The 226,421-nt window shown below is 58.3% G+C and carries 212 protein-coding genes (2 of these 212 cut by a window edge); 124 read left to right on the top strand and 88 right to left on the bottom strand.

The features are described 5' to 3' along the window. The 7 genes from AAGD24_RS19035 to AAGD24_RS19005 form a co-directional block, all read left to right on the top strand. On the top strand, positions 1–388 hold the end of the coding sequence (locus AAGD24_RS19035; protein ID WP_085678515.1) for an energy transducer TonB. Its footprint begins 479 nt before the window's first position; the window shows 388 of its 867 coding nt (coding positions 480–867); its start codon lies beyond the left edge, outside the window; its stop codon occupies positions 386–388. Next, positions 385–951 (top strand): YqgE/AlgH family protein, encoded by a 567-nt coding sequence (locus AAGD24_RS19030; protein WP_036211379.1) that lies wholly within the window; start codon positions 385–387, stop codon positions 949–951. The genes AAGD24_RS19035 and AAGD24_RS19030 overlap by 4 nt, the downstream gene beginning before the upstream one ends. After that, positions 944–1,384 (top strand): Holliday junction resolvase RuvX, encoded by a 441-nt coding sequence (ruvX, locus tag AAGD24_RS19025; protein ID WP_041333003.1) that lies wholly within the window; start codon positions 944–946, stop codon positions 1,382–1,384. The genes AAGD24_RS19030 and ruvX overlap by 8 nt, the downstream gene beginning before the upstream one ends. Positions 1,385–1,416: 32 nt before the next feature. Next, positions 1,417–1,926 carry a bifunctional pyr operon transcriptional regulator/uracil phosphoribosyltransferase PyrR gene (pyrR, locus tag AAGD24_RS19020; RefSeq protein WP_036211374.1) on the top strand — a complete coding sequence of 170 codons (510 nt, stop codon included), beginning with the start codon at positions 1,417–1,419 and terminating at the stop codon, positions 1,924–1,926. Positions 1,927–1,957: 31 nt separating this feature from the next. Then, positions 1,958–2,971: an aspartate carbamoyltransferase catalytic subunit gene (locus AAGD24_RS19015; RefSeq protein WP_036211371.1), complete on the top strand. Its 1,014-nt coding sequence runs from the start codon at positions 1,958–1,960 to the stop codon at positions 2,969–2,971. Beyond that, positions 2,968–4,239, top strand: coding sequence for a dihydroorotase (locus tag AAGD24_RS19010; protein ID WP_075194701.1), 1,272 nt, complete (start codon positions 2,968–2,970; stop codon positions 4,237–4,239). The genes AAGD24_RS19015 and AAGD24_RS19010 overlap by 4 nt, the downstream gene beginning before the upstream one ends. Before the next feature lie 321 nt (positions 4,240–4,560). Beyond that, positions 4,561–5,484: a putative solute-binding protein gene (locus AAGD24_RS19005; protein ID WP_379867372.1), complete on the top strand. Its 924-nt coding sequence runs from the start codon at positions 4,561–4,563 to the stop codon at positions 5,482–5,484. A 40-nt stretch (positions 5,485–5,524) separates the two neighbouring features. Here the strand turns inward: AAGD24_RS19005 and AAGD24_RS19000 are convergent, their stop codons facing one another. After that, positions 5,525–5,797, bottom strand: a complete 273-nt coding sequence (locus tag AAGD24_RS19000; RefSeq protein WP_041336490.1) for an HU family DNA-binding protein — start codon at positions 5,795–5,797, stop codon at positions 5,525–5,527. A gap of 290 nt (positions 5,798–6,087) precedes the next feature. Between AAGD24_RS19000 and AAGD24_RS18995 the strand changes: the two genes are divergently transcribed. After that, complete coding sequence (locus AAGD24_RS18995) at positions 6,088–7,152, top strand: hypothetical protein (protein ID WP_075194702.1); 1,065 nt, start codon at positions 6,088–6,090, stop codon at positions 7,150–7,152. A gap of 25 nt (positions 7,153–7,177) precedes the next feature. After that, entirely contained in the window at positions 7,178–9,238 is a 2,061-nt protein-coding gene (locus tag AAGD24_RS18990; RefSeq protein WP_075194703.1) for a TRAP transporter large permease subunit, read from the top strand. A 10-nt stretch (positions 9,239–9,248) separates the two neighbouring features. Here AAGD24_RS18990 and AAGD24_RS18985 read toward each other — a convergent pair whose 3' ends face one another. Beyond that, positions 9,249–10,208, bottom strand: a complete 960-nt coding sequence (locus tag AAGD24_RS18985; RefSeq protein WP_036211352.1) for an AraC family transcriptional regulator — start codon at positions 10,206–10,208, stop codon at positions 9,249–9,251. Between the two features lie 415 nt (positions 10,209–10,623). Between AAGD24_RS18985 and AAGD24_RS18980 the strand changes: the two genes are divergently transcribed. Genes AAGD24_RS18980 through AAGD24_RS18970 form a run of 3 tightly spaced genes read left to right on the top strand, consistent with a single transcriptional unit; the run spans position 10,624 to position 16,401 of the window. Beyond that, the gene (locus tag AAGD24_RS18980; RefSeq protein WP_075194704.1) at positions 10,624–11,814 is read left to right on the top strand and encodes an efflux RND transporter periplasmic adaptor subunit; all 1,191 of its coding nucleotides are present in this window, start codon (positions 10,624–10,626) and stop codon (positions 11,812–11,814) included. Further along, positions 11,811–15,014: an efflux RND transporter permease subunit gene (locus AAGD24_RS18975; RefSeq protein WP_075194705.1), complete on the top strand. Its 3,204-nt coding sequence runs from the start codon at positions 11,811–11,813 to the stop codon at positions 15,012–15,014. The genes AAGD24_RS18980 and AAGD24_RS18975 overlap by 4 nt, the downstream gene beginning before the upstream one ends. Continuing rightward, entirely contained in the window at positions 15,007–16,401 is a 1,395-nt protein-coding gene (locus AAGD24_RS18970; protein WP_379865981.1) for an efflux transporter outer membrane subunit, read from the top strand. The genes AAGD24_RS18975 and AAGD24_RS18970 overlap by 8 nt, the downstream gene beginning before the upstream one ends. 18 nt (positions 16,402–16,419) lie before the next feature. Here AAGD24_RS18970 and nfsA read toward each other — a convergent pair whose 3' ends face one another. From nfsA to AAGD24_RS18950, 4 genes are all read right to left on the bottom strand, one after another. Beyond that, the gene (gene nfsA, locus AAGD24_RS18965; protein WP_041336492.1) at positions 16,420–17,157 is read right to left on the bottom strand and encodes an oxygen-insensitive NADPH nitroreductase; all 738 of its coding nucleotides are present in this window, start codon (positions 17,155–17,157) and stop codon (positions 16,420–16,422) included. 124 nt (positions 17,158–17,281) lie between these two features. Further along, complete coding sequence (locus tag AAGD24_RS18960) at positions 17,282–17,899, bottom strand: PEP-CTERM sorting domain-containing protein (protein WP_083637149.1); 618 nt, start codon at positions 17,897–17,899, stop codon at positions 17,282–17,284. A gap of 165 nt (positions 17,900–18,064) precedes the next feature. Beyond that, positions 18,065–18,922 (bottom strand): class A beta-lactamase, encoded by an 858-nt coding sequence (bla, locus tag AAGD24_RS18955; RefSeq protein WP_041333013.1) that lies wholly within the window; start codon positions 18,920–18,922, stop codon positions 18,065–18,067. Next, positions 18,923–19,591 carry a DNA-3-methyladenine glycosylase I gene (locus AAGD24_RS18950; protein ID WP_379865979.1) on the bottom strand — a complete coding sequence of 223 codons (669 nt, stop codon included), beginning with the start codon at positions 19,589–19,591 and terminating at the stop codon, positions 18,923–18,925. 81 nt (positions 19,592–19,672) lie between these two features. Between AAGD24_RS18950 and AAGD24_RS18945 the strand changes: the two genes are divergently transcribed. Both AAGD24_RS18945 and AAGD24_RS18940 read left to right on the top strand, forming a co-directional pair. Then, positions 19,673–19,852 carry a DUF2897 family protein gene (locus AAGD24_RS18945; RefSeq protein WP_036211340.1) on the top strand — a complete coding sequence of 60 codons (180 nt, stop codon included), beginning with the start codon at positions 19,673–19,675 and terminating at the stop codon, positions 19,850–19,852. Between the two features lie 157 nt (positions 19,853–20,009). Continuing rightward, positions 20,010–21,290 (top strand): MHYT domain-containing protein, encoded by a 1,281-nt coding sequence (locus AAGD24_RS18940; protein ID WP_158498352.1) that lies wholly within the window; start codon positions 20,010–20,012, stop codon positions 21,288–21,290. On the opposite strand, the gene AAGD24_RS18935 is transcribed toward AAGD24_RS18940, so the two are convergent. The 7 genes from AAGD24_RS18935 to AAGD24_RS18905 all read right to left on the bottom strand — a co-directional run bounded on the left by AAGD24_RS18935 (position 21,254) and on the right by AAGD24_RS18905 (position 24,631). Continuing rightward, positions 21,254–21,934, bottom strand: coding sequence for a hypothetical protein (locus AAGD24_RS18935; protein ID WP_305936422.1), 681 nt, complete (start codon positions 21,932–21,934; stop codon positions 21,254–21,256). The two genes, AAGD24_RS18940 and AAGD24_RS18935, sit on opposite strands and share 37 nt — an antisense overlap. Before the next feature lie 23 nt (positions 21,935–21,957). Then, the gene (locus tag AAGD24_RS18930; protein WP_379865977.1) at positions 21,958–22,443 is read right to left on the bottom strand and encodes a hypothetical protein; all 486 of its coding nucleotides are present in this window, start codon (positions 22,441–22,443) and stop codon (positions 21,958–21,960) included. Between the two features lie 20 nt (positions 22,444–22,463). Further along, entirely contained in the window at positions 22,464–22,823 is a 360-nt protein-coding gene (locus AAGD24_RS18925; RefSeq protein WP_379865975.1) for a VOC family protein, read from the bottom strand. 4 nt (positions 22,824–22,827) lie between these two features. Further along, positions 22,828–23,028, bottom strand: a complete 201-nt coding sequence (locus tag AAGD24_RS18920) for a hypothetical protein (RefSeq protein WP_036211335.1) — start codon at positions 23,026–23,028, stop codon at positions 22,828–22,830. Positions 23,029–23,073: 45 nt separating this feature from the next. Continuing rightward, positions 23,074–23,451, bottom strand: coding sequence for a nuclear transport factor 2 family protein (locus AAGD24_RS18915; RefSeq protein ID WP_041333026.1), 378 nt, complete (start codon positions 23,449–23,451; stop codon positions 23,074–23,076). 117 nt (positions 23,452–23,568) lie between these two features. Then, positions 23,569–24,165 (bottom strand): glutathione S-transferase family protein, encoded by a 597-nt coding sequence (locus AAGD24_RS18910; RefSeq protein WP_126811126.1) that lies wholly within the window; start codon positions 24,163–24,165, stop codon positions 23,569–23,571. 19 nt (positions 24,166–24,184) lie between these two features. Then, a complete protein-coding gene (locus AAGD24_RS18905) occupies positions 24,185–24,631 on the bottom strand; it encodes a VOC family protein (RefSeq protein WP_126811129.1) in 447 nt (148 codons plus the stop codon). Positions 24,632–24,763: 132 nt separating this feature from the next. Here AAGD24_RS18905 and AAGD24_RS18900 point away from each other — a divergent pair, with 132 nt between their 5' ends. Next, positions 24,764–25,666 (top strand): LysR family transcriptional regulator, encoded by a 903-nt coding sequence (locus tag AAGD24_RS18900; protein ID WP_379865973.1) that lies wholly within the window; start codon positions 24,764–24,766, stop codon positions 25,664–25,666. Positions 25,667–25,706: 40 nt separating this feature from the next. Here the strand turns inward: AAGD24_RS18900 and AAGD24_RS18895 are convergent, their stop codons facing one another. From AAGD24_RS18895 to mutM, 8 genes are all read right to left on the bottom strand, one after another. Further along, positions 25,707–25,949 carry a DUF1272 domain-containing protein gene (locus AAGD24_RS18895; RefSeq protein ID WP_379865971.1) on the bottom strand — a complete coding sequence of 81 codons (243 nt, stop codon included), beginning with the start codon at positions 25,947–25,949 and terminating at the stop codon, positions 25,707–25,709. A gap of 95 nt (positions 25,950–26,044) precedes the next feature. Continuing rightward, positions 26,045–26,296 carry a hypothetical protein gene (locus AAGD24_RS18890; RefSeq protein ID WP_126811138.1) on the bottom strand — a complete coding sequence of 84 codons (252 nt, stop codon included), beginning with the start codon at positions 26,294–26,296 and terminating at the stop codon, positions 26,045–26,047. Between the two features lie 750 nt (positions 26,297–27,046). Beyond that, positions 27,047–28,579, bottom strand: a complete 1,533-nt coding sequence (locus tag AAGD24_RS18885) for a phosphoenolpyruvate carboxykinase (protein ID WP_317307563.1) — start codon at positions 28,577–28,579, stop codon at positions 27,047–27,049. Between the two features lie 175 nt (positions 28,580–28,754). Then, positions 28,755–29,609, bottom strand: a complete 855-nt coding sequence (hslO, locus tag AAGD24_RS18880) for an Hsp33 family molecular chaperone HslO (RefSeq protein ID WP_036211310.1) — start codon at positions 29,607–29,609, stop codon at positions 28,755–28,757. A 61-nt stretch (positions 29,610–29,670) separates the two neighbouring features. Beyond that, positions 29,671–30,078: a ribosome-associated heat shock protein Hsp15 gene (hslR, locus tag AAGD24_RS18875; RefSeq protein WP_036211307.1), complete on the bottom strand. Its 408-nt coding sequence runs from the start codon at positions 30,076–30,078 to the stop codon at positions 29,671–29,673. A gap of 41 nt (positions 30,079–30,119) precedes the next feature. Then, complete coding sequence (gene yrfG / locus AAGD24_RS18870) at positions 30,120–30,809, bottom strand: GMP/IMP nucleotidase (RefSeq protein ID WP_379865968.1); 690 nt, start codon at positions 30,807–30,809, stop codon at positions 30,120–30,122. 77 nt (positions 30,810–30,886) lie between these two features. Continuing rightward, on the bottom strand, positions 30,887–31,219 hold the full coding sequence (locus AAGD24_RS18865; RefSeq protein WP_036211301.1) for a hypothetical protein: 333 nt from the start codon (positions 31,217–31,219) through the stop codon (positions 30,887–30,889). Between the two features lie 189 nt (positions 31,220–31,408). Next, a complete protein-coding gene (gene mutM / locus AAGD24_RS18860; RefSeq protein ID WP_036211298.1) occupies positions 31,409–32,233 on the bottom strand; it encodes a bifunctional DNA-formamidopyrimidine glycosylase/DNA-(apurinic or apyrimidinic site) lyase in 825 nt (274 codons plus the stop codon). Positions 32,234–32,391: 158 nt separating this feature from the next. On the opposite strand from mutM, the gene AAGD24_RS18855 reads away from it, so the two are divergent. After that, the gene (locus AAGD24_RS18855; protein ID WP_041333040.1) at positions 32,392–33,570 is read left to right on the top strand and encodes a fatty acid desaturase; all 1,179 of its coding nucleotides are present in this window, start codon (positions 32,392–32,394) and stop codon (positions 33,568–33,570) included. Positions 33,571–33,578: 8 nt separating this feature from the next. Here the strand turns inward: AAGD24_RS18855 and rsmD are convergent, their stop codons facing one another. Beyond that, the gene (gene rsmD, locus AAGD24_RS18850; RefSeq protein ID WP_075195799.1) at positions 33,579–34,178 is read right to left on the bottom strand and encodes a 16S rRNA (guanine(966)-N(2))-methyltransferase RsmD; all 600 of its coding nucleotides are present in this window, start codon (positions 34,176–34,178) and stop codon (positions 33,579–33,581) included. Positions 34,179–34,343: 165 nt separating this feature from the next. Here rsmD and ftsY point away from each other — a divergent pair, with 165 nt between their 5' ends. The 7 genes from ftsY to AAGD24_RS18815 all read left to right on the top strand — a co-directional run bounded on the left by ftsY (position 34,344) and on the right by AAGD24_RS18815 (position 41,758). Next, positions 34,344–35,564, top strand: coding sequence for a signal recognition particle-docking protein FtsY (ftsY, locus tag AAGD24_RS18845; protein ID WP_075195798.1), 1,221 nt, complete (start codon positions 34,344–34,346; stop codon positions 35,562–35,564). A 6-nt stretch (positions 35,565–35,570) separates the two neighbouring features. Beyond that, on the top strand, positions 35,571–36,254 hold the full coding sequence (ftsE, locus tag AAGD24_RS18840; protein ID WP_007155690.1) for a cell division ATP-binding protein FtsE: 684 nt from the start codon (positions 35,571–35,573) through the stop codon (positions 36,252–36,254). Next, entirely contained in the window at positions 36,247–37,245 is a 999-nt protein-coding gene (gene ftsX / locus AAGD24_RS18835) for a permease-like cell division protein FtsX (RefSeq protein WP_075195797.1), read from the top strand. Before ftsE ends, ftsX begins: the two co-directional genes overlap by 8 nt. A 195-nt stretch (positions 37,246–37,440) precedes the next feature. Then, the gene (gene rpoH / locus AAGD24_RS18830; protein ID WP_041333049.1) at positions 37,441–38,310 is read left to right on the top strand and encodes an RNA polymerase sigma factor RpoH; all 870 of its coding nucleotides are present in this window, start codon (positions 37,441–37,443) and stop codon (positions 38,308–38,310) included. Between the two features lie 102 nt (positions 38,311–38,412). Further along, a complete protein-coding gene (locus tag AAGD24_RS18825; protein WP_075195796.1) occupies positions 38,413–39,324 on the top strand; it encodes an NAD(P)-dependent oxidoreductase in 912 nt (303 codons plus the stop codon). 291 nt (positions 39,325–39,615) lie between these two features. Continuing rightward, the gene (locus tag AAGD24_RS18820) at positions 39,616–40,296 is read left to right on the top strand and encodes a response regulator transcription factor (protein WP_007155393.1); all 681 of its coding nucleotides are present in this window, start codon (positions 39,616–39,618) and stop codon (positions 40,294–40,296) included. Beyond that, the gene (locus AAGD24_RS18815) at positions 40,283–41,758 is read left to right on the top strand and encodes a HAMP domain-containing sensor histidine kinase (RefSeq protein ID WP_036211274.1); all 1,476 of its coding nucleotides are present in this window, start codon (positions 40,283–40,285) and stop codon (positions 41,756–41,758) included. The genes AAGD24_RS18820 and AAGD24_RS18815 overlap by 14 nt, the downstream gene beginning before the upstream one ends. Here AAGD24_RS18815 and AAGD24_RS18810 read toward each other — a convergent pair whose 3' ends face one another. Beyond that, a complete protein-coding gene (locus AAGD24_RS18810) occupies positions 41,759–42,013 on the bottom strand; it encodes a hypothetical protein (protein ID WP_075195795.1) in 255 nt (84 codons plus the stop codon). A gap of 255 nt (positions 42,014–42,268) precedes the next feature. On the opposite strand from AAGD24_RS18810, the gene greB reads away from it, so the two are divergent. Together greB and AAGD24_RS18800 are read left to right on the top strand one after the other, a co-directional pair. Then, a complete protein-coding gene (gene greB / locus AAGD24_RS18805) occupies positions 42,269–42,760 on the top strand; it encodes a transcription elongation factor GreB (protein WP_036211269.1) in 492 nt (163 codons plus the stop codon). Positions 42,761–42,919: 159 nt separating this feature from the next. Next, positions 42,920–43,336, top strand: coding sequence for a hypothetical protein (locus tag AAGD24_RS18800; protein ID WP_075195794.1), 417 nt, complete (start codon positions 42,920–42,922; stop codon positions 43,334–43,336). Between the two features lie 18 nt (positions 43,337–43,354). On the opposite strand, the gene AAGD24_RS18795 is transcribed toward AAGD24_RS18800, so the two are convergent. Continuing rightward, complete coding sequence (locus AAGD24_RS18795) at positions 43,355–43,666, bottom strand: site-specific integrase (protein WP_036211263.1); 312 nt, start codon at positions 43,664–43,666, stop codon at positions 43,355–43,357. A 145-nt stretch (positions 43,667–43,811) separates the two neighbouring features. After that, on the bottom strand, positions 43,812–44,072 hold the full coding sequence (locus AAGD24_RS18790; protein ID WP_036211260.1) for an acyl-CoA-binding protein: 261 nt from the start codon (positions 44,070–44,072) through the stop codon (positions 43,812–43,814). Positions 44,073–44,223: 151 nt separating this feature from the next. On the opposite strand from AAGD24_RS18790, the gene AAGD24_RS18785 reads away from it, so the two are divergent. From AAGD24_RS18785 to AAGD24_RS18655, 27 genes are all read left to right on the top strand, one after another. Further along, positions 44,224–44,715, top strand: coding sequence for a DUF4442 domain-containing protein (locus AAGD24_RS18785; RefSeq protein WP_041333055.1), 492 nt, complete (start codon positions 44,224–44,226; stop codon positions 44,713–44,715). Positions 44,716–44,927: 212 nt separating this feature from the next. Further along, a complete protein-coding gene (gene tssB / locus AAGD24_RS18780; protein WP_036211254.1) occupies positions 44,928–45,428 on the top strand; it encodes a type VI secretion system contractile sheath small subunit in 501 nt (166 codons plus the stop codon). Between the two features lie 76 nt (positions 45,429–45,504). Next, positions 45,505–46,986: a type VI secretion system contractile sheath large subunit gene (tssC, locus tag AAGD24_RS18775; protein WP_036211251.1), complete on the top strand. Its 1,482-nt coding sequence runs from the start codon at positions 45,505–45,507 to the stop codon at positions 46,984–46,986. A 3-nt stretch (positions 46,987–46,989) separates the two neighbouring features. Next, positions 46,990–47,430 carry a type VI secretion system baseplate subunit TssE gene (gene tssE / locus AAGD24_RS18770; protein ID WP_036211248.1) on the top strand — a complete coding sequence of 147 codons (441 nt, stop codon included), beginning with the start codon at positions 46,990–46,992 and terminating at the stop codon, positions 47,428–47,430. A gap of 268 nt (positions 47,431–47,698) precedes the next feature. Continuing rightward, positions 47,699–49,471 (top strand): type VI secretion system baseplate subunit TssF, encoded by a 1,773-nt coding sequence (tssF, locus tag AAGD24_RS18765; RefSeq protein ID WP_075195792.1) that lies wholly within the window; start codon positions 47,699–47,701, stop codon positions 49,469–49,471. Continuing rightward, on the top strand, positions 49,435–50,451 hold the full coding sequence (gene tssG / locus AAGD24_RS18760; protein ID WP_036211243.1) for a type VI secretion system baseplate subunit TssG: 1,017 nt from the start codon (positions 49,435–49,437) through the stop codon (positions 50,449–50,451). The genes tssF and tssG overlap by 37 nt, the downstream gene beginning before the upstream one ends. 41 nt (positions 50,452–50,492) lie before the next feature. After that, the gene (gene tagH / locus AAGD24_RS18755; protein WP_379865960.1) at positions 50,493–51,827 is read left to right on the top strand and encodes a type VI secretion system-associated FHA domain protein TagH; all 1,335 of its coding nucleotides are present in this window, start codon (positions 50,493–50,495) and stop codon (positions 51,825–51,827) included. Then, the gene (tssJ, locus tag AAGD24_RS18750) at positions 51,824–52,357 is read left to right on the top strand and encodes a type VI secretion system lipoprotein TssJ (RefSeq protein ID WP_036211239.1); all 534 of its coding nucleotides are present in this window, start codon (positions 51,824–51,826) and stop codon (positions 52,355–52,357) included. Before tagH ends, tssJ begins: the two co-directional genes overlap by 4 nt. Further along, positions 52,357–53,691: a type VI secretion system baseplate subunit TssK gene (tssK, locus tag AAGD24_RS18745; RefSeq protein WP_075195790.1), complete on the top strand. Its 1,335-nt coding sequence runs from the start codon at positions 52,357–52,359 to the stop codon at positions 53,689–53,691. The genes tssJ and tssK overlap by 1 nt, the downstream gene beginning before the upstream one ends. Positions 53,692–53,694: 3 nt before the next feature. Next, positions 53,695–54,522 carry a type IVB secretion system protein IcmH/DotU gene (gene icmH, locus AAGD24_RS18740; RefSeq protein ID WP_036211235.1) on the top strand — a complete coding sequence of 276 codons (828 nt, stop codon included), beginning with the start codon at positions 53,695–53,697 and terminating at the stop codon, positions 54,520–54,522. 10 nt (positions 54,523–54,532) lie between these two features. Then, entirely contained in the window at positions 54,533–57,175 is a 2,643-nt protein-coding gene (gene tssH, locus AAGD24_RS18735) for a type VI secretion system ATPase TssH (RefSeq protein ID WP_379865958.1), read from the top strand. Between the two features lie 169 nt (positions 57,176–57,344). After that, complete coding sequence (locus AAGD24_RS18730) at positions 57,345–58,910, top strand: sigma 54-interacting transcriptional regulator (RefSeq protein ID WP_085681933.1); 1,566 nt, start codon at positions 57,345–57,347, stop codon at positions 58,908–58,910. After that, complete coding sequence (gene vasI, locus AAGD24_RS18725) at positions 58,907–59,560, top strand: type VI secretion system-associated protein VasI (RefSeq protein WP_036211226.1); 654 nt, start codon at positions 58,907–58,909, stop codon at positions 59,558–59,560. The genes AAGD24_RS18730 and vasI overlap by 4 nt, the downstream gene beginning before the upstream one ends. Before the next feature lie 50 nt (positions 59,561–59,610). Then, complete coding sequence (tssA, locus tag AAGD24_RS18720; RefSeq protein WP_379865956.1) at positions 59,611–61,047, top strand: type VI secretion system protein TssA; 1,437 nt, start codon at positions 59,611–59,613, stop codon at positions 61,045–61,047. A gap of 34 nt (positions 61,048–61,081) precedes the next feature. Further along, positions 61,082–64,666, top strand: coding sequence for a type VI secretion system membrane subunit TssM (gene tssM, locus AAGD24_RS18715; RefSeq protein ID WP_379865954.1), 3,585 nt, complete (start codon positions 61,082–61,084; stop codon positions 64,664–64,666). Between the two features lie 80 nt (positions 64,667–64,746). Beyond that, on the top strand, positions 64,747–66,828 hold the full coding sequence (locus AAGD24_RS18710; protein ID WP_379865952.1) for a type VI secretion system Vgr family protein: 2,082 nt from the start codon (positions 64,747–64,749) through the stop codon (positions 66,826–66,828). Further along, the gene (locus tag AAGD24_RS18705; protein ID WP_379865950.1) at positions 66,828–67,694 is read left to right on the top strand and encodes a DUF4123 domain-containing protein; all 867 of its coding nucleotides are present in this window, start codon (positions 66,828–66,830) and stop codon (positions 67,692–67,694) included. Before AAGD24_RS18710 ends, AAGD24_RS18705 begins: the two co-directional genes overlap by 1 nt. Then, the gene (locus tag AAGD24_RS18700; protein ID WP_379865948.1) at positions 67,687–70,554 is read left to right on the top strand and encodes a toxin VasX; all 2,868 of its coding nucleotides are present in this window, start codon (positions 67,687–67,689) and stop codon (positions 70,552–70,554) included. Before AAGD24_RS18705 ends, AAGD24_RS18700 begins: the two co-directional genes overlap by 8 nt. Beyond that, the gene (locus AAGD24_RS18695) at positions 70,529–71,401 is read left to right on the top strand and encodes a hypothetical protein (protein WP_075195611.1); all 873 of its coding nucleotides are present in this window, start codon (positions 70,529–70,531) and stop codon (positions 71,399–71,401) included. The genes AAGD24_RS18700 and AAGD24_RS18695 overlap by 26 nt, the downstream gene beginning before the upstream one ends. A 117-nt stretch (positions 71,402–71,518) precedes the next feature. Next, positions 71,519–71,962: a DUF4124 domain-containing protein gene (locus AAGD24_RS18690; RefSeq protein ID WP_379865947.1), complete on the top strand. Its 444-nt coding sequence runs from the start codon at positions 71,519–71,521 to the stop codon at positions 71,960–71,962. Further along, on the top strand, positions 71,950–72,798 hold the full coding sequence (locus AAGD24_RS18685) for a DNA ligase (protein ID WP_075195613.1): 849 nt from the start codon (positions 71,950–71,952) through the stop codon (positions 72,796–72,798). The genes AAGD24_RS18690 and AAGD24_RS18685 overlap by 13 nt, the downstream gene beginning before the upstream one ends. 204 nt (positions 72,799–73,002) lie before the next feature. After that, complete coding sequence (locus AAGD24_RS18680) at positions 73,003–73,326, top strand: YqjD family protein (RefSeq protein WP_036211199.1); 324 nt, start codon at positions 73,003–73,005, stop codon at positions 73,324–73,326. A 2-nt stretch (positions 73,327–73,328) separates the two neighbouring features. Continuing rightward, on the top strand, positions 73,329–73,838 hold the full coding sequence (locus AAGD24_RS18675) for a hypothetical protein (RefSeq protein ID WP_041335468.1): 510 nt from the start codon (positions 73,329–73,331) through the stop codon (positions 73,836–73,838). Between the two features lie 71 nt (positions 73,839–73,909). Beyond that, positions 73,910–75,229, top strand: a complete 1,320-nt coding sequence (locus AAGD24_RS18670; RefSeq protein ID WP_379865944.1) for a glycerophosphodiester phosphodiesterase family protein — start codon at positions 73,910–73,912, stop codon at positions 75,227–75,229. 103 nt (positions 75,230–75,332) lie between these two features. Then, on the top strand, positions 75,333–76,241 hold the full coding sequence (locus AAGD24_RS18665) for a triacylglycerol lipase (protein WP_041335473.1): 909 nt from the start codon (positions 75,333–75,335) through the stop codon (positions 76,239–76,241). Further along, positions 76,238–76,525 carry a hypothetical protein gene (locus AAGD24_RS18660; protein ID WP_051947076.1) on the top strand — a complete coding sequence of 96 codons (288 nt, stop codon included), beginning with the start codon at positions 76,238–76,240 and terminating at the stop codon, positions 76,523–76,525. Before AAGD24_RS18665 ends, AAGD24_RS18660 begins: the two co-directional genes overlap by 4 nt. 150 nt (positions 76,526–76,675) lie before the next feature. Next, positions 76,676–77,254, top strand: a complete 579-nt coding sequence (locus AAGD24_RS18655; RefSeq protein ID WP_036211188.1) for a porin family protein — start codon at positions 76,676–76,678, stop codon at positions 77,252–77,254. Between the two features lie 73 nt (positions 77,255–77,327). Here the strand turns inward: AAGD24_RS18655 and cysK are convergent, their stop codons facing one another. Continuing rightward, a complete protein-coding gene (cysK, locus tag AAGD24_RS18650) occupies positions 77,328–78,299 on the bottom strand; it encodes a cysteine synthase A (protein ID WP_075195618.1) in 972 nt (323 codons plus the stop codon). A 47-nt stretch (positions 78,300–78,346) separates the two neighbouring features. Next, positions 78,347–81,280, bottom strand: coding sequence for a transporter substrate-binding domain-containing protein (locus AAGD24_RS18645; RefSeq protein ID WP_379865942.1), 2,934 nt, complete (start codon positions 81,278–81,280; stop codon positions 78,347–78,349). Between the two features lie 45 nt (positions 81,281–81,325). On the opposite strand from AAGD24_RS18645, the gene AAGD24_RS18640 reads away from it, so the two are divergent. Further along, positions 81,326–82,150, top strand: a complete 825-nt coding sequence (locus AAGD24_RS18640) for a spermidine synthase (protein WP_379865940.1) — start codon at positions 81,326–81,328, stop codon at positions 82,148–82,150. On the opposite strand, the gene AAGD24_RS18635 is transcribed toward AAGD24_RS18640, so the two are convergent. Then, the gene (locus tag AAGD24_RS18635; RefSeq protein WP_007154894.1) at positions 82,143–82,583 is read right to left on the bottom strand and encodes a methylglyoxal synthase; all 441 of its coding nucleotides are present in this window, start codon (positions 82,581–82,583) and stop codon (positions 82,143–82,145) included. The two genes, AAGD24_RS18640 and AAGD24_RS18635, sit on opposite strands and share 8 nt — an antisense overlap. A gap of 89 nt (positions 82,584–82,672) precedes the next feature. On the opposite strand from AAGD24_RS18635, the gene AAGD24_RS18630 reads away from it, so the two are divergent. Further along, complete coding sequence (locus AAGD24_RS18630; RefSeq protein ID WP_379865938.1) at positions 82,673–83,461, top strand: ATP-binding protein; 789 nt, start codon at positions 82,673–82,675, stop codon at positions 83,459–83,461. 8 nt (positions 83,462–83,469) lie between these two features. Here the strand turns inward: AAGD24_RS18630 and AAGD24_RS18625 are convergent, their stop codons facing one another. The 3 genes from AAGD24_RS18625 to pdsR all read right to left on the bottom strand — a co-directional run bounded on the left by AAGD24_RS18625 (position 83,470) and on the right by pdsR (position 87,592). Then, positions 83,470–84,780 (bottom strand): DUF3422 family protein, encoded by a 1,311-nt coding sequence (locus tag AAGD24_RS18625; RefSeq protein ID WP_278368425.1) that lies wholly within the window; start codon positions 84,778–84,780, stop codon positions 83,470–83,472. An 82-nt stretch (positions 84,781–84,862) separates the two neighbouring features. After that, positions 84,863–86,887 (bottom strand): ATP-binding protein, encoded by a 2,025-nt coding sequence (locus AAGD24_RS18620; RefSeq protein ID WP_041335481.1) that lies wholly within the window; start codon positions 86,885–86,887, stop codon positions 84,863–84,865. A gap of 3 nt (positions 86,888–86,890) precedes the next feature. Next, positions 86,891–87,592, bottom strand: coding sequence for a proteobacterial dedicated sortase system response regulator (gene pdsR, locus AAGD24_RS18615; RefSeq protein ID WP_036211169.1), 702 nt, complete (start codon positions 87,590–87,592; stop codon positions 86,891–86,893). Positions 87,593–87,805: 213 nt separating this feature from the next. Here pdsR and AAGD24_RS18610 point away from each other — a divergent pair, with 213 nt between their 5' ends. From AAGD24_RS18610 to AAGD24_RS18590, 5 genes are all read left to right on the top strand, one after another. Next, positions 87,806–89,962, top strand: a complete 2,157-nt coding sequence (locus AAGD24_RS18610; RefSeq protein WP_379865936.1) for a marine proteobacterial sortase target protein — start codon at positions 87,806–87,808, stop codon at positions 89,960–89,962. Further along, the gene (locus tag AAGD24_RS18605; RefSeq protein ID WP_036211163.1) at positions 89,959–90,570 is read left to right on the top strand and encodes a class GN sortase; all 612 of its coding nucleotides are present in this window, start codon (positions 89,959–89,961) and stop codon (positions 90,568–90,570) included. The genes AAGD24_RS18610 and AAGD24_RS18605 overlap by 4 nt, the downstream gene beginning before the upstream one ends. Before the next feature lie 47 nt (positions 90,571–90,617). Further along, on the top strand, positions 90,618–91,328 hold the full coding sequence (locus AAGD24_RS18600; protein ID WP_075195623.1) for a 1-acyl-sn-glycerol-3-phosphate acyltransferase: 711 nt from the start codon (positions 90,618–90,620) through the stop codon (positions 91,326–91,328). Between the two features lie 103 nt (positions 91,329–91,431). Continuing rightward, a complete protein-coding gene (locus tag AAGD24_RS18595; RefSeq protein ID WP_007154902.1) occupies positions 91,432–91,674 on the top strand; it encodes a GlsB/YeaQ/YmgE family stress response membrane protein in 243 nt (80 codons plus the stop codon). 2 nt (positions 91,675–91,676) lie between these two features. Beyond that, positions 91,677–92,078 (top strand): MAPEG family protein, encoded by a 402-nt coding sequence (locus tag AAGD24_RS18590; RefSeq protein ID WP_007154903.1) that lies wholly within the window; start codon positions 91,677–91,679, stop codon positions 92,076–92,078. Positions 92,079–92,131: 53 nt separating this feature from the next. Here AAGD24_RS18590 and AAGD24_RS18585 read toward each other — a convergent pair whose 3' ends face one another. After that, the gene (locus AAGD24_RS18585; protein ID WP_007154904.1) at positions 92,132–92,578 is read right to left on the bottom strand and encodes an OmpA family protein; all 447 of its coding nucleotides are present in this window, start codon (positions 92,576–92,578) and stop codon (positions 92,132–92,134) included. A 334-nt stretch (positions 92,579–92,912) separates the two neighbouring features. Here AAGD24_RS18585 and AAGD24_RS18580 point away from each other — a divergent pair, with 334 nt between their 5' ends. Beyond that, positions 92,913–94,361, top strand: a complete 1,449-nt coding sequence (locus AAGD24_RS18580) for a rhomboid family intramembrane serine protease (RefSeq protein WP_379865933.1) — start codon at positions 92,913–92,915, stop codon at positions 94,359–94,361. A 124-nt stretch (positions 94,362–94,485) separates the two neighbouring features. Here AAGD24_RS18580 and AAGD24_RS18575 read toward each other — a convergent pair whose 3' ends face one another. Continuing rightward, on the bottom strand, positions 94,486–95,940 hold the full coding sequence (locus AAGD24_RS18575; RefSeq protein ID WP_379865931.1) for a hypothetical protein: 1,455 nt from the start codon (positions 95,938–95,940) through the stop codon (positions 94,486–94,488). A gap of 118 nt (positions 95,941–96,058) precedes the next feature. Between AAGD24_RS18575 and AAGD24_RS18570 the strand changes: the two genes are divergently transcribed. Both AAGD24_RS18570 and acnA read left to right on the top strand, forming a co-directional pair. Beyond that, positions 96,059–97,888: an ABC transporter ATP-binding protein gene (locus tag AAGD24_RS18570; protein WP_379865929.1), complete on the top strand. Its 1,830-nt coding sequence runs from the start codon at positions 96,059–96,061 to the stop codon at positions 97,886–97,888. Positions 97,889–98,088: 200 nt separating this feature from the next. After that, positions 98,089–100,848 carry an aconitate hydratase AcnA gene (acnA, locus tag AAGD24_RS18565; RefSeq protein ID WP_379865927.1) on the top strand — a complete coding sequence of 920 codons (2,760 nt, stop codon included), beginning with the start codon at positions 98,089–98,091 and terminating at the stop codon, positions 100,846–100,848. A 57-nt stretch (positions 100,849–100,905) separates the two neighbouring features. On the opposite strand, the gene AAGD24_RS18560 is transcribed toward acnA, so the two are convergent. The 3 genes from AAGD24_RS18560 to AAGD24_RS18550 are packed head-to-tail and all read right to left on the bottom strand — an operon-like array spanning position 100,906 to position 107,097. Beyond that, positions 100,906–102,828: an ATP-binding protein gene (locus AAGD24_RS18560; RefSeq protein WP_379865926.1), complete on the bottom strand. Its 1,923-nt coding sequence runs from the start codon at positions 102,826–102,828 to the stop codon at positions 100,906–100,908. Between the two features lie 13 nt (positions 102,829–102,841). Next, positions 102,842–105,289 (bottom strand): ATP-binding protein, encoded by a 2,448-nt coding sequence (locus AAGD24_RS18555; RefSeq protein ID WP_379865924.1) that lies wholly within the window; start codon positions 105,287–105,289, stop codon positions 102,842–102,844. Beyond that, a complete protein-coding gene (locus AAGD24_RS18550; RefSeq protein ID WP_379865923.1) occupies positions 105,286–107,097 on the bottom strand; it encodes an ATP-binding protein in 1,812 nt (603 codons plus the stop codon). Before AAGD24_RS18550 ends, AAGD24_RS18555 begins: the two co-directional genes overlap by 4 nt. A gap of 106 nt (positions 107,098–107,203) precedes the next feature. On the opposite strand from AAGD24_RS18550, the gene AAGD24_RS18545 reads away from it, so the two are divergent. From AAGD24_RS18545 to AAGD24_RS18520, 6 genes are read left to right on the top strand one after another with little or no spacing between them, the layout of a single operon-like run. Continuing rightward, positions 107,204–108,901, top strand: a complete 1,698-nt coding sequence (locus AAGD24_RS18545) for a diguanylate cyclase (RefSeq protein ID WP_379865921.1) — start codon at positions 107,204–107,206, stop codon at positions 108,899–108,901. Between the two features lie 10 nt (positions 108,902–108,911). Next, a complete protein-coding gene (locus AAGD24_RS18540; RefSeq protein ID WP_007155203.1) occupies positions 108,912–110,057 on the top strand; it encodes a response regulator in 1,146 nt (381 codons plus the stop codon). Continuing rightward, positions 110,050–110,445 (top strand): response regulator, encoded by a 396-nt coding sequence (locus AAGD24_RS18535; protein ID WP_379865919.1) that lies wholly within the window; start codon positions 110,050–110,052, stop codon positions 110,443–110,445. Before AAGD24_RS18540 ends, AAGD24_RS18535 begins: the two co-directional genes overlap by 8 nt. Positions 110,446–110,447: 2 nt before the next feature. Next, positions 110,448–110,768, top strand: coding sequence for a DUF2288 domain-containing protein (locus AAGD24_RS18530; protein WP_040474748.1), 321 nt, complete (start codon positions 110,448–110,450; stop codon positions 110,766–110,768). 18 nt (positions 110,769–110,786) lie between these two features. Next, positions 110,787–111,158 (top strand): hypothetical protein, encoded by a 372-nt coding sequence (locus tag AAGD24_RS18525; protein WP_379865917.1) that lies wholly within the window; start codon positions 110,787–110,789, stop codon positions 111,156–111,158. Positions 111,159–111,193: 35 nt separating this feature from the next. Beyond that, on the top strand, positions 111,194–112,105 hold the full coding sequence (locus AAGD24_RS18520; protein ID WP_379865915.1) for a lysine exporter LysO family protein: 912 nt from the start codon (positions 111,194–111,196) through the stop codon (positions 112,103–112,105). A gap of 4 nt (positions 112,106–112,109) precedes the next feature. Here AAGD24_RS18520 and AAGD24_RS18515 read toward each other — a convergent pair whose 3' ends face one another. Both AAGD24_RS18515 and AAGD24_RS18510 read right to left on the bottom strand, forming a co-directional pair. Further along, complete coding sequence (locus tag AAGD24_RS18515) at positions 112,110–113,318, bottom strand: HD-GYP domain-containing protein (RefSeq protein WP_379865914.1); 1,209 nt, start codon at positions 113,316–113,318, stop codon at positions 112,110–112,112. Further along, the gene (locus AAGD24_RS18510; RefSeq protein ID WP_007155209.1) at positions 113,315–114,124 is read right to left on the bottom strand and encodes a TatD family hydrolase; all 810 of its coding nucleotides are present in this window, start codon (positions 114,122–114,124) and stop codon (positions 113,315–113,317) included. Before AAGD24_RS18510 ends, AAGD24_RS18515 begins: the two co-directional genes overlap by 4 nt. A gap of 118 nt (positions 114,125–114,242) precedes the next feature. Here AAGD24_RS18510 and AAGD24_RS18505 point away from each other — a divergent pair, with 118 nt between their 5' ends. Beyond that, positions 114,243–115,514 carry a D-amino acid dehydrogenase gene (locus AAGD24_RS18505; protein WP_379865912.1) on the top strand — a complete coding sequence of 424 codons (1,272 nt, stop codon included), beginning with the start codon at positions 114,243–114,245 and terminating at the stop codon, positions 115,512–115,514. Beyond that, on the top strand, positions 115,511–116,746 hold the full coding sequence (locus AAGD24_RS18500; protein WP_379865910.1) for a methyltransferase: 1,236 nt from the start codon (positions 115,511–115,513) through the stop codon (positions 116,744–116,746). Before AAGD24_RS18505 ends, AAGD24_RS18500 begins: the two co-directional genes overlap by 4 nt. A 5-nt stretch (positions 116,747–116,751) precedes the next feature. Here AAGD24_RS18500 and AAGD24_RS18495 read toward each other — a convergent pair whose 3' ends face one another. From AAGD24_RS18495 to AAGD24_RS18485, 3 genes are all read right to left on the bottom strand, one after another. After that, the gene (locus AAGD24_RS18495) at positions 116,752–117,234 is read right to left on the bottom strand and encodes a DUF4124 domain-containing protein (RefSeq protein ID WP_379865908.1); all 483 of its coding nucleotides are present in this window, start codon (positions 117,232–117,234) and stop codon (positions 116,752–116,754) included. Between the two features lie 133 nt (positions 117,235–117,367). Further along, a complete protein-coding gene (locus AAGD24_RS18490; RefSeq protein ID WP_379865907.1) occupies positions 117,368–118,576 on the bottom strand; it encodes an OmpA family protein in 1,209 nt (402 codons plus the stop codon). A 147-nt stretch (positions 118,577–118,723) separates the two neighbouring features. Further along, entirely contained in the window at positions 118,724–121,054 is a 2,331-nt protein-coding gene (locus tag AAGD24_RS18485) for an ATP-dependent helicase (protein WP_379865905.1), read from the bottom strand. A 183-nt stretch (positions 121,055–121,237) separates the two neighbouring features. Here AAGD24_RS18485 and AAGD24_RS18480 point away from each other — a divergent pair, with 183 nt between their 5' ends. From AAGD24_RS18480 to AAGD24_RS18470, 3 genes are all read left to right on the top strand, one after another. Beyond that, complete coding sequence (locus AAGD24_RS18480; protein WP_007153822.1) at positions 121,238–121,615, top strand: DUF2237 family protein; 378 nt, start codon at positions 121,238–121,240, stop codon at positions 121,613–121,615. 4 nt (positions 121,616–121,619) lie between these two features. After that, the gene (locus AAGD24_RS18475; protein WP_379865903.1) at positions 121,620–123,761 is read left to right on the top strand and encodes a tRNA(Met) cytidine acetyltransferase TmcA; all 2,142 of its coding nucleotides are present in this window, start codon (positions 121,620–121,622) and stop codon (positions 123,759–123,761) included. A 73-nt stretch (positions 123,762–123,834) separates the two neighbouring features. Continuing rightward, positions 123,835–124,530: an ankyrin repeat domain-containing protein gene (locus AAGD24_RS18470; protein ID WP_379865902.1), complete on the top strand. Its 696-nt coding sequence runs from the start codon at positions 123,835–123,837 to the stop codon at positions 124,528–124,530. 18 nt (positions 124,531–124,548) lie between these two features. Here the strand turns inward: AAGD24_RS18470 and AAGD24_RS18465 are convergent, their stop codons facing one another. After that, complete coding sequence (locus AAGD24_RS18465; protein ID WP_007153825.1) at positions 124,549–125,652, bottom strand: enoyl-CoA hydratase/isomerase family protein; 1,104 nt, start codon at positions 125,650–125,652, stop codon at positions 124,549–124,551. 195 nt (positions 125,653–125,847) lie between these two features. Here AAGD24_RS18465 and AAGD24_RS18460 point away from each other — a divergent pair, with 195 nt between their 5' ends. Further along, positions 125,848–126,186 (top strand): cytochrome c, encoded by a 339-nt coding sequence (locus AAGD24_RS18460; RefSeq protein WP_007153826.1) that lies wholly within the window; start codon positions 125,848–125,850, stop codon positions 126,184–126,186. Positions 126,187–126,198: 12 nt separating this feature from the next. On the opposite strand, the gene ppnN is transcribed toward AAGD24_RS18460, so the two are convergent. Next, a complete protein-coding gene (gene ppnN / locus AAGD24_RS18455; protein WP_379865900.1) occupies positions 126,199–127,593 on the bottom strand; it encodes a nucleotide 5'-monophosphate nucleosidase PpnN in 1,395 nt (464 codons plus the stop codon). A gap of 161 nt (positions 127,594–127,754) precedes the next feature. On the opposite strand from ppnN, the gene thiI reads away from it, so the two are divergent. Continuing rightward, positions 127,755–129,209 carry a tRNA uracil 4-sulfurtransferase ThiI gene (gene thiI / locus AAGD24_RS18450; protein WP_379865898.1) on the top strand — a complete coding sequence of 485 codons (1,455 nt, stop codon included), beginning with the start codon at positions 127,755–127,757 and terminating at the stop codon, positions 129,207–129,209. Between the two features lie 3 nt (positions 129,210–129,212). Here the strand turns inward: thiI and AAGD24_RS18445 are convergent, their stop codons facing one another. Next, positions 129,213–130,226 carry a histone deacetylase family protein gene (locus tag AAGD24_RS18445; protein ID WP_379865896.1) on the bottom strand — a complete coding sequence of 338 codons (1,014 nt, stop codon included), beginning with the start codon at positions 130,224–130,226 and terminating at the stop codon, positions 129,213–129,215. Positions 130,227–130,396: 170 nt separating this feature from the next. Between AAGD24_RS18445 and AAGD24_RS18440 the strand changes: the two genes are divergently transcribed. Continuing rightward, positions 130,397–131,851: an NAD-dependent succinate-semialdehyde dehydrogenase gene (locus tag AAGD24_RS18440; protein ID WP_379865895.1), complete on the top strand. Its 1,455-nt coding sequence runs from the start codon at positions 130,397–130,399 to the stop codon at positions 131,849–131,851. Here the strand turns inward: AAGD24_RS18440 and AAGD24_RS18435 are convergent. Both AAGD24_RS18435 and AAGD24_RS18430 read right to left on the bottom strand, forming a co-directional pair. Further along, a complete protein-coding gene (locus AAGD24_RS18435) occupies positions 131,848–132,279 on the bottom strand; it encodes a hypothetical protein (protein ID WP_007153831.1) in 432 nt (143 codons plus the stop codon). The two genes, AAGD24_RS18440 and AAGD24_RS18435, sit on opposite strands and share 4 nt — an antisense overlap. A gap of 14 nt (positions 132,280–132,293) precedes the next feature. Continuing rightward, on the bottom strand, positions 132,294–133,490 hold the full coding sequence (locus AAGD24_RS18430; protein ID WP_379865893.1) for a hypothetical protein: 1,197 nt from the start codon (positions 133,488–133,490) through the stop codon (positions 132,294–132,296). 312 nt (positions 133,491–133,802) lie between these two features. Between AAGD24_RS18430 and uvrD the strand changes: the two genes are divergently transcribed. Next, positions 133,803–135,968: a DNA helicase II gene (gene uvrD, locus AAGD24_RS18425; RefSeq protein ID WP_379865891.1), complete on the top strand. Its 2,166-nt coding sequence runs from the start codon at positions 133,803–133,805 to the stop codon at positions 135,966–135,968. A 270-nt stretch (positions 135,969–136,238) separates the two neighbouring features. Here the strand turns inward: uvrD and AAGD24_RS18420 are convergent, their stop codons facing one another. From AAGD24_RS18420 to AAGD24_RS18410, 3 genes are read right to left on the bottom strand one after another with little or no spacing between them, the layout of a single operon-like run. Next, positions 136,239–137,504, bottom strand: coding sequence for an MFS transporter (locus AAGD24_RS18420; RefSeq protein WP_007153834.1), 1,266 nt, complete (start codon positions 137,502–137,504; stop codon positions 136,239–136,241). Continuing rightward, on the bottom strand, positions 137,501–138,106 hold the full coding sequence (locus AAGD24_RS18415) for a 2-hydroxychromene-2-carboxylate isomerase (protein ID WP_379865889.1): 606 nt from the start codon (positions 138,104–138,106) through the stop codon (positions 137,501–137,503). Before AAGD24_RS18415 ends, AAGD24_RS18420 begins: the two co-directional genes overlap by 4 nt. An 11-nt stretch (positions 138,107–138,117) precedes the next feature. Beyond that, positions 138,118–138,852, bottom strand: a complete 735-nt coding sequence (locus AAGD24_RS18410) for an SDR family oxidoreductase (RefSeq protein ID WP_379865888.1) — start codon at positions 138,850–138,852, stop codon at positions 138,118–138,120. A gap of 112 nt (positions 138,853–138,964) precedes the next feature. Here AAGD24_RS18410 and AAGD24_RS18405 point away from each other — a divergent pair, with 112 nt between their 5' ends. Together AAGD24_RS18405 and AAGD24_RS18400 are read left to right on the top strand one after the other, a co-directional pair. Continuing rightward, positions 138,965–139,468: a winged helix-turn-helix transcriptional regulator gene (locus AAGD24_RS18405; RefSeq protein ID WP_379865886.1), complete on the top strand. Its 504-nt coding sequence runs from the start codon at positions 138,965–138,967 to the stop codon at positions 139,466–139,468. Between the two features lie 417 nt (positions 139,469–139,885). Then, complete coding sequence (locus AAGD24_RS18400) at positions 139,886–141,073, top strand: Fic family protein (protein ID WP_379865885.1); 1,188 nt, start codon at positions 139,886–139,888, stop codon at positions 141,071–141,073. 141 nt (positions 141,074–141,214) lie between these two features. Here the strand turns inward: AAGD24_RS18400 and AAGD24_RS18395 are convergent, their stop codons facing one another. The 4 genes from AAGD24_RS18395 to arsH all read right to left on the bottom strand — a co-directional run bounded on the left by AAGD24_RS18395 (position 141,215) and on the right by arsH (position 145,445). After that, the gene (locus tag AAGD24_RS18395; RefSeq protein WP_007153839.1) at positions 141,215–141,607 is read right to left on the bottom strand and encodes a helix-turn-helix domain-containing protein; all 393 of its coding nucleotides are present in this window, start codon (positions 141,605–141,607) and stop codon (positions 141,215–141,217) included. A gap of 19 nt (positions 141,608–141,626) precedes the next feature. Then, on the bottom strand, positions 141,627–142,979 hold the full coding sequence (locus AAGD24_RS18390) for a type II toxin-antitoxin system HipA family toxin (protein ID WP_379865884.1): 1,353 nt from the start codon (positions 142,977–142,979) through the stop codon (positions 141,627–141,629). A gap of 671 nt (positions 142,980–143,650) precedes the next feature. Next, positions 143,651–144,718 carry an ACR3 family arsenite efflux transporter gene (gene arsB, locus AAGD24_RS18385; RefSeq protein WP_379865882.1) on the bottom strand — a complete coding sequence of 356 codons (1,068 nt, stop codon included), beginning with the start codon at positions 144,716–144,718 and terminating at the stop codon, positions 143,651–143,653. 10 nt (positions 144,719–144,728) lie between these two features. Next, on the bottom strand, positions 144,729–145,445 hold the full coding sequence (gene arsH / locus AAGD24_RS18380; RefSeq protein WP_007153885.1) for an arsenical resistance protein ArsH: 717 nt from the start codon (positions 145,443–145,445) through the stop codon (positions 144,729–144,731). 91 nt (positions 145,446–145,536) lie between these two features. Between arsH and AAGD24_RS18375 the strand changes: the two genes are divergently transcribed. From AAGD24_RS18375 to arsJ, 3 genes are read left to right on the top strand one after another with little or no spacing between them, the layout of a single operon-like run. Continuing rightward, entirely contained in the window at positions 145,537–146,301 is a 765-nt protein-coding gene (locus tag AAGD24_RS18375) for a metalloregulator ArsR/SmtB family transcription factor (RefSeq protein ID WP_379865880.1), read from the top strand. A 25-nt stretch (positions 146,302–146,326) separates the two neighbouring features. Further along, on the top strand, positions 146,327–147,331 hold the full coding sequence (locus AAGD24_RS18370; RefSeq protein ID WP_379865878.1) for an ArsJ-associated glyceraldehyde-3-phosphate dehydrogenase: 1,005 nt from the start codon (positions 146,327–146,329) through the stop codon (positions 147,329–147,331). Position 147,332: 1 nt separating this feature from the next. Continuing rightward, positions 147,333–148,526, top strand: a complete 1,194-nt coding sequence (arsJ, locus tag AAGD24_RS18365) for an organoarsenical effux MFS transporter ArsJ (RefSeq protein ID WP_379865876.1) — start codon at positions 147,333–147,335, stop codon at positions 148,524–148,526. Positions 148,527–148,533: 7 nt separating this feature from the next. On the opposite strand, the gene AAGD24_RS18360 is transcribed toward arsJ, so the two are convergent. Beyond that, positions 148,534–149,160: a hypothetical protein gene (locus tag AAGD24_RS18360; protein ID WP_379865874.1), complete on the bottom strand. Its 627-nt coding sequence runs from the start codon at positions 149,158–149,160 to the stop codon at positions 148,534–148,536. A gap of 89 nt (positions 149,161–149,249) precedes the next feature. On the opposite strand from AAGD24_RS18360, the gene AAGD24_RS18355 reads away from it, so the two are divergent. Both AAGD24_RS18355 and AAGD24_RS18350 read left to right on the top strand, forming a co-directional pair. Continuing rightward, positions 149,250–149,858, top strand: a complete 609-nt coding sequence (locus AAGD24_RS18355; RefSeq protein WP_379865872.1) for an ATP-binding cassette domain-containing protein — start codon at positions 149,250–149,252, stop codon at positions 149,856–149,858. Beyond that, positions 149,845–150,642, top strand: a complete 798-nt coding sequence (locus AAGD24_RS18350; protein ID WP_379865870.1) for an ABC transporter permease — start codon at positions 149,845–149,847, stop codon at positions 150,640–150,642. Before AAGD24_RS18355 ends, AAGD24_RS18350 begins: the two co-directional genes overlap by 14 nt. Positions 150,643–150,660: 18 nt before the next feature. Here AAGD24_RS18350 and AAGD24_RS18345 read toward each other — a convergent pair whose 3' ends face one another. Beyond that, a complete protein-coding gene (locus tag AAGD24_RS18345; RefSeq protein ID WP_007153890.1) occupies positions 150,661–151,065 on the bottom strand; it encodes an acyl-CoA thioesterase in 405 nt (134 codons plus the stop codon). A 195-nt stretch (positions 151,066–151,260) separates the two neighbouring features. Here AAGD24_RS18345 and AAGD24_RS18340 point away from each other — a divergent pair, with 195 nt between their 5' ends. The 5 genes from AAGD24_RS18340 (at position 151,261) to phoU (ending at position 156,766) form a co-directional block, all read left to right on the top strand. Further along, positions 151,261–152,313, top strand: coding sequence for a substrate-binding domain-containing protein (locus AAGD24_RS18340; RefSeq protein ID WP_379865867.1), 1,053 nt, complete (start codon positions 151,261–151,263; stop codon positions 152,311–152,313). A gap of 142 nt (positions 152,314–152,455) precedes the next feature. After that, positions 152,456–153,844, top strand: a complete 1,389-nt coding sequence (gene pstC / locus AAGD24_RS18335) for a phosphate ABC transporter permease subunit PstC (protein WP_007153892.1) — start codon at positions 152,456–152,458, stop codon at positions 153,842–153,844. Then, complete coding sequence (gene pstA, locus AAGD24_RS18330) at positions 153,837–155,111, top strand: phosphate ABC transporter permease PstA (protein ID WP_379865865.1); 1,275 nt, start codon at positions 153,837–153,839, stop codon at positions 155,109–155,111. Before pstC ends, pstA begins: the two co-directional genes overlap by 8 nt. An 11-nt stretch (positions 155,112–155,122) precedes the next feature. Beyond that, on the top strand, positions 155,123–156,010 hold the full coding sequence (gene pstB, locus AAGD24_RS18325; protein WP_007153894.1) for a phosphate ABC transporter ATP-binding protein PstB: 888 nt from the start codon (positions 155,123–155,125) through the stop codon (positions 156,008–156,010). A gap of 33 nt (positions 156,011–156,043) precedes the next feature. After that, a complete protein-coding gene (phoU, locus tag AAGD24_RS18320; RefSeq protein ID WP_292049618.1) occupies positions 156,044–156,766 on the top strand; it encodes a phosphate signaling complex protein PhoU in 723 nt (240 codons plus the stop codon). A 182-nt stretch (positions 156,767–156,948) separates the two neighbouring features. Here phoU and AAGD24_RS18315 read toward each other — a convergent pair whose 3' ends face one another. From AAGD24_RS18315 to mnmH, 5 genes are all read right to left on the bottom strand, one after another. Beyond that, positions 156,949–157,314: a histidine triad nucleotide-binding protein gene (locus AAGD24_RS18315; RefSeq protein WP_379865862.1), complete on the bottom strand. Its 366-nt coding sequence runs from the start codon at positions 157,312–157,314 to the stop codon at positions 156,949–156,951. Positions 157,315–157,352: 38 nt separating this feature from the next. After that, positions 157,353–158,639 (bottom strand): FAD-dependent monooxygenase, encoded by a 1,287-nt coding sequence (locus AAGD24_RS18310; RefSeq protein WP_379865860.1) that lies wholly within the window; start codon positions 158,637–158,639, stop codon positions 157,353–157,355. An 86-nt stretch (positions 158,640–158,725) separates the two neighbouring features. Then, positions 158,726–159,283, bottom strand: coding sequence for an aminoacyl-tRNA deacylase (locus tag AAGD24_RS18305; RefSeq protein ID WP_379865858.1), 558 nt, complete (start codon positions 159,281–159,283; stop codon positions 158,726–158,728). 170 nt (positions 159,284–159,453) lie between these two features. Next, positions 159,454–160,290 carry a mechanosensitive ion channel family protein gene (locus AAGD24_RS18300; RefSeq protein ID WP_007155609.1) on the bottom strand — a complete coding sequence of 279 codons (837 nt, stop codon included), beginning with the start codon at positions 160,288–160,290 and terminating at the stop codon, positions 159,454–159,456. Positions 160,291–160,449: 159 nt separating this feature from the next. Continuing rightward, a complete protein-coding gene (gene mnmH, locus AAGD24_RS18295; protein ID WP_379865856.1) occupies positions 160,450–161,541 on the bottom strand; it encodes a tRNA 2-selenouridine(34) synthase MnmH in 1,092 nt (363 codons plus the stop codon). Positions 161,542–161,675: 134 nt separating this feature from the next. On the opposite strand from mnmH, the gene AAGD24_RS18290 reads away from it, so the two are divergent. Further along, positions 161,676–162,341, top strand: coding sequence for a 50S ribosomal protein L11 methyltransferase (locus AAGD24_RS18290; protein ID WP_379865854.1), 666 nt, complete (start codon positions 161,676–161,678; stop codon positions 162,339–162,341). 464 nt (positions 162,342–162,805) lie between these two features. Here the strand turns inward: AAGD24_RS18290 and AAGD24_RS18285 are convergent, their stop codons facing one another. After that, the gene (locus AAGD24_RS18285; RefSeq protein ID WP_379865852.1) at positions 162,806–163,219 is read right to left on the bottom strand and encodes a VanZ family protein; all 414 of its coding nucleotides are present in this window, start codon (positions 163,217–163,219) and stop codon (positions 162,806–162,808) included. A gap of 84 nt (positions 163,220–163,303) precedes the next feature. Here AAGD24_RS18285 and cysZ point away from each other — a divergent pair, with 84 nt between their 5' ends. The 6 genes from cysZ to AAGD24_RS18255 all read left to right on the top strand — a co-directional run bounded on the left by cysZ (position 163,304) and on the right by AAGD24_RS18255 (position 171,256). Further along, complete coding sequence (cysZ, locus tag AAGD24_RS18280; protein WP_379865850.1) at positions 163,304–164,059, top strand: sulfate transporter CysZ; 756 nt, start codon at positions 163,304–163,306, stop codon at positions 164,057–164,059. Positions 164,060–164,094: 35 nt separating this feature from the next. Continuing rightward, positions 164,095–166,959: an RNA polymerase-associated protein RapA gene (rapA, locus tag AAGD24_RS18275; RefSeq protein ID WP_379865848.1), complete on the top strand. Its 2,865-nt coding sequence runs from the start codon at positions 164,095–164,097 to the stop codon at positions 166,957–166,959. A 103-nt stretch (positions 166,960–167,062) separates the two neighbouring features. Beyond that, complete coding sequence (locus AAGD24_RS18270) at positions 167,063–169,516, top strand: acyl-CoA dehydrogenase (protein WP_379867370.1); 2,454 nt, start codon at positions 167,063–167,065, stop codon at positions 169,514–169,516. A gap of 78 nt (positions 169,517–169,594) precedes the next feature. Beyond that, complete coding sequence (crcB, locus tag AAGD24_RS18265; RefSeq protein WP_007154966.1) at positions 169,595–169,975, top strand: fluoride efflux transporter CrcB; 381 nt, start codon at positions 169,595–169,597, stop codon at positions 169,973–169,975. Between the two features lie 239 nt (positions 169,976–170,214). Then, positions 170,215–170,421, top strand: a complete 207-nt coding sequence (locus AAGD24_RS18260; protein ID WP_007154967.1) for a cold-shock protein — start codon at positions 170,215–170,217, stop codon at positions 170,419–170,421. A 139-nt stretch (positions 170,422–170,560) separates the two neighbouring features. Then, entirely contained in the window at positions 170,561–171,256 is a 696-nt protein-coding gene (locus AAGD24_RS18255; RefSeq protein ID WP_379865845.1) for a lysophospholipid acyltransferase family protein, read from the top strand. Positions 171,257–171,266: 10 nt separating this feature from the next. Here the strand turns inward: AAGD24_RS18255 and AAGD24_RS18250 are convergent, their stop codons facing one another. After that, positions 171,267–172,082, bottom strand: a complete 816-nt coding sequence (locus AAGD24_RS18250) for a dienelactone hydrolase family protein (RefSeq protein ID WP_007154969.1) — start codon at positions 172,080–172,082, stop codon at positions 171,267–171,269. A gap of 159 nt (positions 172,083–172,241) precedes the next feature. On the opposite strand from AAGD24_RS18250, the gene ald reads away from it, so the two are divergent. The 4 genes from ald to AAGD24_RS18230 all read left to right on the top strand — a co-directional run bounded on the left by ald (position 172,242) and on the right by AAGD24_RS18230 (position 176,574). Then, positions 172,242–173,354 carry an alanine dehydrogenase gene (ald, locus tag AAGD24_RS18245; RefSeq protein ID WP_379865843.1) on the top strand — a complete coding sequence of 371 codons (1,113 nt, stop codon included), beginning with the start codon at positions 172,242–172,244 and terminating at the stop codon, positions 173,352–173,354. 29 nt (positions 173,355–173,383) lie between these two features. Further along, positions 173,384–173,956, top strand: a complete 573-nt coding sequence (locus AAGD24_RS18240) for a glutathione S-transferase family protein (protein WP_007154971.1) — start codon at positions 173,384–173,386, stop codon at positions 173,954–173,956. Between the two features lie 153 nt (positions 173,957–174,109). Beyond that, on the top strand, positions 174,110–174,721 hold the full coding sequence (locus tag AAGD24_RS18235) for a Yip1 family protein (RefSeq protein WP_007154972.1): 612 nt from the start codon (positions 174,110–174,112) through the stop codon (positions 174,719–174,721). A gap of 113 nt (positions 174,722–174,834) precedes the next feature. Then, positions 174,835–176,574 carry an alkaline phosphatase D family protein gene (locus AAGD24_RS18230; RefSeq protein ID WP_379865841.1) on the top strand — a complete coding sequence of 580 codons (1,740 nt, stop codon included), beginning with the start codon at positions 174,835–174,837 and terminating at the stop codon, positions 176,572–176,574. A 29-nt stretch (positions 176,575–176,603) separates the two neighbouring features. On the opposite strand, the gene AAGD24_RS18225 is transcribed toward AAGD24_RS18230, so the two are convergent. Next, a complete protein-coding gene (locus AAGD24_RS18225; RefSeq protein WP_379865839.1) occupies positions 176,604–176,999 on the bottom strand; it encodes a glutaredoxin family protein in 396 nt (131 codons plus the stop codon). Continuing rightward, complete coding sequence (locus tag AAGD24_RS18220; protein WP_379865837.1) at positions 176,996–177,622, bottom strand: HPP family protein; 627 nt, start codon at positions 177,620–177,622, stop codon at positions 176,996–176,998. Before AAGD24_RS18220 ends, AAGD24_RS18225 begins: the two co-directional genes overlap by 4 nt. Positions 177,623–177,868: 246 nt before the next feature. On the opposite strand from AAGD24_RS18220, the gene ilvD reads away from it, so the two are divergent. Continuing rightward, on the top strand, positions 177,869–179,545 hold the full coding sequence (gene ilvD, locus AAGD24_RS18215) for a dihydroxy-acid dehydratase (RefSeq protein ID WP_379865835.1): 1,677 nt from the start codon (positions 177,869–177,871) through the stop codon (positions 179,543–179,545). 5 nt (positions 179,546–179,550) lie between these two features. Here ilvD and AAGD24_RS18210 read toward each other — a convergent pair whose 3' ends face one another. After that, entirely contained in the window at positions 179,551–181,185 is a 1,635-nt protein-coding gene (locus AAGD24_RS18210) for an EAL domain-containing protein (RefSeq protein ID WP_379865833.1), read from the bottom strand. 255 nt (positions 181,186–181,440) lie between these two features. Between AAGD24_RS18210 and pbpG the strand changes: the two genes are divergently transcribed. Then, entirely contained in the window at positions 181,441–182,355 is a 915-nt protein-coding gene (pbpG, locus tag AAGD24_RS18205) for a D-alanyl-D-alanine endopeptidase (RefSeq protein WP_379865831.1), read from the top strand. A 26-nt stretch (positions 182,356–182,381) separates the two neighbouring features. Continuing rightward, the gene (locus tag AAGD24_RS18200; RefSeq protein ID WP_379865830.1) at positions 182,382–182,861 is read left to right on the top strand and encodes an asparaginase domain-containing protein; all 480 of its coding nucleotides are present in this window, start codon (positions 182,382–182,384) and stop codon (positions 182,859–182,861) included. Here the strand turns inward: AAGD24_RS18200 and AAGD24_RS18195 are convergent, their stop codons facing one another. From AAGD24_RS18195 to AAGD24_RS18185, 3 genes are all read right to left on the bottom strand, one after another. Next, positions 182,862–183,554, bottom strand: a complete 693-nt coding sequence (locus AAGD24_RS18195) for a pseudouridine synthase (RefSeq protein ID WP_379865828.1) — start codon at positions 183,552–183,554, stop codon at positions 182,862–182,864. Between the two features lie 2 nt (positions 183,555–183,556). Continuing rightward, entirely contained in the window at positions 183,557–184,588 is a 1,032-nt protein-coding gene (locus AAGD24_RS18190) for a metal-dependent hydrolase (protein ID WP_379865826.1), read from the bottom strand. A gap of 88 nt (positions 184,589–184,676) precedes the next feature. Beyond that, the gene (locus tag AAGD24_RS18185) at positions 184,677–185,873 is read right to left on the bottom strand and encodes a lytic murein transglycosylase (protein WP_007154982.1); all 1,197 of its coding nucleotides are present in this window, start codon (positions 185,871–185,873) and stop codon (positions 184,677–184,679) included. Positions 185,874–186,161: 288 nt separating this feature from the next. Between AAGD24_RS18185 and AAGD24_RS18180 the strand changes: the two genes are divergently transcribed. Next, a complete protein-coding gene (locus AAGD24_RS18180; protein ID WP_007154983.1) occupies positions 186,162–187,019 on the top strand; it encodes a response regulator in 858 nt (285 codons plus the stop codon). A gap of 18 nt (positions 187,020–187,037) precedes the next feature. On the opposite strand, the gene phoR is transcribed toward AAGD24_RS18180, so the two are convergent. The 5 genes from phoR to AAGD24_RS18155 all read right to left on the bottom strand — a co-directional run bounded on the left by phoR (position 187,038) and on the right by AAGD24_RS18155 (position 191,292). Next, a complete protein-coding gene (gene phoR, locus AAGD24_RS18175; protein WP_007154984.1) occupies positions 187,038–188,354 on the bottom strand; it encodes a phosphate regulon sensor histidine kinase PhoR in 1,317 nt (438 codons plus the stop codon). Between the two features lie 58 nt (positions 188,355–188,412). Continuing rightward, positions 188,413–189,105 carry a phosphate regulon transcriptional regulator PhoB gene (phoB, locus tag AAGD24_RS18170; RefSeq protein ID WP_007154985.1) on the bottom strand — a complete coding sequence of 231 codons (693 nt, stop codon included), beginning with the start codon at positions 189,103–189,105 and terminating at the stop codon, positions 188,413–188,415. Positions 189,106–189,206: 101 nt separating this feature from the next. Further along, the gene (gene ubiA, locus AAGD24_RS18165) at positions 189,207–190,094 is read right to left on the bottom strand and encodes a 4-hydroxybenzoate octaprenyltransferase (protein ID WP_007154986.1); all 888 of its coding nucleotides are present in this window, start codon (positions 190,092–190,094) and stop codon (positions 189,207–189,209) included. An 84-nt stretch (positions 190,095–190,178) separates the two neighbouring features. Beyond that, positions 190,179–190,754: a chorismate lyase gene (locus AAGD24_RS18160; protein ID WP_292049588.1), complete on the bottom strand. Its 576-nt coding sequence runs from the start codon at positions 190,752–190,754 to the stop codon at positions 190,179–190,181. Continuing rightward, positions 190,735–191,292, bottom strand: a complete 558-nt coding sequence (locus tag AAGD24_RS18155; RefSeq protein ID WP_379865824.1) for a hypoxanthine-guanine phosphoribosyltransferase — start codon at positions 191,290–191,292, stop codon at positions 190,735–190,737. Before AAGD24_RS18155 ends, AAGD24_RS18160 begins: the two co-directional genes overlap by 20 nt. 264 nt (positions 191,293–191,556) lie before the next feature. Between AAGD24_RS18155 and AAGD24_RS18150 the strand changes: the two genes are divergently transcribed. The 3 genes from AAGD24_RS18150 to tesB all read left to right on the top strand — a co-directional run bounded on the left by AAGD24_RS18150 (position 191,557) and on the right by tesB (position 193,852). Continuing rightward, on the top strand, positions 191,557–191,724 hold the full coding sequence (locus tag AAGD24_RS18150) for a rubredoxin (RefSeq protein WP_007154989.1): 168 nt from the start codon (positions 191,557–191,559) through the stop codon (positions 191,722–191,724). A gap of 36 nt (positions 191,725–191,760) precedes the next feature. Then, entirely contained in the window at positions 191,761–192,915 is a 1,155-nt protein-coding gene (locus AAGD24_RS18145; RefSeq protein WP_379865822.1) for an NAD(P)/FAD-dependent oxidoreductase, read from the top strand. Between the two features lie 79 nt (positions 192,916–192,994). Beyond that, on the top strand, positions 192,995–193,852 hold the full coding sequence (gene tesB, locus AAGD24_RS18140) for an acyl-CoA thioesterase II (protein WP_379865821.1): 858 nt from the start codon (positions 192,995–192,997) through the stop codon (positions 193,850–193,852). 14 nt (positions 193,853–193,866) lie between these two features. Here tesB and AAGD24_RS18135 read toward each other — a convergent pair whose 3' ends face one another. The 3 genes from AAGD24_RS18135 to AAGD24_RS18125 all read right to left on the bottom strand — a co-directional run bounded on the left by AAGD24_RS18135 (position 193,867) and on the right by AAGD24_RS18125 (position 198,173). Beyond that, positions 193,867–196,431 carry an EAL domain-containing protein gene (locus AAGD24_RS18135; RefSeq protein ID WP_379865819.1) on the bottom strand — a complete coding sequence of 855 codons (2,565 nt, stop codon included), beginning with the start codon at positions 196,429–196,431 and terminating at the stop codon, positions 193,867–193,869. A gap of 102 nt (positions 196,432–196,533) precedes the next feature. Then, positions 196,534–196,980: a flavodoxin gene (locus AAGD24_RS18130; protein WP_075194199.1), complete on the bottom strand. Its 447-nt coding sequence runs from the start codon at positions 196,978–196,980 to the stop codon at positions 196,534–196,536. Positions 196,981–197,066: 86 nt separating this feature from the next. Continuing rightward, entirely contained in the window at positions 197,067–198,173 is a 1,107-nt protein-coding gene (locus tag AAGD24_RS18125; protein ID WP_075194200.1) for a GGDEF domain-containing protein, read from the bottom strand. 229 nt (positions 198,174–198,402) lie between these two features. Here AAGD24_RS18125 and AAGD24_RS18120 point away from each other — a divergent pair, with 229 nt between their 5' ends. Both AAGD24_RS18120 and AAGD24_RS18115 read left to right on the top strand, forming a co-directional pair. Then, positions 198,403–199,962: an inorganic phosphate transporter gene (locus tag AAGD24_RS18120; protein WP_075194201.1), complete on the top strand. Its 1,560-nt coding sequence runs from the start codon at positions 198,403–198,405 to the stop codon at positions 199,960–199,962. A gap of 105 nt (positions 199,963–200,067) precedes the next feature. Continuing rightward, the gene (locus AAGD24_RS18115) at positions 200,068–200,334 is read left to right on the top strand and encodes a hypothetical protein (RefSeq protein WP_007154996.1); all 267 of its coding nucleotides are present in this window, start codon (positions 200,068–200,070) and stop codon (positions 200,332–200,334) included. A gap of 6 nt (positions 200,335–200,340) precedes the next feature. Here the strand turns inward: AAGD24_RS18115 and panP are convergent, their stop codons facing one another. The 4 genes from panP to AAGD24_RS18095 form a co-directional block, all read right to left on the bottom strand. Further along, positions 200,341–202,017: a pyridoxal-dependent aspartate 1-decarboxylase PanP gene (gene panP, locus AAGD24_RS18110; protein ID WP_036210812.1), complete on the bottom strand. Its 1,677-nt coding sequence runs from the start codon at positions 202,015–202,017 to the stop codon at positions 200,341–200,343. A 126-nt stretch (positions 202,018–202,143) separates the two neighbouring features. Continuing rightward, positions 202,144–202,488, bottom strand: coding sequence for a DUF503 domain-containing protein (locus AAGD24_RS18105; protein ID WP_040474714.1), 345 nt, complete (start codon positions 202,486–202,488; stop codon positions 202,144–202,146). A 196-nt stretch (positions 202,489–202,684) separates the two neighbouring features. Next, positions 202,685–204,388, bottom strand: a complete 1,704-nt coding sequence (locus tag AAGD24_RS18100; protein ID WP_075194202.1) for an acyl-CoA dehydrogenase family protein — start codon at positions 204,386–204,388, stop codon at positions 202,685–202,687. Positions 204,389–204,390: 2 nt separating this feature from the next. Further along, a complete protein-coding gene (locus tag AAGD24_RS18095) occupies positions 204,391–205,023 on the bottom strand; it encodes a TetR/AcrR family transcriptional regulator (RefSeq protein WP_041332505.1) in 633 nt (210 codons plus the stop codon). A gap of 270 nt (positions 205,024–205,293) precedes the next feature. Between AAGD24_RS18095 and AAGD24_RS18090 the strand changes: the two genes are divergently transcribed. The 5 genes from AAGD24_RS18090 to AAGD24_RS18070 all read left to right on the top strand — a co-directional run bounded on the left by AAGD24_RS18090 (position 205,294) and on the right by AAGD24_RS18070 (position 211,413). Further along, positions 205,294–205,515, top strand: a complete 222-nt coding sequence (locus AAGD24_RS18090) for a hypothetical protein (protein WP_075194203.1) — start codon at positions 205,294–205,296, stop codon at positions 205,513–205,515. A gap of 179 nt (positions 205,516–205,694) precedes the next feature. Continuing rightward, a complete protein-coding gene (locus AAGD24_RS18085; protein ID WP_379865816.1) occupies positions 205,695–206,726 on the top strand; it encodes a lipase secretion chaperone in 1,032 nt (343 codons plus the stop codon). A gap of 138 nt (positions 206,727–206,864) precedes the next feature. Then, positions 206,865–207,860 carry a porphobilinogen synthase gene (gene hemB, locus AAGD24_RS18080; RefSeq protein ID WP_036211905.1) on the top strand — a complete coding sequence of 332 codons (996 nt, stop codon included), beginning with the start codon at positions 206,865–206,867 and terminating at the stop codon, positions 207,858–207,860. 58 nt (positions 207,861–207,918) lie between these two features. Continuing rightward, positions 207,919–210,057 carry a polyphosphate kinase 1 gene (gene ppk1, locus AAGD24_RS18075; protein ID WP_036210827.1) on the top strand — a complete coding sequence of 713 codons (2,139 nt, stop codon included), beginning with the start codon at positions 207,919–207,921 and terminating at the stop codon, positions 210,055–210,057. Positions 210,058–210,120: 63 nt separating this feature from the next. Then, the gene (locus AAGD24_RS18070) at positions 210,121–211,413 is read left to right on the top strand and encodes a DUF945 family protein (protein WP_379865814.1); all 1,293 of its coding nucleotides are present in this window, start codon (positions 210,121–210,123) and stop codon (positions 211,411–211,413) included. 45 nt (positions 211,414–211,458) lie between these two features. Here AAGD24_RS18070 and coaD read toward each other — a convergent pair whose 3' ends face one another. The 4 genes from coaD to AAGD24_RS18050 all read right to left on the bottom strand — a co-directional run bounded on the left by coaD (position 211,459) and on the right by AAGD24_RS18050 (position 215,984). Then, positions 211,459–211,941 (bottom strand): pantetheine-phosphate adenylyltransferase, encoded by a 483-nt coding sequence (coaD, locus tag AAGD24_RS18065; protein WP_041332506.1) that lies wholly within the window; start codon positions 211,939–211,941, stop codon positions 211,459–211,461. 289 nt (positions 211,942–212,230) lie between these two features. Next, positions 212,231–213,823, bottom strand: a complete 1,593-nt coding sequence (locus AAGD24_RS18060; RefSeq protein ID WP_379865812.1) for a GMC family oxidoreductase N-terminal domain-containing protein — start codon at positions 213,821–213,823, stop codon at positions 212,231–212,233. 18 nt (positions 213,824–213,841) lie between these two features. Continuing rightward, positions 213,842–214,486, bottom strand: coding sequence for a hypothetical protein (locus tag AAGD24_RS18055; protein ID WP_051947069.1), 645 nt, complete (start codon positions 214,484–214,486; stop codon positions 213,842–213,844). Between the two features lie 52 nt (positions 214,487–214,538). Further along, positions 214,539–215,984 (bottom strand): coniferyl aldehyde dehydrogenase, encoded by a 1,446-nt coding sequence (locus tag AAGD24_RS18050; RefSeq protein WP_379865810.1) that lies wholly within the window; start codon positions 215,982–215,984, stop codon positions 214,539–214,541. Positions 215,985–216,212: 228 nt separating this feature from the next. On the opposite strand from AAGD24_RS18050, the gene AAGD24_RS18045 reads away from it, so the two are divergent. The 6 genes from AAGD24_RS18045 to AAGD24_RS18020 all read left to right on the top strand — a co-directional run bounded on the left by AAGD24_RS18045 (position 216,213) and on the right by AAGD24_RS18020 (position 221,705). Next, positions 216,213–216,911 (top strand): TetR/AcrR family transcriptional regulator, encoded by a 699-nt coding sequence (locus AAGD24_RS18045; RefSeq protein ID WP_075194209.1) that lies wholly within the window; start codon positions 216,213–216,215, stop codon positions 216,909–216,911. A 273-nt stretch (positions 216,912–217,184) separates the two neighbouring features. Further along, entirely contained in the window at positions 217,185–218,195 is a 1,011-nt protein-coding gene (locus AAGD24_RS18040; RefSeq protein ID WP_075194210.1) for a TRAP transporter substrate-binding protein, read from the top strand. A gap of 60 nt (positions 218,196–218,255) precedes the next feature. Then, positions 218,256–218,840, top strand: coding sequence for a TRAP transporter small permease subunit (locus tag AAGD24_RS18035; RefSeq protein ID WP_075194211.1), 585 nt, complete (start codon positions 218,256–218,258; stop codon positions 218,838–218,840). Beyond that, on the top strand, positions 218,837–220,156 hold the full coding sequence (locus tag AAGD24_RS18030; protein ID WP_227544075.1) for a TRAP transporter large permease subunit: 1,320 nt from the start codon (positions 218,837–218,839) through the stop codon (positions 220,154–220,156). The genes AAGD24_RS18035 and AAGD24_RS18030 overlap by 4 nt, the downstream gene beginning before the upstream one ends. Position 220,157: 1 nt before the next feature. Further along, on the top strand, positions 220,158–220,685 hold the full coding sequence (locus tag AAGD24_RS18025) for a gluconokinase (RefSeq protein WP_226909980.1): 528 nt from the start codon (positions 220,158–220,160) through the stop codon (positions 220,683–220,685). Positions 220,686–220,706: 21 nt separating this feature from the next. Further along, positions 220,707–221,705 carry a substrate-binding domain-containing protein gene (locus AAGD24_RS18020; RefSeq protein WP_036210850.1) on the top strand — a complete coding sequence of 333 codons (999 nt, stop codon included), beginning with the start codon at positions 220,707–220,709 and terminating at the stop codon, positions 221,703–221,705. On the opposite strand, the gene yihA is transcribed toward AAGD24_RS18020, so the two are convergent. Further along, positions 221,706–222,332, bottom strand: coding sequence for a ribosome biogenesis GTP-binding protein YihA/YsxC (gene yihA / locus AAGD24_RS18015; RefSeq protein ID WP_036210853.1), 627 nt, complete (start codon positions 222,330–222,332; stop codon positions 221,706–221,708). It lies immediately after the preceding gene. A 174-nt stretch (positions 222,333–222,506) separates the two neighbouring features. Here yihA and AAGD24_RS18010 point away from each other — a divergent pair, with 174 nt between their 5' ends. From AAGD24_RS18010 to AAGD24_RS18000, 3 genes are all read left to right on the top strand, one after another. Then, positions 222,507–223,115 (top strand): cytochrome c, encoded by a 609-nt coding sequence (locus tag AAGD24_RS18010; RefSeq protein WP_036210856.1) that lies wholly within the window; start codon positions 222,507–222,509, stop codon positions 223,113–223,115. Between the two features lie 150 nt (positions 223,116–223,265). Then, positions 223,266–223,904 (top strand): thiol:disulfide interchange protein DsbA/DsbL, encoded by a 639-nt coding sequence (locus AAGD24_RS18005; RefSeq protein WP_036210859.1) that lies wholly within the window; start codon positions 223,266–223,268, stop codon positions 223,902–223,904. Between the two features lie 59 nt (positions 223,905–223,963). After that, a complete protein-coding gene (locus AAGD24_RS18000) occupies positions 223,964–224,824 on the top strand; it encodes an endonuclease/exonuclease/phosphatase family protein (protein ID WP_036210862.1) in 861 nt (286 codons plus the stop codon). Positions 224,825–224,877: 53 nt separating this feature from the next. Here the strand turns inward: AAGD24_RS18000 and rpmG are convergent, their stop codons facing one another. The 3 genes from rpmG to radC all read right to left on the bottom strand — a co-directional run bounded on the left by rpmG (position 224,878) and on the right by radC (position 226,171). Continuing rightward, positions 224,878–225,033 carry a 50S ribosomal protein L33 gene (gene rpmG / locus AAGD24_RS17995; RefSeq protein WP_008173465.1) on the bottom strand — a complete coding sequence of 52 codons (156 nt, stop codon included), beginning with the start codon at positions 225,031–225,033 and terminating at the stop codon, positions 224,878–224,880. An 11-nt stretch (positions 225,034–225,044) separates the two neighbouring features. Next, positions 225,045–225,281, bottom strand: a complete 237-nt coding sequence (gene rpmB / locus AAGD24_RS17990; RefSeq protein WP_027829915.1) for a 50S ribosomal protein L28 — start codon at positions 225,279–225,281, stop codon at positions 225,045–225,047. Between the two features lie 215 nt (positions 225,282–225,496). Continuing rightward, entirely contained in the window at positions 225,497–226,171 is a 675-nt protein-coding gene (gene radC / locus AAGD24_RS17985; RefSeq protein WP_127401915.1) for a DNA repair protein RadC, read from the bottom strand. Positions 226,172–226,336: 165 nt separating this feature from the next. Between radC and coaBC the strand changes: the two genes are divergently transcribed. Then, positions 226,337–226,421 carry the 5' end (the start) of a bifunctional phosphopantothenoylcysteine decarboxylase/phosphopantothenate--cysteine ligase CoaBC gene (coaBC, locus tag AAGD24_RS17980; RefSeq protein ID WP_379865805.1) on the top strand. 1,130 nt of this gene lie beyond the right edge of the window, so 85 of the gene's 1,215 nt are visible here — the first part of the coding sequence; it begins with the start codon at positions 226,337–226,339; the stop codon falls past the right edge of the window.

The raw sequence follows: 226,421 nt of genomic DNA, 5'->3' as shown, positions 1-226,421 counted from the left end.
TGATCAGCAGCGCAGGGCCTACGCCAAGAAACCCCGGGTCATGCGGGTAACCGCGGCCTCGACGTTGAAATCGACCAACGCCTGGTACGTTCAGAACTGGGTCAGCAAGGTAACCCGTGTCGGCAATATCAACTATCCTACCGAGGCCAGGCGAGCCGGAATCTATGGCACTCTGCGGATGCTGGTTTCCATGAGGGAGGATGGCACAATAAAGGAACTGGCTATACTCGAATCATCTGGCAGTAGTGTGCTTGATGATGCGGCAATACGCATCGTGAGAATGGCAGCACCTTTCGCGCCTTTCCCGGATGAGATGCGAGAGAATGTCGATGAACTGGAAATTATCCGCACCTGGGTATTCGAACGGCGGGGGCTGACATCGGGATGACAGCATCAAAACACTCTCCACACAGTCTGCGGCACCAGTTTCTGGTGGCGTCTCCTTATTTGCAGGATCCACGTTTCCACGGTGCAGTGATCTATCTGTGCGAGCATTCGGATGAAGGCGCCCTGGGGCTGACGGTGAACCACCCTCTGGACATCCACCTGGGGGAAATTCTGGAGCAGCTGGACATGGAGGGTGGCGAGCTCGACGTGCCAGTATACGGAGGCGGCCCGGTTCAGCCCGAGCGCGGGTTTGTGCTGCATTCCCCGGACGCAGGCTGGCAGAACACTGCGCAGGTGGCTGACGACGTCTTGCTGACCACCTCCCGTGACGTGCTGTCTGACATTGGTGCAGGCAGGGGGCCGAAGAATTACCTCGTGTGCCTGGGCTATGCCGGCTGGAGTGAGGGACAGCTGGAAGAAGAGCTCTCCAGCAACGCCTGGCTGACCTGCCCCGCCACCGCCGATATCCTGTTCAGGACACCCTGGGAAGACCGGTATCAGGCCGTGCTCAAGCTTATTGGCATTGATCTCAACCAGCTCAGTGAGTTTGTGGGCCATGCCTGAGGCTGGCAACCGGCGTGTAATGGCGTTTGATTTTGGTACCCGCCGGATCGGTGTGGCCAGTGGTCAGGAAATTCTGGGGACTGGCAAGCCTCTGACCATGCTGCCGGCCCGTGATGGGGTTCCCGACTGGGAACAGATTGGTCGGCTGTTGAAAGAATGGCAGCCGGACCGGGTGCTGGTCGGCCTGCCCCTGAACATGGATGACACTGAAAATGACATGTGTGCACGGGCGCGGAAATTTGGCAAACGCCTGCATGGTCGCTTTCACGTCGAGGTTGAGATGGTGGACGAACGTCTCACCAGTTTTGAGGCCAAGGGCGATGTAATGGCGTCCGGTGGCAGCCGTGATTTCGGTCGCGATGGCGTCGATGACCGCGCCGCCGTTCTGATTCTGGAAACCTGGTTTCACCAGCAGGAGTCTCGTTCGTCCTGACCGGGCCCGGGCTGCTGACTATGGGGATTTAAATGACTGCATTGCTTGAAATCGACCGGCTGCTGGATGACCTGGAAGCTGGCCTGCGCAAGAAACTGGAAGAGCGGGGCGTAACCTCCCCGGCGCTCATTGGCATTCGTACCGGTGGTGTCTGGCTGGCGGATGTCATGAGTAAACGCCTGGGTCTCCAGGAACCCTGGGGGGAACTGGATATTTCCTTCTACCGTGACGACTTCAGCCGCATAGGGCTGAACCCGAAAGTGAAGCCCTCCAGCCTGCCGTTCAGCACCGAAGACCGAGACATTATCCTGATCGATGACGTGATCATGAGCGGCCGTACCATTCGCGCGGCCATGAATGAAATCTTCGATTATGGCCGGCCGGCGAGTATCATCCTCGCCACGTTGGTGGATCTGGGCGCTCGGGAGCTGCCCGTTCAGCCAGATGTAACCGGACGGGTGCTTGCCCTGCAGTCGCATCAGCGTGTCAAACTGCGCGGGCCGGACCCACTGCACATAGAACTCCAGGAAACAGGCCACTAATCAGCGAACGCATAACATCAACAGGCGACCCATGACGGCAACCGATCCCTCACAAACCTCCCTGCAGCTGACCGCGGACGGCCAGTTACGCCATTTCCTGACCCTCGACGGTCTGAACCGCGCGCTGCTGACGGAAATCCTGGATACCGCGGATTCGTTTATCGAAGTGGGGGAGCGCAGCATCAAGAAGGTGCCACTGCTGCGGGGTCGCACCGTGGTCAACCTGTTCTTCGAATCTAGTACCCGCACCCGCAGCACCTTCGAACTGGCCGCCAAACGGCTGTCCGCCGACGTGCTCAATCTGGACATCAACACGTCCGCAACGTCCAAGGGCGAATCCTTGTCGGACACACTGCTGAACCTGGAAGCCATGGCCAGCGATATGTTCGTGGTGCGCCACTCCCAGAGTGGTGCCCCCCATTTTATCGCCGAGAGCGTTACCCCTGGAGTTGCCATCATTAATGCCGGCGACGGCCGCCACGCCCACCCAACCCAGGCCATGCTGGACATGCTCACCATTCGCCAGCACAAGGGCGGATTTGAAGGCCTGAAAGTGGCGATTGTCGGTGATGTGCTGCACTCGAGGGTGGCCCGTTCCCAGATTCGTGCCCTGAATGAACTGGGCGCCGCTGAAGTGCGCGTTATTGCGCCCGCCACCCTGCTACCAAGGGACGTTGAGAGCCTGGGGTGCACTGTGGAATATGACATGACCCGGGGTATGAAGGATCTGGACGTGGTGATCATGCTGCGCCTTCAGAAAGAGCGCATGGAGGGTGCACTGCTGCCCAGCGAACGCGAGTTTTACCGGCTCTACGGCCTGAATCAGGAGAAGTTGGCGCTGGCCCATCCTGAATGCATCGTCATGCACCCGGGGCCGATCAACCGGGGTGTGGAAATCGAGTCCGCAGTCGCCGACGGGCCACAATCCGTGATCCTCAATCAGGTCACTAACGGTATCGCCATTCGTATGGCGGTGATGTCCATGGCCATGGGAGGTCAGATGGCCGAGCGCAGTCGCAAACTGGCGGGGAGGGCCCAGGGATGAGCAGCCTTAAGATTATCGGTGGCCGCCTGGCCGACACCAACGCTGAAACCACCGTTCTGGTCCGTGACGGGCGAATCGCCGCCCTGGGTGAAGCGGCCGAAAAGGAACCCGCCGACCACGATTTCGACGCCACAGGCTGCCTCCTGACACCCGGATTTGTGGATCTGTGCTGCAACCTGCGTGAGCCGGGCAACGGCCAGAAAGGCAATATTGCCTCGGAAAGCCTCGCCGCCGCTCATGGCGGCTTCACAACCCTGTGTGCCTCACCGGACACCTCGCCGGTCAATGACTCCGGCGCGGTGACCAACCTGATCCTGGACGTGGCCGCGAAGCGCTCTTCGGTGCGGGTATTGCCGGTTGGCGCAATAACCCGTGGCCTGGAAGGCGAACTGCTCAGTGACATGGCCGGCCTGGCCGGTGCTGGCTGTATCGCACTGGGCAATGGAGCCCGCCCGGTGAAAAATGCCAGAGTGTTGCGCCGTTGTATGGCCTATGCCCGGACATTTGGCCTGACGGTGATGTTCAGCCCCGAGAACCAGGCGCTGGCAGCGGACGGCTACGCCCACGACGGCCTGGTGGCTTCGCGGTTGGGCCTGCTGGGTATCCCGGAGGTGGCGGAAACCGCCGCGATCATGGAAATGCTGTTGTTGGCGGAGGAAACCGGGGTTCGACTGCACCTTGGCCAGCTTTCCTGTGCCCGCAGCGTGGAAATGCTGGCCGATGCCCGCAAACGTGGCATTGCAGTGACCGCCGATGTGGCCATGCACCAGTTGATGTTCACCGAGGACGCCCTGTCAGGATTCGACAGCCGCTATCACGTGCGACCGCCACTGCGCTCTGAAAAAGACCGCCAGGCGTTGCTCGGCGGTGTGCGGGATGGCGTGATCGACGCCATCACCAGCCAGCACCAGCCCCACGATTCCGCTGCCAAACAGGCGCCTTTGGCGGCGACGGAACCGGGCCTGTCCACCATCGAAAGCACGCTGTCTATGGGGTTGTTGCTGGTCGAACGTGGCGAGCTGGACATGGCTAGCCTGATCCGCTCGCTGACTGGTGGCCCGGCTGAAGTGATTGGCCGTTCTGCCGAGCTCCGGCAGGGTGCGGTTGCAGACCTGTGTGTGTTTGACCCCGATGCCACCTGGGTTCCCAACGACAGCAGCCTCAGCTCTGTTGGGCGTCATGTGCCGCTGCCAGGAAAGGCCCTCCCGGGCGTTGTTCGCCTGACTCTGTGCGATGGGCGGCAGGCGTGGCCTCAATCTGACCTGTAGCTCCCGCCTTCATATCGCTTCATATTGGCAAAGTGTGGCAGAGGTTGCGTAACCTCTGTCGAGCCCGTCACAGTTCCTTACCTTTTTGCCCCAGAGCCCTTGAAGACAGGCACCTGTGCCAACGTATTCTTACCATCGCCGGCATAGTCTCGGCGAAGGAATGCGGTGACCTGTGCACATGTGGATGTGCCGTCGCCCAACAATAATAATTCAGGAGTCATCCCCGTGAAATCAGTCAACCTCCCGCGAAAGGCCACTGCGGTGGCAGCCCTGTGTGCCACTCTTGCGTTGTCGCCGTTCGTCCAGGCGGAATCAGACATCATGGAGCGAAGCTTCTGTGTGTTTGATCCGGTCGGTGCCAACGGTCCCCTGTTTGCCATTACCAAAACCTTCCAGCCGGTAGCCCTTAAGGAAGGTATCAAGCTGGACCTGCGTGCTTATACCGACGAGAAAGTCGCGGCCGAGGACTTCAAGGCCGGGCAGTGCGATGCGGTTTTGCTCACCGGTACCCGTGCCCGCGAATTCAACAAGTTTACCGGTACCCTGGAAGCCATGGGCGCTGTGCCCGGTGAAGAGGAAATGCGGCTGCTGTACAACACCCTCAGCCAGGAAAAGGCACGCCCGTTTCTGATTGATGGCGATTACGAAGTAGCCGGCGTGTTCCCCGGTGGCGCGGTGTATCTCCACACCCGGGACCGGGCCATTGATTCGGTGGAAAAGCTGCAGGGCAAGCGCATTGCCACACTGGATTTCGACACCGCGTCCGTGCGCATGGTTCGCCATGTGGGGGCGTCCGTGGTGGGCTCCAACTCCGCCAACTTTGCGGGTAAGTTCAACAATGGCAGCGTCGATCTCGCTTATGCCCCAGCAGTTGCCTATTCCCCCCTGGAACTCTACAAGGGCGTGAACCCGAACGGTGGTGTGTTCAAGTACGCCCTGGCCTACATGAACTTTCAGGTGATTATCCACCGTGACCGCTTCCCGGACGATGCTGGCCAGATGGTGCGTGACCAGGCCATCAAGCGTATCGACGAGGCTTACGAAATCATTGCTGAAGCCGAAGCCGGTATCCCCGATGACGTATGGATGCATCCGCCACAGGAAGACGTTGCCGAATACGACAAGATGTTGCGCAAGGTGCGGTTGTCGTTGCTGGAGGATGGTATTTACGACGAGCGTGCGATCAGCCTGATGAAGGCGATTCGCTGCCGGGTGGATGGTTCCCGTTCGGAGTGCGCCTCCTGAGCCGATAACGGAAGGGGGCCACGCGGCCCCCTGTTGATCGCTAGCGGATGGAGTCTTTCAGCGCCTTGCCTGCCTTGAATCCGACAGTTTTGCTAGCGGGTATCCGGATGGTTGCCCCTGTTTGAGGATTACGGCCATCGCGCGCCTCGCGGCTGCGGATGTTGAACGTTCCGAAACCGATCAGGGTGGTATCTTCGCCACGGGCAGCGGCTGCAGAGATCTGGTCAGTGAACGCGGTAATAACTTCGCTGGCTTTGTCCCGGGACAGTCCGGTTTTATCCGCAACGGCGGCGGCAAGTTCAGGTTTGCGCATCGGGTACTCCTTGTTGTCGTTTTTGATCACTGGCCGGCGGGTGCGACACCGCCGACTGATCAAATCTATAGCGGTTTGTGAAGCAATGTGCAAACCGACCGTTAGCATGCATTTGATTCACCGTGTCCATTTGCGGGACGGGTCTCATAAAAACAGGGAGTTGTCGGCGATAATGCCGTCTCGGTTACAAACCGTAACAGATTGTGAGTGCGGCCTCGGCCTGGTGACGCTCCGGTTCTGAACCAACGCTCCGAACAACAAAAACGCAGAAGAGTAGAAGGTACAACGTTATGACGAGTATTCAGAAACCTGTCAGTCAGGCTCATCGGGGCAATACACGTTTCCGTAGTGCAATGGCCGCTGTGCTTGCCAGTGTGGTTTTGAGTGGTTGTGGTGTCGTCAACAACATGATCTATAAAACCACCGGCGACGTGATGCAGGGCTTTTCCCGCAATCACACCGTGCCCTATCTACTGGAAAGTGACGACCTCGCCATGGGGTGCGCCATGAGTGAGGCCACCGCGCCCCTGCTGATGTCTTTTGGCCGGGTTACCAGTGAACCTGACCAACTGGCGGTGATGCTGTACCTCTCGGCTGGCGGGTGTGCAGAGGAGCAGGCACGGGAACACGAACTGGATGGTCTGGCCGCCCTGCGTGCGATGGACGCGGAAGAAGCGGAAGACGCCATGATTCGCCAGAAGCGCGCGCTTTCCCTGGCCGCCAAACGCTATCACCGGGGCTGGAAGCACCATAACGCCTTCTATGGCAAACCCGATGCAGGTGAGTGCCCTGATTTCGATGACGACCTGGGCGAGTTCATCTACATGGCGGGCTTGTTGTCGGGCTTGCAGGCCCTGAACGCTGAAATTCAGTCCACCTCGTCCATTGGCGTCCCCAAGAACATCGGCTCCACGGTTTCTCGCGCGACCCGTTGTCTGGAAAACGACAAATGGTGGGGGGCTCCCATGGCACTGCGTGCGACGGTCTGGGCAATGATTCCTGGAGCACTGCCAGAGGGCGAGGATCCTTTTGAGCGGCTGGAAATTGCCGACGCGCAGGGCGAGGAAGCCGGTGTCAGGATCAGCCACGTGTTCCACGCCATCGCGGCCCAGAACAAAGGTGACGAAGAACGCCTTCGCGATGTGATCCGTAGCCACGCTCAGGCCATCGAGGAAACACCAGCGAACGAGGAGTGGGTCTTTGTCGATGCGATGGCCACGGACATGATTGTGGCGATCTCCGATCGGCTGTGGATGGAAAATACCGGGCACCGGACGCCCATGGGGCAACTGGGTACCTTCTGGGACGACGAGAAGGAAGCGGTCGAAACCATGGATCTGGACGATCTGCTGTAAATCAATGTTCCCAGAGTGAGCTGTTATGTCCCAGGGTGGTTTTCGACGTAATGGGTTGGAGTGGTTGTCCTCTCTGCCGGCCTGTCTGCTTTTGCTGTCGGTGGTGCTGTTCTCCACCAGTAGCGACATCCACAATCAGATGCTGCGTGGCGGCGAGCAATTGTGGAGCGGCTACTACAAGCTGAGAGTCGACCCGGTACAACCCACCTGTGACCCGAACGTGGACATCGACGCCGCCGTTCAGGAAGAGTTGGCGAAAGAGGGCTCCGACAATCCCATGGCGGCCCTGCTGGGAGAGTCGGAAAAGGACCCGGATGAAGTTCGCCTGGCCATTGAACGTTCGGTGGCGGATTGCCGCCAGAGCTACCAGAGTTACGAGAACCTCAAAGACAAGCTTACTCCCGGCGTAAAAGCCTACCGGGCAGTGGAGCTGTTTGTGGCCGACCTGATTGCCTTCGGCCTGGAGTCCCAGCGCTACATACTGGTGATCCTGGTAATGCTGTGCGCGGTGACCGCCACCCTGACTCGCCACCACATTGCCATGCGGGCCATGGAAACCCGCCTGGACTACATGGTTTCCCACACGCTGCAGACCGTCGCCAATGCCATGCTCCTGGGGTCCAGCGTGATCTTCCGCCAGTCCAGTTTTGGCGCCGACACCACCATGTCGTCCGATGAGCTGTTGCTCCATAACCTGTGGATTACCGGTTTTGCCGCATTGACGCTCACCAGCCTGTATCGGCTCGTCAGGGTGCCGGATGACCTGAGGGAAGGCGGCGATCTGAACAAGGCCTTCCTGGCGGTGCCTCTCTATACCGTCATGTGCCTTATCTCGGGGACTTACTTTGCGCTGATTGGTCACGCCTCCGGTATCGGTATCTATCTGGGCAAAATGATGGAGCTCTCCGACATGTTCCTGAACGTCGGGCTTTACGTGTGGGTAGGCATGATGCTGAAGCAGACGCGCCTGGCCACCCTGGTGTTCAATGTCTTCCGGCCCTGGCGCATGCCACCTGAAATGCTTGCTGTTGTAGCGGTGTTGGTGGCTGCGGTGCCCACTGCCTACACTGGCGCGTCGGGGATCTTTGTCATTGCGGCCGGCGCGGTTATTTACAGCGAACTACGCGCTGCCGGCGCCCGCCGTCATCTGGCCCTGGCGGCAACCGCCATGTCCGGGTCCATGGGTGTGGTCCTGAGGCCCTGCCTGCTGGTGGTGGTCATTGCCTACCTGAACCGGGAAGTCACCACCGACGAGTTGTTTGGTTGGGGTATATGGGTGTTCGTGCTCACCGCGACCATGTTCACGGTGGTGGCCCTCACGGTGAACCGTCAGAGCAAGTTCAATCTGGCTCCGGCCTCCACGGCCTTTCCACCCATGATGTCAGCGTTGAAGCATCTGATCCCTTATGCGCTGGTCATCGCTGCGGTGGTACTGCTGTACCGTTTTGCACTGGATGTGCAGATGGATGAATTCTCTGCCCCTCGGCTGTTACCGGTGATCATGCTGGCCATCCTGCTGTACGAACATGTCAGCCTGAAAAACCGCAAAGGCCGGGCCAGTGGCGAGATCAATCACCAGGGCCTGGAACGCAGCTTGCGCTCGGCCACCAACGACACCACGGCGGAAATCGGCGCGCTGTTGCTGCTGCTGGGTTTGTCGGTCAGTATCGGCGGGGTGATCGAACGCTCCCATATTATGGGAACCTTCCCCCAGGCATTCGACAGTGCCTGGTCTGCCATGCTGCTGATGGTGCTGATCCTGGTGGTGTTGGGCATGATCATGGACGCCTTCGGCGCCGTTATCCTGGTGACCGCCACCGTGGCCACCATCGCCTACAGCAGTGGCATACACCCGATTCACTTCTGGATGGTGACCCTGGTCGCCTTCGAGCTGGGTTACCTGAGCCCGCCGGTGGCGCTGAACCACCTGTTGACGAGGCAGGTTGTCGGGGAAGCGGAAGTGCTGGCAGCACAGCAGGAAGAGGGCACCTTCTACCAGCGCCACGAGCGTATCATCATGCCACTGATTGCCATGGGCATTTCACTGGTACTGGTAGCGTTTGTGCCACTGCTGTTCTACGCCTGAGTGTGAGGGGTCAAACTGGCTCTGCGGTCCGGTGTTCGCCACGCAGAAGCGTAACGTCGGCCCTGGGCGGTGCACCGAACAGGCGGCTGTACTCGCGGCTGAAATGCGAAGGGCTTTCGTAACCCACCCGATAGCTGGCGGTGGCAGCCTCAAGCCCCTCGGTCAGCATCAGGCGCCGGGCCTCATGCAGACGCAGCTTCTTCTGGAACTGCAGTGGCGACATCCGGGTCACCTGCTTGAAACTATGGTACAGGGTGGATTCGCTCATATTGGCCGCTTCCGCCAGTTCACTGATTCGTAGCGGTTCGGCGTAATGATCCTTCAACGTCGAGATAACCGTGGAAATGCGGTGTGCCTGGGAATCAGCGGCCGCAAACTTACGCATCCGTGACCCCATCTCGCCAATCAGAGCGCGATAAATGATTTCCCGCCGAGCCAGGGGTGCCAGAATAGGAATATCACCGGGCGAATCCAGCAGGCTGAGCAGCCGGTAGAGCGCGCTCTGCATCCGTTCATCCATCGACGACATACACAGGCCGCATTGCACCTCCGGGCAGGATTCGGTCGGGTGCAGCGGGGGTGCCTTGTCACCCAGTTCGAGCACCAGCTCCGCCACTTCCTGAGGGTCTACCTTGAGCTTTACCGCCAGATAGGGGTGTTCCTCCGAGGCATCAACAATTCGCCCCAGTACAGGCAGGTGGACTGAACTGGCCAGATAGGACAGGGGCTGGTAGGTGATCTCGCGGTCACCCAATTGGATGGTCTTGGTGCCCTGAATCACGAAACACAATGAAGGTTCATAGACACTGGAACCGCAGCTGGACGGTTCGTTGCAGCGTATCAATTCCAAGCCATCAATGGCTGAACCCTGAATGCCCTGGTGTGTCGTCCATTGACTGGCGACACGGGCGAGCTGTTGCTGCAGATTGAGCGTGAGATTTCCGGAAATCTCAGGAACGTTGGCAGTCATCGGTGGGTCTCCCTTTGGCGGCAGTATAATCCTTCATAACCTGAACTGTACGGGTTCTCAGGCATTTTCTGCAGGATCAGGCAATGACCACGCAGAAATTGGCAACCCGGCCTCTCCGGCATAAACCATGCCGGCAGAATCGGGCAAGCTTCCCGCAGTAACCCGATACCGCTTTATGCCTTCCACTGGATATTGTTGTGCTCCCGTTGGGTAAACATTACCCGATCCGATTAACCGGCGCTATGTCACCCATAGCCAGCATCTCGATTCAAGGTTATTGACCTCAAGTTAACTTGAGGAAATAAGCTTCGTGTCGAATTCGTTTTACCCCAAGCGACTTAACAAGCGATCCAACCGATTACTTGGCAAAAACGGGAACGCCCACAAGGTGAACCCGATAGCGGAGCGAGAAACCATGGAAAGTCTGACTGCAAAACCGTTCAGAGGGTCTGGCCGTTTACTGGGCCTGGCTGTAGCGATCACTGTTTTATTGACCGGCTGCGAGGCGCAAAGCGATGAAGCTGCAAGCATGCCGCCTCCGCCGGAGGTGGATGTGGCGGAAGTGGTCGTGGAACCGGTCACTCTCTGGGAATCATTCACAGGCCGTGTGGCATCGCCGGAAACGGTGGACTTGCGGCCTCGCGTCAGTGGCTACATCGACAAGGTGGCCTTTGAGGAAGGCGAACTGGTGCAGGCCGGCGAGCTGTTGTTCCAGATAGATCCACGTCCGTACGAAGCCCAAAAGCAGGCGGCGAGTGCCGAACTGGCGCTGGCCAACAGCCAGCTTGATCTGGCCAGAAGTGAAGCCGGCCGGGCCAAGACGCTGCTGGAAAGCCGGGCAATATCCCGTGAGGAATACGATCAGCGCAATACCGCGTTGATGAGCGCCCGGGCCCGTGTACAGGCTGCCCAGGCCGCGCTGGATACCGCCGAGCTGAACCTGCAGTACACTCGTGTAACTGCACCCGTCAGTGGCCGGACTGGCAGGGCCCTGGTGACCCAGGGCAACCTGGCGAACGCCGACCAGAGCCTGCTCACCACGGTAGTTTCGGTAGACCCGGTGCACGTGTATTTCGAGGCCGATGAGCAATCGGCGTTCAGTAGCCAGCAGCTGCTTGCCAATGGTCAGCCCAGGGATGTGCGCATTTCACTGGGTGGCGAGGATGGCCGTCAGTACCAGGGCAAGCTGGATTTCGTCGACAATCACCTGAATCCGGGGACCGGCACCCTGCAGTACCGTGCCGTGCTCAACAACCCGGACGGCCTGATTAAACCCGGCCAGTTTGCCCGTGTGGAAATGCCCGTGGCCGAGCTGGACCAGGCACTGCTGGTCAACCGCAAGGCGGTGCTGACCGATCAGGACCGTCGTTTCGTCTACGTGGTGGATGAACAGGATCGGGTTGCGCCCCGGCAGGTCACTACTGGCCGTCAGGTGGATGATCTCCAGGTGATCCGTGAAGGTCTCAACCATGGCGATCTTGTGATCATCAATGGTGTGCAGAAGGTGTTTGGCGCTGGTATGCAAGTCAAGCCGCAGCTGGTTGCCATGAAAGAATCCGACCAGGGAGAAGGCACCGTTGCCGTCGCCCAGGAGCTGGCGCAATGAATATCTCCCGATTCTTTGTCGACCGGCCGATATTTGCGGCGGTGCTGTCCATCATCATCTTTGCCATCGGGTTGATTTCGATTCCGAACCTGCCGGTCAGCGAGTACCCGGAAGTGGTGCCTCCGTCGGTGGTCGTGCGCACCGTCTACCCTGGCGCCAACCCCAAGGAAATTGCCGAAACCGTGGCCACACCGCTGGAAGAAGCCATCAGTGGTGTCGAAGACATGATGTACTTCAAGTCTGTGGCGGGCTCGGACGGCGTTCTTCAGATGACCGTCACCTTCCGGCCAGGCACCGACGCTGAGGAGGCCACCGTGCGGGTGCAAAACCGTGTCAGCCAGGCCCAGGCCCGGCTGCCGGAGGAGGTTCGGCGCCAGGGTGTGACCACCCAGAAGCAGTCGCCCACGTTCCTGATGGTGGTGCACCTGACATCACCGAACGGCACCTACGATACGCTCTACCTGCGTAATTACGCGCGGTTGCATGTGCGCGACCGACTGGCCCGGATTCAGGGCGTTGGCGACGCGCAGATATTCGGTGGCGGTGATTACGCCATGCGCGCCTGGCTGGACCCGGACCGTATTGCGGCCCGTGGCCTGACGGCGAGCGATGTCGTCCGCGCCATGCGTGAGCAGAACGTACAGGTGTCTGCCGGCCAGATTGGCGCGGAACCGGTGCCGGACAGCGACTTCCTGACACTGATCAACGCCCGTGGCCGACTTGAAACCGTGGAAGAGTTTGGTGACATCGTGCTCAAGCGCGGTGACAACGGCGAGATTCTGCGCCTGGAAGACGTGGCCCGGTTGGAAATGGGGGCCGGTGACTACACCCTGCGCTCGCAACTGGATGGCAAGGATGCGGTGGCCCTGGGTGTTTTCCAGGCGCCGGGCGCCAACGCCCTGGAGATCCGCGACGAAGTGATCGCCACTATGGATGAACTGTCTGCCCGCTTCCCGCAAGGGGTGGAGTATGAGGCGGTTTACGATACTACGATCTTCGTCAGCGACTCCATCAAGGCGGTCATTGCCACCCTTCTGGAGGCGGTGTTGCTGGTGGTACTGGTGGTCACGCTGTTCCTGCAGACGTGGCGGGCGTCGATTATCCCGTTGCTGGCGGTACCAGTGTCGGTCATTGGCACCTTCGGCGCGCTATACCTGTTGGGCTACTCCATCAATACCCTGACGCTGTTCGGCCTGGTGCTCGCGATCGGTATCGTGGTGGACGACGCCATCGTGGTGGTGGAGAACGTCGAGCGTAACATCGAGGAAGGCCTGAAACCGCTGGCGGCGGCTCATCAGGCCATGAAGGAGGTCTCTGGCCCTATCATTGCGATCGGTCTGGTGCTGTGCGCCGTGTTCATTCCCATGGCGTTCCTCTCCGGGGTTACCGGCCAGTTCTACCGGCAGTTTGCGGTGACCATTGCCATTTCCACGGTAATTTCCACCATCAATTCGCTGACCCTGTCGCCGGCGCTGGCGGCGATGCTGCTGAAACCTCACAGCGCCCCCAAGGACCGACTGCAGCGTGTGATCGACGCGTTGTTTGGTTGGCTGTTCCGGCCCTTTAACCGCTTCTTCAACGCCAGCGCCGAGAAGTATCAGGGTGGCGTGTCCAGTTCCCTGCGCCGGCGCGGTGCGGTGTTTGTGGTATACGCGCTGTTGCTGACAGGTACCGGGCTGATGTTCAAGGCGGTGCCGCCGGGCTTCATCCCCATCCAGGACAAGCTCTACCTGATGGCGGGCGTGAAACTGCCGGAAGGGGCCTCCCTGGAGCGTACCGATCAATTGCTCCAGAAAGTCACCGACATCGCCATGGAAACTGAAGGTGTGGCCAACGCCGTGGCATTTCCCGGCCTGAACGCACTGCAGTTCACCAACACCTCCAACACCGGTGTGGTGTTCTTTCCCCTGAAGCCGTTTGACGAGCGCAGCCTCAGTGCCGGGGAGATCAACGCCCAGATCAACCAGAGAATCAGTGGGCTGAAAGAAGGCTTTGCCTTCTCCTTCATGCCACCGCCGATCCTGGGCTTGGGCAATGGCTCCGGCTATCAGTTGTTCATCGAGGACCGTGGGAATCTCGGTTACGGGGCCCTGCAGAACGCGGTGAACCAGTTCCAGGGGGCCATCAGCCAGACACCGGGCATGGGGTATCCCATCACCAGTTACCAGGCCAATGTGCCGCAACTGGATGCGGAAGTGGACCGGCTCAAGGCCAAGGCCCAGGGCGTGCCCCTGACTGAAGTGTTCGACACCCTGCAGACCTACCTGGGGTCCACCTATGTCAACGACTTCAACCGGTTTGGCCGTACCTGGCAGGTCATCGCCCAGGCAGACGCCCCCTACCGCGACAGCGTGGAGGACATTGCCCGCCTGCGCACCCGTAACGACCAGGGCGAGATGGTGCCGATCGGCTCGATGGTGAACATTCGCCAGAGCTTCGGACCGGACCCGGTATTGCGTTATAACGGCTACCCCGCAGCGGATATCGCCGGGGAGGCGGACCCAAGGGTGCTGTCATCGGCCCAGGCCATGGATACGCTGACAGCGCTGGCGGACCAGGTGCTGCCTGCCGGAATGGCGTTTGAATGGACCGACCTGAGCTATCAGCAGGCCACCCAGGGTAATGCCGCGCTGGTGGTGTTCCCGCTTGCCATCCTGCTGGTGTTCCTGGTTTTGGCAGCGCTTTATGAGAGCTGGACCCTGCCGTTGGCGGTGATCCTCATCGTGCCCATGTGCATGCTCTCGGCATTGATCGGCGTGTGGTTTAGCGACGGGGACAACAATATCTTTGTCCAGGTGGGTCTGGTGGTGTTGATTGGCCTGGCCTGCAAGAACGCCATCCTGATCGTGGAATTTGCCCGCGAACTGGAGCTTCAGGGGCGGAGCATTGTGGAGGCGGCGCTGGAAGCCTGCCGGTTGCGGCTGCGGCCCATCATCATGACCTCCATCACCTTTACCGCTGCGGTTGTGCCCCTGGTGCTGGCCACCGGCGCGGGAGCCGAGGTGCGTGAGGCTCTGGGCACGGCCGTATTTGCCGGCATGATCGGGGTCACCCTGTTTGGCCTGTTCCTGACTCCGGTGTTCTACGTGGCGCTGCGCAAGCTTTCTGGAAGCCACCCGCTGAAGAGCCATCATACATCCACACTGTCTTCCGATGACGGCGATAGCGAAGACGCATTGCCAGGAGGTAGCCATGCTTAAAGTCATCACCATGACGGGGGCTCTGGCCCTGTTAACAGGATGCGCCGTGGGCCCGGATTACCAGGCCCCGACGACGCCGGAACCGAATGCGTTTTCGGAAGGGCGAACCATGGTTGCCGGTGGAACCGATCAGCAGCGTTTCTGGCAGGGATTTGATGATCCTTTGCTGGCACGCCTGATTGATGATGCCCTGGTCGCCAACCTCAGTCTGGAAGGCGCCGTCGCTCGCTATGAGCGCGCGGCCGCCCTGCTGTATGGCGCCGAGCGGGATCAATGGCCCAGCGTCACGGCCAGCGCCTCTGGCGCCGAACAGTATCTTGCGGATATTGAGCAATCTCCCCCCGGTGCCGGGCCAGAACGGGTGCAGCGTTACCAGGCTGGCGTTGCCGCCAGTTGGGAGCTGGATCTGTTCGGGCGCCTTCGCCGTGCGACGGAGGCCCAAAGGGCGGAACTGGAGGCAGCCGGTGCCGATCTCGGTGCCGTTCAGGTAGCCATCGCGGGCCAGTTGGCCAGCAGCTATTTTGAGCTGCGAGGCCTTCAGCAGCAGTATCAGGTTGCCCTGCAGAGTGTGGCTTTGCAGCAGCAGTCACTGGACATCGTGGAAGCCCGGGTAAAGGCCGGGCGTGGTACCGAGTTTGATCAGGTCCGTGCCCGTGCCCAACTGGAACGGACCCGGGCCGAATTGCCCACCCTGCAGGCGGGGATACGAGGGGCCATGCACCGCATTTCCGTGCTGACGGGCCAGCCGCCGATGGCGCTTGTCGATACGCTGTCACCTCGTGGAGCGCTGCCGGAAACCCTGCCGACGATTCCCGTGGATAGCCCGGGGGAAGTTCTGCGCCGCCGCCCGGATATCGCCGCTGCTGAGCGACGCCTGGCGGCCTCCACCGCCCGCATTGGGGTGGCCACCGCTGACTTGTTCCCTCGCTTTACCCTGAGCGGGCTAATCGGTTCCGTTGCCGGCGACACCAGCGATCTGTTCACCGGTCCGGCGGAAACCCGACGCGTTGCCCTGGGCATTGACTGGACTTTCCTGGACCACGACCGGGTCAAATCCCGTATCGAGGCGGCAGGAGCCGATAGCCGTGCGGCATTGGCCAGCTACCAGCAAACGGTGCTGGAGGCCCTGGAAGAGGCAGAAACGCGGCTGGTGCGTTATCAGCGAGCGCAACAGCGGGAAGAGCGGCTGGAACAGGCGATGAATAATGCCGAGCACGCCGTGGAACTGGCCCGGGCTCGCTATGAAGAAGGGTTTATCGGCTATTTCGAGGTGCTGACGGCGGAACAGGAGTTCACCGCCACCCGGGATGCGGCCGTGCGTAGCCGCACAGCGGTCACCCTGGCGATGGTGGATGTCTACCGCTCGCTGGTAGGTGCGCCGGGGTAAGTCTCCCGGCGATCCTGATTACTTCATCTCGAAGCCCTTGCCGCGCAGGAAATCCCGCATGTGGGGGCGCAACTTGGATGTAAACAGTGGTTTCAGCTGTTGCGACCAGTTGGTGTCCTTGGTGCCCCCGGTGCGGGCCTGGTAATAGGTGTTCATGGTGGTGTCGAATTCCGCCACCAGTTCCGGATCGCGTTCGCTTTGGTAATAATCCTCTTTGAGGATGGACGCCAGTGGCAGTCTCGGTTTCACCTCGGGTGCCTGGTCCGGATACCCCAGGCACATACCGAACACCGGATATACATGCTCCGGCAGACGTAGTAGCTCGCTCACCTCCGCTGGGTTGTTACGTATGCCCCCGATATAACACAGGCCCAGCCCCGCCGATTCTGCTGCGGTGGCAACGTTCTGGGCCACCAGGGCAGTATCGATGCTGGCCACCAGCAACTGCTCGGTCATCCCGCGGACTACCTCGGCACCTGCGCGTTCCGCGGCATCCGTGGCCCGTTTCATGTCTGCGCAGAACACCAGAAAATCTGAACTTTCCGCCACATAGCGTTGGCCGCCACTCAACTCCGCAAGGGCCTCTCGGTTGTTCGGATCGACCACATGGATAATGGAGTAAGCCTGCACATGACTGGACGTAGCGGCGCTCTGGCCAGCCCGGATCAGTTCCTCGAACAGCTCGCGGGGAATCCTGCGGTTCTGGAACTTGCGGATTGAACGGTGTGATTTAAGAAGCTCAATGGTGGGATTCATAGCGCCCTTCAGCATGACAACGGAAAGCGCTTATCCTGCCATTGGCGGGCGATGATGGCAAAAAGGGCCCCGCAATCATCATTACGGGGCCCTTTTAGAGGTCGAGCGTTTTTTTAGCCAGCGACTAGCGGCGACGGCGAAAGCCCAGGCCGAGCAGACCTAGCCCCATCAGCGCCAGCGTGCCCGGTTCAGGGACCTGTGCGGTTACTCTTACGTCGTCGAGGAAGTTGCCGACGGTGCCATCCGGGCTCACGGAAGTGAACTTGATGGTGGTTTCCAGAGCGCTGGCAATGAAGCTTCCTGAGAAGATGCTCCAACCACTCGTTACATGATCATTCAGCAGCGAATCGGCACTGTTTCCATTGGAAATCAGGGACAACATGAAGCTTTCAGAGTTGTTCTGGCGAGCGCGGTAAGCAAAGCTCAGGTCATAACGCTGGCCAATGGTGGTATCAATGGTCTGGTAGATGCCAAATGGGCCATCCATGTCCGGGTGGGCATTCAGCTCGGCAAACTGGCTGCCGTCATAAGCGTTCACGCTGTTGAAGCCACTCTCCCAGATTTCAATGTTGCTGCCGGTCCAGCCAGCGACCTGGTCAGATGTAAAAAACTGCCAGGTGCCCGTAGTCACGTTGGGGTTTTCGAAGCTGCCATTCTCGATCAGGTTAGCGGTTGCCGGAGCGGCGAATGCGAGGCCTGCGGCAAGGATGCCCAGTGTGGCGATACGGTTGATAATGCTCATGTGGCCTTTCCTTAATGGTCATCAGTGTTGATCTGCACTGATAAAAGCAACATGCGGGCCACTGTCAAAAATTCTCCTTGAATTCAGATGCCACGATGATTTTTGAGCGCAACCTTGAAGGCAGTGTGTAAAGAATTCTGACAGGCCGGCAGCTGTTGCTGGCGATCAGAAGTGCTTCACAATAGCGCCCCCGAGGTCTCTGATAGCGCCATTACGTTCATCAAAAGACGCATCGGTTTGCGTTATATAGATCGCGATCACCAGAGGCGGGCGATGGGGTGGCCACAGCACGGCAGTGATTGAACGGGAGCCGTGGCCGCCGGCTCCAGAGCGGTCTCCGATTGTCCAGTCCGGTGGTATCGCTGCCCGGAGCAAGTTGTCACTGACACGGTTGCCTTTGAGCCAGGTAACCAGAGTATCCCGGGAACCTTTGGATAGCGCCTCACCAAGTACCAATTTGCGGAGGTTCGCGACCATCGCCTTGGGACTTGTGGTATCTCGCAGGTCGCCCGGCGTGGCCTCATTGAGTGAGGTTTCCGTCCGGTCCAGCCGCGTAACGGTATCGCCCAGATCGCGTGCATACGCGGTAACGCCGTCGGGGCCATCAATGGCCCCCAGTACCAGATTGGCGGCGGTGTTGTCGCTGGTGGCCATGGTCGCTTCACACAGCTCCCGCAAACTCATACCTGCCTCTTCCTCTGCACGTGTCTCAGTGACCGGTGAATAGGTCACCAGATCGTCCTTGCTGAAGATCACTCGCCGATCCAGATCAACAGTGCCGTTATCCACCTTTGCCAGCAACGCCGCACAGGCCAGGGTTTTGAAGGTGCTTGTGATGGGGAAACGGTCATCGCCGTGATAGTCCCAGGATTCTCCAGTCCCGGAATCATAGAGGGCGATGCCCACGCGTGCGTCCAGGCGCTGTTCCACGGTTTTCACCGCCTCAAGCAACGGGTTGGCGTGGACCAGAGAAAGCGTGGAGGTCATCAACCAAAGGGCGAGCATTAACAGGGCGGAACGCATCTAATCTCCCACTGAGTAAGACAGAATTCGCGACAGATGGCTGTAGGGCAGGCCAGTTTCCTTATGCCAGTCGTTGAAGGCCTGCTGTGCCTGCATCAAGGCCTTTTTGCTGCCGTGGCTGGCATCCAGCCGTTCCTCCCGATGCAACCCGGCGGCCACATCCGACGACAGGATAAAGCCATCCCAACCTACACGGCGCAGGAAATATTGGGCGGTGTTGCCGCCAAGGCGGGCGCCGTGGCGTTTGAACCACATCAACAAGCCGACCTGATCGTGCGAAGGCCATTGGCTCAGGAAGGCTCCAAAGCCACCGTGCTCACGGGCGCCATCCACAATCATCCGGGCGTTGTCCGGCACCGTTCGGATTTTCTGCATGTTGCGCACAATGCGTTCATCCTGTGCCAGATCCTCCAGCACTTCTGGCGGAACCTGCTGCCAGTACAGCGGCACGAACCCCTTGAAGGCATCTTCAAATCCCGGCCATTTGTTCTCGATCACTCGCCACACGAAACCGGCCTTGAAGACGCAGCGTGTAACCTCGGACAGGTAGCGGTCGTCAGCCATGGCTTCAAGCTCACCGGGCGCCGCAACCCGGGGCAATATGGCGCGTAGCTCGACTTCGCCGCCTTTGCGAGCGGCTGCCTGATTGTAAATTCTGGAGAAGGACATCGTAATTTCCGGAATCCGGTTGTCGGGTTGAAGGCGTGTGGTCCACTATAAGGTAAATGGGTTCAATGAAGGAGCCAAGCCATGCCACTTATCGGATGGGTTTTTGTCATAGTCGCGCTGGCCCTGGTGGTCGGCAGCCTCTTCGTGCTGCGGGACAGCGCCAACAGTATGAAGATCTCTGACGAAAAGATGAAAAAGATTCAGGAACGCAAGGCCGAGGTAGAAGCTGAGGAAAGTGCGGAGGACCGGGAGCAGTGGTAATTTGCTGTCCCCGTTAGACATTTCACGAAAATTCACATTGTCGATGAAACGGTAGCGCAAGAGCCCCGTATCTCTGATGAATTTCTCATTTCACGGCAGTTTGGCCATTGGCGAAACCGGTCGTGAACAGTGTTCATCCAGAAAAACGGGTTTCAGAATGACGGGATATTACGATTACACCCTGGTGGCCGCCTCCTTTGTGGTTGCGGTACTGGCATCGTACAGCGCGCTCTACTTCGGCGCACAGCTTGCTACGCTCGAACAGGCAAAAGCCAGGCTATGGCTGGCGCTCGGGGCTCTGACGATGGGAACCGGGGTCTGGGTCATGCATTTCGTAGGCATGCAGGCCTATGTGATGCCGATGGAAATGAGCTACGACCTCACCATTACCCTGATTTCCTGGGTTGCCGCTGTGGGTGCTTCGGGACTGGCCCTGCATATCATCGGCAAGGACCGCGCGGGCCCGCTGCAGATCGTTATCGGCAGCCTGTTCATGGGCGGCGGTATTACGTCCATGCATTACGTCGGCATGGCGGCCATGGAGATGGAGCCGGGGATGCGCTACGACCCGGTTCTGTTCAGTGCTTCCGTTGTCATTGCGGTCGGGGCCTCGGGTGTGGCCATGTTCATTTGCCGCCGCTTGCAGTCAGTACAAGGCCTCAAAGGAACCGCCCTCCAGCTCGGCGCCGCCCTGGCCATGGGCGTGGCTATCTGTGGAATGCACTACACGGGCATGGCTGCCATGATCTATCCTGAAAACGCCATGCCCGCTGCAGACAATCTGCTATCGGGTGATTGGCTGGGTGCCCCGCTGGCCCTGTTCAGTGGCGTATTGATCCTGGTCGCTCTTTTTGCCTCCGCCAATGACGTCAAGCAGCGCCGGAACGCTGAAATCCAGGCGCTGGAGGAATCCCGGCGTGTCGAGCGCAAAGCACTGTACGATTCGACCACAGGACTGCCCAACCGGGCCAGCCTGGCGAATCATCTGGTCAAGGAACTGGCAAGGAGTGAAACCGACAAACACGAGTTCGCTGTGCTCTACCTGGAGGTTGCCAACCATCGGGAGATTCCCGACAACCAAGCTGAAGACGCAATAGCCGCCCTGGCCAGAACCGTGAGGACAGCCTTCGATGAAGGAACCTACCTGGCACGCCATTCAACCAGTGCGTTCGTGTTGCTCGTGACAAACCCCGCAGACGACAAACACAAAGACCTGTATCAGCGCCTTCGGAATCTTCCGACGGAAACAGAAAGTGGCGTTACACTTGAACTTCGAGCCGGGCAGAGCGTGTTCCCCAACTCCGGGCGTAATAGCCGGATGCTGATGAAAAAAGCGATGGAAACCTCAGAGCTTCGAAAGCTGGGGCTCGCCAGCATGAACGAAGAGGTAAAATCGGCGGATTACTTCGAGGCGCGTTCAGCATTGCCGGAAACATGATGCTGGCGGGTTAACGACGCCAGTTCATTTTGCAGCGGATCCAGCAACCGGGCCCTGACGGTAGGATGCACTCGCGATTCCGGGTAGCAAATGACCAATCGAACGTGGGATATGTGTTCGTCCTTCGGGAAAACAATATTCTCAACGTACTGGCCTGATTGGCTGGCTTTCATCAGGTTGCGCTCAGGCTTTTGATCGGACCCAAGCCGGTCGCCCTCTGAGAAAAAATTAAGGCACCTGGAGACGTTGGCCGGCGCCTTGCGGGGGTTGAATCCCCATTGGGCCGGCAACGTTCGGCCCAGGCCGCCTGCCGCAATGGTCACAACCAGGTCGACTGTGATGTTACGCCAGGCGAGTTCACGTGCCACCTTGATCACCTCGAAACCGCCCTGACTATAGCCGACGATGGCTATCCTGCGGTTGGCGCCAGCTGCTTCGCTTAAATCGTCCGCGATGGCTTTCGTGGGATGCAAATGGCTGTACATCGTTGTGTCGTGGTAACCGGACTCCCTCATCATGCGAAGCAGGTGTTTCCGCATAAGGTCATGGCCCATAAGGCCGTGAATCGCCGCCACCTTTGGCCCATTGAAACCAGGTTCAACTGCCGGGTAGTCCGGTGCCTGGGGAAAAGGAATGCGTATCATCGACTGCTTTTCTCTCTATTGGGCTATTGGGAGGAGCTTTGATCCACCAGCCGAATCGCAACACCGGCATGCTTCGCCCCGGCTTTAGTTTGGTGATGGGATTCGAAAAGACTTAACCATTGGCCTGCTTCCAGTACCAGCGTCCCCTGGCCCGCGAGGTTGCCATCACGGGTTGTGTATTCACTGGCATAGGTGAGCTGGAATGAACCAGAAGGCTTTTCCACCGGGCTGATCTCATATCCCATGGAGAGTGCCCGCGAAGCAACAAAGTTACTGTGTTCGGTTGTGACTGCTCCCACCCTTAGAACCCTTGACTCATCCAGAAACTCCGGCAGCACATCGCCTGGGGCGCCGTTAGGGGTGGTGGCACGACACTCACAGTAGCGGATTTCGAGAAGCAAAGGCTTGCTGCCGAGGTAGTCCGAAGCCGTGGGCTGGCCGGCTAACGTCAGGTCAGGGAGGGTGAAAAGTGCTAGCAAGCTGATATTGCGCAATGTCTTCCTTGGCATTTGGGGCTCCTAAAGATTGTTTACACCACTGGCTCAGACCAAACGGCATATTCATTGCCATTGGGGTCCGAGAAATGAAAACGGCGACCACCCGGAAATGAAAAAATGTCCTGCACGATGGCACCGCCCGAGGACGTCACTTTTTCAAGGGTGGCTTCCAGGTTGGTACTGTAGAGGACTACCAGGGCACTTCCGTTGCTGGTGGTGGCGACCTTATCCGATTTGAAGAAGCCACCGTCCAGCCCGGCATTCTCAATAGCAACGTATTCCGGCCCGTAGTCTACAAACGACCAGCCAAACGCGCTGGCAAAGAACCGTTTCGTGACGTCAAGATCCCGTGAAGGGAGTTCAACATAGTTGATCTTTCCGGTTTCTTTCATGTCCCTAATCTCCCTCGACGACGGCTTCCCGTTCCCTCTCGTACTCATCGTACGATTTGTTGGAGCGCGCCATACACTCTTCGTACTGAGCCGGCGGAACCGTATTACATTCCTGTCGGTTGTTGTGCTGGATGTTGTCGTAAACGGCCTTGTTGCTGCATCCAGCTACCGAAAAAATGAAACACGCCATCAAAACTCTGTGCATGATTTTTACCGTCCCTAGAAGGTAGCTTTGGCGCAGCTACCATTTTCAGTTGGCGGAAGGCAGGTTGCCTCCCAGCATGTTCTCAACCACCGCCGCATTGTAGAAGGCTTCAACCGTCTGAATCTTATCGTTGCGCACGCGGAACCAGACGGCCAGCCGCACATCCCCAATCGGTTCAAAGTGGGTCTGGTAATCCAGAATCGCGAATACGTGCTCCCCGTCGGCACTGAGCTGCCGGAGGACGAGGTCTTTCTGGATGGCGGCCATACCGAACTGGTAGGACAACATGTCATCCGGACTGAGGAAGTGCATGTTCGGCCCCACATATTCAAACCCGTCGGCAACCAGCCACGCTTTTGCCTCATCAAAGCGATGAGCACGGGTATCGGCGATGAACTGCTCCACGACGTCTTTTGGCTGCATGTACAGACTCCATTCCAAGACAGGACGATTTAAGTGCCTGGATCTGCGTAGATTGCATTGTTCTGCCACCCAGATCAAAGCATAGCGATTATTGTTATCGTCGTGGAGTCTTAAACCTTATTTAATCCCTGGCATCCCGATGTATCCAGGCAGCGATTTTATACGGTCGATCCAGGCCTGGATGGCTGGGTATCGCTCGAGTGTTACGCCACCTTCCCAGCCCGTTGCGACGTAAGGAAACACGGCACAGTCGGCAATGGTGGGCCGGCCCAGTGCCAGCCATTGATGTTCGCTGAGATGTTTCTCGATCAACGGAAGAACTTTAGCACTGACGTCCAGTGCGCGCGCCTTGTCCAGCGGGTACCCGAACTTGTCGATCAAACGGGCGGCGTTTGGGCCAGCGTGAATCTCGTTGGCGGCGGTCGACAGCCACTGCATGACTTCGCCCTGCTGTGCTGCGCCGTCTGGCCACCACTGGTTGCCGCCGTATTGGCGAGCCAGATACACCAGAATCGCCTGAGAGTCGCGCAGAACAACGCCATCATCGGCCAATACCGGCACCTGGCCCCAGGGATTGAGTGCGATAAACGGTGATTGTTTGTGATCGCCACCCGGGAGATCCACCGGTTCCAGTTCCAGATCAATGCCTGCTAATGCAGCAAACAGACGAACTTTGTAGCAGTTACCGGACAATTCCAGATCGTATAGTTTCATGGCATGTGCCTCCTGAGCGTTAATGGTTGTTGCTGGTGGGTGTGCTGGCGGGCCCTGATTCAGGCAATAACTGATTGAACTCCAGTACGTTCCTGTCGGGATCACGAATAAACAGCGTGATCCGGCGCGGGCCGAGACGGTGGATGCCTTCGGTAATGGCAATGCCTGCCTGATCAAGCCAGTCTTTCAGTGCGTAAAGATCGTCGACCACAAAGGCGGGATGGGTCACACCGGGTAGCTTGACCGGCTCATCCAGCAACACGTTCCGGGCGTGGGGTAATCGCGTGGCGTTGAAGATCAGGTTGATGCGCACGCCGTCTGGCGTTTCCATTTCATTGGCTTCGTACTTGTCGAAGCGGCGTATCTCTTGGAACCCGAGTTGTTCATAGAAGGCCACGGCCTGTTGGCGGTCGCTGACCCGGATACCGACGTGATCGTACTGGCGAATCGGCTGGGGTTGTTTCATGACAGGCTCCGAATGAATGACGTTGTGCCATCAGTAGACGCCTTCACGCGGATTCAATAAATGCCGTCCACCTGTTAGGATTATTCAGGTTTTTGCACAAATCCCTGCCACACGCTGCGACGGTGCCCGCCGATGGACAAACTCAAAGCCATGAGTACCTTTGTCGCCATTGTGGATCAGGGCAGCCTCTCCGCAGCCGCTGACAAACTGGACCGATCCCCGGCCGCTGTCGTGCGAACCCTCGCCAGTCTGGAGCAGCACCTTGGTGTTCGCTTGCTCAATCGCAGCACCCGCCGTATCGCGCTTACTGATGAGGGGCGCGAATACCTCGATCACTGCCGCCGTATTCTGGCGGACATCCAGACCGCAGAGTTCCAACTCGATAGCCGGCGCGCCGACCCCGCTGGCAAGCTGACGATCACTGCGCCTGTAACGTTTGGCCGTCTGCACATCGCACCATTACTGAACCAATGGCTGAAACAGAACCCCGCCATGAGCGCGGAACTGATCCTGCTCGACCGCATCGTCGATGTGATAGAGGAAGGTTTTGATCTGGCCCTGCGCATTGGTCACCTGGCTGACAGCTCACTGGTGGCGAGACAGGTCGGCAGTACGCCCTATGTACTCTGTGCGAGCCCTGAGCTCATCGAACAGCGCGGCCTGCCCAGTCATCCCGAGCAGCTATCAGACTGGCCGACCGTGGGGTTCACGCCTGCCGGCGAGGTGTGGCAGTTTCAGGTAGAGGGAGAGCTGTGGGAGCAGCGCATTCATCCCGTAGTCAGCGCCAACCAGATTGACACCGAACTCGCCGCCGCCCGGGATGGCCTGGGCATATGCCGGGTGTTAGGCTACCAGGCGCAGGAGGATTTTAAGCGCGGCACTTTGGTACCCGTGTTGGCGGAATACAATGCCCCGGCGTTGCCGGTGCAGTTCGTGTTTCCGCACAGCCGTTTGCTGTCACCGCGAGTGCGGCAATTTCTGGATGCGGTGGTGGGGCCGTTGCAGGAACGGTTGAGTCGGGTATCTGGCAACTAACGGAGATACCAGGATCTTCCTTGGCTCAAAGGTAGGCGGGCTAGGGGGTGCAACCACCAGCCTTGACCACACGTTGCGTTGACGCTGGATATTTACCCAGCAGTGATGCCGGGCGAATGGGGCGGGGCGAAAAATTACCACCGCAGTTGGGACACTGATTAGCCAAAACGCCAGATGCGCAGGATTTGCAGAATGTGCATTCAAATGTGCAGATGACAGCCTCAAGGGAGGCCGGCGGTAAATCCTTGTCACAGCACTCACAGTTGGGTCTCAATTCGAGCATAAAATTCTCCGTGCTGGTTCATAGCGCTTGGCTTTGCGGCGTACCGGAGCGCAGGTGCGTCCGACAACCGTCACTCGTTAAGAGCTGGGGAGGACCTATACATCAGAACCCCCAACATCGTCACTATCAGTGGTGCTTGAGATAGAGTCGTCTGGCTCACCATGGCTGAACATATCTGGAGCGAGTATTAGAAAGGTAAGTACGCCCGCGCCGATACAAAAAAAGACAAGGGGCACGGACCAACTTAATTCTTCGCCAGCCTTAAACTGCGCAACCAAGTCAGACAATCCGTAGACCACCATTACAAACGAAACGATGTATAAAATTCCTCGGGTTGCGCCCTGCATAGCCAACTTCCCTGTCTTCAAAACCTAAAAGAGGCGTGATCGCCCTTGACCGTGACAGCTCAGAAAAAGAGCTGAGTAGTTCAGCCTTAAATGCACTTAACGCCGCTCAGCACGCGCGGTTTTGAAATGGAGGCGCAGCCGCAATGTAAAAGCCGTCGCCGTGGCTGGCATGGTTAAGTGTTCACTCCCTCGCAGCCACTTCATAGTGTTTTTCTCCCACCCAAACATGAAGAAAGCTCGGATCTTGGCGAACATGAACTGATGAGCAAGGAAAGAATACAATCTGCTCCCACTCAGGGCCTGGCGCCCCAAGCATTCTAATCTGTCCATACCCGCCTTTCTGGAATCTTATATGGTTTCCCTTCCCGCAGCTCCCGCACTCAAACCAAATCGTTGCCATTTCGGGCCAGCTAAACAGGCTTTTAGCTAGCGCCTCCCCTAATCCGAACTCTTCTTGGCAATGCAGACATTTCATACGTGACACTTAACAGCAGTTAGACCGACGTCGCAGTGATTGCGAAAATGTGACCGCTTCATGATTCCATCCAATCACGGTGTGTTCGTGCGTCAACGATCAAGGTAAACAACAGCTTAGCCTACACCTCACCGTGCCGCCATGTAGTATCGAGGCAGTCACCGTTCTCCCAATCATATCGGCCTCACGCTCATGGTTCAGCGGCAGGTTGTCTGTCCGAGCACAAAAAAAGCGCCGTGCTCATAGAGCAGGGCGCTTTTTCAGTAAAGGCGGGCTTATACTTTCGGCCCGGCCTCCACAATGGCGTCGGAAACATCAAACTTCTTGAAGTTTTCCACGAACTGGCCAATCAGCTCGGCGGCCTTGGCATCGTAGTCCTCCTTGCTGGCCCAGGTGTTGCGCGGGTTCAGCAGGTTGTTGTCCACGCCTGGTACGTCGACCGGCACGTCCACGTTCAGAGTGGGCAGGTGTTCGGTCTCGGTATCGTCCAGGTCGCCATTCTGGATGGCGGCGATGATGCCGCGGGTGGTGGGGATACTGAAACGCTCGCCCACGCCGTAGGGGCCGCCGGTCCATCCAGTGTTCACCAGGAAGACCTTGCTGCCAAACTCATCCATGCGCTTCATCAGCAGTTCGGCGTAGACGCCGGCCGGGCGCGGGAAAAACGGCGCGCCGAAGCAGGTGGAGAAAGTGGCTTTCAGCTTGGAAGAAGAGCCCATTTCGGTGGAGCCCACCAGCGCGGTGTAGCCACTGAGGAAGTGGTAGGCCGCGGCTTCCTTGCTGAGGATGGACACGGGCGGCAGTACGCCAGTCATGTCACAGGTCAGGAAGACGATGTGTGACGGCTCGCCGGCGCGGTTCTCAATAACGCGCTTCTCAACGTGCTCCAGCGGGTAGGCGCAGCGGGAGTTTTCGGTGAGGGAGACGTCGGTGTAGTCCGGTTCGCGGGTCTCCGGGTCGATGGTGACGTTCTCAACGATAGCACCGAAGCGGATGGCGTCCCAGATAATGGGTTCGTTCTTCTGGCTCAGGTCGATGCACTTGGCGTAGCAGCCGCCTTCAATGTTGAAGACGGTGCCGGGGCCCCAGCCATGCTCGTCGTCGCCGATCAGGAAGCGATCAGGGTCGGCGGAGAGGGTGGTCTTGCCGGTGCCGGAGAGGCCAAAGAACAGGCAGGTTTCGCCGTCTTCACCAACGTTGGCGGAGCAGTGCATGGGCAGCACGTCTTTTTCCGGCAGCAGGAAGTTCTGTACGGAGAACATCGCCTTTTTCATTTCGCCGGCGTAGTGCATGCCTGCCAGCAGTACCTTGCGCTTGGCAAAGTTGATGATCACACAGCCGTTGCTGTTGGTGCCATCGCGCTCGGGCACGCACTCAAAATTGGCGGCGTTGAGGATCTGCCACTCCTGCTTGTCGGCCGGGTTGAAGCTGTCAGGGCGAATAAACAGGTTCTGGCCGAAGAGGTTCTGCCAGGCGGTTTCGGTGGTCATGCGCACTGGCAGGTAGTGTTCCGGGTCGGAGCCAACGTGTACCTGGCTTACAAAGCTGTCTTTCTCGGCGATGTAGGCTTCAACGCGATCCCAGAGGGCATCAAACTTGTCCGCATCGAACGGGCGGTTGATGGGGCCCCAATGGATATCGTCAGAGGTACTGGGCTCTTCGACGATGTAGCGGTCTTTCGGGGACCGGCCTGTACGTTCACCGGTTTTGACCACCAGAGAACCATTTGCGGCCAGTTGGCCTTCGCGTCTTTCCAGTGCCAGCTCAACCAGTTGTGCTGCACTCAGATCATTATAAGTGTTACTCACTTCGACCTCGCCCTCGGGATGTGATCGTGATTACTCAGGCCGTCCCCCCTAAAAATTGACGGAAATCTGAGCAATCGGGTCAATTCAGGCGCGCTATTATGCCAGAGACGCCGGTAAAAAACGACTGCCCCGGAAACCGCTCTACGACTGGCTTCCGGGCCGTTCAGCCGGGTGTTCAGTGTAACGTATGGCCGGTGAAAAGGTGATCAATATCATTTCTATCGAAGCGATAGTGTTGATGACAGAACTGGCAGTCCATTTCGATGGAACCCTGCTCGTCGAGGATACTGTAGCACTCCTCCTTGCCGATGGATTCCAGGGCGCCCAGCGTTCGCTCCCGCGAGCAGCTGCAACGGAAGGCGACGGGCTCGGCATCGAACAGGCGCACAGTTTCTTCGTTGAACAGGCGATGGAGCACGGTTTCGCTGTCCAGGGTCAGTAGTTCTTCGGCTTCGACGGTGCTGGCCAGGTGGTTAAGGCGATCCCACAGGTCGGAATCCTGTTCGGTGTCGCCGGGCAGTTTCTGCAGCATCAGGCCGGCGCTGCAGTTTTCATCGGCAAACAGGAAAAAGCTGGTGGGGATCTGCTCGGAGCGTTCGAAGTATTCTTCCAGGCAGCCGGCCAGGCTTTCCTCTTCCCGGGGCACCACGCCCTGGTAACGCTGGCCTTTGTCCGGGGAGATGGTGATGGCCATGCGGCCCTCGCCCAGCAGCGCATTCAGGGAGTCCTCGGTCACGGCGTGTTCGTCGTAGCGGGCCAGGCCGCGGATGAAACGATCATGGCTGCACTCCGCCATCAGTGTGCGCAGCGGGCCGTCGCCCTGGGCTTGCAGGGATAGGGTGCCTTCAAACTTGAGGGTGCTGCTCATCAGCACGCTGGCCACCAGGGATTCCCCCAGCATGCGCCGCACGGACGCGGGGTAGGGAGCCTGGTTGCCAATTTCACTATAGCTGTCGTTCAATTTCACCCAGGCTCCCCGGACCTGGCTGTCTTCAAAAATAAATCGCTGGAACTGGTCCCGGGATGCCATTGGTATTTCTCCTGAGCGTTAAAGTCGGAAACGGTAATCATTGGGGCGGGAAACAGGAATGCTAGAGCCCGTTCTGTTCCCGGAAGCGTTGTATATCCCGTCGGTCTTTCTTGGAAGGCCGTCTGGCCGGGGGTAGCTGCGCCGCCTGCATGGTTTTGCGCTGCCACGAGAGTTCTTCCCGGCGTTTCACGCTGTCGTCGGTTTCGTGATAGAGCTTCTGGGCTTCGGGGGCGCCCCGGCGCCGGTCACTGATGTCGTCCACCACCACAATGCATTCCTGCCAGCCCAGCCGCAGGGTCACTTTGGCGCCGGGCTCCACCAGTTTTCCGGGTTTGGTTCGCTGGCTGTTGTAGTGAACCTTGCCCCCTTCGATGGCTTGCTTGGCGAGGTTGCGGGTTTTGTAGAAGCGTGCTGCCCACAGCCATTTGTCGAGTCTTACGCGGGTGTCGTCAGTGGTGGTTGCCGTCATGTCTCCTCACCTGATGAGCGTATACGCATAGTATAGCTGGCTCACTGGCCGGATGGCAGGGGTTGGCGCTGACGCAGTGCCGGCAGGATTTCATCAAAATGATGAATCGAGGGGATGTCGGGGTGCCGGTCGCGGGCGGGCTGCCTGCTGTCTGGTGCCAGAATGGCAAGGCACTGGGCGATGCCAGCGGTGCGGGCGCTTTCCAGTACCGGGAAGCTGTCGTCCACCATCAATGTTGCGGCGGCCTGATAGGCTTCCAGCCCGGCGAGGTCCTGCCAGAAGGCGGGATTTTCCTTGGGTTTGCCCAGCTGGTGGCTCGAGATGATGTTGTCCACCCGGCTGTCCAGGCCGGTGCGCTGAAGCTTCAAGCTGAGCGGGTCCGGATGGCAGTTGGTGACAATCACGGAGCGCAAACCGATATCACGGACGGCATCGAGAAAATCCGTCACATGCGGGCGGTAGCCAATGCGTTCGCCCACTTCGGCCTTGAGCCCGGTGATGTCCATGTCCAGCCGGTCGCTCCAGTAGTCGGTGCAGTACCAGTTCAAAGAACCACGTTCGGCCATGATCATCGGAATGATAGTGTCACGGGCTTCTTCCGGGCTGAGATTGTTGTACTCGGCGTAACGCCTGGGCAGGTGCTCGAGCCAGAAATGGTTGTCGAAATGCAGGTCGAGCAGTGTTCCGTCCATATCCAGGAACACCGTCTCAAGGGAGTGCCAGTTCACCATAAACAAAAACAGCCTGAAGTTGGTTAAACGTCAGGCTGCCGAAGAATGCGCAAATTGGCAAGGCGGGTTTTTACGGATCAGTTACCGCTTTGTTCAATGGGCTGTTGTTTCCTGCCGGTGCGAGTACAACCGAGGCAGCGAACAAAGGTGGCTTTGGCCGGGCCAACAACCAGGACTTCGCCGGCTTCCGCTGCGTTACCGCCCAGTGCGGAGAACGGCAGGGATACCAGGTAAACCACGCTTCCCACGATGGTGGTGGCAAACAGGGCCGGGCGAACAAACAGCGCATCGCCTGTCATTGCCAGTGCTGTAGGTTCTTCGTCGATGGCTTGAGCGTGGCCGACGGAGGAAAAAGCCAGCAGGCAAACCGCTACGGCTGTAATAACGATGTGGGAAATCTTACCGGTCATTTCTTGTTTCTCCTGAGCTTACCTTAGCTTGTCGGCGTTCTGATCTGGCCGATGGTCGCCCTGCCTTGGATGGCTGACGATACATATACCGCACAGTGTAGCTTACGATTATGGATACTCTGTTAACTATGAATCATATTTGCGTATTTTCAAACGATTTTTCTGTTTCATTAGTTGTCTGGCCGCCGTTCAGCGCTGGCATTTTCCGCAGTAAACCGTCGAGCGCTGGTTCATCCGGATTTCCTTCAGCGGATGGCCGCACTCGCGGCAGGACTCGCCATTGCGGCCATACACCAGCAGCGACTGGGCAAAATAGCCCGGTTTGCCGTCGCTGTTCACAAAGTCCCGCAGGGTGGTTCCACCCATGAGAATGGCCGCACTGAGCGTTTCGCGGATGGCTTCCACCAGGCGGTTGTAGCGGTCCAGGCTGATGCGGCCGGCGGCGCGACGGGGGTGGATGCCGGCCTTGAACAGGGCTTCGTTTGCATAGATGTTGCCCACGCCCACCACCACATGGTTGTCCATGATGAAGGATTTTACCGGTGTCTTCTTGCCCCGCGAGAGTCGATAGAGCAGGCGCCCGTTGAATTCCGGTGCCAGGGGTTCCGGCCCCAGGCTGGCGATCAGTGGATGCTGGTCCGGTGTTTCGGACCAGAGCCAGCAACCAAAGCGGCGGGGGTCGTTGAAGCGCAGGCGAATGCCGTTGTCGAGTGTCAGTTCCACGTGGTCATGAAGTAGGGGCTCACTCTGATCGGTGATCACCCGCAGGCTGCCGGACATGCCCAGGTGCACGATCAATGTTCCGGCAACGGTGGCCGAGCTTACGCCAATCAGCAGGTATTTGGCCCGGCGGTCCACGGTGTGGATGACAGAGCCTTCGATCAGTTCCGCGAGGTTGCCCGGCACGGGCCAGCGCAGGCGCCCGTCGCGCACGGTTACCTGAGTGATGGTCCGGTTTTCACAATGGGGGGCGATGCCGCGTCGGGTGGTTTCTACTTCGGGCAATTCGGGCAAAGGGATATACTCCAGCGGCACGGGCGGTAACGGATAAGTGTAATCGGTAACAAATTCGCATCCAAATGCGGTTGTTCGGGCTAACAACTGTACGCTAAAGTGGCTCAATACGGTTTGTCGGGCAGTGCCGGACCCGGATTTCGAACGAGGAAAACTCTATGTGGTACAACGGTCTTCTGGACCTTTCGGTGATGCAGCTGATTCTGGTTGCGCTGGGGCTTACCCACATCACAATTATCAGCGTTACGCTTTACCTGCATCGTCATTCTGCCCACAACTCGCTGGATCTTCATCCGGTGCTGGCGCATTTTTTCCGCTTCTGGCTGTGGCTGACCACGGCCCAGAACACCAAGCAGTGGACGGCGATTCACCGTAAACATCACGCCAAGTGCGAAACCGAGGAAGACCCTCACAGCCCGGTGGTCCTGGGTATTCGTAAGGTGCTGCTTGAAGGTGCCGAACTGTACGACGAGGCCGGTACGCCAGAAACTCTGGAGCGTTATGGCCAGCGTACCCCGGAAGACTGGGTCGAGAACAACGTGTATAGCCGCTATAAACTGCTGGGCATTCAACTGATGGCGGTGATTGATCTGCTGCTGTTCGGTGTTCACGGTATCTGGATCTGGGCGGTGCAGATGATGTGGATTCCGGTCTGGGCTGCCGGTGTGGTCAATGGCATCGGGCACTTTATGGGGTATCGCAATTTCGAATGCAGCGATAATGCCCGCAACATTTCGCCCTGGGGCATCCTGATTGGCGGCGAAGAGCTGCACAATAATCACCACACCTACCCCAATTCCTCCAAGCTGTCTCGCCGCTGGTATGAAGTGGATATTGGCTGGGGCTATATTCGTCTGTTCCAGTTCTTCCGGTTGGCGAATCCCAAGGGCTTCAAGCCGATCGCACATTATGTACCTGGTAAGCAGGAAGTGGATGTCGAGACGGTTCAGGCCATTACCAACAGCCGGTTCGATATTATGCGTCAGTATCGTAAGCGGGTGATGGAGCCGGTGTTGCGTCAGCAGAAGGCGGTGATGGATGAGGAGATTCGTCCGCGTTATCGCAGTCTGAAGCGGTTGCTGTCTCGTGAGGTGACTCTGATCAAGCCGAAGGAGAAGGAGCACCTGGAAATTGCTCTGGAGAGCAATGCGGTGCTGCGGCAGATTTATGAGAAGAGTAATGAGTTGCAGGAGTTGTGGCGTCGCCGTGGTTTGAAGCCGCAGGAGAAGTTGCATGCGCTGATGGAGTGGTGCCGGGAGGCGGAGGCCAGTGGCATTCGTTATCTGGAAGACTTTGCGGCGCATTTGCGGGCTTATTCTCTTCGGCCTTCGCCGTGATCGCCCTTTTAGTCTGCTGATTCCTTCACTCTGAATAAACAGTAGGTCACCTGGCCTGCTGTTTTTTGTCTGTGCAGGGTCCAGTTGGCTGGCGCTGAGGGCGTTGGCATGTCGCTTTCGTGTTCTGCGTAGATCCAGCCCCCGGGTTTTACCCAACCATTGTCCGCAATCATCGGGAACAGCTTTTCCAGCCAGCCCTGTCTGAAGGGTGGGTCCATGAACAGGATGTCGACGGGTTTGGCCGGTGGCTGGGCCAGGTAGGTGTCGACAGCCTGGCAGGCCACTTCTCCGTTTTCCGATTTTAGTAGGCGCAGGTTGCTTCTCAGGGCCTGGGCGAGTGCGGGCGTGTGATCGACGAAGGTGGTTGGGCCAGCGCCTCGGGAGAGAGCTTCAAGACCCAGGGCGCCGGAGCCGGCGAAGAGGTCGAGGCAGCGGCTACCGGGCAGGTGGTGCGTCAGCCAGTTAAAGAGGGTTTCGCGGGTGCGTGCCGGTGTAGGGCGTACGCCGCCGGCTTCGGGGAAGCGCAGTTTGCGGCTGCGCCAGTCGCCGCCGATGATGCGGAGTTCGCCGCCGTTGCTGGCTGGCCTGGGTTTCTGAGTGCGCGCCATGGGGATGAGGCCTCTTGAGCATGGTTTGGTACGCCTGCCGGTGCAGGTTGCGCCATGTTACGAAGGTTTATGGGGCGAGTCACCTGCGGCCATCACTTAGGCCGGTCAGTCTGCTAGAATACCGCCTTTCTTGTATCCCGCGAATCGACGACCAATGGTATGACTATGACGGCAGAGTGGATTGCTATCGGCCTTCTGGCCCTTCTTGTCCTTGTGTTTGTTCTGGATGTGGCGGCAAACCGTCAGCGTGTACCCCGGCCAAAGCCGGTGCCCCAGAAGAAGCCGGAGGCTCCGGAAGGTGCTACCCCGAAATCCGGGTCGGAGGAGAAGGCGGAGCCTAAGTCCGAGCCCGATAGCGCGCCGGTCGCGGAAGCACCTGAAAAGCCTGCTGATGAGGAAGCGCCCGCTGAATCCCCGGCAACGCCGGAGCCTGAACCAGAGCCGGAAGCACCTCAGGTCAGTGTTTTCGAGCGTATCCGTAAGGGGTTGGGTAAAACCCGTGCCAATCTGACCGGTGGTTTTGCGGATCTGTTTTCCATCGGCAAGAAGGTGGACGAGGACCTGCTCGAGGAAATCGAGACCACGCTGCTGATGGCGGATGTGGGTGTGACTGCCACGTCGGAAATCATTGAGTCGCTCACCGACAAACTGGAGCGCAACCAGCTCAAGGACGGCGAAGCCCTGCGCAAGGCCCTGAGGGATGAGCTCCATGGCCTGCTGGCGGATGTGACAAAGCCCCTGGAAATTGATGCGGGCAAAAAGCCCTACGTCATCCTGATGGTGGGTGTGAACGGTGTTGGTAAAACCACTACGATCGGTAAGCTCACCAAGCTTTTTCAGCGGGACGGCAAGTCGGTGATGCTGGCGGCGGGGGATACCTTCCGTGCCGCGGCGGTTGAGCAGTTGCAGGTGTGGGGCGAGCGTAATGACGTTCCCGTCGTGGCCCAGCATACCGGCGCCGACAGCGCATCCGTCATCTTTGATGCTGTTCAGTCTGCGCAGTCCCGTGGTGTGGATGTGGTGATTGCGGACACCGCCGGCCGCCTTCAGAACAAAGACAACCTGATGAGCGAGCTGGAGAAGGTTGTGCGGGTCATGAAGAAGCTGGATGAGTCCGCGCCCCACGAAGTCATGCTGGTTCTGGACGCCGGCACCGGCCAGAATGCTTTGAGTCAGGCCCAGGTGTTCCAGCAGGCGGTGGGGGTCAGCGGCATTACCCTGACCAAGCTGGACGGCACGGCCAAGGGTGGTATTGTGTTTGCCATCGCCCGGCAGTTGCAGCTACCCATCCGTTACATTGGTGTGGGGGAGCAGGTAGACGACCTGCGCAGCTTCGATGCCCGCACCTTTGTGGATGCGCTGTTTGATGAAAGCCCGGATAAGTAACCTTCAATGATCGAGTTCCGCCAGGTCACCAAACGTTATGACAGCGACCATACCGCGTTGCGTCAGGTCAATTTCGGCCTGGAGCGTGGTGAGTTGGCGTTTCTTACGGGGCATTCCGGTGCTGGCAAAAGTACGCTGCTAAAGCTGATTATGGTGATGGAGCGCCCCAGCGCCGGCGAGGTGATTGTGGGCGGGCAGGTGCTCAATACCCTGCCGCGCCGTCAGGTGCCGTACATCCGCCGACACATCGGTGTGGTGTTCCAGAATCACCAGTTATTGTTTGATCGCACCGTGTTCGACAACGTCGCCATGCCTTTGGAGGTGATGGGCACCCCGGCCCGGGATATCGGTCGCCGCGTGCGGGCCGCTCTGGACAAGGTGGGGTTGTTGAGCAAGGAAAAGATGAACCCGATGCAGCTATCCGGGGGTGAGCAGCAGCGGGTGGGCATTGCCCGTGCCGTGGTGAACAAGCCCCCGGTACTGTTGGCGGATGAGCCCACCGGTAACCTGGACCCGGAATTGTCTGCCGATATCATGCGGCTGTTTGCGGAATTCAGTCAGGTCGGGGTCACGGTGTTGATTGCTACCCACGACATTGCACTGATTAACGATCTTGGTCGCCGTACGTTGACTCTCGATCATGGTCGGCTGGTGACAGGCGTTGGCGCAAAAGGGGGGCTTCATGGCTAACGATCCCCGACGGCAGCCTGCCCGGGGCGCCAAAAGTGCCCGTTCTCCCTGGCGCCAGCAGGCCGAAAGTTACCTGAATCATCATCGTAAGGTGGCCCGGGACAGCGCGCAGCGTCTTTGGCACTCACCAGTGGCGAGTATGATGACCTGGACGGTGATGGGCGTGGCGCTGGCGCTGCCAGTGGCGCTTATGCTGTTGCTGGCCAGTCTGGAAGGCGTCAGTGCCGGCTGGGAAAGCTCGGCGAGGGTGACGGCCTATCTGAGTGACGCCGTTTCTATTGAAGATGCCCGGTCATTGAAAGCCGAGGTGGCTGATGACAGCCGGGTGGCGGAAGTCGAGCTGATCGACCGTGAGACTGCGCTGGAAGAGTTCCGCGCTTCTTCCGGCCTTGAAGACGCCCTCGATTACCTGGACGGAAACCCGCTTCCCCATACTCTGCTGGTCACACCCAGTGAAGGTTCCCGCACCGCTGACGGCGTGGAAATGCTGCTGAAGGTTATTGAAGGGCTGGACGGTGTTGACCGGGTACAGGTGGATCTCGGCTGGTTGCAGCGTCTGAACGCCATGACCGACCTGTTGGGCCGTGCCGTCTGGGCGCTGGCGCTGTTGTTGGCGGCCGCCGTGGTGCTGGTGATTGGCAATACCGTTCGCCTTGCGATTGAAAATCGCCGCGACGAAATTCTGGTGGCAAAGTTGGTGGGTGGCACCGACGCTTTCGTGCGCCGGCCGTTCCTCTATACCGGGGCCTGGTTTGGCCTGGGCGGTGGCATTGTGGCTTTTATCCTGCTCCAGGTGTCGCTCTGGTGGCTCAGTGGCCCAGTGGAGCGCCTAGCCGGGTTGTACCGCAGTGAGTTTTCCCTGAGCGGGCTGAGCGTCGATGGCGCGCTGGCGTTGATAATTGCAGCCATGCTGTTAGGCTGGTTAGGCGCCTGGGTTGCCGTCAAGCGCCATCTGGATGACATTGAGCCGGGGGAAATTGCCGGCGGATGATCTCCGATCTCGGAAATACCGTATTGAAGCCAATACAGGTTTCGGCGTAGCTTGAAGATAGAATTCGAAGGCAGCCAGATTTCCAGTTTGTTGATTTGAAACGGTTTAGATGGAAATTTGGGTTATTTGCAGAGTGCTTGGCGGGCTGAATTAGAGTTGCTATATTTATCGGTCGTCATGTTCGGAGGGTAAGACATGGGTACGAGTTTACAGATCATCGACAGACTGGTTCCGGGTGCCAACCTTGAGTCCTATATCCAGGCGGCCAGCCGCATTCCGGTACTGTCTGTCGAGGAAGAGCGCAAGCTCGCCGAGCGACTGCATTACGATGGTGATGTGGAAGCCGCGCGTGAGTTGGTTCTTTCGCATCTGCGCTTCGTGATCCACATTGCCCGCAGCTATGCGGGTTATGGGCTGTCCCAGGCAGATTTGATCCAGGAAGGTAACGTAGGCCTGATGAAGGCGGTCAAGCGTTTCAATCCGGAATACGGTGTTCGCCTGGTGTCCTTTGCAGTGCACTGGATCAAGGCCGAGATTCACGAGTTTATCCTGCGCAACTGGCGCATCGTGAAAGTGGCGACCACCAAGGCGCAGCGTAAGTTGTTCTTTAACCTGCGCAGCCAGAAGAAGCGTCTGGCGTGGTTGAGCCATGATGAGGTTAATGCCGTGGCCAGTGATCTTGGGGTTGAGCCCAAGGTTGTGCGGGAGATGGAAGGCCGTCTGGCTTCCCACGATACGGCGTTCGATGGCCCCCAGGATGATGACGACGACAATGCTTATCAGGCGCCGGCGTATTATCTGGAAGACAAGCGCAGCAATCCGGCCACGCAGTTGGAGCAATCAGACTGGACGGACGATTCCAATGGTCGTCTGATGGCGGCGCTGGGGCAGTTGGATGAGCGTAGCCAGGATATCCTTCGTGAGCGCTGGTTGTCGGATAGCAAGTCGACACTGCATGAGCTGGCTGACCGATATGGTGTTTCCGCTGAGCGTATTCGTCAGTTGGAGAAAAACGCCATGAAGAAGATTCGTCTGCATATGACAACGGAAGAAGAGGCGGCTTAACCCTTAGTTGACTTGGGGTTTGTCAGAACGCCACCACCCTTTGCGGGGTTGGTGGCGTTTTTGTTTGTATACTCTTTTAAAACAAACCTTGGGTAAGAACAAATGACTGAGAATCGGTTTCATATAGCCTTCCTTGGTGTTGGCCTCATGGGTGCGCCCATGGTTCGGAATTTGTTGGATGCGGGTTATCCAATGACGTTGTGGAATCGGACGGGGAGTAAGTGCGAGCCTTTTGCCGATGAAGCTACCATTGCCGGTACACCGGAAGACGCGGTTCGAGATGCCGACATCGTCATCACCATGCTGGAGAACGGCGATGTGGTGGATGACGTGATGGTGGCCCAACGCGGTATCGCGGCGCTCAAGGCCGGGGCGGTCTATATTGATATGAGTTCGGTTCAGCCGTCGCTGGCGCGACGCCATTCGGCCTTGGCTAAGGAGCAGGGGGCCGGGTATGTGGATGCGCCTGTGTCCGGCGGCACTGTTGGCGCTGAGCAGGCAACGCTGAGTATTATGGCTGGTGGCTCTGGCGCAGACGTTGAGCGGGTGCGGCCGGTTTTTGAGGTGCTGGGGAAATGCACGCCCATTGGTCCGGTAGGGGCGGGGCAACTGGCGAAGCTGGCGAATCAGGCGATCGTGGGGATTACCATTGGCGCGGTGTCAGAGGCGTTGTTGCTGGCAGCGAAGGGTGGGGCTGATCCTGCCGCAGTTCGGGAGGCGCTGATGGGCGGTTTTGCGGGCAGTCGGATTCTGGAGTTGCACGGTCAGCGGATGATTGACCGGGACTTTTCGCCCGGTGCACCGGCGCGAATTCAGTTGAAGGACCTGCGGATGATTCTGGATGAGGCCCGTTCCGAGGGTCTGACCCTGCCGCTATCGCAGCAGGTGCATAATGAGTATCAAAGCCTGATCGCCAACGGGCACAGCGATGTGGATCACAGTGGTTTGTTGCTGGAACTGGAGCATCTCAACGGGGCATTGTTGGGTTCTTCGTCGGCCATCAAGCGCAAGTAGCAGGCTCGCTATGAATGTCTCCATGCTGTTTGCCGAGGTGAAATGCAGGAGCACGGCGCGGGTGAGATTAACTTTCGGAATGTTTTCGCAGCGCTGGACCGCCTGGGCTATGGTGGTTGGATGAACGTGGAATATTGCCTTGCGGGCTATACGGTGTCGAGACTAGGCTGGTTCGGGGTATGTCGTGACCGTCGCCATTGGCGACACCCTCTTACAAGATCGTAACTGGTCGGCAACGGATGTTCTTCGTACCCTAGCTGTTAATGTAATCCGCTATCGGGAGGAAAACCGGTGAAAGCACTGGTAATTGAAGACGATCAGGACGTGGCAAACTACCTTGTTAAAGGGCTGAAAGAGTCTGATTTTGTCGTGGACCACGCGGCGGATGGCAAGGAAGGCATGATGATGGCCGCCAGCGAAGACTACGACATCATGATTGTGGACCGCATGTTGCCAGGTATGGACGGCCTGTCGATCATCAAAACGGTGCGTGCCACTGGCAACCAGGTTCCAGTGTTGATCCTCAGCGCCCTGGGCGATGTGGATGACCGGGTGGAAGGCCTGCGTGGTGGTGGCGATGACTATCTGACCAAACCGTTCTCTTTCACCGAGCTGCTGGCCCGTATCGAATCCCTGGTGCGCCGTAATCGCCAGTCTGCGGAAACCGAGACCGTGCTGCGGGTGGCCGATCTGGAAATGGACCTGCTTGCCAGAACCGTTAAGCGGGCCGGGCACAATATTGATGTTCAGCCCCGGGAGTTCCGTCTGCTGGAATATCTCATGCGAAATGCCGGGCAGGTGGTCACTCGTACCATGTTGCTCGAAAAAGTATGGGACTATCATTTCGACCCCCAGACCAACGTCATCGACGTACACATCAGCCGTCTGAGGGCGAAGATCGACAAGGAATTCGAGACCCCCTTGCTGCAGACCATACGGGGTGCAGGGTACATGTTGCGTGAAACTGCTTAGCCAGCTCAGAACCTCATCGTTCCAGTTAGCCCTGCTGTACATGGTGGTGTTCGCCACCTCGGTTTTTTTGCTGCTGGCGTTTATCTACTGGCGCACGGCAGGGTTCATGACTGCCCAGACCGATGAGACCATCGAGGCCGAGATTGCCGGCCTCGCGGAGCAATACCGTGGCAGCGGTATCAATGGCCTTATTTCCATCATCCGCGAGCGTGTTGCCCGCGACCCCAACGCCAAATCCATCTATCTGTTGACGACGGACGACTTCGTCAAGCTCGCCGGTAACATCGAAAACTGGCCCAAGGGTTCTCGCTCTGACAGCGGCTGGATCAATTTCACTCTGAATCCGTCAGTGGGCTGGAATGGTCCGGAGCGACTCGCACGGGCTCGCATTTTCGAAGTGCAGGGTGGCCTGCGCCTGTTGGTGGGCCGTGATGTGGACGAGCTCACTAACCTGAAACGGGTGATCGAAACCGCCATTAACTGGGGGATGGGTATTACCCTGGCGCTGGCGCTGTTAGGCGGGTTCCTGATGAGCCGGAGCACCACGCGGCGCATTGAAGTCATCAACAACACTTCCCGGCGCATCATGAATGGGCATCTGTCCCTGCGTATACCAACCCGAGGTACCGACGACGACTTCGACCAGCTGGCAGAAAACCTGAACCAGATGCTGGATCGCATTGTTTACCTGATGGAAGGTATCCGGCATGTGTCCGACAGCATCGCCCACGATTTAAGAACCCCGCTGACCCGGCTGCGCAATCAGCTTGAAAACACCCTTATGTCGGTAGACAACGACGAGGCCCGGGAGCAGGCCGGCAAGGCCGTGGCAGAGGCGGACCAGTTGTTGGCCACCTTCAATGCCCTGCTTCGGATCGCGCGTTTGGAAACCCGTGGCAATACAGCAGACATGCAGCAGGTACCCCTGGGAGAGCTGGTTAGCGATGCGTGTGAGCTGTATGAAGCGTTGGCGGAAGACAAAGAGCAGCAGTTCGAGCAGTCCCTGGAAGATCATGTGGTGATCGAGGGCGATCGGGACCTGCTGTTCCAGATGGTCAGTAACCTGATTGATAACGCTATCAAGTACACCCCGGAACAAGGCGAGATCCGGGTAAACGTACGCAAGGACGGCAACGACGCGATCTTCGAGGTTGGGGACAGTGGCATTGGTATCCCCGATGACGAAAAAGACCAGGTGTTCCAGCGCTTCTACCGGGTTGGCAAAAGCCGGTCATTGCCCGGCAACGGCCTTGGGCTCAGCCTTGTCAGCGCGGTCGCGGAGATCCACCAGGGTGTTATCTCATTGAGCGATCATCACCCAGGGGAAGACTATCCGGGGCTGATGGTCACCATTCGGTTGCCCGCTTACTCGCCGAACCGGAAACGTCTGAAAGACACCCAGACCATTTCCGCTTCGGAAGCCGGAGAACAGAGCTCCCCGGGGGAGCTCAGGGGCGTTTGATCAGTTGCTGGATGCGCCGCGGAACTGATTTACGCGGCTGATCACTGGCTTCAGCAGCGTGTCTACCTGTGAGCGGCGACGATCGAATTTGGCCTGGATGCTGTCCCACTCACCTTCCAGATGTTTCTGTTCCAGCATGATAAACGCCGCCAGGTTATGACGGTTCAGCTTGCCGGTGATGCCGTATTGGTCAAGCCGATAGCCGATACTGTCGAGACCATTGAGGGCCGTGTTGAGAAGCTTTTTGGTGTTCATTCTGGTATCCCGTGCTTGGACGTTAAATCGGAAATTCAGTTAATTGAACGCTAACGCCTGCGTCTAGAGTGCGCAACCTAATCTGGCCCTGACCAAAACGTAATTCGGCCGCCACCACTGTGTAACCTGTTCTGTGGAAAATGGAAGGTGTAGCTAAGGAAGCCAGCGGAAACTCCGCTTGCTTCTCCCTCCAGCACAGCGCTAGCCTTACCCCGTTTTTACGGGGTTTTTTTATGTCTACACGGTGGTTTTTCTATGGCCAGAACCCGCTACATAACCGCGGAGGGCGAGCAGGCTCTTCGTGAGGAATTGCGTTTTCTCTGGAAGGAGAAGCGTCCGGAAGTGACGCAGGCGGTGCGGGAAGCAGCCGCTCAGGGCGATCGCTCAGAGAACGCCGAGTACATCTATGGCAAGAAACAGTTGCGGGAAATTGATCGACGCGTGCGCTTCCTGACCAAGCGGCTTGATGAGCTGACGGTGGTGGATCGTCTGCCTGATGACCGGGGCAAAGTGTTTTTTGGCGCCTGGGTGACCATCGAAAACGAAGGCGGCGACGAAAGCACTTACCGGCTGGTTGGGCCGGATGAGTTCGATCTGTCTCGCGGTTACCTGAGCATCGACTCTCCCATGGCGCGTGCGCTTTTGGGCAAACGCATTGACGACGAGGTGGGGGTGCGAACACCGGATGGCTGGAATCACGTTGTGATCACCAACATTCATTATGAACCGCTAACGCCCGACAAGTGAGGAGTGTCACAAAACTGGCGACTGACCGGGTTTTTTGTCGTTTTTGGCGATAGACTGATCAAAAATTGTCAGCCTGAGATGTATTTGTTCAAATAATGGTCAGGCTCGGCATGACATAAAAAGGCAGTCGTTATGGGCGGATTCGATACAAAAAGGACTATGATCGGCGCGACCGTGCTGGTGGTGGCGTTGTCACCTCTGGTGTGGGCCCAAACCGGCGAAGAAACCGTCGAGGGTGGCGCCTTCAACTATGAAGAGCGTTCAACGCTGGAAACCATTCCGTTCAACTCCATGGAAGAAGAGTCTCTGGCCAATACCGTGATCGAAGGTGGCCTGGAAGCGCCGGCGGCTGGCGTGCCCGTGCAGCCGCGAACGGACGAGGATTTCTACCTGGATCCCCTTGCCCTTCAGCCCCGTGATCCACGCACGGATCTCGGGCGAAGCGAAATTCCGGTGGAATTCCGCTTCAGCAACCCCAAGTCCATTCCCGGGCAAACCCACGGCGACAACTACATTATCCGCCCACCGACCAATCGGAACTACGGCGCGTTCAATACCACAACGACGGAACGATAATTCGTCTGCCGCGAGGGTTCAGGCGGCAACAATGCCCTCGGGCTCAGTTCTGCCCAACACATCTTCGTAGAAGAACGCCAGCGCCTGTTTGGCCTGATTGAGGCGTGCCCGTGACACTTCCAGGCGTTCGCTCAGGTAAGCCAGGAATAATTGCCGGTCGCCGGGTTGCAGCGTTTCCGGATTTTTCAGGTCGTGGAAAAGCACGAACCGGGAAATCCAGTGGAGATAGGTTTGCTCTGCGCGGTGGTTAAGCTGATGTTTGCGGATGGCGCCAGTCACTCGACTGACAAGCCCGGGCTGCGACTGTTCCAGCGCCTCGGTGATATCCATGATGCGTCTTCCGTGTGAATTGTTGTTCTTATGATGCGCGCATCTTATGACAATCGTTTGACCGCCGCAAAACTTTTGCGAGGGAAATTGAGTGGGAGCAGAACCGTCGGTGCGGCGGCTGCTCCCGATCAAGCTGGACTACGGGTTACTTCAGGGATTCCAGCTTATCGATGTACTTCTGCATGGCTTCCTCGGAGGAGGTGCCCTTGACCTTTTCCCAGGCGTCGTACTTGGCGCGGCCGACAAAATCCATCATGCCCGGGCGTTTGCCACTGACATCACCTTCGGTGGCCTGCTTGTAGAGGGCATAGAACTCCAGCTTGAGTTCGTTGGAGGGTTTGAAGTCGCCCTCGGCGTTCTGGATGTAGTTGACGGCTTCGTCAAAGCGGGTTTTCAGGTCACTCATATGGCGGTTCCTTTTCTGGTGTTGAATCCGATATTCACGATGCGGAAGAGTATAGCCAGAGACAGTGTGACCGTCATTGGCCGATCGTTCCAATCCTTCGACGAATGGGGTATTGTCCGCATCCTTCTTTTAAGATAAACGGAGATGCCCCATGGCCGCCGCCAACAAACTGGCAAGCATTGTTGCCAAGATCAATCAGTTGCCGGAATTTGCCCGGCCCAAGGCTTTGTCGCTGTTTTTCGGCAAGGCGGTTCCGTTCACTGGTACCACCGGCATTCGCATTGAAGCCCTCGATCAGGAACGTTGCGTGATCTCCCTGAAGAACAAGCGCAGGGTCCAGAATCACATCAAGGGCGTACATGCCGTGGCTTCCCTGTTGTTGGCGGAATCCGCTACGGGCTTTCTCGTCGGTCTGAACGTGCCGGATGACAAGGTGCCCGTGATCAAAACCGCGCATGCCGAATACACCCGCCGTGCCAAAGGCGATATGAAGGTGGAGGCGTACCTTACCGCTGAGCAGCGTGAGCGTATGCTGACCGAAGAGAAGGGCGAAACCTCGGTGCCGGTGACCATCCACGACAGCGAAGGCCAGCAGCCGATCGAGATTGAAATGATCTGGGCCTGGACGCCAAAGCGTCGCTAGTTGCGATAGGTCATTGTTGTGAAAGGCCCCGGGATGTCGAATGGTTGGCAATTCTTTGCCCGGGGTCGAAATATTGCCAGAAGCTGGCCAATTTTTGCTTGAGTACCCGATTTATCCTGTGTAGAGTTCTGCCTGTAGCGTGCCAGGATGGTGCGCACAATGGACTGTAACACCGCAACTGAGTTTGCACATGGACCACAGGGAGCAAGCGCATGTCTTCAAAAGACGGTTCCGTCGCGCCGAAAGAGCGCATCAATATCAAGTATGTCCCCGCCACCGGTGATCAGCAGGCTGAAACAGAACTGCCGCTGAAGATGTTTGTCGTTGGTGACTTCAAGGGGCAAGCCGAAGAAACTCCGATCGAAGACCGTAAGGCGATTTCCGTCGACAAGAACAACTTCCGTTCTGTGATGTCGGAAGCCGGTCTCACCCTCTCCACCACGGTCACCAACAAGCTGGACGAAGAAGCCGAAGAATTGCCGGTTAACCTCGAGTTCCAGACGCTGGACGACTTTTCCCCGGATAGCATTTCCCGTCAGGTACCTGAGCTGAAGAAGCTGATTGAGCTTCGTGAAGCCCTGGTTGCCCTCAAGGGCCCGCTGGGTAACGTGCCATCGTTCCGATCCAAGCTGCAGGAACTGCTGGACAACGATGACGCCCGCGACAAACTCCTCCAGGAGCTTGAGCTGGCCACGGACGAAAGCGGCGAATAATCCGAACTCTTGATTCGAATTCTGCCATTGCTGGCAGGTTTCACTTTTCTATTAAAACGTACTGAAGGGATGTGGTATGTCTGATACTGCTGAGCAGCAATCTGCTGCCTCCGAAGCTGCTGCGGAAGGCTCACTGCTGGACCAGGTAATGGCCAACAGTCGCATGGCTCCCGCCGATGAAGGATACGATGTGGCGCGCCGCGGCGTGGCAACGTTTATCTCCAACCTGCTGAAAAGCGACGAGAAAGGCCAGCCGGTCAACAAGGCACTGGTCGACCAGATGGTGGTCGAGCTGGATCGCAAGATCAGCGCCCAGATGGACGAAATCCTGCACGCGCCCAAGCTGCAGGAACTGGAGTCTTCCTGGCGCGGCCTGAAGCTGATGGTGGATCGCACGGATTTCCGCGAGAACATCAAGGTGGACATTCTTCACGCCACCAAAACCGAACTGCTGGAAGACTTCGAGTTCGCACCCGATGTCACCCAGACCGGTTTCTACAAGCACATCTACTCCACAGAGTACGGCCAGTTTGGCGGCGAGCCCGTGGGCGCAGTTGTCGGCAACTATGCCTTCACACCCTCCACGCCGGACATGAAGCTGCTGCAGTATGTGTCTTCCGTAGGCGCCATGGCCCACGCGCCGTTCCTCTCCTCCGTTGCGCCAACATTCTTCGGTGTCGACAGCTATCAGGAACTGCCGGCCATCAAGGAACTGAAAGCCGTCTTCGAAGGCCCGAAGTACGCCAAGTGGCGCTCCCTGCGTGAGTCGGAAGACGCTCGCTACCTGGGTCTGACATCACCGCGCTTCCTGCTGCGTGTGCCTTATGACCCCACTGAAAACCCGGTACGCAGCTTCAACTACAAGGAAGACGTGTCCGGTGATCATGAGCATTACCTGTGGGGCAACACCGCCTACCTGTTGGCGACACGCCTGACCGAAAGCTTCGCGAAGTACCGCTGGTGCCCGAACATCATCGGCCCGCAAAGCGGTGGTTCGGTGGAAGATCTTCCGGTTCACACGTTCGAATCCTTCGGCCAGCTGGAAGCCAAGATTCCGACCGAGGTGCTGATCACCGACCGTCGCGAATACGAAATGGCTGACGAAGGCTTCATCGCCCTGACCATGCGTAAGGGCAGTGACAACGCAGCGTTCTTCTCTGCCAACTCGGTACAGAAACCCAAGCAGTTCCCGAACACCAAGGAAGGCAAAGAAGCGGAAACCAACTACAAGCTGGGTACGCAACTGCCTTACATGATGATCGTGAACCGCCTGGCGCACTACATCAAGGTGCTGCAGCGTGAGCAGATTGGTTCCTGGAAAGAGCGTCAGGATCTTGAGCGTGAGCTGAACACCTGGATTCGCCAGTACGTGGCCGACCAGGAAAACCCGCCGGCGGATGTTCGCAGCCGTCGACCACTGCGCGCCGCCAAGGTGACCGTTTCCGATGTGGAAGGCGATCCGGGCTGGTACTCGGTATCCCTGGCAGTTCGTCCGCACTTCAAGTACATGGGTGCGAACTTCGAACTGTCACTCGTCGGCCGTCTGGACAAGGACTAATCCGTGTTCAGGAACACCGGTGCTGACGGTGTTCAGGCTTCGGGCGGCAGTCTGTTCGAGCGTTTGGAACAGGCTGCCGAACCTGCGGGGCAAAGCATGGGGGAAGTAACCCATGTGGTGGATTCCATCAAGCGCCACCTGGTTCGCCTGCTGAATGCCCATCCGGGCAACAGCGAGAGCGTACCGGACCTGGGGCTGGTGGATTTCAACGACGCCACGCTGGGTACCCATGATCTGAGCATTCGTATTCGAAGCGCTATACGGCAGTGTATTGAGAAGTTTGAACCCAGGGTGAGCCGGGTGGATGTGATGGCGATGCCCCAGGGGCCGGATCCATTGCAGTTGCGGTTTCAGGTGACGGTCTACCTGAAGGTGGGTTCGGAAGATGATAAAACGACCATTGATTTGTTATTGGATGACAAGCGCTATTACCGGGTGATTTGAAATCACCCGGTAATAGCAAGCAGACACGGATGAGAACAGGTGATGCAGGGGGCTGCCCAAAAGTGTGCGGAGCCATGGATGGCGGAGCCCAAGCGCCCACGGATGGCTTGAGCGTCTTTTGGGCAGCCCCCTGCATTGCCTGTTCGGAGTCAGAGGGAATGGGGATACTTTTCTTCTGGGAAAAAAGAACTCGCTACGCTCGGACACCTTTTTTCCCGCCAGAAAAGCATCCCCATCCCCTCGGCCGAACTTTGGTGTAGTAGTCGTTATGAAGTTGAATCGATTTTACAGGGACGAACTGAGTTTTCTCAGGCTACAGGGCAGAGAGTTTGCGGATGCGCATCCTCAGTTGACCCGGTTTCTTTCTGAGCAGAGTACTGACCCGGATGTCGAACGACTGCTGGAAGGCTTCGCCTTTTTGACCGGGAAGCTCCGGGAGAAGGTCGAGGACGAGTTTCCTGAGCTGACGCATTCGCTGCTGAACATGCTGTGGCCGAACTATCTGCGGCCAGTGCCCAGTTGCACCATCATGCGGTTTGATCCGCAGTTGCACGCGATCAGTGAGCGTCAGCGCGTGGATCGGCATACCGAGATCAAGAGCCGCCCGCTGGGAGACGCCACGCGTCAGACCCAGTGCCGGTTCCGTACCTGTCGGGCGGTGGACGTGTTTCCAGTCAGCGTGGCGGATGCTCACGCAGAGCACTCCCGGGAAGTGTCTTCTGTCACCGTCGACCTGGCGTTGCACACCGATCAGCCGTTGTCGTCCCTGGGGTTGGAGAATTTGCGTTTTTACCTGGGTGGCGAAAGCCATATTTCCGAGACGCTGTACCTGTGGCTGAACCACTACCTGCAGCGTATGGAGCTGGTGGTGGGCGATTCGGTGTTTTCCATTTCGGCCAGCCAGTTGAAGCCCGTCGGGTTCGCTAACGACGAGGCGCTGTTGCCGTATCCGAAGAACGCCTATCCGGGCTACCGGATTCTGCAGGAATTCCTGAGTTTTCCGGAAGCTTTCCGGTTTGTGGATATTCAGGGCCTGAAAGCACGGCTGCCAGCGGTGCAGGCGGATGAGATCAGCCTGCGGTTTCACTTCAGCCGTATCCTGCCGCCGGATGCAAAGATTCGTGCGGAGAATTTCCAGCTTTACTGCACGCCGGCCATCAACCTGTTTACCCACGAAGCCGACCCGGTGGACCTGAACGGCCGCCAGACGGAGTACCGGATTGCGCCGTCCAGCCGGTCGCCGGAGCACTACGAAGTATTCAGCATCGAACAGGTGGAGGGCTGGCTGGAAGGCCGGTCTGGGCGCGGAGAGCCGCGTTTGTACACCGCGTTTGAGAGTTTTCAGCATGAGGTGGAGCGGGATCGTGGTCGTACCGCCCTGTACTACCGGGTTAAGGCCCGGGAAAGCGTTCGTGGGGATGGCTTTGACCACTACATATCCTTCGTGCGCGGTGACGAGTCCGAGTGCCTGAACCGGCAGGAAGCGGTATCGCTGACTCTGACCTGCACCAACCGTCAGTTACCGCATCAGCTGGCGGTGGGGGAGATCTGCATGGCGACAGAAACCACGCCGGCGTTCGCCTCATTCAGCAACATTACCCGGCCCACGCACACCCTGCGGCCGACACTGGATGGCAGCCTGTTGTGGACACTGATCTCCAACCTGTCGCTGAACTACCTGTCGCTGCTGGATGTGGACGCCTTGCGCACGGTACTGCGGGTTTATGATTTTCGCGCTCTGGTGGATCGCCAGGCGGAGCGGGTATCCCAGAAGCGCCTGGCCGGCATCCTGGATATTGAAACCACGCCGGTGGACCGGATGGTGCGGGGGTTGCCGGTGCGGGGTATTCGCTCGGTGATGCGGCTGGATCAGCAGTCGTTCGCCTCGGAAGGCGATTTGTACCTGTTTGGTACGGTACTCAGCCAGTTTTTCGCACTTTACGCCAGTATTAACGCCTTTCACCAATTGGAAGTGGTGAATACAGACAATCAGGAACGGTACACATGGACGTTACAACAAGGGCAGCAGCCTCTGATGTAGCCGAGTTGCAACCCGTTCTGGGCAATGCACGGCGCTACAGCTTTTTCCAACTGGTGGATTTGATCCATCGTCACCACGGTGATGATCTGGAACGATCCCAGGACGAGCAGCCACAGCGGGAGCGCATCCGCTTCTCGGCCTCGGCCGGCCTGGGTTTTCCCGGCAGTGATGTGGTATCGGCGGCGTCGCCGGAGCACGAGCACGCGCCCTATCAACTGGAAGTCAGTTTCCTGGGCTTGCATGGTTCTCAGTCGCCCCTGCCAGGCTATTACCTGGAGGACCTGGCCTGGGAGGCGGGGCAGAACCTGGGCATTCGTCGCCACTTCCTGGATTTCTTCAATCACCGGCTGGTGACGCTGTTTCATCGGGCGTGGCGCAAGTATCGCTATTACGTGCGGTTTCAGCCGGAGGCCTCTGACGGCTTCTCCGAGCATATTTTCTCCCTGGTAGGTCTCGGTGACCCGCAGGTCAGGGCGGCAACACCGGTTAACTGGTCGAAGATGCTGGCCTATGCCGGGATGATGGCGGGCCGTAGCCGTTCTCCGGAAGTGGTCAGCGGCATCATTGGTCATTGCTTTGATCTGGACGATGTCGGCATTGAGCAGTGGGTATTGCGTCGGGTGGAGATCCCGAAGGATCAGCAAACTCGGCTGGGGCAGGCCAACGCGGCCCTCGGTGAGGACACGCTGGTAGGCTCGGGCATTCGCGATCGCAGCGGCAAATTCATCCTGCGCATCCGCAACCTCGACCGACAGCGATTTGCGGATTTTCTGCCCAACGGCGACGACCACGACCGGCTGGTGAAGCTGGTGGAGTTTGTCACCCGGGAACAGCTGGCTTACGACCTGGAACTGCAGATGCGCCCGAGGGATGTAAAGCCAATGCAGTTGGGCGCGGATGTGCGGCTGGGCTGGAACTCGTTTGTCACCCCGGAAAAAGCCCGGAAGCTGCCAGCGGTGCGGTTGCAGATTCGCCGCTGAATTCAATGGATTGCTTAGCAGGTTAATAAAGGAAACCGGATATGGAACATCAACCAACCCATAACCTGAAACTGGTGGTCAGTAACCCCACCCAGGTTGCCAGTGGCCTGGCCCGGGAGCATGTATTCGGAGTGCATGGTGGCTCCATCGGCAGTGCCGGTAGTGACACCTGGCAGTTGTCCTCACATCGCACCGGGGCCGTCGGCGGCCATGCGGAAGTTCGGTTTATGGACGGCGTGTTCTGCCTCATTGACCGCAGCGGCCGCACCTATATCAACAGCGGCACCCAGCCAGTCGGCCGGGGCCGCCGGGCACGCCTGAAGAGTGGTGACACCATCACCATTGGTCGCTATCAGCTCAAGGCAGAGGTGCTTAGCGGCCAGCGCCAGGATGGCAACCTGCCGGAGGAAGCGGAGGACGCCACTCTGGTCAACGTCGACGAGGGCGAGCTGATGCGCGCCGAGGAGCGTGAACTGGAAACCGTTGGCGATGAACCGCTGCACGGTTTGCAGCCGGCGCCGGGTGAAACCTTCAGCGACGATCCCCTGCAGGCCTGGTCAGACCCCCGTGGCGAAAGCCAGCACGCTGATGTGGCCGAAAGCCGTGACCGGGAGTCCCTGCTGGCGGACAAGCCAGAGTGGTACGCCAGCGAGGGCGCTGTAACCGACGAGTATCGCGAGAACCGTGACGTAGCCATGGGCTTGCCCATGCGAAAAGGAGAGGGTGACAGGATGTCAGAGACCACCAAGCCGGCCCGCCGCCGGGAGACCAGTGATCAGAGCCGCCAACACATCAGCGGTGCGCCGCTGTTGCGCGGCATGGACACCGACCTGGGCTTCGCCGACAGCGACGAAATGCGCCTGTTCCTGGAAGAGGCCGGGCAGACCCTGAAAGCCACCGTGGAAGGCCTGCTGGCCCTGCATCAGGGTGAGGACAGCCGCCATCAGGCTCTGCGCACCCGCTTGCAGCCCATTGAGGACAACCCGCTACGCCTGGGCGAAGACTACAACGAGACCGTGCAGACCCTGTTCGCCAGCCAGCGCAGTCCGGTTCATCTGTCCGCACCGGCGGCGGTCAGTGAGAGCCTGCAAAGCCTTCACCATCATCAGCTCGCTACCCAGACCGCTATTCGCGAGGGGCTGGATGCCATTCTCCACGCTTTCTCACCGGAGGCATTGCTGCGCCGGTTCCATGGTTATCGCCGGGGCCTGAAAACCGACGAAGATGAAAGTAACTGGGCATGGGAGATGTACCAACACTATTACCGGGAACTGAGTTCCAGTCGTCAGCAGGGTTTTGAGCGCCTTTTTCAGGAGGTGTTTGAACAGGCTTACGATCAACAACTGCGTCAATTACAGAGGGAGAACCTGTCGTGAAGTACTGCAAATGGAGTTTGCTGGTCGCCATTCTCGTTTTGGTGGGGTGTAGCACCCCCTACAACGCTGTTACCAAGACCGCCAAGGTGATGTGGGATCCGGACATTCCTGTGGGTTACCCGGATGAGCTGCCAAGCCGCGTGGACCTGACCATGTTGGCGGAGCCGGACGTGAACCCCAACGAATCCCTGGCGCCGACACCCATCGCCTTCCAGATCATCCAGATGCGGGACAGCTCGCGCTTGATGGCGGCAGATTTTGACCAGTTGCTGGGCGAACTGGAGCCGTCCCTGGGTCGCAACTACGTCGACCACAGCGATTACACCCTGGTGCCAGGGCAGTTCAAGTTCATTGAGCCGTTCGAAATCGCCGAGGATACGCGCTTTATCGGTGTGATCGCCTTCTACGCCTATCCCAACCTGTCTCAGTGGAAGAAGGTGGTGAAGGTGGATCCCATCGGTGGTCGTTACCACCTGCTGGTCAATCTGCGCGAGCGTGAAGTCAAACTCAGAAGGTCGGATGAGTCCTGATGTCTGCAACGAATCGAGTCGTCTGGAGTGATGGGCTGTTCATCAAGCCCCAGCACTTCCAGCAGCAACAACGTTACCTGGAACACCAGATCAACGAACGAGCCCTGGCGATTTCTGATTACCTGTACGGTTTCAGCGATCTGGAGCTGAACGCCGAATACCTGAGCTTTGGCCGGGTAGGCCTGGTACGGGCCAGCGGCCTGTTTCCGGACGGCACCCGTTTCTGCCTGCCCCAGGACGACGTGATGCCGGAACCCCTGGAGATCACTGATGCCTCCGTGGCCAACCAGGTGGTGTATCTGGCCCTGCCGCTGGGCAGCGAGAGTCTGGCGGAAGTGGAATGGCCGGAAGCCGCCATCGCTGGCCGTTTCCGGGCCCAGAGCGAGGAAGTCCGGGACCTGCATTCCATTGACGGAGACTCCCACACCATCGACGTGGCCCGGGTGGCCCCGAAACTGATGCTGGAACGGGACGATCGCAGTGCCTACGCGGCCCTGGCCATTGGCCGGATCCTGGAAAAGCGCCCGGACGGCAGCCTGGTGATGGACCCGAACTTCATCCCCACCATGCTCAGTGTGCGGGCAGCGCCCCGGCTTCAGCGTTTCGTCGGGGAAATGGCCGGGCTGATGCGCGAGCGGGCCAAGAACATTGCCGAGCGCGTGGGTGCCCCGGGGCAGGGTGGTGTCGCGGACGTGGCGGATTTCATGCTGTTGCAGATGCTTAATCGCGCTCATCCCCGTTTCCTGCATCTGGCGCGTTTGCGTCAGTTGCATCCGGAGCGGCTCTACGAGGCGTTGCTGGAGCTGTGCGGCGAACTGGTGACCTTTACCGATGAAAACCGCCTGCCCCAGGAATACACCGCGTACGATCACGACCTGCCGGAGGATTCCTTCACCCCGCTGATGCAGGTACTGAGGCAATCACTGAGCACGGTGCTGGAGCCGCGCGCGCTGGCTATCCAGCTGCAGCAACGCCAGTACGGCCTCACGGTGGCGCCGGTCCAGGATGCACAGTTGATCGGCCAGGCCGAGTTCATCCTGGCAGTGAAGGCGGACATGCCGCTGGACGATCTGCGCAAGCAGTTCACCCAGCAGTGCAAGGTGGCGTCGGTGGAGAAAATCCGCGATCTCATCAGCCTGCAATTGCCGGGGATTCCGCTGTCGGCCCTGCCGGTGGCGCCCCGTCAGTTGCCGTATCACGCCGGGTTCGTGTACTTCCGGTTGGACGACCAGAGCCAGGCCTGGCAGATGCTCGACAACGCCAGCGGCTTTGCGTTCCACGTGGCCGGCAGTTTCCCGGGAATGGAAATGCAGTTCTGGGCAATCAGGAGCTAAATCATGGCAGATGCACCGGTGATGGATTCACCCAATGGCAACACGGAAGCAGGTGGCAGTGCGTTTGATGACCTGATGTTCGCGGACAGTAACCGCGATGGTCGCGTGGGCGATCAGGGCTTCGGTAATGACCAGTTCCAGCTGCGGGGCCTGGAGGATAACCGGCTGATTGATGCCGCGACGCCCCTGCTGGGGCTGGTAATCCGGGTGCGTCGGCTGGCGGATTTCCACGGTGTGGAAAACCTGTACCAGCAGGTGGTCGACGAAGTGGCCGCCATTGATCGGGAACTGGTGGAGCAGGGCTACGAGCGGCCGACGGTGGTGGCCTATCGCTACGTACTCTGCGCCTTTATTGACGAAGCCGTGCTGGGCACCGACTGGGGTGCCCACAGCGTGTGGTCCCAGCATTCGTTGCTGTCCCGTTTCCACAACGAAACCTGGGGTGGCGAGAAGGTGTTCGCCATCACCGCCCGCATGGAGCAGGAACCGGAACGTTACCGCGACATGCTGGAGTTCATCTACCTGTGCCTGTGCCTGGGATTCGAAGGCCGCTACAAGGTGATGACCAACGGCCGGGACGAATACGAACAGATTATCCGTGGGCTGTATGAACAGATTCGCGGGTTGCGTCGCGACGAGGAACCGCAGCCCCTGACCCGCGCACTGGACAACGTAACCCCGGCTCGCAACCGGCTACGGACAGGCCTGCCCCTCTGGGGCATTGGCGGACTGTTTGTGGCGGCCATGGCCGGGGTATACACGCTTTACAACATAGCGCTGAACGAACGCATCAGGGATGTGCTCAGCGTACTGGAACAACTCCCGAAATAAGGAGATCACTGTGATTCGGGTAGAACTGCCGGCGCTGATTGGGCGCCTCAACGAGATTTGTCGCCAGGGAATGGAAAGCTCGGCGGCCCTGTGCATCAGCCGCCAGGGTGCGGAAATCACTCCGGCCCACCTGCTGTTCAAACTGCTGGAAACTCCGTTTACGGACGTGCGCCAGATTCTGGAAAGCACCGGTATTGATCACCACACGCTGCAACCGGTGGTGGGGGACAGCCTGAACGGCGAGCCTCAGTCCGCCGAGCCGTACCCGTCGTTCTCGCCGCTGCTGATCGAACTGCTGCAGGACGCCTGGCTGATTGCCTCCACTGAACTGGGCCACACCGACCTGCGCTCCGGTGCCATCATGCTGGCACTGCTGATGAACGCAGACCGCTACCTGATGCCCCAGGTCAGTCAGCGTCTGAAAGACATCAACCGCGAACAGCTGCGCCGCCAGTTCGATTCCATGACCCGCGGGTCGGTCGAACAGCCTCGCGCTGAGGATGGCCCCAGTGCCGCCAATCAGGCGCAGGTGGACATGGACCCGCTCAAGCGCTACGCCACCGACTTCACCAAACTGGCCCGGGAAAAGAAACTGGACCCAGTGGTGTGCCGCGACACCGAAATCGATCAGATGATCGACATCCTCTGCCGTCGTCGCAAGAACAACCCCATTGTTGTCGGCGATGCCGGCGTGGGCAAAAGCGCCGTTGTTGAAGGCCTGGCCCTGCGTATCGTCAATGGCGATGTGCCGGAGCGCCTGACGGGCGTGGAACTGTGGACTCTGGACATGGGGGCACTGCAGGCCGGTGCGTCGGTGAAGGGCGAGTTCGAAAAACGCCTGAAAGGCGTGATTGAAGCGGTGAAAAGCTCCGCGACCCCCATCATTCTGTTTATCGACGAAGCCCACACCCTGATCGGCGCTGGCAACAGTGAAGGTGGCTCCGACGCCGCCAACCTGCTCAAACCGGCCCTGGCCCGTGGCGAGCTGCGGACCATCGCCGCCACCACCTGGCGCGAGTACAAGAAATACTTTGAGAAAGACCCGGCCCTGAGCCGCCGCTTCCAGCCCGTCGCGCTGGATGAGCCAACCCCGGCTCAAGCGGTCCACATCCTCCGTGGCTTGCGCACTGTCTACGAAAAGGCCCATCAGGTCCTGATCGCCGACAGCGCCCTGAAAGCCGCTGCCGACATGTCTGCCCGCTACCTCGCTGGCCGTCAGCTCCCGGACAAGGCCATCGACGTGCTGGACACCGCCTGTGCACGGGTCAGCCTCAACCTCAGCACGCCTCCGCGCCGCCTCAGCCACGTGCGCAGTGAACTGCACCAGTTGGGCATGGAACAGGAATTGATGACCCGCGAACAGACACTCGGGCAGGCCATTGACCACCAGCGCGAAAACGAACTGGTGGAGCGCCTGGAAACCCTGCGTGAGGAAGCGGAAGAACTGGAACAGCGCTGGAATGACCAGCGGGAACTGGTGGCGCGTCTCGTCGACATTCGCGAGCAACTGCTGAGCGAGGACACTGCCGAGACTGACGCGGATGTATCAGCGGAAGACGCCACGCCGGAAACCAGCGAAGAGCGCCCTGACCTGAAAAGCGAAGCCACCGCCATCGAACAGGAACTGGAAGAGCTGCAGGCCGACGAGCCACTGGTACACGCCCGTGTCGATGCCCGCCAGGTGGCTGAAGTCATCGCCGACTGGACCGGTATTCCGGTCAACCGCATGACCGCCGACGAGCTGGAAAAGATCACCCGCCTGCCGGAGTATCTGCAATCGCACATCAAAGGCCAGGACACCGCCATTGGTGCACTGCACCAGCACCTGCTCACCGCCCGCGCCGACCTGCGTCGCCCGGGTCGCCCAATGGGCGCCTTCCTGCTGGCCGGCCCCAGTGGTGTGGGTAAAACCGAAACCGTGGTGCAACTGGCCGAACTGCTCTACGGCGGCCGCCAGTTCCTCACCACCATCAACATGTCCGAATACCAGGAAAAACACACCGTCTCCCGCCTGATCGGTTCACCCCCGGGCTACGTGGGCTTCGGCGAAGGCGGCATCCTCACCGAAGCCATCCGCCAGAAACCCTATTCGGTCGTGCTGCTCGACGAAGTCGAAAAAGCCCACCCGGAAGTCCTCAACCTGTTCTACCAGGCCTTCGACAAAGGCGAACTGGCCGACGGCGAAGGCCGCCTGATCGACTGCAAGAACGTGGTGTTCTTCCTCACCTCAAACCTGGGCTACCAGACCATCGTCAAACACGCGGACGAGCCGGAGAAGATCGAGGAAGCGCTGTACCCGGAACTGGCCGACTTCTTCAAACCGGCACTGCTGGCACGTATGGAAGTCGTGCCCTACCTGCCGCTGGGCGAGGACACCCTCAACCGCATCGTGGCCGACAAACTCGGCCGCCTGGCCACCCAGATCGGCGACCGTTACCACACTGAAGTGGAACTGGAAGACGGCCTGGTAGAAGCCATCCGCAGCCGTGCGACACGCAGTGAAAACGGCGCGAGGATGCTGGAGTCGATTATCGAGGGTGAACTGTTGCCGCCAGTATCACTGGCACTGCTGGAAAAGCTGGCAGCGAGAGAGCCGGTCGCCAAAGTGACCCTTGGCGTTGAAGATAACAAGTTCACCGGAACCGTTGCCTAAGGCAACGCGAAAGTAGCGGGTGCTGGGGCTCGGCTTTCCAAAACCCTGCGGAGCCATGGATGGCGGAGCGGAGCGTACAAGGATGTATTCACAGCGTGTTTTGGAAAGCCGAGCCACAGGGCCTGCGGTCGGCGAACTCAACATCTCAGGGAATAGAAACATGGGACGGATGCAGACGGAGTTGCACACCGGCATAGACCTGGCGGTTGAACTGCTCCGGCAGGACAACCTGCCAACCCTGCTAAAAGTCGCCTCACGGCAACTCGAAAACACCTTCGGCCTCACCCGCTGCTGGTCACTCGAACTCGACCTCAGCGGCCGCACGCTTCACTGCGCGGCACTGGGCGAGCAGGGCGAATTCGACTGCGGTGACTTCAGCCACCCCTTTGCCCACCTGCTGCAACAGGGCAAACCCAGGGAATTGTCACGGGCCGCGAGCTACCGTCTGGATCATCCGGGCTTCCAGGCCCTGGTCGACGCCAGCAACCGGCCCCGCTCATTCTGGCTGGAACCCATCAAAGGCGAAGACGGCCGCACTCTTGGCATCCTCGTGCTGTGTAATGAAGAACCCGAATGGGACGGCATCACCGCCCAGCCACTGTACCGCGGTTTGTTGACCCTGCTGTCTCACCAATGGGTCAGCCAGCTCAAGACCAGCGACCAAGTCTGGCAGCGGCGCATGCTCAAGCGCTCCCTCGACCACCTCCACGACGCAGAAGCCGTACGCCAGCGCTGTGAAGAGTTGGCGACCACTCTGGTTGGCAACTCCAAAGGCATGACCGACCTTCGCGCCCAGATTGTCCGGGCCGCAGGCAGCCAGCTCTCGGTTCTGGTGCAGGGTGAAACCGGCTGCGGCAAGGATCTCGTAGCCCAGGGCATTCACCGGTTTTCGGATCGGGCCGAAGGGCCCTTGGTGGTGGTCAATTGCGCCGCCATCCCGGACTCGTTGCTGGAAAGCGAACTTTTTGGCCATACCAAGGGTGCGTTTTCCGGTGCCGACCGAGCCAAGGAAGGTCTGCTGGCGCAAGCGGATGGCGGCACCCTGTTCCTGGATGAGATCGGCGACATGCCCATGGCTCTGCAGTCCAAACTGCTGCGGGTGCTGGAAAGCCGACGCTTCCGCCCACTCGGAGCTCAGCAGGAACAACACTCTGATTTTCGACTGGTCGCGGCCACCCATCAGCCACTGAGTGACTGTATCGAAGAGGGCCGGTTCCGCCGCGACCTGTTCTACCGGCTCAGCCAGTTCCCGTTGCGGGTCAAGCCATTGCGGGAGCGCCCGGAAGATCTGGAACCCCTGTGCCGGCATTTCATCCGTGAGTACACGGCCCGCGAGGGCGCCGGCCCACTGGGTATCAGCAGCCATGCCTTGGGCATGCTGGCGGCATATAACTTTCCCGGCAATGCCCGGGAGCTGAGGAACATTGTTGAGTTTGCCTGCCTGCAAACCCCGGTGGGTGACGATATTCAGCCGGAAGTACTGCGCCTGGATGACCTGTTTCCGAGCCAGGAAACCTGTGTGGCCAGTGACTTTCAGGGAACTGCCGTACCGGGCATGCCCCAGGCGGATGAAGTGGACGACCTTCGGGCTGCGGCCCAGGCGTTCGAGGCAGCCATTATTCGTGAACGCCTGCGCCAATACGGTGGTAACCGTGCCCAGGCAGCGGAAAGCCTGGGGCTGCCCAAGCGCACCCTGGCCCATAAATGTCTGAAGTATCAGGTGACAGAAGCGTGAACCCAAGTATTCGAAGTAACAGCCTCCTTGCCATTGTGCTCTGCGCCCTTGGTACGACGATGTCTCTGGCCGCCAATGCGCAGGGCAATCCCCAGGTGGCCGAGGCCATGGCGTGTACCGAAGAGAGCCAGCGCCTGGAACGGTTGGCGTGTTTTGACGAGGTGTTTGGTACCCCGTTTTCAGTGGCGGTTGAAGACGCCATCGTTGGAAACCAGCCCGAGCGCTGGCGCCAGGCCTTTGCTCAGGAACAGCGCCGCCGCCCGGGTGACGGCCCGCTGTATCGCAATACTTCGGAGCTGGCAGGACATCTGCTGACGCTCAGTGCCCTTGGGGTCAAACCGCCGAGGCCGCTGCTGGCGGTGCAGTGTCACAACAACATCACCGAACTGACGTTGATGATGCCGGAGGCAGTGAAAGAGGAACGGGTCACCGTCGATTTTGGCCAGGGCCGTCAGATCTGGCGGGTCCGGGACGACGGTTTCGTGATCAGTGGTGGTCGGGGGCTGCCCGCCATCCGAACCGTGCGAAACATGGCGGCCGCGTCCGGAGTGACTGTGGCGTCGTCCAGTGGCGTCGTCGACGGGTTGATGTTCGACCTGACCGGGTTTCGGGAAACCCTTGAGCCACTGCGGGAAGCGTGTGGCTGGTAGTGATCTTTATCAAGAATGTGTAGTGCCATTTGCAAAGACAGGGATTGGACATGCAGGCAGTAGAGCAGCATCCATACGTTGAACAGGTGTTGAATAGGCTTTCCGGTGAGAGCGCCACGGGTGAAAACCTGATGGACGACCCCACCATGGAATACCTTGAGAACGAAATCATGAAAGTGGGCTCGCTGGCCCACACCGGTGTTGAATGGGGCAAGGTGGAGAGTGAATCGCTTCGCTTGCTGTCAGACACCAGTAAAGATCTCAAGGTGCTGGGATTTCTTCTGCTGTGCCTGCAGCGTGGCGGCAACGGTGAACGGTTTGCGCTGTCGCTGTACCTGTTGCACCGGGTACTGGACAGTTGGTGGCACGATGCCTGGCCTTATCCGGGCGACAAGGGCAAACGCGCCCGCAAGATGCTGATGACCCAGATTCTGCAACGAGCCCTCAAGGAAGTGTCGGCACTGAGCTTCGACGGCGGCGTGGGCGATGGCCGGGAATTCTGCCTGACCACGCTCGCCAAGCTGCTGGAACAGGCGAGTGCACTGGAGCTGCCGGATGACGGCCTGGTCGACTTGCGTCGGGCCGTGGAAAAACTGCCATCGCCTTCCGATACGCCCAGGCCGTCGGAAGCCATCGATAATACCGAAACCACGGGTACGTCATCGGCCGGCTCCTCTTCGCCGCAAGCCAGCAGCACCTCTTCCGCGTCTCTGGGCAGCCTGACCCTGGACCCCGCCAATGAGCGGGCCACCCGCCAGAGCCTGCTTAAAGTGGCGGATATGCTGACCGAAACCACGCCCGCCGATGCATTGGGCTATCAGCTCCGCCGTTACGCCATCTGGCAGACCATTACCTCGGTTCCACCAGCACGCGACGGCATCAAGAGCGATCTGGCGGCGGTCAGTGCCGACAGGGTGGCTGACTATCGCGAGAGCCTGTCCAAAACCCCGGACCTGGCGCTTTGGCAACGCATTGAGCAAAGCCTGTCGGTCAGTCCGTTCTGGCTGGAGGGCCACTGGTTAAGCGCACAAGTGGCGTCTTCGTTGGGGCATGAGACCTGTGCCGAAGCTATCCGCACGGCGGTCAAAGCCTTCGTTGAGCGGTTGCCAGAGTTGGCGGACATGACCTTTAACGACGGCACGCCTTTTCTGCCCAAAGCGGTGGCCGACTGGATGCTCAGCGGCCCGGCGAAAGGTGGCGCCGCAGGCGGCGCGAGTGCATGGGAACAGGCTTACGAGGATGCCCGGGCAGTGTTGGATCAGAAGGGTCTGGCGCCGGCCATGAAGCTGCTGGAAGAAGGCCTGGACTCCGCCCGCGAGCCCCGTGACCGATTCTACTGGCGGCTGATGAGCAGCCAGTTGATGAAAGACAGCGGTATGAAAAGCCTGGCGAAACAACAGGTGCAGGATCTGCGTGAGCAGACCCGTGGGATGAATCTTGAAGACTGGGAGCCCGGCCTGGTGGCCAGGCTGGACAGACTCGCATAACAACTGATGGATCAAATTGACAGGAATGGACACCATGTGGAGACAAGCCCTACTCATTGGACGACGGATACTGCCCTTTGTGCGCAGTGCGGCGCCGATTACCCTGGCGCTGGGTGTGGTGGTGCTGCTGGCCGCAACCTGGTGGTTGGGCCCGCGCCTGGAAATCGGCGGTGAATACCCGTTGGCAGCCTGGCAGATGCGTGCCCTGGTGACGCTGGTGGTGGTACTGCTGGTGGCCATGGTCTGGGGCATGATGCTGGCGCGCAAGCTGCGTAAAGTGAACGTCGCCAAGGCGGAAGAGCAGAAGGAAGAGGAAGATCCCATCCTGCCGCTGGAACGGCGCCAGCAGCGCCTGCTTGATCGTCGCCTGACGGAACTCAAGAGCAACCTGCCGGGCCGAAACGGTGTCTATCGTTTGCCCTGGTACCTGGTGATGGGCCTGGAAGATGCCGGTAAAACCAGCCTCATCCAGCGCTCAGGGCAGACATACACCCTCACCAACGTCACCCGCAATCCTCGCACCGAGCGTAACCCTTTCGGTTTTGAATGGTGGGTGGGCGACAACGGTGTACTGATTGACCCGGACGGCGAACTGCTGAGCCAGAACGACGGCGAGGGCGCCACCAGCGATATCCAGCAGCGGTTGTGGACCCACTTCATCACCTGGCTGGAAAAGAATCGTCCCCAGCGCCCCCTGAATGGCGTTGTGCTGGCGGTTGATCTTGCTCGCCTGAGTGCTGGCAATGAACAGCAGCGCCAGGCCCAGGCCATCCTGCTTCGTACCCGGCTGCGGGAACTGATGGAGCAGTTGGGCTCCCAGTTGCCGGTGTACATCAGCTTTACCAAAATGGACCTGCTCTACGGGTTTGCACCGTTTGCCCGCACACTCTCCAAAGCCGAGCGTGAGCAGCCCCTGGGCTTTACCTTCCAGTTGGACGGCCAACTGGATGCCGACGACTGGCTGGGCGAGTTTGACCAAAGCTTCAGCAAACTCGCGGAACAGCTTGGTGAGCGGCTTCCGGACGTGCTGTCTGCCACAAGGGATGCTGAAGAGCGTGCCGCTGCTTATTCCTTTACCCGCCAGTTGGCCGGCCTGAAGCCAGTGCTTGAGCAGTTCCTGGCAGACCTGCTTTCTGCGGATGCCTTTTCAACGCCGGCCCTGGTGCGAGGCACCTACTTTACCTCCGTGGTTCAGGAAGGCGTGCCGGAAGATGCGTTTGTCTCAGCCGCTGCCGCGAATTATGGGCTTGCCAGCCCAATACAGCCGGCTCAGCGTGGTGGGCAGTCCTCAAGCCTGTTCACCGAAAAGCTGTTTCCCAACATTATCTATCGCGAAGCGGGCCTGGCTGGTGACAACCAGAAAGTGGTTGGTAGTCGGCGTCGCCGCATTGCTGTTGCGGCCGTCGTGGCCGTTGCCGCCGGCCTGGGTATGACCGCCGGATGGCAGCACTACTTTATCGAAAATGCACAGGCCGCTACCGCGGTGGAGGAGCGGGTACGCAGTTTTATCGATAACTGGCGCCCCATCGGCTACGAACCTGACACCACTGGCCGCAATTTGCTGGAGCCTCTGGACCAGCTGCGGGAAGCCACCCTGGCGTTTGGTGATTACCGGGCGGAACCGGCTGTCGTGGCGGATATGGGCCTGTATAAAGGCCACAAGGTTGGTCCGGAAGTGGAAGAATCCTACCTGGACATGCTGGCCTACCAGTTCATGCCCGCGCTGATGCTGGGCGTGATGGAAGAGATGAGCGATGCCCCGGACACCAGCTCTGAGCGCCTCGACCACTTGCGTGTATTGCGGATGCTCTACGATGCCAGTGGCCGCCGCCGGGACATTGTCCACAGCTACATGAGCGATTATTGGCAACGCGCCTACCCGGCGCAGCGGGACCTGCAACAACGGCTGCTCAGCCACCTGGACTATGCGATGCTGCACACGGACCTGAACCAGAGGGTGGAAGCGGGTGACAAGACCGCCGACATGGCCCTGGCCCCCTTCCGCAGCAGTGTTCAATGGGCCCAGCACGAGCTCGGCCGCATTGCGACTCCGGACCGGGTTTATCGGGATCTGGAGAAAGAAGCGGAGCAGAATTTCCGCTCACCGCTGGATCTGGCCCGGGAGTCCGGACCGGCCTTCAGCACCGTGTTCGTACGCCTGGATGAGTTCGGCGAACCTCTTGATGAGGAGAACACCGAACAGGAAGATCCGGTGGTGATTCCATCACTGTTGACCCGTGAAGGCCTGGATTCCTGGTTCCTGCGCAAATCCGGCTCGGTGACGGAACTGGCTCTGGTTGATGCCTGGGTATTGGGCCGTCGGGACGATGTGAACTTCAGTAAGGCGGATGAAGCGCGGCTGCAGGCGCAACTGCAATCCCTGTACGCGGAAAACTACGTGGCGAGCTGGCGTCGGGCGCTGAGCCGGCTGGACATCCAGAGCTTCAGCGACCTTAACCATGGTGTGCGTATTCTGGAAAGCCTGACCAGCGGTCACGAGCCGCTGAATCAGTTGCTGGCGCAGGTTACCGCCAATACCCGATTGATTCCCGGTGGTAGTGAAGAAGCCGAAGCGGCCCGCAAAGTGATGGAGCAGTCCGCCCACTTCCAGATGGTTCAGGAGATTGAACGACAGTTCACCGACCTGAACGCATTGATCGACAAACGGGGTGACAACCCCAGCGATATGGAACAGGTGATGGACGTGGTTCAGAACCTGCACACCTATCTGCGTGGCATCCAGGAAGCACCGGATCGTGGCAAGGCTGCACTCTCCGCCGCCCGTGCCCGGATGGGCCTGCAAGGCGCGGACCCGATCTTCACCCTGCAACGGGTAGCCTCGAATCAGCCGGCACCGCTGGACCGCATGCTTGAGAAGCTGGCTTCGGAAAGCTGGCGCGTGGTGCTGGATCAGGCTGTGGCGCAGCTGGAACGCCAGTGGTACCAGGAAGTCTACCAGCCGTTCCAGCAGAGTCTGGCCAGGCATTACCCGTTCAATCCCGGCGCCGGCCGCGACGCCGCACTGCAGGATTTCGAGCGCTTCTTTGCGCCGGACGGTGTGCTGGACCAGTTTTACAACGACAACCTGAAACTGTTCCTGGAAGACCATCCGGAACACATTGCCGGTTCCAAACGCGCCAGCCTGGTTCGTCGCGATGTGCTGGCCTCGCTGGAGAAAGCCGAGAATATCCGCCGTGCCTTCTTCACGAGAAGCGGCTCGCTGGATGTCGAGTTTGCACTGGAGCCGTTGCACCTGTCTTCCAACAAGCGCCGCAGCGTGATGAACGTGGACGGGCAACTGGTCGAGTTCAGCCACGGCCCCAGCCAGAGCATTCCGCTGGTGTGGCCCAATACACTGAGGGATTCGGTTGAGAGCCGGGTGACCCTGGTGCCCACGGAAGTGAACCGCTCGCCACGCAGTATTTCGGAAAACGGCCCTTGGGCGTTGTTTCGCCTGCTGGACGAAGCCGACATCACCGGCGTGAGCAGCAGTGCCGTGGATGTGCGGTTTGCGTTGGACGATGGCGAGATGCGTTATCGCCTGCATGCGGGCAGTAATACCAACCCGTTCACACAGCAGTTGCTGGCGGGGTACCAGATACCACGCAGTCTGTATTAGACTATGCACCAGAGCCAATACGGAAACAGGACGTTTTCTGTATTGGCGGTTCAGGATTTTCTGCTTCAAGGATCGAAGACATGCCCCAGGCAACCGGACTGCAGTTCACGGCCACCCTTGGCCAACTCCCCAAAGACCTGTTCGTGGTCGCCCGTTTCGAGCTGACCGAGCACCTTTCCAGATTGTGCCATTGCAAGCTGGAACTGGCCAGTACCTCGCCCGACATCGCCCCCGAAGACGTGCTGGAACAGCCCGTGGAACTGGTGATGTGGCAGGACGGAGTACCGCTGCGGCGCTTTACCGGCGTGGTCAACGAATTCGTCCGGGGCGACTCCGGCCACCGCCGCACCCGTTACGACGTCATCGTTCAGCCACCCCTGTGGCGCCTCGACCTGATGCACAACAGCCGCATCTTCCAGACCCAGGCCACCGACGCCATCGTGCGCACCCTGCTGGAAGAGCGGGGCCTTATCGATACTGTGTTTGATCTCAAGCGCACCCCCGAAGAACGGGAATACTGCGTCCAGCACCGGGAAAGCGACCTGGCCTTTGTCGAACGGCTGGCCGCTGAAGAAGGCTGGCACTACCGCTATTACCACGGCGATGTGGAAGGCAACGACCAACCGGCCCTGATCATCGCCGACCACCACGGCGACGCCCCCAGGCTCGAGCCGGTGGAATACAACGCCAAGGCTGGCGGCAGCACCCGCCAGAGTACCGTCTTCCAGTTCCGCTACCGGGAACGGGTGAAAGCCGCCTCCGTGGCCATGAAGGACTACACCTTCAAGAACCCCGCCTACGCCCTGATGCACGAACATCAGGCCGACAAACTGGACGGCCAGCGGGAAGACTACCAGCACTACGATTACCCCGGTCGCTTCAAAGCGGATGCCAGCGGCCAGCCCTTTACCGAAAGCCGTCTCGATGCCCTCAGGAACGACGCCGCCATCGCCGATGGCCAGAGCAACCGCCCCGACTTCACCGTAGGTGCCAAAGTCGAACTCACCGACCACGACAACCCACGCCTGAACCGGGAATGGCTGTTCACCAGCATCACCCATACCGGAGAACAACCCCAGGCCCTGGAAGAGGATGGCAACAACGGCGCCACCACCTACCACAACGTCTTCAACGCCATCCCCGCGGACCGCACCTGGCGGCCCCAGGTCGAACACCGCCCGTTGATGGACGGCCCCCAGATCGCCCTCGTCACCGGCCCCAAAGGCGAAGAGATCCACTGCGACGAACACGGACGCGTCAAAGTGCGATTCCCTTGGGACCGATACTCAAAGAACGACGAACACAGCAGCGCCTGGCTCAGAGTCAGCCAGGGTTGGGCGGGTGGCCAGTATGGTTTCATGGCGCTGCCGAGAATCGGCAACGAAGTCATTGTCAGCTTCCTGGACGGCGACCCGGACCAGCCGATCATTACCGGAAGAACCTACCACGCCACCAACACGCCGCCGTACGCGCTGCCGGAGCACAAGACCCGCACCACCCTCAAGACCCAGACCCACAAGGGTGAGGGCAGCAACGAACTGCGGTTCGAGGACGAAGCGGACAAGGAACAGATCTACGTCCACGCCCAGAAAGACCTGGACCTGCTGACGGAAAACAACCGCACCGAAGTCATCAGGAACGACAGCCACCTGACCGTGGACAACCACCGCAAGGCCCATATCAAGGGCAATGACCACGCCACCGTGGATGGTGAGAAACGGGAACAAACCGGTAAGGACCACAGCTTCAACGTCACCGGCACCCTGCACCTGAAAGCCGGCACCGCCTGGCTCAGCGACTCCGGTACCGAACTGCACATCAAGGCCGGCCAGAAAGCCGTTATCGAAGCGGGTGCGGAAATCACCCTCAAGGCCGGCGGTAGCTTTGTGAAGATTGATCCCAGTGGCGTTGCCATGGGTGGTGCCGCCATCAAGCTGAATGCCGGTGGGTCACCGGGCAAGGGCAGTGGGCAGAAGGTGCAGGTGCCGGAAATGCCGGGGTTGGTGGAGAAGAATGGTGGGGCTGTTGCGGCTGAAGAACTGCCGGAGACACCCCAAAGACCGATGGCCAAGCCCGACCAGATACGCGCCATCAAAAATGCCGCGAACCAGGGTAAGGGTATCTGCCAGGTTTGCTCGCCAGAATCGCAAGGGGCGGTCTGATGGGTAAGCTGGCTGAATTTCCCGATAAGGGCAGAACGTTCATTCTTGTCGACGGTGCAAAAGTGAATGATTTGTCCCAGATTATTTATCGTGAACTAGAAACACCTCATTGCGATGCGCTCTACAGGGAAACTGAGCTTGCTGACCTTTTGGAAATTTCACCATGGCTGGTTGAAACGGGAATAGACAGCTCTCTGGCACTTAGATGTTTCGAAGAGTGGAAGTCTCAGGGTGTAGCGATCGCAATGCAGTCTGACTGCAATTTTGAAGGGGTCATGGACCATTTGCGTGGATTGCTTATGGCCAGGTTGGTGACGGGGGATGACGTTGTGTTCCGATTCTATGATCCTGAAATCGCGCGGCATCTGTTGAAGCTGGATTCATCAGGTGAAGATGTGAGGCGATTGATGGGGCCTTGTAGCCTGTTTGCCATTCAGGATCGTCGCACGGGTGAGTGGGAGTTCTTTCACAATGACCAACCCAATAGTGAGCAACAGGCTGAGATGTTCAGCATTCGTGAGGAACACCAGGTTGCGATGGAGAGAGCAGCGGAAGAGACGGCCCTCAGGAAGCTCGAGCTTCACGTTGCAAACTACTTTCCCCATTTGCTTCAGAAAACGAATGCAGATGGGCAGGATTGGGGGGCAGTCTCTGCGCTAGTCGACGGAGCAAAAGCGCGGGGATTGTACAGTACCCGCGACATCGCCCTGTATATCAACACAATTGGCTGGCTTGGGCACCATGCATTCGAAGGCAGTGAAGTACAGACTCTGTGGAAAGAGAATTCCGCAGTACCAGGCAAAGCCATAGCGCGAATTGCAGAATTCGCCGAGAAAAAGTCTACGGAGGGACTGGTCCATGGGTAGTGCTAACAGCTCAGCGTTTTTACAGGGTGCTGATGACATCGACTCAGCGGCACAGATGTGCCCTCTCAAGCTCAAAACCGTTGCATTGTATCCGGTGCGCTGGGCGATCAGTCAGGAAGAGGTTACTTTGCCCCCCAACTTCCGCCCACCTTCCGTGGCGCTTGGAACCACTCATTACTGTGTTCGAAAACTGACACCCGGTTGGGTCTACATGTTCTCCGAAGTTTTCGGAACGCTACATGAGTACCGGGTCAATGAGCAGGGCCTGATAACCGAAGTACAGCCCGGTGTGAACTCTGTACTGCTTCCAGATGTCGATGCTGAAAGTGCTTTGCCCGCTATACATCACCCGGCTGGAGGAAAGGTGCTCCTGAAATTCGTGCAGCATCGATGGACTGTGCGTTTGCAGGAACTTGTACGAACAGATGCACAGGTCCGCGACGAGCATATGCAGCCGTTTGACTTGAGCGGGCTTCCGGAAAAGCGTGAAGGTGCAAATATCAGTGAAACCGAAGCCATAAACGGAGTGGTTGAAGATTTTCGGCCAGAACCAATGGATTTCGAGTGGAGCCTGACGGATTTCGCCCAAGGAATCAGCGAGTCGGATTTGCAGGGGCAGTGCAAGAAAGAAACTGAGTTTTCGTACTGCGTTGCCCTTAACGATGAAATCGGTATCACCTCCGAGCTGGGCCAACTGCATGCGCTTCATGTAAATCTGATTACGAATTACGCGGAGGAGAATGCATATGCCTACTCCACCTCCCAGATGGTGGATGCGCTCATCGCCCGTGAGGCCAGCAAGAAGGAAACGGAAGAAGAGCGGGATGAGAATGCAGAAGAACTGAAAGAACGCATTCGTTCCGCTGACAAGGATGCGTTCGTAGAGGGTTACCATAAGAGAATTGAGGAATACGACCAAGCACGTGGTCGTGTATTCGATGACTGGAAGAGATGGGTTGACTCCGACCATTTGGCCCGGAAACTGGAGTTCAACGACTGCTACTGTGCGGAAGGGTTCGAAGCGGTTGAGCAGGAACTGGCAGATATACTGGATGGCTATGTCAGTGCCGAAAAGGGTAAGGAAGACGCCGAAGAGTGGTTGGCTGCAGACGAAGGCGAAGCCGGTACGGTCGGAAACATGCTCAGTACCGTGCTGTTCCTGGCATCTGCCACCAACGGTATTGCCCAGAAACTGAAAGACCTTCCCGGTTTTGATTATGGTCGCCTGAAGATCGTCGACAGTATCTTCGACATGCCGGCACATGTGCGAGTGAGCACTGCCACTGATGTTCTGATGCTGGAATTTGCCGCCCCCGCCGCAAAGATGGGAACCTGGGCGAAAGACCCTCAGACTTGGCCGCAGTGGAAAAAATGGACCAAGGCCGTCCAGAAACGCTATGGCATAGATGTTCATCGACAGGGAATCACCCTGAATACCGCGACGGACCTGCTCACGGCGGTCCACCGCAAATCACTGGAAGCTGCTGGCCATAACCTGTCTGAACTGACAATGACGCCGCTGGCTGCCGGCATGGCGGATGCCAGGATCAGGAATTACCTGCGTGGCACCATGATCGACGTGTTCCACCTGACCCCGGATTTCAAGGACAACCCCTTTGGCTGGCTTCATACCCGATTGGACCCGGTGGTTGAAAGCATTAAACAGAACCGGGGCAAGTTCATTGGAGCCGTGACCTTCTTCCACGCGATTAATGTGGCAAGCCTGTTCTCCGGCCTGGATAAGACCCAGCCGGATGTAATGCTGGGCGACCGATCCGTCATCGACCGGTGGGGGTATTTTGTATCTGGCCTGTGGAGCATCGGCGAAGGTGTGGTTAACCTCAGCGGGTTGCTGATCAAGGAGGAGTACGCGAAAGCCCTCGGGGCAAACTTGTCGGCCGCTGGGGCGAGGGTGTCGGTGGCTCTAAGTATCTTAAAGGATGTGAAGATTTTGTCTGTTGCTGCTAAGGGCTTCGTGACAATCACCACAAAGACCCTTCCCTATGTCGGTGTTTTACTGTCGATAGGTCTGGAAGGAAGGCGGGGTCTCAAGGCCTTGGACACAGGCCATCACGCAATGGTGGCTCTGTCCGGGGTCCAGATTGGGCTGAGCATCGGTATCACTTCTCTGGCTTCGCTGGCTGTGGCGGGTGCGTTTACCGGGGCAGGCGTGGCCGTTGTGCTAGTGGTGGGCGCGGTTCTGATCGCAGTCTCCTTCGTCATCAGCATGGTTCAGCTATACATCGCCCGGTCCAGGATTGAGGATTTCTTGTCATTGTCATTCTGGGGCAACGCGCCGACGTTGCGTTACTGGGATGATCAGTCCCGGCCATCAAGCGCGGAACTGCTGGAGTCAAGCAGGACCATCGCTTCTACGGACGAGGGCGGAGAAATCCGGGAATATTTTGAAGCGGAACTGGATGCGTTCTACTACATGTTGTTCTCGCCCATAGTGCGGATAACCGAGTACATGCCCAAGAATTGGGCTATATCCCGGCAGGGCGAACATAAGGTCCTGTCGGAATTTACGAGTTTCGCAGTGTATTTCCCGGGTTTTGTTGAGGGGACTTGCGCGGTTTCCATCAAGCTGTTCGAGGCGAACAGGAACTGGTTTTCTGACGACGATTCGAGCGATATCACCGACCTGTTTGATCGCAGGAGGACGATAGACCCCTCTCCCCAAGGGCTGATGTACGGGTTTACCCACTACAACCACGACGGGTGGGAACAGCTTGAACTGTTGATCGAGTACGAGAAGGATGGACGGAAAGTGACGGGTGAAAACGGGATCCGTTTTATTCTGGACGGAAACGATGTGGAGGAATTGGGTGTCGATGAAAGACTCGCCTTTGAAGTGTGATTTTCCGGAAACGGACCTGGAGCAACAACTGGAAAAGAAGCTGTACCGCACCCATGGTGCGCGGCTTGCCAGTCCGCCGGCCCGTAAGGTGGCGGGGGTGTCCGATTCCTCGGAAGGAATGGATCAAGGCGTTGCTTTCATTAGTGAGCGGCTCATGGACATTAGGACGGCCTTCTTGTCTCTTCGAAGGGCCATGCCAGTCATCGTAAGTATGTTCATGATAATTGTTCTGGCGTTGGGTTGGATTGTTAGCTTGTTCTACTCAAAGGCGTTGCTTGGAGTATTGATCGCTTTTGGTCCTGTCTGGGTGGCCGTCTACCTGTTCGAAATCTTCTTTCCGTACACGCTGCCGGTCCGGATCGACCGGAAGGAGGGGTTCGTCTACATAGGACACCGCGGCACCTTCTACCGGATTCCCTGGGACGAGCTGGAAGTGACCTTTTCCTACAACTGGCAGTATCTGGGCTCTGGCGTAGTGTGGGAGCGGCAGTACTACGCCCACCTGTTCATGCGGGAAAAGCATTACTTTTGCGGGAAGCCCCCCAAGATGCCCCTACAGCGCAAGAAGATCTTTTCTGGGTTTAAGGAAGAGGATATGTATCGGAAATGGAATTTCATTGTCAGGTATTACGACGAGGGGGTTGTTGAAGAGGATGAGGAGAATCTCTACGGAGCAAATTATGACTCCTATAATCAGCACGTGGCTGGCCAAATGGGTCGTCGTATTTTCGGGCATGTATTATTTTTCTTCTTTATGCCGACCATAGTATGGTCGAAGTATACACCCTCAAAATACAAATGGCCGAAAGAGATTGAAGCAATATTTGGGAAGATTAACTACTACTGATTCTCCGCTATTTGCACAAGCTGACTTCGGCTTATGCGGATCGCAACCAAGATGAGCGGCCTGCCGGTCTTCCTGCTTGTAAGTTGTAACTGTAGTCCCGTATACGGAGATTAAAAAATGAAGAAAGGACTCCTCCTCCTCTGCCTCCTAATTACCCCCATCACCCAGGCCGGTACCTACCGCTGGGTCGATGAAAACGGCCAGACCCACTTCGGGGACCGACCGCCGGTGAATGCAGCCTCTGATGAAGTAGAGCTAAAAGCCCCCGCACCGTCTTCGGATGCCGATGCCCGCGCGCGCAAGGAGCGGATGAATGAATTCCTCGAGCAAACCGAGCAGGAGCGGGCTGAGCGCAATGAAGCGAAAGCCAAGCAGGAGGCGAAAGCGGCTAAGCATGAGGCTCTTTGTGAGTCCTTACGGGCACGGTTGAAGCATCTTAAGAGCGTTTCACGTATGTACCGGCTGAACAAGGAGGGCGAGCGGGTGTTTGTCGACGATGAGGAGAATGAGCGTATCCGCCAGGAGTTTCGTGCGAAGGTACAGAGTGAATGCGGCGCCTGATTCCGTTTTGGTTTGCTTTCGCCCTCTTTACCGCGTTCAACGCCTATGCAGAACCACCGGAACTGGCGCTGGCCGGTGTCTACGACGAAGGCGTTGCCCTCGATGATTATTGGGTAAGCGAGAAACTGGACGGTGTACGGGCCTATTGGGACGGTGAGCGGTTCTGGTCCCGGGGTGGCAACGAGTATCGGGCGCCTGACTGGTTTACTGAGGGCTTTCCCGATGTGCCCATGGACGGCGAACTCTGGATGGGGCGAGGCCGGTTTGCGGAGCTGTCCGGCGCGGTGCGCCGGCTGGAACCGGTCGATCCCAGTTGGCGCCAGATCCGGTTTATGGTGTTTGACCTTCCGGCGCTCGATCAGCCCTTTGCTGAACGTGTTGCGGCTATGGAAGCGTTGGTGCAGCCATCACCGTCGCCATTCCTGGCCATGGTCGTGCAACGTAAGGCCACGGATCATGAGCGTTTGATGTCGGCGCTGGACAAGGTGGTGTCCGAGGGCGGCGAGGGTTTGATGCTGCGTCGCGGCGGCAGCCTTCATTCAACTGGCCGTTCAGATGATCTGTTGAAGGTGAAGCGTTACGATGATGCCGAGGCGGTCGTGGTAGCGCATCTTGCCGGCAGCGGAAAATACGAAGGCATGCTTGGATCAGTTCTAGTAAGGCGGAATGATGGCCGCCAGTTCCACATTGGTACCGGATTCAGTGATGAGCAACGGGAAGATCCGCCGCCGGTTGGGGCTACCATTACCTATAAATATTACGGCTTCACGTCGACAGGCCTTCCCAGATTTGCCAGTTTTCTGCGGATTCGTAATGACGAACCCGAGGCGCCGTGATCCTGGGGCGCTCAATTACGAGGTCTTCATCTACCGCCCCATACCTTGTGCTACAGTGGTTTTAACCGTGGTCGTTCTATATCTTTCCATGGTTGCTGAATGCCAGCTCTGTCAGGGCAACCCTGATGCCGGTAGTCAGTGGACAATGTGAATCGTTACCGAAAGCCGAAATAGCAGTACGACATACTGATAAGGAGGCAACAAATGGAAGCGAAATCCAGTCAGAACGAGTACGAGCAGGTCAGGCAAGATTTGCAGCAACTTCGCGAAGATCTCTCCAAGCTCACCAAAGCCGTTGCTGATGGGCAAAAGAGCAATATCAGCAGCCTTCGTGATGAAATTCGCCGGGAAAGCCGTGAGGCCTTTGATCAGGTCCGGCAACGCGGTGATGAGGCCTTCAACCGTGCCCGGGATGCGAGCAGTAAAGCGGTGCACGATGTTGAGCACAAAATCGAGGAGCGGCCGTTCCTGAGTGTTGTGCTCATGTTCCTCGCAGGCTTGTTGGTTGGCCGGTTGCTGGACCGCTGATCATGCCCGATTCCGCCTGGTTACAGGGCGTCTTGCGCAAGGCAGTCGCGGCCATCATTGGTTTTATGCTGGCCTTTGTGTTGCTGGTCGCCCTGTTGATTACCGGTTTTTACATGCTCGTCAATGCCGCCATGCTGGCTTTATCGCCCGTGATGGGGGAGGCTGGTGCCATGGCGGTGACGGGCATGTCCTGCCTGTTGTTGCTGGCGTTGTTTTTCTATCGAATGACTCGTCCGGCTACGTCCAAGAAAACCGCCAGTGCCGCCGGTGAGGGTGATGACCAGTCTTCCACGTCACCAATCGATGCCATCAGAGACCTTGTCCGCAACAATCCACTGGAAGCGGTGTTTGCGGCATTTACTCTTGGTGTGGTGGAGCAGGGTGATCCTCGCCTGAAGTCACTGCTGTTGCAGGGCGGCATGGTCCTGATGAAGGAAGCTGAGGCCGAGCAGGCCCGAGACAAAGACAAAACGGACTCACGGGAAAGTGGCACGGACGCGCCAGTCACATGATCGTCACCTGAGCGTAACCCCCCGCGCCGACAATAGCCGTGCAGTACCATTCATTGCACAGGGAGCTTGTTATGAAGTTACGCACGTTACTGGTTATGGCATTACTGATGTCTCTATTCTCTGCCGCCCATGCGGCACCGGATTGGCATGGCAAGGAGGATCGTTGGACTCCGCCAGGCCTTGAAAAATGGCACGACAAGTGGCCGGATCTGAAGGACAGACATCACCGGGGTCAACGCGAGGTCCATCTGGGGCCGCGCCCGTTCTGGCTGGTGGAAGACATGGATGAGGGGCGCCTGAAAGACCGGCTCCAGTCCTGCCGCGCCGACAAAATCCGTCCTACGGATTTCTCCATCGGCCATCGGGGTGCGCCGTTGCAGTTCCCGGAACACACGCTTGAATCCTATGTTGCGGCCGCCCAGATGGGGGCTGGCATCCTGGAGTGCGATGTTGCCTTTACCAAGGATCGGGAGCTGGTTTGCCGTCACGCACAGAATGATCTCCATACCACCACCAACATCGTGACGATTCCGGAACTGAACGCCAAGTGTACGCAGCCGTTTGTCCCGGCGGACCCGGCAAGTGGCACTGAGGCGCAGGCAGAATGCCGCACCAGCGATATCACGCTGGAGGAGTTCAAGTCACTGGAAGGCAAGATGGACGCCTTCAACCCCATGGCAACCACGCCGGAGGAGTACCTGGAAGGCACGGCAGACTGGCGCACGGAGCTTTACAGCAGTCGCGGCACCCTGTTGACCCATAAAGAGAGCATCGAACTCTTTAAACGACTGGGTGTGAAGTTCACGCCGGAACTGAAAACGCCGGTGGTTGAGATGCCCTATGAGGGCGACTACAGCCAGGAAGATTACGCCCGCCAGATGATTCAGGATTACGTTGAAGCCGGCGTGAACCCGAGGGATGTCTGGCCGCAGTCGTTCCTGCTGGATGATGTACTGTTCTGGGTCAATGAAACGCCGCGGTTTGGACGACAGGCTGTGTTTCTGGATCAGGAGCCGCTGACACCGGAGAATTCCTCCCTGGCGTGGATGGAAAGCCTGTCTGCGCAAGGCGTGAATATCCTGGCCCCCGCATTGTGGAAAATGTTGACCCTGGATGGCCACCAGCAGATCGTGCCGTCGGACTACGCTGAAAACGCCAAGGCAGCGGGGCTGGATATGATCGCCTGGACGGTCGAGCGTAGTGGTCCGTTGGCCAATGGCGGGGGTTGGTATCACCAGACCATCACCGACGCCATCAATAACGACGGCGACGTGTTCAATGTGATTGACGTGCTGGCCCGGGAGGTTGGGGTGATTGGTATCTTCTCGGACTGGCCGGCCACCACCACTTTCTACGCCAACTGCATGGGGCTTGCCGGCCGGGGCCATTGAAGGTCAGTTGCCTCGACGCCGTAAACTGGTGAAAATTCAGCCAATCGTTAATGCCGTTATCGGAGTAGACTGGTGATAACTCATCAAACGGTAGCGGTTGTGCATGGATACAGACACCAGTCCGGTGTGGCAAAGACACGCCTCGGCCATCCTCAGCGGGTTCCTTGGGGACTGGCTTGAGGCGCGAAACAACCCTTTGGCGGTGCCCATGGAGTTCTTCCACGGGCGCTCGCCCATTGACTTGTCGGCACCCGCAGTGGAGTCGCCCGGCTCGACACTGTGCCTGTCCATACATGGTTTGATGGAACTGGAGACGGTTTGGGACCTTCCGGGGCAAGCCGATACTCACTACGGGTCCCTACTGGCTGACGAAGGACGCTCCATCACACCGCTTACCCTTCGCTACAACACCGGCCGACCGATTTATCGCAATGGCGAAGACCTTGCCGAGCTTCTGGAAACCCTGATCCGCCGTTGGCCGGTGCCAGTTGAGCGAATTATTCTGATGGGCCACAGTATGGGCGGGTTGCTGATTCGCAGTGCCTGCCATCATGGTCAGTATCTAGCTCACCGCTGGGTTGAGAAACTCACCGACTGTGTCTACATCGGTTCGCCACACGATGGTTCCTGGCTGGCAAAAGGCGCGAAGGCCACAGCCGACCTGATGAACCGGGCACCACGGGATTACCTGCGCGTGGTGGGTGAGGTGATCGATCTGCGCAGTGAGGGTATTCGCAATCTGTCCCGCGGGGAGGTTGTTCATGGGAATGAGGGCGAACCTCCTCTGCTACCCGGAACCCGGCATTACGTTGTCTGTGGCCTGCTGGCGCGATCCCGTCAACATCCGATCAACGCCCTGTTTGGAGATGCGCTGGTGCATGAATCCAGTGCTCGTGGCCATGAGCGGAGGGGCTGGACACTCAGTGGTGTCGCCAGCTTCCCCGGCGTTGACCATATCCGTCTGGCCCATCACCCGGATGTGGCCAGCCAACTGAAGGAGTGGCTGTTATGAGCGAACATAATCGCAATTGGTGGGCTGGCGTTGCCGATATAACAGCCAGTGGCCTCAATCACGGCGCTCTCAAAGTGGAGCGTATTCATCTGTCGATTGCGGATGAAACCTTCAATATTCTGCAACGGGTGCCGATTGCCCGGCCCTGGAGTGAGGCTGTTCGCTCCATCCACCACGGCATTTCCCGTCTCTCCTATCGCAGCGTTTCGCTGGCGGCTGCCAGTCTTGAAGCATCCGTGAAATACATCAATGCGCCGAAAAATTGCAAAGCTGACATTAACTAACATGAAAATGAGGTGAACAGACCGTATTGTGCATTTAACCCACATCCCGCCAATTTGTAGGTAGCCTGAGTTCAGGTAATCGGTATGACGCTTTACCGGTTAATCCAACAGGAAATCAATCATTTCCGAACTCAGAAGGATGGATGCGATATGAGCTATAAATCCGGTTTTGCCTATGTAACGGTTCTGGCCTCGGCCATGCTGGCCGCCCCGGTTGTATCAGCCCAGGACAACACCGATCGCGACAGCTCCGGTGTATATCTGAGCGGCAGTTATGGTGGCTACAAAGCCCATGGTGGCGAGTTTGATGATGAAAACGATCTGTTCGGCGTGGGGCTGGGCTACCAGTTCAACCAGTTCTTCGCCCTGGAAGCCGAGTACATTGATTTCGGCAACTTTGGCGACGATGACGTCGATGGCAAGTTGAAGGGTACTTCCCTTGGCCTGATCGGGCGGCTGCCTTTGACAGATACCTTTGGTGTTTATGCTAAGGCTGGCGCATTTGCTTCGTCGTTCGATGTAGACGCGTTTGACGAAAGTGAGACCTACGATGAGGTCAATCCATTTGTCGGTGCCGGTGTTGATTTCCGGGTCACCGAACAGTTGACGGCGTTTGCGGAATACAACCGCTACAACGTTGATATCGACGAAGACGACTTCAATGGCCAGGTCACCAATGACGGGCCGGACTTCGATACCGGTCGTGTTGGTATGCGTTTCCAGTTCTAACGTAAGTACCTGAAAAACCCGGGGCGGTTCTGGCCCCGGGCTTTTTATCAGCTTCTCTGCAATACCTACCGTATTACTGAACGTTTTCCAGCTCGCCAAACCGCTCTGCGAACAGCGCTGACGACAGGTAGCGCTCGGCGGAATCCGGCAGAACCACCACGATATTCTTGCCCTTGAATTCCGGCAGCTTTCCGATTCTGACCGCAGCCACAACCGCTGCACCACAGGATATACCACAGAGGATGCCTTCCTCCTGCATCAACCGGTGCGCCATGTCCATGGCGTCCTGATTGCTGACTTTTTCCACCCGGTCCACCAGGTCCATGTCCAGGTTGCCCGGAATGAAGCCGGCGCCAATGCCCTGGATCTTGTGGGGTGCTGGTGTTTGGTCCTGACCGCCGCGGGCCTGAGTGATGATTGGCGAGTCTTCCGGCTCCACGGCAACGGTGGTGATGGCCTTGCCTTTGGTATTGCGGATGTAACGGGTTACGCCGGTCAGGGTGCCGCCGGTACCAACCCCGGAAACGAAGATGTCGATGGCACCGTCGGTATCGTTCCAGATTTCGGGCCCGGTGGTGTCCTCGTGGATGCGGGGGTTGGCCGGGTTCTCGAACTGCTGTGGCATGAAGCAGTTGTCCGGGTCTTCAGCAACGATCTCTTCGGCCTTGGCGATGGCGCCTTTCATGCCCTTCGCCGGCTCCGTAAGCACCAGTTCCGCCCCCATGGCCTTCAGTACTTTGCGGCGCTCCAGGCTCATGGATGACGGCATGGTCAGTTTCAGCTTGTAGCCTCTCGCAGCAGCGACGAAAGCCAGCGCGATGCCAGTGTTACCGCTGGTGGGCTCGACGATCGTCATGCCGGGTTTGAGAGCGCCACGCTTTTCCGCATCCCAGATCATGGCGGAACCGATCCGGCACTTCACGGAATAGGCCGGGTTGCGCCCTTCAATCTTGGCCCAGATGGTGGCCCCTTCGTTGACCCGATTAAGCTTGACCAGCGGGGTATTGCCGATCGACAGCGAGTTGTCTTCGTAGATCTTAGCCATGGTGTCGTCTCCTTTGCGTTTTCCCTGTCGCAAAAGGATAGCATCAGCTAGCCCCGTCTGGCTGCCTGATCTTCAGTGGTCAGAGCTTCCAGGCGGTTGCGGCCATTTTGCTTGGCGAGATACAGCGCCTTGTCTGCCAGCCGAAGGAATTCTGCCGGCACCGTGTCCTTGCTGGGTGTGCCAGTGGCCAGGCCGATGCTTACAGTAAAGCGGATCTGTTCGTCGTCGCAGCAGGTGGTTAGCCCCGCCAGACCCTCGCGGAATGCTTCCAGCCGCGAAACCAGCTCATCACGGTCGCTGAAGCTGGTGAACATCACAAACTCCTCACCGCCGAACCGGGTAAGGCGGTCTGTGTCACGCCGAAAGTGAGAGCGCATGGTATCTGCCAGCGCCACCAGACAACGGTCGCCCGCGTCGTGGCCGTAGGTGTCGTTGATTTCCTTGAAATGGTCCGCGTCCACCATCGCCACGGCAAAGCCGGCTCCGTGTCGTTGACACCAATGGAAGCTCTTGCTGAACTCACGGTCGAAATAGCTGCGATTGCCGATCTGGGTCAGGTCGTCCGTTACGCTGAGATGCGCAAGGCGGTCATTGGCCGCAGCGAGTTCATGATTCAGACGCCCGAGTTTGCGGTTCCAATAGAACAGCAACCCCAAGAGCACCACGGCACCCATGATGAGCTGGAATACCAGGGTGTAGTCGACGGTCTGTTCCAGTTTGAGTCCTGCCCATTGTTGTTCAATGGTTTTAAGCTCCGCTTCCGTCAGGCTGGACACCAATTTTTGCATGATGTTGAAGAGTTCGGGCTGGTCATTCCGGGTGGCGACCCCCAGGGTCCAGTCTGCGGGAATTCGCCCGAGCACTTTCAGGTCCGCCAAACCCAGCTCCTGCATGTTGTAGCTGGCGGTGGACAGAGTGCCAAGGTACCCCGCCAGCTTCCGTTCCTGAACCATGCGCAGTCCGGTTTGTTCGCTGGGCACTTCCACCAGATTGAGGCCGGGATTGGTTGTCCTCAGCAGTTCCAGAAAAGCGTAGTCCTTTACCACGCCGACCGGCCGGTCCCCCATGTCGTCCAGTGTATTGATGTAGGGGGCTTCCACACGTCCCAGAAGCACGCTGGGAATCTGGATATAGGGTTTTGTGAAATTCAGGTATTCAAGCCGCTCCGGTGTTTCCATGGCCATGGAAAGCATGTCGCAGTGTCGGTTTTTGACTGCCTTTATGGACTCGGACCAGCTGTCTACGGGAAGAGGGGTGAATGTGATATTGGAACGATTCGCAAACAGGGCGAAGATGTCGGCGGAAATACCGAGGTGTTTATCGTTTTCGCTGAGGCCCTCCAGTGGCAGCCAGTCAGGGTCTACGCAGATGGTCAGTTGTCGGTTGCGGTCGGCCAGCCAGGCCTGTTCGGCATCGGAGAACGTTAACGGGCCGGTGGCCGGTGTCCGGTTACGACGGGCGGAAGCGCCAAGCCAGCGATTCTCGATAGTGCGCATTTCCGTTGGGCTGATGGCCTCCAATGCGGCGTCCATTATAGAGGCGAGCGGCTCAAGAGCGGGACGCACGCCAAAGCGCAGGTCTTCTCCCGGCATGCCATCAAGGGTCATTTCGCCGGCAATATTCACTCCGGCAATGCGAAGCTCCCTCACCCAGTAGTTTCCGTTTGGCAGGGCTGCCAAGGCAACATCGACGGAGCCCTCAGCCAGAGCCCGGAACATGGCCTGCTGGGAGGTGAAAGCGAACACATTGTCGCCCAATGCCTCACGAAGGGGTCCCTCGTAGTAAATACCTGAACCAATAGCGACCTTCAGTCCCTGCAAGTCTGCTGGCGAGCTGAATGCCAGATTCTTATCCAGAGTGAAGGCGACGTTGGGAATGGTATGGTAGGGCCGGGTGAACCGTATGAACGCTTCGCGTTCGTCGGTTTTCGAGATATTGGCCATGATATCAATGTCACGGTCCATAAACCGGGGGTACAGTTCCGACCATTGCCCGGGCACCGGTACGATTTGCAGGCCGGTCAGATCCGATATCCGGTTCAGCACGTCAACGGACAGTCCTTGCAACGCGTCTGCGTCGTGAAAGCTGAAGGGCGCATAGTCACTCATAAAGCCCACCCGTACCGGGCCGACCTCACTGATGTAGTGCTGATGGGCATCACTCAGGGTAAAACCCGACGATTCAGCAATGCTGGTCCCGCCGTATTCCTGCCACCGCTTGAACAGTTCCTCAATGCGCTTATCGGGAATGGCAGCCAGGCCGCTGCTGACCACGTCAAACAACTCATCGTTTGATTTCAGAACGCCAAGTCGAAAGTCTTCTTTCGACCATTCTCCCAACGGTGCGGGGCCAGCAATCTCCAAAAACCGGAAGCCGGCCTCGTTAGCGTAGTAGTTCAGGGTCAGTTCAGGACCGATGATGCCGTCCACCCAGCCAAAGGCCAGTGCCCGAACCAGGCCGGGAATGGAATCGTAGGTGACGAGCGACAAGCCCACCGTTTCAAGTGCATCGCGGAAATAGGCGTCACGCACAACGCCAATACGGTAGTCACTGAGGTATCCCGGGGAATCAATGTCTTTGAGCGGGTTGGCTGGGTCATGCATCAGATGCATCTGGCGAATGTGGTACGGCTCGGTAAACTGTATGGTTCTGGCGCGGCCGTCGTTGTATGAAATTCCTTCGATAACGTCGATGTCGCCGCGCTGGAATGCGCCGAACACTTCGGGCCAACTGCCTGCCCGAAACTCAATGTCCAGCCCTGATTGACTGGCCACCTCCCGGACTATATCAATAGAGAAGCCGGAGGCTGTGCGGCCCGCCATGGACGTGTAAGGTTTGTTGTCGGCCACAATGCCAACGGAGATGGGTTCTTTTACAGAGGGCCAGGCAGGCATCGATAGGAAGGTGAGCGCCAGTACACCGAAAATGCTAGCAAGCAGTGTGATCAGAGATGGCCTTTGCCAGGCAATTACAGCGCTCATCGGGTGATTCACAATTCTGTGGTGATTAACTAGTGAGTGTAGTCGTTGGCGGGTTATTTGCCCAATGACGAGGTGATTCGTGGCCTGCGATTGCTGGTGCGTGATGGTAGGATGTCGCCACCTCAGTACGTTATGGGAACGACCATGGGCCTTTTGTTTGAACAGATCGACAGCCAACCCTCATCATTGGGAGAGATCACGCTTCGCCGCCGTCGCATTCCGGCGCTGGGTGACCGGGATATCTATGAGGTGAAGCTGGGTGAAGAGTTTCTCATGTCCAGCATGTTTGTGGACGCGGAAGTAGCCCTGGCGGACCTGGGCCTGAACGCCGTCGAGGGCGTTCAGCTGAAGGTGGTGGTCGGCGGCCTGGGGCTGGGCTACACCGCGGAAGCGGCCCTCAAACATGAGCGCGTGAGCGAGCTGCTGGTTGTGGATGCCCTCGACACCGTCATCCACTGGCATCAGCAGGAAAAGGTTCCGTTGGGTAAAGTGTTGAATGCCGACCCACGTTGTCGCTATGTGTTGGGCAGTTTCTTCGATCTGGCGGTATCGGAATCCGGTTTCGATACCGACACCCCGGGCAGGGTGTTTGACGCCATCCTGCTGGACATTGACCATTCCCCCAGGGCCCTCCTGAACGAGTCCAATGCCAGCTTCTACAATGCTGAAAGCTTGGGCAGAATGGCGGCCCACCTGCGCCCTGGCGGCGTCTTCGCCATGTGGTCCAACGACCCGCCGGACGAGCCGTTCATGGACGTGTTGCGAACTCTGTTCACGGATGTGGATGCGAAGGTGGTGTCGTTCTACAACCCGTTCCAGAATCGGGAGTCCACCAACACGGTGTTCCTGGCCAGAAAGCCGCTCAGTTGACCGAGCGGCCGGTGTAGCTGGAGAAATCCGGCCTTTGCGGTTGGTGCTGGTCATCCGTCATATAGGCGGATGTCAGTATGAACTCTGCGGTGGCCCGGTTGCAGGCGACGGGAATGTTCCACAATGCAGCAATGCGCAGCAGGGCCTTGATGTCCGGGTCGTGTGGCTGGGGTTCCAGCGGGTCCCAGAAGAACACCAGCAGGTCAATTTCCCCTTCCGCGATCTTGGCGCCAATTTGCTGGTCGCCTCCGAGCGGGCCACTGAGCAGGCAATGGATGTCGTCCCGGCCCAGGTTTTCCTTGAGCAACCGGCCAGTGGTGCCGGAGGCGTAGAGTCGGAGGGAGGCAAAGCGTGTCTGGTTGTCGGCGACCCAGTCCACCAGTTCTCTCTTTTTGTTGTCGTGGGCGACCAGAGCGACGGATTTAACGGCCATTTGCGGTAAAGTCTCCTTTTTGGGGTGTGTCCGGTATAGGGCTCCAGTGTTTCATATTCGTGATAAACGCGGAACAGGAAATAGGTGTTATGTCGACAGATCACGCCATCAACTGGGCAGAGACGCCCGCCGCCGTGTGGCGCCGCCACCGTCAGGGTCTGAGGGCCATTCGGCGGCTCGACCCGGTGGGTTGGGCCGACCTGACCGGCATCGAGCGACAGCAGGCTGCCCTGGCCCGCAACACCGAGCGCTTCCTGGCCGGTGAACCCTCGAACAATACGCTGCTCTGGGGAGCCCGGGGCACCGGCAAATCATCGCTGATCAAGGCGCTGCTTAACCGGTATCGGGAGCCGGGGCTACGGATGATCGAGGTGGACAAGGACGATCTGGTGAACCTGCCGGAGATTGTCGACGACATCGCTGAATTGCCCTGGCGGTTCGTGATCTTCTGCGATGATCTATCGTTTGAAGTGGGTGAGTCGGGTTACAAGTCGTTGAAAAGTGTGCTGGAAGGCTCGCTCGAGCTGCCGCCCGAAAATGTCAGGGTGTACGCCACCTCCAACCGTCGGCACCTGATGCCGGAATTCATGGACGATAACCTGAAAAGCGAGATGCGCGGCGGCGAACTCCATCCGGCTGAGGCCATCGAGGAGCAGGTATCCCTGGCGGACCGGTTTGGGCTGCAGTTGTCGTTCTATGGTTTTCCTCAGGATGTATACCTGCAGGCCATTGATGCCCTGTTTCCCCAAGTGAGTGATCGCGAGGCGTTGCATCTTGAGGCCATTCGCTTTGCCACCAGCCGGGGTGCCCGTAACGGCCGCACGGCGCAGCAGTTCTACCGCCAGTTTGCCGGCGACCCGGATGCCTTTGGCCAGTAGGCAACTGGTTACTGTCGCCGCGCCAGCCTGATGAACCGGTGGTGAATCATCCGCACGCCGATGAACACCAGGCCCAGCACAACCGGTATGGCAATGCCCAGAACCAGCGAGGTGTTGACGTCGAATCCGGCGTCATCGGCGGACTCCAGCGCCAGCTTCAGCAGTGCCAGCAGGTAGTAGCTGATGACCACCACGGAAAACCCTTCCACTGTGTGCTGCATCATCAACTGGATTTTTGAGCGCCGGTCCATGGAGCTCAACAACTGTTGGTTCTGGCTCTGGATGGCCAGCTCCACCCGTGTACGCACCATGTCCGAGGCCCGGTCCACTCTGCGTGACAGGTCCTCCAGGCGTTCCTTCACCGATTCGCAGGTTTCCACCGCCGGTGTCAGCCGCCGGGTCATGAACTCGGTGATGGTGAGGTGTCCCGACAGCTCATCTTCCCGCAGCTCTTCCAGGCGGGTCAGCACCAGCTGGTGATAGGCCCGTGTCGCCGAGAAGCGAAAGGTGGCATGGGCGCGGAAGGCTTCGATGCGGGCCGCAATGTTGGTCAGATCCGCCAATACCTCACGTTCGTCGATGTCCTGGTTGTCCGCCAGGGACTGGGTTATCACCGCCAGTTGCTGGTCCATGTCGTTCAGCGAGGGTGTCATCTCCCGTGCCAGTGGCAGCGACAGCAATGACATCAGGCGATAGGTTTCGATTTCCATCAGGCGTTGGGTCAGCCGGCCGAGCTGGCTGTCGGACATGTCCCGGTTGAGAACCATGAAGCGCCCAAACCCATCACTATGGAGCCTGAAGGTGCCCCACACCCGGGCCTTCCCTTCCCAGGGGCTGCTGCCCACCAGTCGTTCTCCCTCGAACCAGTGGCGGATTTGCGCCAGGTCGGTTTCCGGGCCGTTTGAGGCTTGCTGCAGGTCAATATGAAAGGCGGCCACCACGGTGCCGGTGAGCTTCTCGAGCCATCCCTTGGGCAGCGACGAGATGCCGGTATCCTGGAAGGGCTGATGGTCGTCCCCAATACCCAGATTGATAAACGTGTAGGAGGCAAACTCCATGTGCATTTCACGCCGGATACGCAGGGAGCCAAAGGTGGCCTCGTAGCAGCTGACGTCCTCCAGTGGTTCGGGTTGCCCCAGCATGATGTGCAGGTCTTGCCAGTGTCGGAACTGGACGGCCCGTTGCTCCGGGGTGGTTAGCAGGGCAATGTGGGTAACCTGCGCCGGGCATGGCAGCACGTGGAACGGGCGGGAATGGAGCTCGTTGTAGAGCTCTGCCCGAAGAGGGTGCAGATCCAGCTGTGTGAGCGGCGGGTTCAAGGCTTGGTCCTTTGACGACGATTGAGGGGCCTACAACGGAACAATAAAGGCTCGCGGGTCGTTCCGAAAGACGACTTGTGGCTTACGACTCTGGTCGCGGGCGGGACGGCAAAAGCACTGTAAAACGCACGCCACCGGTATCATCGCTGGCCATCACTTGGCCGTTGTGGTGCTCGGCAATCAACCTGACGATCAACAGGCCCTGGCCCAGGTGTCCTTCCTGATGGCCGGTTCGCACGGACACGAAGGGGCTGAAAATATCACTGGCGAGGTTCTCCGGCAGGGAGGAACCTTCATTGAACACGCTCAGTTCCAGGTGTCGGGCGTTCTGCGTCAGCCGTACTTCAATGTTTCCCTGCTCTGGTGTGAAATCCCGGGCATTGTCCACCAGTTTGTCCAGAAGCTGCACCAGCAATTCCGGGGAACCGTGGCATAGACAACCGTTGGCCGGTCCGATGTAGTGAATACGGTGGTCGGGGTCCAGTTCCTGATAGGCGAGGGTGGTCTGGGAGGCGACTTCGGCCAGGTCAAAGGTTTCCTTTTCGGCGTGGTCAAAGCTTTGCTCCAGCCGGGCTGCCTCGCTCATGCCCTGCAGTATCTGGCTGAGGCGGTCGGTGGCGGAACGGGCTCGTTCGATGTAACTGGCCTGATCAGCCGGGTCTGTGGTTTGCCCCAGATTCTCCAGGGAAGAACGTACCACCGCCACGGGGGTTTTCAGTTCGTGGGACAGGCGCCGGGAGAAGCTCTCCAGATAGTCTGTGTAGCCCTGAAGGCGGTCCACCATTTGGCTGAATTGCCGTGACAGGTCGCCCAGTTCGTCCTTCGCTTTTGCAGGTGGCAGGGTGCCCAATACGCGGCCGTCGTCGTCAATGCTGGCGCTGACCGCCCGCTGCAGCCGGGTAATGCGCCAGGACAGCCAACTGGCGTAACCCAGTAGAACCAGCATCAGGCCGATGATCAATAACACGCTGCGGGAAATGACCGAACCAAGGGTGCTGCCGGACAAAGCCAGCAATTGGTCCAGTGATTCTTCCAGCACCAGCATCCGGCCATCGCCCAATGATTGTTTCACCAGCATGTAGGTGTCGCCGTCCCGGTGACGAACCAGCCCCTGTGATGGCAGTTCCCCAGCGTCCATGCGATGGGTTTCCGCATTCAGCCGTGAAGGCTCGGGCTGGTAGAAGCTCACCAGTGCCCGCAGGCCGTTCAGGCTGATGCGTTCCAGGATCTGCAGTGGGCTGAGGCTGTCGAATTCAGCCTCGTCGGTTTCGGAGTCGCGTGTCTGGCGAGCAATCACCCAGCCGTCCGGCTCCAGAACCCAGGTGCCCTGGCCCGGAGCAATCATGGCCGCAAGTCGGTTTTCGAGTTGTGGCATTCGGGTGACGATGTGCGCTGAGGTGGGGCCGGCAGAGACGCGTCCATCACCGGTGGCTACCGGCTTTTCCGTAGGCCATGTCACCTGGAAACCAAGGCGGGACGAGGGTGCCGGACGCGGCATTCTCAATTCAGCCTGGTAGCCGTTGCTGACCGCCTGCCAGTAGCCGCTGATGCGATAGTCGGTTGCCCCTTCGCGCTCCGGATCAATCGCATTGATGGCCCCGGGCGCCTGGGTTCGGATCAGGCGCCGCGTCGTCTGCTTATCACCTATAACCTGGAGTTGGATCTGGTCATGGGGTTGGCGGGGTTTGCCGGGGTTGAAGAAGTCAGCGGTTCTGCCGCTGACACGAATCAGGAGGTAGAGATGGGTTTGATCGACGGCTGCCTGCCAGGATAACTCGGGTCCGTCTTTGTCGATGGCTTGTTGTGTGCCTTGCCACTGCTGTCGGGATTCTTCCTCATCATATCCGGGCCAGTCGTCGCCGTAGCCATCCAGATTCGGGCTGCGGGACAGGAGGTCGGCGTAGATAACGTTGGTACCCGCAGCAACCGTTGGGGTCTCGGCAAGTTGTTCCGCTGCAAAACCGGCCGTGCGTCCGGCCTGGCTCTGCAATTGACGAGCGGCCTGGTCACGCAGGGCCTGGTCCAGCTCCAGCACGAACTGCAGGCCCGCCCAGGGAATCAGCAGCATCAGCAGGCTGGCAATGAAGAGTTGGCGCTTAAGGGTCAAAACTCAGGCCTCATGGGCGTTCCAGCGGTAACCCATGCCGTAGGCGGTGTGAATGCCATCGAAGGCGTCGTCGATCTGCAGGAACTTTCGGCGTATACGTTTGATGTGTGAGGTCACCGTATTGTCGTCCAGTACCGTGCTGGCGGCTTCCATCAGTTGGTCGCGGCTGCGAACGTGGCCCGGGTGCTGAACCAGGGAATGCAGCATCCAGAATTCGGTGACGGTCAGGTCGATGGGCTGGTCATTCCATTCTGCCGTCATGCGGTCCACGTTTAATGCCAGGCGGCCACGGTGCACCACTTCATCCGGTTGCTTCAGGGCCTCGGCCCAGGCATCTGCCCTGCGCAGCAGAGCGGTAACCCGGGCCAGCAGGTGGTCCATGCTCATATCCTTGGTGACATAGTCATCGGCACCCAGTCGCAGGCCGTGAACGGAATCGATGTCGCTGTCGCGGGCGGTCAGGAAGATGATCGGCAGGGTTTTGGACAGGCTGCGCAGGTCCTGACACAGCGTAAAGCCGCCTTCGGGTTCATCGCCCAGTCCCACGTCGATGATGGCCAGGTCCGGCAGGGCGGTGCGCAATACCTGGAAGGCACTGTTGCGGTCACCATAGGCAGACACCCGGTATCCCCGGCGCTCGAACGCGTCACGGTAGTTTTCCCGGATGGCGGGTTCATCTTCAATCAGCACGATGTGTCGCTTCATAGCCTGCAACCATTCCCCTGTTTGTACGGGTTCCTATTTAACCATGGCCTGTGGCCAGAACAAGGTAAAGCAGAGGGTTTGCCACAATTCATCATTTTTTCATCGCCGGATCGCCAGATTGTGGCACCGGATCGCCGCTTCCATGGGCTGAAATAGTCGCCAGTTGCCACCAGGCGTGCTTTTTCAACCACAGTGATACAAGGAAGCGAAACAATGCTGTTGACCAACCTGGGACCCTATTCATCAACCGCCCCGAATGGCGGGCGGCAGATTGCCGGTAGTATGACAGGGAGCAAGATCTCCCCTCGGCTGCGACGCTGGCTGGAGGGCATTTCCCTGTGGCTGGCAGTGCTGCTTTTCCTGTTTGTACACCCGGTGTACGCAGAGGCCTCCGAAACTGGACGCGAAGGCGCCGGTGAGTTTCATTTTGTCGATGATGCCGGCCAGCGACTGGGCTCGGCAACCCTGTTGAACACAGACTACAACGTAACTGTCAGCGGTCTTATCGCCGACACCCGCTTGCGCCAGAGCTTCCGTAATACCAGTCAGCAGTGGCGGGAAGGCGTGTTCGTGTTCCCGTTGCCGGAAAATGCGAACGTATACGGCATGACCATGACCGCTGGCGAGCGGGTGATTGTCGGCGAGATTCACGAAAAGCAGGAGGCCAAACGCCAGTACGCCAAGGCGAAGGAGGAAGGCCGTAAGGTCGCCCGTGTAGACCAGCAACGGCCCAACCTGTTCACCACCCGTATGGCGAATATCCCCCCGGGAGAAACCATCACGGTTGAACTCAACTACCAGCAGGCGGTGCGTTACCAGTCCGGCGAGTTCGAACTGCGCCTGCCCACCACGCTGACACCGCGCTACATGCCTGGCCAGGCACTGGACAACGAGCCGGCGCAGTGGTCGGGTGGTTGGGCGTCGCCCACCACGGCAGTGCCGGATGCCGACCAGATCAGCCCGTTCACGGTGCGGCCCGACGATGTGGGCCCGGATAGCCATCGCGCAACCATTGCCCTGGAAATCAACGCCGGCCTGCCGGTAAGCCGTGTGTCGAGCCCCAGTCATCGAGTGACCAGTACCTGGAACGGCAACACCGTGGAGGTGGCGCCGGAATCCCGGGCTGTGCTTATGGACCGTGATCTTATCGTGCGCTGGGCGCCTGCCCGGGGTATGGAGCCCGCAGCCGCCGTTTTCCAGGAGCAGTGGCAGGGTGAGGACTACCTGCTGGCGTTAGTGGTGCCCGGCGTCAATGGAAAACAGCGCCTGCCAAGGGAGCTGGTGTTCGTGATCGACACCTCTGGTTCCATGGCTGGCGAGTCCATCCGTCAGGCCCGGCAGGCGTTGTTGCGGGGGCTGGAGACACTCGATGCCGATGATCGTTTCAACGTTATCCAGTTCAACAGTCAGACCCACTCACTGTTTATGGAGGCGGTTCCCGCCAGTGGCAACAACCTTGCCCGGGCACGTCGTTACGTGAAAGGGCTGAACGCCGATGGTGGCACCGAGATGGCCTCGGCTCTGGATGCCGCGCTTGAGATGACCGGTGATGGTGGCGAGGAGTCCCGCGCCAGGGTCAGGCAGGTGGTGTTTATTACCGATGGAGCTGTCGGTAATGAAAGCGCGCTCTTCGGGAAAATTCGTGATGGGCTGGGCAGCAGTCGGCTGTTCACCGTAGGCATCGGTTCTGCCCCCAACATGCACTTCATGCGTGAAGCTGCACGCTATGGCCGCGGTACCTACACCGCCATCAGTGACCTGTCGGACGTGGCCCGCCCGCTGGACGAGCTGTTCGGTAAGATGGAGGCGCCGGTGTTGACCGATATCGCAGTGAGTTGGCCGGGCCAGGCCGCTGCAACCGAAGCCTTCCCTGACCGAATTGGCGATCTGTTCAGGGGGGAGCCCATGGTGCAGGTTGTGCGCGGCCTGCCGGCTGAAGGCGCACTCGACGTTTCCGGGCGTCTTCCGGATGGCAGTCAATGGCAACAGTCGTTGAGCCTCGAACAGGCCGCCAACGGCAAGGGCCTGCATCGTCATTGGGCAAAACAGAAAATCGATAGCCTGATGGACAGTGGGCTGACCGGCCAGATTGATGATGACGCGCGCCAGCATGTGATCCGTTTGGGGCTGGAACATCAGTTGATGACAAAGTACACCAGCTTCCTGGCCCAGGACAAAACCCCGTCCAGACCGTCTCAGGAGGCGCTGGAAACCGACAGCGTGCCCACACTGCTGCCCGCCGGGAGCCAGGGCACGATGTTGCGATACCCCCAGACTGCAACCATGTCTCCACTGCTGATCGCCATTGGCCTGATTGGGCTGATGTTCTCGGCCGCGATCACGCTCCTGAAGCGGAGGGTATACCCATGAACCGATTGATTCTCCTGTTGGCGACGACGTTCGCGACTGTCCTGGCGGTCGGCCTGTGGATTCCGTTCAAGGCCCTGGTGGCGCAGGAGCTTCTGGAGCTGGCCTGGGCTGAAAGCCAGGCGCGGCAGCAGGAAACCCGGCCCTGGCCCTGGGCAGACACCTGGCCAGTGGCCCGCCTGATGGTGCCTGAAACCGGCCAGTCACTGATCGTGCTGGACGGCGCGCACGGTGAAAGCCTGGCCTTTGGGCCGGGGCAGGTGGTGGGCAACGACGGCCGGGCGGGCCCGGTAGTAATTGCGGGCCACCGCGATACGCATTTCCGGGGGCTACAGCATCTGGAAACCGGCAGCCGGGTAAAGTTGCAGGATCGCGATGGCGACTGGCGTTCATTCCGGGTGGACCGTATTCGCGTTGTCGATAGCCGGCACGAGCAAATCAATACCGCACAACTGCCCAGGGATTCGCTGTTGCTGGTGACCTGTTATCCCTTCGATGGCCTTGAGAACAACGGTCCGCTACGCTATGTGGTGGAGGCCACAGCCGAGCCCCTGGTGACGGCCAATAAAGCCGATAACGCCCTGGCCCGGGAGGCTGTTGCCGGAACCTGATTTTGGCGTACACTTGTGCGCCAAAAATTGCATCAGGGTTGTCGTTAATGGGAATGCCAAGAAAACTGCTGGCCTGGCTGATGGTGCCGGTCATCTGTCTGTTTGCACTGGTTCTGTATGTCGCCCGGCCATTCAATCCGGACAACAACCGCTTGCTGGCACGAACGATTGCCCGCGTCGGTCGTTTGCTCCTGGGCATGGAGCGCCCTCTGGAAGGGGCCGACAACATGCCGCAGGACCGGCCCACGGTCGTTATTGCCAATCACCAGCACAACGATGACCTGTTCGTGATGGGGGATTTGCTGCCGCCCCGCACCGTCACGGTAGGCAAGTCGTCGCTGATATGGATCCCGTTTTTTGGCCAGGTGTTCTGGCTCGGAGGCAATGTCATCCTCAACCGGGGACGCTCCCACAAGGCTGTTGCGGTGATGCAGGCGACCAGCGAAGCGATCAGCCGTGACCGCAAGAGCCTCTGGGTCTTTCCAGAGGGTACCCGCAGCCGCGGCCGGGGCCTGCAATCATTCAAGAAAGGGGCTTTTCACGCCGCCATTGCCTCCGGTGCGCCCATCACCATGGTCTGCGCCAGCCAGTACTATGATCGTACCCTGGGGTGGTCCGGCCGCCGCGAACCGGTGGCTATCCGGGTGCTTCCGCCGGTTGAAACCGCAGGACTCACGGTTGCGGATATTCCCCAGTTGATGGCCCAGTGCCGCCAGCAAATGGAAGCGGCCATCGCGGACCTCGAACCTACCGCCTGAACGTGTCCCACGAAACTGCCCGCCTCCCTGCGGAAGTGCTTGAAGCGCCGGGTAAAACAGGGCAGTCTTTCGGGGACTGTTTCGCTGCTCGGAGATGCATGCAATGAATCTGATTCTGTTCCTGATTATTGGTGGTGTGGCCGGTTGGCTGGCCGGCCTGATCATGAAGGGCCGAGGCTTCGGCGTACTGGCAAACATTGGTATCGGTATTGTCGGGTCCGTTCTGGGCGGTTTCGTTTTCCGTCTGCTGGGCTTGGCTGCACAGGGCGCCATTGGTGAACTGGTTACCGCCACAGTGGGTGCTGTGTTGCTGCTGGCGGTTGTCAGCGCGATCAAGAAGGCCTGATTATGATCGTACCTGTCTCTGCCGTTTTCGCAGCCGTTCTCGGGCTGCTGTTGCTGGTGTTGTCGGGGATGGTTTCCCGTTTCCGCCTGAAATATAAAAAGAGCCTGGGTGTCACGGACGACCGGGACTTCCAGGCGGCCGTCCGTGCCCAGGCGAACCTGGTGGAATACGCCCCCCTGGGGCTGATAATGCTCGCAGTTGCCGAGTTGAACGGTGTTCCCAGTGGGCTGGTCTACTGGACGGGGATGGCCTTTGTGGTGGGGCGCGTATTGCATGCCTTCGGCATGATCAATGGCCGGGGTGGCCCCCATATTGCCCGTATGGCAGGTATTCTGCTGACCTGGGTTGGCATCCTCGCTATTGCCGTATTGCTGCTCTGGAACGTGTTCCAGGTCTACGGCTGAGTCTCCCGCGGGGGCACTCAGCCCCCGGATCTTTGATCTGTAAGGCCGGGCTCCTAGAGCGCCCGTGCCATTTCCATGGTGACGTATTCCAGTTCCAGTCGGCGGTTGGCGGCGTGGTCTTCCGGGCGCGCCAGCGGGCGATCGCTGCCCCAGCCGCTCACCAGAACCTGGCTTTCCCTGACGCCCTCGCGAATCAGTACTTTGGCCGCGCTGCTGGCCCGCAGGCGGGACAGGAAATGGTTGTATTCACTAACGCCGAAATTATCGGCATGGCCATGGATCCGCACCGTCACGCCCGGGTTGTGCCTCAGGTAGAGCGCGTGCTGGCGCAGGATCGCCAGGTCCTGCTCATCCAGGCGATGTTTGTTGAAGCCGTAGTGAAACCGCAGCCGGTGTGGTTTGCGGGGAGTGCTGTCCGATGCCAGTGAGGGCATGGGCAAGCCTGATTCGATGGCCGCTCTGGCAAGTAGATCCGGATTGTCCAGTATGAGTACAGTCATGGCAGTTTCCTTGGTTGCACGTCCTGTTTTTCTTGTTGTCCCGGCAACTATTGGCTGTGGCCGGGACAACGGCAATTGGCGATTGGTCGAAACCCATACTCCGTGCTCGTTTCGAGCATCGTGCGATTCGCCCCTTTGCGGCTGCCCTGATTGAATGTCATTTGTATGACCATCGTGTGACAACCGCAGAGTAGCCTGTTTGTGGTGCCGCGCACAGTTTGTTTTGCCTGTGGCCGGCTAAACCGCTTCAGGATTCATTACAACGCGAAAAACTGGCCATGCTGTGGTAAAAAGCACCCCTGAAGAGACAAATTATGATGAATTGTGACGGCCCATGCTGATTATCCCCGCCGAAAACACCGTGAACTGGAAGCGCCCACCCTGGGTTACTCTCGGGCTGATCACGACATGCCTGCTGGTATTCTTCTTTTACCAGGGCGACGACAACCGGCTGATTGAAGAAGCGGTCGAGCAGTATCTGGAATCGGACCTGAAGTCGCTGGAATCCCCGGTGTATGAGGACTACCTCGAGCGACAGATCGAGTTTGAAGACAATAAAGATCGGGTCTACGACCTGCAGAATTTCCAGCAACTGCAGGAAGAGGGCGGAGACCTTTGGGTTGCCTATAGCCTGTTGGCGGACCGTGAGTTTTACCAGTACATGCTGCAGAACAGGGACAGGCTTTGGGCGCCGGCCGAGCGCCGCCTCTGGCTGGAGCAGCGTGGGGATATTCAGACCCAACTGATGGATAAACTCAGTGCCAATCAGCTAGGGCTGGTACCGGCGGAATTTTCCCTCTACACGCTGATTACCTACCAGTTCCTCCACGGCGGTTGGGGTCACATTATTGGCAACCTCGTGTTCCTGTTCCTGCTGGGGTTTACCGTCGAGAAGGCTTTGGGGCCAGGGCGTTTTCTGCTGGCATACCTGTTGTGTGGTGCCCTTTCGGGCGTGGTGTTCACCGCATTTTCCATGGGCAGTCACATCCCGCTGGTGGGTGCATCCGGGTCCATCTCCGGGCTCATGGGCATGTATGTGGCCATCTACGGGCTGCAGAAAATCCGCTTCTTCTATTTCGTGGGTGTGTACTTCAATTATTTTCGCGCCCCGGCGTTGGCGATCCTGCCCGTGTGGTTGGGCAAGGAAATCTACGATTACTGGTTCGCCGGGGCCACCGGCATTGCCTACATGGCTCACGCGGGTGGCTTGGTGGCTGGCGCCGGTATGGTCTGGCTTCTGGGTAAGAGCTGGTTGCAGGTGAAGGAAGAATTTTTCGAGCCAGAGGAAGATGAGCAGGACGAGCGTTTCACCACCGGCTACAGCCAGGCCATGGCCAGCCTCGGGCGGATGGATTTCGACCTGGCCCGGCACCAGTTCGAGGCGCTGAGAGAGCACTATCCGGACCGCACCATCCTGTTGGAGCACCTTTACCAGCTGGCGAAACTGCGCCCGGACCTTCCGCAATACCGCGAGCGAACGCAGGCATTGATGAACGAATCCCTCAGCCGTCGCCAGCCCGAGCGGATGGTTGAAATCTGGCAGGAATACCTGAGCAAGGGCGAGGGCCACGCGCCGCTTGATGCAGGGGATCACAACCGGGTGTTGTTCACCTGCCTTCGAAATGACGATTTGAAAGCCGCGGAGAAAGCTTTCGAACGCCTGCGCAGCGCTGGTGACCAGCTCCTGGCTAGCGAAGCCTGCCGTTTGCTGGCAGAAGAGTTCGAAAAGCGCCAGATGACGCCAAAAGCTCGCCACTACAGGCAGTTGTTACAAGAAGGCTAACTCACGGTTTGGCGGCCGAGTGTTGGGCAGGCTTTCCAAAACCGTGCGTAGCCATGGATGGCGGAGCCGAGCGTACAGGGATGTATTCACAGCGTGTTTTGGAAAGCCTGCCCAACACTTGGCCTTACTCCTGAACCGCAAACGAAGCCTTGGGCCCCTTCAAAGGCTCCCGCTTCTCAACCTGCTGAAGGTACACATCGACCTGCTGGTGCAGGGGATGGTTCAGGCATCGCTTCTTGACGAAATTCAGGAACGCCGACGCTTTTTCCCACTGCCCCAGACCATTCGCCAGCGCCTGGGCGACCAGCAGATAGGCTGGAGCCAGTTCCTCGCTGTCCGGGAAGCGCTTGTGGAAATCCTGAAGTAACTTCAGTGCCGGTTTGAAGTGTCCGCGCTGGTACAGGCAACGGGCGCAGCGCACTGACAGCTCCGGGTCTTCCAGCCGGAATCCAGGCTCCACAGTCTCGATAGCTGCCAGTAAACCAGCTATACCGTCGCCGTCGTTTCGTTCCGCCAGCATGTTCAGCAACCGGGGGTGATAACGATACAGCTCCGGAATATCATTGCGGGCGGTCAGCAACTGATGCAGTTGTCCCAACCGCAGGGCATTCTGGGAGTCCCGTTTCAGGGCTTCCTTGAGCATCGACTGGACCCGCTCGTAGTTGCCGTCCTTCAGGTTCATGTCAATGTCGGCGTCAAACCGCTGGGTGCGGTCGCGATTCTGCATGTCGCCGGCGTTGTCATCATCCTGCAGATCGCTGGCAAATCCCAGTTCCTCTTGGTACTGGAACAGCAGGTAGCCCAGCATGTGGAACAGGATCAGCGTAAAGGTGCTGTTGAGAAAACCCGCCAGTGTGCGGGCAACACCCGGAGCGAAGTGGGTGAGGGCGAAATCCTGGGCTGCCCCGGACGCCAGGGTCAGCAGGATCAGGTAGCCATACAGCAGGAAGTAGGGCGTGCCGATGCGCGAGATCAGTACCGCCAGGTTCATGGGGTTTACTGCGGCCATCACCGAGCGCTCCATGGCCAGCACCATGATGCTGGCGGGCAGGGCCAGGATCACGAAGGCCACCGCCAGGAACATCAACAACGGCCCGCCGACCATGGCGGCGGCCGCCACCATGCCACCCATAAGCGCAAACACCAGTAGCTGTAGGATCACAATGTCAAACCCGCTGCCGGTGAACGCCACTGCTACCGGAGGCGGTTTCATATGGCCTTCGGCGGTGTGGCTGATAACGGCATAGGTATACTTCAATAGCGCCAGGGCCAGCACCAGCGTAATAATCAGGCCGATGAGGTTGCCGCTGACAAGCAGTGGCACCAGCGTGCAAATGGCAATAACCATCAACGGATCGGTGTGGAACGGGTAGCGGAAGAAAGCACCAATCCGGTTCCAGAATGGCACTGCTTCCGTGGCGGCACCGAGATAGCGCATGGCACGGCTGCAATGGGGGCACAAGGCGTGTTGTTTTCGAGTATCCGCATCCGGCATGCAACGGGTGCAGTAGTGTATCTGGCAATCACCGCAATGCCATTTTGCGGGTTCGCCGGGGTGGTAATGGCAGTCGTGTTTCACAATGGGCCCGGTTCTGGTACTTCGAGGGTTTGAGGGGCAATGATGGCAGAAGGTCGGGTAGACTGTCACCGAATTTGCTGCGTACCAGTATGGTGGACATCGCATTAACGGAGGTTTCTTGGAGCAGGCGGCGGATCTGAACGCAGTCGGGCCGGATAGCACGGGTCGCAACGATAACCGGTACACCTGGCGGGGCATTCTGTCCCTGGCCCTTAAGCACAAGCCGCGGCTGGTGCGAGCGAACATGCTCGCGATCCTGGCCACGGTCGTCAGCGTGCCTATTCCGCTGCTGTTGCCGGTACTGGTAGACGAAGTGTTGCTTGATGAGGCTGGCCCGGTGTTGCCTGTTATGCAGGCGATGCTGCCCGAGGCATGGCACCTGCCCACGGCTTACATTGGCCTGATGGTGGTAGCGGCGTTTCTGCTAAGGTCGCTGTCGCTCACCTTCAACGTGCTCCAGTCCCGTGAGTTTTCCAAGATTTCCAAGGATGTGGTATTCCGTATCCGTTCCCGACTGCTGGGTCGGCTGCAGCGGGTGGCTATGTCGGAGTATGAAACCCGTGGCTCAGGCGGCATCACCAGCCATTTCATTACCGACCTGGACACCATCGACCAGTTTCTGGGTACTACGATCAGCCGGTTCCTGGTGGCAAGCCTGACGGTATTGGGCACTGCCATCGTGCTGATGTGGGTCCACTGGCAATTGGGGCTTCTGATCCTGCTGTTCAATCCGTTGGTGATCTTTACCACCATGCTCATCGGCAAGCGGGTCAAGGAACTCAAGCGTCAGGAGAACAGCGCCTATGAGGATTTTCAGGGTGACCTGACCGAAACTCTGGACGCGATACACCAGCTCAGGGCGGCCAACCGGGAACAGCACTACCTGCGCCAGTTGATCAGCCGCGCCCGCACGGTTCGCGATCATGCCATACAGTTTGAATGGCGCAGCGACGCTGCCACCCGCGCCAGTTTCGCGCTGTTCCAGTTCGGTGTGGACACCTTTCGTGCGGCGGCGATGGTGACGGTCCTGTTCAGTGACCTGAGTATCGGCATGATGTTCGCGATCTTCGGCTACCTCTGGTTCATGCTCACGCCTGTGCAGGAAATGCTGAATATGCAGTACGCCTGGTTTGCTGCCAATGCGGCACTGGGGCGCATTAACCGCTTGCTGGAGCTGGAAGAAGAACCCCGTTATCCAGCACTGGAGAACCCTTTCCGGGGCCGGCATACCGTTGGTCTGACCCTCAAAAACATCCACTTCAGCTACGGTGAGGAATCTGTGCTCAAGGGCATCGACCTCCACCTTGAACCGGGGGAGAAAGTCGCGGTTGTGGGCGCCAGTGGTGGCGGAAAATCCACTCTGGTGCAGGTCATTCTCGGTATGTACACACCGCAGCAAGGGCAGGTGCTGCTGGGTGGTGTGCCGGTTCAGCGCATCGGGCTCCCCTGTCTGCGGGAGAACGTGGCCACCGTGCTGCAGCACCCGGCTCTGTTCAACGACACCGTGCGGCAGAACCTCACCCTGGGCAGGGACAAGACCGACGCCGAACTGTGGCAGGCCCTGGCCATCGCGCAACTGGACGGGACCGTGGCGGACATGCCTCAGCAACTGGATACCATGATTGGCCGTCAGGGAGTGCGCCTGTCCGGTGGCCAGCGCCAGCGGCTGGCCATTGCCCGCATGGTGCTGTCGGATCCCTCCGTGGTGATTCTGGATGAAGCGACTTCCGCCCTGGACGCCGAAACCGAGTTTCAACTGCATCAGGATCTGGAGGCATTCCTGCGTCAACGCACCACCCTGATCATCGCCCATCGTTTGAGTGCCGTGAAACAGGCCGATCGCGTCTACGTTTTCGAGGACGGTTACATCACCGAGGAAGGGCATCACGACGAGCTGATCGCCCGCCAGGGTCTGTATGCCCAGCTTTATGGGGATCGACAGGCCTGAGGGTGCAGGGGTATTCACCGCTGCAATACCGAACATTCACGGAACCGCAGTTGAAGTCTCGTCAATCGGTGCAATAGTTATAGGAGACTTTCAAAATCAGGGTCTTTGCATCAGTCTATTGCCATCTGCGGTAAGTACGCTGATGCAAAGGCTACTGCTAAGCCTTCCGACATCTTCGGATCATCAAAAGGAGGCACCTCATGTCGAAACAAAGCCTGAGTAAAGACAGTCTCAATACGCTTTCCAGCCTGGAAGCTGGTGGCAAAACCTACCACTACTACAGCCTGCCCAAGGCCGCCGACACCCTTGGCAACATCGACAAGTTGCCGTTTTCCCTGAAGGTGTTGCTGGAAAATCTGCTGCGCAACGAAGATGACGCCACCGTGGACCGGGGCCATATCGATGCGATGGTTCAGTGGATGAAAGACCGTAAATCCGATACCGAAATTCAGTTTCGTCCTGCTCGTGTACTGATGCAGGACTTCACCGGTGTGCCCGGTGTGGTGGATCTTGCAGCCATGCGGGAAGCGGTAAAAGCCGCCGGCAAGGACCCGGCAATGATCAATCCGCTGTCGCCGGTGGATCTGGTGATCGACCACTCGGTGATGGTGGACAAGTACGGTGATCCGTCTGCCTTCAAGGACAACGTCACCATCGAGATGGAGCGCAACCAGGAGCGCTATGAGTTCCTGCGCTGGGGCCAGCAGGCGTTCGACAACTTCCGCGTGGTGCCGCCGGGGACCGGTATCTGTCACCAGGTAAATCTGGAGTATCTGGGCAAGACGGTGTGGAGCAAGGACCAGGATGGAAAAACCATCGCCTACCCGGACACCCTGGTGGGAACAGACTCACACACCACCATGATCAACGGTCTGGGCATCCTCGGCTGGGGTGTGGGTGGTATCGAAGCGGAAGCGGCCATGCTTGGCCAGCCTGTGTCCATGCTGATTCCGGAGGTGGTCGGCTTCAAGATCACCGGTAAACTGCGGGAAGGCATTACCGCGACGGATCTCGTGTTGACCGTGACCGAAATGCTGCGCAAGAAAGGTGTCGTGGGTAAGTTCGTGGAATTCTACGGTGACGGTCTGAAAGACATGCCCGTTGCAGACCGTGCCACTATTGCCAACATGGCGCCGGAATACGGGGCGACCTGTGGTTTCTTCCCGGTGGATGAGCAAACCATCAAATACATGCAGTTGACCGGCCGTGAAGACGATCAGCTTGAGCTGGTGGAGGCCTATGCGAAAGCCCAGGGCCTCTGGCGCCAGCCCGGTCAGGAGCCGGTGTACACCGACAACCTGGAACTGGACATGGGCGAAGTCGAGGCCAGCCTGGCCGGCCCCAAACGTCCTCAGGACCGGGTGGCCCTGAAGAACATGAAGGCATCCTTTGAGTTGTTGATGGAAACCGCCGAAGGCCCGGCAGAGTCCCGCGAGGACAAGCTGGAATCTGAAGGCGGGCAGACCGCCGTGGGCGTCCAGGATAGCTACGAGCACGCTGCCAGCCAGCCGATGGAAATGAATGGCGAAAAAACCCGTCTTGACCCGGGTGCGGTTGTTATCGCGGCCATTACGTCCTGCACCAACACCTCGAATCCTAGCGTAATGATGGCTGCCGGCCTGATTGCCCAGAAGGCTGTGGCCAGGGGGCTCAATACCAAACCCTGGGTAAAAACTTCCCTGGCACCGGGTTCCAAGGTGGTGACCGATTACCTGAAGGTGGGCGGCTTTCAGGACGATCTCAATAAGCTTGGCTTCAATCTGGTGGGTTATGGCTGCACCACCTGTATCGGTAACTCCGGCCCGCTGCCGGATGCGGTCGAGAAGGCCATTGCCGATGGTGATCTTACCGTGGCCTCGGTATTGTCCGGTAACCGTAACTTCGAGGGCCGGGTGCACCCGCTGGTGAAAACCAACTGGCTGGCTTCACCACCGCTGGTGGTGGCCTATGCCCTGGCTGGCAACGTGCGCCTGGACCTCTCCAATGATCCGCTGGGTGACGATAAAGACGGCAAGCCCGTCTATCTGAAAGACCTGTGGCCAAGCCAGCAGGAAATCGCCGAAGCGGTCGAGAAAGTGAAGACCAGCATGTTCCATAAAGAATACGCGGAAGTCTTCGACGGCGACGCTACCTGGAAGGCGATCAAGGTCCCCGAGAGCAAGGTGTACGAGTGGTCGGACAACTCCACCTACATCCAGCATCCGCCGTTCTTCCAGGGTCTGAAGGAAGAGCCGGACGCCATCGACGACATCAAGGACGCGAACATTCTGGCGTTGCTCGGTGACTCGGTCACCACTGACCATATTTCCCCGGCGGGGTCGTTCAAAGCCGACAGTCCGGCGGGTAAATACCTGCAGGAGCGGGGCGTGGAGCCGAAAGATTTCAACTCCTACGGTTCGCGCCGGGGCAACCACGAGGTGATGATGCGTGGCACCTTCGCCAACGTGCGTATCCGGAACGAGATGCTGGACGGCGTTGAGGGCGGTTTCACCAAACACATCCCGTCCGGTGAGCAGATGCCCATCTACGATGCGGCCATGAAGTATCAAGAGGAGGACACACCCCTGGTGGTCATTGCCGGCAAGGAATACGGCACCGGCTCCAGTCGTGACTGGGCCGCGAAAGGTACCCGCCTGCTGGGCGTGAAAGCCGTGGTTGCCGAGTCCTATGAGCGTATCCACCGTTCGAACCTGATCGGTATGGGCGTGATGCCGCTGCAGTTTAAGGATGGGGTCGACCGCAAGAGTCTGAAGCTGACGGGTGAAGAGACCATCAGTATCAAGGGGCTGTCCGGTGATATCAAGCCGGGTCAGACACTTGAAATGACGGTGACTTATCCGGACGGCAAGACCGAGACTTGCGAGCTGTTGTCGCGGATCGACACCGCTAACGAAGCGGTCTATTACCGCCACGGGGGTATCCTGCACTACGTGGTGCGGGAGATGCTCAAGTCGGCATGAGTTGATTAATCGGCCCGGCGGGGCAACCTGCCGGGCCTCTCAGTACCCTGTTTCCCATTACCCCGCCACTGGCAGTTCCAGCCAGAACGTTGCCCCCTCGCCCGGAATGGATTCATAGTCCACCGTGCCATCCATGCGCGTCATCAGTTCCCGGGTGATGGCCAGTCCGAGCCCGGTTCCACCACTGACTCTTCGGTCCGACGCGTCGGCTTGTGAGAATTTCTGAAAAATATGTTCCCGGAAGTGCGGGGCCACGCCCTCACCATGGTCTCTGATGCACAAACGAACAGACTCTTCGCGCTGGCTGGCGAAAATGTCGACGGAGGAACCTGCCGGGGAAAACTTGATGGCGTTGGACAACAGGTTGGTGATGGCCTGGTTCAGCCGTTGACGATCCACATGCACCGTCACGGCTGGAAGTTCAGACACCTGAAGGTCGATGTCCCGCTGTTGGGCGAAGGTTGCGATGTTCTCAACACTCTCGTGAACCAGGTTCTGAAGAACATAATGCTCGCTCCGGAAGGGCATTTTGCCGGCCACCAGTTTTTCCATATCAAGTAAGTCGTTGATCAGGAAGGTAAGCTGCTGGCTATTTCGATAGGCAATGTGCGCCAGTTTCGAGGCTTTCTCAGGCAGCTCGCCGACGGCATTGTTAGCGAGCAGCCCGAGGGAGCCGGAGATCGAGGTCAGTGGGGTGCGAAGCTCATGGCTGACCGTGGAAATGAACTCGTTCTTCAGGTGGTCGACTTTCTTCCGCTCTGAAATGTCTTCAGTGATCAGCCAGACAACGGGTTCATTGCCGTAATTGTCCAGTTGCAGACCGTGGAGCATGATGGGGGACGGCTCGTCGTGCCCAGGCGCCATGTAATAGCCTTCAAGACCGCTGATTCTGGCGTGCTCCCGAAGGGTTTCCTGAACCCCGGGCCTGTTTGCCAGCGGCTCTCCGTGGACATCAAGCGGCTGGTCGAAGAAATCCAGCGACTGGACGGATTTGCCAAACTGGCTTTCGAATGTTGGGTTTGCCCGGAGCAGTCGATTGGAATGAACACTGAATAGCCCGATGCCCATGGGTGCCAGTTCGAATAGCCCCCAGAGACGCCGCTGCATCTCGCGATCCCGCGACATCAGGCTGGTGAGCCAGAAAACACCACCGGCGATAATGGCCAACAACGCAAACAGGCTACCGCGAAAAATCCACGGTTGTCTGGGGTGATCTGGCCATCCTTTAGCCGGCTCTGCAAATACCATCCAGGTGGTGCCTCTCATTCGAATCCTGCTTTTTACCGGATTCGTCCACGGGATAGATCCTGTTGAGAAAAAGACGGACTCGGTGTCAGTGATGTCGGACGAAGATGAGAGGGCAAGGTTGAAGCCATCTTCCAGTCTGTCCAGCCCGATGGACGAGTATAGTTTCTCAAGATCCAGAATTACGGATACGACGCCCCAGAATTCGCCGGTGGCCTGTTCGAAGATCGGAATACGACCTGCTAGCCCCTGTCCTCCCTGAACCAGGTTGATGGGGCCACTGAACACCTCCCGGCGAGAATCAAGTAACGCATCGATCTGTTCCGGTGACAGGCTCTGTGCCGTCAGGTCGAGCCCCAGCGCAGCTTTGTTGCCTTCCAGCGGGTATATATGTCGGATGACGAAGCCAGGGGCCAGGCCGATGTTCTGGAGTTCCGGTGCCAGACTTATGACGACGGATGCGAGTTCCCGAAATCGTTGGCCGTTAATGTCGGGCTGTATCGACACGTTCGCAGCCAGCCCCCACACCGTTTGTATGTTTTGGAGAATCGAGCTTTGCAGTTTCAGGCTAATATCGTCCGCCTTAGTCTGCCATTGTTGGCGGACCTCATTGCGGTGGCTGGAGGAACTGGACGCATCAAGGGAAATTGCGACGACCACAACCAGCAGCAGGACGCCCAGTCTTGCTGCCCAAATCAGACGACGAAACATGTTGACCCGCGTTGGTGGCGCCATTATCGATTACCCATCACTCATCAGCACTCTCATCAGGTTTGATATCCAGCCAGAACGTCGAGCCGTACCCCTCCGTGGACTTGAACCCCACGCCACCCCCCATTTGAGACATGATCTCCCGGGTAATGGCGAGGCCGAGGCCTGTGCCGCCACGGCCTCGGGTGTCGGAGCTGTCAGCCTGGGCGAACTTTTCGAATATCCTGGGTTGGAAGGCTTCGGGTATGCCTGTGCCATAGTCCGTGACTTCAATGCGAAAAAGACCGTTGTGAAGGTGTGTGAATATGACAACCTCGGCCTCCTGCGGTGAAAACTTAATGGCGTTGGAGAGCAGGTTGTCGAGTGCCTGCCCGAGGCGCCGGGCATCGATAAAGGCTTTGGCCCAGGGATGTTGGTTTTCGAGCCGAAGTGAAATCTGTCGGTCAACCGCGTAGGTTGACACCCGATCCAGGCTGTCCTGAATGATGGCGCTGATGTTCTCGCTCTGCATCCGCAGCTCCATTTTGCCGGAGACCAGCTTTTCCATATCCAGCAGGTCGTCAATCAGGTGCCTTAATTGATCGCTGTTGCGGGCCGCGATGGCCACCATGGTTTTGACCTCGTCAGGCAGGGCGCCAAAAACACCACCTGCAATCAACCCGAGGGAGCCTGATATGGACGTCAGCGGGGTTCGTAGTTCATGGCTGACGGTGGAAATGAACTCGTTCTTCATCCGATCAACCTTACGACGCTCTGATATATCCTCCACCAGCGACCAAATCAGTGGCTTGCCTTCGATGCGTTCGATCATGACGCCCTGAATAAGGATTGGAATCCGAGCTCCATCCTTGCGCACGAACTCCTGTTCGAAGGGGCCGAACTGCCCGTGTTCTTTTAAATCAGAGATAGCCTGCTGGGTTTGTGTTTCAAAGTCGTCGGGAGTCACGTCCCAGTAATTCAGCGCGATAAATTGCGAATAGGAGTAGCCCGTAAAGTTAAGGAGTGCTGCGTTTACGTCAAGGTTTCGTCCACTCCGAAAATCGGTAAGTAGTATTCCGATGGGTGACAGTTCGAAGAAAGTGCGCAGTTGTTGTTCTCGCTCCTGGAGCTCAAGCTGGGCGCGTTTGCTCTCATCAATGTCGGCAATAAATCCGTGCCAGATCGAACTGCCGTCTGGTCGCCGCTCCGGGGTGGCCCGGCCCTGGACCCATTTCCAGGGTTCTCCCGGCCTACTGACTCGATATTGGCAATCCCACACCGCCAGGGATTTCCGGGATTGGTGGATGGCTTCTTCTACGGACCCCAGGTCGTCAGGGTGTATTGTGTCGAAAGCCGCACTTGCATCATGTTCAACGTCCTTCGGAGAAAGGCCATAAATGTCGCGTATGCCCTCGCTGCAATATAGAAAGCGCGAATGGCCATCCTTTTCCTCGTGATACTGATAGAGCATGCCGGGCACGTTCTCTGATAGCTTTCGCAGCGTATCCTCATGGGAATGTTGCTGGAGGAGGGCCGCCATCCATTGCGCCAGCCACACGATAAACAGGCGGTCCAGATCCGTGAATGGTCTGGATCTTGGCGATATTGATGAGAAATTAAGGGTGCCGAAGAGCTTGCCATCGAATTCTATTGGCGCAGCAATGTAGCTCTCGAGGCCCATTTGGGCATAGCAGGACTGATTGCGGTAGCGGGAGTCCGCCATATGGCTGATCGCCAGATGGTCGCCCTTTGCCAGCATCAGCGAGCAATAGGTTTGTGCCACCGGTAGTGAAAGACCAGCCTCCAGTGGAGAGTTGTCAGGCGCTCTGAACCAGCGAATCGTGTAAACCTCGCTGGTGATCTCGCTGACGATTCCGGTTTCCAATTCAAGATGTTGGCGTCCGAGATCCAGGGCCATGCCTATTTTTTGTTCCAGGGGCGCTGAGGCGTCCACCGTCAGGTTGTTCAGTGCACTCAGAATCCGGGTCTTCTCGAGTTGTTCCTGGCGGGATTTGCTCGCCTCGAAGTCATTGATCTCCTCATCGACACACCGGGCCAGCTCCTCGAGAAGTACACGCTGATCGTGGTCTAGCGTTCGTGGCCGGGTGTCTATGATGCAGAGGGTGCCCAAGCGATAACCGTCATGGCTGTGGAGTTGGGCGCCGGCATAGAAGCGAATGTGTGGGGGGCCGGTAACGAGCGGGTTGTCGGCGAATCGTGAATCCTCGTGGGTGTCCTCGACGATAAACAGACGATCACTGAGGATGGCGTGGCCGCAGAAGGAGAGGTCCCTGGGGGTTTCCCTGGCTTCCAGCCCCTGGCTGGACTTGAACCATTGTCGCTTGTCGTCGACCAGTGACACCAGGGCAATGGGGACTCCGAAGGCCAGCTTGGCCATGCGGGTAAAGCGATCGAATCGCTCTTCTGGTGACGTATCGAGCAGGTGTGTCCGCTTCAGCGCAAGAAGTCGTACCGCCTCATTGTATGGATGTTGGGGTGCTATCATGAGTCTGCTTCCTTATCAGAAACGGTCGACGATGCTTCCCCAAAAACCGGAATGTCGACCCAGAAGTGCGCTCCCTGGTTATTGTAGTAGCCAACCTCAGCATTCATCAGTTGTGCCAGTTCGGCACAAATGGCAAGCCCCAGCCCCGTGCCCTTTACCGAACGGGTGGTACCGGTTTCGGCCTGCGCGAATCGTTTGAACACGCTGTCGGCAAAGGAATCCGGTACTCCGGAGCCCTGGTCACTGACGGTTATCCGAACGCCGCCCGCTGAGTTGAGCCGGGCGCTTATAGTGACAACGCTCTCCTGGGGAGAAAATTTGATGGCGTTGCTGATGTAGTTGTCCAGAATTTGCCGTAACCGGTGCTTATCACAGAGCAGATGCGGTAACTCAGCGCTGTCTGAAACCAACCGGACGTGGTGTTCGGCGGCCATGGTGTTGTTGTCTTCAATGGCGCTATAAAGTATCGGTTGGATCGCTTCGCTTTGAATTCGCACTTTTAGGCTGCCATCCGACAACTTATTGAAGTCGAGCAAATCCGACACCAGCAGTTGCAGGCGCTCTCCGTTTCTCAGGGCAAGGCTGGCCAGTTTCTGGCTTTTGTCGTTGAGCTGCCCGGTTACGCCAGAAGTGAGTAGCTTCAACGCCCCGGTAAGTGATGTGAGTGGTGTGCGAAGTTCATGGCTGACGGAAGACATGAAGTGATCCTTAAGCCGTGCCAGGTTGTCTCTTTCTTCCAGGAGCTGGTTAAAAGCGCTGGCCAGATTACTGACCTCGGGAGTGCCGGACTCACTCAGGCGCATGGCTGAGTCAGGCCGTTCTGCCATACGCCGAATCCGACCAGTCATTCGATCAAGCGGTGACATGGTGGTCCTGACCAGCAGAAAACTCAAAGCGGCGATCACAACCGTGATCAGCAGGCTGATGTTGAAGAACTGAATAAACGATTGGCGGGCTGGCGTGGTCGCCTGTTCGTAAGGCACAGCACGGACGAACACCCATCCCAGACGCTGCAGGTGATTGGTGGCGTATATCAGTGGGAGGCCATCTTTGCTGTTGACCTGTCCGAAAGTGATGCCGGATAACGCAGCGTCCGTCAGGGCATCTTCGCCAGGAGATGGCAGGGGTTCGATATTCTGGGAGCCCTTGCCGGAATCCACGTACAGAAAGTTTTCTGTGTCGATGATTTTCTCGATACCCTGTGATTCAGCAAAGCCTTTGCGTCGGTTTTCTGGTAACAGGCTGGTCTTGCCCAGGTCCAGGGTGCCACCTGCGAAGCCAAGTAGATCCCCGTCGTCGGTTTCGATGGGCGCCAGAAAGGATAGCAGGGGCCTGCCTGTGGTCCTTCCGATGATGGGCTTGCTGACAATGGGCCGTCGAGTTTCCACGGCCTCCTGGAAGTGGGGGCGATCCATGTAGCAGGTCCCAATACGATTTGGAACGTGCACATTTTCCGCTACGGCACAGCCTTTGTCGTTGAATATGAGAAGCGCCGCCGGGAACAGGTCCTGAAGCGTCGTCTGGCGGGCCAGTGCTGCATTGAGATCAGACTGATCCGCAAGGCGGTCGTCGGCAGCAAGCTGCGACGCAAACGCTGACAGAGAGTTCAAACTGAGCTGCAGCCTCTGGTTGACGCGCTCGGAGGCTCTTTCAGCCTCGATAATCTGGCGTTGAGTGAGCAGGTCTTCGAAGTCCTGCACCAGAGCCTGGTAAGCGATCGCAATAACGGCGGACACAGTTGCAAGGCTGCCGATGACGATAATGATGGCCACCCGGCTGCTAAGTGAAAGCGATTTGCGCGGCCGCAATGAAATTCCCCACTGTTGCGTTTTGACGGATAATGTTCTGTGATGAAAGAAGGTTAGCTCAATTGACGCGTTTATATTAGCAAAAACTCAAAGCCTGAGATTTCTTATGGGAAAGGATCCAAAAGCGGATATCGCCGACAAACTCGCGCAATTGCGACTCAGCTTTCGTGGTAAGGCGGAGGGAGAACTCGATCAGTTAAGCGAAGTTGCTTCAAGGATAACCGGGGGTGGTCAGGAGCAGCGACTGCTGCGTGAAGACGTGATGTCGGCCTACCAGCTCCTTCATCGTCTGGCCGGTTCCGCGGGAACCTTCGGATATACGGCGTTGGGAGCGGAGGCGCGTAGGTTGGAGCAACGCCTTAAACCATTGGTGGAAAAATATCCGTTGCATGATGACGCCAGCCCCGGCGTTCCCAGCGAGGAAATTCCACAGGTTATCGATACCCTGGCACAGGCAAGGCAACTGCGTTCTTTGCTGGATGAAACCTCGGTGCCAGCAACCCGCCGCACCAACGATCCTGAGCGCTTAAACGATCAGTACAGTCTGACGGCCTCGGATGTTCATGTTGTCCTGTGTGGGCTGTCAGAAGGTTCGCAGGTTTTTCTGGAGTACGCGCTCTCAAATCACGGTTTCTCGATATCGCACCAAGAGGTTTCTACCCTCTCGTTCAGCGGGACGCCGGGGGTAACCCTTGTGGTGACCAGTGAGGACGTACTTTCCGAGGTGTCTGCAGTGCTCGATACCAAGGCCGGGAACGAGAACATATTAAAACCACCGCTAATTTGCATCGGCAGCAGGGATGATTTTAAAACCCGGTATACCCTGGCCGAGAACGGGGCAGATGCACTGATTACGGAACCGGTTGATGCCACCATACTGGCGGACAATATTGAGCGTTTGGTCACGGAGCGGAGCCGAACGGTTTCCGGGAAAATACTGATTCTGGATGACGACGAAGATCTTGCAGGGCACTACCAAGCGGTTCTTGAAGGAGCGGGTTTTGTCGTCCGCGCCATCAGCAATCCCGAAACGGTGTTGTCGGAACTTTCGGAATTCTCCCCCGACATAATGTTGCTGGACGTGCGTATGGGAGCTTATTCCGGGCCAACAGTGGCGAAGCTGGTCCGTTTTGATCCCGAATGGGTCAGCCTTCCGATTATTTACCTTTCGTCTGAGCAGGATAAGCAGGTTCAGCTTGAGGCGATGGCAAAAGGAGCGGATGAATTCCTGACCAAACCCGTATCCGACAGCTATCTTGTGCGCGCGGCTCAGATTCGCTGCTACCGCGCCCGTCAACTGAACGAGCTTCTGATACGGGACAGCCTTACAGGGCTGTTGAAGCACTCGTTCATCAAGCACGAAGTCGACAAGGAACACGCCCGGTGCAGGCGACAGTCGCGGTCTTCCGTTGTCGCCATGCTGGACCTGGATCACTTCAAGAAGGTGAATGATCAACACGGGCACAGAGTGGGTGATATTGTCATTAAGGCACTCGCAAATCTGCTCAGGCAACGTTTACGTTCCACCGACATGATCGGTCGGTACGGTGGGGAGGAGTTTGCGGTGGTTCTGCCGGAGTGTACGGTGCAGGAAGGGCAGTCGGTGCTGGCGCAGGTCTGCAAGACGTTCTCAGACCTGTCGTTCCACAATGATGGCGTCAGCCTGTCGGTGACCCTCAGCGTTGGTATTGCCGCGTTGGGTTCATTTGAGTCCGGTAGCGATGCGCTTAACGCAGCCGATCAGGCCCTATACGAGCGCAAAAAAGCGGGCCGTAACGGGGTGACCATTTTCCAGCAGGGATGAAGCGAGCGTTATGAAGGCACTTATTCTGGAAGATGACACTCTGTTGGCTGATCTGCTGGAAACGGTGGTTGGCGGGCTTTATCCCGGAATGGATGTTTTTGTAACGGCATCCGTCAAGGGAGCCTTGGCACATTGGTCTAAACACGGTGCTGACCTGATGATCATCGACTGGAACCTGCCGGATGGCTCCGGCCTTGAGGTTATTCGCGCTGCCCGCGAGAAGAGCAGCAAGGCCGCCATTGTCATGATCTCCGGTCGCGCTGACAGGGAGTCGGTTCTGAAAGCCGCGCGCTATGGCATCAATGGCTATATCAGCAAGCCGTTCAATGTGGAGATGGTGCACGAAAGGCTGACAGCACTGGTGGATCCCGCCGATTTTGATCGGGAGTCGCAACCCGATCTGGAACACCTGCTGCAGACGTCGGTGGACTCCGTTATTCAACTGCCTTCCGCCATTGATACGGCACGGGTTCTCGAATTGATGGCACGAAAACAGGATATCTCGCCATCGCAACTCGCGGAGCGGTGGAATGGCGAGGTTGCTCTCACAACCCGCCTGCTTGATGTGGCCAATAGCGCCTCGTTCCAGAAAACCGGTGAGCCGGTTCGCAGTTTGCGTGACGGGATTGCAACCATGGGCGTGGATATGGCCTTGCGGCACGCCATGGCGATGTCACTGGATATTGGCGGCCAGTTACGCGATCCCCGTTTGGCGAAGAAAGCGACAGCCTTTCTCGAAACAGCCGAAAAGGTGGCCCAGGAGGCCGCACGGATTGCTCTGCGTATCGGGGTCGATCAATCCGCGGTGCATACGGCGGCCCTGCTCAGTCGGGTCGGCGAACTGGCGGTGCTCAAGGTGATGCAGCAGTGCCTGGATCGCAAAGGCGTGGTTTCCGATGAGCAGATTGAGGACGGGCTAAAGGCTTGGGCTCAGAATTATGGGAATCGTCTCAAAGTGCAGTGGCATCTGCCTTTGCAGTTGAGAGAGCTGATTGGGGCCGTTCACTTTTTACCGCGTGACGCCACAAGCGAGTCAAAACTGGTTATGCGTGCCTCCGCCTTGATCGCGGATGGGCAGAATCAGGACGAAGAGTGTTTGCGCTTGCTGCGCAGACTGGGGGTGGATAACCAAGACAGGGGTAAAGACGATGGCTAGCCCGGTTGGAGAGCTTCAGCGAATTCTTTATGTGGAGGACGATGCCGACATCAGGGCCGTGGCGGAGTTGGCGCTGGAAACCGTTGGGGGATTTTCGGTAAAAAGCTGCAGCTCCGGTCAGGAGGCGCTTGTTGAAGGCCCGGATTTTGAGCCCGAACTGATCCTGCTGGATGTTATGATGCCGGGGATGGATGGCCCGTCTACCTTTCAGGCGTTGCGGGAAATTCCGGCATTGAGCACGACACCTGTGGTGTTCATGACCGCTAAGGTGCAAACTGAAGAGGTGGCGTTCTACCGGGAGTTGGGAGCGGTTGATGTGATACCCAAACCGTTCGATCCCATGACTCTTGCGGATCAGATACGTGAAATATGGACGTCCAAGGTGTGAACATGATGACGAAAGAATCGCCAGAGGCGCTCAAGCAAAAACTGAATCTGGAAACGTCCCGGATCAACTGGCATGACCTGCAGGTTTATTATGCCCGTGGCCATGTCGTGAAGGTGGTGCCGGAGCTGGACCTTCTGGATGTAGCGGCTGAGCTGTCTGCGGACAACAAGACCCAGTTTGAGCGTTGGTTGGCCGACAACAAAGTGGGCGACGTTGCTCCGGATCTTGCCCGCCACTGGTATGACGAGAATACGGAACTCTGGGCGGTGGTGATTGCGCCCTGGGTGCTGGTGCAGGACAGGACCGGGCATGTACTTCACTGAATACCCTGGAATCAAGCCGTGAAACTGCACTACTTTCATGGGCGTGGCCCGCTACGGGCACTGGTTATGGTTCGGGAGCTGCGCCGGGTAGAATTGTTCATCAAACCAGTCGGTGAGGACATCTGGGCGTTGGTGGCACTCAGTGGCTCGGTGGATGGTCAGCCAGAAAAACACCGATGCCAGGGCCCCTATCGTTCCATTACCCAGGCGGAAGCGGTGCTGCGCAGTGTCGCGGGTGCGCTGATGGGGCAGGATTACCAACCCCAACCCAACGACTATGTGGTCTGGTCGGTGATGGCCCAGCGCCTGGCGCGCACCATCCGTACCGATCGCGATGCCAGTGCCGGCAAGTTTCATTTTGACCCTGATCAGTACGAACCTATCGGCTGATCTTTCCCACCCATACACATTGTTCCGAGGACTTCATGCTGACCGGCGCACTGCTGATCCTGGCACCGCTTTTCCTGGGTTTTGCCCTGGCACTCGAGAACCGCCATTTGATGACGGCCATTCACTACGGCGTTGAAGGGCTGGTGTATTTTATCCTGGCACTCTTGGGGCTGAGCCTCGGGCAGATGGAAGGTGTTGGTGGCCAGTTGGCCAATATGGCATCCCAGGTCGCGGTGCTCGTGGTGGTACTGTTTGGGGCCAACATGGTGGGGCTGTGGTTGTTTCATCGCTGGCAGCCTATGGCGGCGCGGGAGGATCAGGAGGATCAGCCTCGTGGCTACCGCCGCCTGTTCCTGGCGGGGTTGAAGCCATTGGTGGCCGTTGTGGTTGGTGGTTTGGCCGGTTTCTACTGGTTACCGGACCTGCCCATGGCCGAAGACGTGGCGACCTGGTCGTTAATGCTGCTGTTGTTTCTGATCGGCCTGCAACTGCGCAATGCCGGCCTGTCCCTTCGTCGGCTGCTGCTCAACCGGCAGGGACTGGGCATTGCGTTGGCGATGGCCGGCAGCTCTCTGCTCGCCGGTTTTGCAATGGTACCGTTACTGGATGCTGCCTGGCATGAGTCATTGGCATTGGCGTCCGGGTTTGGCTGGTATTCCTTGTCCGGTATTGTGATTGGCGATGCCCTGGGGCCGGCCTGGGGTGGCGTGGCCTTTCTCAACGACGTGATCCGGGAGATTATTGCGCTTGCGATCATTCCTCTGTTGATCGGTCAGCGACCGGCCATGGCCATTGGTTATGGGGGAGCGACTGCCATGGACTTCACCCTGCCGGTGATCCGCAGCAGCGGAGGCCTGGACTGCGTGCCCGTGGCGATTGCCTCGGGGTTTATTCTGTCGTTCCTGTCTCCCATCCTGATGGCGGTGTTCCTGTCCATGGGAGGATGATGTTTCAGACCAGAAATTTTCTGACGTCGATCTTGTAGTCTTCCGGGTCCACTGAGCGCAGAATCCGATCCTGGGTGCCGGGTTTGGCCAGGTCCAGGGTGTCGACGGTGATAGGCGTGCGAAAACGGGTGTTGTACATCACGCGCAGTACGGGCAATCGCTGGTCTTCGTCGTTGGTTTCGATGACGACACCGAGACGGCCGCTTTCCAGAAGTACCAGTGAGCCAATGGGGTAGAGGCCCACACAACGAATAAACTCCTTCACCAGCGCCGGGTCCAGATGGCTTCCGCTCCATTCCAGCAGTTTCTTCAGGCCCTGGGTTGGGGTCATGCCCTTGTGGTAAACGCGATCAGAGGTAATAGCGTCGTAAACATCGGTAATGGCCACCATGCGACCGTATACGGAGATTTCCTCGCCTTTCAGGCCCTCAGGGTAGCCACTGCCGTCAAGGCGCTCATGGTGCTCTGCGGCGGTGACAATAGCCAGCTCGCCAATACCCTCGGTCGCCTTGAGGATATCCCGCGAATGCCGCGCATGGGCTTTCATGACCTCAAACTCTTCGGGCGTCAGCCGTCCCGGTTTGTGGAGAATATCATCCGGCGTGAGGATTTTTCCGATGTCATGGAGCAGTGCGCCAACGATGGTCTGATGTAGTGCCTCCGGAGGAAGTTTGCGGTAGTTTCCGAACAGGGACATCAGCACGCTGAGATTGACCGAGTGTTCCAACAGGTAGTTGTCCTTCTCGCGGATACGACCCAGGCAACTGAGGGCATTGGCGTTGCGCAAGATAGAGCTTTGGAGCTCGTCAGCCAATCGGTGAATGGGGGCTATGTCGATAGCCCCTTCAAGCTTCACACTTTTCATCAGGTTGCCTACCAGCCCCTGGGCCTGGTTGTGCACCTGCTGGGCAAACACCATTTCCTCTGCAACCGCCACCCGTTTGAAAACGCCGGGCGCCTGCTCACCGGCACGCTGCAGGGCGGATTCATTGCGGCGGTCCACCTCATGGGCCGGTTCCGAATCCTGACAGTCCAGGCCCTTGGAAACATCGATGTAGACGTAGTCCACGCCCATACGGCGGATTTTTTCGATGGTGTCCGTTTTTTTGATCACGCCGCGACGGCGCTGGGTGTTGTGAGGAATCCAGTCGTTGTTCAGGTCGGTGATGTACATGCCGACCTTGAGTGCCGAGACGGGGACGCGTTTGATCATTGCCGCTGGAAGAACGTTCTCAGGCTGTTGTCATAGGTTGTAGCCAATACGTTCTCCAGCGGTAGTTGTTTTACTTCGGCGATTTTCTCGGCAACAAACGGTATGTAGAAGGGCGCATTTTCCTTACCGCGATAGGGGACCGGGGTCAGAAATGGCGAATCCGTTTCCAGCAGGATTTGTTCGATGGGCGCCATGCGCACAATGTCACGCACGTTTTCAGCTTTGTTGAAGGTGGTGATGCCGTTGAAGCCCAGGCACCAGCCTTCGTCCAATGCGTATTGCGCCAGCCCTGGGCCCGACGTGAAACTGTGGATGACGCCGCGGCGTTTCAGAGTGCCTTCGAATTCCTTCAGGATGTCGATGGTATCGTCATCGGCTTCACGGCTGTGGATGACGACCGGCCGGTCGGTGTCGCAGGCGATCTGCAACTGGCGACGAAACACGTCACGCTGTACGTCCCGGTCTGCGTTGTCGTAGAAGTAGTCCAGACCGATTTCGCCGACGGCCACGATCTTGTCGTCGCCAGCGTGCGCGCGGATTTCCGCCTCGGCGGCGTCGGAATACTGTTCGGCATCGTGGGGGTGGACCCCTTGCGTGCCATACACCCAGGGGGCTGTTTGACTCAGTTCACGCACGGTCGCCAGGTTGTCCGGTGACACGGCAATGGTGATAACACGCTCGATATTGACCCGCTGCGCTTCGGCCAGGGTGTCCGCCAGGGGGCGATCCTTGAGGTAATCCAGATGGCAGTGGGTTTCGATAATCGGCTGATCGAAAACGGGAATGTCGCGACGTTTCTTGCTCATTGTCGGTTACTTCACTCCATCGCAACCAAAGCGTTGGCTGCTATCCTGAGAACTTTGTCACAGTAGTTTATCAGCTTGTTCGATTGTTGACCTACATTGCTGTCATAGGGAGAAGTACATGCACATCATCGTTGTGGGTGCCGGCGTGGTTGGTGTAACCACGGCGTACGAGCTGCAAAGCCGGGGCCATCAGGTAACCGTGCTGGAGCGTCACAGCGCGGCGGGGAATGAGACCAGCAGGGGCAACGCCGCCCAGCGCTCCTACGGCGTGGTCTATCCATGGGCAGACCCATCCATGGTGTTGAAGGCGGTACCCTGGCTGTTCAAAAAGGACGGCCCGCTGAAAATGTCGGTACCGCCGTCGATGGAAACGTTGCGGTTCATGTTCGCAACGCTGCGCTACGCCTGGTCGCCGGGCCTGTTTGGCCTGAACAAGCGCGCCATGATACGCCTTGGTATTCATAGCCGTGAACGTTTCCTGGCCCTTGAAAAGGCGCTTGGGTTGCGGTTCGACGGCGGCCACCAGGGCCTGCTTCATCTCGCCAGCACCCCGGAAACCCTGGAAAGCTACCGCGAAACCCAACGGTTGCTCGACGAACTGGGTATCCCCTCCCGACTGCTCACTCCCGAACAGGTTCGCGAACTAGAGCCCGGCATGATCGGGGATGGCCCGCTCTATGGTGCCCTGAGCTATGACACGGATGGCACTGGTGATTGCCATCTGTTTTCCCGTGAGTTGGCCAAGGCCTGCGAAACCAAAGGGGTGCAGTTTCGCTACAACACGGAAACCGAACATTTGGTGGCAGATGACCGGCGGATAACAGGGGTGACCATCCGCAAGGACGATGGCACATCGGAAACCCTTGAGGCTGACGCCGTGGTTGTCAGTGCTGGTTGCTGGTCGGGGCACCTTACCCGCCCCCTGGGGCTCGAATTGCCGATCTACCCGGTGAAGGGCTATAGCTTTACCGTACCGTTGAAAGACCCCGGCCGCGCGCCGGTGTCGACCATCCACGATGACAACTACAAAGTGGTCTCGACGCGTCTGGGTGACAGGCTACGCGCCTCCGGCTTTGTGGAATTGAACGACTTCAACCGCGATATTCCGGAAGCCCGGCTGGCCACGATTCGCAAATCCGTGGAATCCCGTTTCCCCGGCTGCGCCGATCTGGAGGCCGCCGAAACCTGGACCGGTTTCCGTCCCATGACTCCGGACGGCCCGGCTATCATTGGTCGCGGCCCTCGGGAGAACCTGTTTCTCAATACCGGGCACGGCACCTTTGGCTGGACCCTGTCTGCGGGCAGCGCTTCGGTGATTTCCCAGTTGATTGATGGGGATTCGCCGTCGGTGTGTCTGGATGCTTTCCGGCCTGGGCGATTTGCCGAATGACGGCGGGTTTACACCATTGCGCTGACGCTTTTTACCTGCGCTGGCAACGCTTGAACGATTGGCTGACGCAGCATCGCGAGTTCTGGCAACCGACGCCATTCGCCGATCCGAGCCCGGCCTGGGCAAAGAGCTGGCCGGCATTGGCGGACCGGGTTGCCCGGTTCTCCGACAGCGACTGTGAGCAATGGGGCGATGACCCTGTCGCTCTGGCTGAGTGGTTGGCCAGGGAGTTGCCATCTCTGCGGGAGGTCGGTGACCTGACCGACATTGCGCCGCTTGCCGTCGAATCCGCCGATCTGAATACCTTGCCTGAGGTCCGGGCGACGGATATGCCTGGCCGTAAGCGGCTTCAGGCTGGTGCCTTTGCAAGTGCCATCCATCCCCTGAAGCACGACGTGCTGGACTGGTGTTGCGGTAAGGGCCACCTGGCCAGAACCCTGGCGCCCCTGTGCGATGGTGACGTAACAGGGTTTGAATGGAACGCCACCCTGGTTGATGACGGCAACCGCCTGGCCCGGAAGTTCAGGGATACGGTTACCCTGCAGTGCCAGGATGTCATGGCCGATAATCTGACGATGCCGCCCGAAAGCCATGGTGTTGCCCTGCACGCCTGTGGCGACCTCCATCGCAGGTTGATCCGTAAGGTGGCTGGCGAGGGGCTGCCAAGGGTGAGCGTTTCACCTTGCTGCTATCACCTGACGACAGCATCGGACTACCAGCCTCTTTCCAGGCGCGTCCGGGCTGCGAAGACTGGTCTGGAGCTGACCCGCGACGAGCTGCGGCTGGCCGTCAGGGAAACCGTGACTGCACCGAAACGTGTGCGGGAGCAAAACCGCAGGGTCAGTTGTTGGCGCCTCGGGTTCGATGGTCTTCAAAGACAGCTTCGAGGCCTGGATGCCTACCTGCCGGTGCCGTCGCACCCGTCGCGGCTGACGAACGGCGATTTTGCCACCTTCTGTCGCTGGGCTGCCGGCAACCGCGGGCTGGAACTGCCCGAGGACACAGACTTTTGTGCCTGGGAGCGTCATGGCGAGCGGCGACTGCAGGAGGTGCGCCGCCACGAGCTTGTACGCCACCTGTTCCGGCGGCCACTGGAGCTTTGGGTGGTGCTGGATTATTCAATTTTTCTTGAGGAACAGGGGTATGACGTTCGACTGGGAACCTTCTGCGAGCGCCAGCTGACCCCCCGTAATCTGCTGATCGACGCGGTAAAGAGGCCTGCAGGCTGCTAAAGGGCTCAGGGCTTTCGGTACACCACGCTTTCCACACAGCCGTCCCGGAAATACACATAGGTCAGTTCATAGAGGGCGCCGTAGTATTTCGTCTGGTATACCCAGGTTTCCTGGGGTGTGGGGTAGGTTTCCGGAGGCCGGCCAAAGGCTTTCAGAACATGTTCTTTGGTCATGCCTTTCACCACTTGTTCCCGCACCAGATAGCGCCGCAAGTCGGTGGAGTTAATGAAGCGGCAGGTGTCGTCGGTCGCCTCCTGTGTGCTTTTTTCCGGCTCTTCCACTGTTTCATCAGGCTTTGGTGACGGCGGGAGATTCTGGCCGAAATTGCCGCCAATCTGGTTGTCGCGGATGGTGATTTCCTCGGAGTCTTCCCCGCAGGGCTGGTCCGAAAAACGAGTATCACCTCCGGCGTCGCACCGGTAAACCTGAGGCCACGCAGCAGCGGGTATTACCCATGCGAGAATAACGACGAACAATATTCGCTTCACAGTATTCCCTCGCGAGCCTGAACTTAAGAGCGCCTGTCCGCCTATAAAAAAGGCGCCCGAAGGCGCCTTTCCGTTGAGCTGCTCTGCTACAGGATGTCTGTACAGGAACTCTTTACAGGAACAACGTCGACGTTTAACGGCGAACCTGAATGCGAGCCTCAACCCGACGGTTCTCCGCGCGGCCAGCGGCGGTCTCGTTGCTGGCAACCGGCTCGGACTCACCGTAACCAACCGCATTAACACGGTCTTCACTGATGCCCAGGGCATCGGTCAGCCGGGTGGCAACAGCCTCAGCACGGCGCTGGGACAGGAAGCGGTTGTATTCCGCCTCGCCAATGCTGTCACTGTGACCGGCAATTTCCACGTTGGTTTCCGGATACTCGAGCATGAAATTGGCGACGCGGCGAATTTCATTGTCGAAGGCGTTGCCGATCACTGAGCTGTTGGTCGGGAACTGTACGTTCAGCTCGATGGTTTCGACGGTTTCAGTTACGCCTTCACAACCCATGGCATCCACGTCTGCGCCTGCAGTCGTGCCTGGGCACTGGTCCGCGCTGTTAACGACGCCATCGTTGTCGCTGTCCAGCTCACAACCACGGCTGTTCACGCTGGCGCCCGCCGGTGTGTTCGGGCACTGGTCCATGCTGTTGGCAACGCCGTCGCCGTCGTTGTCACGCTCACAGCCGTTACTGTCAACGCTTACACCTGAAGGTGTTCCGGCGCACTGATCGCGGCTGTCGGGCACGCCATCGTTGTCACTGTCTGCCGCTTTGCGTGGCGCGGGTTTCGAGTCCGCTACGGTGCGAGAGAAGGCGAAACTCAGGCCAAGGGTTGCCTGGGTATCGAAGGTGCTCTCATCAATACCATGGAACTCGCGCAGGTCCGCGCGGATGGAAACGCTGTCACTGACGTTGTAGCGGAAGCCCGCCCCGACGTTGACCCGCGTTTCATCGTGATTGGAACCAGCGGTCTGGTAGCTCAGCACGTCGTCGCCGAAGTCCGCGTGGCCGGCACCGGCTGAGACATACGGATTCCAGGCTTCATCCTGGCCGGCAAAGTAATAGAGGCCGTCCAGTCGATACTCTTCAAAGTCGCTGCTGCCATTCACGTATTTACGATCTGCATCCGCCTTGGAATACACGCCTTCCACGGCCCAGTTGGGGTGGAAGCGAAACTCCGCGCCAATGCCCAGGGTGCCGGTTTCACTCAGGTCGCGCTTGTCGTCAAACAGCTGGAAGCCGGCAAACGGGTTCAGGTAAATGGTTTGCTCGCGTTCGGCGACCGCGGGTGTCGCCAGGGATGTCGTCAGGGCCGCAATGGCCAGTGGGCGCATGATGTTCATGCAGAACCTCCTGTTCGATTATCGTTATTTAAAGCACTCACGTCGTACTTTCGCATAAAGCATTGCTGCAGCGTACTTACGTGAAATTTAAGTCAGGGGATTCAAAAAAACAAAAAAAGAGGGCCAGTGTTGCGTCCGCAATTGTACTCAGGCCCTTGATGACATGGCGGTAAAATACAGATGGGCACTTTTCTTGCTGAAATTCAGGGTGTCACCGTTGTCGAAAGCGACTTCGAAAGATCGTTCGTCCTCCCCCGTCACTGAGCCCGGCCCGAAGATGGCATGGCTGAGACGGGGTCTTGCCCAGAGCGGTGTTGTCTCTTCGATCGTCGCTTCCGCACTTGTTTGCAGTGTGACGCCTTGAAGGTTTGCATAACGAAGACCGGTCGAGGTCAGTGGCACGGTTGCAGTGAGTGTGGCTGCACTGTCGGTGGCCTGCTTGTCCAGCCAATGGCCAAACTCCCTAGATAGCGGAAAACACAGCTCGTCCATAAACCGGCTCGGCCCCTGGTCGCCGTCAAGATGCCGGTTTTCGCTGAATGGGCGGGTGATCAGGTGGAGTTGATTCCGCGTGCGGGTCATGGCGACGTAGAGCAGGCGGCGTTCACTCTCCAGGAAGGCCTTGGGGTCATCCTGCGCCCGGGGACTGTACGGCAGGTATTTCTCCTGCAGTCCCGGCAGAATAACGGTCGACCACTCCAGGCCCTTGGTTCGGTGGATGGTGGAGAGTAAAGCGCCGCCCCGGCGATTTTCGCCCGCCTGTTTCTTCAGCGCCTTCAGGTGTTCCAGCGCGGCGTCAACGCTGACATCAAGTCCTGACAGGTACAGCCGGAAGCCGCGGATGGTCTCGATGCGCTCGTCCGCAGTTTCATGGGTCAGGGCCAGGCTGCGAATGCCCTCGTAGAGTTCGGTTTCCTCCGCATAGCGGGAAATAAGGTCTGCCACTGAGCCTTTGAAGCGCTCCAGCTGTGCCAATGTTTCCCCCAGCTTGCGGAGCTTTTTGGCCGCCATGGGGGCCAGTGCGTCAAAGTCCATGGCCAGCAGCCGTTCATGCCAGCCCTCGCCGAATCCAGCCAGGAAGCGAGCCAGTTGTTCGAGTTCGGGTTCCTTGAGGCCAACATGGGGGAAGCGCAGTAATTGCCGGGCAAACTCAAGCCGGTCGTCGTCCGGCAGGTTGCGAATCCGTCCCGATACCACCATCAACAGGCTGGTGATGGCCTGAACCTCGCGGCTGAACAGAGCACCCTTCCCGGCGTCGATGCGGTAGGGCACCTGTCGCGCGAGCAATTTCAATTCGATAGGAACGCTCTGGCTCCACACTCTGAACAGGATCGCTGTGCTGCCCAGGGTCTCCTCGTCCATGGGCTGGAGCAGTTTAAAGACGACGTCGCTGTCGTTTTCATGCTGGTGCAGGGTAATGCCGGTCGCGGGTGTGGTTGGATGGGAATGACAAAGCACATTCTTGCGACCGGTGTTGTGGCAGATCAGATGATTGGCCAGCAGCGCCACCTGGTGGCCATACCGGAAGGTATAGCTCAGGGTTTGCTCCAGTGGGCTTTCGAATTCCTCGCTGAAGCGTTTGAGAATGAAATCGGGCCTGGCGCCCCGGAACTCGTAAATGGTCTGGTCCGGATCGCCCACCACGGTGACCCGTGCACGGTCGCCGGCCACGTATCGCAGCAACAGATGCTGGATTTCGTTGGTGTCCTGATATTCGTCCACCAGTACCAGATCCATCTTGTTCCCGACCAGCCGCTGTAAGGGTGGGTTCTGATGGATGGCCATCACCGGCTCGTAGAGCATGTCGGCGTAGCTGATACGGCTCTGGGATTTGCGCCACTGTTCAAAGCTGTGGAACAGGTCGATCAGGTAGCGGTGCTTGTCGGAATAGCCCAGTTCCTCGAAGACAATATCCACCGGAGACAGGGTGGTTTTTACCAGATCGATGAAGTTGACGGCGGTTTCGACAAAGTCTTTCTTGTTACGGCGGATCTCGTCAGCCAGGTCCTCGGGCGCCAATCGCCGCGTAAGCTGCCAGGCCTGGTAGCTGATTTCCTGGTCGGTGAGGATCTTGTCTGAGAATCCCGGAAGGAAGCCTTCCCGCACGAACCGTTTGTACAGCCGCAGCCCCATGGCGTGGTAGGTGCGAATTTCGGGAGTGGCAAGTGTCAGGTGACGGGTTACTTCCTGCAATTTGTGCTCGAAGTCCACCCGCGCGGCGCGGTTAAACATCAACACCAGCATGCGGGCCGGGTCGTGCCCCTGTTGCAGCAGGTAGCGAATGCGCCAGGCCAGTGTTGATGTCTTGCCACTGCCTGCCACAGCGGTGATCACCGCATGTTCAAAGCCAGCAGTGATGATGGCTCGCTGCTCGTCGGTAAGGTAATCCGGCAGCGTGGTCGTTTCGAGGTTTTGGGGTGGGCGTCGCATGGCGTGTATTGTACCGGGCTGCTGGTAGTGCTGATACCAGTCCGACATAATTGCGAGCCAATGATAGTTTGTTGGACGATAACTCATAGGTGAGATCGTGGGCTGGGGGATGCACTTTCAAAACTGTGCGGAGCCATGGATGGCGGAGCCCAAGCGCCACATGGATGTGCTTGAGCGTGTTTTGAAAGTGCATCCCCCAGCCCACTTCCTCAAAGCTAGAAGGTCTCGATTATGAATAAGTCTGAGCCAGTCAACGTATTGGGCGAGAAACTGGAAGTATGCGGTACGGATCCGGAGACCGGGTTTTATCGGGATGGGTGTTGCAACACCGGCCCGGATGACCTGGGGGCCCATGTTGTCTGTGCAGTCGTCACCGATGATTTTCTGGAATATTCCAGCGCCCAGGGGAACGATCTCAGCACACCAAGACCTGAATTCGGTTTTCCCGGTTTGAAAGAAGGCGATTCCTGGTGCCTGTGTGCCTCCCGCTGGCAGGAGGCGTTTGAGGCCGATAGTGCGCCGCGTGTGAAGTTGCGTGCGACGCATCGTTCAGCGTTGAAGTATTCAAAGCTGGAAGATCTTAAGCGTCACTCCGTGGATTTGAGCTAAGTGAATGGCGGATCAAATCGGGCCTGATTTGTCCGGGTGGCAGGAACTGCAAGCCAGATTGCGGGCTGCCGGACATCGGCGGTTGGTGGTTTTAGACGGGGATCGCACCGCCTCTCTCGCGTGGCTGGGGGAACTTCTTCCAGCGTTGTCGGTAGCGCCAGGGATCTGGACTGGGCCGGTTGAGGATCAGCCGGAATCCTCGCTGACCTCGATCAAACCGGTTGAAGGACGTCGCTGGTTGGGACAGGAACTGGCTTGTGTAGTCTGGGATGGCTGGCGGGGGAATCCGCCGGACGGCTTTGCGGCGTTGTCGGGAACACTTGCGGCCGGTGGTCTGTTTTTCTGGCTGATGCCAAAGCTGAAAGAGTGGGGCGGTTTCGACGATCCGGATTACCGGCGTACCGGGTTGGATGGAATCGATCAGCATCCGTTTGCGGCTCGTCTGGCGGGGGTTGTGGCCGGTGATCCTGATATTATTCGCATTAACCCGTCTGTTGACCCTCAGCCGCCACTGCCAACGGTTGTACCACCCGGCAATGCCTTCCGGGTAGGCGCTACCGATGACCAGCGCGCGCTTGTGGAAGAGGTGGTTCGAACGGGGCTGGGGCGGCGTCGGCGACCGCTGGTGGTGACGGCGGATCGGGGGCGGGGTAAGTCTGCAGCCCTGGGCCTGTCGGCGGTTCGTCTTCTGAATGAAGGGCGGCGGCGCGTGATTGTGACGGCGCCAGGGCCGGATGCGGTGAAAACATTGTTTCACCACGCCCGCCTGGCCTGCGGACAGGCCTCAGATCCTGGCATGGGCACGGACAATGTTGCGGTGGGCGATCAGGGGCGGCTGGAATATTGGCCCCTAGATCGGCTGCTTGCCGAAAAGCCGGAGGCGGAGGTGGTGATGGTGGATGAAGCCGCCGCCATACCGGCAGACTTGCTCAAGCAGATACTGCTGGGCTGGCCGAGGGTGATATACGCTTCCACGGTGCATGGCTATGAAGGTTCCGGTAGAGGCTTTGCCATCCGGTTTCGCTCGGTGCTGGATGCCGAAACGCCTCAATGGCGCAACACATCGATTACGGCGCCCATACGATGGTCTGGCTCTGACCCCCTGGAGCCGTTGACGCGTCGGATGTTTCTGCTGGATGCCCAGGCGCCATCCATCAGTCAGGACGATGTGAATGTCGCCGTTGAGCGCTGGAACCCGGGCACCGCGAAAGACAGTGAATTGGAGGAGGCCTTCGGTTTGCTGGTGGATGCCCACTACCGTACCTCTCCCGGTGACTTGCGCCAGTGGATGGACGACCCGGCTGCGGTGAGTTGGCGCCTGACGCGCGGTGGTGTTCTGGTCGGCGTGCTTTGGGCGACGGTGGAAGGGGGGCTGGACAGCGAGCTTGCAGAGCAGGTCATGTTGGGCAAGCGCCGCTTGCGGGGACATCTTTTGCCCCAGTCCCTGGCCACCCACAGTGGGTTTGCCGAGGCAGCCTGCCAGCGCCTGTTGCGCATCGTGCGGATTGCCGTGAGTGCCGAGGTTCGCGGTGAGGGGCTGGGTCAGACACTGGTGGCGGCTGCGAATGATTATGCGTGCAAGCAGGGACTGGACGGTATCGGTACCAGTTTCGGCGGCAACGCCGGACTGTTGTCGTTCTGGCAGCGGTGCGGGTTGGAACCAGTGCGGCTTGGCCTGAAGCGCGAAGCCAGCAGCGGCGAGTATCCCCTGCAGTTGCTTGCCGGGGTGTCTGCACAAGGTAAGGCGTTGACAGACCATTTGCGTCGCAGGTTGACGGAGCACTGGCTCACCCTCGTGCCGCGCAACTGGGTGGATGCAGAGCCGGAGTTGATTCTGCGGATAACCTGCAGCCTTCCCGCTGGCAGACCGCTCAATAAGGATGACTTCAGGGACCTGCACAGTTTTGCCAATGGCTATCGGGGCTTCGATCTGGCCTTGCCGGTACTGAGGCGGCTGTCATTGCAGGCAGGCGTCGTCAACGAGGTGACTGACGAACGTTCGCGCTCCCTCTGGGCCAGGGCGGTGCTACAGGACTGGTCGTGGCCCGATCTGCAGGCAGACGGTGAATGCGTGGGTCGGGAGGCAGGCGAAGCGGAATTGCGCTCTCTGGTGGGCGATATTTTGCAGAAGCGGCCCGACTTGTGAACCGCTCGCTTTCATTGCCGCCCGCGACTGACCAGAATATCCGCGAAAATAAATCAACAGAGACTGAATCACCATGGCCCAGGGAACCGGCACCATCCTCCTGAGATTTCTCGCCGCGCTGGTCGCAGGCGCGCTGATGACAGCGTGCGCGACGGGCGAAGATCCATCCAACCTCAAGCAGCGTCGGGCGTCAGTAGCGGACACGCCCTTGATGGAAGCGGTCAGTAACGGAGATCTTGAACGGACCGAGTCGCTTGCGGCCTCTGGTATGTCTTTGAACACATTAACCGAGGCCGGCACACCGCTTTCGGCTGCGGTCTGGGCGGGTGAGGACCGAATTGTCTGGTTCTTGCTCAGCGAAGGCGCCGCGCCGGATCTGGCGCCAGAAAGTGGCGTAACGCCGTTGATGATTGCCTCAGAGGATGGTCACCGGCGGATCGTGCAACTGTTGTTATCGGCCGGTGCCAGCGTAAATGCATCGGACGCTGAGGGGACAACGCCGGTGATCCGTGCCGCCCGTAACGGTCATCTTTCCGTGGTGAAAGTGCTGTTGGCCGCCGGGGCGAACGTCAATGTGAATCAGGGCGGCCATTCGCTGTTGATGCACATTGTTGAGGGCGGGGACTTACTGACCGCCGAGATGTTGCTGGCGGCGGGTGCAGACGTTAACTATCGCGGTAGCGATGGGCGGACGGCGCTGGATCTGGCGCGGGCCAGCAACAACCGGGATATCGAGATGTTGCTGATCCAGGCCGGCGCCGAGCTATGACACGGGCTCACTGACCTTTCAGCGCAGTGCCATGGGGTCGTTGCTGTCGTTCAGTTCCGGCTCGAAGTGTTCTTCAACCACAGCGTCAGGCACGTCCCTGACGGTCGGGAAAGACCAGGCGGGCTTGTGATCCTTGTCGATCAACCTGGCTCTGATACCTTCCCGCAAGTCTGGTCGCCGGGTACAGCGGGCGGCCATGGTGTATTCCATCCGGAAGACGTCCTTCAGTGACATTTGCTGCGCCTTCTTTAGCTGGGTCCAGACCAGCCAGGCGGTGACCGGGCAGCCGTTGCGCAGGTTATTCACGCAGCCTTGCCACCAGTCGCTGTCGATCTCCGCCGCCAGGAGATTCTCAACAATGGCCGGTAGCTCATCGCCTGCGCTGAGCCTGGCGATGTCCTGCTCATGCCGCGCCAGTTCACTGGTTGGCAGTGCCCTGTAGTCGGGATGCTCAAGTTGCTTGACGAGCCGGAACAGGCGGTTGTCATCCGCCGCTGATTCACCGGTCCAACGCTCCTCTTTCAAGCGCTCGATCAGTGAATCAACCTGATCTGGCAGGATGGCCATGTCAGCAAGGCCGACCCTCAACACGTCAGAGACATTCAGCCGGGCTCCGGTCAGCCCCATGAACAAACCGATGCGGCCTGGCAGCCGATTGAGGAACCAGCTCGCACCGACATCCGGAAACAGGCCTATGGTGATCTCCGGCATAGCCAATGTGACATCGGGCGTTACCAGGCGGTAGCGGCAGGCGGAAAAAATGCCGAGCCCACCACCCATCACCACGCCGTGGCCGATGGCGATCACCGGCTTGGGAAAGCGGTGGATGGTGTAGTCCAGGCGATACTCACTGGCAAAGAATTCGGCCGGTGCGTCCGGGTCTTCGTCACCGGAAAGGGCGCCATAGAGTTCGCGGATATTGCCACCCGCGCAGAACGCACGTTCACCGGCGCCGCGGAAAATAACCAGGCTGATGTGGTCGGCTTCGGCCCACTGATCCAGTACTGCCTGGGTTTCGCGGATCATCGACGCGGACAGGGCGTTCAGGGTGGCAGGGGAATCCAGGGTGATCAGACCAATGTTGCCTTCCCTGCACGCGATTTCCTGAACCTGAATGGACATGTCGACTTCTCCGCATCGAATGGGGTGATAAATGGTGGTTACAGGTGATGGGAATAGTGACGTAAATGATGTCCGGCTACGTACGGTTTATTGATCCATCACATTTGAGCTTTGTTCCTGCTGTGCTATAAATTCGTGCAACTTGCGCACCGGCAGGGTCCTGTCGGGCTATAAAACGATGAGAGGGTAAAACCAATGAGACTGAAATACCACACCCTGGCTGCCGTGTTTGTGTTGGGGGCTGCCGCTCCCGCAGTTACCATCGCCGCTGGTGATGCTGAGGCCGGTAAAACCAAGGCCGCCGTGTGCGCAGCCTGCCATGGCAAGAATGGCATCGCGGCCATTCCGGGTTACCCCAACCTGGCAGGGCAAAATGAGCAATATCTGGTGTCCTCGCTCAAGGCGTACAAGAACAATCAACGTAACGGTGGCCAGGCCGCCATCATGCAGGGTCAGGCGGCGGGCCTCAGCGATGAGGACATTGCCAACCTGGCTGCTTATTACGCCAGCCTTCCGGCGGGTGGTGGGGAATAATCCCCATCACCGTCAGGGCATGGCAGGCGTTGCTTCGCTGATAATTCGGTAACTGGGTTCGTAAGCGCCGGAACCGGGCAGCTTCATCCGGTCCTGGGCGACGAACTCTTTCAACATCGCTTCCAGGGGAGCCAGTAGTTCCGGGTCGCCGGATATTTCAAACGGCCCTTTGGCCTGCACGTGGCGTATGCCGCTTTCCTTGACGTTGCCGGCGACGATGCCGCTGAATGCCTTGCGCAGGTTGGCGGCAATCAGGTGAACTGGCTGATCACGGTGTAGCTCCAGCGCCCGCATGCTTTTGTGGGTGGGCTCAAAAGGCATTTGGAACACCGGGTCGATCTTCAGCATCCAGTTGAAATAGTAAGCGTCCTGCATGGCCCGGCGGAAGGTTTCCACGTCCTTCATACCCTGTTTCATGGTATGGGCGACTTTGTCCGGATCGTCGATGATGATCTCGTACTTGCTGGCGGCTTCATCGCCCAGCGCGTTGCGAATGAACTGGTCTATCATCTCGAAGTATTCCGCGTTTTCCTGCTGGCCGGTAAAGACGACCGGGAAGGGCAGGTCGGCGTTGTCCGGGTGCAGCAGGATGCCCAGCAGATAGAGAATTTCCTCGGCGGTACCCACACCTCCGGGGAACACAATCACGCCGTGGCCCGTCCGAACGAAGGCTTCGAGGCGCTTCTCGATGTCCGGCATGATCACCAGCTCGTTAACTATCGGGTTCGGCGCTTCGGCACCGATGATGCCCGGTTCCGTCAGGCCGATGTAACGGCCGTTTTTTACCCGCTGTTTGGCGTGGCCAATGGTGGCGCCTTTCATTGGGCCTTTCATGGCGCCAGGGCCACAACCGGTGCAAATGCTCAGCCCGCGCAGGCCTAACTGGTGGCCCACTTCCTTGCTGTACTGATATTCGCGCTCGTTGATGGAGTGGCCACCCCAACACACCACCAGGTCCGGATGACGCCCTGCCTGCAGCACGCGGGCGTTGCGGAGAATGTGAAAAATCAGGTTGGTGATGCCCTCAGGGTCGTCCCGGCGCAGTCCCTCTGCAGACTCGGGGATGGAATAGGAATAAATGATATCCCGCAAGACCGAAAACAGATGTTCCCGAATGGCGCGCAACATCTGCCCGTCCACAAACGCATGGGCCGGCGCATTGACCAGTTCCAGTTTGAGGCCGCGTGGTTGTGGAATCAGGCGAACGTCGAAGTCGGCGTGGGCTTCCATCAGGGTTTTGCCGTCGTCGGTTTCAACGCCCGTATTGAGCACGGCCAGGGCGCATTGCCGGAATAGCCGGTACAGGCCCCCTTCGCTTTTGTCCTTAAGTCGGTTGACTTCAAAGTTGGAGAGGATTTCCAGGCTGCCTTCTGGAGAAACCAGGGCATTGATGGTGGATTCGGTCATGAACGGAAGAACTCCTGAATGTGCTGCGGGCCCTTGGCGATAGGGCGTTCCTTTCTGTTTCAGTATAGCGGGTCTCGGGAATGCCCGATTTTGAGGCAAACCGTGAAACCGTTACACTAAGCGCTTTACTGTAATTACGCTACCCGACAGACATCCGATTTATGAAACTCCTTATACGCCCCGCCGCTGAAGTGGCCATCAAGAGCAAACCCGTTCGCCGGCAACAGATGCGGCACCTGCGGCAAAATATCCGCAAACTGCTGGCACGCCTGGACGACGATATCCACGTTGAGGGTTCCTGGGACCGGGTGGATGTGGCGATCCCTGACGGGCGTGGTTTGGCTGGCCCGGTGATAGATGAGTTGGGTCGTATTCCGGGGATTTCGACCATCCAGGAAATCGGTGTCTTTCCCTGGGTAAGTATGGACGACGTGGCGGAGCAGGCAGTAACGGCCTATGCAGACCGTATCCGCGGCAAAACCTTTGCGGTTCGGGTCCGCCGACAGGGTAATCACGAATTTCGCTCAATTGACCTGGAGCGTTTTGTTGGAGCCGCCCTTTTTGAAGCCTCCGAGCCCAAGGGCGTAGACCTTCGCAACCCGGATATTGAAGTGCGTCTTGAGGTCCACGAGGACCATTACCACATTGCCCACCGCAAACACCGTGGTGCTGGCGGCTACCCGTTGGGCGCGGTGGAAACGGTGATGACTTTGGTGTCCGGTGGTTATGACTCCTCGGTGGCGGCCTACCTGATGATGCGTCGGGGGCTTCGCTCCCATTTCCTGTTTTTCAGTCTCGGTGGCCCCGCCCATGAAATTGGCGTGCGCCAGGTGGTGCATTATCTGTGGGATCGTTACGGAGCCTCCCACGGCGCCAAGTTCATTTCCGTGCCCTTTGAAGGCGTGGTGGCTGAAATCATGCGTTCGGTTAACCATCGCCACTGGGGGGTGGTGCTCAAGCGCCAGATGCTGAAAGCCGCTTCTGAAGTTGCTGCCGCCAATAATGCCTCGGGCCTGGTGACCGGTGATGCCGTGGCGCAGGTGTCCAGCCAGACTCTGTCAAACCTCAACGTGGTGGACCGGGCCAGTAACGAGGTGGTGCTAAGGCCGCTGATCTCCATGGACAAGGAAACCATCATCAACATCGCCCGGGACATCGGTACTGAGCCGTTTGCTCGCACTATGCCGGAGTACTGCGGTGTGATTTCCCGTAAGCCGGCCACCCGTGCCAAGCTCCATCGGGTAGAGGAAGATGAGGCTGCTATGGACGCCCGCGTATTGGAGCAGGCCATCGCCAGCCGTCAGGACACACCGGTCAACCGCCTTCTGGAAACCACCCGGACGCCAGAAGAGGTGGAGCTTGTTCATACACCGGCGGTGGATGATGTGATTATTGACGTGCGCCACCCTTCGGAGGGGGAGCAGTCACCGCTGCAGCTCACCAGCAATCAGGTGATGGAGATACCGTTCTACGAGCTGAATGAGCGGATCCAGTCCATGCCGGACGACAAGCAGTACCTGCTGTACTGTGACCGCGGCACCATGAGCCGGATGCATGCCTGCCATCTGAAGGCCGAGGGGCACACCAATATCAAGGTGTACGCCCCTGCAAGTTGATGCCTACCCTTCCAGTCCCTTAAAGAACTGCTGCACGTTGGCGCTCAGAGCTTCCAAATCGTAACCGCCTTCCTGCACAACCAGGGTGGGCAGGCCGGTGCGACGGATGTCAGAGCCCAGGCGACAGAAGCCTTCGGAGGAAACCGATACCTTGGCCTGGGGGTCGTTGTGGTAGATGTCGAACCCCAGGGTCAGTATCAGCACGTCTGGCTGGAACAGACGGATGGCCGCCAGTGCCTCATCGAGTTTGGCGAAGAAATCTTCCTCCGAGGCGCCATGGGGCATCGGCAGGTTGATGTTGTAGCCCAGTCCCTCGCCTTCACCGCGCTCGTCTTCATAGCCACTGACCACCGGATAGAAGTTGGTAGGGTCACCGTGAATCGACACGTAGAGAACATCGCTGCGGTCGTAGAAGATTTCCTGGATGCCCTGGCCGTGATGCATGTCGGTGTCCAGTATGGCGATCCTGGGATAACGGGGTTTCAAATGTTCGGCGGCAATGGCGGCATTGTTGAGGTAGCAGAAGCCGCCGGCGGCATCCTTGCGGGCGTGGTGGCCTGGTGGGCGACACACCGCGTAGGCGTGGCGCTCGCCGGCAACCAGGGCGTCAGCGGCGCCCAGCGCTGTCTGGGCCGACCAATAGGCGGCATCCCAGGTGTTGGCTCCGATGGGGCAGCTACCATCGGCTTGGTAGCGGGCAGCTTCCGCCAGAATGCCTTTAAGGGCGTTTGGTGACCGAACGAAGATATTGGAAATCACTTCGTCACCCCAGTCTTCCATCTTCGACCAACGACGGTGGGCAGACTCCAAAAAGCGCAGGTAGCCCAGATCGTGGACCTTTGAAATCGCACCGGCACCCTGGTCTGCCGGCTGCAATACCGGAATGCCCATGGCCTTCAGACCTTCCAGCATTTGAGCGGTGCGATCAGGAACTTCCTGGGGCTGACGCATCTGGCCGCGGGTGAAGTAGGTCTTGGGAAGATGCTGATCCTGCGAGGGATGAAAAAACGCCTTCATGTTCCTGCCTCCTGATAATGACATGTTCGAGTATAGGCCCCCGCCGGCGCTGGTCAAAACACCATGGTCTGACTTTACAGTGGCGGTTTCTGCATCCACTATGAGAGACATATCACACTGACGCAAACCCCAATTCATACATTCCGAGAACATTGTTGAAAGGAGCCGAGATGATCGAGTCACCACTGCTTCCCAAGCTGACTGGCTACATCGGCGGTCGCTGGTCTGAGTCGCCGGACGGTAACACCTTCGATGTCTATAACCCGGCCACGGGTGAGGTGGTTGCCAGTGTGGCATCGATGTCCGAAAACGAAGTGTACAAGGCAGTTGAAGCGGGCAAGTCTGCGCTTCGTTTAACCAGCCCCTATTCCATCGAAACCCGTCGCAAGTGGCTGGAAGATATTCGTGATGCACTCAAGGCCAATAAAGAGGAAGTGGGCCGTATCCTGTGTATGGAGCACGGCAAGCCGTTGAAGGAAGCGCAGGGTGAAGTGGACTACGCCGCCGGGTTCTTCGATTACTGCTCCAAACACATCCAGGCACTGGACGCTCACACCATTCCCGAAAAGCCGAAAGACTGTACCTGGACGGTGCACTACCGCCCGATTGGTGTTACTGGCCTCATCACACCCTGGAACTTTCCCATTGGCATGATCGCCAAGAAGCTGTCCGCCGCCCTGGCGGCCGGTTGCCCGTCGGTGATCAAGCCGGCCAGCGAAACGCCGCTGACCATGATTGCGCTGTTCGCGCTGATGGACAAACACGTCGATCTGCCAGACGGCATGGTCAACCTGGTGATGGGCAAGGCCAGTGTGATCGGCAAGGTGCTGTGCGAAAGCCCCGACGTGCCCATGCTCAGCTTCACCGGTTCTACCGAAGTGGGCCGCAAGTTGATACTGGATACGGCCGACCAGGTGAAGAAGCTGGCCCTGGAGTTGGGTGGCAACGCACCGTTTATTGTCTTTGACGATGCGGACCTGGATGCCGCAGCCGATAACCTGATCGCCAACAAATTCCGGGGTGGCGGACAGACCTGTGTCTGCGCCAACCGGATTTTCGTTCACGAGAAAGTGGTGGATGAATTCGGTCAGAAACTTGCCGACCGGGTCAATCGCATGACCGTGGGTAATGGTTTGACGGAAGACGTTGACCTCGGCCCGCTGATCAACAAGGCCGGGTTCGACAAAGTGAAGCGCCACGTGGAAGACGCCCTTGAACGGGGCGGGGAGCTGGTAGCTGGCAAGAAGCCGGCAGATCTGGGGGATGGCCACCTGTTCTTCCCGCCGACGGTCATTTCCGGCGTTACCCGGGACATGTGCTGTTCCCGTGAGGAAACCTTCGGCCCGCTGGTGCCCATGGCCACCTTCCGCACGGAGGAAGAAGTCATCGATGCCGGTAACGACACCGAATTCGGTCTGGCTTCCTATGTGTTTACTGCAGATGCGGAACGCGCCCAACGTGTAGCCGCCGGGCTGCGCTTTGGACACTGCGGCTGGAACACCGGTACCGGCCCCACGCCGGAAGCGCCGTTCGGTGGCATGAAGGCGTCCGGCATCGGCCGCGAAGGTGGTCTGGAAGGCCTGTTCGAATTCGTTGAGGCCCAGACCGTCCCGCGCGGTTTCTAGGGTTCCGGCGTCAACAGGACCTTCACGGAGTCGTCCACCAGGGTGGAATCGAGATAGCCGATACTACCCAGGGTGGATGACACCACGCTCTTCATGCTGTTCGCCGAGGATACCTCCCTCGGCGGATGCCCCTTCCCGGTCAGAACCTGCCGCGACCAGAACGACTTCAGCCAGGCGTCATTGCGCTCGGTGATCAGGTCATTGAACTCATCCCGCATGCTGTTACCCGCTGGAAGCTGGAATGCGACCACGCGCTGGCCGTCAGGCATTCGTGAGCTGCGGTTCAGGTAAATGTCCTTCACCTGCTGCACGGTGATCGAATCCGGGCCACCGTGGTGGCCGATGATCACCAGTTCCGCCCGGGAGACGCTGCTCAACAGGCATAACGCGATGAGCAATGCGGGCAGGGATACGCGTCGAATCGCCATGGTGTCCCTCCTGATCAGAATGCGGCATCAAGCCGGACGGTGTATACGTCGGTGCTGTTGAATCGGCCGCCGGGATTGCCGGCCAGGGCATCCAGCTGGTTGCCAATCAGGCCCCCGGTGGTCTTGCCAAAGCCCCGGGCGTGGGTCCAGTCCACCTTCATGGCAACCGAGGTGGTCATGTCCCAGCGGAATCCCAGGCTGTAGGCCTGGCGGCGTACGTCCAGCACCTCAAGCGGAGTGCCGTCGCGCTCGTAATTGTCCTGGCTTTCGACCCAGGAGGCGGTGACATACGGAGTGACTTCTTTTATCCGATAGCCGAGAGTGATGTAGGCGGAGTCCGTGTCCTGGTAAAAGCCGTCCACTTCAACCCGTGTCAGTTCCGACATCAACAGCCAGCTGCCATCGTCATAGGACAGGCCCAACCCCATGAATTCCGTTTTCTCTTCGTCACCCAGCGGTGGTGTTCCGCCGATGGTGGCTTCCGCACGGGCGTAAACGCCCCGGAAGGTCCACAGGTAATTGGTCCAGTTGGCGGTCAGGCCGGTTATGTTGCGCAGTTCCACGCTCACGCTCCGGCCGAGGGAATCGGCATCGTCGTCCAGGTGGCCGGCAAAAGCGCGGGCCTGGATAGAGGAACTGGAAAGGTTCAGCGTGTAGGTCGCGTCGGCACCCAGGTAGCTGCGGACCGGCACCGGGTCGTAGACCGCCTCGGGCGGGCGAGCCCAGGGTTGACCATAGCCGATTTCCAGAGTCTCGGACTCCATGAACAGCGGCAGGCGCATTTTACCGGCTCTCAGTTCGGAGCCATTGGCGAATTGGTGGCGCAGGTAGCCCCATTCCAGTTCGGTGTCCCAATCCTCGTTGCCACGGGACACCAGCTGCATGACCGCGTCGGTGTTGCGGCCCAGGGCAAAGGTGGTCTGCAGGCCAAACAGGCTGAGAGTCTCAAGGTCGGATTGTTCCGTTGCCTCGTCGTAACCGGCATCGTTGTTGGCACGGGTATAACCAGTGCTGAAAAAGCCGTTGAGGCGGACCTTCTCCAGGCTGGATTCGGTCATCTGCTTCTGCATGGAATCCAGCCGCTGTTCCAACTGGTCAATCCGGTCGCTATCATCAGCCATGGCCGGTAACGACAGGGTTGCGGTCAGTGCGAGGGCGGTAAAGGCAAAACGGGGGGTAAAACGGGTAGTGCTTCGGTATACGGAGTACATCGTACATCATCTCCTTTGATGTCTGGTCGCAAGATGCGGGCGCCTTCCTGGCTTCAGGGGAGTTATTCCTTGCCCCTGCAAATTGTTTGGTGCGGGAAAACGGTGGCCAGCGGAGGAACAGAAGGTTCTTCCGGGCAACCCGCGGCGGGGAGTATACCCAAGTTGACGCCAGTTTCATAAAAAGTGTTCACATTTTCTGTATCGGCACCTTACATGTGTGCGGTAAACCCAACACACCCCCACCCGGCAAACCCTCCTTTCTCCTGTTATAATTCCGCACCTGTTCATTTAACCAGTAGCGACCGGATCTCTATGGATGTCTCCCACATTATCGACGCCCTGAACGACGCCCAACGTGAGGCGGTGACGGCCCAGAACGATCATTTGCTGGTGCTGGCTGGCGCGGGCAGTGGCAAGACCCGGGTGCTGGTGCACCGGATTGCCTGGCTGATGCAGGTGGACAAAGTACCGCCGACGGGCATCCTCGCGGTGACCTTCACCAACAAAGCGGCGAAGGAGATGCGTTATCGCATCGAGCAGATGATGCACATTCCGGCCCGAGGTCTCTGGTTTGGCACGTTTCACGGTATTGCCCACCGGTTGCTCAGGGCCCACTACCAGGACGCCGGCCTTCCAGAGAACTTCCAGGTGCTGGACAGCGACGACCAGTTGCGTCTGATCAAGCGCGTGATGCGTGAACTTGAGATTGATGAAAGCCGCTGGCCGCCGAAGCAGGCCCAGTGGTTTATCAACGGCCAGAAAGATGAGGGGCTGCGGGCGGAACACATCCAGGAAAACCCCGGCGACCATTTCACCAGCACCATGCTGACGGTTTACCGCCAGTACGAGAAGCTCTGCAATCTCAACGGGCTGGTGGATTTCGGCGAGCTGTTGCTGCGCTCCCACGAACTCTGGCTGCATCGCCCGGAGTTGTTGAGCCATTACCAGAGCCGGTTCCAGCAGATCCTGGTGGACGAGTTCCAGGACACCAACACCATTCAATACGCCTGGCTGCAGATCCTGGCGGGAAACCGGGTGCCGCTGACGGTGGTGGGGGACGACGACCAGTCCATCTACGGCTGGCGGGGCGCGAAAATCGAAAACATCCAGCAGTACCAGCGGGACTTTCCTAACGCCCGCATGGTGAGACTGGAGCAGAACTACCGCTCTACCCAGATGATTCTGAAAGCTGCCAACGCGGTCATCGCCAACAATCAGGGGCGCTTGGGCAAGGAGCTGTGGACTGATGGAAAAGATGGTGAGCCCATCAGCCTGTATGCTGCTTTCAACGAGCAGGATGAAGCCAACTACATCGCCGACACCATCAGCAGTTGGGTCAGTGAGGGCAACCTGCGCAGCGAGTCGGCGATTCTCTATCGTTCCAATGCCCAGTCCAGGGTGCTGGAAGAATCCCTGATCCGACAGGGCATTCCTTACCGGGTTTATGGCGGCCTGCGATTCTATGACCGTCAGGAAATCCGCAACGCCATCGCCTATCTGCGTCTGGTGCACTATCGCCGGGACGATGCGGCCTTCGAGCGGGTGGTGAATATCCCGGCTCGAGGTATCGGTGCCAAGAGCCTGGCGGATATGCGCGCGTTCGCCACTGAACGCAGTATCTCCTTGTGGGAGTCTGCCGAGCGATTGCTGGAAGCCGGGCAGGTCAAGGGCCGCGCCAAAACCGGTCTGCAATCCTTCATGGGCATCATCGAACGCCTGACGGAGATGGTGGACGACGCCTCCCTGCACGGGTTGATGAAGAGCACTCTGGATCTCAGTGGCCTCCGGGATTATCACGCCAACGAAAAGGGTGAGAAAGGCCAGGCACGGGCAGAGAACCTGGACGAACTGGTAAACGCGCTGTCGGACTTCGAAGCGGAGGAGGGCGTTGACCCGCTATCGGAATTCATTGCCCAGGCGGCGCTGGATGCCGGCGAGGCCCAGGCGGAGGCCAACGAAGACTGCGTCCAACTGATGACCTTGCACTCTGCCAAGGGCCTGGAATTTCCGTTGGTGTTCCTGGCGGGCGTGGAGGAAGGCCTGTTCCCTCACAGTATGTCTCTGGAAGAGCCGGGGCGGATGGAAGAAGAGCGGCGCCTGGCTTATGTGGGCATCACCCGGGCCATGCAAAAGCTGGTGCTTACTTACGCCGAATCCCGCCGTTTGTATGGTCAGGAGAAATTCCACGCGCTGTCGCGCTTTGTTCGCGAGATTCCCGGTGACTGCATCCAGGAAGTGCGGCTGCGCAACACGGTCAGCCGGCCAGCCATGATGGCCCGGCCCAATGAGGGCCTGTTCAGCCAGGAGCCGGACGTTGGAACGGGTTTCAGCCTGGGCCAGCGGGTACGCCATCCCAAGTTTGGTGAGGGTATTGTGATGAACAGCGAGGGCAGTGGTCACCATACCCGGGTGCAGGTGAACTTTGATGAAGGGGCGAAGTGGCTGGTGTTGGCCTACGCGCCGTTGGAGGCATGCTGAGATCGGGAGTCAGCTTTGTTTGCCAAAACTGATAGTTCGGGAGTTGGCCCAGGCACGCGGCGGCCTTTCCAAAGAAGTGTTCGAGCCATCTTAGGTCGCTTATCTTCAGGCATCCATTGCTCCACAAATTTGTTTAAAGGCTATCCCGTACCTGCGCTGGTGGTGGTTAAACCATAGCTTTCAACCAAGAAATTGGCTGCCAAAACCATCGTCGCCCACTTGAGACTCTGCTGCGAGCATTCTCAGAAAGATAAATGAGGCAAGGCTGGATCAAGTGGCCAGCGCTGTCTTGTCTCGCTGGGACCAAGGATACTCCTTAACCGGCAAGTGAATGACCGCTGAGATAGCTCCCACTCCCACGCCAACCCACCAAACCAGGGTGTAGTCGTTGTAGATGTCATACATTGCACCGCCCAGCCAAACACCTAAAAACCCGCCTAACTGATGGGAGAAGAATACCAGGCCGTAGAGCGTGCCCATGTATTTCAGGCCGTAGATATGAGCTACCAACCCCGATGTCAGCGGTACCGTGGCCAACCAGAGCGAACCCATGGCAACGGAAAACAGCACCACCGTTTCCGGGGTGATCGGCGTCATGATAAAGGCCGCCGAAACGAGCGTTCTCAGCAGGTAGACGCTGGCCAGCAGGTATTTTCGGGAGTACTTGTTTCCCAGCCAACCAGCGCACAGTGTTCCGCCAATATTGAACAACCCAATCAGTGCGATGGAAATGGCGCCAAGACCGGAAGCCGATGTCACCCCGAGTGTGTAGAGTAAGCTGTTCGGGGCAATCGGGCCGCACATTTCCGTAATGAAGGCCGGGAAGTGTGCAGTGATAAAGGCCAGTTGGTAGCCGCAGGAAAAGAAACCGATAAAAATAAACAGGAACGACGGATCTCGCACCGCACGCTTGATGACAACACCCATGGGTTCTTCGTCCCCCGTGGGCTTCTGTGGCTTCGGTGCTCGCATGAGCAGCAAGGCCATCATGGAAAGCATGATAAAGCCTGCGCAGGCAATAAAAACCGACTGCCAGGGCATCTCGCTAAGGAGAGCGTTTGCCACGGGTGGGCCGACGATCTGGCCGGCAGAACCTGCGGCCGTTGCAATCCCGAGCGCCATCGATCGGTGTTTGTCTGAAGCCGCACGCCCGACGACTGCCAGGATGACCCCAAACCCCGTACCGGCAATGCCGAAACCGACCAGCATTTCCAGCAACTGGTGTTGCCCAGGGGTAATGGCAAATGCTGACAACACCAGCCCGACGACGTAAAAAGCGCCACCGCCCAGAATCGCCTTTCGATCCCCATAGCGTTCCGCGAATGCGCCAAAGATCGGTTGCCCGATGCCCCAGAACAGGTTCTGAATCGCAATAGCGAGTGAAAACGACTCCCTGGGCCATTGAAACTCCAGGGCAATCGGCAACTGGAACAGCCCGAACGATGCGCGAACCGCAAAACTGACCAGAATGATGATGCACCCGGCGATCAGGACAGGATTGATCAACCGATCATAGGTGCCCGGGGAAGCGTTCAAAACTCTGCCCCCTGCCTCTCTGAAAGGTGATTTTCCAACTGTGGCATTCGATCTTGTCCGAAGAACATCTCGTCCCCAACGAAAAACGTAGGAGCGCCAAAGATACCACGCTCCACCGCTTCTTCGGTGAACTGTTTGAGTTCCGCCTTGACGGACGGGGCTTCACAAAGAGCCAGCACCTTGTCGGGATTGAATCCTGCCTGGTACAGCACGTCAGCCGCGACTTCGGGGTCGTTCATGTTCTTCTGATCAACCCACATCGCGCGAAACACCACTTCCAGATACCGATGAAACTCTTGAGCCCCCAAAAAGCCGACAGCACCCCGCATCAGTAGCAGCGTGTTTATCGGGAAATGGGGGTTGAAGTTGAGGGGCACACCGTAAGCCAGAGCGAAACGTTCCATATCCATGCGTGTGTAACGGGATTTCGTTGGATTCATCGCCGGCGACTGGTTGCCGGTAGCTTTGAAGACGCCTCCCAGCAGCATGGGCTTCCAGCGTATGTCTGAGTGTGTTCTTTGAACCAGCGTGGGCAGTTGTGTCCAGGCCAGGTAACTGGCAGGGCTTCCCACATCAAAATAGAAATCGATTACTTGAGTCATGGCGTCACTCCCTAAAAGGTTTCCATCCAGGGCCGGAGGTCCAGCTCATGGGTCCAGCAGTCTCTGGGTTGCTTGTGGAGCTGCCAATACTGTTCGGCAATATGGTCGGGATCGAGGATTCCGCCCTGCGCTTTCAGCGCGTAGCGATCTGGGAAGTTTTCTCGGATGAAGGCTGTATCAATCGCACCGTCGATGATTGAGTGCGCCACGTGAATACCTTTGGGCCCCAGTTCTCTGGCCATACTCTGAGCCAGGGCTCTCAAGGCGAACTTGGCACTGGCAAACGCGGCAAAACCTGGGCCGCCTCGCATGGAAGCCGTAGCACCCGTGAAGATGATGGTTCCCCGGCCCCGCGGCAGCATAACTTTGGCCGCCTCCCTGCCAGCAAGGAATCCCGCGAATGCGGCCATTTCCCACACCTTTCGGTAAACACGTCCGGTTGTCTCGGTAATCGGAAACTGAACATTGGCACCGATGTTGAACACCACAACACCGACGTCACCAATTTCCGACTCAATTTTTGAGAACAGACCGCACATAGCCTCTTCGTCACGAGCATCGCACCCCAGCCCGATGGCCTGACCGCCATTTTCTTCAATCTCCTTGACGAGCGGAGCTAACGCATCCTGATGACGCCGTGTTGCAACAACCACATAGCCTTCTCTGGCAAATCGCTGCGCAATCGCCCCACCAGTCGCATCGCCGGCACCGATCACGACAGCCACTTGTTGTTCGTTATTTGTCATAACTCTTTGCCCTTTGCTACCTTTGGGTTCCTTTTTGGAACTCGCTAATAGTCAGTTCCTTTTTGGAACCTGTCAAGTTAAAATGACGGCGGAATCCACGAGGAGTTAAGACATGCGTTGGGAAGAGCTGGATCAAGAGCCGTGTTCAGTGGCCAGAGCCTTGGCTGTTGTCGGTGATCGCTGGACACTCATTATCCTGCGGGACTGTTTTCTGGGAGTACGTCGATTCGATCAGTTCGAAAGCCGGCTTGGCATTACCCGTCATGTATTAACGGACCGGCTGAAAAAGCTCGTTGAGAACGATGTACTGACCAAAGTTCCGTATCAGGAAAAACCACTTCGAGAGGAATACCGCCTGACCGAAAAAGGACTCGCCCTGCACCCGGTAATCATGTCACTGGTGCATTGGGGCAACACGTACATGACCGATGAGCGTGGAGTTCCCCTCGTGCACATTCATAAAACCTGCGGGCACCGCATGGCTCCGGTGACTACTTGCTCCAAATGCGGTGAGGAGGTAACGGCTCGGGACGTTCGTGTCGAAGTCGGTCCTAATTGGGGGAGAACAGCACGCGATCTGATCCCAAATCGTGCCCTCGGGCAACAGATCAAGTGATGTCATCCCAGTCCGTTTCTTGAACGCTCCGAACGGATGAGTCGACTGCAATGGACTGGCATCGGGCTAGCGTTCCAAGGCACCGCCTTCGCCATATTGGCAGCATCGCCTTTCTGGCTTTTCTGATCTGGCTCTGGCTTAACGGTTGAGCATCTTTCCCTCCATAAAAGATTAAGAGAGCCAAACAAAATTTTGCCGGACAAATTGCCGGTCAATTGGCCGGACAGGAAAACAGAAAATATGACCCGATGAAACTGAGTCCCAAAAACTGGAAATGGTGTCAGCGCCTATTTATACTGGCTTCAAGTAAAAAAATTGCCGTCAGAGGGAGCTCTGTGTCGCTGCTGGAAACCGGACAAATACCCGGACAAACTACCGGTCAGAAACTCAGAATCACCACACGAATTAAGGTATCAGATGACATCCTGGATGAGTGCCGCGCCTTTTGCGCCAAACGAGAAATCCTGTACGAAAGAGGGGCTTCTCGATCTGGCCAGCATCCTGAACAGGAAGGCCGCTCAGGTTGCCGGCCAGCTTGAGCCGGAGACAGCTAATACGTTGCGCCGGCACATGGCTGTCATCAACTCGTATTACAGCAATTTGATTGAAGGCAATCGAACCCTTCCTCACCAGATCCGCGAGGCCCAGCGGGGAAATTTTGAGGACGATCCGGTTGCTCGGGACAAACAGATTGAGTCTCTTGCCCACATCGACGTACAAGCGTGGATAGCTTCTGAGGATCGGAGTCTGGAAGAAGTTATTTCCGTGGACTTCATCAAAGAGCTGCATCGCCGATTCTACAAGGACTTGCCTAGCGACCTTAAAAAGGTCGAGCTGGATGAAACGGGGGAAGTCGCCTGGGTTGAGGGTGGAAAATTCAGGGATCGAGGGGTAAAGGTTGGTCGGCACATACCACCAGACGCCGAAAACCTGGAACAGCTAATGACGCAGTTCTGCAACGAATATAAAAGCGTCAGACACCAAGGTGATCGACGTCTGATCGCAATCGCAGCTGCACACCATCGATTCCTCTGGATCCACCCATTCCTGGATGGCAATGGCCGAGTTGTTCGTCTTTGGACGGATGCGGCATTCCGGGCGGCCGGACTGGAAAGCGTGGGCGTCTGGTGTTTGAGCCGTGGGCTTGCGATTTACTCCGAGAAGTACAAAAGCAACTTGGCTCAAGCTGACGCCGTCCAGCAGGGCCAAACCGATGGCAGAGGCCCGCTCAGTGAGCTTGGTCTGGCCCGCTTCTGTCATTTCGTTCTGGACACCTCCGTTGACCAAGTCAGCTACATTTCAGAACTTCTGAATCTGAAATCGATGAAACGTCGAATCGAAGACTTCGTGGCGAGCAGGGATGACCTGAAACCCGCTTCTATATGGGTTCTGTATCAGGCGTTCATTCAGGGATCGATCTCAAGGTCTGATGCCCTGACATTAACTGGGGAGCGTGATGATCGGACTGCCCGGCGACTGCTTAAAAAGCTTCGCGATCAAGGCTTGCTAGTCGATGCAGACCCAAAGGATAGTCGCTCGCCACTTCTTTGGTCTGTTCCGGAACATGCTGAGCCAGCCTATTTCCCCAAACTCTCACCTCAGTAGGTGGTTCCCGCTTTAACGTCGAAAAGCATCGAAAGGCAAATGTTCGCTTTTTTTATGTGCCCGGAGTATGCCTTGGTCGCAAAGCGAACATTCAGTCGATGTATGAGGGCGTTTCATTTTCAGCACGAACAGTCCGATCATTCAGGTACCAGAGACCGCCCGGTCAATGGCTTCTTTTGCCTCCTTGGGTGAGAGAAAACGTTCCTTATTCCCAGCCGTGGAGGCACTCACTGGCTGAGTTTCACTGCTTCGATTAATCATCCCCATTGTCAGTTGCATACCAAACTTTCGAAGAATCTTATTGAGCGTTCGAACAGTGCCCGACTCTGGGTCCCTCTCAATCGCAGAGATAGTCGTGGCAGAGAACCCCGTAAGTCTTCCGAATTGCTTCTGGTTCAACCCTGTAAACTTCAGGCGAAATCGACGAAGGGCCTGGCCCAGGTGAATTTTTCCGGCTTCAAGCTCTGCAAAGGTCTGCTCTCGAATCAGCGACCGTTCGTTTGGCGTTAGCGGTGTTCGCTTCAATTTAGGCATGCTTAATAACCCCTATATCTCAGCTCGAATACAGCAAGCGTTCCAGCTGATCATGAACCAATTCCGGCTCATTCATCCTGATCGCAATATGGTTCAGCATGGCGTCTGGAGCTCCATGCCTTTTTAAGCCGGCCTTCATGTCCATCAGCTTCAGCAACTCACCTTCCATAATGCTCGCAGCTGCTTTGGTATTAACAGCAAGCTCCTCCAGAATTAGCGAATAATCTGGGTTCCGCCGCTGGTCCCGCAGGTGATGTGGCCACCATGTAGACATCGCGATTGATTCAGGGTCCAACACCATGGGGGCTATGTCATAGGCCGGCGCCAACTCAATTTCATGACCTCGCTTAATCAATGAGGTGTTGCGACCGTGGTTGTCGCGATTACCCGTTGCGGTGTTCAAAACATCTCGAACCAGGTAATCCGCGAGCAGAGCATCTTTGTCCTCGGGCTTGGTCACACAGTTCTGGAGTTTCCGGATCACGTCGACGTGATCCAGCCGAGCACCATCGCCGATCACGCCCATCATCGAATAAACCGACTCTATCCCATGACGCAAGATGCCTTCTTGCCATACTTCTCGGTCAAAACGCGGTAACCAAAGAGCAACATCGCCGTAGATGTCATCGAAAGTCGCCCCAGTGATGGAGTTAAAGCCCTGCTCCTCAAGGAACTGGTAAACGGCGGCCTCGCCCTCAAGTACCCAGATATCGTCGCGGGTCCTCTTTCCCCTCGGAAATTTAACCAGCCAGTGCCGGGCAATCTCCTCGTCGGGAATGGTCCCCTCGAGCGCATACATGCCATCATGGTTTTCGACCAACAAAAGCTTGGGCGCGTCACCCCCAGCGCCCGTTGCGCCGCCAATTGCCACATGCAGGTTGTGAGCATACTGGATAAGGCTATCGGCCCGGGTACACACTTCTTCACGGTCGAATAGGACAACCTCTGACCTCGCAACTTCAGACTCGAAAACTTCCGCCGCTTCTTTAATTCTCAGGTTGCCAACTGGACCGATACACCCTTCAGACAAGAGCTGGTAATCGATTCGATGCTCGGGATCGCGGTCATATCCAAGGCTTTTTACCCAATGTCGGCGACCAGCGCCCTGAGGAATGATGTCTCTTAAGATCGGGACGATCTCACCATTCATGTAGTCGCCAGCCAAAATGCAGGGCAGATTCACTCCCACAGCTGTCCGGTCAATTAAATCCTGATGGTCAATATCTCCAATTCGCTCGAGGGCTTTCAGAGCGTATTCAATGTCATAAGAGAATGTCGGGTTGCCTCTGAGACCTTGGTCCGGGTCTCTGAATTCGATAACGCCGGCATCATGCCACTGGTTGTCCCAGTGAATTTGGAGGGTAAGGCTCATACGCGGCCACCATAAATTGCAAGAATACTTGCAGAATTATTGGTCATCAAGGTATTTATTGCAAGTATACTTATAATCATGGAGTGATTGCACAAAAACCTGACAAGTATTCTTGCAAAATGATTATGGTGTAAAAGGAGAAGAGTGGCCAGCAGGATAATTAACCCCTTTTTTCGTCAGCCATTGATACTGAAGTGTGTCCGCCTATTGGCCAGGTGTTTCTCACGCCATTGGAAATTCCGGCTGTCCTCCGGAATGCTGCTAAGGAGTCGAACTTAACGGCACAACTCAGAAAAGGGTCGTCCAGCGATTGGCTGCGTGGCACAGGCGAAATACCAAGGGTAAAAAACGTTAATCAGCAGCGCGTCTGATACATAAATGATTCGCAGGTTGAGTGGCTGAGACACAAATTAAAGCTACGGTCGCAAAGCGAACATTCAGAAAGTAAACCGCTAATGACAGGGGGTGACCAAACAGCCTTTGAGATGTTGCAAGGAGTTACTAGGGAACTACTCAGTTAACGCTTTTCCCCTAATTTCCACACTACGAGAGCGTTGCTCTCCTTTGCCCGGACAAGCAATTGTCCGGGCCTTTTTTTCATAGGCTAGGAGATCTTGTGCAGTGCGAATGTTCGCTTTTGTTTAAAAGTGGACCTATTGAGCGGCCCCAAACTAGGCCGGAAACCGCCCCCGAGTTTGATTGGCAATCCGAACGAGAACCAGCATCAACGGAACCTCAACCAGAACACCCACCACCGTTGCCAGTGCCGCCCCCGACTGAAGGCCGAACAGGGCAATAGCCGCCGCTACTGCAAGTTCAAAGAAATTACTGGCGCCAATCATGGCGCCGGGTGCTGCGATGCAATGGCGGACTTTCCACAATCGTGCCCAGCCATAGGCAAGGAAGAAGATCAGGAATGTCTGCAGGATTAGCGGCACGGCAATCAACACGATATGCAGCGGATTGTTCAGGATAACTTCGCCCTGGAACGCAAACAGCAGTACCAGGGTGACGATCAGTGCTGCCGGGGTGACCGGCCCAAGGCGCTTCATGAACACCTCGTCGTACCAGGCTTGTCCCCGCCTTGAGATCAGGGCCCGGCGCGTGAGGTAGCCGGCGGTCAGTGGGATGATGATGTACAGCACCACAGATAGAATCACCGTGTCCCAGGGTACCTGAATGTCGGAGATGCCCAGCAGTAACACCACGACAGGCGCAAAAGCGAAGAGCATGATGATGTCGTTCAGGGACACCTGCACCAGGGTATAGGCCGCATCGCCTTTGGTGAGGTAACTCCAGACAAACACCATGGCGGTGCAGGGTGCCGCGCCCAGGAGGATTGCTCCGGCCAGGTACTCATTTGCCAATCCGGGGGCGATCAGCGGCTCGAACACGACCATCAGGAAAAACCAGGCAATAGCGAACATGGTGAACGGCTTGATCAGCCAGTTCACGATGGTGGTGATGGCGAGGCCTTTTGGTTCCTTGCGCACGCCCACCACCGTGCTGAAATCGATCTGGGCCATCATCGGGAAGATCATGGCCCAGATCAGAATGGCGATAGGGATCGACACCTGAGCATATTCGAAGCGGGCCAGAGTTTCCGGTACCGAGGGCGCCAGTTGGCCGAGGGTTACGCCGGCGATGATGGCCAAGGCGACCCAGATGGACAGGAACCTTCCGAACAAATCCATGCCACCGCTGGTGTCTTCGTTAGTCACTTCCGTATGGGCGCTCATGATCTACCCCTTACATGGACCGTTGATTGACGCGTTTTGAAACTTCATCGGCGCTTTCCACTCGCTCGGAATAGCGGTCCGTCAGGTAATCGCTACGGTCCCGAATCAGCAGGGTGAACTTCACCAGTTCCTCCATCACGTCCACGATGCGGTTGTAATAGGGGGAGGGCATCATACGATCGTGCTCATCGAATTCCGTAAACGCCTTGGGTACCGACGACTGGTTGGGGATCGTCACCATCCGCATCCAGCGCCCGAGTACTCGCAACTGGTTCACCGCATTGAATGACTGGGACCCTCCACACACCTGCATCACCGCCAGGGTTTTGCCCTGAGTCGGGCGCATGCCGCCGATGGATAGGGGAATCCAGTCGATCTGGGTTTTCATGATGCCGGTCATCGCGCCGTGGCGCTCTGGCGAGCACCACACCATGCCTTCCGACCACTGGGCCAGCTCCCGCAATTCCTGAACCTTGGGGTGGGACGCGTCTTCGGCATCGGCGAGGGGCAGGCCGCGGGGGTCGAATACACGGGTTTCTGAACCCATGGCTTGCAACAACCGAGCGGCTTCCTCAACGGCTAGACGGCTGAACGAGCGCTCCCGCAGTGAGCCGTACAGCAACAGTATCCTTGGCGGATGTGAAGAAGGGGGTGTTGCAAAAACTTGCTCTTCAGTTGGTTTGCGGAACTGGTCCCGGTCGATATTGGGGAGGTTATGGGCGCTCATTGTAATGAAAGGGTCCTTTACTCGTTAAAATCTTCCGGATATTATGCAACAAAATAGATATGCATGAAAACGAATATATGGGAATCTGCATATGAAGCGTCGCGTTTTGTTCGTTTGCACCGCTAACAGTGCCCGCTCATTGATGGCGGAAGCCCTGTTGCGGGAAATGGCTGGTGACCAGTTTGAAGTGGCGAGTGCCGGCACTGAGCCTGACAAGCCTCACCCAATGGCGCTTCAGGTACTCTCGGAGGCGGGCTTTTCCGTCGATGGTTTGCAGAGTAAATCGTTGGCAGGCGTCGAACGTGAGCATTGGGATTATGTGATCACCCTTTGCGAAAAAGCCGCCAACGAGTGCGGCAATGTCTGTCAGCCTGCCCAGCAGATCGCCTGGGACTTCCCGGACCCAGTGCCAAGCGGGCGTCACGCCACCTTTGCATTGACCCTCAAGGAAATCCGCGAGCGTATTGGCCTGTTTACGCTGGTGCACAGGAAAGAAACCGGCGTGAAGCCGGTGAGCTTTGACCCGGTGACGGTGTTCAAGGCGTTGGGTGACGAGCTTCGCCTGGCTGCGCTGATGCTGGTTCGGCAGGAGGCGAAACTGTGTGTGTGTGAACTCACGGCCGCCCTCGATATTTCCCAGCCCAAGGCCAGTCGGCACCTGGCTACCCTGCGGCAGGCGGGCCTGCTGGATGCAGAGCGCCAGGGTCAGTGGATGTACTATTCCCTGAATCCCCGGATGCCGCAGTGGCTGTCGCGGGTTCTGGATGAAACCGCCGATAGCAATCCCGCCCTGATTGCATCGGAACTTGAGCGGTTATCGGCCATGCCCGACAGGCCGGTTGTGCAGTGTATTTAATGGATAACGCTTTCTGGAGCACATCATGAGCAAGATCAAAGTCGGAATAAATGGATTCGGCCGAATCGGTCGCCTGGCTCTCAGAGCAGCCTGGCAGTGGCCGGAGATGGAATTTGTAGCGATCAACGATCCGGGCGCCGATGCCGAGACGCTGGCGCATCTGCTGAACTTCGACAGTATTCATGGCCGCTGGGATCACGAAGCGAGTGTAAACGGCGACGGTATCGTTATCGAGGGCAAGTCGGTTCGCGTCACCCGCAATAAAACCATTGAGGAGACCGACTGGTCCGGCTGTGATCTGGTGATTGAAGCCAGCGGCAAGATGAAAAAAGTGGATGTGCTCCAGGCGTATCTCGATCAGGGCGTCAAGCGTGTGGTGGTGACCGCTCCTGTGAAAGAGGCAGGGGCCAAAAACATTGTGGTGGGTGTGAACGACGGCGTTTTTGACCCGGCCAATGACCGTATTGTCACTGCTGCTTCCTGCACCACCAACTGCCTGGCCCCGGTGGTGAAGGTCATCCACGAGAGGCTGGGTATCAAGCATGGTTCCATCACGACGATCCATAGCCTGACCAACACCCAAACCATCATCGATGCGCCCCATAAGGATCTTCGGCGGGCCCGCGCCTGTGGCAGCTCCCTGATTCCAACCAGCACCGGGTCCGCCACCGCGATTATCGAAATATTTCCTGAGCTGAAGGGCCGTCTGGATGGCCATGCCGTTCGGGTGCCACTGACGAATGCCTCGCTGACCGACTGCGTATTCGAGGTGGAAACACCCACGGATCGCGATACCGTAAACCGGTTGCTGAAAGAGGCTGCTGAGGGCGAGCTGAAAAACATTCTGGGCTACGAAGAGCGCCCGCTGGTGTCCATTGATTACCAGACCGACCCGCGCTCGTCCATCGTCGACGCCCTCTCTACCATGGTGGTGAATGGCACCCAGGTGAAAATCTACGCCTGGTACGACAACGAATGGGGCTACGCCAACCGCACTGCGGAACTGGCGCGCCGGGTAGGCTCTGCCTGATATGTCCGCGGCCATCCGACAGTACCTGGTCATCACCGGCAACTACTGGGCCTTCACCCTGACGGACGGAGCCCTGCGGATGCTGGTGGTGCTGCATTTCCATCAGCTCGGCTATTCGCCGCTGGAAATCGCCCTGCTGTTCATTTTCTACGAGTTTTTCGGGGTGGTGACCAACCTGGTGGGTGGCTATCTGGGCGCTCGCATGGGACTGAACCGCACCATGAATATCGGGCTGTTCCTGCAAATTGCTGCCCTTGCCATGCTGGCGGTGCCGGCGGCCATGCTGACCGTGCCCTGGGTGATGGCAGCCCAGGCGCTGTCCGGTATTGCCAAGGACCTGAACAAGATGTCCGCCAAGAGCAGCATCAAACTGCTGGTACCGGATGAGCAGCAGGGGACCCTCTACAAATGGGTGGCCATACTCACCGGCTCCAAGAACACCCTGAAGGGTGTGGGCTTTTTCCTCGGTGGAGTCCTGCTGATGGCTGCTGGGTTCCAAGGCGCGGTCGTTATCATGGCGGTAGCCCTGAGTGTGGTGTGGCTGGCCAGCCTTTTTCTGTTGGGGCAGGACCTGGGCAAGAGCAAGGCAAAGCCGAAGTTTCGCGAAATCCTGTCCAAGAGCCGGGCCATCAACGTGCTCTCTGCTGCCCGAATGTTTCTGTTTGGCGCCCGGGATGTGTGGTTTGTGGTGGCTCTGCCGGTGTACCTGCATACGGTTTTTGGCTGGGACTTCTGGAAAGTGGGCGGATTCATGGCCACCTGGATTATCGGCTATGGCTTTATCCAGACCATTGCCCCGCGCATTACCGGAAACATGGAAAGAAAACAGCCTGCTGTACTTTGGGCGGCAGCCCTGGCACTGATTCCGGCAGCAATTGCCATTGGTCTGTCGGCCGGTTGGTCACCCCAGATCGTGATTGTCGGTGGTCTGCTGTTGTTTGGCGTGATGTTTGCCGTTAACTCGTCGCTCCACAGCTATCTCATCGTTAGCTATGCCCGTGGCGATGGCGTGTCGCTGGATGTGGGCTTCTATTATATGTCCAATGCCGCCGGCCGGTTACTGGGCACAATTCTCTCTGGCTGGGTCTATCAGGCCTGGGGGCTGGAGGCCTGCTTGTGGATATCGTCGGGCCTGGTGGCCATGGCAGCGTTGCTGTCGGTGTTGTTGCCCGAGCGGCGGTCAATAACCGCCTGAGCGGGCCTCAGAACCGAATGGCCAGCCCCGCGGCGGCTTCCACCTGCAAGTAGCCGCTGCTGTCGAACCTGAGCTCGCAGCCACCTGAGCAGAATGCGGAACCTCCCGAGTTCAGGGCGGTGTAAACACCGCGTAGGTCCAGCCTCAGGCGCAGCTGTTCAGTCAGAAAGAACTGATAGCCACCACCCAGAGACAGGGCGGCCCGGTGGTGGGTTTCGTACCTCGAGTCGTCCGGTTCAAGCCGGGTAATGCCCAACACACCAGAGACGAATCCACCGTGATTCTGGCCACCCGGGAAATACAGCCCGCCGAACTGGAGCTGGTAAATTGTCAGGTCGATGGAGTCCACGCCCGGTGCGAACAGACCATTGTCCAGCCTGGCCAAGGTTTTCTGTCGTCCGAAATACAGTTCGCCCTGTTTGCCGGCCTCCGGCAGATCAAAATTGAACACCAGCCCCTGGCTGGCGGAATCCCGGAAGTCGATTTGGTCTGAAGTGCTGGCGCCGGCGGTCTCGATATCCACCGAACTGCTCATGCGAAAACCTGCAAACGGCGCAAGGCTGACGTCCGCCATCACCGGAGGGGCGATCAGTGCATATGCCAGAGTGAACGTGAAAAGAGATTGGAGCTTCATACATCCGTGGCCTGTGTGGCTGGTTGTCGGCAGGACACTGTGCAATGGTATAGCCGTTATGAACTTTGGCTGGCCCTGGTGATGCTATTTTGACAGATCTTGTGCTTGAAAATCTTAGCGTTGGCACTCTGGATAATGCGTCACTGACGGTGGCGGATGGACAGGTTGTATGCCTGTCCGGTCCCTCGGGCAGTGGCAAGAGTCGTCTGCTGAGGGCCGTGGCGGACCTGGAGCCACATGGCGGAAGGGTTTCTCTGGGTGGTGCCGGCCAGTTGGATGTTCCCGCCCATCATTGGCGAAGCCGGGTGGTTATGGTACCAGCAGAGAGTCAGTGGTGGTTTGATGAAGTGGGGGGGCACTTTCCGGATGATGCCGCTTCGAGACTGCCTTCAGCTCTGGGTTTCCCGCCGGAAGTAATGGGCTGGTCGGTGAGCCGGCTGTCGTCCGGTGAACGACAGCGGCTTGCACTCTGGCGCGCCCTGGTGCTTGAGCCGGAGGCGCTGCTGCTGGACGAACCCACCGCCAATCTGGATAACGACAGCACGGAAGCGATTGAAAGCTGGCTGCTTGAAGAAATCCGGCGCCGTCGGATCGCGGTGCTCTGGGTCGCTCACGATCCCGGCCAGATTCATCGTGTAGCGGATACCCACTACCGGATTCGGGGAACCACGCTGGAGCGCGTCCATGGAAGTGATTGATCTGGCGTGGTGGAAGCTGGGGCTGGCAGCCCTGTTGATTCTTGCCCTGGCCGGGACAGGTTATCTCGCCCGGCTCGGCATCACCCGAAGCCTGTTGATCGCCGCACTGCGCACGGTCATTCAACTGGTGTTGATCGGGCTGGTGCTGGAAGCCCTGTTCGCGTCCTCCGCGTTCTACTGGATTGCGCTGCTGGCTCTGGTCATGTTGCTGGTCGCCGGCCGGGAAGTGGTGGCCCGCCAGAGTCGGCGTTTGCAGGGCTGGTGGGCGTTCGGTATCGGCACGGGTGCGATGTTTGTCTCGTCTTTTACCGTCACGGTCCTGGCACTGACGGTGGTGATTGGCCCTGAACCCTGGTATGCCCCGCAATACGCCATTCCTTTGTTGGGCATGATGCTGGGCAACACCATGACGGGCATCAGTCTTGCGCTGGATCGGTTGAATGAGTCGGTCTGGCGCCAGCGGGCGGTTATCGAGAACCGCCTGATGCTGGGGCAGACCTGTCGCCAGGCACTGGAGGATATCCGCAAGGATGCCATGCGTAGTGGCATGATGCCGTCTATCAACGCCATGGCTGCTGCGGGCATTGTCAGCCTGCCGGGCATGATGACGGGCCAGATTCTTGCAGGCAGCCCGCCGGCGGTGGCGGTTAAATATCAGATTCTGGTGATGCTGATTATCACCGTCGGTACCGGCTTCGGGGCGGTGATGGCGGTCTCCTGGGGCGGTCGCCGGCTATTTGATGAGCGCGAACGCCTGCGGCTGGATCGGTTGGGAAACTCCTGAGCCACCGGTGCCAACCTTTTACCCGTTTTGTGCAGGCACCTCGCGAATGCGGCCATGTTCGTCAATCGCGACGTAGACGAAGAGCCCTTCGGTCACCTTGCGAGGGGCTTTGGCCGTGCGGTCCAGGGTCCAGACTTCAATGTTGATTTTCATTGAACTGCGGCCCACCTCAACCAGCTCACCGTAACAGCCCACCTGGGAGCCCACCCGCAGTGGCGACAGGAACTCCATTCGATCCATGGCGACCGTGGCGTTACGGCCCTGGGAAATGCGCCCTGCCATGGTAGCCGCGGCAATGTCCATCTGTTTGACAAGCCAGCCGGCGAACACATCGCCGTTGGGGTTGGTGTCGGAGGGAAGGGGGATTACCTGGATTACCAGTTCGCCCCTGGGTGTGGGTTTGTCGTCATCAAGCGCCGTCATGGATTCAACCTTGTCAGTCCGGAATTGTTTTAGTACCCCGCATGTTAGCGGCCTGTACGGCGTCTGCAAGAAAAATTGAACGTCCTGTTCTATATTTCAAAGGCTGTAACAAAGTTGTCACAGAGTGCCTTTATTGTTCACACATCGGTAAAGCAAACCCGTACATAAAGTCAAAGTGACAAATGGAGACTCAACGTGATCAAACTTAAAACAGCCCTTACAACTGTGGCACTGGCAGGCAGCATTGCCGCCGTGTCGACTCCTGCCATGGCACGCGACACTATCAGCATCGTCGGTTCCTCTACCGTTTATCCATTCGCGACTGTTGTGGCTGAGCGTTTTGGTTCTTCTACTGACTTCCCGACTCCAAAGCTTGAGTCGACCGGTTCTGGCGGCGGTCTGAAGCTGTTCTGCGCCGGTATCGGCACCCAGCACCCGGACATCACCAATGCGTCTCGTCGCATGAAGACCTCCGAGTACGATCTTTGCCAGAAAAACGGCGTTAAAGACATCACCGAATTCCGCATCGGTTCAGACGGCATCGTGATTGCCAGCTCGCAGAAAGCGGATAACCTGGACATCACTTTGGAGCAACTGTTCCTGGCCCTGGGTAAGCAGGTGCCTTCACCGGACGACGAAACCAAGTTGGTCGCCAACCCCTATGAAAAGTGGAGCGATATCGACTCCAGCCTGCCAAACGTTGCCATTCGTGTGATGGGACCGCCTCCGACCTCCGGTACCCGTGATTCCTTCAACGAATTGGCCCTGCAGGGTGGTTGTGAAGATCTGCCAGCCGTTGCCAACATGAGCGAAGACGACATGGAAGGCGTATGTCAGAGCGTTCGTGAAGATGGCGCGTTCATCGAAGCCGGTGAGAACGACAACCTGATCGTTCAGAAGCTGATCGACGACGACGGTCTTTATGGCGTATTTGGCTACAGCTTCCTGGAAGAGAACGCTGACCGCCTGCAGGCAGCGACCCTGAACGGCATGGTACCGACGGCTGAAGCCATTGCTGCGGATGAGTACCCGGTTGCCCGTTCATTGTTCTTCTACGTCAAGAAAGCCCACGTTGGTGTGGTTCCGGGTATCGCGGAATACGCCGAGTTCTTTGCGAGCCCTAGCGCCATGGGCAAGAACGGCTACCTGAAGGATGTTGGCCTGATTGTTCCTCCGCGCGACGCGCTGATGAAGCTGCAGGACAAGGCATCCAACATGCCTAACCTGGCCAAGGAAGAGCTGATGTAAGCCAGTCGACAAGGTGTTGACTGACAAGGGTGCGGGTCTTTGAAAGGCTCGCGCCCTTTTGCACGTCTGGAAAGCGGCATGTGCGTCCCGTTTTCCGAATGATTACACTTGTGGTCCTTTTTAGCTTGTTACGGGAATTTTCATGCAACCGGCCAATCTGCTTTTACTGACCATCGTGCTGTCGATGGTTGCCTACGGCTTGGGTTATGCCCGATCGCGGTCACTGGCGATGCCGATGGGGGGCATTCGTCATCTCAAGTCCCTGCCTTTCTATTATGGGGCGCGAGCGGCTTTGTGGTGCGGTATCCCCGCGCTGCTGGTGCTCGGGCTCTGGGCAGCGTTTCAGGGAAAGGTCATCCAGACTCTGATTATCGGCTCCCTGCCACAGGAAATGTTGCCGGCGTCCGAGGGCGAGGCGAGTCTTCTGTTGAGCAAGATCAGCAACGTGGCCAGCGGTAGCCTGCCTCCGGGGTTTGCGGAAGCACCCATTGTTGAGGCTGCGGAGCGGCTGAAGGCGCTCCGGGAACAGAGCCGGATGTTCATGACCACCCTGGTGGTGTCCGTCTCTGTGCTGGCGGGGTTCCTGGGATGGTTGCGTGTTCGCCCGGCGCTGAACGCCCGAACGCAAGTGGAGTCGATCCTGAAGTGGTTGTTCTTCGCCTGTGCTGCCCTGGCGATTCTGACCACCATCGGAATCATCTTCTCTGTCGCGTTTGAAACCTTCCGGTTCTTCCAGAAGATTCCGTTCACCGAGTTTATCTTTGGCTCCCAATGGAGCCCGCAAACCGCACTGCGCGCTGATCAGGTCGCTGCTCAGGGCGCCTTTGGCATGATTCCGCTGTTTACCGGCACGCTGCTGATTTCGGCGATTGCCATGCTGGTTGCGGTGCCGGTGGGGTTGTTGTCGGCGATTTATCTCTCGGAATACGCCAATAGGAAAGTGCGCGGTGTGGTCAAACCGTTGCTTGAGATGCTGGCGGGTATCCCGACGGTGGTCTACGGCTTCTTTGCGGCGCTTACCGTCGCGCCGTTCATCAGTAACTTCGCAGCCTCGTTGGGGATTGATGCCTCGTCTCAGAGTGCGCTCGCCGCTGGTGGGGTCATGGGCATTATGATCATTCCGTTTGTGTCTTCACTGTCGGACGACGTTATCAACGCGGTACCGCAAACCCTACGTGATGGCTCCCTGGCTCTGGGCGCGACCCAGTCGGAAACCATGAAGAAGGTGATTTTCCCGGCAGCACTGCCCGGCATTATGGGCGGGGTGCTGTTGGCAGTCTCCCGAGCCATTGGTGAAACCATGATCGTGGTCATGGCCGCGGGCCTCGCAGCGAATCTGACGGCAAACCCGCTGGAAACCGTTACCACGGTGACCGTACAGATTGTCACCTTGCTGACCGGCGACCAGGAATTCGACAGCGCCAAGACCCTGGCGGCCTTTGCCCTCGGCGCGATGCTCTTCCTCGCTACCCTGTTGCTGAATGTGGTGGCCCTGAAAATCGTTCGCAAATATCGGGAACAGTATGACTGATCAACGTTCACAGGCGGAGATTGTTCGCCAGTCACTCAAGCGGCGTTACCGCAAGGAACGCCGGTTCCGGGCCTACGGCATACTGGCGATTGCGATCGCGCTGTCTGCCCTGGTGGTGCTGTTTGTCGACATTATTGGCAAAGGCTATACCGGCTTCACCAAAACCACCATCACCATGGAAGTCGAACTCGATGGTGAAATGATGTACCTGGACGACGCCACGGATAAAAAGCAGATAAAGATGGCGGATTTCGTGGAGCCATTGTTGCAGGCGCTGATCAAGCAGGTGCCGGGCGCAACGGAAGAGAATAGGGACGCCGTTCGTGATCTGTTGAACCCCTACGCGTCCAATGAGTTGCGTGACATGCTCGAGCAGAACCCCGAGTGGCTTGGAACCACCCAAACACTGACTGTTCTGGCTCACACCGACGTTGATGTTTACGTGAAACATGCAGGTGACGATGCCTATTCCATCAAGCTCAGTGACCGGCAACAACGCTGGGTGGATCAACTGGTGGAAAAAGAGGTTGTGCAGACCTCCTTCAACGATGTGTTCTTTAGCAGCGGCGATTCCCGTGATCCGTCCCGCGCCGGTATTCTTGGGGCGATCGTCGGGTCCTTGCTGACCATGCTGGTGACACTGTTGCTCTCGTTCCCCATCGGGGTGGCGGCTGCCATTTACCTGGAAGAGTTTGCACCCCAGAACAAGCTCACGGATTTTATCGAAGTGAACATCAACAACCTGGCTGCGGTGCCGTCGATTATCTTCGGTTTGCTGGGCCTGGCGGTGTTCATCAACCTGTTTGGCATGCCCCGATCGGTTCCGGTGGTGGGCGGTCTTGTACTGACGCTGATGACACTGCCAACCATCATCATTTCCAGCCGGGCGGCCATCAAGAGCGTGCCGCCCTCAATCAGGGAGGCTGCGGAAGGTATTGGCGCCTCCAAAATGCAGGTGGTACTGCACCATGTATTGCCGCTGGCCATGCCGGGAATGCTGACCGGCTCCATTATCGGTATGGCGCAGGCATTGGGCGAGACTGCTCCGCTGTTGCTGATCGGAATGGTGGCGTTCATCGTTGATGTTCCGGATGGCTTTTTCGATTCGGCGACGGTGCTCCCGGTTCAGGTCTTCCTGTGGGCGGGCAGCCCGGAGCTCGCCTTTATAGAACGTGCGTCAGCAGCCATTATGGTGTTGCTGGCATTTCTGGTTAGCATGAACGCACTGGCCATCTGGCTTCGCAAGCGCCTTGAGCGTCGGTGGTAAGGAGATAAACGATGAATACGATGAACCCAACGATTGCCAAAGAAGCCGATCACCAAGAGATTGAAACGGTTACTCCGGTGCGGGAACAGCCCGAGGAAACGATTATTGAGGAAGGCAAAACGGTGGGAGAGCCGTTTGCCGACAATGCCAAATTCAAGCTTCGAGACGTCAATGTTTCCTACGGTGATACCCGGGCGATCAAGAACATCAGCCTGGATGTGGCGAAGAATGAGGTCATTGCCTTTATTGGACCTTCTGGGTGCGGCAAGTCCACGTTTCTGAGATGTCTCAATCGAATGAACGACAGCATCGAAATCTGCAAGGTGACGGGGTCACTGCAACTGGACGACCAGGACATCTATGACCGTCGCCGGGACGTTGTCGAACTGCGTGCGCGGGTGGGTATGGTGTTCCAGAAACCCAACCCGTTCCCCAAGTCCATCTATGACAATGTGGCCTATGGTCCCCGGATTCATGGCCTTGCAAACCGCAAGTCCGATCTGGATGACATCGTCGAGAACAGCTTGCGCAAGGCGGGTTTGTGGAGCGAGGTCAAGGACCGCCTGGATGCGACGGCCACCGGAATGTCGGGTGGCCAGCAGCAGCGCCTCTGCATTGCGCGCGCCATTGCCGTGAGCCCGGAGGTTATTCTGATGGATGAGCCTTGCTCTGCGCTGGATCCCATTGCAACCGCAAGGGTGGAAGAGTTGATGGCTGAAATGTCCGAGAGCTACACCATTGTGATCGTGACCCACTCGATGCAGCAGGCAGCCCGTGTATCGAATCGAACGGCGTATTTCCATCTGGGGCACCTGGTGGAAGTGAACGAGACCAACAAGGTGTTTACGTCGCCCGAGCACGAACTCACCGAATCCTATATCACCGGCCGTTTCGGTTAACGCCGGTATTGTTGAACACTGGAGAACACAGTCATGCCAGATAAAAAGGACGATGTTTACGGCGATCATATTTCGCATAAGTTCAATGACGAACTGATGGCTCTGAAGAGCGAGTTCCTCGAGATGGGCGGCCTGGTGGAGTCCCAGGTTGACCGTGCGATTACCGCATTGGTGGACAACGACGGCCACCTGGCGGACGAAGTTCGTGCCACGGACAAGAAAGTCGATCAGATGGAAATCGACCTCGACGAGGAAGCAACCCTGATTATCGCCCGTCGCCAGCCCACCGCCCGCGACCTGCGGTTGGTGATTTCGGTGATCAAGATGGTGGCGGACCTGGAGCGGGTGGGTGACGAGGCCAAGAAAATTGCCAAGTTCGCCATCAAGCTGTCAGAGGAAGGTCAGGCACCTCGTGGCTACGTGGAAGTGCGCCACATTGGCAATCATGTTCTTAGCATGTTGCACGATGCCCTGGACGCCTTTGCCCGTCTCGATTCGGAGCAGGCGCTGCGGATCATGAAGGAAGACAAGCGGGTGGATGAGGAATACCAGGCCGCCACGCGGACCTTGCTGACGTTCATGATGGAAGACACCCGCAACATTTCCCGCTGTATGTCGGTGATGTGGATTCTCCGTGCTCTGGAGCGGGTGGGGGATCACGCCTGTAACATTGCCGAGAATGTGATCTTCATGGTCAAAGGCGAGGATGTTCGGCATACGCCCGTTGAGGAAGCCGAAAAAGTCGTTGGTCGCTGAAGCTTAGGCGGTCTGAATTTGGTGGCAGGGCCGATGGGCGGTACGGCTTTCCGGGACACGCTCAAGCCCTCCCTGGGCGCTTAGCTTTCGCCATCCATGGCGAAAGATAGATCCCGGAAAGCCGTACCGCCCACCGGCCTATCAAGCTTTGAGCTGGCCTCGGCAACAACTACCTAAAACCATCAGGCTTGCTTCATTCTGTCAGTATAGGGCGGCCAACCGAGTGGTTTTCCGGCCAGCAGGTGCAGGTGGATGTGGAACACCGTCTGGCCTGAGTTTTCGCCGCAGTTCATGACTGCCCGATAGCCATCGTCGGCAAAGCCCATCTCTCTCGCCAGTTTGGCAGCAACCCAGTACAAGTGCCCCACCAGTTCGCGGTCGCTTTCTTCGATATCGTTGATCGTTGCGATTTCCTTTTTCGGGATGATCAGCAGGTGTACCGGTGCCTGTGGGTTAATGTCCTTGAACGCCAGGCTGATGTCGTCTTCGTAAACGATGTCCGCCGGGATTTCCCGGTTCATGATCTTGGTGAAAATGGTTTCCGCCATGATGATTCCCTGTTGTGAGTTGAGGCTTGTGAAACGGTTTATAGTTGCTTCATCCCCGGCAGTCGCTCCGCCAGTTGGCGGATCAGCGGGGGCAGTTCGTCGTCGATGCCCATAGCGTATTTGGCCACCCGGTTTCTGGCAAATGGCATTGCTTTCGCGGCGCCCAGGCCCAGATTGCGTAATAGGTGCAGCGGCGGCGTGCGGTTGCTGAACAGGTGATAGAACACGTCCATAGCCATCATCATACGGCGGTTGGCCGGGCGGCGTTGTTGCTCGTATTTGGTCAGCCACTCCGGATCGGCCAGGTCGCAGCCGGCGCGTTTGGCCTCGCGGATGACGGTCTGCAGGCAGTGGGCGTCCTGGAAACCCAGGTTGACGCCCTGGCCGGCCAGCGGGTTGATGGTGTGGGCGGCGTCGCCCACCAGCACGACACGATTGTTCATATAGGTTTTGGCGTGCTGGCGGGCAATCGGGAAGCTGGCTTTGGCTTCAATGTGCGTCAGTAGTGGCAATTCCGGCGGGAAGGCGTTCTGTATTTCCGCCATCAATGCCCGGTTGTCCAGCGATTTCAGGTGCGCTAGTTGCTCCGGCGAGTCATACCACACCAGAGACGCCCAGCTTTCGCCATTGCCAGCGGCATGCAGCGGCAGGAAGGCGCGGGGGCCGGATGGGTAGAAGCCCTGCCAGGTGATGTCTTCCACTGCGCCCTGGTAGCGAACCGAAATGACCATCGCCTGTTGCTGGTACTGATCCTTGTTTACGCCAATGCCCGCCAGTTCCCGGACGCCGGATGCTGCGCCATCGGCGCCTACCACCAACTGGCACTCGAGTTCGGTGCCGTCCTCCAGGGTCACAGCCGCGTGGTGGTCGCCGTTTTCGAGGTGACTGACGGCGTTGTCTGGAAACAGGGAGACCGAGTTCAGAGACGCGGCGCTGTTCCACAGTGCTTGTTGGGTGATGCGATTCTCAACGATATGCCCCAGGTGTCGGGCGGACAGGTTGCTGGCGTCAAACACCACATCGGCGACCTTGCGGGGCAGCAGGTTGCTGAGTGGGTGGCGGGTCTCGTCCCATACTGCCAGGCGGGCGTAGGGTGTGGCACGCATGGCGAGCATGCCGGGCCAGACGTCAAGATCGTTGAGGTAGCGCTCACTGCCGGCGCTCAGGGCTGATACGCGGATGTCCGGAGGCAGTGAGGGATCGAATTCAGGGGCGGAGCCACGGTCAACCAGGGCCACGCGGAAGCCACTGCGGCCAAGTCCGGTCGCGAGGGCAGCACCGACCATGCCGGCACCGACAATCACAATATCAAAGGCTTGAGTCATAACGGGTTCCTGTCTGATACGCCCAGTTTACGCGATGGACGCATCCAGACAAGCCGTCCGGATCAAGCCTGGGCCGGTTTTTGGTGTCAGTAACCGGCCAGGTTGGCGGTAGGGCTGCCGGTCAGGGACTCAGCCCTGCGGGCGCGGCCCTTGAGCCAGGCTGGCTTTTGCGCGCCTGGTTTTACAAATCCCTGCTCCAACACCATCGGATGCACCAGTTCCAGAAAATCTGACGTCTTCATGTGGATGGATTCGGTGTGGCTGCCAGCGGCAAAGGCGAGTTCCGGTTGCCGGGTCAGTGCCTCTGCGCAATACACGGACATATCGAACAGGTTGCCGAACGGTGGCATGGCGCCCACTTCGCACTCGGGGAAGCGGTCCTGGAATTCCTGTTCGTCCGCAAGGTCGACAAAATCAGTATCGAGGATGTGGGTCAGTCGGTCCCAGCGGATACGCCAGGTAGCGGGCATGACCAGCATGGCCATTTTGCCATCCAGCTCGATAATGACGGTTTTCACGACCCGGTCGCCGGCGATTTTGACATGGTGGGCGAGTTGCTGGGCGGTGAACGCAGGGGGGTGAGACAGGCACATATACTCCACGCCTGCCTGATCGAAGTATTCCTTCAACTGCTGTACCGGCATAGTGACAACCTCCTACCAGCAATGACAGCGGTACTGGAACCGGTGGTTTCAATTGCCCCGGCCCCGGTGGTTGGCGATGAAGCCGCTGATGCAACTTCATCGCCATTACTGGTCAGCTTAGTTGAGGCTGTTCAGAATGCGAGTAACAGTGTGTGTTAATGAGATACCAATCACTCTGATTTGTTGTAGACATGCACATCCCGCTGTGGGAACGGAATGGTGATCCCTTCGGCGTCGAACGCCTTCTTCACTTTTTCGTGCATGTCCCAGTAGTACGGCCAGAGGTCATCGGTGGCGACCCAGGCTCGGAACATCAGGTTAACGGAATTATCACCCAGGCTGCCCACGCAAATACGCGGTGCTGGGTCCTGCAGCGAACGCTCGTCTTCGTCGAACAGGCGCTGGAGGATGGCCTTGGCCTTGTCGATGTCGTCGTCGTAGTGAATGCCGAAGGTCATGTCGCAGCGGCGCTTGTCATAGATGCTGACGTTTACCAGGGTGGCGTTGGACAGGCTGCCGTTGGGGATAACGATACGGCGGTTGTCAAAGGTGTTCACTACCGTGTAGAGAATCTGGATCTCAGCGACGGCGCCCAGGTAACCTTGGGCTTCGATGGTGTCACCGACCTTGAACGGCTTGAAGATCAGAATCAGCACACCGCCGGCAAAGTTGGCCAGGCTGCCCTGGAGCGCTAGGCCAATGGCGAGGCCGGCGGCACCAATGACTGCGATGAAGGACGTAGTTGCGATGCCGATCATCGACGCCACGGAGATCAGCAACATGACCTTCAAGATGGCGCTTATCAGGCCACACAGGAATTTGTTAAGTGTCGGGTCTTTCGCCCCCAGCTTTTTATCGAGAACACCGATACAACGATTGATCAGCCAGAGGCCGAGTACCAGCGTGATGATAGCCAGGACGACCTTGGGGGCGTAGGTCATGACCAACGAGAGTGCCTGGTCCCATAGCTCTGAGGCATTAATGTCGGTTCCCAGAAGATCTTCCATTCAGTGACTCCTTGTTCAGTAGTAGTGGCTTGTTGGTTGAAATCTGACAGGGACAACGGCTGTTCAATTGAGATTTGCCTGCATTTTGTTATAGCAGAGGTTTGTGGCAAACGTACAACATGCGTGTCCGGATTGCGTGGAAGCGCTATACGTTGTAAATCAACGACTGGCCCACCCGATGATGGTTTCCGGCCCCCCCTTCACAACAACGCGGCCCTGCTTCTGGCTAAGCTGATAGTCATACATGGGGTCGTAGTAGTCCTGCAACAGTGCCTCGATCCATTCATGATGCGCACCGGTTTCTCCGGTTTGGTGTTGGCGGTCGAGGGCATTTTCCATCATCAGCCGCAGTCGGCGATGGCGCTCACCGCCGAGGCGTTTGCGGATTCTGTCGAGGGCGCTGAGAAGGTAGTCGCGAAAGTTGAGCCAGCCTGCTTCTGTGCCGTCACGCTCCACGTAGTCGGCCGTCATCTGGTCAACATAGTCTTCGCGGATAATTCGTACTCGCTCCTCGATCGGTTGATCCAGGACCATTAAAGGGGCTGCTGCCATTCGGTTCCTGAGACTTTCCGGCAGGGCGCACCGGCCCACCAGTCTGCTTTCATCTTCCAGGTACACCGCCCCGCCGATGTGATGATGGGCCTTGAGCATGGCAACAGCCAGGCGGTTTTCGAAATCAATCTGTGCCGGTTGGGGCGTCACCTGACGGCCGAAGCTGGAACCACGATGGTTTGCCAACCCTTCAAGGTCAACAGGGTTGGGCAATTGATTCAGCACGCGGGTTTTGCCGGTACCGGTGCGTCCGCTGAGAACAACGAACTCGGACGATGCAGTGAGGGCTTCCAGGCTGTCGATCAGGAAGCGACGCATGGCCTTGTAGCCACCCTGAATGAGCGGAAACTCGATACCGGAGTCTTTGATCCACTGTTGGGTCAGCCGCGAACGCAGGCCGCCGCGGAAGCAGAACAGGTAGCCGTCCGGGTTTGTGGCGGTAAATCGCTTCCAGGCTTCGATGCGTTGCGCCTTCAGATCCCCGGAAACCAGTTGGTGACCCAGTTCAATAGCCTTGTCCTGACCTTTTTCCTTGTAGCAGATGCCCACCCTGTGGCGTTCCTCGTCGTTCATCAGGGGGGCATTGATCGCATTCGGGAAGCTGCCCTTGCTGAACTCGATCGGGGCCCTTACGTCCATGAGCGGAACGTCGTTCAGGAACAGGGAGAGATAGTCACTGGTATCGGGTCTGGACGGCATGGCAGGTTCGGATTCGTGCGGGAAATGAGGCAGCAGTATAACGAACATGCTGTTTTTTTGCTCGCCTGCAGGTGTACCACCGCGCCGCTGCCGCTACAATGCGTGCCGTATCAGGCCTGTGTCCCGGAGTAACCATGACCCCCGATATTCTGGATCAACATCTTCGGAAAACCCTCAGCCGAGGTCAGGTTGCCGTAACAGCCCCGGCGGGTTGCCCCGACATCATCCTCTACCTGTCCGACCCAGGGGTACTGGAAGGCCCGTTGAGCCACGAAGAGGCGCAGGCGGTGGTTGCAGAGCCGGCGTACTGGTCGTTTTGCTGGGCCAGTGGACAGGTACTGGCGGCCTATATCCTGGCACATCCACACCTGGTGAAGGGCAAAAAGGTGCTGGATTTTGGATCCGGTTCCGGGGTGGTTGCCATCGCTGCCGCCATGGCCGGGGCGAGGGAGGCCATTGCCTGCGATATCGACCAGGCTGCACTGGACGCGGCCGCGGCGAACGCCAGGTTAAATGACGTGTCGGTGACCCTGAGTGACGATTGGGCAACGCAACCGAGAGATGTGGACGTTGTGACCGCCGCGGACGTGTTGTATGACCCGGAAAATCGCCCGCTGCTGTCCGAGTTCAGGCGCGCCGCGCCTTTGGTGATACTGGCGGATTCCCGCTTGCGGAACCTGGGTGACGATCACTACCGGCAACAGGAAGTGATCGAAGGCCGCACCTGGCCCGACCTGAATGAGTTTGAGGAGTTTAATCGGGTACGGGTGTACCTGGCAGGACAGGGCTCGATGGCCTGAGAGCGGACGAAAAAAAAGGGCAGCCTTTCGGTTACCCTTTCTCGGAACAGGTGTCGCGTCCCTGCGCTGTTGGCAACTACCTTGTTGCCGGTTTCCCTTGCCAGTCCCTGGTGCCGGCGTCCGAGCCGGCAATCCGAAGAGGTCTCCCTTAAGCGAGCCATCCCTGTGTCCCTGCTTCTCCCTGCATCCAATTGCCGGGGTGCATCCAGTGCGTCGTCCGTTTCCCTGTCATCCTTGATGTGATCACTATACCAATCGCAGTTTTACAAACATGTGAACTGTGCACGCCAAAGCGACTATGTTGGCAGGGATTCAATTATAAGTTCTTTAATTTCAGTTAATTGAGATGTCGGCGGATGCTCCGGTCAGGGAAGCCTACGTTATGTCGCAGCAAGATCTTACGTGTTTGTAGGAAATGTCTCACACGGATGCGAGTTGATGTCTCAAGTCCGCTGCAAGGTATTTTATTGACGGCTGTTAACCTGAGCGATGGCCCGGTCGTTTTGCGGGTGTGGTCTTATAAATCCGAGACATGGCAGTAACCCGATAGCAATGCCCGCAGCGTCGGCGAGAATATCGGCAATGGCAAAGGTCCGGTAGGGGAGCTGGGCCTGGACAAGCTCAATGCTCAGCCCGAACACCAGCAGGCCAATGACAATCCACAGTTTCCCCAAGCTCGGCCAAGCCAGCCGGGTAACCACCGTCAACTGGAAGAACGCCAGCAGGTGATTGACCTTGTCGCTGGCTGCCGAGGGAATCGGGTAGGGTTGGCTGGTGGTTGCAAGGTAGATGATGGCGGCGGCCGAAAGAACCAGCATCGCCCGCCAAAAAGGCTGATACTCGAGCAGAATCAGAATGCGTTGCCTCAGGAATGCCATGGTCACCGTCGGGCTGTGGTGGAGTTTGCAACATGATATGCTTTGCGCCCCATCACTGTCATCGAAGCTGAGGTGCTGCGAGGTATGTTGAAAGGTAATTTTTTCCGCGGCCTGGGTTACCTTGGAGAAGGATTCCGGCTGATACGGCAGCCCGGACTGAGATTGTTTGTTGTTATCCCCCTGGTTATTAACATTCTGTTATTCGGCCTCCTGTTCTACTTTCTGGCTGAACTCTTTACAGCGATGATTGCCGCAGCCATGAGCTGGTTACCGGATTGGGCGTGGCTGCAAAGCCTCGACTGGCTGTTCTGGATTCTCTACGGCGTCGTCATCCTGTTGATGTTGGCTTACGGGTTCGTGATCCTGGCGAACCTGATCGGCTCGCCCTTTTACGGTTACCTGGCGGAATTGACGGAAAAGCACCTGACCGGTCAGGTGGTCAGCACCGATGACGGTTGGAGTCAGATTATAAGGGACATCCCCCGTTCTCTCTGGCGGGAGGTGCAGAAAATCCTCTACTACCTGCCCCGGGCCATTGGCCTTTTCATCATCGGTGTTATCCCGGTGGTCAACCTGGTGGCGGCGGTACTGTGGTTTGTCTTCAATTGCTGGATGATGTCGCTGCAGTACGTGGACTACCCGGCGGACAACCATAGGGTCAGTTTCCCGGCCTTGCGGCGCCTGCTGGGTGATACCCGCCTGTCGGCCCTCGGGTTTGGCCTGCCGGTGGCATTGGCGGCCATGGTGCCAGTGTTGAATCTGGTGGTGGTGCCAGCCGCAGTTTGTGGTGCCACTGCCTATTGGGTGCGTGAGAACGGTCCCTCGAACACAGACGTATAAAGCAGTTACGGTGAGTTAAATCTGTCGGAGGTTTCTTGGATACATCGGAATTTGTAATTGGTCAGCGCTGGGTTAGTCACAGTGATACCGCGCTTGGCCTTGGTATTGTCACGGATATCTCAGGCCGCCGTGTGACGTTGGGTTTCCCGGCGGCGGACGAGGAGCGCACCTACGCTATCGACAATGCTCCGCTGTCGAGGATCATCTACCAGATTGGCGAGACTATCGAGACCTTCGACGGCGAACGCTACACCGTGAGGGCCGTGGAGGATATTGGCGGCGTTCTGATGTATCACGCCGATGATGGCGGGGAAAACCTGATCCAGGTCTCCGAGGTAAAACTCAGCAGTTCTGTGGACTTTTCAGCCCCCCACCAGCGGCTGTTTGCCGGCCAGTTTGATCGCAACGGTGCGTTTCGCCTGCGGATGGCCACCGCGCAACATTTGGACCGGTTACGGGCATCCTCGGCCCAGGGCCTGATCGGTGCGCGCACGCAGCACCTGCCACACCAGATCTATATCGCTCACGAAGTGGCCAAGCGCTTTGCCCCTCGGGTTCTGTTAGCAGACGAAGTGGGGTTGGGCAAAACCATTGAGGCCGGCCTGATTCTTCATTATCAGTTGCATACCAGCCGTGCCCGTCGCGTGCTGATCGTGGTGCCGGATTCGTTGATGCATCAGTGGTTGGTGGAAATGCTGCGGCGGTTCAATCTGCGATTCTCGATCATTGATCGCAGCCGGTATGAGGCCATGGAAGATCTGGAGGGGTTGTCGGAAGAGGGTGACGACCTGACCGATGCCGATGAAAATCCGTTCGAGAGTGAACAGCTTGCACTGTGCAGCCTGGATTTCCTGATGACCAGCGAACAGGCTCAGGCGGATGCCGTTGCCGCTGGTTGGGACCTGATGGTGGTGGACGAGGCCCATCACCTGGCCTGGAGCCCGGAGGTGGCAAGCCCTGAATATCGGCTGGTCGAGCAGCTTTCAGACGCCAGCAATGGCTTGCTGCTGTTGACCGCAACCCCGGAGCAGGTGGGGGTGGCCAGCCATTTTGCCCGCCTGAGATTACTGGACCCGGCACGTTTTCACAATCTGGAGACCTTCCGGGAAGAGGAAAAGCAGTACGAAGTGATCAATGGGGTGGTTTCCCATATCCGAGAGCAAGGCATAACCGCTCTCTCCGACGCGGACCGGAAGGCCCTCAAGGGCTGGCTGGGTGATGAGCTTGAAGAGTTGATGGCGTCCCAGGAACCGGCGCAGGCTGTGGTGGACGCCTTGCTGGATCGTCACGGTACCGGTCGGGTGCTGTTCCGGAACACCCGCGCCGCCATCAAGGGATTCCCGGAGCGCCATCCGCTACCGGTTGCGTTACCCTGCCCGGAACTCTACCGGCAAGAAGATGTTTGCCAGGGCGTTGCCGGGTTAACGCCCGAAACGGCCGTGGACGAAGAACAATGGCTGGCGGACGATCCCCGTGTCGCCTGGCTGGAGAAGACCCTGACAGGCCTGAAGCCGGCCAAGGTGGTGGTGATCTGTGCCCACGCTTCGACCGCCATGGCCCTGGAACACTATCTGCAGCTGCGTGCCGGTATCCGTAGCGCCGCCTTCCATGAACACCTGAGCCTGATCGAGCGCGACCGGGCCGCAGCCTACTTCGCCGACACCGAACAGGGCGCCCAGGCGCTGATCTGCTCGGAAATCGGCAGTGAGGGGCGCAATTTCCAGTTCGCCCATCACCTGATCCTGTTCGACCTGCCCGCCAACCCGGATTTGCTGGAACAGCGCATCGGCCGGCTCGACCGGATTGGCCAGACCGACACCATCGACATCCATATTCCCTACCTGCAGGGAACGGCCCAGGAGGTCCAGTACCGTTGGTTTGAGGACGGCTTGAACGCGTTCAACGAAAGTTGCTCCGTGGGTGTCGCTGTGCACGATCACGTGGCCGCGCAGTGGCGAGCCGTGATTGAGGGTGCGACGGACGATCTGCCGGCACTGGTGGATGCCTCCCTTGCCGAGGCCGAGCGCCTGCGTGCGTTGTTGCGCAACGGTCGCGACGCACTCATCGAGCTTAACTCCTGCCGTCCGGACGTGGCAGAGGCGTTGACCAGCCAGATCGAGTCCGAGGAAGAATCTGCCCAGCTCCGTGACTATATGATCGAGGCCTGCGATATCCTCGGCGTTGATGTCGAGGATCATTCAGAGCATGCCGACGTGCTGAGGCCGGGAGAGCAATACCAGGCCGGACACGTGACCGAACTGCCGGAAGACGGCCTGACCGTTACCTGGAGTCGTCAGCAGGCCCTTGAACGTGAAGACATGGCCTTCATGAGCTGGGAGCATCCGCTGGTGACCGGTATCATGGAATCGGTCACCAGTTCCGGGCTGGGTAAGGCAGCTCTGGCCAGTATGACGGTCAAGGCGCTGCCACCTGGCACCCTGTTGCTGGAGGCCCTATATGCCGTACATTGCCCGGCGCCTGAATCGCTGCAGTTGTCCCGCTACCTGCCGGTCTCGCCGTTGAGGTTGCTGGTGGATGTGAACGGGCGTGACTTGTCGGCAACCCTGCCTCACGACCGCCTCAACGATATGTGCTCGAACATTCGCAGGCGGACCGCCCAGGCCATCGTGCCGCAGATTCGCCCGCAGGTGGAAACCATGGTCGATCATGCCGAACGCCTGGCCGAGCCGCACCTGGAACCCCTGAAAACGTCGGCCCTGGCTCAGGTCAGAGACGTGTTCGGGCCGGAAATCCAGCGTCTTGAGGCGATGAAGAAGGTCAATCCGACCATTCGGAACGACGAAATCGACTTCTTCCGTAAACAGTTGGGTGCCGCAGAGACATTACTGGGGCAGGCCAGCCTGTCCCTGGAAGGCATTCGCGTTATTGTAACTGCCTGATGGTGAACCAGTTGCTGGCCAGGATTCATCTGATCAGGTAGGTTGAACGTAACAGAATGTAGTTTTTGACATTCAAAACCACGGACGACAGAGAGTATCCATGATGACTTTCATACTGTTTCTTGCTGCTGTTACCGGCCTTCTTGTTGTGATGCGCAAGGAATCCGGTGCCAAACCCGCTATCGGGGTGATGGTGGTAACAGGTCTGCTTTCACTGTTTCTGGCGTCGGGTCTACTCGCGCTCATCCTGTTCATCGGCGCCGCCGTTACCGCCGCTGCAGGCCTGCCGGGGTTTCGCCGGAGCTGGCTGACCCCACGGGTCTTCGCCATGTTCAAGAAAGTGGCGCCCAAGGTGTCCGATACCGAAAAAGTGGCCCTGGAAGCGGGGACCGTCAGTTGGGATGGCGAGCTGTTTACCGGACGGCCTGATTGGCACAGCCTGCTGATCAACCGCAACACGGGCCTGTCTGAGAAAGAGCAGGCCTTTGTGGATAACCAGTGCACCCAGGCTATTTCCATGTGCAACGCCTGGGACCTGGCCGTGGAACGTGCTGATCTGCCGGCGGATTTGTGGGAGTTCCTCAAGAAAGAGAAATTCTTCGGCATGATCATTCCAGAGGAATACGGAGGCCTGCACTTCTCCGCCAAGGCACAGACAGCGGTGTTGCAGAAGCTGGCGGCCAACGAAATGCTGATGGTCACGGTGGGCGTGCCCAACTCCCTCGGCCCGGGTGAGCTGCTGGTCAAGTACGGCACCGACGAACAGAAGAACCACTATCTGCCCCGGCTGGCGGATGGCCGCGAAATTCCCTGCTTTGGCCTGACCGGTCCCCGCGCTGGCTCCGACGCCACCTCGCTGCCGGATACCGGTGTGGTCTGCAAGGGCGAATTCGAGGGCAAGGAAGTGCTGGGTCTGCGCCTCAACTTCGAGAAGCGCTGGATTACCCTGGCGCCGGTTGCCACTGTGGTTGGGCTCGCCTTCCGCATGTTCGACCCGGACGGACTGCTGGGCGACACCAAGGATTACGGCATTACCTGTGCGCTGATTCCCCGCAATACCAAGGGTATGGAAATCGGCCGCCGGCATTGCCCCATCGGCACGCCATTCATGAATGGCCCTATCAAGGGCACCGACGTGTTCATTCCGCTGGATTACATCATCGGTGGCCAGGAAATGGCGGGGCAGGGCTGGCGCATGCTGGTTGAGTGCCTGTCAGTGGGGCGTTGTATTACTCTGCCATCCGGCGCAGCTGGTGCGGCAGCCTACTCCGTGGGTACCGCTGGCGGCTTCACCCGAGTTCGCCGCCAGTTCAATACACCTGTGGCGGATATGGAAGGCGTGCAGGAGCCCCTGGCTCGCATCGCAGCCCAGACTTACATCGCCCAGTCCGCCGTCAACCAGACGGCGAACCTGATCGACAAAGGCGAAAAGCCGGCCGTGCCGTCGGCCATCCTGAAATACCACCTGACCGAAATGCAGCGTGCGGTGCTGACCGATGCGATGGACGTACACGGCGGAAAAACGGTGACCCTGGGGCCCCGCAACTACCTCGGTATTGGCTTCAGTGGGGCGGCGGTATCCATCACCGTGGAAGGCGCCAACATCATGACCCGCAGCCTGATGATCTTTGGTCAGGGTGCAATACGCTGCCATCCCTATGTGCTGAAAGAGCTGGCGGCCAAAGACAACGATGACATCGACGCGTTCGATGATGTGTTCTTTGGCCACGCCGGCCTGATCTTCGGCAACGCCGCCCGTGCGTTCACTCAGGCTCTGGGCATTGGCAAGCCCGACGTGCCGTTTGCTCACGATTCACGCAAATACGCTCAGGGTGTGGCCCGCTTTAGCGCCGCCTTCGGCCTGTGCGCCGACGCCGCAATGACCACACTGGGGTCGGAGTTGAAAATGCGTGAGTTGATTTCGGCCCGCCTTGGTGACGTGCTGGCCAACCTTTATCTGGCCTCCATGGTGCTCAAGAACTGGCATGAAACACAGCCGGTTGACGGTGAACGGGACTTGATGGAATACAGTCTGGCACTGCTGCTGTATCGTGCTGAAAACGCCATGGACGAATTCCTTCAGAACCTGCCAAATAGGCCGGTAGCCCTGGCTCTGCGCGCCATCACCATGCCCCTCGGTCGTCGCTGGGACAAACCCCATGATGACCTCTCCCGCAAACTGGCAAAAGCCATCTCCACCGACAGCCCGGTGCGGGAGAAGCTGCTTGCCGGTGCCTGGACAACGGCTGGCGAAGGCAAGGGGGCCGTTGAGAACCCTATTGCTCAATACAACTACTTGCTGAAGGATTACGACAAAGCCGAACAGCTTTATCGCAAAGTCACCAAGGCGTATGCCAAGGGGCAGTTGCCGATGGACGCGCTGCATCCGGAAGAACGCTTCGAAGCCGCACTGGAAGCGGATATCTTCACCAAGGAAGAGGCCGAGTTCATGCGTGAGTACGAAGCTGTGGTCCTGGAAATGCTGACCGTCGACGACTTTCCGTTCGACGAGTTCGCCCGCAACAAGGACACACTGATCGACCACAACCCGGCCTGATAGAAGGCAACGGGATTTGGATTGAGGGATGCCGGATGGCAACATCCGGCAGGCACCAAACCAAGAGGTAAGTTGGGAATGTGGCTATCAATCCTGGCCGTAAGCGCCGGAGCCGTTATCGGCGCAAACCTGAGATGGGCCTTGGGCCTTTGGCTCAACAGCAGCTACCACGCCATTCCCTACGGCACCCTCGTAGCCAACCTCTCCGGCGGCTGGCTCATCGGCCTGTTTATTGGTTATTTCGTACATGGCACCTCGTTGGCGCCGGAGTGGCGCCTGTTTGCCATTACTGGTCTTTGCGGCGCCCTGACCACCTTCTCCACCTTCTCACTGGAAATGCTTTCCGCCATCCAGGAAGGCAAATGGAGCATGGCCCTGGCTGGAATTCTCGCCCATGTTGTTGGCTCTATCCTCATGACAGCACTGGGAATTTACACCTTCGGACTGGTTCGGGGATGATGGGTAACACTACGTACGCAATAAATTAAAAATACGCTTGGCAATCCTAAAAACAAAGAGTAGAGTTATTTACGAAGGAAAGATTCAGTAAAGCTTTCATGAATAAGACGTACCTCCGCAGTTAGTAGTGACCGTCCTGTTTTTGATTCCGCGAATTCTGTATTTCCGTAAACGCTGATCAGGCATCACGACGATGGCCTGGCGGCAAGATAAAATGATTGATTTCAGGAAGTTTAAGTATGTCTACTACTACCGGCACTGTTAAGTTCTTCAACGAAGCAAAAGGCTTTGGCTTTATCACTCGTGAAGGCGGCCCGGACGTATTCGTTCACTACAGCGCAATTCAGGGCAGCGGCTTCAAGACCCTGGCAGAAGGCCAGCAGGTTGAGTTCACCGTTACCCAGGGCCAGAAAGGTCCTCAGGCGGAAAACGTTACTGCTATCTAACGGATAGTAGGGCACCGCCAGAAAGGCAGCCTCGGCTGCCTTTTTTTGTGGGTGGATTTTGTGATTCCCACCCGAATATGACATCTTTTATTCCCTGCCGCCGGGCGATCGCCTAACCATTGTTTGCTCAGGGCCTGCTATGCTGAACACCCTCAAAGCTGTCTGGATCCTGTTTTGGGCTGCACTGCTCACGCTGATCCTGTTCTTGCCGATTGTCGCCGCCGCTCTTGCCGGCCGTAGCGGCAACGCTGCCTTTCACGGCACCCAGGTATACGCCTGGTGCATGCTCAGACTCACCGGAATCCGCCTGAAAGTCAGCGGACGCGAGTACATCGATCCGGCTCAGCGCTACGTTATCCTCAGTAATCACGCGTCCTATTTTGATCCGCCGGCGCTGGTGTTGGCATTGGGACTGCAATACCGCTGGGTGATCAAGAAAGAGCTACGCAAGGTGCCCCTATTCGGTCTTGCGCTGGAGACGTCCCGTAACCTTTTCATTGACCGGTCAAAAGGCAGTGATGCGCTGGAGAGCATCAAGCGGGGCGTCGCCCAGTTGCCCGAGGGCACTGGCATCCTGATGTTTCCGGAAGGCACCCGATCCTGGGATGGCAAGCTGCTGCCCTTCAAGAAAGGCGGGTTTGTCATTGCCCGCGACGGCGAGCTGCCCATTCTACCGGTGACGATCCGGGGCTCCCATGACCGACTCCCCAAGGGAACCGCGGTATTCTCGCCAGGTTTGATCGAGATTATTGTTCATCCGCCGGTAGCCATCGCCGGACGTGAGGTGAGGGAAGTTCAGGAAGAAGTGAAGGGCACCATAGAAGGTGCCCTCTGAAGGGCAACGATCAGTCGCTAAAAACGTCTTCGTAGAGCCTCAGAGTGCCCTCCCACGAACGTTTCGCGGCTTGCTCGTCATAGGCGATGGGCATATTGAACTCCTCGGCGACCTTATCCGCTCCCGGGTTGGTGAACGAGTGCATGACGCCGGGAAAGCTGACCAGAGTCAGATCCGCTCCGGCATCCTGCATTTCTTTCACCAGGCTGGACACCTGATCCGATGGCACCATCTTGTCCGCACCGCCGGTGTAGACGTGAATCCGGGGCTGAACCTTGCCGGCTTCGGCTTTGATGGGGCTGCCCAGCGCGCCGTGATAGCTGACGACGGCGTCCAGATCCACACCCAGGCGCGCCATGTTCAGTACCACTGCACCGCCAAAGCAATAACCCTGGGCGGCAATCTTGCTGCCGTCGACACTGTCGTGCTGTGCGAGTAGCTCCTTGGCAGCCATGAAGCGAGCCTTGACCTGATCAATATCTTTGGTCGCCTCCTTCATAAAGGCCTGCGCGTCTTCGGGATGTTCGGCGAGCTTGCCGGAGCCATACATATCCAGCGCAAACGCCGTGTAGCCGGCGGCTGCCAGCTTTTCCGCCTGCTCACGGGCAAACTCATTGTGCCCCCACCATTCGTGAACCACCAGAACACCGGGGCGCTTGCCTTCGGCTTCATCGTCGTACGCCATGTAACCGGTAAACGTTTTGCCGTTTACGGTGTATTCCACGGTTTCTGTCTGCATGTCGGCTGTCACCTGTCCGCTTGCCAGGGTAAGGGCTACTGCGAGTGAGAGCGGCGCTGCCGCCAGGGCGTGCCTGTGTCTGTTCATGGGTTCCTTCTCCGTTTGGGTCGATTGCGTGGATTGCTCCGGGTTTTACGCCGAGGCCCATTAAACCGATGCATTCAATTGCTACTGCCGGTGTCATACCTTTTTACTACACTTTACGGGATGAAACATCGTTTACCCGACGGATTCAAGGGGTCAGGCATGAAGATAGGCGTACCGAAGGAGATCAAGAATCACGAGTACCGGGTGGGAATGACACCGGCGGCGGTCCATGAGCTGTGTGGCCACGGCCACAATGTTTGCGTTGAGACGAATGCGGGTGCTGCCATTGGCTTCACGGACGACGATTATATGAGGGCCGGGGCCGAGATTCTCGGCAGCGGAACCGCTGTGTTTGAGGCGGCCGACATGATCGTCAAGGTCAAGGAGCCCCAGGCGGAAGAACGAGCCTTGCTGAAGTCCGGCCAGACCCTCTTTACCTACCTGCACCTTGCGCCGGACCAGGCCCAGACCGATGACCTCGTGGCCTCAGGGGCAACCTGTATTGCCTATGAAACGGTCACTGACAACCAGGGGCGACTGCCGCTACTGGCCCCTATGTCGGAAGTGGCGGGGCGGATGTCGATTCAGGCTGGTGCCCACTGCCTGGAAAAATCCCTCGGCGGTCGAGGTGTGCTGCTGGGCGGTGTGCCGGGTGTGAGCCCTGCGAGGGTAACCGTGATTGGCGGTGGTGTGGTGGGTCAGAATGCAGTGGCCATGGCCATTGGCCTGGGGGCCCATGTAACGGTCCTCGACCGCAATATGGACGTATTGAGAAATCTCGACCATCTCTATGGCAACCGCATCAGCACGCTGTTCTCAACCGCCGCGACGCTGGAGGAAGCGGTGATCGAGTCGGACCTGGTCATTGGCGGTGTGCTGATTCCCGGAGCGTCCGCACCCAAACTGGTGACCCGTGATATGGTCAGCCGCATGCCCGAAGGCAGTGTTATCGTAGATGTGGCTATTGATCAGGGCGGTTGTACTGAAACTTCGAAACCCACCACGCACGATGCGCCTACCTACGTTGTGGACGGGGTGGTGCACTACTGTGTTGCCAATATGCCGGGCGCGGTGGCAAGAACCTCCACTCTGGCGCTGAATAATGTAACACTGCCGTTTATCGTCGCACTGGCCAACAAGGGACCGGAAAGGGCGATGAAGGACGACCCCCATCTGCGCAACGGCCTCAACGTGTTCCAGGGCAAGGTCACTTTCCGCGAGGTGGCGGAATCCACCGGCTATGAGTTTGCAGATCCTGGAGATCTGCTCTGACATTAACATCATTCAAACAAGGAGATTCCATGAAACTGATCGGTTCCACCACGTCCCCCTATGTTCGCCGTATCAGGCTGCTGTTGGCCGATAGTGACTATGAATTCGTGAACCTCGACATCTATGGTCAGGGCAGGGATGAGCTCCGGCGCAACAACCCGGCGCTGAAGATTCCCATGCTGATCGACGACAATCAGGAGGTGTACGATTCCCGGGTAATTGCCCGCTACCTCAGCGAAAAGCAGGGCATGGTGCCGTTGACCTGGGACCAGGAAAACCAGCTGACGCTGATTGACGCTGCCAACGATTCTGCGGTGATCCTGCTGCTTTCGGCCCGCTCCGGCATCGATACCAACGAAGACCTGATGTTTTTCAACCTCCAGCGTGAACGCATCATGATGACGTTCAGAACCCTGGCGGCCATGGTGGACGACGGTCAGTTTTCTCAGTGGAGCTACCCGGCCATTTGCCTCTACTGTCTGGTGGATTGGATCGATTTCCGGGATCTGGTGGATTTTACCGGTGTTGAGAGTCTGCTTGGTTTCAGGGACCAGCATCGTGATCAGCCGCTTGTCGCTGCTACTGACCCGAGAAAAGCGTAAGGTTTTGTCCGGAAGTGATTGGCAATAAAAGACAAGATGGCTTTAACACTTGCGTTTCTAGTCTATAGTTGAAGGTAGCGTGGCCTGATCTTTTCAGGCCCGTGAGGCGTATCCATTCAACCAATAATAAAATTACCTCAAGGGGGTAAAGCCATGCTCCTGAATCACGCATTTGGTCTGTTCACCCATCCCGATGCCGAGTGGGCCGAGATCCGCAAGGAACACGCACCTCCCCGGCGGCTCTATGTTGCCTATGTGCTGTTGCTTGGCGCGATAGCGCCGATCTGTGCCTACATTTCCACGGCTCACATCGGTTGGACGGTGAGCGGTGAGCGCGTCATAAAGCTCACGGAAGTCAGTGCGATACAGCTAAGCGTTCTGACCTATCTGGCCATGCTGGTGGGGGTGTTTGCCCTGGGGTTCGCCATCAACTGGATGGCTCGGACATATGGCGCCCATGAAGAAGCCGTTCCTTCCAATGGCATTGCGTTGGCGTCTTATTCCTGTACGCCGCTGTTCCTCGCCGGTTTTGCGTTGCTCTATCCGGTGCCCTGGTTCAATGCCCTGGTCTTCCTGGCGGCGGCCTGTTATGGCGCCTGGCTGATGTACGATGGCCTGCCGATTGTCATGGGCATTCCCAAGGACCAGGCGGTGATGTACGCCGGTGCCTTGTTGACCGTGGCGCTGGTCATCCTGGTGTCAACCCGTGTGGGTTCCGTCATCCTCTGGAACTATGGCCTGGGGCCGGTCTTCGTCGAAGGGTAGCGGTTTTTCCCGGCCTGTCGTGATTTGCTATTCAGGATGTCGCCATCCGTCATCCTGTCGTTACACTTTGGCGCTACCTTTTACCTGACCACTAAACCAGGGCAGGGAAAGGTATGAAACGATTGAGCCGCAGGGACTTCCTGAAAGCATCCGCCATGGGCATGGGCGCTGTTGCCGTATCCACAGGACTGGCCGGATGCATACTCGACAGCAGCGACAAACGCGATATCCGCTTCTCCCAGGGCGTTGCCAGTGGCGACCCCCTGCAGGATGGCGTAATCCTATGGACTCGTGCCGTGCCGGACGACGATTCCGGTCGGGACGTGGACATCGCCTGGGAAGTCTCTACTGACGCTGACTTCCGCGGCATGACTCATTCCGGCCGCTCGCGCGCTGCGGCTCAGCACGATTACACCTTCAAGGTGGATGTTCGGGGCCTGATGCCAGGTCAGCGCTATTACTATCGTTTCCGCACCGCCAGAAGCACTTCCCCGACCGGTATGACGCAGACCCTTCCTGAGGGCACGGTGAGCCAGGTGAGGTTCGCCGTGGTGTCCTGCTCCAATTACCCCGCTGGCTACTTCAACGTGTATCGGGAAATCGCGGGCCTGGACAACCTGGATGCCGTGCTGCATCTGGGGGATTATCTCTACGAATACGACAGTGGCCCGGACAGTTATGGTGCTGGGCAGGCAGAAGCCATGGGCCGTACGTTCCCCGCATCGAACAACCGCGAACTCATCACCCTGGAGGATTACCGCCACCGCTACGCCATCTACCGGGGCGATGATCATTTGAGGGAGTTGCACCGCAAGGTGCCGTTCATCACTGTCTGGGATGACCACGAAGTGGCCAATGATACCTGGCAGAACGGTGCTGAAAACCACAATGCCGATGAGGGTGATTTCAGTGACCGTAAGCTCGATGCACTGCGGGCATACTTTGAATGGATGCCGATCCGGCCGGTCACGGACGGAGACCAGGAGACCATCTCCCGCAGTTTCCGCTTTGGCGACCTGGTGGATCTGCACATGCTGGACACAAGGATCATCGGCCGCGACGAGCAACTGGCCTACACGGATTATCTGACCCAGGATGGCATTGACGCAGCCCGGTTTGCTGCAGATGTAGGCGATCCGAACCGCACCATGCTGGGTGCGGAGCAGCGGCTTTGGCTTGAGAACGCCTTGGCAACTTCGACCGCCACCTGGCAGGTACTAGGGCAGCAGGTGTTGATGGGGCGGATGACGCTGCCTGCGGAGCTGCTGGCCGGCATCATCAACCCTGACCCGTCTGTGTTGCTGCCCCTGTTCGCGGAGCTGGCCAACCTCAAGGGCCGCTACCTGGCTGGAGATCCCTCGTTGACCGACGAGGAAATCGCCCGAATCGAAACCGTACTGCCCTACAATCTGGATGCCTGGGACGGCTACTACGTGGAACGGGAAGTGATTCTGGAAACGGCGAGGCAACTACAAAAGAACCTCGTGGTACTGGCCGGAGATACCCACAATGCCTGGGCAAGCAACCTGAAAACCGGCAATGGTGACCAGGTGGGTGTCGAGTTCGCCACGCCGGGGGTTTCTTCCCCCGGTCTTGAAGACTATCTCCAGTTGCCGGAAGCGACCATACCCGATGCCGAGGCGGCTATAAAGCTCCTGGTGGACGATCTTGACTACCTGAACGTGAACCAGCGGGGCTATATGCTGGTGACATTTACCCCTGATGAGGCAAGGGCGGACTGGCGCTTCGTCAGCACCGTCAAAGACCGTAACTACGAGATTATCGGTGATCGAAATGCTGCCCGGAAGACCTTGCCGGGGCCGGGCAACCGTTCACTGGTAACGCCCGGTTGACGGGATCTGTATGCCCGCTGTCGAATGATTCAGGCGGCGGGTTCAAATTGCCGTTGCAGCCATAGCCTGATGTCGTCGGATTCGTACAGCCACTGATCCTTGCCGTCATCCTGCCGGATTCGCAGGCAGGGCACCTTGACGTGACCGCCGCCGGCTTCCAGCTCTGAGCGGCGTTCGCCGTCATGCTGTGCGTCCCGCGTTTCAATGTTGAGGCCCAGGCGCGCGATTTCCTTGCGGACCTTGATGCAGAAGGGGCAGGCCGTGAACTGGTAAAGCGCGAGGTCTTCGCAGGCACTGTCCACCTTTGCCTGTGCGTCAGGCGTGCGTGTGATGCTCTTGGGCGTGCTCAACTTCTCGCTGATCAGCATGACGGGGGTCAGGATCAGCCGAAGGGTACGGAAAAAATAGCGGATGATGATTCTCATGGACTCGATACAGCTCCAGTCGATGGGGTGGATTTCGTTGCAGACCAAACCGGATAGGGAATGCCTGATAGTCTGTTCATACAATAAGCGTGTGCCAGAAGCAGGCAAACACCAGCCATCAGGACGGGCAATTGTGCCGGATCAGGCATCAGGCCGAGTGAAACGATGAGCGCAGTGGCTCCGGCCGGCGGATGCACGACACGGAATAGTACCATCAGGCAGCCGGTTAATCCGAGGGATAAAGCCGAAGCGCCGACCCTTGACAGATCGACGCCGTGTAAAAATGCGGAGGCCTGATCCTGAAGCCCAAAAATATGAAGGCTGAACAGTCCCATCAATGCACCGATGAGATGGCCGCAAAAGGTATTACGCGGAGAAGCCGGTTCCGCGAGCGGAACGTGGAACAGTATAAACGCCGTCGCGCCCAGCGACGGGAATATGAAAGCTTCCTGTGTGACCAGTGCGATAAACGAAACAAGCGCGATACTCAGCGTGCCGTTGATCAGGCTAAACCCCGCCATCACAGTCCGGCGACTGTATCGGTTCGTCAGCTGTTCAAGATGAAACACCTTTAGCAGACCACTGGCCAACTGCCAGCGCAGTCGTTCGTTTCTGCGTCCCATTGCTCTACCGTTAACCTGAGTTGTTTGCACCAAAAAGGTGCGTGATAGTAAGCCCTGATCCTGAACAAGGCAAATCGCTATTTCCGATAACCGTGAGCGACTGGAAAAGGTTTGCGGATGTTTCTGTGCAGAAGGGCGTAAGGTATTGCCTGGGGCGTTGTATTGCTGTCGTCGGGCGTTTCTGACAGTCTTTTGTTAATGACAGAAACAAGGCCGGGCCAACCGGACATTCAGGAGAGCACAGTAATGACAGAAGACAAACGCCGCCGTTATTCCGCGCCCGTGGTCGATGGCCTGGGCAAGTCGGCAAGCCGCGCCATGTTGCGGGCCGTGGGGTTTACCGATGAAGATTTCCGCAAACCCCAGATCGGTATTGCCTCGACCTGGAGCAACCTGACGCCCTGCAATATGCACATCAACCAACTGGCGGAGGAATCGGCCGCGGGTGCCGACGAGGCCGGGGGCAAGAGCCTGACGTTCAATACCATCACCGTCTCCGACGGCATCGCCAACGGCACGGAGGGTATGAAGTATTCCCTGGTGTCGCGGGAAGTCATTGCCGACTCCATTGAAACCGTGGCTGGTTGTGAAGGTTTTGATGGCCTGGTTGCCATTGGCGGCTGCGACAAGAACATGCCCGGCTGCATGATGGGCCTGGCGCGGCTGAACCGGCCGTCGGTATTTGTCTATGGCGGCACCATCATGCCCGGCGAGAATCACACCGACATTATCTCTGTATTCGAGGCGGTAGGTGCCCATGCCCGAGGTGATCTGGACCTGATCGAGGTCAAACAGATCGAGGAAACCGCGATTCCGGGCCCAGGCTCCTGCGGCGGCATGTACACCGCCAACACCATGGCCTCGGCAATCGAAGCCATGGGCATGAGCCTGCCGGGCAGTTCGGCCCAGAACGCTATTTCCGAGACCAAGGCGGCAGACTGCAGGGCGGCGGGCGCGGCGGTGCTCAACCTGCTGGAGAAAGACCTGAAGCCGTCGGACATCATGACCCGTGAGGCGTTCGAAAATGCCATCACTGTGGTGATTGCCCTGGGTGGCTCCACCAATGCGGTGCTGCACCTGATTGCCATGGCCAGCACCGTTGGCGTTGACTTGACGCTGGACGACTTCGTGGAAATCGGCAAACGGGTTCCCGTATTGGCAGATCTGCGCCCCAGCGGTCACTACATGATGTCGGAACTGGTGGCTATTGGCGGTATCCAGCCGTTGATGAAGATGTTGCTCGACCGTGGCATGCTCCATGGCAACTGCATGACCGTCACCGGGCAGACACTGGCGGACAACCTGAAAGACGTAGCTCCGTACCCGGAAAGCCAGGACATCATTCATGCCTTTGATGACCCCATCAAGGCGGATAGCCATCTGCGTATCCTTTACGGCAACCTGGCGCCTACTGGCGCGGTGGCCAAGATCACTGGTAAGGAGGGTACCCATTTCACCGGCCGTGCACGGGTGTTCCAGTCCGAGGAAGAGGCCCAGGAGCGGATCATGGACGGCACCGTTGTGGCCGGAGATGTACTGGTGATCCGGTTTGAAGGCCCCAAAGGTGGGCCGGGCATGCGGGAGATGCTAACGCCGACTTCTGCCATCATGGGTAAAGGGCTGGGCAGCGATGTGGCGCTGATTACCGACGGGCGTTTTTCCGGTGGCAGCCACGGTTTCGTGGTTGGTCATATTACGCCGGAGGCCGCAGAAGGTGGGCCGATTGCGCTGGTGGAAACTGGCGACACCATCACCATTGATGCGGTGGCCAATCGCATTGAGCTGGATGTTTCGGAGCAGGAAATGGAGCGCCGCCGACAGGCATGGACCGCACCGGCTCCCCGATTTACCCGCGGGGTGCTGGCCAAATACGCGCGCACCGTGAGTTCCGCTTCGGAAGGCGCAGTGACAGACAAGCCGTGAGTGTGTCAGGGGCAGGCCGGTTCAGGCCTGCCCCAGAAAAAGCCCTGCCCATGGAGGTCCGGGAACTGCTGTAACCAGTGCACCACGGCCTCATCTTCAACACCTTCAACCACCACGTCCAGGTCCAGTGCTTCACCCAGTTCCAGGGTCGCGCGGAAGACCCGCTGGCGAGCCGGATGGTCGAGGATGCCTTTCAGGAAACTACGATCTATCTTGAGCTCATCCAGTTCAAAGCTTGCCAACGTGCCCAGTGATGAATGGCCAGTCCCGAAATCGTCCATGGCAATTCGGAATCCTTTTCGGTGCAGGGAGTGAATCATACGGCGAGAAGCCTCCGGATCGGTCATCATCGCGGTTTCCGTAATCTCCAGTATCAGGTCTTTCGCCTCCAGTTTGTGACGGGTGATGATGTCGGTTATGTCCTGCTCGAATCCGGCATGGGTCAGGTCCGTGGCGGAAATGTTGACGGCAACGGCCAGCTCGTTGCCGTAGCGGGCAGTCAGGTGGCGGTATTCGCTGCAGGCCCGTTCAATGACCCAAAGCGTCACTGGGTAAATAACCCCTGCCTCTTCAGCCTGGGGAATCCACCGGTCTGGTGATACATACCCGAACTCTGGGTGGTGCCAGCGAATCAGGGCTTCCACCGAGCGAACTTTGGCGTCTCGAATGCGCACCTTGGGCTGGTATTCCAGCCACATACTGTTGCTGGCGAGGCTGTTTTCCACCTCCAGCATTAACCGCTGTTGTTGGCTTTGCCGCTCGGTTATGGCCGGGGCGTACACAGAGAGTCCCCGGTTGTTGTTTGCTGGTGCGCCCCCTGCGGAAGAGAGCAGGCTGGCGGCGCCGGTGGTCAGGATGACCGAGCCTGCGGCAGCGCCAAGGAAGAACGCGGACTCTGCAAATCTGGTGCTTGGCGCCCAACCCTTTGTATGTAAGAAAGAAATCACGGTCCCGACCAGTATGGTGAGGATGGCAAGCCCATAATAGCGTGCATGGACATGCTGACGAACCTGGCTCAGAACCACCAGCAGGATAAACCCGCCACCAGCGAGGGCCAGGACGAGGAAAGACGCTTCGCCAACGCCCGGTATGCTCATCGGCGTTGCCAGTAGATGAAGGAATGCCAGCAGACTGATGACGTGAATGATTCGCCGGGAACGATGGCCCAGCGGCAGGAAGTGTGGCGTGAATTCACACAGTGCGATCAGGCACAGCGGCAGACTGATGTGCAGCAGTGCGTTGTACTGCGGCTGGTCGGGCCAGATAAACCAAAGGCCAAACTGTTCCAGAACCAATTGGCAGTGCAGGACACCGGCCATGAACACGCTGAGCCACGCAAGGCCGGGCCGCCGTAGCATAAACACAACCGCCAGGTTGAACAGCAGTGCAAAGGCCAGAATGCCGCCGATAAATACCTGCCGAACCAATGCCATCAGGTCCTGAGGCAGACCCGTTTCCAGGCCCGCTAACCAGCGGACGCTGCCCAGTGCCTGAGGAGTCTGTGACGCAAGCAGCCATCCGTAAGCAATGGCAAAGAGCAACACGATCAGGGGTAGCCAGTGATAGAAACCATTGGCCGAATCAAAGGGCAGGGGCGTACTGGCGATCTCTTGCGTCGTTTGGGGCCCGGTTGAATCCATTCGCTTGATTATCCTGCTCGTTTCCCGGAGGGCTTGTTACACTGTGGTTACTTTGTGAAATATTATGTAACAATATGATTTTAATGTAATTTTACGCGATTTTATACGGTTTTGCATTTCATGTTTTAAACGCTTGAATGAATTCTGCTGCCGATTCCGTTAGCGCTTTTACCCTGGCCATCCCGGAGCCAGCGGGCAATTTGGCTGGTATAGTGGGAAGCTGACACCGTAATGACACATAACAAGGTTTGACCAATGATCCGAACGGCCATTGTCCTGGCACTGACAGTCCTGTGTTCGCTCAACGTTTCCCGGGCGATGGCGATCGAGAGGTCCGAGCTGCAACTGGCGTCTGTTAATGCAGCCGTGGCCTATGCCGACGATGAGGGACTGGTGTACGGCAAGAATGCGGATCGGCGGGTGCCCATCGCTTCCATCACCAAATTGATGACCGCGCTGGTAGTGATGGAGTCCGGCGAGCCCCTGACCGAATGGCTGGATTTCCGGGAACGCCATATTCCCGCACCGGCGAATGCCTATACCCGCATTCGTGTGAGCTCCGAGCTCAGACGCTCTGATGTACTGCGTATTGCGCTGATGTCGTCGGAAAATTTTGCGGCCCATACCCTGGCAAGACACCATCCTGGTGGGTACGACGCCTTTGTTGAAGCGATGAATGCCAAGGCCGTTGAGCTGGGAATGCTGAAAACAACCTTCGTGGATCCCACCGGGTTGTCGGTTGACAATCGCTCCACCGCGGCGGATCTGGTTCGCCTGGTCAGGGCAGCCAGCCAATACCCGCAGATACGGGAGTATTCCACCACACGCTATTTCACCGCCCAGTTCCGTCAACCCAGATACCGGCTGGCGTTCGGGAATACCAATGTCCTGGTTCATCGTGAAAGCTGGGGCGTGGGGATCAGTAAAACGGGCTATCTGTCCGAAGCCGGCCGTTGCCTGGTGATGCTGTTTGAACTGGATGGCAAGCCGCTGGTAACGGTGCTGCTTGACTCACTGGGTACCCGTTCACCGATGGGGGATGCGGGCAGGATCAAGCGATGGCTGACCACCGGCGCCGGCGGCAGTGTTGCTGCGGCCGCGCGTGCGTATGAGCGGAAAAAGAACGCAGCTTACGCCGCTTCGGACGGCACATCCGTGAGTGTGAACTGACCTCTGGCGAATCGGGAACGCAGCGTATGATTGAGATATTCACCACCGGCGGCACCATCGACAAGGTGTATTTCGATGCCAACAGCGAGTTTGAGATTGGCGATAGCCTGATTGCCGAGCTGTTGGCGGAGTCCAACATCCATGACGGCTATACCCTGAACGGGTTGCTGCGCAAGGACAGCCTGGAAATCACGGACGGCGACCGGGAGATCATCAGAACCGCCGTCAGCCAGTGTAACGCCGAGCGCATACTGATCACCCACGGTACCGATACCATGCCGGAAACCGCCAGAGCGCTGCTGTCGGTGAAAGGGAAAACCATTGTGTTGTTTGGCGCCATGCAGCCGGCACGGATGCGCCGGAGCGACGCGGTGTTCAATATCGGCTACGCATGGGCCGCAGTCCAGCTACTACCTCATGGCGTGTATATTGCCATGAACGGCGAGGTGTTCGAGGCTGGTTCCGTACGTAAGAACCTGAAAGCCCAACGTTTCGAACGCACCTGATCAGCCCACGCTGGTCACTTCCTCAGCGGTCAGTTCGCGGTAATCTCCCGGCGCCAGTGAGTCGTCTAGTATGAGGGGGCCGACGCGCCATCGGTGTAACCCCGTCACATGGTTGCCCACCGCCGCCAGCATTCGTTTGACCTGGTGGTAGCGCCCTTCCGACAACGTCAGATCAATTTCCCCGGCATTGAGTAAATGGACATCGGCCGGCCTGGTCGGCCGCGACTCACCGTGCAGTAATACACCCTGTTGCAGTTGCGTGATGGCGAAGTCATCAATGGGTTTGGCGAGTGTCACGCGGTAGGTTTTATGGCATTTCAGCCGGGGCGATGTGATGCGGTGTGACCATTGGCCGTCGGTGGTCAGCAGCAGGAGCCCGGTGGTGTCGGCGTCCAGCCTCCCGGCGATGTGCAGCCCGTGACGGACGTCTGCGGGCAGCAGGTCCAGCGCCGTGGGCTGCTGGCTGTCGGTGGTGGCACTGATGACTCCAGCAGGCTTGTACAGCATCAGGTACCGCTCTTCTGGCAGTGACAGCGGCTGGTCGTCGAGGGAAACTCGGGTGTCTTTGGCCACCGGGGAAGCTGGTTTGCGACAGATCTCCCCATCCACCCGGACTCGGCCTGTGCTGATGGTTTTTTTCGCATCGCGGCGCGACAGGGTGGTCGCGTTGGCAACGAAATAATCCAGGCGCATGCTCAGGTACACCCCTCTCCCGGCGGCGGCAGTGTCAGGCTGGCAAGGCACAGTACCTCGGCGGAGCCCGTCATTCGCGACCAGAGCACGCCTAGGAGTTCCCCGCCAATTGCAGGACGTTCCAGTCGTGAACTGGGCCTTGGTTCAAGACGGTCTCCATCGTATTTGGCGAGTATGAAGGTGAAGGGATGCGCCCCGGGAATACCGAGGCGGATATCGGTGGCCGTGAGCTGATCGCCCTCCCTGTCGTAATGCAGGAAACCACGCGTAAACCAGGCCAGCCGCTGGCCTTCGGGTAATGACGTGGCAGCGTTTGCAAGGTCAGGTTCACGGGGGAAGTGTTCCACCGTAACGGGGCCCTTGCCATCCAGGAATCCGGTCACGATTTCCACCCGTTTTTCCTCACCTACAACGGTCACTCGCCACAGTACGGTATTGAAAGGCATCGGCTGAACCAGCCGTGGGGCATTTTCCAGGCCTTCTTCGGCCAGCGTGGGGCCAACCCGTTCCTGGATGATCTGTTGCGCTGTTGCACTCCAGCCCAGATAAAGCGTTGAAAGAAGCAGGCCGGCCATGATGGCGCTGGTTTGTGGACCGCGGATCAGGAACGCCATGATGCCGACCAGTAGCGGTAGGGTATAAAGCGGGTCGATAATGAAAATGCTGCTGATGGCCACCGGTGGGCCTATGGGCCAGAACAACTGGGTTCCGTAGGTGGTAAAGGCATCGAGCAGAGGGTGGGTCATAAGCACAAGCGCAGTGAGCGCAAACCAGCGCCGGTATCCGAGATGGGGGCGCCACCGATGGAATGCAAAGGCCAGTAATACGGACAGCGGCAACAGAACGAACAGCGAGTGGCTGAATCCACGGTGCTGGGTGAAGTTGGCGACAGCGGTGCCGTAATCAATGATGACGTCCAGATCGGGAAGGGTGCCGAGAACGGCACCGACCAGCAGGGCTGAGCGGCCCAGGGTTTTTCCGGCAACGGCACCGGCCAGTGAGGCGCCCAGTGCCGCCTGGGTGATCGAATCCATCGGGATGATACCTTGTCAGTGGAGTCCGGCAGGTATTATGCGCGGAATCGGTTTTCGGATCACGCCCAAGGTGGCCGGCAGATGGCGGTCAGGTATCACTCCCAGAGGCTTCAGACGTCAGCTTCACTTCCAAAGCATCGAGGACCGTGTCGCCGGGATAGCCGTCGGCAACGAGGCCATTCTTTGACTGGTAGCCGCGAATGGCAGAGCGCGTGTTGGGGCCAAGGATACCGTCCGGTTTCCCGGTATCAAATCCCTGTTCGTTCAGTGCTTTTTGAAGGGTAAGGATATTGTCCCGTGACAACGCTGGCATGTCCTCCGGGGGCGGGTTCTGCAACTTACCGGCACCGGCGATGCGGTCCGCCAGATGTCCAACCGCGATAGCGTAGAATTCAGAGCGGTTCCAGCCCATGATCACATTAAAATTCTTGTAGGCCAGAAACGCAGGCCCTCTGTGTCCTGCAGGAACCACCAGCGCGGCTTCGATGGGCTCGTTCGCCAAGTTGTTGCCGAAGGCATCGGTTACGCCCAGGGCGCGCCATTTTTCCAGAGGCAGCCTGCGGCCGTCCGCCAGGCTGTAATCGAACCCCTGGGGCAGAAGAACCTCTCGCCCCCAGCGGTAGTCGCCGTCCCAACCGAGATCCTGCAGGAAGTGGCCAGCTGACATCATTGCGTCCGGCAAGCTGTTCCACAGGTCGCGTTTACCATCGCCGTCGCCGTCCACCGCATGGCGCAGGAAGACCGTTGGCATGAACTGCACATGCCCCATGGCACCGGCCCAGGAGCCCTCCATCTGCTCGGCGGGTATCGCGCCCTCGTCGATGATTCTCAGGGCTGCAATCAACTGTTCAGTAAAGAACTGACTGCGCCGTTCGTCACACGCCAGGGTGGCAAGAGAACTGGGCACCGACATCTTGCCAAAATAGGCGCCGAAGTTGGTTTCCAGGCCCCAGAAAGCCACAAGGTAGGGGGCGGGCACGCCGGTTTTCCGGGTGACACGGTCAAGCAGTTCCTCGTGTTGGTCCAGCAGCTCCCGCCCGCGGCTTACCCGATCGGAGTTTACCCGGCGATTGAGATAGTCCGCGAAGGTGGTGGTGAATTCGGGCTGGCGGCGGTCGAGTTCTATCACGCGCTCAAGATATTCAGCGCCGGCCAGCACTTCACCCGCCGTTTGTGATGACACACCGGCCTCAATGGCCTGACTTTCCAGGTGTTCGATGCACTGGGGGAAACGCTTGGCCAGTTCGGCGTCGGCGGCTGCGGGCGCGCTGCTCAGGACAAACAATCCGGTAAGTGAAAGGTGTCGAAGTGTCCGTTGGCCTTTTGATGTCCCTGTGAATATGCTCGGCACGCTAAACCTCGGTCTGGGGTGGATGTTCCTGGCTCATGGTAGCCTGTTTTTGTGGCCCTGAAACACCGTTGTTGCCGGATTCCGGTGACAATTCTTTAACCTGGCGTTTCATACCGCCCCGGATGTGTCGTCTTTTTGTAGTCCCGCTATTCCCCATCATCGGCTTGTTCTATAGTTTGCAGGACGATACGACAACTTTCTGAAAGACAAAAGGTCCGAATCATGGCAACGCTGAAGGCGCTGGTGGTGGATGACGCCAGCTTTGTGAGGGATCTGGTCAAGCGAACGGTGCGTCAGCGTTTTCCAGTGATTGACACCACGGATGCCCAGAACGGTCGCCGGGCGCAATCACTGATGTCGCGCACAACGTTTGATCTCATTCTCTGTGACTGGGAAATGCCGGAGATGTCGGGTCTGGAGCTGTTGCAGTGGATGCGCCAACAGCCACAGTATGAAAAAACGCCCTTTATCATGATCACCAGCCGTGGTGACAAGGATCATGTGGTCGAAGCCGTTAAGGGGGGCGTCTCTGAGTACCTGGGGAAACCCTTCAGCCCCGAGGGCCTGAGCAATAAGATCATCAAGGTAATGGGGCGTCGCCTCAAGGACGCCATGGACCGCGGCGGAAAGTCCATGGGCGGGCCTGCGGAGGCATTTCGCGAGTCTGCCAGCCTGCTGACCCAGAAACGGGAGGCTGCGTCTCCGGCGCCAGCCCGTGCCGGCAAGTCGTCCACGCCTTCTGCCTCAGGCGTGACGGGCAGGCCGCCAATGAGCGTGGCGTCGGTGCGTTTTTCAGACAGCACTCTGCGCTCTGTCATCAAGGACATCACTCTGACGGAAGTGCGTGTGATCGCCAAGCGGGACCAGCAGTTTCCGGGCATCCTTGATCAGGCTGTGGTCGATATCGAGGTGGCCGAAGGGCAGGTGGCACGGCTCAATGGTTACGTTCACCAGTTGCAGGCGGTGGACAAACGCCAGGACACGGATTTCGTGGGTGTGACCATCCGATTTGTGGACGAAGACCCGAAAAAGCTGGAAGACCTGTCCCGCTTTATCGCCCGCTTCCGCAGCGGCGGTTAGCCCCGAAAGGCATCCCGGTCAGGACGCGGTTTCAGGAAGCCTTTCCGCCAACCGTTCCCGGGGAAAGTGGCAGGTGAATTCGCTGCCGTCGCCAATCCGGCTTCGTATTTCCAGATTGCCGTCGTGGTTGAGCAATACGTGCTTGACGATCGCCAGCCCCAGGCCGGTGCCACCGGTTTCCTTGTGCCGGCTGGGGTCGGCGCGATAGAAACGCTCGGTAAGTCGTGGGATATGAACCGGGTCGATACCAATACCGGTATCTTTCACCGACAGATGCCCGCCGTCGCGGTCCGTTTTCCAGATAATGGTGATGAGTCCGCCGGCGGGTGTGTACTTCACTGCGTTGAAAATCAAATTTGAGAAGGCGCTGCGCAGTTGGCTTTCGTCGCCCCTTAGCAGGTGGCGATCGCCAATGCTGACGTTGAATTCATGGCCCTGATCGCCGCTGAGGGCCTTGGCGTCGTGGCAGATCTGCTGGATCATGGCCTGTAAATCCGTGACCGCGTCGTTGATGGTCTGTTCGCCGGTTTCAATTCTGGACAGCAATATCAGGTCGGTAATCAGCGCTTCCATACGCGAGGACTGCTGCGCCATGGTGTTGATGGCGCGCCGCCACTTGGGCGGCAGGTCGTCGGCGTTGTCCACCAGGGTTTCCAGATAGCCGCTGATTACCGTCAGGGGTGTTCTCATTTCGTGCGAAACGTTGCCAACGAAGTCCTGTCGCATCTGTTCAAGCTGGTACAGGCGGGTCACGTCCTTGGCCACAATCAGGCGGTCGTCGTCGCCAAACAGGCTGATCTGGATTTGCAGGTGAATGTGCGGTTTTGCGGGTGAGTTCAGTTCCAATGGTTCCCGGTAGTCACGGGAGTCGAAGTAGGCCTTGAACGCGGGGTTGCGGATCAGGTTGTGAATAAACTGCCCGCGGTCCGAACTGCGACGAAAGCCCAGCAGGTGCTCCGCTGAGCCGTTCCACCACTCCATGGCGCCCCGCGAGTCGGTCATGATCACACCATCCCGCATGGCATTGGTGGACTCCTGAACCCGATTGATCTGGGCGCGAAGTTTGTCCTGGGTGCGCAGGTGGTTCTGGTGAAGTCTGTGGAGGCCGTCGAAAATGTCGCCCCAGAGACCAACACTCTGAGGGGCTTCGTCACCGCCACTGGGATTGCCGAGCCATTGGTACAGACGTTTGGCCTGAGCGAGAGTCCACCACAGGTAAGCCAGCAGCCCTGCCGTCAGCCCATAGAGAGGCTGGCCAAAGAAAAGCCCGACAGCCGTGCAGGCTATCAGGAGCGTGATAATCCATCGCAGGTACTTTGACCAGTTGTGTTGCATTACGGCTGCCCCTGAATCAGTTCCGGGCCCTTTTCGGGGTAAAGGGCGCCGGTTGTGGTTATGCTGCTCTGGTAGAGAACCGGTAGCCGGTGCCACGCACTGTCTGGATCAGGTGATCATATTGGTCGCCAAGGGCTTTGCGCAAACGGCGTATATGGACGTCGACGGTTCGCTCTTCAACATAGACGTTACCACCCCACACCTGGTCAAGCAGTTGGGAGCGAGTATAAACCCGTTCCTGGTGTGTCATGAAGAACTGCAGTAACCGATATTCCGTGGGGCCGATGTTCAGTGCGCCGGTTTCCGTGGTGACCCGGTGGCCGACCGGGTCCAGAGTCAGGCCATCCACTTCGATCGGGGTTTCCACACCGGGCGGCGTGGTGCGGCGCAATACGGCTTTCAGCCTGGCCACCAGCTCCCTCGGCGAGAAGGGCTTGGTGATGTAGTCGTCCGCACCCACTTCCAGGCCCTGGATCTTGTTGTCCTCCTCGACCTTGGCCGTCAGCATGATGATGGGAATCTCAGCCGTGGCCTCTTCTTTTTTCAGGCGCCTGGCCAGTTCCACGCCGCTGGTGCCTGGCAGCATCCAGTCAAGGAGTATCAAGTCGGGCTGTTTATCAACTATCAGGGCATGCGCTTCGCGGGCATCCGCTGCCTCAAGGTAGTCGTAGTCGGCCATTTCGAGGGCCACGGCGATCATCTCGCGGATGGGTGCCTCGTCATCGACGATCAGGACAGTTTTTCCAGTCATGAGCATTAACCTGTGTCATACCGATTATTGTTGCTGCCTCATTACAACCGGATAGTGTTACAAGTATATGACAGTCGCAGGCTGTGACCAGGAATGATCAACTAACTGATGATCCGGTCAACCAACAGACCGGTAAAAACGGCGAAGCCCGCCCAGTTATTGTTGAGAAAGGCCTTGAAGCACCCGTCGCGCTCGCGGAAGCGGGCCAGGTGCTGCTGGAAGACAAACAGGCACGCCATGGCAACGAGCCCAAGATAGTAGAAAACGCCGAGTTCAGCCTGCTGGCCCACGAGTATGAGGATCAGCACCACCAGAGACTGCAGGATTGCTATAACTGCCCGGTCGGCGTCTCCGAACAGGATGGCCGTGGATTTGATGCCAATCCGGATGTCGTCATCACGATCCACCATGGCGTACAGGGTGTCGTAGGCAACGGTCCAGAGCACGTTGGCGGTAAACAGCAGCCATGCCAGTTTTGTAACCTCACCGGCCTCGGCGGCCCAGGCCATGGGAATGGCCCAGGAAAAGGCGGCCCCAAGAAACAGTTGCGGCAGATGGGTGTAACGCTTCATGAACGGGTAGATGAACGCCAGTACTGCACCCCCGAACGACAGATAGAGAGTCAGCGTGTTGGTGAACAGAATCACCATCAGGAAAGCCGTCACGCAGAGGCCTGCGAACAGGGCAATAGCTTCCCAGGCTTCGATGCGACCGGAGGTCAGTGGGCGGTCTTTGGTGCGTTTGACGTGTCGATCTACCTTGCGATCGGCAAAATCATTGATGGCGCAACCAGCAGCTCGCATCATGAATACGCCGAGGGTAAAGACGATAAAGTTGCCAACGCTGGGGAAACCGTCTGCGGCCAGCCAAAGTGCCCAGTAGGTTGGCCATAGCAGGAGCAGGCTGCCGATGGGGCGATCGACTCGCAGCAGTCGGGCGTAGTCTGCAAGGCGGGCCTGGATGTGATCTGGCACGGCATTGGGCAGCATAGGTCTGGTCCGTCCGGGATGATGTTCCTGAAGCTGAGCGGGGATTATAGCCAGCGGTGGGGTTCGGTTAAAAGAGCCGCAGCGTCAGGGGCAGAGCGTGGGCAGGAAATACTCCCCGACAAGGAGGGTATGATGACCGCTGAAAAAACGGGAGCGGCGGGCCGCCATAGGCTGATGGCGATTAACCCGATGACAAAGACCGGTTTCGAACGGCCCCCGCTGCCACTGTGGGTTGCTGAACAGGTACGCGCCGAGGGGACGGCGTCCAAGATTGCGCAGGCGGCGTCCACGCCCTGACAGGGTTGCCAATGGAATGATCGTACGGGCAAGCACCCAGGGGGTGTTGTCGCCGTTCAGACAGACCTCGCGGATCCACGCGTTCTGGCGTACCGGAATACCCAGGGTATGAGCCTCCTCCACAGTGGGACGGGCAAAACCCTCCTGGAGGATATCCACGTGAAAGTGCTCACGGCATCGAAGTTGAAGCGCCCGGGTCAGCGAGCCTTCCAGCGTCAGCCAGTGGCTGAGCGGCCCATGGATGGTCGGGTTTTTCAACGCGGCTGCCGAAAAAGAGCGGTACCAGTCCGTAGCGGGGGTGGAGATGGCGTTGTCACCTTCAAGCACGCTGGGTGCGTACCGGTCAAAGTCCCTTGACGGCATAAATTCCCGGGGCGTTGCGCCAATAACCTTTGTAATCCATGCCGTAGCCAAACAGGAAACGGTCCTCAACTTCCAGGCCGGTAAAATCTGCCTTCAGATTTGGCTTTGCCTTGCGATCGTGTTGTTTATCGACCAATACGGCCGTCAGAACCTCGCTGGCGCCATGGGCGAGGCAGTAATCTGCAATGGCGCAGAGTGTCGTACCCTCGTCGAGGATGTCATCAACGATCAGTACCGTGCGGCCATTCATGTTGGCTTCCGGTTGCAGTTTCCATTCCAGGATGCCGCCGGTGGTTTCCTGGCGGTAGCGGGTGGCGTGAAGGTATTCCGCTTGCACGGGAAACGTCAGTCTTGGCAGTAGGTGGCCGGTGAGGATAAGGCCGCCATTCATCACGCAGAACAACAGGGGGTTGGTGTTCTTGAGGCGCCCGGTGATCTCGTCTGCAAGGGACTGGATGGCTGCCTGTACCTGCTGTTCGCTCACCAGGCAGTCGGCCTCTGCCATTACCTGATTCAGTTCGGCGACGATGTCGGTCATAGCGCTGGGATCCTATCTTAAAACGGCCGATTATACCGGAGGAGGCACGCTGAAGGGAGGGGCGTTTCCCGGTTCGCCGGGTGGAAATTCTGGTGATTGGCAGAAAACCCGTTGAATAGCCGTCGGCGCCGGCATTGGTCAATGCGGCAGCGGTGGGTATGATGGTTTCCCGGTATAAATAGTGCCAACTCGGTGCATGAAAGACTTGTGCGTATAATTGTCTGACAATTATTATCGCACCCCAATGAGTTTCGGAGGAATGACATGAAGAAGTGGCAGTGCGTTGTCTGTGGGTTTATTTACGATGAGGCGGAAGGTTGGCCGGAAGACGGTATCGAGCCTGGAACCGCCTGGGAAGACGTGCCAGAAGATTGGGAGTGCCCGGACTGCGGCGTGGGTAAGGAAGACTTCGAGATGATTGAGATCGGCTGACACGCCGCTACCGCTGAACTGGTTTGGAGAGCAGTAATGAACGCAGACGCCCCTATCGTGATTGTGGGTACCGGATTGTCGGGCTATTCGCTGGCGAAGGAAATCCGTAAGCAGGACAAGGACACACCGATCGTCATGGTGACGGCGGACGATGGTTACAGTTACTCCAAGCCCATGCTTTCCACCGGTTTTACCAAGGGTAAAGAGGCCGACGAACTGGCGCAGGCGTCGTCGGATACGATGGTGGAGCAATTGAACCTTCAGCTGCGTACTCACACCACTGTGACCGGCATTGATCCGGACGCCCACGAACTGGTGCTGGGGGATGAACGGCTACCGTACGGCAAACTGGTGTTGGCCTGGGGTGCGGATGTGATTCGCCTGTCCATTGCCGGTGACGGCCACGAGCGTGTCTTTTCCATCAACGACCTGATGGACTACCGAGCCTTTCGCAAGGCCCTGAAGGGCAAAAAGCGGGTAGCCATCATGGGCGCGGGCCTGATCGGTTGTGAGTTTGCCAACGATCTTCGCAACGGCGATGTCGACGTGGATGTGATTGCTCCTTCTGATGCCCTGATGCCTGGACTTCTACCACCGGCTGCAGCAGCAGCGGTGCGCGATGGACTGGAAGGGTTGGGCGTCCGTTTTCATCTGGAAACCGTCGTGGAACATATTGCCAATAACGGGGATGGCGTTCGTCTGACCTTGGCCAATGGTGAGGAACTGGACTCTGACCTGGTGATTTCCGCGGTCGGGCTGCGTCCACGCACGGAGCTGGCCGCTTCGGCGGGCCTGGAGACCCAGCGTGGCATTGTGGTCAACCGTGCCCTGGAGACATCGATGCCCGACGTCTACGCACTGGGTGACTGCGCTGAAGTCGATGGCCACGTGTTGCTGTATGTATTGCCGCTGATGGCGTGCGCCCGCGCGTTGGCGAAGACGTTGGTGAGTGAACGCACTGAAGTGAAATACGGCACCATGCCGGTGATGGTCAAGACCCCCTGTTGTCCAACGGCAGTGTGCCCGCCACCGGCGAATGCGTCGGGCAACTGGGAAGTGGATGCGAACGGTCAGGACGTTCGCGCCCTGTTCAGGAGTGAGTCTGGCGAGGTTCTGGGCTTTGCGGTAACCGGTGGTTACGCGGTGGAGAAGCAGACCCTGTCGAAGGAAGTGCCGCCGATTCATGGCTGAGGGCGATATCAGGATTGCGAAAACCCTCGGCTTGCGGTAGAAACTCATTCGTGAGCTAACGATATTGACAGGAGCTGGCATGCTTGAAGTGACCAGAAAACTGGTGGATCTGCTGGATCTTTCCCCGATCGGTGACGACCATTTCCAGGGGGACAGTGAAGATCTCGGCTTTCCCAATGTGTTTGGTGGCCAGGTTCTGGGGCAGGCGCTGATGGCGGCCAGTCGCACGGTGGAAGGTCGCCTGCCACACTCGCTGCATGCCTACTTCCTGCGCCCCGGCAATCACAGCATGCCCATTGACTACGAGGTCCAGCGGGTTCGGGACGGTGGCAGTTTTTCCGTTCGGCGTGTGATTGCACGTCAGGGTGGCAAGGAGATTCTGACCGGCTCCATGTCGTTCCAGGTGGCCGAGGAAGGCTTCGAACATCAACTCGACATGCCCTCGGCACCGGATCCGGAAGACCTTAAATCCGAGCAGGAGTACGGCGAACTGCTGGCGCCTCATGTCCCTGAGCATCTCCGCGACACCCTGACCCGGGATCGTCCTATCGAAATCCGGCCTGTGGACCCGGTGAATCCATTGAAACCGGAACCGCGCCCGCCCTACAAACAAAGCTGGTTACGTACTCAGGGCCACCTGCCGAACGATCCGGTGCTGCACCGCTGCCTGCTGACATACGCGTCCGACTTTTCCTTTCTGGGGACGTCACTGAATCCCCACGGCGTGTCGTTTATGAACAAGAAAATGCAGATCGCAAGCCTGGATCATTCCATCTGGTTTCATCGCGAGTTCCGTATGGACGAGTGGTTGCTCTACGACAAGGATAGCCCCAGCGCCACCGGCGGACGCGGCTTCAATCGCGGTAATTTCTTTGACCGCCAGGGCCGGCTGGTGGCCTCGACCACCCAGGAAGCACTCATCCGTCAGCGGGGTTAGGTCAGCGGAGATGGTCAGCCAAGCTTACGGCCTCGGCCATGATGTTTGTAGTCGCCCAGCCAAACGATGACGTCGTCGAACGGCAGTGGTGGCGTCAGGATATAGCCCTGGATCATGTCGCACCCCATCTTCTCCAACAGTTCCATTGTCTCCGAGCTTTCCACGCCCTCGGCCACTACCGAATAGCCCAGGCTGTGGCACATCTCGATGGTGGTCTGGACAATGACGCGGTCGCCAGCCTGGGACGCCAGATCCGTGATCAGTGAGCGGTCGATCTTGATCTCGCTGGCGGGCAATCGCTTGATATACGAGAGCGAAGAATAGCCGGAACCGAAGTCATCAATGGACAGCGGGATACCTGTGGTGTGCAGGGAATTGAGAGCGCGCAGTGAGTTGACCGGGTCCTGCATCATTGAGGTCTCGGTGACTTCCAGGATAATGGCCCCGCGATGAGTGTGGTGGCTGCTCATCAGGCGCTGGACGTACAGCGGAAAGTCCGGCTCCCGCAGATTGTTGGGGGAGATATTCACCGAGATATTGAGTGGGTAGCCGTTCTCCAGTAATCGCGCTCTCAGTTCCAGTGAGTTCTCCAATACCCAGCGTGTTAATGGCTTGATCAGTCCGGTCTGCTCGGCCAGGGCAATCAGCTCGTCGGCGGGTATTGGCTTTTTCCGGTCGGGCCAGCGAATCAGCGCTTCCAGGCCGACCACCTCCCTTGTTTTCAGAGACAGCTTTGGTTGCAGGTATAGGGCAAGTTCACCGTGCTGGAGAGCATGTTGCAGCTCGGACACCAGGGTAAGGCGGTCAGCGCTGTAGGAGTCCCGCGAGGGCTGATAGTAGGCCAGCCCTCGGTCTCGGGCGTCGTCGGAGCCCTGCGCAATAAAGGCACGCCGGATCAGGGTATTGGTGTCGGTGGCGTGATCCGGATAGATCGCCGAGCCCGTGTGAGGGTCCAGTGGTAACTGCATGCCCAGGTAGTCCAGCGGTTTACGGATTTCCTCAAGGGCACGAACAATGGCACGAGGTGTTTCCGAAATAACATCCGCTTCCACAATAAACCCGAAGGTAGCCGACTCCAGCGACGCCAGGTAGAAACTCTGCTGATCGGTGGTCTCAACGGTGCAGATTCCGGGCAGTTCACTGACGATGCTGTTGAAGCGTCGGGCGGCAAGTTCGAGCAGCCGGTCGGTATTACGATGCCCCAGGGTTTTGGTGATGGCTGGAAGGTTGCTTAGGTGGATCACCGCGATGGAGAGGCGTTTGTCGGGCTCTCGGTTGATCAGTTCGCTGATGGTCATTTCCAGGCAAGCGCGGTTGGGCAATCCCGTTAGCGGGTTGTGGAGAGCCTGTTCGATCAGTCGAAGCTCTGCTGAGCGCCTTGCCGCCATGGCGGTGATTTCTGCTTCGCGGGCGCGAACTTTGCCTTCACGTTCCTGGTAGAGCCGGGCGGCCAGGGCGATGGTCAACAGGATAGCTTCGAGAGCGGAGCCGATTTCGATGCCGTAGGCCGTCACGAAGCTGTTGGGTACGAAACCGTATTTATTGGCTGCGGTGATGGCGCTGCCCAGGGTAAGCAGGCCCCAGGCTATGGTGTAGTAGCCGGCCTGGGGATTGCCCCGAATCCATTGTATGGGCCCCATGACGGTCAACAGCAGGCAACTGGGAATCGCCAGGGCAACCGTGAGCCTGCTGGCAACGCTGTAGTCGGTAACGAATGTTGTCACTGCCACCGCGACGTTCACCAACACCGTATACCACACAAGTTTGTCCATGCGCGGGCTGGTGACGCGCAGGTTGAGGAAAGCGCGGGAGAATAACAGGGTGAATATCAATGCCACCGGCACGGCCAGCACCATGGCCTGGTTGTGCAACCAGGGCGACTCTGGCCAGAGCAATTGGTAGGTGCTGCCATTCAGGCTGCCAATAAACATCAGATAGCTGAGGGTGGAGAGCACGTACAGCAGGTACATGCGCTCTCTCAGTGCCAGGAAGATAAACAGATTGAAAAAGATCACCATGATCAGGATGCCGTAATAGATCGCGTGCATCTGGTCTTCGATGGACGTGGCTTCGAAGTAGGTTCGAGGGTCCCACAGTCTGATGGGGATCTGCATGGCGCCCTGAGTCCGAACACGCAAAAACACCTGGTAATCGCTTAGCGGATCGGTTTCGAAGGAAAACAGAAAGTTGCGGTGTTGAATCTGGCGCTGCGCAAAGGGAAGGTGGTCGCCCGTTGAGATGCGTTGCCTGACGACGCCATTCTCTATCAGGTAGAAGGTGATATCGTCGAGCTGGGGGTAGCGTATCTCCAGTAGCTTACGGTCACTGGGTATGGCGGATACAGGAACGCGGAGCCACACGGTGTCGCGAATGTAGCCGAAGTTGGGGCTTTCGCCTTCCAGTGACTGCCATCGGTCGGAAGCAAGGGCTTCCCTGAGATCCATCTGTTCCGAAGGTGCCACCCGAATATAGTCCATATCCGGTTCTGCAAAGCCGGGCGAAGCCGCGTTTGCCTGGGTTCCGAAAGCCATCATGATCAATGCGCCCGCCAGGGCGAAAAACTGAGCAATATGGCGCACGTAGTACCGATCTTGTTGTGATTGTCTGGCTCAGTATGGCGTTATCTGCCGGGGGGCTCAAGGCTGATAATGCCGGTTTTCGAACGTCACTTGTGTCAGGTGTTACAGCTGTTCAAGCCACTCCCGTACCCAGGGAACGGCTTCCATCTCCGGCTCGGTGGTTTCCAGGGCATCAATCCTCAAGGTATCCCCCACTTTCCGGGCTGAAGTTTCGTATAAAGCCTCTTCCATCAGCTCACCGGCACCACAAAAGGTGTCACCGTAGGAGCTGTCGCCAAGCACAATTACGCCAAACGGACGCGCGGGTTGTTGGGGCAGTTGCTCGCGCAGCCGCAAATAAAACGGTAGCAGGTTGGGGGGTAGCTCTCCCTGGCCGGTGGTTGATGTACACACCAAAAGCGGTTCGTCGTTCCCGGTGATGTCCTCCAGGTCGGGCTCCTCAAGGATCGTGATCCGATGCCCTTCCGGTTCCAGGGTTTTCTTCAAGGTACGTGCTGTCAGCAGGGCGCCACCATAAACGCTGCCGACCAGAATCCGGATTGAAGCCATGAATGGTCCTGTTGATTCGTAACGACAACCGTCCTTTGACGGCTGTCTGCGTTGGGGCCCGATCATAGCCGGTGATGCGGTAACGCTCAAGATCCGGCTCCGGAAGGGCTGGTTTCCCTGGGGGAGGTTCGTACTCTGGGAGCAACGCGATTGCGCCCGTCTTCCTTGGCGCTGTATAGGTGGACGTCAGCCTGTTTCAGTAATTCATCCACTGAGCCGGTCTTGGCAATGGAGCAGATGCCGGCGCTGATGGTGACGGGCATGCGCTGGCCGGTAAAGGAGAACTCGGCACTGGCGACCTCGGAGCGTAGCCGTTCTGCGAGAGTGAGAGCCTGTAGCAGTGACGTGTCCGGCAACAGGATCAGGAACTCCTCTCCGCCCCAGCGTGCGGCCACATCCGTTTGGCGGATAACGGTTTGCATCAATTCCGAGAAGGCCCGCAGTACGTGGTCACCGGCGTCGTGTCCGTAGTCGTCGTTGATACGCTTGAAGAGATCCAGGTCGATGAGAACGATGGAGAAATGGTGGCCGGAACGCCGGTACCTTGAATACTCCTCGTTCAGCCGATGCTGCATGTCCCTGCGGTTGGACAGGCCCGTCAGTTCGTCAGTACGGGCTGCATGTTGGTGGGTGCGGGCCATATCCATCAACTCATTGCGTGCCTTCAGGCGACTGGCTTCCAGCACGAAACAGAAGATGGATTCGAACGTCAGCGTGGCGAAAAAACGGATCTTGAAGTCTGTGCTGTATTCGGCGGTCACCAACGGTAGTTCAGGGAACTGGAAAACCACAACCGCCAGCAGGCAGCAGAATAACAATACCGCTGTGCCGGTTTTCAGATCGGTCAGGTAAAACAGCAGCGGCGGGAACACGTAGAACCAGAGTGGGCCGGTGTTGCTCTCGCCACCGGTGATGATCAGGTATCCGAACAGCAGGCCGACAATGGAGATCATGCCAGCCTTCTGATGGCGGCGGTTGCGGGAACGGGCAAAGGACAGCATGTTCATTGCCACCAGTCCCGCAAAGAACCAGAGCGAGAAGGCGTGGTGAGTGTGGGTTGCAAACCACGCCTTGGCGCCAATGCCCAGCAGGAAGAGGATGGCCATGGCTGACAGACCGGTCAGCAGGCGGGAGACGCGTTCCTCCTCGCCTTCGTCGGCTACTTGTTGGCTGGTATCGGGGAGTCTGGTCATGACACTTTTTGTTGTTGTCGATTTGTTGTTGGTGCTTTGTCCAGACTGCGTGAGCCGGGATAGTGAATCAGATTAGTCGAAGCGGGAAATCTGTACAGCGACTTTGGTCAAGCAATTACCATTATGACCGTTATGTTTCAATTTCATGGCAAAAAATTTATAGTTGCCGCCGTAAGTACTGTGAAACTGTAGCTTCCCGTATCCTCCCTGTTGCGAGACCTGACGTATTATGGCCGGCAAAAACGGATTCCTCGATACTCTCCTGACCAGCCCATCGACCGAGCGTTATCGCGTTGGCTTCAGCTTCCTGTTCCTGCTCTGCATATTTATAGCCGTGGGACAGATCAGCGACGGCATGCCCAACAACATGCTGCTGATGGCAGCTGCGGTCATCGGTGGCTACATGGCCATCAATATCGGCGCGAATGACGTCGCCAACAACGTCGGCCCGGCGGTGGGGTCCGGGGCGCTGTCGCTGGGTGGCGCGGTTCTGATCGCCGCCGTGTTTGAGGCCGGCGGTGCCATCATCGCCGGTGGTGACGTGGTTTCGACCATTAAAGGGGGCATTATTGCCGCTGAAAGGCTCGATGATGTCAGCGCCTTCGTGTGGCTGATGACAGCCGCACTTCTTGCCGGCGCCCTGTGGCTGAACCTGGCCACCTGGATGGGTGCTCCGGTGTCCACTACCCACTCCATTGTCGGGGGCGTTCTTGGGGCCGGAATTGCCGCCGGCGGCTGGGGCATTGCCGACTGGGCCGTCATGGCCAAAATTGTCGCCAGTTGGGTGATTTCCCCCGTAATGGGTGGCGTGCTGGCGGCGCTGTTCCTGTATGCCATCAAGAAGACCGTGCTGTATCGCAAGAACGTGGTGCCGGCGGCAAGAATCTTCGTGCCCTGGCTGGTGGCGATCATGGCCTGGGCCTTTGGCACCTATTTGATGGTGAAGGGGGTCAAGAAGGTCGTTGAAGTAGACTTCCTGGGGGCCTCTCTGGTTGGTCTGGGGCTCGCCGCAGTCATTTTCTTCCTGATGCGGGTTCTGGTCGGCCGCCGTGCCGCAACCATGGAAAACAGCTCTGCCGGAGTGAATACCCTGTTTACCTGGCCGCTTATATTTGCCGCGGCATTACTCAGTTTCGCCCATGGGGCGAACGATGTGGCCAATGCCATCGGCCCGCTGGCGGCCATTAACGATGCACTGTCGGCTGGTGCAGTGGTCACCGCAGCGTCCATTCCTTTGTGGGTAATGCTGGTTGGTGCCCTTGGTCTGGCCGTTGGTCTGATGCTGTTCGGCCCACGCCTGATCAAGACCGTGGGGACTGAGATCACTGAACTGGATAAAACCCGGGCGTTCTGTATCGCCCTGTCGGCGGCGCTTACCGTCATCATCGCCTCCCAGTTGGGGCTCCCGGTCAGTTCCACCCACATTGCCATCGGTGGTGTGTTTGGTGTTGGTTTCCTGAGGGAGTATCTGAAGTCAAACTACGCCACCCAGCTCCACAACATCATGGACAGCCATGAGGAAGAGGAGCGTGAGCGTCTGCGCCCGTTCCTGGAAGATTTCCGTAACGCCTCGGTTGAGCAGATGGAAAACCTGCTCCAACAGGCCAAGAAAAAGAAACAGGTACCGCTCTCCAAGAAGGAGCGCAAACGCCTTAAAAAGATCTACCGCGAGGAGATGGTCAAGCGTTCGCACCTGACTCGTATCGTTGCTGCCTGGATCATTACGGTGCCCGCGTCGGCCTGCATGGCGGCCGTTCTGTTCTTCACCCTGCGCGGGCTGATGCTGTAAGGGATTGTCGCGCTGGTTGTCAGGTGCCTGTTTGGCCCATACTATTCTTCAATACGGGAGGCGTTTGCCTCCCAATAAGTTGCCACTCTGTCCGGGGATTGATTCATGAGTTCAGCAGAAGAAAGCCGTCAGGCGAAGGTCATTGACGAGCTCAGGGTGTTTATCAAGAAGGTCCTCAGTGATCCGACCATTGCGGTGAAATCGGTGGAAATTGCCCGCAAATATCGCAATCAGCCCAATGCCAATGAGTTGATTGCCCGTGAGATCAGCGCCAACACAACGATCCGTATTCCGGAGAGCTGGAGTCGGGCGGATCACATGTTTCTCGATATCCTGGACGAAGTCCTGGATGACGAAGAGGCGCTTTACTGATCTTTGTCAGGCCTGCCGAACGCCGGGCTGATGCTGCTTCAACACGGCATCGGCCATCTGGTCCAGGATGGTGATTTCGTCCTGGATGCCCTCGTCCGATGACAAATCCCGCTGTTCCTTCAGTATGTCCGCGAGGATTTCTTTCGTGGTCAACGGGTTGGCCAATACCACCCGGAACACGATGCAGGGGAAGTGATAATAACGCGACGGTTCGAGCCGGGTACGGGAAACGAAGGCTTTACCCCGTTCACGTTGGGTTTTCTGAATGAACTTGGTGATGCGGTTCAGGCAGGTGTTGAGTCGTTCGGCCTGTAGCGAGTCCGCGATTGCCAGTGCCTGCTGCACTTTCTCCGGGCAATAGCGATAAGTCAGGATATTGAGCTCTGGTTTGGTGATGAGCTCGAAATCCGTTTCTGCGTTGATCATTTCCGCAAAGGTTTGTGCCTTGTCGATGCCCTGGTCGATGAGGATCTCATAGCCTTCCCGCGCCAGGATTCTCAACCCCGACTGGATCAGCATTGACATGCCCGGCCGCGAACCTTCCAGGGTGGTACTACCCAGATCCCGCGAGCCTTTACGGATAATGTACTGGGCGTGATGCTCGACAGCGCTTGCCAGGCCCGGGTCGCGGAACACCACCAGCCCAGCCCCCATGGGAACATAGAGTTGCTTGTGGGCGTCGAAGGTCACCGAGTCGGCCTTTTCGATGCCCCTGAGCAGGTGCCTGTGGGTGCGGGAAAACAGTGTCGGCCCACCCCAGGCCGCGTCCACATGAAAATGGGCGTTGAACTCCCGGGCGATGTCTGCCATGGCGTCCAGCGGGTCGACGTTGCCGGTCTCGGTGGTGCCGGCAATGCCGCAGATGGCCATGACCCGGATTTTCTGGCGGTGCAACTCCAGGCATTTCTCCCGCAGTGCATCGGTGTTGATGCGGTTGTCGTCATCGGTGTCGACAGGCACCAGGAAGTCCCGGCCCAGACCCAGTACATCGGCGGCTTTGCGCAGTGAGTAGTGGCCGCGGCGGGAGACCAGAATGGCGGCACCCTCGCAGCCGTAATAGCGTAGTGCCCGGAACAGGCCTTCCTGATGGATACCGCGGAAGCTGCCTTCGGCGGGGAACGCGTTGTTGCGTGCCACCCAGAGTGCGGTCAGGTTGGCCACGGTGCCGCCGGAGCACATGGCACCGAGGGCGTAGCGGGGATCGTGCATCCACTTGCGGTAGAAGGCACCGTCCTGCTCATACACCAGCCGGTGGATCATGCCCAGTACCTGGCGTTCCATGGGCGTGAAGGCCTTGGAGGTTTCGGTTTTAACCAGGTTCTGGTTGAGGGCAATCATGATCTTGGACAGCGGCAGCATGAAATAGGGCAGTGCCGAGGTCATGTGGCCGATAAAGCTGGGAGACGCCGTGTGTACCGAGTTGGCCACCAGCTTGTCGAGCAGGAACTGGGCCTGTTCGGAGACGAAGATGGGCTTTTCCGGAATGGCGTAGTCCGAGAAGTCTTTCTCGACTTCGGAAAGATCCCGCTCGACCGCAACGATGTGTTCCTGGAGGAATCCGGCAAGGTTGCGGGATATGTTCTGGTCAATCCTGCTCAAGGTGGATTCAGGTGCCTCGGGCACGGTGAATACACGATACATGGCCTCTACCGAGGCCTGGGCGGATTTTTTCTTTCCGGTCATAGGTGCCACACACTATCAGTGGTCATTCGCAAAGCCTGTCCCGGGCGTTCCGTTCTCCCTGAGGGGGCGTAGTATACGGTGTCGTGAAACCATACGCTACAGCATGGGCCCTGCATGGCGGGAGGGTCAAAGTATCTCTCGGTGTACGTCCAGTATGGCAGCGTCGATGCGTTCCTGTATGGCTTTTTCGATCTGGTCGAGGCGCTGGGCGATCTGTTGCGATGAGCCTCCGAGGGCGGCGATGGTCCAGGTGGCGCAGTCGAGGGCGTCCTGGTCGGCGGTTTCGGCGACGGCCAGGTCGGGTTCTTTGCCCCAGACGGCTTTCAGGGCGGTGAAGACTTTGCGTTTGGCTTTGAGGTCTTCGCAGCCGTAGAGCTGGAAGTGCAGGGTCAGGATGCCCACGTGGGGCGTGATGACTGTTTGCTGGGGCGTATTGCCCTCTTTTAGCAGCCTTCTTAGAGCTTCAGACATAGGTGTTCCGATTTTGGTGCTGGAACTGGAGGCGATGGGCTTTCCAAAACACGCTCCTGCGGCACGTCCATGTGACGCTTGGGCTTCGCCATCCATGGCTCCGCACAGTTTTGGAAAGCCCATCGCCTCCAGTCCGCGAACCTTTCAGGTGGAGTCCGCTTCGCCAGACAGTATGTATTGTCCAGCAGTCTGTTTTCTAGCCTACTACAGGCGTCGCCCGTTTGATAATGGCGGCCGGATCGGTGCCGGAGGGCAGGTTGCCGTAGTTCAGGCCGCCGTTGTGTTCCAGGCGGGAGGCGCAGAAGGCGTCGGCGACCGCAGGGTCGGAGTTTCTCAGCAGCAGTGACGACTGCATCAACAGGGCCAGGCGATCCACCAGGTTGCGGGCGCGGTATTCGAAGTCGCTGATGTCGGCGAAGTCGTTCTGCAACTGGGCCAGGAAGCGGTCGAAGCGGGCGTCGGCGCCGCGGGCTTCGGCGGCTTCGCTGAAGAAGGCGTCGAGGGTGTCTGGTTCTTTCTGCAGTGCGCGCAGGGTGTCCAGGCACTGGACGTTGCCGCTGCCTTCCCAGATGGCGTTGACCGGGGATTCCCGCAGCAGTCGGGGCATGATGCAGTCTTCCATCACGCCGCTGCCGCCGATGCATTCCATGGCTTCGTAGGCGTGGTTGGGGGTGCGTTTGCAGATCCAGTACTTGCCAACCGGAGTGGCCAGTCGTGCCAGCAGGCGCTCGTGCTCCAGATGTTGGCTGTCCAGGGATTTGGCGATTCGCATGGTGTAGGCCAGGGCGGCTTCGCTTTCCAGTGCAAGATCGGCGAGGACGTTCTGCATCAGCGGCTGTTCGCTGAGTCGCCCACCGAAGGCGCTGCGGTGGCGGCAATGGTGGGACGCCTGGGCCAGTGCCTGGCGCATGCCGGCGGAGCTGCCGATCATGCAGTCGAAGCGGGTCATGGCGACCATTTCAATGATCGTCGGTACACCTCTGCCTTCCTCGCCCACCATCCACGCCAGGGCGCCGCGCAGTTCCGCTTCGCTGGAGGCGTTGGCGACATTGCCCATCTTGTTTTTCAGGCGCTGGATTTGCCAGGGGTTTTTGCTGCCGTCCGGGCGCCAGCGTGGCATCAGGAAGCAGGACAGGCCGCTTCTGGTCTGGGCCAGCACCAGGAAGGCGTCGCACATGGGGGCAGATACAAACCATTTGTGGCCGACCAGTTCATAGGCCTGCCCCGGGCCTTCTGCACCGATGGCGTAAGCACGAGTCGTGTTGGCCCGGACGTCGCTGCCACCCTGTTTTTCCGTCATTGCCATGCCGATGGTGACGGATTGTTTTTCGCTGTCCGGCAGGTTTCGGGGGTCGTAGCTATTGGCGAGGATTTTGTTTTCCCAGGCCGCGGCCAGTTCCGGTTGTTTGCGGATTGATGGAACGGCGGCAAAGGTCATGGTAATGGGGCAGCAGTGGGCGGCCTCAATTTGGGAGTGCATGTAGTACTTGGCCGTTCTCGCGACATGGGCGCCTGTGCCGGGATTGGTCCACGGGCTGCTGTGGAGGCCGTTTTCCATCGCTGTGGACATCAGTTGGTGGTAGGCGGGGTGGAAGTCCACCTGATCCGTGCGATGGCCAAAGCGATCATGGGTATTGAACGCCGGTTTGTTCTCGTTGGCATGGAAGCCGAGCGCGATGGTGTCCGCCGCGCCGGCGAAAGCACCAAACTGCTTAAGGTCGCTGGTCGCTGCTGCGGCGCCCTCCCGGGCGACCGCCTCCTGCAGGGCCTTGTCCTGTTCGAAGAGGTTGTAATCCTCCAGAGCAGGTGGCTGATTGAAGACCTCGTGGGTAACCGCCAGGTAGCGGTCGTCACTGGAGGGGGTTGCGGTTTCCTGCTGCAGGGGCTGGCGGGCCTTCATGTTTATCTCCTGGTGCCAGTCAACCCCTGCATGCAAAAGCAAATGATGGAGTTGACCAGCGGATCGTGGTCGTTGGTCTCTGCCTGCTCCGTGGTATCAGCCTGTGCCGGGGACAGAGGCCCCACAAGGCTTTCGGCGATGGCACCTACAAGGCAGGTACTGCTTTGCCTGGCATCCTGATCCGGGAGGCAGCCCTCCTTGATGCCGTCCCGGATGGCCTGCTCGAAAAGTTGAGCGTAGGCGCGGCGGAACTTGAGGCGCTCTTCCTCAACTTTCGGGTCTACCGGCTCTGCGATCAGCGACCAGGCCATCACCGGGCCTCTCAGGGCTCTCTCCGCAAACTGGCGAAGGGCCACTTCCAGACGGGAAACGGCGTTATCTTCGGCGGCCAGTGCCTCAGCGACTTTGTCGACTTCCCGTTGTGTCGCAATCCTGAAGATCTCTGCAAACAGGTCTTCTTTGGACTCAAAGTGTCGGTAGATGGTTCCCGTAGCAACGCCGGCGCACGCTGCGATGCGCGTTATCTGGGCGCTGCGGAAGCCGCCGTCGGCAACGCATCCGTATGTGCATTCGATAATGCGCTTGCGGGCCTCTGCCTTGCGATTGCGCATCTTTTCCGTTTCCCGATATGCCATGCGGGTTCCTTATAAGTAGTGAATCATTATTCATTCTTTGTGTCAATCAATAGACCAGTATAGCTTGGTTCATATTATTCTTTAAAAACAATATCGTGGAGTTGCTTACAAAAATTTACAAAAAAACCGTTGTCAGTAAATAGCGTTGCAACTGAAAGCGGATTATAAAGACGCCAAGGCAGGTAGTAAGACGCATCCGCCGAGATGGGGCGGCCGTGCCATAACAGGCTTGGCGCGCTCGTTGTACTGTTTTCGTTGATGGAGAAAATCATGAGTGAATTCGACGAAAGCAATCTGGAGCAATCCGGTAGCTGGACACATGACAGCGACGATACACATTCCATTGCCGGCCGTGCGCGAATCCGCGCTCAGCTTCAGCAGGATATTGAATCGTTTCTGAGCCAGGGCGGCAGAATTCAGGAAGTGGATACAGCATTCCGTTCGGACCCTTCCCGCAAGGTGGATGTCGGTTTCAATAATCGCTCCCTCTGAATTCATGAAGCCGCAGCCTCTGAGGCTGCGGCCTGTTTGCGTTCGTGGCTTACGGTTGTTTTGACGCCGGTCTCACCGCTGTATCCCGTATTCCTCTATGCTGCGTTCTGCAGGATAGCGTGTTCCGTGCACCATGACCGTTACTCACCCCACATTCGACCCTTAAACAGGCCGCGTTCATGAGAGGATTCCTTCGTTTTGCAACCACGGCGCTCGTCGTCATGGCGCTGATCGCGGCAGGCATGGTCATTTTCTTTGGTGATACCCCGACCCCCGCCCAGGAGACAGTTGATACAACCGCCGACACAGAAAGCGGCGTTGTGCCAAAGTCGGATTCAACGACCGGACGTAGGGCGCCGTCAAAACTTGTAGGCGAAACCGCGGTTGCGGTGCCGGATACAATGCCAGCGTCGTTGGCGGGAACCAGCGTGCCCGGTGGCTGGGCCGAAACCGATGCTAATGGCTCCCTGGTCCCCACGCCGCAGTTGCGCCAGTTGTTTGAATATTACCTGGCGGCTCTGGGCGAGGAGACGTTACCCCAACTGGTTGCCCGGATAGAGCAGGCGTTGGCCCGGCTTGAAGAGCCGGCCCGATCGGAAGCTCTCGACACTTTGGGGGACTATCTGGACTACAAGCTGGCGTTGGGCGACCTGGAAGCCACCTATGGTCATGACGCCACGACGAACGCAAAGGACATGCAACGGCGAATGGCAGAAATACGCGCCCTGCGACGCACCTGGATGGATGCGCAAACCGCCGACGCCTTTTTTGCAACGGACGAGGCCGTAGACCAGTTCCAGGTTGAGCAACTGCGTATCCGAACCGATCCGTCTCTGTCTGAAAAGGAGCGGGAGCAGGCGCTGGCAGAAGCCGAGAAGGCGCTCCCGGAACCGCTTCGTCAGGCACGCCGGGAAACCCGCAAATTCGCCGACTACCAGCGTGCGCAGTCAGAATTCGCGGATGATCCCGACGCCTTGCGCGCCTGGAGGGAGGAACGCTTTGGTGCCGAGGCTGCCCGTGAGCTGGAGAAGGTGGAAGCTGAACAAAAGGTATGGGAAGCCAAGTGGCAGGCCTATAGCCAGGACCTGGCGGAGCTTGACGACATGGGGCTTGCCGGCCCGGAGCGCAAAGCCGCCATTGACGCGCTCAGGGATGATTATTTCGAGGGCGCTGAAAAGCTGCGTGCCGAGGCCCTGGATTCCATCCGGTAACAGTCCTTTCATCTGAACGTAGTAGCCTGATGGTGTGGCTCGGCTGTAGGCCCTGCCACCGCCGCTTATGGGCGTGTATGATGGGGCGGTAGCCCCATTTTCCACAGGAGGTATTCCGTGAGCTTTTCGGCCAATCGCATGTTCCCAGCCACTCGTCTGCGTCGTAACCGGGTTGACGGTTTTTCCCGGCGTCTGGTTCGGGAGAATCAGCTCAGTGCCGACAACCTGATTTTTCCGGTGTTCGTACTGGAAGGCGAGGGTCAGCGGGAGGCGGTACCCTCCATGCCCGGCGTCGAGCGCCTGAGCGTTGATCTTCTGGTGGAACAGGCGGCGGAACTGGTGGCGCTTGGGATTCCGGCCGTGGCGCTGTTTCCCGTGGTGCCTGCGGAGCACAAGAACCTGTCTGGATCTGGCGCGTGGGATTCCGATGGTCTGGCCCAGCGTGCGGTGCGTGCGCTGAAGGACGCCTACCCTGAGTTGGGTGTTATTACCGATGTGGCACTGGACCCATTCACCACCCATGGCCAGGACGGCATTATCGACAACGACGGCTATGTGCTGAACGACGTGACCGTGGAAGCGCTGGTTAATCAGGCGTTGTCCCATGCCGACGCGGGTGCGGATATTGTGGCGCCGTCCGACATGATGGACGGCCGGGTCGCTGCCATCCGCGACGCCCTGGAGTCCGCTGGCTATGTGAACACGCGTATTCTGGCCTACTCTGCCAAGTATGCTTCCAGTTATTACGGGCCGTTCCGCGATGCGGTCGGCTCAGCGGGCAACCTGGGCAAGGGCAACAAGGCCACCTATCAGATGGACCCGGCCAATAGTGATGAGGCGCTCCAGGAAGTGGCGATGGACATCGCCGAGGGGGCCGACATGGTGATGATCAAACCCGGCATGCCGTATCTGGATATCGTTCACCGGGTAAAACAGGAACTGCAGGTGCCAACGTTCGTCTATCAGGTCAGTGGCGAGTATGCCATGCACATGGCCGCTGCCGAGAACGGATGGCTGGATGGCGACGCCGTGATGATGGAGAGCCTGATGGCCATGCGCCGTGCCGGTGCAGACGCCATCCTTACCTATTTTGCCGTCAGGGCTGCACGGCTGATGCGTGATAACCGCACCTGACAGGTTACAGTCAACAGCAGGGCGCCTTAAGGTCTCTGATAAATGGAAGCAGTAAGCAATGACTACTGAATCTGCAAACAAGCTAAAGGCTGTCGATGTTCCGGACGTGCCGGCTCCCGTGGAAGCGCCATCCCCCGGCGTGGAAGTTGATGTCGCCGCCCAGGAAAACTATTTCAACCGCGAACTGAGCCAGCTTCAGTTCAACTACCGGGTGCTCAAACAGGCTCTGGATACCACGCATCCGTTGATTAACCGGCTGATGTTCTGCTGCATTTTCAGCAGCAACATGGACGAGTTCTTCGAGATCCGGGTGGCGGGCCTGCGCCAGCAGATCAAGTATGGCCGTGAAACCCTGGGCTCCGACGGCATGATGCCGGAGCAGGTGTTGGGCGAAATCAGCCGGGTGGCCCACGAGTACATCCGGGAACAGTACGACATCCTGAACAACGTGCTGATCCCTGAGATGGAGCAGGAAAACATTCACTTCGTGCGGCGTCGTGAATGGACGGAAGCTCAGGCCGACTGGGTGCGCCGTTACTTCGAAGAGGAAATCCTGCCGGTGGTCAGCCCCATCGGGCTGGACCCTTCCCACCCGTTCCCGCGCCTGGTCAACAAAAGCCTGAACTTCATTGTTGAGCTGGACGGTAAGGATGCCTTCGGTCGCGAAACCGGGATGGCCATCGTGCCTGCGCCACGTTCGCTGCCGCGTCTGGTCCGGCTTCCGGATGACGTTTGTAACGGTGGCGACAACCTGGTGTTCCTGTCCTCCATGATTCACGCCCATGCCGATGAGCTCTTCCCAGGCATGGAGGTGAAAGGCTGCTATCAGTTCCGCCTGACCCGCAACGCCGACCTTGAACTGGAAGACGACCTTGAAGATCTGGCCTCCGCCCTGCGCGGCGAGTTGCTGAGCCGGCGCTTCGGTGACGGCGTGCGGCTGGAAGTGGCGGACAACTGCCCGGAAGAACTGGTGCATTTTCTGCTGCGCGAGTTTGGACTGACGGATCGTGACCTTTATCAGGTTCACGGCCCGGTCAACCTGACACGTTTGATGGCCGTCGGTGGGCTGGTGGATCGCCAGGACCTCACCTATTCGGGTTTTTCGCCGTCGATTCCCAGGCAGATCCGTGCCAAGGAATCCATGTTCGATGCCATCCGCAAGCGCCCGCTGCTGTTGCTGCATCCCTATGAAAACTTCAGTCCCGTGACCGACCTGTTGCGGCAGGCTGCAAAAGACCCACAGGTCCTGGCTATCCGTCAGACCCTGTATCGCACCGGTGCCGACTCGGAAATTGTCGAAGCGCTGATGGATGCAGCCCGGCGTGGCAAGGAGGTGACTGCGATCATCGAACTGCGGGCCCGGTTCAGCGAGGCGGAAAACCTGGAGCTGGCCAGCCGGCTGCAGGAAGCGGGTGTGATCGTGGTCTACGGGGTGGTGGGTTACAAGACCCACGCCAAGATGATCCTGATCGTGCGCCGTGAGGAAGGAAAGCTGAGGCGTTACGTACACCTGGGTACCGGGAACTACCATGCCGGTAACGCCCGCCTGTATACCGATTACAGCTACATGACCAGCGACGAATCCATCGGTGACGACGTCAACAAGCTGTTCCAACAGCTGACGGGCATGGGCAAGGCCTTGAAAATAAAGAAACTGTTTCACTCACCCTTCACACTCCATACCCGTCTTCTGGGCCTGGTGGACCGTGAAGCGGAACTGGGGCCCAAAGGCCGGATTATTTTCAAGTTTAACGCCCTTACTGAGCGCGAGTTGATCAAGGCGTTGTATCGTGCGTCCCAGGCAGGCGTGAAAATCGACCTGATCATCCGCGGTATCTGCTGCCTGAGGCCGGAAGTGCCGGGGCTGTCGGACAACATCCGGGTGCGCTCCATCATTGGCCGTTTCCTCGAGCACACCCGGGTTTACTATTTCGGCAACAACGGCCGGCCGGAAGTCTATGGGTCCAGCGCCGACGGCATGGAACGGAACCTGCTGAGCCGCGTGGAAACGGCGTTTCCGATTGAGGATCCGGCGTTGATTGCCCGCGTCCGCGAAGACCTGGACACCTATCTGGCGGACAATTGCCAGTCCTGGGTCTTGCAGCCGGACGGTAGTTACATTCAGAATCAGGCAGCCGAGGGCGAGGATCGCCTGGCGTCGCAACTGGTCCTGCTTGAACGCCTGACCGGGAAATAACGATAACCCGCATGCGCCTGCCCCAGGGCAGGCGATGTGGGCGCTGTAATGGAGTAAAGGCAGTTGAAAAAACAATGGATGGTTGCCGGTGCAGCCGTACTGGCGGTTGGTGTGGCTGCGCCCTGGGCCGTTGGATATGTAACCGAACAGCAGTGGCAGAGCGTCACTGCGGACGTTAATCAGGCGCAGCCCCTGTTCAAGCTGCAAACCCGCGATTATGACAGGGGCTACATGGGAGCCGAGTTCGCCGGCACCATCACGATCCAGTATCCGGACACCGGTGACGAGCACTCATTCGACTATCAGGCACGGGTAAGCCATGGGGTTACCGGCAGCCTGATTGATTTTACCCCGCCTCCTGAGCTTGGCGCTGAAGTTGAGAAGATCTTCCCCGACGAAAAGCCCCGGTTGACCCTGGAAACCCGCCTGTGGGGAACGGCGATCGCCGAGCTTTCCGTGCCGGCTGTGAGTGTGATCGACGAGGAAACCGGCGAATCCTTCGATATGTCGGAAAGCTTTAGCCGAGCAGAAATCAGTGGCAACGGTTCACAGGCTGATATCCTCATGCTTTGGCCGGGCGCCGTGATTCGGGGGCCAGACCTGCGCATCAGTATCGAGGATTTTCGCCTTGAACAGACCATGGAACACCTGACAGGCGACGTCTGGCTGGGTGACGGGGACATGTCGCTGGCGCGACTTGAAGTGGCGGCCCGGGGCGAGCCGACCCTTCGCTTTGATGACTTTTCGATGAGTGGTGAGACTACCACCGACGATGACGGCAAGAGCATTGATTCCGAGGCTGTCGTTACTTTGGAAAAGGTAACGGCGGACGACAAGAGCTTCGGCCCTCACGGTATGGAAATGGTGTTAAGTGGCCTGGACGTGCAAAGCTGGAGTGACCTGACAACGGCAATGACGGACATGCAGGCGGCTGCCCTGAACACCGCAGGCGGCGATTCGAGTGCCATGATGCAGCAGCAGATGGAATCCATGAATCGCATCAATCAGGCCATGCTGGGCCTTGCGGCCAACGGTTTCTCGTTCGGGTTTCCGGAACTGTCCTTTGCCACGCCTTATGGCCCGGTCAATGGCGAGATCATGGTGCAGCACCCGTCGCTGTCTGACGACGAGAAAGACCAGATGATGATGGTGATGCAGCAGCTGACCGGCAATCTGGATGTCAGCATGCCGCTGGCTCTGGTGGAGCAGCATCCGGAGCTGGGGATGCAGGTTGCGCCTTTGATCAAGCAGGGCATGGTGGTGCAGGAGGGTGACCGGCTGCGAATCCAGGGCACACTGGAAGATCTGGCCCTGGACATCAATGGCAACGTGATCCCGCTGCCACCGATATTCTGATCCGTTGTTCTGTGCTGCCCGGGATGGGCAGCGCTTTCCCGTCTGTCAGTCCTTGATGAATTTCTGTTTGAGCGCAGCTTCCACGGCCGGGTCGACAAATTCGGAGACGTCGCCGCCCAGTGAGGCGATTTCGCGGATCAGGGTGGAGGAGATGTACGACAGGTGGTTGGAGGGTGTCAGGAACACGCTTTCCACTTCCGGCGCCAGGCGGCGGTTCATGTCGGCTAGTTGGAATTCGTACTCGAAGTCGGAGACGGCTCGCAGTCCGCGGATAATAACGGTGGCGTTCTGTTCCCGGACGAAATCGGCGAGCAGGTTGCTGAAGCCGGTGACGCTGACGTTGGGCAGGTGGGAGGTGGCTTTTTCCACCAGTTCGCAGCGTTCTTCCAATGTCAGTAGCGGGGACTTCTTGGGGTTGTAGGCGATGGCGACGACGACTTCGTCGAAGAGTCGGCCCGCGCGCTCGATGAGGTCGGTGTGGCCGTTGGTGATCGGGTCAAACGTACCCGGGTAGATGACTTTTGGCATTCGGAGCTCCTTTTCACCGGAAGCGCACAGGATAGCAGCCTTCGTCTTGAACCAAAATGTTCCCTAATCCCTCACTTCTGCGGGCTGCTGACTTTGGATTGCTCGCTTTGGTGCATGTGCCGCATGAGGATGGCCTTCCAGGATACGCTACGAGCACATCCATGTGCGCTTGAGTAAAGCCATCCTTGGCTTTACACAATCCTGGAAGGTCATCCTCACGCGGCACCCCCGGTTTCACACCTGCCTAGTTTCTTCACCGAATCCACCTTTCCGGCGGTCTCTTTTGGGTTTACACCTTGAGTTTCTGAGCCAGCCTAGTGCTATTTCTTGCAGCCAATGCATAAACCGACAATTGCGGATTCGCGCCAATGCTTGTTGGGAAGATCGAGGCGTCGTGGACGCTGAGGTTGGCCACGTGGTGGTGTTCGCCGAAGCCGTTGACGACGGATTCTTCCGGGTTGCGGCCCATGCCGCAGCCGCCCATTTGGTGGGCGGTGAACAGGCGGACGCGGTGGGGTTCCATGGCGAGGTTGTCGATGCCGGCTTTGGCGTCGGCCCAGGAGGTGTACCAGGGGGAATCCAGGTGCATGATGCGGACTTTCTGGGCGCCGGCGGCGAACTGGATTTCGGCCATTTTGTAGAAGGCGTCTTTCAGGCCCTTCCAGAGGTAGTCGCTGACGGGGTAGTCCAGGATCGGGCTGCCGTCGTCGCGGAGGCTGACGGTGCCGCCGGTACTGTCGGGGTGGAAGCCGTCTCTCAGCAGGGCGATGACGGAGTTCAGCCGGGGCAGTTTCGACAGGTCGCGGACCTGTTGTTCGCCGTGGCCGGGAACCACGCCGGCGGACATGGCCGGGTGCAGGGGCGGTACTTCCAGTTTGAAGCCGGCGGGGCCGTCGACGCCCTGGGAGAAGTTGAATTCGTCGGAATAGATTGACTGAGGTGCACCGTAATAAGGATCGACGGTGTCAGGCATTTCCGCGATGGTGGCATTGACCGGGTGCAGGAAGGTGCGCTTGCCAATGCGGTCGTAGGGGTCGGGAATGTCTGAGCGCAGCAGCAGGCCAGGTGAGCCGATGGCGCTGGCGGCCACCACGAAATGCCGGGCTCGCAGTTCCACGGTGACGCCAGACGGGGTGACACCGTCCGCCGCCATGGCCGAGGCCTGAAGGTGGCTGATTTTGTTCTGCTCCATCACCAGTTTGTCGGCCCGCAGGCCGTGGAACAGTCGGGCATTGTTGTCCAGGGCGCCGGGAATAGTGGTGGTCAGAGCCCCCTGTTTGGCGTTCGTGGGGCAGCCCACGCCGCAGTAACCCAGGTTCCAGCAGCCTTTGACGTTGCGTGGGATCACCTCCCAGGACCAGCCCAGCGCCTCGCAACCCTGGCGCAGGATGTCGTTGTTCACATTAGGCTCGGCCAGCCAGGGCTCAATGTTATGTCGTTGCTCGCGGCCGTCGAACCAGGGCTTCATGGATGCCGGGGTCAGGTCGTCGAGCCCGAAACGGCTGGCCCAGTGATTCAGCGTCGGTGCCGGTGTACGGAAGCTGGACGTCCAGTTCACTGTGGTAGAGCCGCCCACACACCGGCCCTGAAGAATGGCGATTGCTCCGTCTTTGGTGACCCGGCTCATGCCTTCCTGGTAGAGGGAGGCATAGGCGTCCAGCTCGTTCATTTTGAAGTCTTTCTGGTGATACAGACGGCCTTCTTCCACCAGAATCACCGACAGCCCGGCTTTCGCCAGAATCTCCGCCGTGGTGCCGCCCCCGGCGCCGGTGCCGATGATCACCACATCGGCTTCGTGGGTCTGGTTCTGTGTCAGGGTGGCGCCGTCGGTGACCTTCCAGCCAGCCTCAAGCCCACGGGCGATACGATCCGTTAACGACATAATAATGCTCCGGTTGGCTCAGGCGTTGTCTTTGAACTGGGGCAGGGCGTCCACGGCCCAGGCGGGTGGTCCGGGGTAGCCGGAGAGGTGCCAGTGGTCTTCGTGGCCATAGAACGCCACGTTACTGACCTTGGTCAGGGCGATGTAGCCGTTGTTGAACAGCCCAACACCACTGGTGCGCCAGCGCTCAAGGAAGGCATCCACGGACTGCGTGCTGGCGTTCTCCCAACTCGACCAGATCCGGGCAACCGTCACCCGTGTCAGCCCGAAGTTCAGCAGGTCAAACAGACCCCGCAACTCCTTCTGGTTGGCGGGTCCGAACTGATGAATCCCGGCATCAATGCGCTCAATCGTCGCCTGAATCTGCTGGCGGCGAACCACGGGCTCCTCAGTCAGCCCGGGGCCCACCATGGCTGGTAGCAATGCCTGGAACAACACAATGTCGTCGCGGGTCAGGAACTGGAACTCGTAGCTCTGGTCCATCGCCCCCGGCATCGGATAGTCCCGCCCGGCGGGCGCGGTTGCACAGCCGGACAGGCCAGCGGTCACACTCACCGTGCCGAGGAACATGGCTCCACCAAGCCCGGTCCGGAGAAAACTCCGACGGTCCATGGCGGAATCGGAAAGGTCCGTTTGCACGGATCGAGAAAGGCTTTCAGGCATAACGACTCTCTTGTTCTTATTGTCTTTTTTTGGCCGGCGACCAGCACCCAAGTCACCGAATAAACAACTTATATACCATCTTGTGAGCCGTCGTTCCGTGCGGCGCATACACAAACTTGCCACTGTTGAACTTCTGCTTACTGAAAATGGCCCGTTGATGAGAGAACGTCAGGAAACCTTCCTTGCCGTGGTAATGCCCCATCCCCGAATCACCGATACCACCAAATGGCAGGTCATCCTGGGCAACGTGCATCAGTGCATCGTTGATGCACATGCCACCGGAATGGGTCTGGTTGACCACATGCTCCTGCATCGACTTGTCGTAACCGAAGAAATACAGCGCCAGCGGGCGAGGACGGTCATTGATGTAATGGATCGCCTCATCCAGGTTGCCATAGCTGATGATCGGCAGAATCGGCCCGAAAATCTCATCCTGCATGATCTTCATATCCGTCGTGGTCTTCAGCGCCAGCGTAATCGGCATCTTGCGGGTGCCATCCTTCAGGTTCTCATTGGCCGGATTGATCTCAATCAGCTCGGCCCCTTTTTCCCGCGCATCGTCAAGATAGCCTTGCAGGCGGTCATACTGGCGCTCATTGATAATCGCCGTGTAATCCTCGTTATCCCGCAGGCTCGGATACATCGCCGCAAACTGATGGCGATACTCATCCACAAACGCCTGCACACGGTCTGCCGGGCACAACACATAATCCGGTGCCACACAGGTCTGGCCCGCATTCAGCGCCTTGCCGAAAGCGATACGCTGGGCGGCGTCTTCCATCGGAACATCCGGCGATACGACGGCAGGCGACTTGCCGCCCAGTTCCAGAGTCACCGGCGTGAGATTTTCCGCGGCTGCCCGCATCACCAGCTTGCCCACCGACGTGGAGCCGGTGAACAGAAGGTGATCGAAGGGCCGGCTGGAAAAGTCTGCGGCGACATCCGCCTCACCGTTAATCACACAGACCAGGTCCTCCGGAAACGCAGATTCGACAATCTCCTTGAACAAAGCAGAGGTGTGCGGCGTGAACTCCGACATCTTGATCATCGTACGGTTACCCGCAGCCAGTGAGGCCACCAACGGCCCAACGGCCAGATACAGAGGGTAGTTCCAGGGCACGATGACGCCCACAACACCCTTAGGCTGGTAGTGAACGCGGTTGCTGGCGGGCTGGAACAACACGGACACATGCCGCTTGGAGGGCTTCATCCAGCCTTCCAGGTTTTTCAGGGTGTAGTTGATGCCCTGAATGGACGGCATCACTTCCGCAATCAGCGATTCGTCCTTCGAACGACAGCTGAAGTCCCGGTCGATGGCGTCCAGTAACCGATCCTGATTGGACAGCAGTACACGCTTGAGGCGCTTCAGATTCTCCTGACGCTCGGTCAGCGACGGCATCGGGTTGTTGCGAAACGCCTTCTTCTGGTCCTCAAACACACGGTGGGTGTGCTGGATGTGCTTCTTGCTTTCAGTCAGCTGGACAACGGTGGCTACCATATCGCTCTCTCCTCGCGGCCCCGGCCTGCCGGGTCGCCGCCCTTATTGTTCGTGGAGCCTGCGACAGCTCCGGAATGCGGTGGTGAAAAAGTATTCAGTTTGCGCTTGGGGCTATTATTAGAGTATATACTCTAGGTAGTCAAGCTGGCCCTAATGGCTGATCGGGCCATCCACGGATCGCAGCGCCAAAGCACAGGCACCCACACAACAACACGCATTGCTGAGCCTATGAAAACCCGAGACAAGATTCTTCTTTCGAGCCTTGATCTGTTCAACGAAAGGGGAGAGCGCAACGTAACCACCAACCATATCGCCGCCCACCTCGCGATATCGCCGGGCAACCTGTATTACCACTTCCGTAACAAGTCCGACATCATTTACGAGATCTTTCTCGAGTATGAAAAGCTGGTGGATTTTTACCTGGATATCCCGGAGAACCGGCCCATTACTCTGGATGACCTGACCTTTTATCTCGAATCGGTGTTCGATGGCCTTTGGAGCTATCGGTTTTTTCACCGCGACCTGGAATACCTGCTCGACAGTGATCAACGCCTGCGCCAGGACTACCGCGAGTTCACCAACCGCTGTCTGGCGGCGATCAGCCGGATATTCGAGAAGCTGGCGGAGGCGGGAATTATCGAGCCTCAGCCTGAAGAGCTGCGTTCCGCGATGTCCCTGAACGTATGGTTGGTCATTACCAACTGGATGGCTTTCCTGAAAACCGCCCACGCCTCTGAGGCCTCTGCGAGCCTGACTCTGACCGAGCTGAAGCAGGGCATCTATCAGGTGCTGACCCTGGAGATTCCCTATCTGACGGCGGATTACCGGGAGCAGGTGATGACGTTGCGGGAGAAGTATCGTCCGCGTTTGCCGGATGCGGCTGACGCATCGGTTTCAGGGCAGGGCGAACCCATCTGGAATCATTGAGGAACTTTTGATCAATTGGCGTGTCAATAGTTACGACATCGGGGATTCGGACATTCTCGGTGTCTCCTGAGTGAGTTCTCAGGTTTTAGCACGTCGCAAACCCTGACGTTTCACCGGCCTGTCTTCTGGCAGGTCGGCTTTTTATGCCAGCCCTCCCCTCATAACCCCAAACCGACCTTCCATTGCATCCTTGTCAGAGCGTTTTAAATCCAATAAACTCGTGAATGTTACCGGTAACATGCGCCGGCACAAAAACAATCAGGAGATACCAATATGTTCCCGACAAGACTCGCAGCTGGCCTTCTGTCAGCCACCCTGGCGTGCAATGCCCTTGCCGCCGATTTCACCTTCAAGTTCCAGTCTTCAGATCCTTCCGGCGTCAAGAACTTCGAGATCCAGCAGGCGTGGGCCGACCGGGTAGAAGCGATGACCGGTGGTCGTGTCGAGATTGACCTGCTGCCGGTGGGTAGCGTTGTCAGCCACACCGAAACCCTCGGCGCCATGAAAATGGGCGTGTTGGATGGCCATATTTCCGTGACCGGGTATTTCTCGGGAAAGGATCCTGCATTCGGCCTGATCGGCAACACCGTTGGCGCCTGGTCCAGCCCGGACCAGCTCATTGATTACATCAACCATGGTGGCGGCTATGAGTTGATGAACGAGCTCTACAAGCCCTATGGCGTGAAATTTGTCGGCGGTGGCGGTACCGGCGTGGAGTCGTTTGTGTCGAAGAAACCGCTGGATGGCGTCGAGGATCTCAAGGGGCTGAAGATGCGCGCACCGGAAGGGCTGGTGCAGTCTGTCTTTGCCGCCGCGGGCGCATCCCCCGTGAACCTGCCGGGGTCTGAAGTCTACACGGCGTTGAGCAAGGGTGTGATTGATGCCGCGGACTACACCGTGTTCTCCACCAACCATGAGGCCGGTCTGAACGAGATTGCGCCGCACCCGGTCAACCCTGGTTTCCATTCGCTGCCATTGATTGAAATCGCGATGGACCTCAAGGAGTGGAACAAGCTGCCAGAGGACATTCAGGCCATCATGACGGTATCCGCCCGAGACTTTGCCCAGGATATCAGCACCCAGTTGGCGATGGCCGATCGTGAAGCTGTCAACGAAGCCCGGGCCAACCCGGACATTACCATCCACGACTGGTCCGCCGAAGAGCGTCGGAAGTTCCGCACCATTGCCCGTGACCAGTGGCAGGTCTACGCAGAACAGTCGCCCAATGCCGAGAAGGTCTACCAGTCGGTGACTGAGTACCTGGAGTCCCAGGGCCTCCTCTAAAACAGGTTCCCTCGATATCAGCCTCCGGGCGCCCTAAGGCCCCGGAGCGAGGAGTTCATTATGTCCGTTGAAAACAACACAGATGCCCCGGCGTCCGGTTCTGATCGCGAAGATATCCAGCCTGATAAGGGCGAGGATGTCGGGTTTACCTGGCTGGACAAGGCCATTGTCTGGCTTGGCAAGAGGCTGAGCCTGGTCTTTGCCGCGATTGTCGTGGTGTCGTTTTACGAGATTGTCCGCCGTTATGTATTTGATTCCCCCACGCTCTGGGTGCACGAAACCGTGACCTTTGCAGGTGCCACACTGTTTGTCATTGGCGGGCTTTATGCCCTGGCTACCGATCGACACGTGCGTATTGTATTGATCTATGACGCCGTCTCTCACCGTGCCCAGCGTTGGTTGCGGGTTGTCCACCATCTGCTGGGACTTGCCTTCTGCGGCATGCTGCTGTTCGCCAGCTGGTCGATGGCGACCGAAGCCGTGCGGGCGCCCTGGGGTGGCTGGCGACTGGAAACCTCCGGCTCTGCCTGGAACCCGCCGTTTCCCGCGCTGCTGAAGGTGGTCATCCTGATTGCGGTGGCGGTCATGACGCTTCAGTTCCTGTTGCACCTTATTCGCGACCTTCGTGGCAAGGGAGATAAATGATGTTTGAACTGGCCTCCCTTGGTATCGGCTATGGCAGCCTGTTGATGCTTGTCATGCTGATTGTATTGCTCCTGACCGGTATGCAGTTGGCGTTTGCCACCGGTCTGGTCGCTCTTGTGTTCGCGCTCGGTTGGTTTGGCCCGGATGCCCTGCCCATTGTCAGCAGCCGTCTGTACAGCTTTATCGGCAACTATGTGTTCCTGGCGGTGCCGATGTTCGTGTTGATGGCCTCGCTGCTGGATCATTCCGGCATTGCCCGGGACCTGTTCGATGCCATGGCCCGCCTGGGTCGCAAACTCCGAGGTGGTGTGGCCATCCAGACGCTGGTGGTGGCGGTGATCCTCGCCTCCATGTCCGGTGTGATCGGTGGCGAGACGGTGTTGCTGGGCATCCTGGCGCTGCCGCAAATGCTGCGCCTAGGGTACGACCGCAAACTCGCCATCGGCACCACCTGTGCCGGTGGGGCACTCGGCACCATGCTGCCTCCCAGTATCGTACTGATTATCTACGGGCTGACCGCCAACGTGTCCATCGGCGACCTCTTCAAAGGGGCTTTCTTGCCCGCACTGATACTGGCGCTGCTCTATATGGGGTATGTGTTGATCCGGGTTTGGCTGAAGCCGGAGATGGCGCCGCTGCCCTCGGATCAGGACACACCTGAAACACCAATGCCGAATTTCTTCAAGGCACTGCTGTTTCCCCTGCTGTCCGTGGTTGTGGTGCTGGGCAGCATCTATGGCGGTGTGGCGTCGGTCACGGAAGCCTCGGCCCTGGGTGTGATGGGTATTGCCATCAGCACCTGGATTCGTGGTGAGCTGTCCCTTGCCATGGTGCGCAAGGCCACCATCAGCACGCTGCGGGTGTGCGGCATGATTATCTGGATTGGTATCGGCGCAACCGCTCTGGTGGGCGTCTACAACCTCATGGGCGGTATCGATTTCGTCCGCGACATGGTTTTCGCCGTCAGCGGTGGCCATGGCCTGACGACGATCCTGTTCATGATGCTGATCCTGCTCATCCTGGGTATGTTCCTGGACTGGGTCGGCGTTGCCTTGCTCACCATGCCGATCTTCGTGCCGATTGTGACGGAACTGGGCTATAGCCCGATCTGGTTCGGGGTGGTGTTCTGCATGAACATGCAGGTGTCCTTCCTGTCACCGCCGTTTGGCCCGGCGGCCTTCTATCTCAAGACCGTGACGCCAAAAGACATCTCCCTGGGGGAGATCTTCCGTGCCCTGCTGCCGTTTATCGCGCTTCAGGTGGTCGCCCTTGGTCTGCTGATTGTGTTCCCTCAATTGGCGCTATGGTGGCAGTGACATGAGTGAAAGGATGACACCAAAGACACCAAAAATCGTGGTGATGGGCGTGTCCGGGTGTGGCAAAAGCCTCACCGGGGCCAGGCTTGCACAGGAACTCGGCGTTCCGTTTTTCGACGCGGACGATTACCACAGCCGTGCCAACGTGGAGAAAATGGCAGCCGGTATTCCGCTGACCGATGAGGATCGTCTCGGTTGGCTGGATGACCTCGCCAAGTTGATCCGGCGGGAAGAGGGTGGCCTGGTGCTGGCCTGTTCCGCCTTGAAGCGCGTCTACCGCAAGCGTTTGCAGGGGGGCAGCCCGGAAACCCGGTTCGTTTATCTCAAGGGGGATTTTGAAACCATCTGGGCGCGCCACTCCAGCCGAACCGATCATTACTTCAATGGTCACGCGATGCTGGAGAGCCAGTTCCATTTGCTGGAGGAGCCGGGGCCAGGTGAAAACGCGGTGGCCGTCGATGTCTCCGGTACGCCGGAGCAAGTGATCCGTCACTGCCTTGTCGGGCTCGGGTATGATAGGCCTCTTTGAATGTTCTGGCTGGAGCCGTAAATGGTAAAGAACAAACGTCCCACATTGCAGGACATTGCGGACCGGGTTGGTGCTACCAAGATGACGGTCAGCCGTTGCCTTCGTGGCGCAGACAATGTCTCCAAGCCCATGCGGGAGCGGATCTTTGCCGAAGCCGAAGCACTGGGGTATATCCCCAATCGCGCGCCGGACCTGTTGTCCAAGTCCACCAGCCACGCCATTGGTGTGTTGCTTCCGTCCCTGACCAACCAGGTCTTTGCGGATGTGATCAAGGGTGTGGAAGCGGTTACCGAGCCCGCCGGTTACCACCTGATGCTGTCTCACTACGGCTATAGCCCCGAGATTGAGGAGCGCAGCCTGTCATCGCTGCTGTCCTACAACGTGGATGGCGTGATTCTTTCCGAGAGCCAGCACACGGGCCGCACGCTGAGGATGCTTCAGACCGCTGGGGTGCCCACCGTGGAAATCATGGACACGCATTCGGCCCCGTTCGAGCAGGCTGTCGGGTTTGATAACGTCAGCGCGGCTTATGACATGGTGCGGGAGATGATCCGGCTTGGACGCAGGCGCGTGGTCTATCTCGCCGTGCGGCTGGATGCCCGTACCCTGCAACGTCAGGAAGGGTACAGCCGGGCAATGGAAGAGCAGGGGCTGACGCCAGTCACCCTGCGCAGCGAGCAACGCTCGTCTTTTAGTGTGGGTGCCACCCTGATGGCGCGGATACTGGAGGAGAATCCGGACGTTGATGGCATCTTCTGCACCAACGATGACGTTGCGATTGGTGCGTTTTTCGAGTGTCAGCGCCGGGGTATTCCGGTGCCAGAGCGGATTGCGATCGCCGGTTTCCATGGTCACGACGTTGGCCGTGTGATGGTACCTCCCCTGGCGAGTGTGATCACACCACGAGAGGCCGTGGGCCAGAGGGCGGCCCAGGAGCTGCTGGCCCGCCTGGGCGGTGCCGGCATCACCGAGCCGCGTATCGATCTGGGCTACCGGATAGAGCGTGGAGGCACGCTCTAGTTAGTCCTCGGTTTCCAGCCAGGCGGTCAGTGCCTCCCGGCACTCTTCGACTCCCCGTTTTGACGTTGCCGAGAACATAATCAGGTGCTCCACGCACTGGAACTCTTCCAACTTTTTGGCAATGCCCATCATGGCCGTTTTGGCCTGGCCAAATTTCAGCTTGTCGGCCTTGGTGGCAAGAATCATCAGTGGAAGGTTGTTATGTTCGCACCATTCCACCATCATTTGGTCGAAGTCCGTTAATGGGTGGCGTATATCCATGACCAGTACCAGCCCCCGCAGGCAGCGGCGATCATTCAGGTAGTGGCCCAGATGTTTCTGCCAGTCGTCTTTCATATCCCGGGACACTTTGGCGTAACCGTACCCGGGCAGATCGACCATCCGGCAGTTTTCCCGGTTGAGTGAGAAGAAATTGATCAGCCGGGTGCGCCCGGGGGTCTTACTGGTACGGGCCAGCTTGCCGTTGGTGGTGATGCAATTGATGGCGCTGGATTTGCCCGCGTTCGAGCGGCCGGCGAAGGCCACCTCGGAACCGTGGTCCGGAGGGCATTCCTCCAAGCGTGAGGCACTGATCAGGAACCGGGCGCTGTTGAACGAGAGGCTTTTTTGAGTCAGGTCTGATGACACGGGTGTTGGTATTCCTATTGGATTTCAGTTATCAGGGATTAATGTATAATGCTACACCAAATCCGGGCAGTACGCTGAGCGTTGCTGCTGAACAGCCCCGGTTTGTGCCTTCTTGGCCAGTGCCTGCCGGCTGCATAACGAAGAATACTTTTGGATGAGAGAAGCGGAGCGAGCATGAAAAAACTGATCGCAGGAGTTGTTCTCGGTGTTGGCCTCACAGCGATGGCTCACGGGGCGGGAGATCCTGAAGCAGGCGAAGCAAATGCAGCGGTGTGTGCCGGATGTCATGGCCAGGGTGGTGCCAAGCCGGTCATGGCGGTTTACCCGAAATTGGCGGGCATTGGCGAAGAGTATCTGTACCAGCAATTGGTTGCGATCAAGGAAGGCAAGCGTGAAATTGCCGAAATGACGGGCCTTTTGAGCGACATGTCTGACCAGGATCTGCAGGATCTTGCGGCCTATTTCGACAGTCAGGACATTACCGTGGCCCAGGCCAACCCCGATCTGGTTGAAGAGGGGCAGATGCTTTACCGCGGTGGCAACATGGCTTCTGGCGTGCCGGCGTGTGCCGGATGCCACAATCCTCGAGGCATGGGGAATGGGCCTGCCGGTTACCCCAGGCTCAGTGGTCAGAGCGCCGAGTACGTCGAAAAGCAGCTCAAGGCATATCGAGACGGTGAGCGTGATGCTGGCCAGAACGCATCCATCATGATGGATGTCGCCGCCAAGTTGACCGACTCTGAGATCAAGGCCGTTTCGAGCTACGTGTCCGGTCTTCAGTAACCTCTGACACGCGCTACGACTGAAAAAAAACCCCGCTGATGCGGGGTTTTTTATGAGTTGCTGCTGTTTAATCCATGCCCGGTGGAACTTTTCGTGCCTGCTGGGTCATAATCCTTTCACATCATCCAATCAGATAACCGGAGACCATGAATGATCCGATTAATCCGGAACGCCGCACTATCCATCCTGGCCATGTCGTTTATTGCGCAGGCCAGCGCCGCCAACTGGGAAGAAGGGACGCACTATCAGGTGCTGGACACCCCGGTGAGAACCGCCAGTGAGAGTGGTATCGAGGTGGCTGAGGTCTTCTGGTATGGCTGCCCCCACTGCTACACCTTCAAGCCGCTGGTCGAAAGCTGGGCGGAGGATCTGCCTGAAGACGTCAACTACGTGAAAATTCCTGCGGCCCTCGGCCGCTCCTGGGAACCCCATGCCAAGGCCTTTTACGCGCTGGAAGCCATGGGAGAACTGGACAAGGTTCATGACGCCCTGTTCGATGCGCTTGCGGGAGAACGCCGCCCGCTGAATTCGGGTGAAGCTCTTGCTGATTTCGTGGCCGGGCACGGTGTCGACGGCGAAGAATTCCTCAAGAATTACAACAGCTTTGGTGTTAATGCCAAAATGCAGCAGGCTCAGGCCAAGATTCGGGGTGCGCGTGTTACCGGCACACCGACTATGCTTGTGAATGGCAAGTACAGGGTTACGGCTTCCATGGCGGGTAGCCATGAAGCGGCATTGGAGGTTGTCGATTACCTGATTGAGCAGGAGCGTGCTGGTCAGGCCGAGTAAACGCATGGGCCCGGTCCGCTGGCCGTGACCGGGCCTTGTCAGGAGTCTGAGCTGCCATCATGTACAACCGTATTCGCAAGCAGCTGAATGGTATCCTCAGGTCGACGAACGGCCCGCGCGGGGCTTGTTCTGGCGATGAGCACGTTCCCGAGTTTGAGGCGCATCGTCACATCCGGCTGCTGACCTTCAATATCCAGGTCGGCATCAACACCTCCTCCTACCGCCACTACTTCACCCGGAGTTGGCAGCACTTTCTGCCTCACCGCAACCGCATCCAGAACCTGGACCGTATCGCCACCCTGCTGAGTAACTACGATGTGGTCGCCCTGCAGGAGTGTGATGGTGGCAGTCTGCGCAGTGGTTACATCAATCAGGTTCAGTATCTGGCCGAGGCTTCAGGCATTCCTTACTGGTACCAGCAGCTCAATCGGAACCTTGGGCAGCTGGCTCAGCACAGCAATGGCCTGCTGAGTCGTTATCGTCCGCTGGATGTGAAGGAGCACCGGTTGCCCGGACTGATTCCGGGGCGGGGTGCCATTATCGCCCGTTACGGGGCAGAGGAAGACCCCCTGGTGTTGGTGATGATGCACCTCTCGCTCAGCAAGGCGGCTCAGCAGCGGCAACTGGCGTATATTCAGGAATTGATTTCCGAGTATCAGCATGTGGTTCTCATGGGGGACCTGAATAACCACGCAGAGCAGTTGTTGAGCAATACGCCGCTGAAGCATTCGAACCTGGTCCCGCTGCCCGAGACGGCCCACAGTTTTCCGAGTTGGCGACCGGAGAGGGCGCTGGATCACATACTGGTCAGCCCAAGCCTGGAGATACGACGGTCAGAGGTGGTCAGCTATCCGGTGTCGGATCATTTGCCGATCGCCATGGACATCAAGTTGCCCAAAGGGTATCTGGAAACATTTTAAGGCCAGGCACAAAAAAACCCGGCCATGGCCGGGTTTCTTGGGTAACGAAAATCTTACTTGATCTTCGCTTCCTTGTACGCAACATGCTTGCGGACAACCGGATCGTACTTTTTGATCTCGATTTTTTCCGGGGTGTTACGCTTGTTCTTCTTGGTCGTGTAGAAGTGACCAGTACCTGCTGATGAAACCAGCTTGATTTTCTCGCGCATGATGCGGCTCCTTAAAATTTCTCGCCGCGGGCACGAAGATCGGCCAGCACAGCGTCAATGCCTTTTTTGTCGATAACACGCATACCCTTGGTGGATACGCGCAGCTTTACGAAGCGCTTCTCTGATTCAACCCAGAAGCGATGGTTCTGCAGGTTGGGCAGAAAACGACGACGTGAGTGGTTCATCGCGTGAGAAACGTTGTTACCGGTGACCGGTCGCTTACCGGTAACCTGACAGACTCTGGACATACTTGCCTCCGACCTGAGCTTTGGTCCTGAAAATGCGTATTTAAATCGTTTAATCGGGTCTCTGGTTGCTACCTGCGCCTCAAAAAATGCACGCTGCTCGCCAGACGCCGCCAGAAAGGGACGCTTTTATACCAGAACTGCTTCCCCAACGCAAAAATTTGTTGGGAATTTGGCCAGTTTTCCGATGAAGCGCCAACAGATTTACATCAGCCTCTTTACATCAGTCCCCGTTCTGCAAGTGATATTACCTCACCATGGCCGACAACCATATGGTCAAGAACCCTGATATCCACCAATCCCAGTGCCTCTTTCAATCTCCGGGTCAGTGAAATGTCCGACTGGCTGGGCTCTGCGACCCCTGACGGGTGGTTATGGGCGAATATAACCGCCGCTGCGTTAAACTCCAGGGCTTGCCGGACCACCTCCCTCGGGTAGACAGCTGCGCCGTCAATGGTCCCCCGGAACAACTCCTGATAGCGGATCACCCGATGCCGGTTATCCAGGAACAGGCCTGAGAAAACCTCGTGGGGGTAGGTGCCAAGGCGGCTGCACAGGAAACGACGGGTATCCTCCGGCGAGCGCAATGGGTCCCCCTGGCGAAGTGGCTCGTCCATGACCCGTCGGGCCATTTCCATAGCCGCCTGGACCTGGGCGTACTTTGCAGTACCGAGCCCTTTGACGTCGCAGAATTGCCTGCGCGAAGCGGTCATCAATCCTCGCAGGCCACCGAAGGCTTCGGTGAGATGGCGGGCGAGCGCCATCACGGGCATGCCGGCAGTGCCGGTTCGCAAAAAAATGGCCAGCAGTTCCGCGTCCGACAGGCTGTTGGCGCCGTGGGCCAGCAGGCGTTCCCTCGGGCGTTCGTCGGTGGGCCAGTCTGAATGTGACATGGTGGAGTCCTTTCTACCGTTATTGCGCGCATCCTGCGCCTTAAATACCGGGGTGGGGGTCGCCCGGTGGACGGCTGGAATTCTAGCATGGCTGTGAGGCTGCCGGCAGCGCTCTGGCATGCTATCTTATAAGCCTTTCATTTCGTGATGAATACGGAGCCGTTGATGGCCGCTAAACGAATTCTGCTGGGCGTGACCGGTGGCATCGCTGCCTACAAGAGCGCAGAACTGGTTCGCCTGCTAAAAAAAT

It is taken from the genome of Marinobacter sp. M5B (assembly GCF_042604615.1).
GTDB lineage: Bacteria > Pseudomonadota > Gammaproteobacteria > Pseudomonadales > Oleiphilaceae > Marinobacter > Marinobacter salarius.
The sequence above is the reverse complement of the archived record's forward strand: the minus strand, read 5'-3'. Positions and strand labels throughout refer to the sequence as shown.

What these genes read in the sequence shown, in the direction of transcription:
- AAGD24_RS19030 (WP_036211379.1), top strand. Translation starts at nt 385, where the DNA reads ATGACAGCATCAAAACACTCTCCACACAGTCTGCGGCACCAGTTTCTG.
- ruvX (WP_041333003.1), top strand. Translation starts at nt 944, where the DNA reads ATGCCTGAGGCTGGCAACCGGCGTGTAATGGCGTTTGATTTTGGTACC.
- pyrR (WP_036211374.1), top strand. Translation starts at nt 1,417, where the DNA reads ATGACTGCATTGCTTGAAATCGACCGGCTGCTGGATGACCTGGAAGCT.
- AAGD24_RS19015 (WP_036211371.1), top strand. Translation starts at nt 1,958, where the DNA reads ATGACGGCAACCGATCCCTCACAAACCTCCCTGCAGCTGACCGCGGAC.
- AAGD24_RS19010 (WP_075194701.1), top strand. Translation starts at nt 2,968, where the DNA reads ATGAGCAGCCTTAAGATTATCGGTGGCCGCCTGGCCGACACCAACGCT.
- AAGD24_RS19005 (WP_379867372.1), top strand. Translation starts at nt 4,561, where the DNA reads ATGGAGCGAAGCTTCTGTGTGTTTGATCCGGTCGGTGCCAACGGTCCC.
- AAGD24_RS19000 (WP_041336490.1), bottom strand. Translation starts at nt 5,797, where the DNA reads ATGCGCAAACCTGAACTTGCCGCCGCCGTTGCGGATAAAACCGGACTG.
- AAGD24_RS18995 (WP_075194702.1), top strand. Translation starts at nt 6,088, where the DNA reads ATGACGAGTATTCAGAAACCTGTCAGTCAGGCTCATCGGGGCAATACA.
- AAGD24_RS18990 (WP_075194703.1), top strand. Translation starts at nt 7,178, where the DNA reads ATGTCCCAGGGTGGTTTTCGACGTAATGGGTTGGAGTGGTTGTCCTCT.
- AAGD24_RS18985 (WP_036211352.1), bottom strand. Translation starts at nt 10,208, where the DNA reads ATGACTGCCAACGTTCCTGAGATTTCCGGAAATCTCACGCTCAATCTG.
- AAGD24_RS18980 (WP_075194704.1), top strand. Translation starts at nt 10,624, where the DNA reads ATGGAAAGTCTGACTGCAAAACCGTTCAGAGGGTCTGGCCGTTTACTG.
- AAGD24_RS18975 (WP_075194705.1), top strand. Translation starts at nt 11,811, where the DNA reads ATGAATATCTCCCGATTCTTTGTCGACCGGCCGATATTTGCGGCGGTG.
- AAGD24_RS18970 (WP_379865981.1), top strand. Translation starts at nt 15,007, where the DNA reads ATGCTTAAAGTCATCACCATGACGGGGGCTCTGGCCCTGTTAACAGGA.
- nfsA (WP_041336492.1), bottom strand. Translation starts at nt 17,157, where the DNA reads ATGAATCCCACCATTGAGCTTCTTAAATCACACCGTTCAATCCGCAAG.
- AAGD24_RS18960 (WP_083637149.1), bottom strand. Translation starts at nt 17,899, where the DNA reads ATGAGCATTATCAACCGTATCGCCACACTGGGCATCCTTGCCGCAGGC.
- bla (WP_041333013.1), bottom strand. Translation starts at nt 18,922, where the DNA reads ATGCGTTCCGCCCTGTTAATGCTCGCCCTTTGGTTGATGACCTCCACG.
- AAGD24_RS18950 (WP_379865979.1), bottom strand. Translation starts at nt 19,591, where the DNA reads ATGTCCTTCTCCAGAATTTACAATCAGGCAGCCGCTCGCAAAGGCGGC.
- AAGD24_RS18945 (WP_036211340.1), top strand. Translation starts at nt 19,673, where the DNA reads ATGCCACTTATCGGATGGGTTTTTGTCATAGTCGCGCTGGCCCTGGTG.
- AAGD24_RS18940 (WP_158498352.1), top strand. Translation starts at nt 20,010, where the DNA reads ATGACGGGATATTACGATTACACCCTGGTGGCCGCCTCCTTTGTGGTT.
- AAGD24_RS18935 (WP_305936422.1), bottom strand. Translation starts at nt 21,934, where the DNA reads ATGATACGCATTCCTTTTCCCCAGGCACCGGACTACCCGGCAGTTGAA.
- AAGD24_RS18930 (WP_379865977.1), bottom strand. Translation starts at nt 22,443, where the DNA reads ATGCCAAGGAAGACATTGCGCAATATCAGCTTGCTAGCACTTTTCACC.
- AAGD24_RS18925 (WP_379865975.1), bottom strand. Translation starts at nt 22,823, where the DNA reads ATGAAAGAAACCGGAAAGATCAACTATGTTGAACTCCCTTCACGGGAT.
- AAGD24_RS18920 (WP_036211335.1), bottom strand. Translation starts at nt 23,028, where the DNA reads ATGCACAGAGTTTTGATGGCGTGTTTCATTTTTTCGGTAGCTGGATGC.
- AAGD24_RS18915 (WP_041333026.1), bottom strand. Translation starts at nt 23,451, where the DNA reads ATGCAGCCAAAAGACGTCGTGGAGCAGTTCATCGCCGATACCCGTGCT.
- AAGD24_RS18910 (WP_126811126.1), bottom strand. Translation starts at nt 24,165, where the DNA reads ATGAAACTATACGATCTGGAATTGTCCGGTAACTGCTACAAAGTTCGT.
- AAGD24_RS18905 (WP_126811129.1), bottom strand. Translation starts at nt 24,631, where the DNA reads ATGAAACAACCCCAGCCGATTCGCCAGTACGATCACGTCGGTATCCGG.
- AAGD24_RS18900 (WP_379865973.1), top strand. Translation starts at nt 24,764, where the DNA reads ATGGACAAACTCAAAGCCATGAGTACCTTTGTCGCCATTGTGGATCAG.
- AAGD24_RS18895 (WP_379865971.1), bottom strand. Translation starts at nt 25,949, where the DNA reads ATGCTCGAATTGAGACCCAACTGTGAGTGCTGTGACAAGGATTTACCG.
- AAGD24_RS18890 (WP_126811138.1), bottom strand. Translation starts at nt 26,296, where the DNA reads ATGCAGGGCGCAACCCGAGGAATTTTATACATCGTTTCGTTTGTAATG.
- hslO (WP_036211310.1), bottom strand. Translation starts at nt 29,609, where the DNA reads ATGGCATCCCGGGACCAGTTCCAGCGATTTATTTTTGAAGACAGCCAG.
- hslR (WP_036211307.1), bottom strand. Translation starts at nt 30,078, where the DNA reads ATGACGGCAACCACCACTGACGACACCCGCGTAAGACTCGACAAATGG.
- yrfG (WP_379865968.1), bottom strand. Translation starts at nt 30,809, where the DNA reads ATGGTGAACTGGCACTCCCTTGAGACGGTGTTCCTGGATATGGACGGA.
- AAGD24_RS18865 (WP_036211301.1), bottom strand. Translation starts at nt 31,219, where the DNA reads ATGACCGGTAAGATTTCCCACATCGTTATTACAGCCGTAGCGGTTTGC.
- AAGD24_RS18855 (WP_041333040.1), top strand. Translation starts at nt 32,392, where the DNA reads ATGTGGTACAACGGTCTTCTGGACCTTTCGGTGATGCAGCTGATTCTG.
- rsmD (WP_075195799.1), bottom strand. Translation starts at nt 34,178, where the DNA reads ATGGCGCGCACTCAGAAACCCAGGCCAGCCAGCAACGGCGGCGAACTC.
- ftsY (WP_075195798.1), top strand. Translation starts at nt 34,344, where the DNA reads ATGACGGCAGAGTGGATTGCTATCGGCCTTCTGGCCCTTCTTGTCCTT.
- ftsE (WP_007155690.1), top strand. Translation starts at nt 35,571, where the DNA reads ATGATCGAGTTCCGCCAGGTCACCAAACGTTATGACAGCGACCATACC.
- ftsX (WP_075195797.1), top strand. Translation starts at nt 36,247, where the DNA reads ATGGCTAACGATCCCCGACGGCAGCCTGCCCGGGGCGCCAAAAGTGCC.
- rpoH (WP_041333049.1), top strand. Translation starts at nt 37,441, where the DNA reads ATGGGTACGAGTTTACAGATCATCGACAGACTGGTTCCGGGTGCCAAC.
- AAGD24_RS18825 (WP_075195796.1), top strand. Translation starts at nt 38,413, where the DNA reads ATGACTGAGAATCGGTTTCATATAGCCTTCCTTGGTGTTGGCCTCATG.
- AAGD24_RS18810 (WP_075195795.1), bottom strand. Translation starts at nt 42,013, where the DNA reads ATGAACACCAAAAAGCTTCTCAACACGGCCCTCAATGGTCTCGACAGT.
- greB (WP_036211269.1), top strand. Translation starts at nt 42,269, where the DNA reads ATGGCCAGAACCCGCTACATAACCGCGGAGGGCGAGCAGGCTCTTCGT.
- AAGD24_RS18800 (WP_075195794.1), top strand. Translation starts at nt 42,920, where the DNA reads ATGATCGGCGCGACCGTGCTGGTGGTGGCGTTGTCACCTCTGGTGTGG.
- AAGD24_RS18795 (WP_036211263.1), bottom strand. Translation starts at nt 43,666, where the DNA reads ATGGATATCACCGAGGCGCTGGAACAGTCGCAGCCCGGGCTTGTCAGT.
- AAGD24_RS18790 (WP_036211260.1), bottom strand. Translation starts at nt 44,072, where the DNA reads ATGAGTGACCTGAAAACCCGCTTTGACGAAGCCGTCAACTACATCCAG.
- AAGD24_RS18785 (WP_041333055.1), top strand. Translation starts at nt 44,224, where the DNA reads ATGGCCGCCGCCAACAAACTGGCAAGCATTGTTGCCAAGATCAATCAG.
- tssB (WP_036211254.1), top strand. Translation starts at nt 44,928, where the DNA reads ATGTCTTCAAAAGACGGTTCCGTCGCGCCGAAAGAGCGCATCAATATC.
- tssC (WP_036211251.1), top strand. Translation starts at nt 45,505, where the DNA reads ATGTCTGATACTGCTGAGCAGCAATCTGCTGCCTCCGAAGCTGCTGCG.
- tssF (WP_075195792.1), top strand. Translation starts at nt 47,699, where the DNA reads ATGAAGTTGAATCGATTTTACAGGGACGAACTGAGTTTTCTCAGGCTA.
- tssG (WP_036211243.1), top strand. Translation starts at nt 49,435, where the DNA reads ATGGACGTTACAACAAGGGCAGCAGCCTCTGATGTAGCCGAGTTGCAA.
- tagH (WP_379865960.1), top strand. Translation starts at nt 50,493, where the DNA reads ATGGAACATCAACCAACCCATAACCTGAAACTGGTGGTCAGTAACCCC.
- tssK (WP_075195790.1), top strand. Translation starts at nt 52,357, where the DNA reads ATGTCTGCAACGAATCGAGTCGTCTGGAGTGATGGGCTGTTCATCAAG.
- icmH (WP_036211235.1), top strand. Translation starts at nt 53,695, where the DNA reads ATGGCAGATGCACCGGTGATGGATTCACCCAATGGCAACACGGAAGCA.
- AAGD24_RS18730 (WP_085681933.1), top strand. Translation starts at nt 57,345, where the DNA reads ATGCAGACGGAGTTGCACACCGGCATAGACCTGGCGGTTGAACTGCTC.
- tssA (WP_379865956.1), top strand. Translation starts at nt 59,611, where the DNA reads ATGCAGGCAGTAGAGCAGCATCCATACGTTGAACAGGTGTTGAATAGG.
- tssM (WP_379865954.1), top strand. Translation starts at nt 61,082, where the DNA reads ATGTGGAGACAAGCCCTACTCATTGGACGACGGATACTGCCCTTTGTG.
- AAGD24_RS18710 (WP_379865952.1), top strand. Translation starts at nt 64,747, where the DNA reads ATGCCCCAGGCAACCGGACTGCAGTTCACGGCCACCCTTGGCCAACTC.
- AAGD24_RS18705 (WP_379865950.1), top strand. Translation starts at nt 66,828, where the DNA reads ATGGGTAAGCTGGCTGAATTTCCCGATAAGGGCAGAACGTTCATTCTT.
- AAGD24_RS18700 (WP_379865948.1), top strand. Translation starts at nt 67,687, where the DNA reads ATGGGTAGTGCTAACAGCTCAGCGTTTTTACAGGGTGCTGATGACATC.
- AAGD24_RS18695 (WP_075195611.1), top strand. Translation starts at nt 70,529, where the DNA reads ATGAAAGACTCGCCTTTGAAGTGTGATTTTCCGGAAACGGACCTGGAG.
- AAGD24_RS18690 (WP_379865947.1), top strand. Translation starts at nt 71,519, where the DNA reads ATGAAGAAAGGACTCCTCCTCCTCTGCCTCCTAATTACCCCCATCACC.
- AAGD24_RS18685 (WP_075195613.1), top strand. Translation starts at nt 71,950, where the DNA reads ATGCGGCGCCTGATTCCGTTTTGGTTTGCTTTCGCCCTCTTTACCGCG.
- AAGD24_RS18680 (WP_036211199.1), top strand. Translation starts at nt 73,003, where the DNA reads ATGGAAGCGAAATCCAGTCAGAACGAGTACGAGCAGGTCAGGCAAGAT.
- AAGD24_RS18675 (WP_041335468.1), top strand. Translation starts at nt 73,329, where the DNA reads ATGCCCGATTCCGCCTGGTTACAGGGCGTCTTGCGCAAGGCAGTCGCG.
- AAGD24_RS18670 (WP_379865944.1), top strand. Translation starts at nt 73,910, where the DNA reads ATGAAGTTACGCACGTTACTGGTTATGGCATTACTGATGTCTCTATTC.
- AAGD24_RS18665 (WP_041335473.1), top strand. Translation starts at nt 75,333, where the DNA reads ATGGATACAGACACCAGTCCGGTGTGGCAAAGACACGCCTCGGCCATC.
- AAGD24_RS18660 (WP_051947076.1), top strand. Translation starts at nt 76,238, where the DNA reads ATGAGCGAACATAATCGCAATTGGTGGGCTGGCGTTGCCGATATAACA.
- AAGD24_RS18655 (WP_036211188.1), top strand. Translation starts at nt 76,676, where the DNA reads ATGAGCTATAAATCCGGTTTTGCCTATGTAACGGTTCTGGCCTCGGCC.
- cysK (WP_075195618.1), bottom strand. Translation starts at nt 78,299, where the DNA reads ATGGCTAAGATCTACGAAGACAACTCGCTGTCGATCGGCAATACCCCG.
- AAGD24_RS18645 (WP_379865942.1), bottom strand. Translation starts at nt 81,280, where the DNA reads ATGAGCGCTGTAATTGCCTGGCAAAGGCCATCTCTGATCACACTGCTT.
- AAGD24_RS18635 (WP_007154894.1), bottom strand. Translation starts at nt 82,583, where the DNA reads ATGGCCGTTAAATCCGTCGCTCTGGTCGCCCACGACAACAAAAAGAGA.
- AAGD24_RS18630 (WP_379865938.1), top strand. Translation starts at nt 82,673, where the DNA reads ATGTCGACAGATCACGCCATCAACTGGGCAGAGACGCCCGCCGCCGTG.
- pdsR (WP_036211169.1), bottom strand. Translation starts at nt 87,592, where the DNA reads ATGAAGCGACACATCGTGCTGATTGAAGATGAACCCGCCATCCGGGAA.
- AAGD24_RS18610 (WP_379865936.1), top strand. Translation starts at nt 87,806, where the DNA reads ATGCTGTTGACCAACCTGGGACCCTATTCATCAACCGCCCCGAATGGC.
- AAGD24_RS18605 (WP_036211163.1), top strand. Translation starts at nt 89,959, where the DNA reads ATGAACCGATTGATTCTCCTGTTGGCGACGACGTTCGCGACTGTCCTG.
- AAGD24_RS18600 (WP_075195623.1), top strand. Translation starts at nt 90,618, where the DNA reads ATGGGAATGCCAAGAAAACTGCTGGCCTGGCTGATGGTGCCGGTCATC.
- AAGD24_RS18595 (WP_007154902.1), top strand. Translation starts at nt 91,432, where the DNA reads ATGAATCTGATTCTGTTCCTGATTATTGGTGGTGTGGCCGGTTGGCTG.
- AAGD24_RS18590 (WP_007154903.1), top strand. Translation starts at nt 91,677, where the DNA reads ATGATCGTACCTGTCTCTGCCGTTTTCGCAGCCGTTCTCGGGCTGCTG.
- AAGD24_RS18585 (WP_007154904.1), bottom strand. Translation starts at nt 92,578, where the DNA reads ATGACTGTACTCATACTGGACAATCCGGATCTACTTGCCAGAGCGGCC.
- AAGD24_RS18580 (WP_379865933.1), top strand. Translation starts at nt 92,913, where the DNA reads ATGCTGATTATCCCCGCCGAAAACACCGTGAACTGGAAGCGCCCACCC.
- acnA (WP_379865927.1), top strand. Translation starts at nt 98,089, where the DNA reads ATGTCGAAACAAAGCCTGAGTAAAGACAGTCTCAATACGCTTTCCAGC.
- AAGD24_RS18560 (WP_379865926.1), bottom strand. Translation starts at nt 102,828, where the DNA reads ATGGCGCCACCAACGCGGGTCAACATGTTTCGTCGTCTGATTTGGGCA.
- AAGD24_RS18555 (WP_379865924.1), bottom strand. Translation starts at nt 105,289, where the DNA reads ATGATAGCACCCCAACATCCATACAATGAGGCGGTACGACTTCTTGCG.
- AAGD24_RS18545 (WP_379865921.1), top strand. Translation starts at nt 107,204, where the DNA reads ATGGGAAAGGATCCAAAAGCGGATATCGCCGACAAACTCGCGCAATTG.
- AAGD24_RS18540 (WP_007155203.1), top strand. Translation starts at nt 108,912, where the DNA reads ATGAAGGCACTTATTCTGGAAGATGACACTCTGTTGGCTGATCTGCTG.
- AAGD24_RS18535 (WP_379865919.1), top strand. Translation starts at nt 110,050, where the DNA reads ATGGCTAGCCCGGTTGGAGAGCTTCAGCGAATTCTTTATGTGGAGGAC.
- AAGD24_RS18530 (WP_040474748.1), top strand. Translation starts at nt 110,448, where the DNA reads ATGATGACGAAAGAATCGCCAGAGGCGCTCAAGCAAAAACTGAATCTG.
- AAGD24_RS18520 (WP_379865915.1), top strand. Translation starts at nt 111,194, where the DNA reads ATGCTGACCGGCGCACTGCTGATCCTGGCACCGCTTTTCCTGGGTTTT.
- AAGD24_RS18515 (WP_379865914.1), bottom strand. Translation starts at nt 113,318, where the DNA reads ATGATCAAACGCGTCCCCGTCTCGGCACTCAAGGTCGGCATGTACATC.
- AAGD24_RS18510 (WP_007155209.1), bottom strand. Translation starts at nt 114,124, where the DNA reads ATGAGCAAGAAACGTCGCGACATTCCCGTTTTCGATCAGCCGATTATC.
- AAGD24_RS18505 (WP_379865912.1), top strand. Translation starts at nt 114,243, where the DNA reads ATGCACATCATCGTTGTGGGTGCCGGCGTGGTTGGTGTAACCACGGCG.
- AAGD24_RS18500 (WP_379865910.1), top strand. Translation starts at nt 115,511, where the DNA reads ATGACGGCGGGTTTACACCATTGCGCTGACGCTTTTTACCTGCGCTGG.
- AAGD24_RS18490 (WP_379865907.1), bottom strand. Translation starts at nt 118,576, where the DNA reads ATGAACATCATGCGCCCACTGGCCATTGCGGCCCTGACGACATCCCTG.
- AAGD24_RS18485 (WP_379865905.1), bottom strand. Translation starts at nt 121,054, where the DNA reads ATGTCGGACTGGTATCAGCACTACCAGCAGCCCGGTACAATACACGCC.
- AAGD24_RS18480 (WP_007153822.1), top strand. Translation starts at nt 121,238, where the DNA reads ATGAATAAGTCTGAGCCAGTCAACGTATTGGGCGAGAAACTGGAAGTA.
- AAGD24_RS18475 (WP_379865903.1), top strand. Translation starts at nt 121,620, where the DNA reads ATGGCGGATCAAATCGGGCCTGATTTGTCCGGGTGGCAGGAACTGCAA.
- AAGD24_RS18470 (WP_379865902.1), top strand. Translation starts at nt 123,835, where the DNA reads ATGGCCCAGGGAACCGGCACCATCCTCCTGAGATTTCTCGCCGCGCTG.
- AAGD24_RS18465 (WP_007153825.1), bottom strand. Translation starts at nt 125,652, where the DNA reads ATGTCCATTCAGGTTCAGGAAATCGCGTGCAGGGAAGGCAACATTGGT.
- AAGD24_RS18460 (WP_007153826.1), top strand. Translation starts at nt 125,848, where the DNA reads ATGAGACTGAAATACCACACCCTGGCTGCCGTGTTTGTGTTGGGGGCT.
- ppnN (WP_379865900.1), bottom strand. Translation starts at nt 127,593, where the DNA reads ATGACCGAATCCACCATCAATGCCCTGGTTTCTCCAGAAGGCAGCCTG.
- thiI (WP_379865898.1), top strand. Translation starts at nt 127,755, where the DNA reads ATGAAACTCCTTATACGCCCCGCCGCTGAAGTGGCCATCAAGAGCAAA.
- AAGD24_RS18445 (WP_379865896.1), bottom strand. Translation starts at nt 130,226, where the DNA reads ATGAAGGCGTTTTTTCATCCCTCGCAGGATCAGCATCTTCCCAAGACC.
- AAGD24_RS18440 (WP_379865895.1), top strand. Translation starts at nt 130,397, where the DNA reads ATGATCGAGTCACCACTGCTTCCCAAGCTGACTGGCTACATCGGCGGT.
- AAGD24_RS18435 (WP_007153831.1), bottom strand. Translation starts at nt 132,279, where the DNA reads ATGGCGATTCGACGCGTATCCCTGCCCGCATTGCTCATCGCGTTATGC.
- AAGD24_RS18430 (WP_379865893.1), bottom strand. Translation starts at nt 133,490, where the DNA reads ATGTACTCCGTATACCGAAGCACTACCCGTTTTACCCCCCGTTTTGCC.
- uvrD (WP_379865891.1), top strand. Translation starts at nt 133,803, where the DNA reads ATGGATGTCTCCCACATTATCGACGCCCTGAACGACGCCCAACGTGAG.
- AAGD24_RS18415 (WP_379865889.1), bottom strand. Translation starts at nt 138,106, where the DNA reads ATGACTCAAGTAATCGATTTCTATTTTGATGTGGGAAGCCCTGCCAGT.
- AAGD24_RS18410 (WP_379865888.1), bottom strand. Translation starts at nt 138,852, where the DNA reads ATGACAAATAACGAACAACAAGTGGCTGTCGTGATCGGTGCCGGCGAT.
- AAGD24_RS18405 (WP_379865886.1), top strand. Translation starts at nt 138,965, where the DNA reads ATGCGTTGGGAAGAGCTGGATCAAGAGCCGTGTTCAGTGGCCAGAGCC.
- AAGD24_RS18400 (WP_379865885.1), top strand. Translation starts at nt 139,886, where the DNA reads ATGACATCCTGGATGAGTGCCGCGCCTTTTGCGCCAAACGAGAAATCC.
- AAGD24_RS18395 (WP_007153839.1), bottom strand. Translation starts at nt 141,607, where the DNA reads ATGCCTAAATTGAAGCGAACACCGCTAACGCCAAACGAACGGTCGCTG.
- AAGD24_RS18390 (WP_379865884.1), bottom strand. Translation starts at nt 142,979, where the DNA reads ATGAGCCTTACCCTCCAAATTCACTGGGACAACCAGTGGCATGATGCC.
- arsB (WP_379865882.1), bottom strand. Translation starts at nt 144,718, where the DNA reads ATGAGCGCCCATACGGAAGTGACTAACGAAGACACCAGCGGTGGCATG.
- arsH (WP_007153885.1), bottom strand. Translation starts at nt 145,445, where the DNA reads ATGAGCGCCCATAACCTCCCCAATATCGACCGGGACCAGTTCCGCAAA.
- AAGD24_RS18375 (WP_379865880.1), top strand. Translation starts at nt 145,537, where the DNA reads ATGAAGCGTCGCGTTTTGTTCGTTTGCACCGCTAACAGTGCCCGCTCA.
- AAGD24_RS18370 (WP_379865878.1), top strand. Translation starts at nt 146,327, where the DNA reads ATGAGCAAGATCAAAGTCGGAATAAATGGATTCGGCCGAATCGGTCGC.
- arsJ (WP_379865876.1), top strand. Translation starts at nt 147,333, where the DNA reads ATGTCCGCGGCCATCCGACAGTACCTGGTCATCACCGGCAACTACTGG.
- AAGD24_RS18360 (WP_379865874.1), bottom strand. Translation starts at nt 149,160, where the DNA reads ATGAAGCTCCAATCTCTTTTCACGTTCACTCTGGCATATGCACTGATC.
- AAGD24_RS18350 (WP_379865870.1), top strand. Translation starts at nt 149,845, where the DNA reads ATGGAAGTGATTGATCTGGCGTGGTGGAAGCTGGGGCTGGCAGCCCTG.
- AAGD24_RS18345 (WP_007153890.1), bottom strand. Translation starts at nt 151,065, where the DNA reads ATGACGGCGCTTGATGACGACAAACCCACACCCAGGGGCGAACTGGTA.
- pstC (WP_007153892.1), top strand. Translation starts at nt 152,456, where the DNA reads ATGCAACCGGCCAATCTGCTTTTACTGACCATCGTGCTGTCGATGGTT.
- pstA (WP_379865865.1), top strand. Translation starts at nt 153,837, where the DNA reads ATGACTGATCAACGTTCACAGGCGGAGATTGTTCGCCAGTCACTCAAG.
- pstB (WP_007153894.1), top strand. Translation starts at nt 155,123, where the DNA reads ATGAATACGATGAACCCAACGATTGCCAAAGAAGCCGATCACCAAGAG.
- phoU (WP_292049618.1), top strand. Translation starts at nt 156,044, where the DNA reads ATGCCAGATAAAAAGGACGATGTTTACGGCGATCATATTTCGCATAAG.
- AAGD24_RS18315 (WP_379865862.1), bottom strand. Translation starts at nt 157,314, where the DNA reads ATGGCGGAAACCATTTTCACCAAGATCATGAACCGGGAAATCCCGGCG.
- AAGD24_RS18310 (WP_379865860.1), bottom strand. Translation starts at nt 158,639, where the DNA reads ATGACTCAAGCCTTTGATATTGTGATTGTCGGTGCCGGCATGGTCGGT.
- AAGD24_RS18305 (WP_379865858.1), bottom strand. Translation starts at nt 159,283, where the DNA reads ATGCCGGTACAGCAGTTGAAGGAATACTTCGATCAGGCAGGCGTGGAG.
- AAGD24_RS18300 (WP_007155609.1), bottom strand. Translation starts at nt 160,290, where the DNA reads ATGGAAGATCTTCTGGGAACCGACATTAATGCCTCAGAGCTATGGGAC.
- mnmH (WP_379865856.1), bottom strand. Translation starts at nt 161,541, where the DNA reads ATGCCGTCCAGACCCGATACCAGTGACTATCTCTCCCTGTTCCTGAAC.
- AAGD24_RS18290 (WP_379865854.1), top strand. Translation starts at nt 161,676, where the DNA reads ATGACCCCCGATATTCTGGATCAACATCTTCGGAAAACCCTCAGCCGA.
- AAGD24_RS18285 (WP_379865852.1), bottom strand. Translation starts at nt 163,219, where the DNA reads ATGGCATTCCTGAGGCAACGCATTCTGATTCTGCTCGAGTATCAGCCT.
- cysZ (WP_379865850.1), top strand. Translation starts at nt 163,304, where the DNA reads ATGTTGAAAGGTAATTTTTTCCGCGGCCTGGGTTACCTTGGAGAAGGA.
- AAGD24_RS18270 (WP_379867370.1), top strand. Translation starts at nt 167,063, where the DNA reads ATGACTTTCATACTGTTTCTTGCTGCTGTTACCGGCCTTCTTGTTGTG.
- crcB (WP_007154966.1), top strand. Translation starts at nt 169,595, where the DNA reads ATGTGGCTATCAATCCTGGCCGTAAGCGCCGGAGCCGTTATCGGCGCA.
- AAGD24_RS18260 (WP_007154967.1), top strand. Translation starts at nt 170,215, where the DNA reads ATGTCTACTACTACCGGCACTGTTAAGTTCTTCAACGAAGCAAAAGGC.
- AAGD24_RS18255 (WP_379865845.1), top strand. Translation starts at nt 170,561, where the DNA reads ATGCTGAACACCCTCAAAGCTGTCTGGATCCTGTTTTGGGCTGCACTG.
- AAGD24_RS18250 (WP_007154969.1), bottom strand. Translation starts at nt 172,082, where the DNA reads ATGAACAGACACAGGCACGCCCTGGCGGCAGCGCCGCTCTCACTCGCA.
- ald (WP_379865843.1), top strand. Translation starts at nt 172,242, where the DNA reads ATGAAGATAGGCGTACCGAAGGAGATCAAGAATCACGAGTACCGGGTG.
- AAGD24_RS18240 (WP_007154971.1), top strand. Translation starts at nt 173,384, where the DNA reads ATGAAACTGATCGGTTCCACCACGTCCCCCTATGTTCGCCGTATCAGG.
- AAGD24_RS18235 (WP_007154972.1), top strand. Translation starts at nt 174,110, where the DNA reads ATGCTCCTGAATCACGCATTTGGTCTGTTCACCCATCCCGATGCCGAG.
- AAGD24_RS18230 (WP_379865841.1), top strand. Translation starts at nt 174,835, where the DNA reads ATGAAACGATTGAGCCGCAGGGACTTCCTGAAAGCATCCGCCATGGGC.
- AAGD24_RS18225 (WP_379865839.1), bottom strand. Translation starts at nt 176,999, where the DNA reads ATGAGAATCATCATCCGCTATTTTTTCCGTACCCTTCGGCTGATCCTG.
- AAGD24_RS18220 (WP_379865837.1), bottom strand. Translation starts at nt 177,622, where the DNA reads ATGGGACGCAGAAACGAACGACTGCGCTGGCAGTTGGCCAGTGGTCTG.
- ilvD (WP_379865835.1), top strand. Translation starts at nt 177,869, where the DNA reads ATGACAGAAGACAAACGCCGCCGTTATTCCGCGCCCGTGGTCGATGGC.
- AAGD24_RS18210 (WP_379865833.1), bottom strand. Translation starts at nt 181,185, where the DNA reads ATGGATTCAACCGGGCCCCAAACGACGCAAGAGATCGCCAGTACGCCC.
- pbpG (WP_379865831.1), top strand. Translation starts at nt 181,441, where the DNA reads ATGATCCGAACGGCCATTGTCCTGGCACTGACAGTCCTGTGTTCGCTC.
- AAGD24_RS18200 (WP_379865830.1), top strand. Translation starts at nt 182,382, where the DNA reads ATGATTGAGATATTCACCACCGGCGGCACCATCGACAAGGTGTATTTC.
- AAGD24_RS18195 (WP_379865828.1), bottom strand. Translation starts at nt 183,554, where the DNA reads ATGCGCCTGGATTATTTCGTTGCCAACGCGACCACCCTGTCGCGCCGC.
- AAGD24_RS18190 (WP_379865826.1), bottom strand. Translation starts at nt 184,588, where the DNA reads ATGGATTCGATCACCCAGGCGGCACTGGGCGCCTCACTGGCCGGTGCC.
- AAGD24_RS18180 (WP_007154983.1), top strand. Translation starts at nt 186,162, where the DNA reads ATGGCAACGCTGAAGGCGCTGGTGGTGGATGACGCCAGCTTTGTGAGG.
- phoR (WP_007154984.1), bottom strand. Translation starts at nt 188,354, where the DNA reads ATGCAACACAACTGGTCAAAGTACCTGCGATGGATTATCACGCTCCTG.
- phoB (WP_007154985.1), bottom strand. Translation starts at nt 189,105, where the DNA reads ATGACTGGAAAAACTGTCCTGATCGTCGATGACGAGGCACCCATCCGC.
- ubiA (WP_007154986.1), bottom strand. Translation starts at nt 190,094, where the DNA reads ATGCTGCCCAATGCCGTGCCAGATCACATCCAGGCCCGCCTTGCAGAC.
- AAGD24_RS18160 (WP_292049588.1), bottom strand. Translation starts at nt 190,754, where the DNA reads ATGCCGTCAAGGGACTTTGACCGGTACGCACCCAGCGTGCTTGAAGGT.
- AAGD24_RS18155 (WP_379865824.1), bottom strand. Translation starts at nt 191,292, where the DNA reads ATGACCGACATCGTCGCCGAACTGAATCAGGTAATGGCAGAGGCCGAC.
- AAGD24_RS18150 (WP_007154989.1), top strand. Translation starts at nt 191,557, where the DNA reads ATGAAGAAGTGGCAGTGCGTTGTCTGTGGGTTTATTTACGATGAGGCG.
- AAGD24_RS18145 (WP_379865822.1), top strand. Translation starts at nt 191,761, where the DNA reads ATGAACGCAGACGCCCCTATCGTGATTGTGGGTACCGGATTGTCGGGC.
- tesB (WP_379865821.1), top strand. Translation starts at nt 192,995, where the DNA reads ATGCTTGAAGTGACCAGAAAACTGGTGGATCTGCTGGATCTTTCCCCG.
- AAGD24_RS18130 (WP_075194199.1), bottom strand. Translation starts at nt 196,980, where the DNA reads ATGGCTTCAATCCGGATTCTGGTCGGCAGCGTTTATGGTGGCGCCCTG.
- AAGD24_RS18125 (WP_075194200.1), bottom strand. Translation starts at nt 198,173, where the DNA reads ATGACCAGACTCCCCGATACCAGCCAACAAGTAGCCGACGAAGGCGAG.
- AAGD24_RS18120 (WP_075194201.1), top strand. Translation starts at nt 198,403, where the DNA reads ATGGCCGGCAAAAACGGATTCCTCGATACTCTCCTGACCAGCCCATCG.
- AAGD24_RS18115 (WP_007154996.1), top strand. Translation starts at nt 200,068, where the DNA reads ATGAGTTCAGCAGAAGAAAGCCGTCAGGCGAAGGTCATTGACGAGCTC.
- panP (WP_036210812.1), bottom strand. Translation starts at nt 202,017, where the DNA reads ATGACCGGAAAGAAAAAATCCGCCCAGGCCTCGGTAGAGGCCATGTAT.
- AAGD24_RS18105 (WP_040474714.1), bottom strand. Translation starts at nt 202,488, where the DNA reads ATGTCTGAAGCTCTAAGAAGGCTGCTAAAAGAGGGCAATACGCCCCAG.
- AAGD24_RS18100 (WP_075194202.1), bottom strand. Translation starts at nt 204,388, where the DNA reads ATGAAGGCCCGCCAGCCCCTGCAGCAGGAAACCGCAACCCCCTCCAGT.
- AAGD24_RS18095 (WP_041332505.1), bottom strand. Translation starts at nt 205,023, where the DNA reads ATGGCATATCGGGAAACGGAAAAGATGCGCAATCGCAAGGCAGAGGCC.
- AAGD24_RS18090 (WP_075194203.1), top strand. Translation starts at nt 205,294, where the DNA reads ATGAGTGAATTCGACGAAAGCAATCTGGAGCAATCCGGTAGCTGGACA.
- AAGD24_RS18085 (WP_379865816.1), top strand. Translation starts at nt 205,695, where the DNA reads ATGAGAGGATTCCTTCGTTTTGCAACCACGGCGCTCGTCGTCATGGCG.
- hemB (WP_036211905.1), top strand. Translation starts at nt 206,865, where the DNA reads ATGTTCCCAGCCACTCGTCTGCGTCGTAACCGGGTTGACGGTTTTTCC.
- ppk1 (WP_036210827.1), top strand. Translation starts at nt 207,919, where the DNA reads ATGACTACTGAATCTGCAAACAAGCTAAAGGCTGTCGATGTTCCGGAC.
- coaD (WP_041332506.1), bottom strand. Translation starts at nt 211,941, where the DNA reads ATGCCAAAAGTCATCTACCCGGGTACGTTTGACCCGATCACCAACGGC.
- AAGD24_RS18060 (WP_379865812.1), bottom strand. Translation starts at nt 213,823, where the DNA reads ATGTCGTTAACGGATCGTATCGCCCGTGGGCTTGAGGCTGGCTGGAAG.
- AAGD24_RS18055 (WP_051947069.1), bottom strand. Translation starts at nt 214,486, where the DNA reads ATGCCTGAAAGCCTTTCTCGATCCGTGCAAACGGACCTTTCCGATTCC.
- AAGD24_RS18050 (WP_379865810.1), bottom strand. Translation starts at nt 215,984, where the DNA reads ATGGTAGCCACCGTTGTCCAGCTGACTGAAAGCAAGAAGCACATCCAG.
- AAGD24_RS18045 (WP_075194209.1), top strand. Translation starts at nt 216,213, where the DNA reads ATGAAAACCCGAGACAAGATTCTTCTTTCGAGCCTTGATCTGTTCAAC.
- AAGD24_RS18040 (WP_075194210.1), top strand. Translation starts at nt 217,185, where the DNA reads ATGTTCCCGACAAGACTCGCAGCTGGCCTTCTGTCAGCCACCCTGGCG.
- AAGD24_RS18035 (WP_075194211.1), top strand. Translation starts at nt 218,256, where the DNA reads ATGTCCGTTGAAAACAACACAGATGCCCCGGCGTCCGGTTCTGATCGC.
- AAGD24_RS18030 (WP_227544075.1), top strand. Translation starts at nt 218,837, where the DNA reads ATGATGTTTGAACTGGCCTCCCTTGGTATCGGCTATGGCAGCCTGTTG.
- AAGD24_RS18025 (WP_226909980.1), top strand. Translation starts at nt 220,158, where the DNA reads ATGAGTGAAAGGATGACACCAAAGACACCAAAAATCGTGGTGATGGGC.
- AAGD24_RS18020 (WP_036210850.1), top strand. Translation starts at nt 220,707, where the DNA reads ATGGTAAAGAACAAACGTCCCACATTGCAGGACATTGCGGACCGGGTT.
- AAGD24_RS18010 (WP_036210856.1), top strand. Translation starts at nt 222,507, where the DNA reads ATGAAAAAACTGATCGCAGGAGTTGTTCTCGGTGTTGGCCTCACAGCG.
- AAGD24_RS18005 (WP_036210859.1), top strand. Translation starts at nt 223,266, where the DNA reads ATGATCCGATTAATCCGGAACGCCGCACTATCCATCCTGGCCATGTCG.
- AAGD24_RS18000 (WP_036210862.1), top strand. Translation starts at nt 223,964, where the DNA reads ATGTACAACCGTATTCGCAAGCAGCTGAATGGTATCCTCAGGTCGACG.
- rpmG (WP_008173465.1), bottom strand. Translation starts at nt 225,033, where the DNA reads ATGCGCGAGAAAATCAAGCTGGTTTCATCAGCAGGTACTGGTCACTTC.
- rpmB (WP_027829915.1), bottom strand. Translation starts at nt 225,281, where the DNA reads ATGTCCAGAGTCTGTCAGGTTACCGGTAAGCGACCGGTCACCGGTAAC.
- radC (WP_127401915.1), bottom strand. Translation starts at nt 226,171, where the DNA reads ATGTCACATTCAGACTGGCCCACCGACGAACGCCCGAGGGAACGCCTG.